This is a genomic window from Chitinophaga filiformis (assembly GCF_021646545.1).
Lineage (GTDB): Bacteria > Bacteroidota > Bacteroidia > Chitinophagales > Chitinophagaceae > Chitinophaga > Chitinophaga filiformis_A.
Genome location: NZ_JAKIRP010000005.1, coordinates 1 through 230,686 on the forward strand (window position 1 = coordinate 1; position 230,686 = coordinate 230,686).

Below are 230,686 nucleotides of genomic sequence, written 5' to 3' on the forward strand. Positions count from 1 at the left end.
GCAATACTTACCTTAAAACTCGCTTCATACACCGCTGGGCGGCCCATGGCTTTCTTTTTCATAATTAGTAATTTAATTTAGCTTACGCTTCTTACCAAATATGTAAAGCCAATCCTGAATTAATACAACTTTTGGTACATTCAGGTGCTTAATTTAGCAGTTCAAAATCCAGGCTTAACCTTCGGTAGAGATTCGGTCAAGTTCGTATGTTTGAAAAAGAAAACATGGCTTTGAGATGAAATGTAACTTTAATTACAAAATCTCTGAGCCATGTTTACAAAGTCACTTAAAGTTACCGATTTTACGGGACGGAATCTCTATGTAGGCTTAGATGTCCACTATAAAAGTTGGATGGTAAGCATTTATAGTGATGAATTTGAGTTAAAGACATTTAGCCAAACACCAGACCCATCAAAATTGGGTAGTTATCTTCAACAACATTATCCCAATGCAAACTTTCATTTAGCCTATGAGGCTGGTTTTTGCGGTTTTTGGATACATCGGGCATTTAAAGCCCAAGGGATAGATTGTATTGTAATTAATCCCGCAGACGTTCCCGTAGCAATAAAGATCTAAAACGTAAGTCAGATAGGGTTGATTGTCGTAAGATAGCTCGTGGACTGAAAAACAATGAATTAAAGGCTATTTTTGTTCCTGAAGAAAAACAAGAAGCAGATCGAGCCCTGATAAGAAGCAGAGATAGGACAGTAAAGGATTTAACCGTTGCCAAGAATCGAATCAAGTCTTTTTTGAAGATCTATGGCATTACCGTTCCGGAAGAGTTCACAACAGGAAAATGGACAATCCGTTTCACAAAATGGTTAAGCCAATTGTCATTTACAGAATCCAGCAGTAAACGATCGCTTCAATATTATCTTCAGCAGGCGAACTTCCTAATGACTCAACGCAAACAAATAGAACAAGAAATACAAAGTTTAGCTACAGGGCCTCTTTATGGACATAAAGTAAATCTATTAACTACTATTCCCTCCGTGGGAATGTTAACAGCAATGACTTTCCTTACAGAGATTGGAGGCATCTCACGATTCAAAAATATAGATCACTTATCTAGTTATTGCGGACTCACACCAGATTGCCGTAATAGCGGACCAGACAGAACGCATTACTGGTATGACCAAACGGGGAAATGCTATTCTTAAAACAATACTTATAGAATGTTCCTGGATGGCTATCAGGAAAGATCCAGCATTATTAGTCTATTACAAGCAACTTTTACCTAGAATGAATAGCAATAAAGCAATTGTGAAAGTTGCAAGAAAACTATTAAACCGTATTACCTATGTGATTATCGGGAAAGTAAAGTTTAACTGTTGACCAGGCACTGCTAATCTAATCATCCTCTGAGAATAATTCACGAATGTATCCGAAAAATCACCCATCAACTGCTGTCGGAGTAATATTTTTGTGTATTTTGCGTGAAATTTTCACAAGAAATGTTAATTAGATTTGCTGTTAAAAATTTATTCTCCTTTTGGGAGGAAACGGAGTTTAACTTGTTACCAGGAAGAACTAAAAGGCTCAATCATCATAAATATCAGATAAACGAAGAAATAGAAGTTCTCAAACTAACAGCTTTATATGGGGCGAATGGATCAGGAAAATCTAATTTGATTCGATCAATTTCGTTACTAAAAAGAATGCTAACGAAGTCAACTATTCCCAACTCGATTAACGCTCAAAAATTTAAGCTCTCGAAATCAGCCATTAGTGAACCTGTAGAATTGTCAATTGAGTTTTTTACAAATTCTTCAATCTACTATTACTCAGTTGCGATAAATGAGGGTATTATAATAGATGAATATTTCAGCTCTCTGGGACCGGAAAGAGAAGACATGATGATCTTTCATAGGAAATCTGATAATTCAAAGAACTCAATCAGTTTTTTCGATGAATTTGAAAGCAAAAACGAAAATAGAACGCTTAAAAAAATAATTGAGACTGATCTATTAAAACCTAATCAGCCGCTATTCTCTCTTCTCAACACCATTACTAATGATCATTTCATTGATGTAAAAACCGCTTATACTTGGCTAGATGAGGATTTAACAATCATTTACCCTGAAACGAAGGCATCGGGACTAGTTATTGAAATAGATTCGAAACCACACTTCAAGGATTTTGCAGTCGAAGTAATGGAGTCGTTCAATACAGGTATTTCTAATTTAAAGGTGGAGATTGAAGCTATCGATGATTTTTTTGGAAAGGATAATGAAAAAGAAGTTGAAGATATAAAAAGCCAATTGAAAGCCAACCCTGAAGGAAAGATCGCTGTAATGGCGAACAAGACAGCTATGGAAGACGTTGCTATTGTTACTCACAATGGTGAGGTCGTTGTCAAACGGTTATTGTTTGAGCACCTTGGACAAAAGCAGGAAAAGGTGGAATTTAAATTTGCTGAAGAGTCTGATGGGACCAGACGATTATTAGAATATTTACCGGCATTAAATGACATAGCAAACGGAACTCCGACATATATTATTGATGAAATTGAAAGAAGTATACACCCACTCATTGTTAAAGAGATAATAGATAAATTTTCTAAAGATGCTTTAACCAAAGGACAGCTTATTTTTTCAACCCATGAATCAAACCTCTTAGATCAGGAAATTTTCAGACCGGATGAAATCTGGTTTGCCGAAAAGAACGTCATAGGAGCAACTAAATTGTATTCATTAAGCGACTTCAAAGAACATAGCACAATTGACATCAGAAAGGGCTACTTAGGAGGGAGATATGGAGCAATACCCTTTTTAGGAAATTTACACGATTTAAATTGGCATAAATATCAGGATGAGACGGAGTAAAGTATATACACGACGAGAACCAGCTAAGGAAGGAAAGCTATATTATATCTTTTGTGAGGGTGAAAGCAAGGAGACTACTTACTTCCATTTTTTTAATAGAATAGTGTCTCAAATCATTGTTCAAACTATTCCAATTGAGGATGGAAAAAAAACTCGCCAATGGGACTATTTAATAATGCTTGCAGACGTTTAATTCCTTCAAAGGATAATTTAAATCCCTCTTACCCACTTAATGACGAAGATGAGGTATGGTTTATTATCGATACCGACGACTGGGGAAAGGAGATTTTGGAACTTAGAGAAAATATCGCGAAGCATCCGAACTGGTTTGTTGCACAAAGCAACCAATGTTTTGAGGTTTGGCTTTACTATCATTTTCATAAAAATAGGCCAACCGAAACTGTCAAAAATTGGAAAGAATTTTTAAACACAGTAGTTAAAGGTGGTTTTAATACAAAAAAACACCCAATTTACCTGGAAGAAGCAATAATAAACGCTGAAAACAATTACTCCATTAATGAACATGGACCAGAGATTTTTTGTACGGAGGTTTTCCATTTAGGTAAGAGGATTTTGCCATTGGTTCAGGATGACATTAATCTTTTGTTGCCATAAGTTTATAATGTTCTTTTGTATCACAAAACAAACTCCCGACATACACATATGAAACTGTTCAAAAGCAAAACTGCGCTGGAGAAAGCACAGGAGCAGCAAGCCAGGCAATACGCAGCATTCTGGAAATGATTTAGAAAACATGAATAATCCTAATGAGAACAGCCACTTACTCCGACAAAAAACTAATCATCGACATCCTGTCTGCGTCTTTCGACAGCAACATCAGCGTCAATGCTATTCTCCCGCAAGATGCCCGGCGGACTTCAAGGATCGAAGCCCTCATGGCCTATGCATTTGAGCAATGTTATGCTTCCGGAAAAATATTTATCAATCATTCCGATGATGGATGTGCACTGGTACTACACTCCTGGCAAGAGACAACGAATCTCCGTTCCATCTGGCAAAGCCTGCAGTTCGTATTTCGAGGTCCCGGCCTTACCATGCTGCCTTTCATTCTGACCAGGCAGAAGACGATCAAAGAAAAATATCCTCACAGCCGTTATGTATATCTGTGGTTTATCGGTGTTTCTCCATCACAGCAAAACCAGCATAAAGGCGCCGCATTACTGGATACCGTGATTGAGCATGCGGCCGCAGTAAAGCATCCCATCCTGCTGGAAACATCCATGCAGCGTAATGTAAACTGGTACGAAAGATCAGGGTTCGACCTGTATCATACTATCGAAGCACCACATCAGCTGTACTTCCTGAAAAAAGACGCTGTTATCTGATGATGTATATTCTCATCATTTTCCGGGGGTAAAACGCTGGTTATCGTTTCCCGGCGAGGTTGAAACCCGGTTATCGTTTCCCCGGGGTTGAAACCCCGCGCACAGCACCGGGACTCCTAACGGAGTCCATCCCCGTTTTGTTGCCCGGTTATTTGCTGTTCCGCTTATCATCCCCCGCGGTTGAAAGCCGGGTTATCGTTTTCCCGGGTGTTGCCTCCGGCGCTGCAAACAGATGCTCCTACCGAGTCATATAAATAAAAAAGGGCCCCCGGAGTAGGGAGGCCCAACATGTAACCAGGTCAACGTCTCACTATCGACCGGCCACAATAAGTTTATGACTAAATCATTTTTCTATATTTCTCATACAGTCTCGCCACTGTCTTCACGGCATCCCCCTTCGGTTGTGCAGCATATTTATCATGACTGTTCACCCACTTCCATTCAAATGCCCTTACCTGCGTCTCAAAAGCCGCTAAATCGGCCGTTTTACCGGTTTGAAGGCTCGTTGCCAGCAATTTAAAGAATTGCTCCCAACGGGGCTTATAAAAGCCTTTAATGAGACCGTTCCACTGGCGGTTGGAATACTCATGCAGCGGACTATCCTTATCACCCCACAACGTTACCAGGTCTTTCGCGTTGAACTCGTACAGGTTACGCTCCCCTTCGGTGATACCGTTGCTGCGTGCATCGCTCACCCACTTGCCTAACAGGAAGCCCTCCTGGGTACCCAGTAAAGTATCCATGTCATCCAACAATGCTAAGAACTCCTTGCTGTATTGCCGGAAAGCAGCCAGGTCTTTCTCCTGATAAGCCCTGGCAACTTTCTGCTGTAATGGGCTGGCATAATTGCCCAGTACCTGTCTTGTAAGATCTACCAGGTCGTACCTGAATCCGGCGGTAGGCTTTACCTGCGGAATAGCCTTTACGAACAAGTCCCAGGCAGGTATCAGTTTCGCCGGATCATAATTGAGCTTCGTTTTCACCCTGTCCGCCGCAATGTCCAGTGTAGGACGGGCTACTATAATAGACTCAGGCGCCCCTTCCGTTGGGCCACCGCTGTATACCGTATGATACAGTATCTGCCATGCCTGGTCTATCAGCTCATTATGCGTATTATAACGTCGTCTTGCATAGGTTTTCAGCCAATCATTCACATTCAGCGGCTGGTCGCGCCATACATTGTCCAGCATCAGGTGATATAAAGCCGGATTCTGTTCAATGCCCTCTGGCGTAAGACCTATACCTGCCATTTTACCGGAAGCAGGATTGTGTAATGCAGCAGCCGGGTTGTGTGCCACTGAATCCATTCCTCCCCACATACCGGTATTTCCCCCAAAGTTATGTAACATATTCCATATCCACGGCTTTCCGTAGTATGCGTTTGTGTTATACCATACCGGGTGACTTTCACTGTACAGGTCCAGCACGATCATATGATCGTCAGGAACCGCCTTCAGCAGTGCGCCAATCTGTGTTGGTTGCCAGTAACTTGCGTTATAGTGAAACATCCATCCCTGCATTACCCACACCGCTTTTGGGTCTGCTGATGCCATGGATGCAAAAACTTTTTTACTCATCGCATCCAGGAAGCTGGAATCATTAGTTGGCGGTACATTCTCATTAAAAGTATCCGCAGAATAAAAATGGTCTGTTCCAAAAGCCTTTGTCTGTACCTCTATGAACCGTTTACCGATCTTATCAAACATAGGACTACCTGGGTCGAGGATGTAAACATCCGGGAACCCTGCATCCCAGTTCGTTTTCTTAACGGTCTCACCAGGGAATTTATCTTTGAAAGCCGGCGGTACATGCCCGGTAAAGGCCGGTAATACAGGCGTCATGCCCATATTGCGTTCCGCTGCCAGTATCTTTTGTTGTAAAGCCTTGTGACTGTCCTTCCAGTGTTGCGGCAAAGGACCACCCCAGGCATCGATGTTACCCATCCATAACCAGGAGAAATAAGCCGGACCACTGAAGAATTTATCCAGCTCGGCATCCGTAAAGCCCATCTCCTTGTACACTTCCTGCCAGATGGCTTCTTCACCGGTAAGCGCCAATGGCATGTTGATACCATTCATCGCCATCCAGTCAATTTCCTGCTGCCATCTTTCCCAGTTCCACCAGCACATACTGTAGTTAAACGTACAGTAGTTGATATAGTAACGATATTTGTACGGCGTAGCATGATGCTCTTTCTGCGTTACCACCGGCAATTTCGCCGGCAATTGCAGGTTGCTGCCATTCCAGGTAATACTGCTGTTACAATAATTCTTCAGGTAATAGTTCAATGCAGATGCAATGCTGACGCCATTGTTACCCCGTAATACGATATGCCCCGCTTTACTCTCTATTTCAAATACATCCCTGCCACTGTCTGCAGCCAGGTATTCAAAGGTAAAAGCAGTAGCCCTGTCTTTCACGATCCTTTTCAAAAATGCTTCCGTGGCCGTCTTATTCAACTGCGCCATGGCTGGCACACTCAGACTACTCACCAATAAGGCAACAATGATCTTTTTCAATTGCATGAAGGAAAATTACTTTAAAGGAGATGGCTGCACGATGTCAGCCATCTCCGAAGATAAAATTATGAAATGCTATTTATAGTTTTCATTCTGGATCAGTACACCATTACTCCTGTCTATTTCAGACTGTGGCAGCGGGAAGTAATAATGTTTAGGACGGATAAACGTACGGGCGGGTACCAGTATATTATCGTTCTTGCCAAACTTGGGTTTGTTATAGTAGGTAGTGATATCAAGCAGACCAGCTTTGTCCCAGCGCATCAGGTCCTGGTGGCGTTCATTCTCGCCACTCAGCTCACAACGGCGCTCATGGATAACCGCAGCCATACCTGCGCCGCTTACATCTGCCAGTCCTGTTCTTTTACGCACCATGTTGATCTCTTTATCGCCAGCGCCAACGCCCTGTGTGCGGATCTTCGCTTCTGCTACCAGCAGCGCAACATCAGCTGTTCTCAACAAAGGTGTTTTCAGTGAGTAGTTCAAACCTCCGTTTGGTTTCCACCAGGAGAACTTACGGAAGTGATAACCAGTTTCCGACATAGACGCACTATAAGTGGCGATAGTTGTACCAATGTTAATCTGATCTCCGGGCGACATAATAGAGACTCCTTTACGTACATCGCCTGGTTCAAACTCGTCTACCAGGCCCTTCAGCGGCTGATGGAAGTTCCATCCGTTCCACTCACGCGGTGTATGGTAAGTGGTGAAGTCTGAATATCCCCAGGTATCGCTGGTCTGTACCGCAAACAACATTTCATCGTTGTTGCTGGTCTCAGGTGTAAAGTTAGCCAGGTAGGTAGGTGCAAGATTATAATTACCGCTGTTGATCACCTTCTCTCCATAAATGATTGCCTGGTCAAGTTTTTCCCAATACATGTACAGTTTACACAGCAGGCCCCAGGCAGTACCTTTGGACGCACGGCCCCTGTCACTGCCTTCGTAAACCGCCGGTAACAGGTCTGCGGCGGCCAACAGGTCAGTCTCGATCATAGAACGAAGACTATCCATACTTACCTTTGGTTTCACATAGTTACTTGTCAGCACGTCATCTTCACTAACCACCGGTGCTTCCCCATATATCAGCATCAGACGCCAGTAAGCAAATGCGCGCAGGAAACGGGCTTCACCAAGACAACGGTTTTTGATGGTTTCATCCATCCCTTCTATCTTCGGTATGTATATCAATGCGCTGTTTGCACGGTTGATCATTTCATATTTCCATCTCCAGCTAAATCTTACCTGCGGATTTGCGGCATCATAAGTAAGATTTTCAATAGCCACATCTTCCGAGTGGTCACCTGCACGATACTCATCATCAGAAGGGATATCGAAAGTAAATTCCGCATGTCCTGTGAAATCCTCTTCCAGCAGTATATTGTAAATACCAGTCACGCCGTTGACCGCATCAGATTGATTACGCCAGTAAGTGGCTGTTGTATAAGTGCCTTTCGGCGTTACATCCAGGATGCTGTCGCATGAAGACATGGAGACTAACAGCACCGCAGCTGCTATAAAAAGTTTATTATAAATCGTTGTTGTCATGATCCATTGGTTAAATGAAACGTTAGAAATTCATTGAAGCACCTACGGTGAAACTTCTTGCCTGTGGGTAAGTGGCTACGTCCACACCTCTCTGCTTATTACCGTCTGTATAACCCAGTTCAGGGTTCAAACCGGTATAATTAGTGATGATGAACATGTTCTGTCCTGCTACATACACACGGATGTTTGTAGATGACTTGCTACCCCATAAGCTGGAAGGAATGGTATATCCCAATGCTGCATTACGGAGTGCGAAATAATTACCCTTTTCAATAAACCTGTCTGACGTACGGTAGTTACCGTTATTATCACTTAACGTCATGCGGGATACGCTGTTGCTGGTACCTTCGCCATGCCAGCGTTCCAGTTGCTGTGCATAGTAGTTATAAGAATAGGTCGGATCCAGGCCCTGCATCTTGTCGGCGTTGTACAGTTTCACACCAGCCACACCGGTAAAGGACAGGCTCAGGTCAAATCCTTTGAAGCTTGCGCCAGCCTGTAAACCGTACTGGAGACGTGGATTAGGATCGCCCAGGTATACCCTGTCAGCTTCAGTGATAGCACCATCGTTATTTACATCCACGAAGCGTACATCACCTGGTTTAATGTTGCTCTTTCTGCCGTCTTTAGCGATGTTAGGATCGCTGTCGATCTCGGCCTGGTTCTGGTATATACCGGCTGTTTTCCAGCCATAGAAAGAAGCGATAGGCTGTCCTTCATATGTACGTGAGATCTCCTGGTTCTGACGGCCATAGCTGCTGGAACCGATATAAGTATTAGCGGAATACAATCTTGTTACCTTGTTTTTGATAACGGTAGCATTTGCCGCAATGTTGTAAGTAAATGCTTTTTTACCACCCTGGTAAGAAACTTCAAATTCCCATCCGTGGTTGTTCAGTTTACCGATATTCTCATCAGGAACAAGAGAAGTACCATGCAGGTCTGGTTTCGCAGCAGGCACCAGCATGTCTATCGTATTCTTATCGAAGTAAGAGATGGTCGCATTCAATGCATTATTCAGGAATCCAAGTTCAGCGCTGATGTTGGTCATATGCGCCTTTTCCCAGGTAATATTAGGGTTGGCTAAGCTGGAGTTCCAGATACCGGTAAACGGCTGATCACCGAAATTGTATTTACGGTTCTTGATGATAGTAGCCAGGTACTGGAATTCAGTAACGTTCTGGTTACCCAGTACACCCCATCCACCTGTCACTTTCAGGTTGTTGATGAAGCGTACATTATCCTTGAAGAAGTTCTCATCAGATATACGCCAGCCCACAGACACAGCCGGGAAATAACCCCAGCGGTTACCTTCTGCAAACCTGGAAGAACCATCCGCACGCATGGTAGCAGTCAGCAGGTATTTACCTTTATAGCTGTAGAAACCTCTCGCAAATCCTGATGCCAGGATGTTGGTAGCGTAATAGTTACCCGCAGCGTTGTACACAATGCTACCGTTGTCCAGCACCAGTACATAAGGCGATTCATCATCGAAACCATTACGCTGTGCGCTGAAGTAGTTGCCGCTGTATTTCTGGTAAGAAATACCACCGGTCAGACTAAGCTGATGTACGTTATTGAGTGTTTTATTGTAAGACAGGAATGCCTCTCCCAGATGAGTGCTGGTGCTGGTATTGCTCTGTGTTAATTCCGCATCGTCACGGGTACGTACCTGTGTTAGTGTTTTAGGCAGGAAGCTGAAGGAGTTGCTGAGTGTACCGTCAAAAGCATAGTTCAAACGCAGTTTCAGGTCGCGGATGATCTCTACTTCAGCGAAGGCATTAGCCAGTATACGATAGTTCTTCGTCCATGCATCTGTCGTTTCTGCAGTATATACCGGGTTGTTGATATCGCCCAGCTCATTGTTTGCCTGTGAAGAACCATAGTTGCCCATATCATCCTTTACGGGGATAGCAGGATTGAAACGCAGTGCGCTGAAGATCAGACCTGTCTGGGAAGAATAGGTATCGAGCGAGTTACCTTTACGGGCAGTCAGCTGCAGGTTCTCTCCTACTTTCAGGCGACTGTTAATACGGTGCTCAGAGTTGATACGGACAGTATATCTTTTGAAATAGGTATTGGTGATGAGACCTTTTTCATCGTAGTAACCCATAGAGAACAGGTAGTTGGAGTAGGCGCTACCACCTTTGATGGAAACGTCTGCATTGGTCACATGTCCTGTATTGAACAAAGCCTTCTGCCAGTCGGTACGCTGTACTGCATAATATGGGTCCTGCCAGAATGCGGGCACGCTGAGACCATCGTTGGTATAACGTTCCTGTTTCAGTTTTACCAGATCAGGAGCAGTCAGTAATGGTATATAACGGCGTACATTGGAAATACCGCGGTATATGTTGACAGAAGTATTTAATTTCTCATTATAGGATCCTTTTTTGGTGGTAATGATGATCACACCATTTGCAGCACGGGTACCATAGATAGCGGAAGAGGACGCATCCTTCAGTACTTCCATGGAGGCAATATCGTTGTTGTTGATATCACTGAGGCCGCTGAGGCTGGGAGCCGGCACACCATCGATGATAATCAGTGGTTCTGAGTTATTGATCGTACCTGTACCACGTACGCGGATGCTGGGAGTAGTACCGGGAGATCCGTCGGAACGAACGATGTCTACACCGGCCACACGACCCTGTATAGCCTGGGCCGCATCACTTACGGGCAGGTTTTTGATATCAGCGCCCTTTACGGTAGAGATAGCGCCGGTCAGGTCGCGGCGGGTCTGTACACCATAACCTACCACCACAACGTCGGTCAGACTGGTAGTAGCTGGCAGCATGGTGATGTTGTCCAGATTGCCGGCAGCGCTCATAGTCACGCTGGCATAACCAATGGTTTTAAACACCAGGGAGTCTGCATGATCAGCCCTCAGCGTAAAGTTACCATTGGCATCAGTAGCAATACCGCGGTTCTTTCCTTTTACACTTACCGTAACACCGATCAGGGGCTGGCCTTTGTCATCCCTCACCTTTCCACGTACTGTAATGGAAGTATCTGCCACTGCCATCGGCACCACGTTGGCCAGGGTAAGACCGTTACCGGGTGTGAGAAATTTGCGGGTAATAATGATCTGTGTCTTATTCTGTTCAAAGATCATGTCATTAGGCTCCAGCAACTGTTGCAGTACCCGCTCTACGGAAGTATTACTGACATTGATGCTTACAGGCGCCGCAGCTTTGATCTGCGATGAATTGTACACAAAACGGAAAGGCGTGATCTGCTGGATCCTTTCCAGGACCGTCTCCAGCTTCATTTTGCTGGCCGCGAGATTGATCTTTACCTCTCTAATATCCTGACCTTCGGTGCTCTTGGCGAACAGCGAAAGCGAAAAGGTATAGAAAAATACCAATATATAAGCCGAACATCGCATGAGGAATAATAAGTATTGGATACACGTCTTCCGTGTATACGCTGTTTTTTTCATAACTTTAATACGATTTGTTGTTATAAAATGATGAATCCAGGGTATGCAGGTTTGGCGACATGAAATACCCTGCTGTAAAACGCTCCCTGTACTTTCTGGCAGGGACGTTTTATTTATGCTACGTGCTATTGGTCATTTTTAGCATATGATGTCCTGATATTTGGTACGCTTCCTTAATTTTATGACAATCTTCCCCCGATTACTGACACCCCTTTCCTTCCAAAGTAATAGTAGTGCTGTCAGCACTAAAGGTATAGGTCGCATTGTTGATCTTACATAACAGATCTATCACACGTGAAACCGGCGATTCTTTCTCGAAGGTGGCGGTGATCATACATTGCTCCAGTGATTTGTTGGCAAAAACTATATTCACATTATACTTTCGGTTGATAGTCCTGGCAATTTCCTCAAATGACTGATCGTGAAATTCGAGTTGTCCCTTTGTCCAGGAATAGGCCACATCGGCTTTTACAGCTACGAGTACCGGTGGCTGCTGGTTTGCATATTTTACCTGTTTATTCGGCGTTAAAAAGGTAACGGTTTTCGTCTTTTTATCTTCCAGCTTTATTTTCCCCTTCGTCACGGTGATGGCAAACGGTTCTCCGGGATATGCTTTTATATTAAAGGCGGTACCCAGTACCTGTGTCACCATATTGCCCGACTGGATGATAAATGGCTTGTCCGGGTCGCTTGCTACATCAAAATAGGCCTCCCCTGTCAGGCTAAGCCGGCGTTCTCCTGTAAAAGGAAAATCTGTATAAACCAGTTTCGTAGCCGAATTGAGCCACACTTTGGTACCATCTTTCAGCACCACAAACCGGGGCTCCCTTTGCGCATTGTACACCTGACGGCCACTGAAAAATACAGACAGTAACGCGGCGGTGAGCACCAGTAAAACAGCAGCCACCATGCGGTAAGGTCTTACCTTCATAACTAAGCGCTTCCGGCGGCCCTCTCTTGCGTTCAGTTCATCGATCTTCGCCTTCATCCGCCTTTCCAGTGCATCCTCCTCTTCTCCTTCCGGCAGTTCAACCACCAGTTCTCCACCCTCAAAGGAATAATACCACTGTTCGAGTAATTCCCTTTCAGCAGCTGTCGCGGTGCCATCCAGGTATTTTGCAGTTAAGTCAGTCAGCTGCTCTTTAGTCATAATCGATAGTAAATGCAGATAAAAAAAACTTAGTGACCAGATCACAGCAAACTGTATCCAATATAATAGTGTGGAAAAAAGCAGGCTACCCTACCTCTTGATAAAAATATTTTTTCCGGAGGAAGATTCAGAACAATATTGACATAAGCATATGCTTAAACTGTACCCTTAACTGGCGGAGCGCCCGGGTCATATGCTTTTCTACAGCTTTGGTGGAAATATTGAGCTTTTCAGAGATGATCTTGTTGGCCAGGCCTTCTTCACGGCTATAGCGGAATACCAGCCGGCATTTTTCCGGCAGGCGGTCTATCTCCCGGCGGATCTCTTCTTCCAGCAGGCGGGTATCGGCAGTGCTCTGGTCTGCAGCCAGCGCATGCAGATCGTCCAGGGACCCCGTGTTCCTGACCGGCTGGGCAAAGTAGTGAAAAATGGAATATTTGGTGGCAGTAGCCAGGTAGGTATACAAATGTTTGATCTCCGTTCTTTCGCGGGAAGCCCAGAGGCTTGCAAAGATCTCCTGTACAATGTCTTCTGCAGCGCTGCTGTCTCTCAGGTGATACAAGGATAAAGCGTACAATTTACGCCAATAGCGACGGTAAATCTCGTCAAAGGCCTTCCCGTCAGAAAGCCTGACCTTGTCCATTAATTCATTGTCCTCCAATATGCTGTACGACATATGCGCCTATAAAGTGCCTTAAGGTAGCAATAATAATCTTTAAATCCAACCCTTCATTTTTTCAAAGGGCGGCGCAAAGGTGCAGTATTTTTTGGGAATACCTTCAAGGAATCAGGCCCGGACATAAAAAAAGGGGACTCTTTGTTCTTTGAGCCCCCTTTTTCTGGTTTATAATTTTAATAATTTCTTCACCTGGTACTCATCGCCAACCTGCACTCCTATCAGGTAAATGCCCTGTTGCAGGCGTTCTGCATCAAAAGATAACTGGTAAGCATCCGACCCTGCTGATTGCTTCATATCAACGATCTGACCATTGTTGAAGCTGATCACCCTTACATTGACTGCCGCCTGCTTAGTGAGGCGGATGTCTACTTTATACTGTGTGGAAGCGGGGTTTGGCGATACAATGATCTCTTTTATCAGCTTTTCCCGGTATCCGAGCAGGCTGTCGATATTACCTTGTTCATCACGCGGTAATATGGTAATGCTCTTTTGTATAGAGGCCGCACATTCTCCCAATCCTGCCAGCAAGCCAATATCATAAGTGCCCGGCTTATCGAAAATAAGCAGGCGGATGCTGCCATCTGCATTACTGCCTGCATCACGGCCGGCTATAGGCATCGTCCATTCCAGGCGCGATGGCTTCGGACGGGATACATCCATGATCACTACTGTGTCGCCCACCGCATTGTAACTGGATACGAGGAACTCTGTCGTCAGCGCTTCCAGCGATGTTTGCAGCGAGAACGCAGTTTTTGCAAAGCAACCTGTTGCATTGGTTACTGTCAGGGTGTAATTGCCGCCGTCTCCTATTGTTACCTGTTGTGTGGTGGCATTGAAACCGGCGTCTGACTGCCATAGGTATTGTTTACCCGGGTTACCGGCACTCAGATGTAATTGCTGCCCTACACACAGTACGGTATCGCGGAAGCCCAGGTCGATCTTTATGTCTTCAGGCTGGTTGATCACTGTCTGATCTGTCAGCTGACAACCATGTGCATCGCTCATCGTCACACTATAGATACCTCCTTCCAGTTTGTCTATACGGGAACCTGTGGCGCCATTAGACCATTTATAACTATATGGTATTGTTCCACCATTCATTGTTACCGCAATGCTGGCATCTGCCGAATAACTACATACCGGTTGTTTTACTTCCTTGCTGAAAGTCAGTAGTGCAGGCTGTGATATGCGTTCGGCAATATTTGCCTTACAGCCGTGCGCATCTGTTGCCAGTAAGAGGTATTCACCTGCGGGCAGATGTTCAAACACTGGGCTGGATTGTGCCGGCAGATTGTTGAGCGTATAGCTGTAAGCACTTGTTCCACCTGCTGCTGCTAGTTCAATACGGCCTTCTGAACGACCGAAGCATTGAACATTTTCCTTTGCAGCCAACGATAAAGTAAACAAGGCCGGTTGCACGAGGTCTGTTGAGAAAGATACGTTACAAGCATTGGCATCTGTCACCTTCATGGCATAGTGCCCATCAGGTAAGCCTGTAAAGGCAGGCAAAGTCTGCACGCTATTATTTAACTGATAGCTGTACGGCAGCGTTCCACCGGTAGCTACCAGCTCAATCTTACCATTAGCGTCACCATAACAACCAGGAGCCTGTTGCGTACTTACACGTGCGGCCAGGGCGTTCGGCTGACTAATAGTTACCGGCAACTGGCTGATACAAGCATTGGCGTCTCTCACATAACCGGTGTAATTACCAGCAGCTAACTGCTCAAACACGCCGGTAGACTGATAATTTACACCGTCAACAGACCATTCATAGTTACCTGTACCACCTCTTGCTGTAAGCGTCAATGCGCCATTCTTCTCACCAAAACATTTCACCAGCTTCCTGTCTGTCAGTATTGGCTCGAGCAACACGGGTTCACCGATACTGCTACTTATTACAATATGACAGCTGTAAGGAATATCGCGTACATGCACCGTATAAGCGCCTGCTTTCAGGCCTGCAAATACCGGGGATGACTGGAAAGTGATACCATCCAACGAATATTCATAATTTTTGTTGCCCCCGGTCACACCCGATACCGTGAGACTACCATTAGCGCCGTTCTTACAGGATACGGCAGCCGGCGTTACAACACCTCTGATAGTAACCGGGCCATAAGGTGATAATACCCTGGTAATGATACAACCATTAGCGTCTTTTATATACACGGTATAGTCTCCGTTCAACAACTGATCGAAAGTAGTAGAGGATGTATAATTCACATCATCCAGACTATATGCATAGGGCGTCAGGCCCCCACTGGTGGACCTTATCACAATGGAGCCCTTATCGTCACAGCTGGCCGGCGGATTGGACACCAGGTCTACCGACAATGGTGCATAAAGATCTGCTACAGGTAAAGAGAAAGACTGCTCACAACCATTCTGATCTTTTACTACCAGCGGATAATTACCTGCCGGCAGACCTGACCAGTTACTTTCAGACTGATAGCCGGCATTGTTGAAGTTGTAGGCATATGTACCTGCGCCACCTTTGGCAGCAAGGCTGATAGCGCCTGTGGCAGCACCGGCACACAGCACGTCTGTCTTTGTTGTAATGTCGATATCTATTTTGCTGAATGTATTAACTGTTTCCTGGATCGTAGTTGTACAGCCATGCGCATCTTTTACTGTGAGGTTGTAAGTACCTGCGCTCAGGTTTTCAAACAAGCCGGAAGACCGGAATGCACCACTATTCAGCGCATAAGTATATGGCGTTGTTCCACCCGTCGCTTTCACCGTAATGCTGCCATTGTTACCGCCAAAGCAACTTACTTTGCCAATGCTGGTAGCCGCTAACATCAATGCAGGAGGCTCTCCTGTCAACCATGGTTTAGACAACTGGCAGGCATTGCCATCTTTCACGGTGATGGTCCTGTTGCCAGCTGTAAGACCTGTTATGATCGGTGAAGTACCGAATACACCACCGTCAACAGAATAAGTATAAGTGTTTGTACCACCGCTGGCTGTTATTTTCAGCTGACCGGTAGCATCACCATTACATAATGCATCTGATCCCGTCATTGTGAAATCAACTGCGGACGGTTGCGATACAACTGCTGTCTCCTGTCCATGGCAACCTTTCAGGTCTTTGATGTAGATGGTATAATTTTTTGCAGGCAGATTATCAAACTGTGCTGAACTACCGAATGTGATGTTGTCGATTGCGAAAGTATATCCGCCATTACCACCTGTTACATTATTCACGCGTACACTGCCATTGGACTGTCCGAAACAACGTACATCTGTAGCCACTGCCTGCGCATCGATCTGCGTAGGTTGTGCTACGTTCACATTGATAGTGGCAGTACAGGCGTTATCATCTTTGGCAGTGATGGTATAACTACCAGCAGCTAAACCTGTAAAGGTACCGGCAGTAGCTACCAGCGGAGCCGTATTGATATAATAACGGATGGTACCTGTTCCACCGGTGGCAAATACCTTCACCTGACCGTCTGTATATCCGTAACAACTCACCGGTGTAATTACATCCTGCTGCAATATAAGCTGGGCCGGAGTATTGACTTTAATGCCCGATACGCTGTTCTCACAGCCTTTCGCATCTTTTACAGCGATGGTATATGTACCGGCAGCTACCGTGAATTTTGTAACAGATTGCCATGCACCTCCGTCGATGTTAAAAGTATAAGGAGCAGTGCCGTTCAATCCGCTAACATTAATAACCCCTGTAGGTGTGTTATAACAGGCCACATCTGTTACCGTTGTACTGACAGCTACTTTCAATGCCGGCTGACTGACTGTAACAGCTGCTGCACTAACCGTACAACCTTTGCTATCGTCTACACGCATGGTATAAGTGCCTGCTTTCACTGTAAATACATTGGATGGCTGTGGCAATGCATTGTTGATATAATAAGTGAAGGCTCCGTTACCTCCGGTAGCAGTCACTGTAATGGTTCCATTGGCCATATCGCGACATATTGCATCTGTAGTTGCAACCTTGGTGATTGCCATTGCTGGCGGAGCAGCTACCGTTGCTGGTTTACTGAGTTCCACACCATTGGCGTCTTTTACCCACACGGTATATGTACCGCCGCTCAGGAAGCTGAATACAGGCGTATTGGCACGATATGCATCATTATTCAATTTATAAGAATAAGGCGGCGCTCCTCCTGTGACTGTCACCTTAATCACACCATCAGCCACATCCGAACAGGAAGCCGCTGTAGTTGCCACGGTAAAATCAAGCGCTTGTAAAGTGATGTTCAGCGGAGTAGCGGAGACACATCCCGCGTTATCTTTCGTATAGAAGCGATAAGTACCAGCTCCGAGTCCGCTGAAAGTAGCGCCGGTCTGCCAGTTAGTACCATCTTTAGAATAAGTATAAGGAGCTCCACTACCACCTGCGGCCACCAGTGTTACACTACCATTTGCTGAACTACCGGAAGGAGCTACAATAGCGCCATTGCTCACGGTAACTGCAGGCAACATGTTCACCGTTTTACTGACGCTACAGGCATTCGCATCCGTCACTACAGCGGTATAAGACGTACCCGGTGTCAATCCGGTAAACAGGTTACCCGCCGGATTTACCACACTGCCGATACTGAACTGATAGGGTGCTTTACCCCCTGATGCGCTTAGCGTCACTGCCGGCGCGCCGTTGTAGCACGAAATGCTGGTAACAGGTATGAGCTGCGCAGCAGCGGCTATCACTATAGGACCGGGGCTTTTCCAGACGCAGGCCGAACTCTCTGTAGAACCGGCAAATTCAACTGCCGCCGCATTATACGTTCCGGGGGGCACCGCTGCATCAACATTTGCTTTATCTATCAGCACATTTGTAACGGTTACGCCATTGTCCAGTTTAATATAAAACGCCGGACTACCGGTAAACACAGCCCCTGAAGGGGTACGGATATCAGTGAAATGAATAATGCCGTTTTGTCCGAAACATTTAGGCGCTTCCGTACTGATGCCACCTGGTCTTGGCAAATCCGTCTCATAACTGAATGCAGCAGCAGCCGGCACATTCACGGTAAAGCCACCATAAGTGGCAACAGCAGTAAAGGCGAAAGTCGTTCTCACCGGATTCACTCCCCTTGCCGTCATAAATGCAGCTATCTCATCGTAGTTCACGGCCAGCGTATTTCCGGCAGTTCTGTAAAGTACCGGCGTTCCCGAAGCAGCAGATATATACCAGTCTACTGAGCTGGGGGATCCCGGCAGACTGAGTGTAAATCTTTCTGACTGACAATACAGGGCTTTGGGATTATCAGAGGTCATCACCACCGCAAATGATGTATAAGAGGCGCTAAAACTATAACTCACCCTTGGGCAATTTGTAGCTTCATTCCAATCGCTAATGCTACCTCCGCCGTTTCCATCTTCCACAAAATTCTGCGGGGTCGGGGTATGCCCGCCTAAACCGAAATCGCTGGGTTTCGTTGAGGAATAGATATTATAGCCCTCCCCATCCCAGGCCCCCTGTGCTCCCCACGTCAGCCGATATGCGGGAGTAGTATTACCTATTGTTACAGCACCGCCGATGTTGTTGTTTGCACACCCTCCCGGCATGGAAACACTTCCGCCCCAATTAATACTATAAATAGTGGTCGGTGTTGTTTGTGCGAACACAAAAAACGGTAGCAGGAACAAACCAATGAATACTATAATTACTTTATGCTTTAACATAAATAACGTACTAATAATTAACTGTTATTTCTTCTGTAAATAAGGATGCACCATCGCTCTGACGCTGCAGCTTTACTTTATAACGATATATTGTATTGACCAGCAGGTCTGTATCAATAAACTCCTGTACATTTCCATCCAGCGTTTTGAATAAACGCATCGGCCCTCCTTCTGCAGAACGATACACCCAGATGCGGGTAGTGCCTTCCGCTCTTTTCCACTTCAGCTGGATATGCTTGTTATCACGATCTATTGCAGCTTTCAGTGTCTTTTCACCTTCCAGTGACCCCATATCAAGGCGTTGCAGCGAAAGTGTTTTGGATATACTTTTCAGGCCGCTGTCATCAATGGCAGCAATGGCATAGTTATATTTCACACCTCTTCTGGCTGTAGTATCGATGTATTGGAGAATGCTGTCTGCAGTCTTAAAGGCAGCGATTTCCTGCCATGTAGTATCGGCTGCACGCATCACTTTATGCATTACGACATCTTCACTGGTGCTCGGCTGCCACTGCAGGAACACACTTTGCTGATCTGTATGCGCATCTGTAAATACAGGCGGCACAGGCGGTATTACATCAGGTCTTTTTAATTTTAATACTACAGAGAAATCAGATGGATTAAAATGTCCATCAAGTGCCACGAGCTTGTAATAGATATATTTGGTCAATGTTTTCACAGTGATCGTATCTGTAAATGCATTTGTTCTCACGGGGGCCCTCGTTACCTGTACAAACTCTTCATCTGGCCCGTTTGCCCTGAAAACACGATAGCCGTATATATCCTCTTCAGTGTTTGCTTTCCATTTCAATGATACAATACCCGAATCACTGATCAGACCCGATAAACTGTCTGGTGCCGCAGGCGGTACACTATCCAGCTGTTGGAAGAACTGTGCGAAAGACACCGTCGATCTTCCATCTGCGGTGTATGCCCTTACACGGTAATAGTTTGAACGCAAAGGCTGCTGATCTAAAAACACGCTATCCTCAGCAGACAACAACTGCGTATTGATCCTCGCATACTTCTTCTTCAAGCCAGCGGCACGTTCAATATCAAACCCTTTCAGCTTTACCGGAGAGGGAGGCATCATCCATTTGATCACCACACCTTTGAGTCCAAAGGCAATTGCAGTAATAGAAGGATGTGCATTCATTTCTTCCATCACTGTAGTATGAATGGTATCAGACGCTGCACCTACCTGGCCAAAAGGCGTAATACCGCGTACGCGATACTCTTTCGGCTCACCCGCCTTAGGCATGGTATCGATATAGAACATCCGCTGCTGCGGATCTTTATTTTCTGCTTTCTCTGTATTGACAATGGGTTCTTTTGTAACAGCCTGGAAAGTTTTTCCGTTATCGTCTGAACGTTCTAATACGAATGCGTTGTACAGGTTACCGAACAGCACTTTATCCCAGCTTAACATTACTGCTTTTGTTGTCTTTTCCGCACGCAGGTCACGGGGAGCAGGCAATGGCCGTTTATCGGCAGCGCCGGTATACACATACCCTGTATCACCTTTAATACCGGATATGAAAATGCGATAAAGGTATTTCTCATTCCTCCGGGTATCCTTATCTACAAAAGCCAGCGCAGATGCCTTTGCCACCAGCCAGGACTGATCTGCTGCAAACAACGCAAAGCTATACCGGTTTTCCTGTTCGGTAGATTTCTGATAGAGCGCCATGACATTATTGCCCGCAGCCCCCGTACCATTAATACTGAAATCTTTTCCGTACAAGGCCTGTGCTGCAATAGCCCCCCAGCGCTCGTCGGCATTGACCACCTTCTCCCACTGTGGCAATGCCAGTGGTTTTAAGGGTTGCGCTGTCAACAACTTCTCTTCCGGCTGTGGCAACATTTTGCCATCTCTTAAGATGGTATAGCGCTTCACCATATATCCCTGCGCATTTGCCTTCTGCCAATAATCAGTATTTGCCGGCGCCCAACGCAGCATGATCGAGTCTTCTGCCGGAGACGCCATGACGGCAATCTTCGCAGAAGTCTGCTGCTGCGCTGTTACCTGCATGGACAGAAAGCCCAAGCAAACAACAGCGATCCCTTTACACATCATCCTGACTGCTTTCATAAAATACTTTTCTATTTATATTCCCGAAAAAGGAACGGTGATTGTTTTTTCTGATGTTACTGTATTGATACCCGGCAACACATACCTGATCTTAAACCTGTAGTTGCCCGGTGTAATACGTCTGAATTGTTTCTCCATGATTGTCTTCATCTCTGCCGGGATAGTTACGCCACCGCTGATCATAGCATTGACCACATTTGCCTGCATGTGTACGAAGTCCCATGCGAAATAATAAGGCAGATTGTATACGAATGATGCATACCCTTGTCCTGATGCAGTACTGTTGGCACTCAGCTTCAGTCCTGTTGGATTTTGCCTCAGGTAGATCGCTTTCACAGGCGGTGCCCCCAGTATATCGGTATTTCTCCAGCCCAGTTTCAGCAGAGGCGCTACCGGGTAACCTGCATACACATAAGGATAGATGTATTCCTTATACCAGGGGTTATCATCCAGTATAGCTTCAAACTGCAGTATAGAACTGTTTCCATTTATATCTACCTCCTGGGCATCAAACAGCTCATTACTATTCACCATATACCGCAATTCGTCAATACCGTTGTCCAGCGGCCAGCTGCTTGATGTAGCCGGCAAACGGTCGATCTTCTCCGTGAATGTGCTATACAGGGAACTCCTGAACGGCAAGGTGTATATCACACGCTCTGTGAGATTGTTGACACTTCCTTCCGCCTGCTTCGTCTGTACTGTGAGACTGCCCGTACCTGCGCCCTGGCTGGTAGTAGTGGTGGTTACGTTCCTGTCTATCGACAGATCTTCCACAGTAGGCACATGCAGTAGTTGCAGTGTATACGTCTTACCATTCTTCAGATCACGCGGCATGGAGAAGCTCACTTTACCTGTAGTATAGAATAATTGGAACTCTCTCGCTGGCTCACCGTCCGCAGTAATACGGCAGATCTGTTTGAAGTCATCACTCTTCGCGAACAGGTTGTCCTGTCCTTTCTTCAGGAGAATATATCCCTTATCAGTTTCATCTTTATAATAGTTTAGCTGATTGATCACCGGATAGGTATAGGCTACGTTATCAGGGCGGATCTCCAGTGGTTCTTTGTCTGTTACGAAATCATTCTCGATGGTTTCTGCATACGGCACACCATCTACCAGGTAAGGCGTCCAGCTGCCATTGCTTTCCTGTTCGAAGCTTACGCGGGCAGTCATACGGAGTGTTTTCTCCCCAGGCAGAATGTTAGGTGTATTCAGGATCACCACGGTATTATCATCATTCCATTCCATCGTAGCAGGAATGTTGCTGGCGCCTTCTCTGATGTTAAAGTACTCCAGCCTTGCGCGGAAGCTGAGTCGCTTACCTGCATCATCTGTAATATTGAATACCTGTCCTACAGGCATGTTGAAAACGATCTGTGGAGCGGTGAATACATCTACGGCAGTGGCGCCTTTAGCTGGTGCATAGTCGCCTATCACCTGTACGCCTGCTTCTGCGAAGATGTTATTGCTGACGATCTTACATTCTTTACCCAGTGTTACCTCAAACTTACAGGTACCGCTGATCAGACCTCCCAATATCCTGAACTTACCACCTACGATACCTCTCATCCAGGTTGGATTCGGGAGTTTAGCCTGCAACACAACGGCTGCTCCCAGGTCAATGATATCGAAGTTCCCCTTCTTGAAGAACAGGTTCACCCTGATACCGATCTTACCCTGGAAGTAAGCATACACCTGACCGTTGGCAAACCATCCGTTGATACCGATCGGGCCGGAGCTACCTTCACAATGGAAGGCATCTCCATAATCTTTCAACATCACGTCAAAGCCCAAACCTGCCGCAAAACGCGCATAGAACATCAGGAAAGACATATCGCCAGTGTCGAAGTTCAGTCCTGCACCGAAGGCGAAGCCGGTTCCACTCTTGAGGGAGTTCATATCCCTCATATAGTCCATGTCCATACCACCCAGTATGTCGCTTACGTTGGCCGGTGGCGGCGGACTACCAGGCAGGTCTTTACCTACCATGAAGTAAGAGCTGGCACGCGCCAGACTTAGTATGCTGATGCTGATCGGCTGATCTGGCGTACCTACAAACATATGCCAGCCATCGGGCCCCGTGTAGATCTCGCCTTCACCTGCCAATCCGCGGGGACCAGAACCCTGTATAATACCCGCTACATTGATAAACGCCTTCAGGTTAGCAAAGAAGATGCTGTTCTCAAAGTCAATATCTACCATCAATCCTACAGATATCACGCCTTCCGGCACTACCTGGTTAGGATCGTATTTATCAGACTGTCCGTCGTTGGATTCGAGCTGTTTTGCGTACATGGCTTTCATCATGTCTGTACCCTTCAGCATCGGGATGCTGAGCACATTACATTGTCCGCGGAAAGTGATACGGTTCACACCACCACCTTTGTTGAAAGAGATCTCAAACGCTACCAGACCGTTGATCGCTTTTTCACTTCCTGCAATAAACTTGATAGAGGCCTTCACTCCTATACCAGCATTCACATCCGGCTTATAACGTATGCCGGTAGAAGTAGCGCCCAGTTCATATTTAGCAGCATCGTCCGTCAATGCGATCGGCTTCACTCCATAGTAAAGACCTCCCCCGAAACCTTTCACGGCAATAGCCGGCGGTATAATGAGGAAGGCAGTCGGGAAATCGACCATAATGTCTGCATACCAGTACTTATGGTCCTGCACAGCACCAAACAGGGCGGTTGCATCCAGCTTAAGGGCGCCGCCACACATGTTGATACTGGCGCCGATATTACCTTTGAAACCATCACCATAGATCTCATTGCCATCGAAGAAATCAAGGCTTCCTTTTAATGCAAAAGCACCCTGGTTGATGTCTATCGCAATACGGCTCACCTTTACATTGCTGAAGCGGTAATGTTGCCTTCCATCATCCCCCTGGTCTACTTTACCAAGGATGGCAAGAGACGCATCTGCTGCAAAACCATTTTTTGCATCTTTTGCATTCATCAGGTTCACTGCTACGTTAAATGCCAGCCCTCGCTTCTCTCCATCTCTCACAAAAGCGATCTTACTGATAGACATGCCAAATCCGCCCATCTTCGGCAGGTTTAAGCTGCCTGATAAAGCGAACGTACCGCTATGAATGTAGGGCGCCTGTGTGGAAATCACCAGCTGCTCAAATTTGAGATCGGGTACTGTGAGTTTGGTACCTTTGCTCTGGTCACCGGAAGAAGAAGCTTTCCCCAGGATGGACAAGGTACCTGTGAGGCTTGCCATTGCCTGGAACTTACCATCTTTCACCGCTACTTCCAGGTAGGAAGAAGGTAATAATGTTACATCAGCAGTAAATATGGGAAACTCAACATTCTTAGCAGGCTTGATATTAAACACATATTCCTCACCCGGATGGAAGACCGCGCTATAATCAAAACGGGTAGTGTCTCCTGTAATGGGCACATTGACGCCACCAGCAAGCGAGCCTGCAGTCAGCTGGTTGGCGACGAAATTCAGTTTCACTTCATCCACAGAGAATGACCATCCACCGAGATCGCCATCTTTCAGGGGGATTAAATTTTTAGCAGACACCTCTCCACTAAAACCTTTTTCATCTATGAGTGCATTTCTTACTGCGAGTGTTTTCGGCTTGTTGCTGGTCCTGTCTTTTATTTCACGGGGCAGTTCAACTGTGAAACTGCGCAGATAGAAACCACGCCATAAAGATTTGTCATCAGCAGTATATTCCGCAGGGAACACCATTCCGCTGCTGTTATTATCATCGCTCAGATCGATCACTGCATCCTGTACGGTGAAGGTGACGCTCTTCACACCTCTCACCTGAAAAGGATCAATTGCAACAGCAGCAAGGATGTCATTCAGATTTGAGGCAGTGACCTCGAATTTACCTTTTACCCTGTCTGTCAGGTTTTGTGAACCATCGCTGTTCACTTTCACGAGTTTCCGGCTCAGGTCTACTTCTGCACTCAGCCCTATTTTCTTAAACCCGTTACAGTCAAACTCCACATAGGTCTTACCGGGTATAAAAGTAATAGCAGTACTATCTCCGAAAAGATATAAAGGCACCTGGTTCACCAGCTCCATACGGGCAGTACCTACAAGTCCGCCGGCACTGCTCAGCGGCACGCCTCTGGCAGCAAACATCAGTTCTTTGTCTGTACCGGGAAGTGTGACCACCATGAAAGTGGTGATCTCTGCGTGATTGGAAAGGAAACGTATACTGTCTACGATTACAGGCGGATTACCATTATTGGTACCACCGATACCTAATGGCAGCTGGAAGCCACCCGAGGTATCTTTCAGTTTGTCGTAGAGATTGGTGCCGTTAATACCCTCTGTTACCCTGCGCTCCTGGATGATCTTCCAGCAGTCATGGATATGCTGCTCCAGCGGCGTGCGCTGCTGGGCAAATCCAGTGAGTGTGCAGAAGCACGCGATGATGTATAGGTATAGGTGTTTGATCATAGTATAGGGCCGGGTTATAAACCGGATTAAATCATATTATCTTAAATCGTTGCTACTACTGTTCATTCCCATATCACGTTCTGCTCTTCGTTGTCTTCAATCACAGCAGAAGAGATATCCGTATTTTTGAAAGTAGTATTACTTATTTTGTTATCTGTGAAAAGCGCCGCATTAAAGTTGCAATTCTCAAATGTGCAATTCTCCAGGGTGGCATCCATGAAATCTGTGCTTGAAAAATCACAGTTAACAAATCTGCAATTTTTAAGATGTACGCGAAAGAGTTCTGACTTTCTAAAGATGCAATCTATTACGCTACAATCCACCAATGTTGCATCAGAAAAGTGTGATCCATAAAAATCGACATTATGGAAGCTGCATTGGCTGAATGAAGCATCTATAGCTTGTAAACTGTACAATATAATGTCTTGTACTTCGATCTGTTCTATAGCTAATTCATTCAGTGTCCCAATATTATCCTTCCTAACCTTCCCGGTTACATTTAAACTATGGTCCTGCAACCGCGCATACAACTCTTCTTTAGTTATACTTTTCATATCTTATAGTCTAACATTAACTTCAACAATACGGCCAAGTTCATCCGGAGTCAATTCAGCCTTTAACAAATTCCATATCTTGGTATGATCTGCCTGATTCAAATAAGTACAATCCAATAGTACACGAATGTTAGTCACTTGTTTATTTGTAACAGGATCAACAAAAGTCGACCGCAGTTTTTTGACAATAGACTTTACGGCGTCCTTCGGTTTCATTCCACTACGTGATGGCGGTCCCTTAACATCCCAGGGAATATCATCGTGATCGTAAAATTCGATTTCTTTTGGTCCTCTCCTTATCGGCCCTTTAACAAGTCCCTGTCTCTCCGCTTCCAATCCAGCCATTGCTTCCTGCATTACCTTGGACTCTATGGGCTTGCCCACGTGTGCCGGATCTGTTGCAAGTTTTACAAATCTCTCCCGATCTGCGCGATAGATTTCAGGTACATCATCGATAGTTACAAAAGTCTCATACTTGTCTATGCGGTCTGCCGGCTTATTAACCCTTCCATTCACTGTGGAATATGCATCAACCTGCGGTGCCTGAGGTTCTTCTGTTCCTCCGGCCTTCGGTTCTTCAGCCGTCTCCCCATTCTTCACGTCATCCGCTGCATTCTCTCCCGTCTTCACATCATCGGCCACACCATCAGCCTTACCTGCATCATCAGTAATACCAAGTATACCTTCCTGATCCGATCCTTTAGCCACTTGTACCACCCGTTCTCCTTCACCCGAAACGATCTCAGCACCATTGGCATCCTGCATATAGCGAATAACGCGCCAATCGCCATTCAGATCAGTGCCTGGCGGAACGCTCACCTTTATTCTTCTGCCACCTGCCACGGCAACTTCCATTACAGGCATTTCACCTCTTGTCAGCACCCGCATACCGTCATCCAGCACCTGCAGAACAATCCTTCCTTCCCGTATAATAGCTGAAAGATAAAATTTCCCCCACGAATAAAGCGCTCTGCCTCCTACAAAAACCAGCTTACCGGTCAATCCCATACCACGCAACAGCAAGGCGAACGGATCGATGTAATTCAGGACGTCTGCGATCTTTGCAATATTGCCTGCTTTCGACAACGGGATAATCAGCATGACGATATTAAACACGACCTTACCGGTGGTGGCGGCATACATACAGACGTTCTTTCCGGAGTAAGCCATCTTTACCTCCCGCACGATAATAGGTGTAATACATGCCCCGAGTTTTATAGCCGGCACCAAAGGCGACATCACTCCTACATAATAGTCGGTCGAACTCAGGTTACATTTATTGGCAAACGCTGTAATAGCGGTTGTAAGCTCTTCTCTGGCCCCTCCCTCGTTAAGTATAATGTTGATCAGCCAGCCTGCCAGTTTGGGCATCGAAGCCACCATTTCAACAAGGCCATTGTAAGCGCCACAATAGAAGGAAAACTCTACCTGCGAAATTGGATATCCGCCCGCCTGTACTTCTGCTGGCGTGATTACATCCGGCAGTATCGACCACTGGGCGGTTTTCAATTGCCCTGACTTCAGGAAGATCTTGTAGAGGATCGGGTTGTAAGCAGCGTTCCCGTCCTTATCCACTGCTTCAGGGTTGTAGAAGCGTTCAGGGATCTGCGCCTTATTAATAAAGGTAGAAAGTGCATCGAACAGGCTTGTCAATGTAAAATTGGAAGAGCCCAGCCCAAGGCTTTCGACTATGTCTATCGCCAAACGCATGAACATGCCCACTTCACGCTGCTGGGGCACTGCCTTTCCTAAATAGAGCGCGCCATGTGTGGTCTTGTCCAGATCAACATAGAACCAGAGTATGACATCCGTCGGACCAGGATTGTTGACAATCTCTCTGATCTTCGCTACATCTTCATTTGACGTCTTATAATTCGAAATAAACACACGGGCGTTATAGCCACCCTGGTTTTTACTTACTTCAACAAAACCATCGATCAGCGCCTTCAACTCATCGGTGGATAGTACATGCGCATAGTCATATACCCTGCTTCCTGATTCTTTTATCGGGTCCCTGCCTCCACCAGTTCCTCCTGCATTACCCGTCTGCGCATCGCTTCGTACCCATACAGCATCAAAGAAAGAGCCCTTTGCCGGTTTATACTCATATGGCATAAAAGGCACGTCCGCTTTCTTATCCTTGTTCTTAAATGCTACTTTCAATGCATGAGGATATTCAATCAGATAGTTCTTAACATCCGACATGTTCGGCAGATAGGGACTAATCCTGCTATCCAGGTTTTGCAGTTCTTCCGCTGTCCAGCTTTCATCACCGTGAGCATCAAAAACAACATTCGTCCGATACTTCATACCGTTTAACAATACCACCACGCGGCCGCAAACAATACCCACTTTTTTCTCGAACCCCTTTAAATCGGCTTTCTGAAAGATCTCTGTATTGATCGCCTTCATCTCGCTCATGATCATATTCCGGATATTATCCTTCGACCATGGCTGATAGTCCGTCAGATAAGAGATATTCGCATCATCAGGGATTTTTTTAGACAGATCAATATACCAGTTGTTGTAAACGATCTCATACACACCAAAGGTCTTCTGATCATTTACCTTTAAGAGCTCGTCATTGATGGCCGTAAGCTCGTCATCATCTAACAGCAGGCCGGTATTACCTACAACCGACCGTTGTTCAACAAACCTTCCATTCCCATCCAGCATCAGCACGTATTTGTTCTTCCACGACTGATGGTGACGGTCATTATACTCGTTCTGGCGGATCATTTTGTTCAATGCAATAACCCCTTCCCGAACAACCTCCTCATTGTTGGCAGGCAACTCGCCTGCCTTTGTGATGGCCGGTAACGCAATGATCCATGTCAATAATATCAGTTTATACCAACGCATACGCTTATTGCATTTTTTCAAGAACATCATGTACCCAGTTTAAGATGGATGTTTTCACATCCGGTATCAGATCATCTTCCTTCGCGGTTTTCAACGCATTGATGATAAATGTTTTGAACGGCTGATCCTTTATGTTCAATGCATTCACCACCTTTTCCTCTTCTGCCTGTGACTTATTTTCATCCAGTATCTTCAGTACTGTCACCTCGTCAAGCGCTTTCTGGGCCAGCTTGTACGCTGTTATTTCTTCCGGCAGCTTCACTATTACACTGTCGGTCACATCCAGTACCTTCATCACAGATTTATCTAGCGATTCAGGTACTTTGACTCCTAACAGTGCATTATTCTTATCGATGAATTCTTTCGCTACTTTATATTTATCTTCAAAATCCTTCTTCAGCACAGCCACCTTTTCAGGCGTATAGTCCTGTCGCAATGCCGAAAGGCCTTTACGGAACATATTCACCAGTTTCTTCAGCTCTTCTACCGCTGCTTTGACCACTGCTTTTGCCTGATCTGCCAGGTTCTTCAGCTGCTCCGCCACTTTCTTCGCGGCAGTGGCTTTTTCTTCGGGTGTCATGTTCTCAGATTCCTGCAACTGCTGCAGTTCCTGCAGTTTCGTCTGTATCTCACCCAGTTTCTCCAGCGTAGCATTGTCCAGTTCATCCCATCCCTTCATTTTCTCCAGCTCAGCCAGCATACCTGCTGCATCTACAGCCTTCAATCCTGCTGTATCTATCGTACGCACGATATCGCTTATCTTTTCCAGGTAGCCATCCAGCGACTCATTCATATTGTCGGTCACCGTTTTGATATCCTCGCGTTGCAGTTCTATCACACCGGCGTACATCTTCTTATCGGTATTCACGCTGATGTTCTTAAATACAACCGGCAAGGTTATAAAATTCAGGAATGGTACTTTGATCTTTCCGTTACCGGAGAATAAACCATTCGAGCCTTCCGCCTTCTTCACTGCTACTTTAAAGTCGCCCGCTATGATCACATCTCCTTCTTTCAGCTGCTCCAGTCCTTTGCGATTGGAGATCTCTCCTTCACCTACAACCTTACCACAGACGAAATCGCCTTTATCCATGGTTTCATTCGGCATAGTGAAAGACTGTATGGCAGAGTAATCGCCATATCCCCATATACACTGGGCATTCACCTGGTATTCATATTTCTTACCTTGTTTAAGACCGGTAATAGTATACTGTGGCAGATAACTTGTTTCCTCATACCATTGCGAAGGATTATCGCCTGCCTCACGGTAACGTACAGTAAATGCCTGCTGGGAAACACCTGTTCTCCAGGTCAGTTTCAATTCATTCTTGCCCGACACTGCTGCGATCACATCTGCCGGCACACCGCATTTTTCACCGTAAGTGAATCTCACTGCTTCACTGAAACCATCATTGACAAACATGTCCTTTCCTTCCGCTTCAATAGCCTGTACCTGCACCGCATAACTCTTACCAGGCGTCAGCATCGGTTCACCCGGACCATACACCAGCAGGGTCTGCGCCGTTATAGTTTCATACACAGGGCGGGTAGTACGCAGGGCATCATTAGGATCGCGGTTTGCCGGGATCAGCTCTACCAGTTTGAATTTATAAGCCACATTAAAAGCCGCGTTAAACGAGGCGGTATGCCGGGGCACCCACTGGAATACGAGATTCTGTGGTTCCATAGCATCTACCTTGGTATTGGCCATCGGCAGGTTGATAATAGGCGGATAACTGAGAAAGGTAGACACGACCGCATTTCCCTGGTTGGATACAACAATATTGCGGGTGTAGTCCACTACCTCCACGGTAAACTTGTATATGCCTTCGGGAAGCTTGGCGCCTTCCTTCGTCAGCGCACTGTTATCCAGTCCCTGTATCAGGAGGTTCTGCGGATTCAGATAGGTAGCCAGTTCAGGTCCGCTGAGCGTGATCATTTCACCTCCCTGTAAGATGATAGGCGCGGTGTAAAAACCGGGTTTACTTTGTAGTGTTACGCCGAAGCCTTCGATCTTTATTTTCAGCCGGCATTTATAATCACTGACAGTAAGGTCTTTTAACAGCAGGTGTACCTGCATACGTTGCACGTCAGGCGCTGTATAGTCGCTGAGGTACAGGCTGTACGGAGGATTGATCTGCATGGTAGCCATTACAGGATAACTTGTCTGGGCATACGTCCTGCCGCAGCATAGCAGCAGCATCACCAGCAGCTCCCATATGTATTTAGTACGTCTAAGCAAGGTTCTCTGTACTTTTAAAAATTATAGTTATATCCCAGTGTGGTGGTTAACTCAGATATCTTTTTGTTGCTTCCTTTTGTATTATCACGATGAAGGCCTGTAAGACCCAGGTTCAGACTGTGCACCTTTTTGATCGTATAGGCGCTTCCTGCTCTTGCCGTGAGGATGCGGGAAGTATTTTCACCATTGGTAAAGCTGCCGTTCCAGGTCAGCGTACCGGACAATCTCATTTTTTTATTTAATACACTTTTATTTACGCCCAGCGTCGGTCCGAACGTAACAGCTTCCAGGTCCAGCGAAGTATTTCGGTTCGCGTTAAACCCAGCCATGATTGACATATTCTTCGGTATGAGCTGCAGGTTATAAGAGGCGTTGAGGTTATAGAAGGTAGCGCCCGATGACTGTTTCACTCCTCCCTGCTTGTCTGACGATTCCATATAGGAAACATTACAGATGATCATTTGCATTTTCTCTTTACTCTGGGAAATGCTGTAGTTAAATCCAAGAGAGGCATTGCTGGATACCTGCGTATAATTCAGCGTATCCAGGTTTTCGTAAGGAGTCAGCTGATTCAGGTAATCAAATTCGGAACGGATGTTGACGAACGACTGAAAATTAGAATAACTGAAGTTCCAGTTCGTCTTCTTTGTAGCCGCAAAGCTGACGTTCAGCGCGCCCACAAAACGGCGCATGGTGCTGATCTTATCATTGTTCAGATTATTACGTTGCACACCCGCGTTGACAGCACCTGTAAGTCTGTCTTTCAGCATACGTACCTGCAGGTTGCCGGTAATGTTTTCAAAGTCATTCGTAAAGTAATAAGCGCCCAGTGTCTTGTATTCCGGTGCTACCCACTCATATCCGAGTCCGAAGGTGTAATGTCCTCCATTATAACTCAGACCAGTCTTATAGGCCGTATACATGGCTGTACTGCTGTTCTTTTTGATCAGCCCTCCTGTAGGCGCCTTTATATCGCCCGTACTGTCTGATACCGCACGGGTATCTCTTGTCAGGGCGCTTACTGCTACTTCGGCATTAAATAAAAGCCGGTTGAAGAACTGTTTGGAGACATTTACGCCCATCGCCACATTCTCCTGGGGCGTTAATGTATACCCCTGTGGTACGGGGCGGATAGAGTTTTCATCATCCTTCCCCCTGAAAACCATGACCTCTATATTATCCTTCCCGGTACTATATCCTGCCTTAAAGCCATATCCCATGCGTTTGTATGCAGGTATGATCTCCGGACGAGAGGTATCGGCCTCCACTGCTTTCTGCAGACGGCCGTACATGACACTAAACTTAAAGCGGCCCGGAGGCGCCAGGTCAACACCGATACCGTTAAAGAGATGACCTGCCAGGGTGTAGCTGGAAAAATTCATGCTGGAATAACCGATATGTCCCGTTACCCATTTATAGGTAGGCGTCAGGCCATACTGATTGAATGGCTGGGAGTACGCTACATTACTCTGGTTGGAATAAGTGAAGCTGAAAGGTACGGACCATCCATACAGGTCAATGTTCAGGTTACCGTTCAGGAAGAAATTGTAGGGATCTCTGCGCCCCTCTCCCAGTCCCGACGACCAGTAGGCAATCTGTTCAAGGCCAAGGCCTCCTGTAATTTTTATTGGTTTCTCTTTTCCTATAGCATCCAGCCGTTGTGCACATAACTTGTAAGACGAACAACAAATGACAGCGATTAACAGGGTTAAAGGCCGTAAGCACGTTACGAAACGATCATAGGTCGGGTATAACTTCGACAATACTTTGGGTTTTCATTTACGAATGCAGGTCCCCCATTAAGGAAATGGTTCAAATTGACGCAAATATATAAATAATTATTAATAATTAAAAAGTAAAATCCTCCTGGTTGCACGCCCTATTCTGAATTTCTATTACTTTTGCTGCCGGTATTTTTTCTCAGACAAGCTATAGACACAGTTAGTATTAAAGCATGCACATATTACTCAAAAGCGTACAGATAGTTGCACCATCATCCCCTTTTCACGGGCAACAGCAGGACATTCTGATTGAGAACGGTATCATCCGCCAGATCCGGAAGGATATTTCTTCCGCTCAGGCCCGGGTGGTGACTGGCAACAACCTGCATGTGTCATTGGGATGGACGGATATCTTCGCGCACTTCTGCGATCCTGGCCAGGAATATAAGGAAGACCTCCAGAGCGGGGTTGCCGCAGCTGCCAGGGGTGGATACACCACTGTGCTGATAGTGCCCAATACACAGCCGGCGCTTCATACCAAGCCGCAGATCGAGTATGTGCTCAGCCGCACACGCAACAGTGTCGTACAGGTGCTCCCTATCGGAGCGGTGACTAAAAACCTGGAGGGCACCTCTCTTGCTGAAATGTATGAAATGCAGCATGCAGGGGCTGTGGCTTTCTCCGACGGACTGAAACCTATCCAGTCGCCCGGTATCATGCTGAAAGCCCTGCAATATGTAAAAGCCGTTAACGGCACCATTATCCAGCTTCCTGATGATCTGAGCATCTCCGCCCATGGCCTGATGCACGAAGGCATCTATAGCACCCAGCTGGGTATGCCGGGAAAACCTGCCATTGCAGAAGAACTGATTATCCAGCGCGACCTTGAGCTGGCACAATATACCGACTCACGTATCCACTTCACAGGCATCAGTACACGAAAATCAGCGGATCTTATTGCCGAAGCCAAAGGCAAAGGCATCAAGGTGACCTGCTCCGTAACGCCTTATCACCTGTCCCTTACCGATGCACACCTCGTCACCTACGATACCCACCTGAAGCTCAATCCGCCGCTGCGTAGCGCTGAGGATGTAAAAGCGCTGCAGGATGCAGTGAAGACAGGGGTGATCGACTGCTTCGCCACCCATCACCTGCCGCAGGACTGGGATGCCAAACAAGTAGAGTTTGAATATGCAAAGAATGGCATGATAGGACTGGAAAGCGCTTTCGGCGTATTCCGCAAACATCTGCCGGAAGTATCTGTAGAAAGACTGGTGGAGATGCTCTCTGCGCAGCCCCGCAAAATATTCAATCTGCCTGAACTGAGCCTCACCGAAGGTGCAGCGGCCAATCTGACCATATTTGATCCGGAAGAGGATTGGGTGCTCACGGCAGCTCACCTGGCAAGCAGGTCAAAAAATTCAGCGTATATTGGCGCGGAATTGAAAGGAAGTGTGAAAGGAACCATCAACGGCCAATACGCCCAACTTTAAAAAGTCATTCGTGTACTATGAGTAATGCATCATATCCTAATCCCGGTGTAAAATGGGGACTGATAGCCGGTTCAGTAGCTATCGCTATTGGCGTCGCCCTGTATTTTACCGATATACCTATGCTCTTTAGCCTGAAATACGGCATTCTCCTCCTCGTTGCTTTTGGAATAACCGGCGTATTGGCTGGTCTCGAAAGAAAAAAAGCCAATGGCGGTCTTATTAGCTTCAAGGAAGCCTTACAGCCTGTTTTTACCACTTTTGTGATCGGATCGCTTATGAGCACTATTTTCCTTTATGTGCTGGCCAATTTTATTGATCCGGGCATTGTTGTGAAAATGAAAGAGGCCGCTATCAAAAGTTATGAAAGCATGGCCCCTATGCTGCGCACCATTGGCACTCCTAAAGATGAGTATGACAAAGGCCTGGCAGATATCAAAAACCAGGATTTTTCAGTGACCATCGCAGGCAGCTTCATGTCCTATCTGATCGGCCTTTTCCAGTATTTTGTCGTGTCTGCCATAATAGCATTAGCACTCCGTAAAAAGTAGCGGACTCAGATTGGCACTTTATTAGATAGAAAAGCATCCTAAACACATTGCTATATAACATGGATATTTCCGTTATCGTTCCTTTAAAAAACGAAGAAGAATCACTGCCGGAGCTGGCCGCGTGGATTGACCGTGTCATGCAGGAACATCACTACTCATATGAGGTATGGATGATAGACGATGGCAGCACTGATAATTCCTGGGATATCATCCAGCAGCTGGCATCAGCAAACCCGAATGTGAAAGGGATCAAATTCCAGCGTAACTACGGTAAATCTGCCGCTCTCAATGAAGGCTTCCGGGCCGCACAGGGCGATGTGATCATTACCATGGACGCTGACCTGCAGGATAGCCCCGACGAGATACCGGAACTCTTCCGTATGATCAAAGAGGATGGCTTTGACCTTGTCAGCGGCTGGAAGAAAAAACGCTATGACAGCGCTCTTACTAAAAATCTTCCTTCAAAATTATATAACTATACTACTACCCGCATGAGCGGAGTGAGGCTCCATGACATGAACTGCGGACTTAAATCTTACCGCAGGAAAGTGATTAAAAGCATTGAGGTATATGGAGAAATGCACCGCTATATTCCTGTGATCGCCAAATGGAACGGTTTCAGGAAGATCGGTGAAAAAGTAGTGGAACACCGCGCACGTAAATATGGAACCTCCAAGTTTGGCCTGGAACGCTTTATTAACGGCTTCCTGGACCTGGCTTCCATTATGTTCATCAGTAAGTTCGGAAAACGCCCTATGCACCTTTTCGGGGCCCTGGGTACGCTTTCCTTCATCGTCGGTTTCGGCATTGCATTATACCTGGCAGTACAGAAGATCATCTATTCCCAGTATAAAATGACCGAACGCCCTATTTTCTTCCTCGCATTGCTGGCCATGATCATAGGGTCGCAATTATTCCTTACCGGCTTCATCGGTGAACTGGTAACCAGGAATGCGCCTGAAAGGAATGAATATCTCGTGGAAACTATCCTGGACCGAACCAAATAATAGCTGATGGGCAAAAAGAAAATCCTCTTTCTCGGACCGGCCTGGCCCTACAGGGGCGGACTTGCCGCCTACAATGAAAGGCTGGCGGAAGAACTGCAAAAGGATGCAGAAGTAGAGATCTGGACGTTCACCGTACAGTATCCTTCCTTCCTCTTCCCCGGTAAAAGCCAGTACGCTACAGAACCGGCGCCTCCTCACCTGAAAATACGCAGGCTGATCAACTCTGTCAATCCGCTGAACTGGTTGAAAGTGGGCCGTATGATCCGCAAATGGCAACCAGACCTCATCGTTACCAAATACTGGCTACCACTGATGGGACCCTGCCTGGGTAGCCTGCTCCGCCTCGGGAAAGGCAAAAATACCAGGGTGGTCTCCATCCTCGACAACGTGATACCACACGAAAAAAGGCCCGGAGATGTGCCTTTTACCAGGTACTTCCTGAAACCCGTGGATGCTTTTATCGCCATGAGCCAGTCCGTACTGGACGACCTCCGGCTGTTCGAGCCCGGCAAACCGGCTTCCCTGATCCCCCACCCGATCTACGACAACTACGGTCCTGCAGTATCTAAATCCGTGGCGAGGGAACAACTGAAACTGCAACAAGACAAAAAATACATCCTCTTCTTCGGTTTCATCCGCCAGTATAAAGGGCTGGACCTCCTGCTCCGTGCCATGGCCGACGAACGGATGAAACAACTGAACGTACACCTGATCGTGGCGGGAGAATTCTATGAGGATGCCGCCCCTTACCACCAGTTGCTGGAACAGCTACAACTGGGTGAGAGGGTACTTATGCATACTGACTTCATTCCCAACGAAGCTGTTAAGCACTACTTCTGCGCAGCCGACCTGGTGGTACAGCCGTATAAGAGCGCTACCCAGAGTGGTATTTCACAGATCGCTTACCATTTCGAAAAGCCGATGGTCGTAACCCGCGTAGGTGGTCTGGTAGAAATGGTGCCTGACAATGTCGTAGGTTTTCAGTGTGAACCAGAACCTGCAGATATTGCCGCCGCTATTGAGAAATACTACCGGGACAACCGGGAAGCTGATATGACGGCAGCCGTACGTGTGGAGAAGAAACAGTATTCGTGGGAACGTCTGGCGGGGGAAATACATCGACTAGCGGCGACCCGGTGATCCCAGCCTGCACCGTGAGCAGGAAGGCCACCGCCAAAGTCAGCCCAAAAAACAACCGGAACGATCTCTAACCGATCATTCCGGTTATTTTTTTGCTATAAGACATATACACATATTTTAACTTCTTTTAAACAAGATAGACTCATATGCATGCGCAATTGTTTTATCTTGCAGCACTTATAAAAACGGAAATACTGTGATTTATCGTAGCAAAGCACCCTTACGCATTGGCCTTGCAGGAGGCGGAACAGATGTAAGCCCTTATTCGGACATGTACGGGGGAGCCATTCTGAATGCCACTATTTCGCTCTATGCGCGTGCAGCCATAGAACCCATCGCTGATAAAAAAGTCCTGTTCGAATGTGCCGACAGGAACGAAACACTGGTTTGTGATGCTACCTTTCCGCTTCCCCTCGATGGTAAGCTGGACATCCTGAAAGGTGTGATCAACCGTGTGGCGAAAGACTATGGCATTCCTTCCGGCTTCAAGCTAACCACTTTCGTGGATGCACCCGCCGGTTCCGGTCTGGGTACCTCCTCTACCCTTGTGGTGGCGGTACTGGGCGCTTTTGCTGAATGGCTGAAACTTCCGCTGGGGGAATATGACATGGCGCATCTTGCTTATGTGATCGAAAGGGAAGATCTGAAACAGGCAGGCGGTAAGCAGGATCAGTATGCAGCTACCTTTGGTGGTGTGAACTTCATGGAATTCTACAACGGCGACAAGGTCATCGTGAATCCCCTTCGTATAAAAGAAAAATACCTGGATGAACTGGAGAATAACCTGGTACTGTACTACACTTCCACCAGCCGTTTATCCAGCAGCATCATTTCCGAGCAGCAGAAGAATGTACACGAAAAAAAGGAAGCGAGTATTGAGGCGATGCACCACCTGAAAGAACAGGCGGTAATGATGAAGGAAGCCCTGCTTCGTGGCAGTATCGACAAGATCGGCGAGATTCTTGATTTTGGTTTCCAGCATAAAAAGAACATGGCAAAAGGTATTACCAATTCCCAGCTGGATGATATCTATGAAGCTGCGAAACGTGCAGGTGCTTCCGGGGGCAAGATCTCCGGTGCAGGCGGCGGTGGCTTTATGATCTTCTACTGTCCGGGCAATACCCGCTACAGTGTGGTGGAAGCGCTCAAAAGTTTCGGCGGGGACGTAAAACGTTATCATTTCACCCACAATGGGATCAATACCTGGTGTATCTGATCTTCTAACCAAAACGACTACATCTTATGGCGAACAATATCATCAAAACAATACAGGAAAGCATTGCAGTAAAGCAGGCCATCTGCCAGGATGAAACACTGATCAATACAATCCAGCAGGTAGCCAACGTCATTACGGGCAGCCTGCAGCAGGGACATAAGATCCTTTTTTGCGGTAATGGTGGCAGCGCAGCAGATGCACAACACCTGGCTGCTGAATTCTCCGGCCGTTTTTATAAAGACAGAACGCCACTGTACGCCGAAGCATTGCATTGCAACAGCTCTTACCTCACCGCTGTAGGCAACGACTATGGCTATGACCAGGTATATGCACGCATCCTGCGGGGCATCGGCCAGCCTGGCGATGTACTGGTAGGCATCTCTACTTCCGGCAACTCTGCCAACATCCTGGAAGCCTATAAAGTGGCCAAAGGGAAAGGCATGATCATCGTCAGTATGACCGGCCGTTCAGGCGGTAAAATGAAAGATGGCAGCGACTACCTGCTGAATGTGCCTTCTTCCGATACACCTCGTATCCAGGAATCACATATCACCATCGGACATATCATTTGTGAAATCGTTGAAAATAATCTCTTCCCATGATCAGGGAATGTATAGTACTGGCCGGCGGACTGGGTACACGTCTGCGCAGTGTGGTGGCCGATAAACCGAAATGTATGGCGCCTGTCAATGACAGGCCTTTCCTCTACTACCTGCTGCAATACCTGATTAAACAGGGTATCACGCATGTGGTGCTGTCGCTGGGTTATAAATCAGAACAGGTGATCGAATGGTGCGAACAGGCAGGACTGCCCATACAGTTCTCCTATGCAATAGAAGCCGAGCCACTGGGCACCGGTGGCGCGATTCTCAACGCCGTTTCCCATCTGAAAGAGAACGAGTGTTTTATCGTGAACGGAGATACCTTCTTTGACGTGTCGCTGGCTGCATTTTACAACTTCCACCAGCAGTCCAACAGTCAACTCTCACTGGCGCTGAAACCTATGCGGCAGTTTGAACGCTATGGCAGTGTGCAACTGGACGGAAATGCGCGTATCACCGCATTCCTTGAGAAGAAATACTGCGAGGAAGGACTGATCAACGGAGGCGTTTACCTGACCTCCAGGGCGTACATGGAAAGCCTTCAACTGCCTGCACAGTTCTCTTTTGAAAAGGAGGTACTGGAACCTCAGGTGAAGAACGGTCAGCTGTATGGTTTCATCAGCGACACTTATTTTATCGATATCGGAATTCCGGCTGATTACGAGCAGGTACAAACAGATTTCCGTTCATAAAACCTGCAATGTAAGATTATGCATATTGACGCTTCATGGACATTATTCCTGGACAGGGACGGGGTGATCAACAACGAGATTAAAGACGGCTATGTGCTGAACTGGGATATGTTCCGCTTTGAAGAAGGCGTTCTTGCCGCTTTACCTGCCCTGGCGCACAAATTTGGCCGTATTGTGATGGTCACCAACCAACGCTGTATAGGCAAAGGGCTGTTGACAGAACAGGGCCTGCACGACATCCACGCTAAAATGCTGGACATCATCACCCAACAGGGAGGCAGAATAGATAAGATCTACCATTGCCCGGACCTCGACAATGACAGTCCCTGCCGTAAGCCCAACGAGGGTATGGCCCTCCAGGCAAAGGCAGACTTCCCGGATATTGATTTCTCCCGGTCCGTAATGGTAGGCAACACGCTGAGTGATATGCAATTCGGTAAGGACAAGGGAATGACCACCGTATTCATCCCCTCCACGAAACCGGATCTGCCCTTCCCTCACCCGCTGATGGACTATCGCTGTAAAGGACTATTGGAATTTTCAGCCATCATACAATAATTTTGTATCATATAACGTAATAAGCCTGTAGATAAAGTTTTCATTTCAAATAAAATTATGATCAGAGCCTGTCTTCTATTGTTATGCTGCACTTTCTTCACGTACACCGGCCTTCAGGCCCAGCGTGTAAGGATAAGCCCTGCTAACGAGGCTGCTATGCGTTCACAGCAGGATTCCCTGCAGATCCTCTCGGCCACCATCCTGAGAGGCAGGGATGAAGCCGCCAGGCAGCAGGCCAATGACCGTTTTATTCCGAAACTGGTACAAGCGCTGAAAACACCTTACTCTTTTGATTTCAGGTTTGATTCCCTGACAACCATCTCTATCCAGTATCCGGCAGACAGTACCTTCCGGATCTTTACCTGGGGACTGGAACTGGAAACAAGCTTTTATCATCACTATGGCGCTATCCAGATGAGAACTGAAGGAGGTGAACTGAAATTGTTTCCGCTGTTCGACGATTCTGATTATATGAACAATCCCGACACCGTTGCCGGCAATAAAAACTGGTATGGCTGTCTCTATTATAAAGTGCTGCAGCGCCGTTACTTCAACCAGAACTATTATACACTCTTCGGCTGGGATCCTAACAACATCCGCAGTCAGAAGAAACTGCTCGATATGCTGACTTTCAAAGACGGTCAGCCGGTATTTGGCGGCCCGTTCTTCAGCTTCGTGGAAGATACTATTCCTAAAAAGACACGCAACCGTTTTATACTGGAGTTTAAAAAAGATGCTACCATCAGTTTAAGCTATAATCCTGAGATGGACATGATCGTATACGATCACCTGATTTCGGAAAGTAACCAGCCTTCCAAACCTTCTACCTTCGTGCCAGACCTGGACTATGAAGGTTTTAAGTGGAAAGCAGGCAAATGGGTCCACATCGAAAAAGTATTCCATGATGCACTGCCACAGGGTAAAGTTCCGGTAGCAGCACCGCTGAATCAGAAGCAGAAGAAAATGACAAAACCGCGAACGGCGGAAGAGATCAACGAAGAGTTACAACCACAGCCGAAAAAGCCTAAGCAATAAATAAAAACGGGTGCATCATCATTTGATACACCCGTTTTTATTGGGACACATTCCCCGGTTCTTTCTTTCCTAAGCAACTCACACCTACACTTATTTGCTGCTAATCTCAGTTACCGTCAATGCTAATTAAATAAAAAGCCGTCCCGCGGAGTGCGGAACGGCTACTATAGATTGATTACCTATTATCAGAACAATTCTCCCTGAACACCATCGCCATCCGGCTCTTCCTCTTCAGATGCCAGTTCAGCGCTGATCAGCTCTTCTCCGGCAATACGGGTACCTACTGTTCTGTAGCTTGTCACTTCCACAAATTCAGCCAGGTCCACTTCCTCCTCATCCGGATTCCGTTTCTTGCCGGTCTTCAGCAGCACCACAGGTTCTGCATGTGTAGTGATCATCTCCAGGTAGTTACCTGCGCCTTCCTTGATGAACGAGAACTTGTTGTTCAATGTCTGCGTTTCGACTTTGAAACGTTTGGCGTTGAACTGTTTCTTGTCTGCATCAAAGTAGATAGCGGAAACGATCTTTTCAGGATTGAACTTCTCAATATAAACAAGCTCATTTGGATCATAACGGTTCGTGAGCTCAAAGTTAGTCAGCTCGTAAGTACCGTTCTTGAAGGCTACAAAGATCTTATCTTCTCCTTCAAATGAACCGATATAAACACCTCTTTCCTCTGTATTGAGACGGCCCACTTCTGTATCATACCAGAGCTTTTGTCCGGACAGGGTGGATACGCCTTTCTCTTTGAATTTCACACTGCGGATCGGGTATTTCGTTACCTGGTTCCCCTGGGAGTTACGTCCCTTGATCGCGATGGTCTCAAAGTACAGGTCAAACTCTTTATTTCTTGCCGCACAGTTAGGGCTCAGACGAATGCTTACCACTTCAGCTTCTCCGTTCGGATTGGCAGAGAAATAATGCACCTTGGAGTTCTTTTCCCCTTTGATGGTCAGATCATATTCCTTGTCACGCGTGATACCTGTTACGTTGAAGCGCTTGGCATAACTCATACCGGTTTTGCCATCCACGTAGATCATGTTATAGGTAGTACGTTCATCATTTTTTCTGAAGATATCGACATGAATGATGTCTTTACCTACGAAGACCTTATCCGCTACTTTGGTAACGACCATCTTACCATCTCTGCGGAAGATGATGATGTTGTCGAGGTCAGAACAATCTGCTATGAACTCATCTTTCTTCAATGATGTACCAACGAAGCCTTCTGCCCTGTTCACGTAGATCTTGGTATTGGCCATTGCCACCTGCTGTATCTGAATGGTATCGAAAGTCTTGATCTCGGTAACACGCTCACGGCCTTTACCGTATTTCTTCAGCAGGTTTTCGTAATAGTTTACAGTAAAGTCTACCAGGTTAGCCAGGTCGTGTTTCACCTGTTTGATATCTGCCTCAAGATTTTTGATCTGTTCATTCAGTTCGTTGATATCCAGCCTGTAGATACGGCGAACCGGTTTTTCGGTCAGCTTGAGGATATCTTCGCGGGTGATTTCCCTTTTCAGGTTCTTCTTATAAGGTGCAAATCCTTTGTCGATGGCAACGATCACTGCTTCCCAGTCCTTGTGTTTCTGTTCCAGCTCCTTATAAATGCCCTTTTCGAAGAAGATCTTTTCCAGGGAGGTGTAGTGCCATTTATCCTGCAGTTCCTGCAGTTTTATTTCCAGCTCGCGTTTCAGCAGTGCCTGGGTAAAGTCGACAGAAGACTTCAGCAGCTCACTCACGGTCAGGAAGCGTGGTTTATCGTCGATGATCACACACGCATTCGGTGAAATAGAGATCTCACAATCAGTGAAAGCATACAGGGCATCGATGGTGATATCCGGAGATATACCCGGCGCCAGCTGTACTTCTATTTCCACATCTTTAGCAGTGTTGTCCACTACCTTTTTGATCTTGATCTTACCGGTATCGTTCGCTTTTACGATAGACTCCATCAGACCTGTTGTGGTAACGCCATACGGCACATCTTTGATGAGAAGGGTCTTTTTATCCTTCTCTTCGATATGCGCGCGTACACGCACCTTACCGCCACGTTTACCATCATTGTAGTTGGCTACGTCTATCATCCCCCCGGTTGGGAAGTCGGGATACAATTCAAACTTCTTCCCTCTCAGGTGCTTGATGGAAGCCTCGAGCAGTTCTATAAAGTTGTGCGGTAATATTTTGGTAGACAAGCCCACAGCAATACCTTCCGCTCCCTGTGCCAGCAGCAGCGGGAACTTCATGGGCAGGGCCAATGGTTCGTTCTTACGACCATCATAGCTCAGCTGCCATTGCGTGGTCTTGGGATTGAATGCTACATCCAGTGCAAATTTGGACAAGCGAGCCTCAATATAACGTGCAGCCGCAGCATCATCGCCGGTACGCACATCACCCCAGTTACCCTGAGTATCGATCAGCAGGTCTTTTTGTCCCAGGTTAACAATCGCATCGCCGATAGAGGCGTCACCATGCGGGTGGTACTGCATGGTAGAACCTATGACGTTGGCCACTTTATTAAAACGGCCGTCGTCCATTTCCTTCATCGCATGCAGGATACGGCGCTGAACGGGCTTTAAACCGTCTTCCACGCTGGGTACCGCACGCTCCAGGATCACGTACGATGCGTAATCCAGGAACCAGTTCTCATACATGCCCCCCAGGTGGAGGATGTTATGTAATGATTCGTCTGTCGGTTGTGTATTATCGATGTCGCTCATAATCTTATTTATTGATCATCTTTTCAAATTCATCTCTCCAGATGCGTATGGAATCTTTCCGCACGTCAGCCATAGAGTTCAGTTCAATAAAGCAGCAGTCGGTCACTGCTATCAGCTGATGCCATACATTGACTGGCACCTCTATTCTTGCCGGCGCTTCCATCTCCACGCGCTCTATCCTGCTTCCGCCCAGCGGGCACCAGTCCATCGCTGCTTTACCACTTAACAGGTACAGGATTTCCGGATCCTTATAATCCGCCTTCCCCTCATGATAATGTTGTCCGCTGCTACTGCCGGCCTTCCGGTAACACAGGATGAAATCGCCGCTACGGTCGGTGTTCCATTCATAGTTGCTGCCTCTTTCATCTTCTCCCACCAGCTGTACAGGCGTTACTTTTATCATGTGTTTATCTGTTAGATTTTCTTTCCTCGCTTAATGGATAGTAATTCCACGAGCCTACCGCTTATTCAGCAGGTGGCAGTTTTACTTCAAAGTCCTTAATCGTTTTCAACTCACCCTTACTTTCCAGTTTGCCCTGTTTGATCAGCTCTTTCAGCCTCCATCCCAGGAACTGGTCCATCACAGGATACTTCAGTTTACCGGTCACCAGTCCGACCACTTTCGATGCTTTCTGGAACTCTGGGGTGCTTTGCTGCAACAGTTCCTTATCATAGAACGCAGCAGGTTCTCCTTTGATCTTTTTACCACCTTCCAGTAAACGTATACCTGCATTCTCGTTCATCATCCTGCTCCACTCGTCTCCGTCTATTTCAAATTCTGCCAGGGAAACCGGCCTTGCCAGTTTCTTCGCTTTCAGAAATTCTTTTGCCAGGATCTGATGCAGATGAGTAGGGTAAAATACGCCTCCTTTTTCGTTGAGGAAAGGAAGGTTATTGAGGTAGATAATGTGAATACGCCCTGCAAAGTCGTACAGCTGACTTACCAGCCAGTAATATCCGCATACATCCCTGGAATTCTGTCCGGCCCATACATACACCTGTTGTTCCGGTTCAGATTTCAACAGCGCTTTCAGCTGCCTGAATTTCTCCTGGTCGCCCGCTTCTTCTTCTGCCACTGCCGGAGCAGGCGTTGCTGCCTGCGCTTCAGCGGCTCCTTCAGCAACGGGTGGCGGCTGTATGCCAGCCAGCTGGTTCCACCACTGTTTGCGGGCGGCCTGGCCATCTTTAGTGTCAAGGATAAAAAGAGGACCTATCGAGAGGTCATCTTCAAAGTAAAGTATGTCTCCTTTCAGCTGCTCATCCAGCTCAAATGCACCGTTCAGTGCTGTGGCGGATGATTCACCGAAAACGATATGTAACAGTGCCATTGATCTTGTTAAATAATGCTGATGTAAATACCTGCTGCTATTCCGCTACCGGTTCATCTACCAGGTCCTTTTCATAACGCAGGTTGCTGATAATGAACTCCTGTCTTGACTGCGTATTTTTACCCATATAGTATTCCAGCAGTTTCTGGATATGTGTATCTGTCGACAGGATCACCGGTTCCACCTTCATATCTTCATTGATGAAGGCGCCAAATTCCTGGGGAGAGATCTCTCCCAGACCTTTAAAGCGGGTTATTTCAGGCTTGCCACCCAGTTTTTTGATGGCCTTCTGCCTTTCCTCATCACTGTAACAATAGAAGGTCTGTTGTTTATTACGCACGCGGAACAACGGTGTTTCCAGGATGTACAGGTGCCCGTTCTTTACCAGGTCGGGGAAGAACTGCAGGAAGAAAGTCAGCAGTAACAATCGAATATGCATACCGTCTACATCTGCATCAGTGGCTATCACGATCCTGTTATAACGCAGCCCTTCCAGACCTTCTTCTATATTCAATGCGTGTTGCAGCAGGTTAAACTCTTCGTTTTCGTATACGATCTTTTTAGTCAGACCGAAACAGTTCAGGGGTTTACCCCTCAGACTGAATACTGCCTGGGTTTCCACGTTGCGGGACTTGGTAATGGAACCACTCGCAGAGTCACCTTCCGTGATGAATATAGTTGTATTCAAACGTTTGGTTTCCAGGTCATTTTTGTCCTTACCACTCACTTCTTCGTTCAGGTGGATACGGCAGTCGCGCAACTTACGGTTGTGCAGGTTCGCTTTCTTGGCCCTTTCATTCGCCAGCTTTTTGATACCGGCCAGTTCCTTACGCTCACGCTCACTCTGCTCAATACGTTTTTTCAGCGCCTCGGCTGTAGTAGGGTTCCTGTGCAGGAAATCGTCCAGGTGTTTGGACAGGAAATCCAGTACAAACGCCTTCATGGACGGACCGTTCTCATATACCGTGAGGGAGCCCAGTTTGGTCTTTGTCTGTGATTCGAACACCGGCTCCTGTACCCTTACTGAAATAGCGGCACAGATGGAAGCACGGATATCCGTAGCATCATAGTCCTTTTTATAAAAATCGCGGATAGTCTTTACGAATGCTTCACGGAAGGCTGCCAGGTGCGTACCGCCCTGCGTAGTGTGCTGACCATTCACGAAGGAATAGTACTCTTCACCATATTGATTCTCATGGGTGATAGCCACTTCTATATCTTCCCCTTTCAGGTGAATGATGGGATAACGCAGCTCATCCTCATTGGTTTTACGCTGTAAGAGGTCCAGCAAACCATTTTTGGAGACATATTTTGTGCCGTTGAAGTTAATGGTCAATCCGGCGTTCAGGAAACAATAGTTCCAGATCTGGTTTTCCAGGAACTCAGGGATAAACCTGTAGTTACGGAAAACGGTATCATCAGGTATGAAGGTCACCAGGGTACCGTTAGGCTCCTTTGTAGCTGCTTCCTTATGTTCTTTTGTGAGTACGCCACGTTCAAATTCTGCTACTTTAACCCGGCCGTCGCGGACAGATTCCACCTTGAAATAGGTGGATAGTGCGTTCACCGCTTTGGTACCGACCCCGTTCAATCCCACAGATTTCTGGAAGGCTTTGCTATCATATTTGGCTCCCGTGTTGATCTTACTCACCACATCCACCACTTTTCCCAGCGGAATACCGCGCCCATAGTCACGTATGGTCACATTGTGTTCCGTTACCCTGATGTCAATCTGCTTGCCAAAACCCATGGTGTGCTCGTCAATACAGTTGTCAGCCACCTCCTTTAACAGAATGTAGATACCATCGTCCATGCTGGAACCATCTCCCAGCTTACCAATGTACATACCCGGACGCAGGCGGATATGCTCACGCCAGTCGAGTGACCGTATCGAATCTTCGGTATAGGAGCTCAAGAGATCTTTCTTATCCGTAGTAGCCATAATTATATAGAAATTCCAATTTACTTTGTTACAATGCCGGTTTCGATGCACCATTTATGCCAGGTTCCTCAAGATCAGTCAAATGGGGCATTTCGTCCGGAAGGCAAATTTACTAAAACTTTTAGCAAAAGCCGGTTGCTGGCAAAAATAAAGGTTTCAGCGTATCATCCCAAGTATTAGTTATACACTATGCTTAAATAAATGAATAACAATTATTTGAGGGCGGCGCCAAAAAGCATCTTCACTCCTGGCAAGGTTTTTCCCGGTTCGCAGGGATAAAACAAATATAATTTCTTCAAATATTGTACAAAAGGGGGTAAAAATTTATTCACAAAGTGATTCAGAAATGACAATTTATATAACTAAATAATTTATATTTACAACATCGTCTTTTTGAAAACAAACCTCAGTCCTAAACTATGAAAGCTACATTCTTTATCACACTGTTAGCAGTGCTCACCATTGCACTTCTCATTACTTACCTGGTAAATAAAGAGCAACGCTCTATGAACCGTCTAAGTAACAGATTCATCAGATTGCTGGAAAGATTCAATTCCTGGCAGATGATGAGATAACATTATTTCATTATTCTTAATAAGACATTACCTATGAAAGCCGGTCTCTTATTTAAGTTGGCCTGTTTGCTGATTGCCTCCATGGCACTTGCGGTACATTTTATGCGCAAAGCGCTGGGGAAACTCGGGACAAACAATGAACAACAGTAAACCACTCATTATCCAGTAAATTATAAAGGGCGCAAAGACAATCTTTGCGCCCTTTGCTATTCAATAAGTTAAGTAGCTGATTACGGGTCAAGTTGAGTTCCTGTAAGTAAGATCGTATAGCTCATTTGCAGCAGGTGCTGCATGTCTACGCCTGGTATGCCCCGGGAAACAAAAGCTTATCTGTTATAATACTTGTTCACAGCGTCAGTCCGGCTTCTCACGTGCAGTTTCTCATAAATATTGTGTACGTGCCTGCGTACCGTTTCAATGCTGATAAACAGATTGCTGGCGATCTCCTTGTACAGGAATCCCTTCGACAACTGGTCCAGGATCTCTTTCTCCCTGGAAGTCAATGCCTCCAGCGCCGGGTTAGGCTTGGCCTGTTTCTGGAAATAGGCTACCACTCTCCGCGCTATCTGTGAGCTCATGGGAGAACCGCCTTCATGCAGGTCGCGGATAGCGCCCAGCAGTTCGCTCGGCGGCGTTTTCTTCAGGATATATCCGCTGGCCCCCGCTTCCAGTGCCTGGAATATTTTGTCATCATCTTCGTATACCGTCAACATCATGAAATGCATGTCCGGGTATTCCCCCTTTAACCGGGCAATACACTCGATCCCATTCATACCGCCGGGAAGATTAAAGTCCATCAGCACCACATTCGGCAACAGATTGGGGATCTGTTCCACCGCAGTTTCCGCATTGTTGAACGCTCCGATACAAGCATACCCATCCGAGCCATTAATCAGCAACTCCATGGCTGTACGGATATCATGGTTGTCTTCTACAATCGCCACAGAAATAATATCCATGTTATCCTGAGATTTCTTTTTCGAGTATACAGTCATTTATAATCAGTTGTTATGTTTAGACAGAGGTCAACGAATACCACATTTATGTTACTTACAAATCTAGACTAAATTAACGGGATATCTAACAAAACTATCGTACCGTGATGCGATGTGATATCAGCATGTCCCCCTACCGCCTGCATTCTCTTCTGAATGTTCTTCAGGCCATTTCCAAACAACCTCACTTTCTCCTGATCAAAGCCTTTGCCATTATCTTTTATCATAATCGTCATATTCTTATGCATCTCTATTTGTATTACTACCTCCGAGGCCTGGGCATGTTTTACCACATTATGTAAGGATTCTTTTACTGCCAGATAGATGTTACGCCTGGTTCCGCCACTTAGTTTGATATTGGGTATGGATTCCGGGATATAAAACTGATGGGTTATATGGGCATGCTCCAGGAAATCGGCTGCAAAACTACGCATGTAAGCGATCAGGTTTTCCAGTGAATCATTCGAGGAATTCATCGCCCAGATGATCTCGCTCATTTTATCCACCAGCTCTCCCGCCGCTTCAGATATGCGTTCCAGCTCTTTCGTCTGCGAGGTGTCCGTTATTTTCCGCTTCGCAATCTCACTTAACAGGCGGATCGTAGACAGCCCCGACCCCAGGTCGTCATGCATATCACTGGAAATCCTTGCACGCTCCTGATCTACCGCCTGCTCTTTCTCCAGCTTCAGCTTCTCGTGACGGATCTTATAGTCAAGGTACAACGTTGAAAAATAGTAAGCTACTCCCAATAATAGTAACAATAACAGGAACCGGAACCACAGCGACTGCCAGAAGGGTATCCGTATCGTTATTTCCAGCGTGGTAGGAGTTGAGTTCCAGATATCATCGTTATTGGACGCACGCACATTGAACGTGTAGGTGCCCGGCCGTAAATTCGTATAACGGGCCATCCTGAAGGCGCCGGCCTGTACCCAATCCTCATCAGCCCCATCCAGTTTGTACTGTACCTTGTTCTTCAGCGGATTAGTGAATTCCAGCGGCACAAATTCAATGGCAATTGTATTATGATTGTAAGGCAATTCTATCCTGCGCAACAGCGACAGCGCCGTATCCGATTCATACGGTTTGTCCAGCACTTCCATACGCATGATCACCACCTTGGGTTTGGACGGATTGTTCCGGAAGTCTTTAGGATAAAAACCGTTTGAACCACGTATGCCGCCAAAGAAAAGTTCTCCGTCCACCGACTTGAAAAAGGCACCGGTATTGAATTCATTAGACTGCAAACCATCTTCGTAATTGTAGGTTGTGATCTCGTCATTCGCAGGATTGATCTGCGACAATCCCTTGTTATGGCTCACCCATATCCTGTCCTTCTCGTCCAGCAATACACCATACAGGTAATCGTTGATCAGCGCCGGATAATCATAACTATTGTAATGCTTTTTACGCAGGTTATCCTCGTCCAGCATGAACAAGCCTTTGGAAGTGGCCAGCAACAGCTCTTTTCCTGCCCGTTTGGCGATGGATTTCACAATGGTGCCCGGCGGAAGCGTGATCAGATCCCAGCGTGTACTACCCACTTTCTTTACATAAGCCGCCACCTTCGTACCTACGTATTTGTTTCCCATGAAATCTTCATAGTACGTCGTCAGTATTTCCTCAGGAAATTCATGTACGATCGCCACTTTGTATCCGCCCCTGTCTCCCCGCACTATCTGCAGCAGATATCTGCCATAGTTGAAATACACCTCTCCGCTTGTACGTTTAAATACAAAAGGATAAATATCTTCCTGCGGCGGTAAGCCAATGGCTTTCATATATTTTGTCAAGTCTTCAAACCTGCGTGTATGCACGTTGAAAAGACCAATATGCATGTCCGAGAAATGAAACCAGAGATGCTCAAAATCCTCGCGGCAGATGGCGTTCAGATTCTTTGCAGGAAAGATACTCTTTCCCTCATCGCCGGGAATACGTTCCAGGAACTTCCCTCCTTTCTCATAGATATCCAGTCCGTCGTTCAACAGCCCCACATACAGTTTTCCGTCGTCATGCTTATACACGGCCCTCACCATATTGTGCGTAGTGGCGGGAGAGCGGTACAGATTAAAGACCTTTTTATTGGGAGAATACTTTTTGATGCCATCGCCATCCGTGCCTACCCACATATTGTCTGCGGCATCCCTGTACAGGTACGTCACAACGTTCCAGGAGCGTGTTTCCGAACCGTTGAACGATACAATGCGGTTCACGATCTCGTTACGCTTTATATTATAGATCATAACGCCGTCTGTGCCGCCTATCCAGATGTTGCCGTTAAGATCCAGCTCAAGACATAAAGGAACGAAATTCGCGTCTTTAGGATCCCGCTGGTCGAACGACAGATCGCTGTACTTATTCTGTTTTTTATTGAAAATGATCAGATGCCCTTTGCTGGCAATGATCAGGGTATCGCTGTTCAGATTGCGGAGTACGATGTGTGAAGTAATGCCGGGCAGACAGTAAGTAGTCAGCCGCATATTCTGTGTATTCATGGCCAGCAGCTCACCGGGTTCGAAATTCATCCAGATAGTGTTGCCGTCCTTGTATACTGCGCTGGCCGCTATTCCACGTTGTAACATGGGTTTAGGGTACAATATGACCTTCTTTTTGGCATAGGTGGAATCGTCGAGTACATAAAGCCCTTTGGCAGGCCGCCATACCCATAAATTATGCTGCACGGAATCTTCTCCCAGTATCCTGAACTTATTACCGCTGTCGCGCTCGCCGTTATTCTCGTAGGTAGTATCTTCCAGCACGCTCTCGAATGAGTTCTTATACTCATCGTACAGACTGATACCGTAGTTATGCGTCAGTAACAGCTGATGCCTCCGGTTACGGTACAGGGAATAACCCTTATACCCTTTCAGGGCAAAGCGATTAATCAATGCACGTCCTCCGTTATTATTGCGGACCACCAGGTTTCCCTTTCCCTGACCAGCCCGTTCCTGTAAACTTGGATTAAACCTGTATTCATTGAACCCATATCCGTCGAATCTGTTAATGCCATCATGCGTAGCAATCCACATAAATCCCTGATTATCTTCCAGGATATCATATACCGAGTTCTGGGATAAACCTTCATTTACGCCATAAGAATCGAAAATGTAGGGCTTGTCCTGTGCGCTCAACACAGATACGGATAGGGTACATAGGAAAAATACTAATAAGGTCCTCGTCATCTGCGCCCGCGATTGCAATGCTTTTAAGTAATAGAGGTTATTAAAATACTGAGTCCACCATAACGCAGTGCTTGCAAATATATAAATCTACCGCACACTTTCTAATGATTTTGTATTTTTCTTCCTCCAATACATCCCATTAAAAACGCAAAAAAATATGTCCGGAAAAACTTCAGCAGCTACAGTCAAGGCTTCGCAATATAAAACATTCATTCTGACCCTGTTGTTACCATTGCTTTTTTCGCATGTAATGGCTCAGTCCGGATACAGCATTCATCCCCACGATCCCCCTCCCATTAAAAGCATCCGGGGAATGAGCATGCCCGATAACGGTGTTATCTGGGTATCAGGCACGGAAGGCAAAGTAGGCCGTAGTACCGACCACGGCGCTCATTGGGACTGGATGACGGTACCCGGTTATGACTCCTGCGACTGGCGTTCACTGGTTGCCTTCAGCGACAAGCGGGCGCTACTGCTAAATGCCGGAGAACCTGCCCATCTGGTACTCACTACCGACGGCGGCGCTACCTGGAAAGAAGTGTACTCCAACCACACCAAAGGCATCTTCTTTGATGGTATGGCTTTCCGTAATGCAAAAGAGGGCATTGCTATTGGTGATCCCATCAACGGCAGGTTTACTATCATCCGTACAAAAGACAGCGGAAACACCTGGCAGGCCGATCCTTTTGAGGCGCTGCCGCTTGCGAAAGAAGGTGAAGCGATCTTCGCCGCCAGCGGTACGAGTGTACGTATTATGCCCGGCGGACAAGCCTGCTTTGTAACAGGTGGTACGAATACTCGTTTCATCAGCGGATGGGAACGCTGGACGCCTATAGAGTGGAATTTCACACATGGTAGTCCGGGTACAGGTGCATTCTCTGTGGCTTTCGCCGATAAGCAGCGTGGCGTGGCCGTGGGCGGTGATTATACTAAAGACACTGCCACCGCACGCAATTGCCTGATCACAAAAGATGGTGGCCGTACGTGGCAGGCTGTTGCCGCACCTCCCGGTGGTTATCGTTCCTGCGTACAATACATCGGCCATGATACATTCGTTGCAACCGGTACATCAGGTACAGATATTTCCGAAGATGGCGGTCTTAACTGGTATAAGATCAGTAAGGAAGGATATCATGTGGCTGGCATTGCTCCTGCCGGCAAACGTGTATGGCTGGCTGGCAGTAAAAAGCTGGCTAGTTTCGGCAGGTTCAAACTGTAACAACCGTACATAATAAGGGGTGCTGCTAAAGCACCCCCGGAGAAAAATAGGTTAAAGCAAAAAGTACATTATTGATTCTCAAGATAAGGTATACACGAATATGTTACATTGGTATTTTAGCGAATGTGTTAATTTTACCAGCAAACGATTAGTTAACAGCATCCAACGTAAAAGCATGTGATAACAATATTTTTATCTAATTTGGGTGCTGACAGGGAATGGGAATCAAGGTGTTCACAACGGTGCTACAACTGTTATCACCGGTATCATATCCGGAACGTTGATTCGGGAAACTTAAAAGCCAATTATGCAAGTAACAACCTCATCGGGTAAATATTCGGCCAAGCACTATCCGGATATAATTAAAGAGTGGAAAAAAGAAGGGAACTACTTCTATTTTTATACATCAGAAACCATACTGGAAGTAAGGATCGTTTCAGATAAGATCGTTCGCTTCCGCTACGCAGCTGACGGTAATTTTCAGAGAGATTTCTCTTATGCAGTCAGTGACCGGCTTGAAGAATCTCCGGTTAATTTCGGATTGCACGAATTCGAAGAGAATTTCGAAATATATACAGAAGCTTTACGCATTTATATCTCCAGAGATGATATGCGCCTTACCATCACTGATCCCGAAGGCTTCATCATCAACCAGGATGAACTCGGATTTCACTGGCAGTATTATCTCCAGAAAGGTGGTAAGATTGTATACTGCAGCAAGCAGATACAGGAAGATGAATATTTCTTCGGAATGGGTGATAAACCTACTGATCTGAACCTGCATGGCAAGCGCCTCGAGAACTATGGTACAGACGCATACGGCTTTCAGAAAGATACAGATCCCTTATACCGTAACATTCCTTTCTACTACGGTCTGCATCGTGGAAAAGCTTACGGTATTTTCTTCGATAATACCTTCCGCACCATTTTCGATTTCGGTAAAGAAAGAGAAAATGTGACAAGCTTCTGGGCAAGGGGCGGTGAAATGAATTATTACTTCATTTACGGGCCTGAATTGCTGAAAGTAGCAGAAGGATACACCAGCATCACCGGTACTGCAGAATTGCCTCCTTTATGGGCCCTGGGCTATCAGCAATGCCGCTGGAGTTACTACCCCGACAAAAGAGTAAAGGAAATAGCCGCCGAGTTCCGTAAACGACAGATCCCTTGTGATGTGATCCACCTGGATATTGATTACATGGAAGGATTCCGCTGTTTCACCTGGAGCAAGGAAGGATTCCCTGATCCTGTGGGACTGATAAAAGAACTGTCGGCACAGGGTTTCAAAGTAGTGGTGATCATCGATCCCGGTATTAAGGTAGATCCCGATTACAACATTTACAAACAGGGTATACAAAACAATTACTTCTGTAAAAGACAGGATGGTGCACTCATGGAAGGCGATGTATGGCCCGGCAAATGTGTGTTCCCGGATTATACGAATCCTGAAGTACGCAAATGGTGGGCTGGTCTCTTCAAAGAACTGGTGGACGTAGGTGTGAGAGGTGTATGGAATGATATGAACGAACCTGCCGTATTTGAAATGGGTACTTTCCCGGAAGATGTGCGCCACGATTACGACGGAGAAGCAGTGAGTCACCGTAAGGCGCATAATGTGTACGGACACCTGATGAGTAAAGCGACCGCGGCCGGTATGAGGAAATACCTCATGCCTAACAGGCCCTTCGTGATATCTCGTTCATGCTATGCAGGTGCACAACGGTGGACTTCCTTCTGGACGGGCGATAACGTATCCAGCTGGGATCACTTGTGGCTGGCTTCTATTCAGTGTCAGCGCCTCTCTGTGTCAGGGATTTCCTTTGCAGGAAGTGATATCGGTGGTTTTATCGGTGAACCTGATGGAGAACTGTATGTACGCTGGATACAATTAGCCGTGTTCCATCCGCTGATGCGTACACACTCGGCCAGTAATGAAACCGGCTTCAATCAGGAACCATGGAGCTTCGGACCGGAATTTGAAACAGTAGCAAAGAAATTCATTCAGCTGCGTTATCACCTGCTGCCTTATCTCTACACTACTTTCTGGCAATACAGCCGCTGGGGCACTCCAATGATCCGCCCGCTCGCATTTGTTGCCCAGCATGATAAACAAACCTACGATCGTTCACATGAATTTATGCTGGGAGATTCCCTGCTGATCAGTCATGTGTCTGAACAGGGTATGAAAGAGAAAGAAGTATACCTGCCGGAAGGACAATGGTACTATTACTGGAATGACCAGGTTTATAACGGCGGACAGGTTATCAAAATAGCCACGCCGCTCGATGAGATGCCGCTCTTCGTAAAAGCAGGGGCAGTAATTCCGAACTATCCGAAGATCCAGCACGTAGATGAGCGCAACACAGAAGAGATGATCTTACAGGTGTATTATTCTAATCACGAAACAAGCAGTTTTCTGTACGAAGATGCAGGCGATCATTATGGATATAAAAACGGTCAGTATAACGATATCCGCTTCAAACAAACATCAGAAAAAAATCGTTTCGCACTGCGTAAAAAATATTTCGGTCAGTACAACGCTGCATACAGAAGACATAACATACACGTACATGGCTTACCGTTCAAAGCGAAGGAATACATTGTGGATGGAAAGGCTGTAAAGCTTACTGCTGCTAACTTTGTGGGGAATGTGGTAAATATTGTAGTGGACAGGAAATTTGAAAATATCATTATCAGGTAGTATACTGTTTCGATTATCTTTTTAATTATAAATCCCAAATTCTGCAGAGAATTTGGGATTTGTAGTTTTAACCCTACACAAAAAAAAAGGGCACATTAGATTGAGATCTTAGTGCCTTTTCATAACCTATGCCAACTTTAGAGTTATCCAAAATTAACATGTTATAACTGATACACAAAGCATATCAACGTCGTAAAGCCAAAATGAACAAAATGAACGAGCTAAAATTCAGTGAACAGATGAGTTCTGTTAATATCAGGTTACAAAATGATTCCCAGGAGATTAATAATTGCATTTCTTAACATCTCATTTACTTTCTTAATAAGTTAATTGGTGTCGTTCGTGCCCCATTCCCTACTTTCATGAGTGTCGTACTCATGCTACAGTTTGTTAATACTACTCCACGATCATGATATTTATTGTGAGAATTTCCGCTGGCTAAAGCTGTTATACAATGGGTTATACTACGAATTTGGCATACGCGGCATAATAGTTGTGCCTACTCTCACGATTCGATTCTATTTCCTCCGTTAAATGGAACCCATTTTTTAACCTTTCAAAATTCATTCTTATGGCTGCAGAACAAAGCAATCAATTCACACAAGAACAGGAAAAACTGGAAAGGGATCAGATGCGCGAAACAAGAGATTCAGGAGCACATGCAGAGAACAAACAATCAACTACATCCGAAGAAAAGAGTACTACAAACCGCAAAGATAAACGTGGTTTCGCATCCATGGATGCAGCGATGCAACGCGCTATAGCCAGTAAAGGCGGCCGCGCAGCGCATGCTCAGGGTGTTGCTCACGAATTTAACTCTGCTGAAGCCCGGGAGGCCGGACGTAAAGGTGGAGTAGCTGTCAGCAGAAACAGGCAGCACATGGCCGAAATCGGTAAAAAAGGTGGTGAAGCTGCTCACAACAAGAGGAAGAAGGATAATTCCAATTCGTCGGTGTAAAAGCTACTCCCCATTCAACATTCTCTTTCCTTAAAAAGGAATGCCTGGCATGCATTTCATGTATACCAGGCGTTCCTTTTTTTTATATTTGTTGAATACTTTAATCGTTAAAACAAGCATCCTTGCAAAAACTAACTGCCAACACCCGACAGCTCTATCCCTTTCTCATTCCCTATCTCATTCTGCTTATCCTGGTTCTTGTCTTCAAAATACTATATTCCAAAGAGGATATTTATTTCTTCATCAACGGACTTCACTTCCCTGCGGGTGATGTTTTCTTTCCGTACATGACTGAAGCCGGTAGTTCCGTCTCCGCTGTAGTGGCTTGCCTGCTCCTGCTTTTCGTCAGTTACCGCAGCAGTGTATTGATGGCCTCCAGCCTCATACTGACTACACTGATCAACGTACCGCTGAAGAACCTGTTCTTTGCACCAAGACCCAGGCTCTATTTCGCCCAGCATACCCGCCCTATTTACTACGTGCCTGATGTCGAAGTACTGGCCAACAATTTCAGCTTTCCCTCCGGACATACTGTATGCGCGTTCACCATGGCTGTTGTACTGACATACATTACTCCGCGGAAAGCTTTCGGATACCTTTATCTCGTGCTGGCCCTCCTGGTGGCTTATTCCCGGATGTATATGAGCCAGCATTTCCTGGAAGACGTGACAGCAGGTTCTGCGCTCGCAACCATCGTTACCGTCGTATGGCTCTCCTGGTTTGATAACAGGCCCTTTTTCAGCGATCCGCGCTGGAATGGCTCCCTCAGCCGGAAGAGGAATGCTGCGTAATATATACCGCAAATAAAAGCTCCCTGGCCATCGACCAGGGAGCCTGAAGATTTTCTTTACTGAGACCGTGTAACAGTTGCTTCACGCAAAGGCAGAATTCTTGTCTGCACAGTTCCTTCCAAACATGCTTACGACTTGCCTTTCTTTTTCTGATGTGGCAGAGATGCCGGTGGTGGTGGCGGTGTTGCAGGTTTTGCAGTTGCAGGTTTTGCGGGTTCTTTTCCAAATTCCTCTTCCGTGATCGGCTCGCCCCTTCTGTAATATTCTTTCGTCATCTTACCCTCTTCATCGTATATCTTCCACATCCCGTTCCGCTGAGAACTGCCATCCCGTTTCACTTCCTCAAACCGCTCTTCTCCCGTAATAGGGTCTACGATCCGGTAATTGTCTATCTCTCCATCAATCCCCATTGCCACAAAAGATCCTTCAGCGCTTACCAGGCCATTGGAATAAAAATAACGGCTGTAGCCATTCAGCTGACCATGCTTGTAGGTTTCCTCTGCGATCAGCGCGCCGGATAAAGCGTATTTTTTCCATACACCCTCCTTCAGGTTATCGACATAGGCCCCCTCCCAGGTATAGCCCGGTTCCCCGCGCACTTCGGGCATCTCCTCCTGCCATTCGCCCTGTTTGCGCTGCTGTGCGTCCACTTTGTTGGGCTTTATCTGCGGCATCTGCGCAAAAGCGGCCAATATCATGAACTGTAGAAATAAAAAAACACTCACTTTTCTCATAGGAATAATTTCAGCAAAAGTACTCATAAAAAAAAACCGGCACAACAAACGTTGCGCCGGTACTCAAATCGTCTTTTTGCTTTAACCTCTTTTGGTTCCTATTTACTTAACTTAATGTCAGCTACCTTCGTATTATCACCCCGCTTCACGGTAATACCCGTGATGGTAGTGTCCTTATAACCATTTGAAGCATTTACAAACAGATTGTATGTACCTGCTTTCAATCCTCTCACCTTATACTGCCCGTCTATCCAGGGTAAAGCATAGGATGTGTCCTTGTCGTTGTACACAGTGATCACAGGGAAAGCATCCCGTGGAGTAACCCTTCCGGAAATGCTGCCGGTCTGTTTCAATGTGAATACATGGAGCACAGGACGCAAAATGAACTGTCCCTGACGGGTCTGGATGATAGAACGGTCAATGTCAAAATCGAGCCAGAGGCGGAAATTCTTGTCAGAGAATTCTTCCCACTCGTCATGACGCACCTGGATAACAATTTTTACCTGGCCGGAAGGTGATTTCAGCGGATAAGTAGTGCTGTCCTTCACAAGGTAGTTGTTGTCGCCCAGGGTGATCCTGATCTTTTTCACCTGGCCTTCAGGTACGATGCCGTCGCCCAGCAGCGTGTCAGCGCCATTGCGCAGGGATAATACATCATACACGCCGGCACGGATGCCAAGAGAATCCCACACATCGCAGTCATCCTTGTCACCGCGGTGGTCTTCCCACCAGCCGCAACGCTCGTAGTCATTGTCCCAACGGTCGTTGTCGTCATCCGCATCAGTCGTACAGGTATCTACCAGTACTTCCACTTTACGGATGTCCAGGAATACATTGTCGAAGTAACCCGGATCGTCAGCGAAATAAACACTTAATCTTTGTTGCCCTTCACCAGGTGACATGGACGCGGAGTTGTCCTTCTGGCAGGCATGGAAAGCGAAAGCCAGCAATACTAATGCGGCTAATCCCCATCCGGTAGTTCGGAGATAGGTCTTCATAAAAAGAATGGTTTTGGTTAATAATACGCCCGCGTCAGTAGGATTGCTTCCCTGAGTAAGGGCAGTATTTTAGATGGCAAAAATAAACAAAAGTTTAACAGAGAAAGAAAAACTGTTATATGTTTATAATCTCATCTTTGTCAACCACTTACATTCTTATCGTACAACTCTTTTCAAAATAGTCGCGCCCAGCGGGGGTATACGCAGGCGCAATACATGACTTTTACCGTTAAATGGTTCCTGCTGCGCAGTAAGAATACCGGTGTTAACTACGCCGCTGCCAAAGAAACGGCGATCGTCGCTGTTGAGGATCTCCTCCCATTCGCCGCCGCCTTCCAGGCCCATGGCATAGTGCTCACGCGCTTCAGGCGTCATATTCAGGATGATCAGTATATCCTCTTCCGGTTTGTACCCCTTACGCAGGTAGGACAGCACACAGATCTCATAATCCGTTAAATTTACCCATTCAAAACCATAATAGTCAAACTGTTTGATGTAAAGCGCGGGCTCTGATCTATACAAATGATTCAGTTGCTTCACGAACTCCTGTAAGCCCTGGTGTGACTCATGCACGAGCAGATGCCAGTCCAGCTCTGAACGGTAATTCCACTCGCTCGTCTGCCCGAATTCATCTCCCATGAACAGCAGTTTCGTTCCGGGATGTGTGAACATGTAACCATACATCAGGCGCAGGTTGGCAAATTTCTGCCAGTCATCTCCCGGCATCTTGTAGAGCATGGGCGATTTGCCATGTACCACTTCATCATGACTCAGTGGCAACATGAAGTTTTCCGTAAACGCATAGGCTATACTGAACGACAACTGGTCCTGGTGCCATTTACGGTGATAGGGATCGCGTTTGAAATAGGCCAGTGTATCATTCATCCAGCCCATCATCCATTTCATGCCAAACCCCAGTCCTCCCATAAAGACGGGTTTGGACACGCCATAGAATGACGTAGACTCTTCCGCAATGGTCTGTACATCGGGGAATAAACGATAGATCGTTTCATTCATGTTTTTCAGGAAAGAGATGGCCTCCAGGTTCTCTTCTCCCCCATGTATATTAGGCTCCCAGGCCCCCGTGTCCCGGGAATAGTTCAGGTGGATCATAGACGCCACCGCATCCACACGCAAGCCGTCCACATGGAATTTATCCAGCCAGAAAACGGCGTTGCTCAACAGGAATGAACGCACCTCATTACGTGCATAGTTGAAAATATAACTGTTCCAGTCAGGATGATATCCTTTACGCATATCCGCATACTCATACGCATGCGAACCGTCAAACCTGTACAGGCCATGCGCATCGTAAGGGAAATGGGATGGCACCCAGTCCAGTATCACACCGATACCTGCATGGTGAAAGGCATCGACAAAGGCCATAAAATCCTGCGGAGAACCATATCTTGACGTAGGCGCATAATACCCTGTACCCTGATAGCCCCAGGAGCCATCAAAAGGATGCTCCATCACTGGCATCAGTTCCACGTGCGTAAAGCCCATTTCTTTCACATAGGGCACCAGCTTTTCAGCGATTTCTCCATATGTGTAGAATACTTCATGATTATGCTTGTCCGGACGGCGCCAGGAACCCAAATGCACTTCGTATACAGTGAACGGGCTTTCCAGGCTGTTGTGCGATTTGCGGCTTTCCATCCAGCGTTTGTCCTTCCACTTATAGTCCAGGTGCCAGGTCACGGAAGCCGTTCTCGGACGTACTTCCCAGTAATTGGCATAAGGATCGCCTTTGCGAAGCTCCTCCCCTGAATTTGAACGGATAAAATATTTATAGAGAGCGCCTTTCTTCACATGTGGCACAAAGCCTTCCCATATACCGGACTTGTCCCATCTGGGGTACAAAGTGTGACTATAATGGTCCCAATCGTTGAAATCGCCGATCACGGAGATGAAGGCGGCATTAGGCGCCCACACTGCAAAATAGGTACCTTTCACCCCTTCATATTCCACTGCGTGTGCACCGAATTTCTCATATAAATGTGCATGTTTTCCTTCCTGGAAAAGCTCTACATCCCTGGCTGAGAACAAGGAAAACGGTACTACTGCCTGTAGTTTCGGCTTTTTTTCTGTTGTCATAATTACGGTGCACTAAGGGTGACAATATAACGTAAATTTTCGCATTTTGTCCCGCATACTCTGGTGAAAAAGCAAGTTTCAGACCATTTAAGACTGCGGTAATATCAAAAGAAAAAGTCCACAGACAATAGCCAGACATTCGAATGACTACCATCTATGGACTGAATATTATGCCTGCCGGTCCGGAACTGTTGCCCCTAACCGCTCAGCTATTAATATCTCTTTTTAAAACCGGGACGGCCAGCTCCGCTTCCGCTGCTGCTACCTTCCCAACGTCTGCCACCGCTACCGCCTTCACGTGGAGGACGGCTGCCACCGGAACGGCGTTTATCGCCATCCTGTGACATTTCGATGCGCACGCTGCGGCCATTGTATTCGGCCTTCTTGAACGTCTGCTGGAATTTCTCCACCACATCGTTCTCTACTTCAAAGAAGGAGTAAACACCCTTCAGGTCAATACGGCCGATCTTGTTACCACGTACGCCACTGGTATCGCACAGGTAGCGTAACATGTCACCACGGGTAAAGTCATCTACAGAACCCAGGTTGATGAACAGACGGGTAAATTTACTGTTGCTGCTTCTGCGGTCAGCACCATCTCCCAATGTTCTCCTTTCTTCCTTCACGTTCAGGTCAGGCGCATCCTGGTAGTATTCCAGGAACTGGTTAAACTCCAGGGAAGCAAAACGTTTGATGATCTCTTCCTTTGTCATGGACGCAAACTCTTCGAATATGCGTTCCAGGTAAGGCTCTATCTGCTCTTCGTTTACTGTTACGTTGTGTACTTTGTGTACCAGTCCAAACAGCTGTTTTTCACATACTGCGAAACCATCCGGTACTTCTACTTTGGTGAATTTCTTACCGATCACTCTTTCGATCTGGCGGATCTTTCCGATATCGCGACCGCTGATGATAGCGATGGATACGCCGGATTTACCTGCACGCGCCGTACGGCCGGAACGGTGAGTATAGTTCTCAACGTCGTCTGGCAGTTCGTAGTTGATAACGTGTGTTACATTGTCAACGTCGATACCACGGGCAGCAACATCTGTAGCCACCAGTACCTGCAGTGATTTCTCGCGGAAACGTTTCATTACCTTGTCACGCTGTTGCTGTGTAAGGTCGCCATGCAGTGCATCGGCATTATAACCGTCACGGATAAGTGATTCTGCAATTTCCTGTGATTCTATCTTGGTACGGGTAAAGATGATACCGAAGATCTCAGGGTTGAAATCCACGATACGTTTCAGCGCCGCGTATTTATCGCGCGGGCGTACCACGTAGTATTCGTGCTCGATATTGGCATTGCCACTGTTCTTGTTACCTACAGTCAGTTCAAAAGGATCTGACATGTATTTCTGCGCAATACGGCGAACCTCCTGCGGCATAGTAGCGGAGAACAACCAGGTGGTCTTCTCATCAGGTGTATTGGATAATATATTGTTGATGTCTTCCTGGAAACCCATGTTCAGCATTTCATCTGCTTCGTCCAGTACAACATAACGTACGTTGGCAAAATTCACCGCTTTTCTTTCGATAATATCGAGCAGGCGGCCGGGAGTTGCTACTACGATGTGCACTCCTCTTTTCAGATCACGCAGCTGCTGCACGATGCTGGAACCACCATACACGGCAACGATGCTTACATCACCCAGGTGCTTGCTGAAGTTCTTCAGGTCATTGGTGATCTGTAAACATAACTCACGTGTCGGACACAAGATCAATCCCTGCGGATGACGTTGTTTAATATCAATCTGCTGTAACAGCGGCAGGCCAAATGCTGCCGTCTTACCTGTGCCCGTCTGGGCCAAACCTACAAAGTCCCTGTCACCCCCTAATAACACAGGTATAGCTTTCTCCTGTATTGGCGTAGGTGCAATAAATCCCAGGTCCTGGATTCCTTTTAAAATCGGCTCTTGTAAGCCTAATGTTTCAAATGTAGTCATTGATTTGCTTTGTTCAGGCTCCGTCGGGAGCCTCGGTATACTATCTCAGCTCTCCTGAACTGATTAATTTTTTAAAGTGTTATATGGTCCGGTCAACACAATGGACATCACTGGTTGCATCATACCAGTTCACCTTCCAGGTCATAATCATATGCCCTGGTGATCCTTACATTGACAAAATCGCCGGGTTTCAGACGTTTGCTGGTGTTAATGATCACTTCATTATCCACTTCAACAGAGTCGAACTCTGTACGTGCCAGGTAACGGCCTGATTCTTTTTTGTCGACAATCACACGGAAAACCTTGCCAACTTTTTCCTGGTTCTTCTCCAGGGAAATTTCCTGCTGGACTTCCATGATCTCCTGCGCCCTGCGTTCTTTCTCTTCTGCAGGGATATTGTCTTCCAGCTCGTATGCGCTGGTGCCCTCCTCATGGCTGTAGGTAAATACGCCAACCCTGTCAAAGCGCATTTTTTCGAGGAAGGTTTTCAGTTCTTCCACGTCTTCCAGCGTTTCTCCCGGATAACCGGTGATCAGCGTGGTACGCAGACAGATACCAGGTACTTTTTCGCGAATGGCTGTAACAAGTTCCTCCATTTCCACGCGGGTGATCTGGCGCTTCATGGATTTGAGCATATTGTCAGCCGCATGTTGCAACGGCATGTCAATATAGTTACAAATATTGGGGAATTCATTCATTACGTCCAGCACTTCCATCGGAAATTTGTGCGGGTAAGCATAATGCAGGCGTATCCACTCCAGTCCCTTTACATTTGCCAGCGCCCTTAAAAGGTCGGCCAGCCGGCGCTGTTTGTACAGGTCCAGACCATAATAGGTCAGTTCCTGGGCAATCAGCATGATCTCCTTTACGCCTGAATTCACCAGTTTCTCCGCTTCTGCTACCAGCTGCTCAATAGGCCGTGATACGTGCCCTCCCCTCATCAGCGGGATAGCGCAGAATGAGCAGGTACGGTTACAGCCTTCAGCTATTTTCAGGTAAGCATAGTGCGTGGGAGTAGCCAGCAAACGTTCGCCGATCAGCTCCGCTTTATAGTCAGCATCGAATTTCTTAAGTATCAGTGGCAGCTCCATGGTACCAAACCATGCGTCCACACCCGGTATCTCCGATTCCAGATCTCCGCGGTAGCGTTCACTTAGACAGCCCGTAACATATACTTTTTCCAGGCGTCCGCGATTCTTTAATTCAACCTGTTCCAGGATAGTGTTGATAGACTCCTCTTTGGCCTTGTCAATAAAACCACAGGTGTTGACAACAACTATATTATGGTCTTTTTTGATGTTTTCATGCACCACATCGATGTCGTTGGCCAATAACTGACCACTGAGCACCTCGGAATCAACCATGTTCTTGGAACAGCCAAGCGTAATAATATTAACCTTATCTTTCTTTAAAGTTTTTGTCTTCAAGCGCGAATGTTTTTATCTGGCAAACTGGCCTGACACCTGTTTGCTTACCGCCACGAAGACATCCCAGACACGAACGGAGAGAACAGCGAGACTTACTGTTATGTGACTATGAAGCCTTAGTGGGGGTTATTTAACTAAAGAATTGCAAAGGTAACATTAAATTGCGAATTGTCAATTATTCGCTTGCGAATTATGTGTTAACAACTTTCCGGCGCTACACCTTGCCTCCATGCATTTAAAATGAAACCAGCGTTCAGGAACGCTGCCTGATAAGCAGCCTATCATGTTCACAATTCCGCCAGCTGGTACAAGCCTTTCTGTATGCCGGTTCCCGCAATCACAATTGCGCGGCCGCCGGTTAACAAAAAAAGAGACCTGGTATGGTCTCTCTATTATGCTAAGGTAACTAATACTATTTATTAGTTATCAATCATTTAAGCTAAACAAAGAATCTACGAATTCCTCCTTATTGAACACCTGCAGATCCTCCATCCGTTCACCTATACCAATGTATTTCACCGGTATTTTGAACTGGTTGGCGATAGCCAGTACAACACCACCTTTGGCAGTACCGTCCAGCTTAGTGATAGCCAGCGCAGTTACTTCTGTAGCAGCAGTAAAGTGACGGGCCTGTTCCAGCGCATTCTGACCGGTAGAGCCGTCCAGCACCAACAGTACTTCATGAGGTGCGTCTGGTATTACCTTTTTCATCACGCGTTTGATCTTGCTCAGTTCATCCATCAGGTGGGTCTTGTTGTGAAGACGTCCCGCGGTGTCTATAATGATCACATCCGAATTCTTAGCAGCCCCGCTTTGTACGGTATCAAAAGCCACCGCGCCCGGATCGGATCCCATTTGCTGCTTTACGATAGGCACACCTACCCTGTCGCTCCAGATGGTCAGCTGATCAACTGCCGCCGCCCTGAATGTATCTGCGGCGCCCAGCAATACGCTCTTGCCTGCTTTTTTGAAGTTGTAGGCCAGTTTACCTATGGTGGTTGTTTTACCCACCCCGTTCACGCCTACTACCATGATCACGTACGGTTTCTTTCCCTCCGGTGTCTCAAAATCACGGAAACCGCTGTCCGGAGCATCTACCAGCAATCCTGCAATTTCCTCCTGCAGGATCCTGTTCAGCTCACTGGTACCGAGGTATTTATCTTTCGATACGCGTTTTTCTATTCTGTCAATGATCTGTACGGTAGTATCCACACCAACATCAGCAGATACCAGCGCTTCTTCCAGGTTGTCCAGTACTTCTGTGTCAACACTGGCCTTTCCGGCAATGGCCCTGCCTATTTTGGTAAGGAAACTCTCCTTGGTCTTCTGTAATCCCTGGTCCAGGCTTTCCTTCTTCTCCCTTGAAAATAGTTTATTGAAAAAACTCATGGTGATTCTTTTGCGGCCGACAATTCCTACGTCAACAGGACGAGGAAGGGCGAATATACTGGTATTTTACGGTATAAGCCCCGGGTTTATTGACGTTTGTCGGTTGTTAAGGTGCGTAAGTTACAGAAAATACTTGACGGGTACCATTTTTGAGATAACACAAAAAGCTGTCCTGATAACGGACAGCTTTTTTAGTATAATTGGTAAAGCCGAATTACTTCTGGTTCATGTGCTCCTGAACCTTATCCTTGTGCACGATAGCTTCTTTAAAAGTATATGCACCGGTTTTAGGAGAACGTACCGCTCTGATCACTTTAGTCCACACTTTAGATTCCGCGGCTGCCTTAGCATCTTTTACTTTCGCGTTCTTGGAGGCTGCTTTTGCCATAATATTCTAGATTAAAAGTTAAAGTTAAAGTCAAAGGTTACCTGTTAATTGCTAATCGCGAAGGAATGCACTAACATGCTAACGATTAACGCTCAACAATAACGATCAATTACTTAATTTCTTTGTGTACAGTCACCTTTCTCAGGATCGGATTGTACTTTTTCAGCTCCAGACGCTCTGGAGTGTTCTTCTTATTCTTGGTGCTGATGTAGCGGGAAGTACCTGGCTGACCAGAAGTTTTATGTTCTGTACATTCCAGTATTACTTGCACCCTGTTACCTTTTTTTGCCATTTTGTATACAAATTAAGTTGAATGCTTACAATTAGATGTTCTGTCCAGCTGCACGCAAGTCCTTTACTACTGCATACAAACCATTCTTGTTGATAGTTCTTAAACCATCAGCAGATACTTTCAAAGAAATCCAGCGATCCTCTTCCGCCAGGAAGAAACGCTTTTTCTGCAGGTTGGGCAGAAATCTTCTCTTTGTCTTAATATTAGAGAAGGAAACATGGTGACCCGTGATCGGCTTCTTTCCTGTCACCTGACATACTCTTGCCATGATAGAAAAATTTTGGATTGCAAAAGTCGCGCTTTTTTATTGATTTTGCAAATAATTACAATCCGATTTTATTAACAATAGCGGAATGTGTAAATGTAAATTACAAATCACACCTCCTAATTCATTGAATATCATTAGCTATAGTAATCTAAAAAAGACCTCCAACCAAGATATCCACATTTTAAAAAAAACATAAAATCAGCTATCTATTTTACAACAGGGCCGCTTTTATGGCAATTACAATTACAAAAGTACAATTAAACTTCTCAGCACAGCACCCAATCTAACACTTTCCAGCACACGCTGCTGTGAAGTGCCATGTTTCAGCAAAGCCTCTTCATGGGAAGTCACACACATCTCACATCCGTTCAGCGCAGATACCACAAGGCTTACCAGTTCAAAGAATTCCTTGCCCAAAACCGGATTGGCCATAATGCTCATACGGATACCTGCCGGTGTAGCTGTATAGAACTCCTTGTTCACAAAGTGACGGAAACGGTAGTATACGTTGTTGGCATTCATCAGCGAAGTACAGCTGTAGATCTCAGCGATCTCCTTATCTGTAGCACCTTCCTGCGTAGCCAGCTTTTCAAACGCAGCCTGCAGCTCCACATGTTTCTCATTCGCGGCTACAGACAGTCCCAGCAGGTATGCTTCCTTTTTGGTCAGTGTAGTAGCTGATAATGAGTTGGTTACATTTATCTTAAGATCTTTCAGATAACGGGCGTCAGTATCGGCCAGGGTACGCAGGCGATCAGAAAGATTGGCTTCTGTCAACCCTACTGCCTGCAATAACTGCACAGCGGTATCTGTATTTGAAGTTGCGAACATAATATTATTTTTTTTAAATATTTAGCAGAAATAAAAAGTCCATAGCCGGACCCTGTATGGGACATCTGACTATGGACCGTAGAAATTAGTTAGCCTTGCTGGTCAGTGTAGCTTCACCTTTTTCCCAGTTGCAAGGGCACAGCTCGTCTGTCTGCAGCGCATCCAGTACACGCAGTACTTCCTTCACGTTACGGCCTACATTCAGGTCGTACAGGGAAACCCAACGTACAATACCTTCCGGATCAACGATGAATGTAGCGCGATAAGCGATCTTCTCGTTAGCTTCCAGGATACCCAGTTCATCAGCCAGTGACTTTGAAGTGTCAGCCAGCATCGGGAACTGCAGACCACGCAGGTCTTCGTGATCCCTTCTCCATGCAACGTGTACATATTCTGTATCAGTTGAAGCACCGATCAGTATAGCATCGCGGTCAACGAAATCCTGGTAGTGCTTGTTGAATTCAGCGATCTCTGTAGGACAAACGAACGTAAAGTCCTTTGGCCACCAGAACATCACCAGCCATTTGCCGGAATTCTTCAGTTCTTCGGAAGACAGTTCATAGAACTCCTTACCTTTTTCAATAGATACTACTGCTGTCTTCTTGAACTCAGGAAACTTTGAGCCTAATGATAATGTTACATTCTTCATTGCGCGTATATGATTTATTTACGTTTAATACCTGTTTACATGACGCCACGGGTATACCCGGTGTTCAATTTATATGATACCCTCGGTTGGTTTTGCTGAATATCGTGTTTACGTGATATTTCGCGGTTACATTCACCTGAATGGCTATATGTCTTTGCTGGTTAATTCGGGTGCAAAATTGCGGCTCTATTCATTATTAATCAAATAGATTTTCAAATACCTCACATTGAAAATCTCTATATAGGGCTAAAAACTGCTATCGTATTGCAATTCCCGGTTTTTCCGCGTAAAAAACCTGCGCATTAATACAATCTTAACATAATTTCCAGCCAAACCGAACAATTTGGCACGTTATTTAGTTACTATAGTAGTACCCGAATTTTAAATAAAAAGTAATAAAACGACAGGCTATGAAACTAAAAAACGTACTCTTGGTGATCTTTACGATTGGAATTGCACTCATCCCGTTAATTAAAAACAGTCTCGGCAAAAATGATGAATTTGATGCTACACAAGACCTGTTCATCTAATGGTTAACGCGCAAGATGGTGCCATGTCCTGTAATGTTGGCCTTCTCCCCGGAGAAGATGGCGTAGTATTGCTATAATTCTACACGATTCCCTGATGCCTTCAGGGTCAAAAATAGATAAGCCCAGCCAAAGGCCGGGCTTTATTATTTGTGTTAATCCATTGCAAATTGTCCGGTCACACTCCCTACATCTCAAGCGGTACCAATGACCATCTCTTCACCCAAAACGTTACTATTGATGTAGTTATATGTCCACAGACATCATGTAACATTGTTAATGATATCTTTGAAGCTACTGATTCCCAGTACTTTAGCTGTTCTAAATCCTTCAGCATGCGACACCCCGATTATTTTTCCGAAGGTCACATCCCGGTTGATCACACTGTCAAAAAATGCGGCAGAAGAAATATAAGTTTGTGGTTCCTTATCTGATGCCGTTCCCAGGAACTGGGTCTTGTAACACCTGATAGCTTCTTTTTTACGCTCGATCACCGCACTCGTATCTACCACAAAATCAGGCGTTTCATAACGGTCCTGCATAAAATGAAAGACCTGTTTCGGACGCCATGCCATCTGTGCCTGTCCATCCTCAAATGTCTCTACCTTTCTCAGACCAGCCAGGAAACAGCTATCAGCAATCAGACGGGCCGCCCTTCCATGGTCCGGATGACGGTCTTCAAATGCGTTGGCCAATACAATATCGGGTTGGTACTTACGAATTGCTGCGATTAGTTTCATTTGCTCTTCCGTATCGTTACGGAAAAAACCGTCACGCAACCCCAGGTTGTCCCTTACTGCCAATCCCATTACTTTGGCAGCCGCTGCCGCCTCTTCTGCTCTTGTTTCAGGGGTGCCGCGGGTACCCAGCTCTCCCCTTGTCAGATCCAGTACGCCTACCTTCATCCCCTGTGCCGCATGTACCATAAGGGTACCTGCACAGGCCAGCTCCACATCATCCGGATGCGCAGCTATCGCCAATATGTCTAGTTTCATCGGAAATATCCTTTCTTTTGGTGGAGTGCAAAGATAAGGGTTTACTTCGTCGTCTTACTACGGATCAACACCCACAACAATTTGTCGTTTGGCTCATAATCCTTTACAAGATCCTTTGCCACGTTAGGCGGCATAACAACAATGTCCTCTATGTTTTTCCGCTCCATCGCTGCCAGCATCTGGGGTACACTATTGTTGATCTGGGAACTGTCCAGCACATACTGAAAACTGCTGTCGCTTCCATGCTCCTTTAACACCTTCGCGTATGGCTGAGAGATCTCACTGAACATCCGGGTATAACGCTTGCGGGCAAAGTCGACAGTTTCTATGAAGATGACGCCATTTTCTCCCCGCGGACCATACTTTTCCTTCAGCTTAGCGCCCTTTACAATGTCTATCAGGGCGATCTTACTCGGGTCCAGTCCTTCCATTCCCTTTTTGCTCTCTACGCTGTCTACAAAGATCAGGGCATTCTCCGGAACACCCGGTATCGAACTCAGATCCTGTGCCATAGCGGCAGTCCTCCATACAAGAAGGCAGGTTATAATGATAAATCTCAAACGCATCTGTGAATTTACGGTAGAAATGTCACAATGCCGCTGCAGTTAGTATGGATGGCCGGAAAGCCGTGTCGCCGGGCTCTCGCGCTTTACAGGTCACCACATACATTGGCCCTTATTACCAATTCATCACCGCAACCTGTTGCTAACTGGAAATGAATTACAAAGCCATCGCGGCTCATATGAATAGATAGACCATCTATCACTCGGCTCTCAGGCTTTTCACCGGGTTCATCATCGCAACCTTCACCGCATGGTAGGAAATAGTCGCCAGCGCCAGAACGATATTCCCAAGCCCCGCCAGCACAAATATCCACCAGGGAACAGATATCCGGTAAGCAAACGCCTCCAGCCAGTTACTCATCGCCAGCCAGGCGATTGCGGTTGCCAGTAACAGGGCTACCCCTATCAATTTGAGAAAATCACTCGAAAATAAGAGGACGATATTCATCACTGATGCGCCTATCACCTTCCGGATACCAATTTCTTTTGTCCGCTGGACGGTTAGCAAAGAGATCAGCCCCAGTAATCCCACACAGCTGATCACAATAGCCAATACCGCCGCACTGCCAGTCAGCTTGTTCAGCAGGTCTTCCTTCTGATAAAACGCCGCTATCTGGTCATCCAGGAAATGATATTCGAATATATTATCCGGATAAACCGACTCCCAGAGCTGTTTTATCTGACTGATACTTTTCATGGCTTCCGTCCCTCCTATCTTAATCCCGACAAACGCATAATCCTGGCGCAGGGTAGCCATCAGCACCGGCTCTATATTACTGTGCAGGGAATGCAAATTGAAGTCCCTTACAACGCCTACAATGGTCCCCGGATGATCGTTCAGGGCACCCGCCACCATCTGGTGACCGATCACCTGCGACGGGTCGGAGAAACCCAGCTTGCGGACCATCTCCTGACTCACGAGGAATTCCCGGACGGTATCACTTTCCACCAGGTTCCTGCCAGCCACCAGCTGCAGTCCGAAAGTGTTGAGATAATGGGCATCTCCCAGGGTACAGAGTGCCGTATAATCCTCCCATTCCCGGTTATCAAATTTCACCGAACCCGCCCTGAAGCTTTCCGAAGACGGCGGCCGATAACAAAAACTCGCATCTTTCACGCCGGGCAGTTGCAGCAACTGGTTCTTCAGGTAATTGATATCCTTTTTACCCTGCTCCGGAACCGGCACCATCACTATCCCATCCTTCTTAAATCCGATATCGGTGTTCTTCAGAAAATTGAGTTGCAGGGTAATGACCAGCGTACAGATGATCAGCGACTGTGCCACGAGGTTCTGAAAAACGATGAGGCCTTTGCGTAGCCAGGGTTGTTTATTACCACCCGACGTGTGCTTCAGCAATCCCACAGGCTTAAATCTGCTGAGCACCAGCGCGGGGTACATACCGGCGAGGAATGTGATCAGGACGATCAGCAGTAACAAAGCTGCCGCCAGCGGCACATCCTGGAAAGGATGAAATTCCAGTCCAGTCCCTAGCCAGGGGTTCAGCAAAGGCAAAGCCAGCAACACCCACAGTATTGAAAGCATCGCGGCAGATAAACTGATGAAGGCCGTCTCGGTCATGAACTGCCAGAAGATGCCCATTACACTGCTTCCCAATACCTTGCGGGTACTGATCTCTTTTGCACGCACTGCATTCTGCGCCGTAGCCAGGTTGACGAAATTTACGCAGGCAATAATAAGGATCACAAACCCCACAATGCCGAGCGTCGTCAGCAGCGACCTGGAGACCATCCCCCCATACCTGGCATCAAAGTGCATTTCCTTTAATGGTTGCAGATGAAAATTATAGTACTTCGCCATCTCGCCCATATGCCGTTGTTTCACAGTTGCAATGGCACGATCGACCGCCGCAGCATTAACGTTGTCCGGCAACAACAGATACAGCGAATTTGATGAATTGATCCAGCCCCACTCTGTTTCAATAGCCGGATACATCTCGGTATAAAATACTCTCATAGTAGCCCGGGAAACGAATACGTCCACCTTTGTATCAGTATTAGCAGGATAATCCTTCAATATGCCTGTAATCTTTACCTCCACTTTATCATCCAGCCGGATCGTTTTACCCACGGGATCCGCATTCCCGAAATATTTTTCCGCCTGCCTGCTGGTCAGCACAGCGGTATTCGGTTCATCCAGCGCACTGTTGGAGTCTCCGGCCTTCCATTCATAATCGAACAACTCAAACCAGTGGCGGTCTGCAAAAGCAACATTGCCATGTTCAGCAAACAGCTGACGGGCGCCTCCCTGTCCGGGTACCGTAACGGTAATAGCCTGATCTCTGTAATTGCAGAATAAAAAAGCCTGGTTCTTTACCTGGGGTATCTCCGCGCGTATGGCAGCCGCCAGGGCCAGCGGAGCGCCTTTGTCGTATTGCACGGAACCGTCGTTCAGATGCAGATCAGAAACAACCCTGTACAGGTAGTCCCTTTTCTGATGATGCGCATCAAAATCGAGATGATAAGTAATAAACTGAAAGAGAATAAGACAGCAGGAAATACCAAGGGATAACCCAAGTACATTCAAAATCGTATAGAAAGCGTGCCGGCGCAAATTCCGCCAGGCCATCCTGCAATAGTTGCTGAGCATAACCGGTTTTTTGGCATAACCAAACGCTCAAAAAATATACCCCATAGTTATGCTATTCATAATCAGCAGAATGTATATACTACAGGTAAAAGATCTGTCCGTTTTTGTGACAATGCTTGTCCACTTTTTGAAAGCGATTGGGGGAACCTCGTAAATACTATGTTCCGCGACGACGCATTTATGTGAAGCCCCGAGTCCCCACTTGAACTACAACAACGCGCCCCCCGGAACGGAAGCCCTATCACCACATTAAAACAGACCATTACAGGATGATAATAAGCAGAAAATAAAGCAACAATAATTCCGCACTGTCCCGACCGGACACCTGTCGGCATTAACACAGAAATAATTGCAAAATGATTATAACAAGCAGAAAAAGAAGCAGTATGAAACGGGCAACGCACTTATCAACCTGAGGTAAACGCCTGGATAAGGTCAGCAGGTACGCCTCTGTTGGGAATTGATTGATTTTTAATCAATGAGGAATCAATTATACGCTCTGGAGCCTCGATACATCTCGATCTCCTGGACAATGGCCTCAATATCCTTATCTTCCTGGACATCATACTCGCTCTTCAGATTACCCCCAAAGAAGAAGGCCACCGTCTGCCACATCCTGGCGGAAAATCCACCTTTTAGTTCCTTGATGATCTCATAGCAGTTCTCTCCCGTTTCCCGGTTAATGAGTTTCATGAGCACCTTCCCCTGGTACACAGAGAGGTTCTCCAGTTTGTTCCCAAACTCAGCCTTCATCTTTTTCTCGACCTCAGCCAGGTATTTCTTCCGGTCACGCTTTTCCGGCAGTGAGGCCAGGTGGCTGTTGACATCTTTCAGTATTCTGGCTGCCGATTTGGCGTATGGATAAGTCACATACACTGCATTGCGCAGGCGAGTCCAGGCTTCTCTTTGTTTACGGAATTTTCGGGGGAGCTTATCTATCACCTCCACGATCCGGAGCGTGATGAAAGGGATGGTATCGGAGCCTACAACAACTGCACTCACCGCAATACTGTCCGCGCCCTGACGCGTCTGGGCAACAACCCTACTGCGCCCAGCGAGGCACAACAAGCTGGCTGACAGGATGATAAAAGCGATGAGACGGCGCATAAAACTCCTAAACTAATCTTAAAGTTATACTAAAGATATGCTAAAAAGTCGATAGCCCGCATTATCTTCTTCCGATCCACGCCCATACGTAAGAGGGCATTGTTTCAGTGATGATTTTCAGCATTTACACCCGGAAAACGGGCTCCATTGCCTATGAAAGATTGAATCCGTCTTGGGATAACGTCCGGTCCTTTCCCCCTTCCTACGGGTTGTAACGTTCGTCACAAATGTTCTTTGACGAACCTATACATCCTCCTCTTTCCCATTTTTCTGATTTTGGTTCAAAAGCAAAGCACCTCCTTTATGGTCAATTCCTCAAGATAGCTTACTAAAAATGCACATTGGGAGCATGATTTCCCTTTCTGTTTTCTTTACTTCACCATCATTTCCATATCATTTCACCGACATTTCTATATCGAAGATATACATATGACGGTAAAATGATATCCAGATGGCGGTATAGTGATATGGAGATATAGAGATCAAAGCGTATTCAGTATGGGCCAGGGTCTAAAAGATGCGGAAATGGCAGAAGGTTTGAAGCGGCGGTGAGGCAAAATCGAATTGTTACTGATGCGGCGCAAAGGCATGGTAAAGGCATGGCCAGGGCATGGTAAGAGCAAATACTATTGAATCATAACAGGTATATCAAAGGCATATCAAAGGCATGGTAAAGGCATGATAAGGATATGGTAAGATCGTCTCAGGTCTACCTCAATGGCCTGATTTAGATACTGAATTTATTGGTCAGATTGAGAATGCAGCATAAGCTCAAACCTCGTTAATTCATTAAAGCCCAATGCATAACGCAAAAATGCGGCAGCCCTAAATGAAATCGTCAGTCTGAAACAGCGGCGGTTCCAGGTGGAGATCACTGGCCTTCGTTGTTTGAAGTATGCCCAAACGCCCCACCAGGGGTTTAATGAGATTTCCAATCGCCCGACACGACCTCCCATCGTTCCATAGCAGGAAACTTCAAAGAACGCAGCCAGTGGTCCCACCTGGAACCGAAGCAATATCACGAAGCAAAAAAAATCCGCAACAGCTACGCCATTGCGGATCAATATCTTAGAAAAACGATTAGCTACCTTGCTCTATTCTTTTGTAAACAACAAGACCAATCAGCACTACCTACACAATTACAATGATAAATATCGGCCATAAGTCAACCGTAATAAACTTTGAAAGATTACCTCACCGGCAACAACCCCAGTTTCTCTTCAGCAAACGAATCAATCGCCTTCTCGACAGACGGAATATCCTTCCCCGTCAGATAACACCCCATCACATGCGCCCCGGCATTCGGGATCGCCACTGTTTCCTTCAATGAAGCCGGTGTTCCCAACTGCTTCTCCATATCCAAAATAGCAGATACCCTGACCGTCGCGTCCTGATGCTGTTCATCCTTGTAGTAATACAGGTTCAGCGCCGGTTGTTTAACAGCACGGAAGACGGAAGTCTCCATCGTAGTCTCCAGCAGATTTTGCAGCTCAGAAACAGCCTCGAGGCGGTACCGGTTATACCAATACTTCCCTACCTCGGAATTTTCCGGAACAGATTCCCGGTACTTGCCTTTACAGACGAACCGCGCCAGCTGCAATCCCCACGGATTATTACTCAGGAAAGCCAGATCGTTGTTGATAGCGATATTAGGCGACATGTTAATGATCGCAAAGACGTCATTGGGATAGGTTGCCGCCAGTTTTAACCCCAGCGTGCCACCGGTAGAGCAGGTCACCAGGATCACTTTCTCTCCGAGGGCCTTGCCAATACTCAGCGCCTCCTTGGCGTCGTTCCAGAGACCAGTGGCCGTCATGGTCAGCAGCGGTTCGGAAGTGTCCAGACCATGGCCATCCAGGCGGGAAAGGTACATGTTACAACCATACCTCTTGGCAAAGTCGCGGTGTACGGGATCGCCCTCCTCCTGACTGGCTGAAAAGCCATGCAGGTATACTACGCTGTAAGGTGTCTTCTGATGCAGGGTATCATACCATACAATACGCGCTTCGTTGTTGGGCTTCAGCTTGTGCCGATGCTCTTTGACGCTCACATATTGTTCTAAGGCGTAGGATTGCTGGGGTACGGCGGGGAGTAATGGATCGTACCGGGGATTAGCGGGTCTTGGACCCAGGTAATATATAATTACCAGGATTGATATTACAATCAGGGATATTCGCAGCCAGCTGCTTTTCATGGGAGTGGTGTATTATTTTGATCCGGGGATGCAGGATGTTCTGGCCCCCGCATCCCGGATCAAAATGTTATGACTGAATCTTTTTTGCCTTATTCGCCTTCACCCGGTATACAATGCTCATTATAAATCCGATGATCATGATCAGAATGCCTATCCATAGTACATTGATGAATGGGAAGATAAAGGCTTTCATCACAATATAGTCCTTAAAAGTATCCGATTCCTTTACTTGTAACAGGATCTTTTTTTCTTTCGGCAGTATTTTGCTGAAACGCACATACAAGGACAGCGGTGCTACGGTGTCAGCGATGGATATCTCACGTGTACTGTCGCGCAGGCAATATACCGGCAACAGGTTATACTGTTCGTTATTCTTGGTGAATACCTTCAGCTGCGCACCCACAGCCAGATCGTTCGGCTCTGCTTTATAGTTCGGATTGTTCGGCTGCGGTTGTATACCCTCCAGTATCATATAACCGTTGGCGAAGAATACAGAGTCGCCCGGCGCTATTTCATGAGAGCTGTACTGGGCAGTGTCGCTCGCTTCGTCCTTGATAGGCACAGCTGTGATATAAGTAAAGATATCTTTCGTCAGATAGTGCCTGGAATCAGGATTCGGCGTCAACTGTTGCTGGCCTTTGTTGCTCAGGAAGGCGTCAGGATGCAGGGTGAATTTCTCCAGGATATTTCCGTTCTCAGGATCACGGCGCTCATATCTCACCAGGTAATAAGTCTTCGCATCGCCGGGCGCTATGGAGTCGCCGGCATAAGTCACGTGGTAGTCTCCCATCTGCACCGGGAAGTTCTTAGGCAGCATCAGGTTCTCCCTGGGGTTCTCCTTGCTTTCTTTTCCGAAGAAACCACCGTCCAGCATCTTCATGCGGTCGATAGAGATCACTTCGCGTTTGGAAGCGGAGATCAGGATACCCAGCAGCACCATACCGAAGCCCACGTGGGCGATAGAAGCACCCGCCGCTCTCAGTTTACCTTTCTGGCCAATGAAGATGTATGCCGCATTACCAATGATAGCATAAACACTACAGAACAACATGATATAAATAGCCACCAGGAAACCAGCGCCGTAAAGATCATAGTTGATATTGCCGAAGATGCCTATTAGCCCTGTAATTACAAGGCTCAGAATAGTCGGGATGGCTATTTTCTTTGTAAAGAACCCTTTAGGTGTATCCTTGTATTTCAGGTACTGTACCACAGCGGTCAGCAGGCCCAGTACAATGGCGATCCAGATCTGGATCTTATTGTAGTGGAATACACCGTCGGACGGTGGCGCAATATCCTGCTGCAGATTCAGCAGTTTCTTGATACCCAGTCCGTTAATGATCTTATTCCATACAGGGATAGAAGTGGTGAAAGTGATCTGTATAGCGGCGATCATCAGCACCAGCGATCCGATGAACAGCCAGAACTCACGGGAGTAAGTACTTTCTTCTTTTACGACGGATGGGATCTCTTTCCTTCTTGCGATCAGCATCACAAAACCAGGTATCGTAAATACCGCCATGTACAACAGCAACTGTCCACTCATCCCCAGGTCGGTAAAGGAGTGTACGGAGGTATCCCCCAGCACACCACTACGGGTCAGGAAGGTGGAATACAGGATGAGAATAAAGCTGATCAGGAAAAAGAAGAAGGTAGACTTCAGCGCGTGACCGGAGAACTTAAACGCCAGCAGCGTGTGAATACCTGCTACCAGCGTTAACCAGGGCACCAGGGAGGCATTTTCTACCGGGTCCCACGCCCAGTAACCGCCGAAGGTGAGCGATTCATAAGCCCAGGCAGCTCCCATCATAATACCTGTACCCAGCATCATGGCCGAGAACAGTGACCAGGGCAATGCCGGTTTGATCCATTCTTTGTAATCGCGGGTCCACAGACCGGCAAAAGCATATGCGAAAGGAATAATGGTAGACGCAAATCCCAGGAACAGCACCGGTGGGTGGATCACCATCCAGTAGTTCTGCAGGGACAGGTTCAGGCCATTACCGTCGGTGATGAAGTCGAGGTAGTTAGGGTTAGACACCCAGGGTAGTCCCAGGTTCTCTTCCGCCTGACGCAACAGCAGGAATGGGTTGCTGCCCACACGGTAACCCAATATATAAATACCGATCAGCATACTGCCGAGGCAAATCTGCGCAAAAGACAGTACGGTCATTACAGGCGCTTCCCATTTCTTACCTACACGTAAGAGGATAAGGCCCAGAATGCTATGCCAGATGGACCACAGGAGGAAGCTACCTTCCTGGTCGGCCCAAAAGCTGGACAGGAGATAACTCACCGGCAGATCGCGGGAAGAGTTCCTCCATACATATTTGTACTCGAAATAGTGATTGTATAAAGCGTAGTACAGGCTGCCGAAAGTAGAGAAAACGGCCAGTGCCTGAATAATGAAGGCCCAGCGGGCCAGTTTCTTCCATGATTCTTTTAACAGTTCCTCTTTAGACTGCACCGACATGAAATAGCTTGCTGTAGCCACCATCGATGCAACAAAAGCCAATACCGCTGAAAAATGCCCTAACTGTCCGGGTAACAGATGCTCCCCTATATAATTTGTGTTCAAAACCTGCTAGTATGAAAGCCCGTGAACGGCAGTCCACGGACAATAGAATGAATAATCTTTTTTCCGCATGATTCCGGCGGGCTACCTATGCTTTGCCAATAGCCACCTGGTCGTTCTTATATTTGGACGGACATTTCATCAGTATCTTGCTGCATTTGAACTCTCCGCCTGCCATTTTACCGGTCAGTACAACACTCTCCGCTTTCTCGAAATCAGTAGGTTTAGTGCCATAGAACACAACGGGTCTTACTTCCCCTGTTTTGTCAATTACATAAAAGCGGAACAGGTTGGCATCTTTTTGTGGATTGTACTCCATTACTTTAGTAGTATCCAGTTTTCCGATCACCTGGAATTCTTTTCCCTCCTTCTGCCTTGCAGTGGCAAAAGTCTCATAAGTACTGAAATCGCCTGCCACCGTTACAATTATTCCTATAGCCACAGCAATAAGTATCAGCAGGATAATGTTAGATTTCTTCATATCGCAAATAATTCAGATTCTTCCTTAATGCATTCCTTTTATTAAAAAGCCGTACACCTTGTTTTACAATCAATATACAGTCTTGATCAACCGCAAAATTACACCAAAATGAAGTTCAAGTTCATTTTTTTACATAAAAGAAGACATGATATTTATCATAAAAAGGTCACACATCCATGCAGGCCCGACAGTGGGCCCTATCCTATGGTCGGTGGTTCATAAATTACTATCTTTGCGCCGGAAAAATCGTTTAAACGGTTGATCCCTACGACGAGACCGCCTCAGGGTGGCCTCTTTTTTATCAAATTACATTATCATGGCGGATTTATCTCAATTTGATCCTAATTCTGTCAGCCTGTTGTCCAACAATATATTTGGGCTGCCTACAACTGAGGAAGATGCTAAACTGGTATTATTACCTGTTCCCTGGGAAGTAACGGTTTCTTACACCCATGGTACTGCCAGAGGCCCCGAACAGATCTTCAAGGCTTCTCTGCAGGTAGACCTCTACGATCCAGACGCAAAAGATGGATGGAAAAGTGGCTTTTTCATGCGCGATATTGACAAACAACTCTTACTGCGCAGTGATTATCTCAGAAAAGAAGCGGAACTCTACCTTAAATTCCTCACCGAAGGCGGCGATATCAGTGATAATGAATTCCTTAAGAAAACGCTCGTAGACGTAAACGCCGGTACCGTTGCCATGAACGAATGGGTGTACCGCCATACAAAAGAATTACTCAGAAACGATAAACTGGTAGCGCTGGTGGGCGGCGACCATAGTACTCCCCTCGGCTTTTTTAAAGCGATCGGCGAGCACAAGGGCGATTTCGGTATCCTTCAGATCGATGCTCACTGCGACCTGCGCGAGGAATATGAAGGATTCAAATACTCCCACGCCTCCATTATGTATAATGCCATCCGGGAAGTACCTCAGCTCACCAGGCTGGTACAGATAGGCATCCGCGATTACTGCGAAGAGGAAGTAGATTTCATTAATAACAGCGATGGTAAGGTGGTGACCTTCTTCGATAGAGATATCAAAACCCGTCAGTACGAAGGAGATACCTGGAAAATGATCTGTGACGATATCATTGCCACCTTACCCGACCAGGTATATATCAGCTTTGATATAGATGGCCTCGATCCGAAACTGTGCCCTGCTACCGGTACTCCGGTAGCAGGTGGTTTTGAAACGGAACAGCTGTACTATCTCTTCCGCAAGGTGATAGAGAGCGGTCGTAAGCTCATCGGCTTCGACCTGAACGAGGTCAGCACTTCGCTCAATGAGTGGGACGCCAACGTCGGTGCGCGCGTGCTGTTCAAATTGTGCAACCTGCTGATATGTTCGAATAAGGATTAAAGGCGGACACCATACCGGCAGGATTGTCAGATGGATCATTAATCATCGCAGACGAAACCAGGTCACAATCACGCAATCCGCCAGGCAGAACTGATCAGGCATTCACCTGGCAATACAGTTCACGTGATTGCTTTAAGCTGACATACTGGCCTGACAGTGTTATACAAAGTGAAGATTTCTCTGTGAAGCACTAGTAGCATTATGCTGATATACTGGCCTGACAGTGTTATACAAAGTGAAGATTTCTCTGTGAAGCACCAGGTAGCATATGCTGATATACTGGGCCGGACAGTGTTACATCAGACGACGATTCTCTGCGAGGCTTTCCACCGCATGCGCTGATATACTGCCAAACAGTGTTATATATGACGAAGGTCCTTTGCGAGCCATGGATGCTGGCCGGACAGTACCAGACAATATTAAAACAATTAAGCCCGATAGCTGATCAACGACAATATGAAACAATATAAGATACGGATTCTTCACCCTAATGCGGTAACACGTCTTCGTCTGCAACCAGTAATGCATGGCCTGGCAGGCATACTCTTTTTAATGAATGGAATAGGTGTGTACAACAGCCCGTCTCCCAACTGGGCCATGGCCATCTTTTTCATACTGCTGGGCTTAGGCAGTCTGGCCTTCCCGTTTGTCATGAAGCGCTTCCGCAACATACAGGCGGCCAACAGCCTGGCGCGTACGGTGCAGGCCTTTGTGAGCTTAACCGGCTGTCTTTACTTCCTGAGCCATATGCAACCGCTCATCAGCGTGCTGCTGTTCCTGACAGGTATCGCTTCTGCCTATATCGGATGGGCCGAATACAAGATCTTCCAGCCCTGTTTTGTGAAAATAGACATGATGGGTGTACTGCTGCCAGGTACCTTTTCTGACAAGCTGATTGGCTGGAACCAATTGAATAATGTAATTTTGCGGAATGACCTGCTCACAATAGACTTCAAAAACAATAAGGTATTGCAACTTGAAGTACTGGATGAAACAGGCGCCGTTACGACGGATGAAATGAACGCATTTTTCAGAAGCCGACTCTGATAACTGCAAGGGAATATTACCAACTCAACAAGAAACGATTTGATCATTTGAAACAGTCTCCATACATACTTTACTCTGACGGGAAAGGCAACATCTTTGAAGATACCACCATGCTCACCACCGGCCGTAGCGGCTGGGATGCATGGCCTATCGAGCCTGACGAATGGATCGAACTGCCTGAGGGCGGTTCCCTGTATGAATTGCCCGGCCGCCGTGGTATAGGTCTCAACGCCAAAACCGGCGAAATGGAGCTCTGTGACAAAGGATGGGCCGTAGCAGCCTTCATCCCTCCTGCACATACCGGCTATTACCTGGCCGCATATGAAACCATGCCGGACGCACCCACCCTGCCGCTGTTCTGCTATACCGCAGTAGGCTGGCTGGATGGGAAATTTTACGTGCCTGCTACCCGTATCGAACAGGACATCCGTCAGGAATGTGCCGGTTTCGACGATAAAAAGGTAAAACAGGGCGTACAACAATTGCTGGACGCATATCCGCACAACCGCCTGGTAAAACACCTGGCCGACAACTGCGCGCTGACATATCATTGCCCAGCTGCCCGTAACTACTTCATGGGCCGCTGGGAATGTCCGATACCTTCTTCTCCCGCCTGTAACGCCAACTGTATCGGTTGTATCTCTTTCCAGCCGGAAGAAGAAACCATCGTCTCCACACAGGACCGCCTGCGTTTCAAGCCTACAGCCGAAGAGATCGTGGAATACACTGTTCCCCACCTGGAAACAGCCCCTTTCCCTATCGTAAGTTTCGGACAGGGCTGCGAAGGAGAACCGCTGCTGATGTGGGAAACCATCCGCGACTCAATCATCGAAATACGTAAACATACCCCTAAGGGTAGTATCAATATCAACACCAACGGCAGTAAGCCTGACGCAGTGCGTGAGCTTTGTAAGGCAGGCCTGAACAGTATTCGCGTAAGTACCAATTCAGCGCAGGAGAAGTACTATACGCCTTACTACCGCCCGAACAACTATGTGTTTGAAGATATTATTGAGAGCCTGAAAGTGGTGCGTGAATTCGGTGGATGGACCTCTATCAACTACTTCACCTTCCCTGGCATGACCGACAGCGTGGATGAATACGAAGCGCTGCGTAAACTGATCAGAGATACCGATCTCCAGATGATCCAATGGAGGAACTTCAATATCGATCCTGACTGGTATCTCGGCCGCCTGGGTGTGACCGAAGTAGGCGACTGCCTGGGTATTAAACAGTTACAGGAACTGATCCATGAGGAGTTCCCTCACCTGAAATATGGTTATTTCAATCCTCCTATTGAAAGGATCAAGGGCGACTACACGAAAGACTTTGCACATTACTAATAAGCAGCATTGAACACCGAAAGGTCCTGTTTGTTTCCTGGCGTTGCGCCTGAGGAAACGAACAGGACCTTTCGCTTTATTGAACCCGCCGTGGCGCCGCAACGCGTCTGTAGCTGGCCCTGGGGAGCGCAAGGGCCATTCGTTGCAAAAGGTCGGTCCATACGATAGGCAACAACCCGGGAAACGAAAAGTAACGCCAGGGAACCAGGGCTACGCATCAGCATATGAAACGCGCGCAACCAGTTGGGAGAGGGATAGCAGTTGCACACATTCGCGAAGCGCTAACTATCTCAACTATCAGTTCTTCACGCGAAATCAATGGGAGGGTTAACACTGCAACGCATTCGTCAAGCGCGAAACTATCATGAATGCTCATGTACGACAGTCGTCATACTATTCGCCAATACCTTTTTGTATAAGAAATAAAAACCGGCGCCAGTGCTCATACACAGGGCCGCCGTGCAATACCACCAGGCAGAAAAGCCGAAGCGCCCTACCATGTAAGACCCCAGCGTAGGTGCACAGATGCTGGAGATAGAAAATGCCATCGTATATAAACCAGCGTATTGTCCGCGGTTATGCTCACCACTACGATGCACAAAGAAAGAGTTCATAAAAGGAATGCTCAGCATCTCTCCTATCGTAAACATCAGGATAAACAACAATCCGGCTGCAGCAACAGGCGGCAGCAGGTTAAAGCTCAGATAGCCTAGCCCCGCCAGCAATACCCCTCGCGTAATATATTGCAGGCTATGCATCTTTCCTTCCAGTTTGTACACGAGTACCATCTCAATAAACGCCACGATGAGGCCATTCAGTCCCATCAACATACCGATATGCGCTTCTTCCATATGCACAACAGATTTCAGGTACAATGGCACCATGGTAGACAATTGCAGGAAGCCTGTTGTGAAGATGGTGATCAGTGAAATGAAAGCAATATAGATCCAGTCCTTGTATACACTTGGTGCGCCCGGTTCTACGGCACACTCCGGCGTTGCCTTTACCTGTGGTTTCGTCTTTACTGGAGGCAACAGGAAGCGCATGACCGTTACTGCGATAATACAGGTCAAGCCATCTACCCAGAATAACAGATGATAACTATATCCTGCCAGAATACCACCCAATGCAGGGCCCACGGACCATCCCAGGTTGGAGGCCAGCCTGTTCAGCGAGTAAGAACGTGTGCGGTTCTCGACGGAGCTGTAATAAGCAGTAGCCGCCACGTTGGCCGGTCTGAAGGTATCGCCTACGCAGCTGAGTACGAAGATGCAAACGCAGAATTGCGGTAATGTCTCCATTTGCCCCAGCACCAGGAAGATCAATCCCTGCATTAATAAACTCCAAAACTGTACGGGGTAAAAGCCGATCCTGTCAGACAATCTTCCGCCAATAAACGATCCACAGATAGCGCCCATACCGAAACAAGCCATCACTATACCTGCCTGTTGCACAGAGAAGTGTAGTTTTTGGGTGAGGTAAACCGTCATGAAAGGAATGGCCATCGCACCACTGCGATTGATCAGTAAAACAACCGCTAATAACCAGGTAGAAGGAGATAAGCCGGCGTACGCTTTTCTATACAGAGAAAAAATGAGTGACATTGTATCGTAAAACTCTAAGGCTACACAAAAGTACTTCAATAAACCCGATGCCCGTAATAATAATTGTACATGAAAAACAGTTATTAATGTAACAAAGCGCCAAACTGAGGCAGGCAGACGATGTACACTTTAAAAAATATCCTTACTTTTGGTGTATGCCGAAAAAAGAAGACAACACAGACAAAAATTTAAAAGCAGCCGGCGCCACGATTGCCGTACACGCATTGGTGTTAGTTGTGCTGCTGCTGGCAGGCTTCTCTGCCCCGCCGCCATTACCGGATCAGGATCTTGGTATGGAGGTAAATCTCGGTACTTCGGATGAAGGTATGGGAGAAGAACAGCCCCTCAACCCGAATCCACCCAGCAGTGGTGAAGCCAGCGCTTCCACCCCGCAGAATGAGCCTGTGCCTTCTGCCGACAATGCTACACAGGAAGATATTGCTACCCAGGACGATGAGGAAGCCCCTGAGATCACCAAACCGGAAAAACCGGTGGAGAAACCAAGGGAAACGCCTAAGAACCTGGAGCCGCAACCATCCAAAACACCTCCTAAAAAGAACTCAGATAATCCTCCGGCGCCTGTACCACCTTCGCCGAAGCCTAAAGCCGTATACAGCGGCGGAAGCTCCAGCAGCAATAATAGTGGTAACAATGCCCAGAGCAGTAATAACTCCACCGGAGAAGGCAATACGGGTAAACCCGGCGACCGCGGACAGATCAACGGTAATCCTGATGGCGGCGGTTACACCGGTGGCGGTCTGGGTGGCGGACGTTCAGATTTCCGCCTCAACGGACGTACCCTGCTGAGCAAACCATCTCTCACCTACGACGGTGATGAATCGGGCTATGTTGCCATCAATATCAAGGTGGACAGGCAGGGTAACGTGATCGCAGCATCCCACTCCCTGAAAGGATCTACGCTGAATAATTCCCGTCTGATAGAGATCGCCAAAAGAGCGGCTACCCAATTAAAATACAACGTCAACGACGACGCACCTGAAGTGCAATTCGCACTTATAAGATTTTATTTTAAAGTACAATAATATATTTAAATATATTTGCATAGGAAAAGACGGTCCGTCTTTTCCTATTTCTTTTGTAGTGCCCGCCAATAAACGGCCCTGTTTTTGCGTTATTGGGGGGAAACCGAACTGCCAACTAATTACTGTTTATGCCATTTAGACTGTTTAGAGCCGCCTACTTGTTATGTGCTATTATCGTTATGTCATTATTCGGGGTGTTCAAAGCCCAGGCTCAATTTACTTTAGGGGGATATTCCAACAGCCATTATGCTGGGATACACGGTGTTCCGAACAACCCGGCTTCTGCCGCAGGTACGCACTATAAGTGGGATGTCAACATCGCCGGCATCAATGCTGCCGCCGGTAATACGTATATCCGTTTTCCACGCTCTATCCTGCTGCATCCGCCAGATTCACTGGAAGCGCTGAAAAAGAACCGCGATTATTTCCTGGACAGTGCCGGTACCGGTAAACAGTTTGGCTGGGGTAATGTAGACGTAATGATGCCTTCCGTGCTTTATTCTATCGACGAATTGCAATCGGTGGCCTTCACCTGGCGCGTCCGCTCCATGGCGAATGGCGGTAACATTTCTACCGATGTAGCCAACTTCTTCGCACAGGACTTCCCGAATCCAAACCTGGTAAACCGCCGTTACGATATGCCACTTGCCAATGGCAGCTTCCATTGGTGGAATGAATTTGGCTTTACCTACGCCCGCGTGCTGAAAGATGATGGTGCGAATGTGCTGAAGGGCGGTGTTACCCTGAAATTATTATCAGGTGTTGCAGCCGGCTATGCACAGGTAGATAATGCCACCTTCGTAATGAACTCCCGCACCAGCGGTGAGATCAACGATGGTACCCTGAAAGTGGGTTATAGCGAAGGTATCGCCAACTGGGAAAGACCTAATCTGAGCAACTACAAAGTATTTGGTAATATGGGTCTCGGTATGGACGTCGGCGTTACTTACGAATGGCGTGAATCCATGGACGGTCTTACTGGTTATGATGACTCACAGTGGAATCCTGAAGCAGACGACTACCGTTTGCGTTTAGGCGTGTCCATCACCGACCTTGGTAGCATCACGTATAAAAAAGCGCGCGGTAATACAGACCTGGACCTCCGTACAGAAGACGTCAATCCTAACGACCTGCGCCTGCGCAACAACGAGAGCTGGCAGCAGTACTACCGTCGTATCCAGACTTACTTCACTCCGATCGCATCTGAAGACAAGTTCCGTATGAATACACCTGCGGCGCTGAATCTGACGGCGGATTACAACATCGACGGCCGTTTCTTCGTTAACGCGGCTGGTAAGATGGCGCTGAATGCCGGTAAATTTGATCCAAGTAAAACATATGTGGTGTCTTACTTCCAGGTAACACCCCGCTATGATTCACGTTATATCGGTGGTTACCTGCCATTATCTGTCAACAGAAATGGCCAGTTTGATGCCGGTCTCGGACTTCGCCTGGGGCCGCTGGTGATCGGTTCATCCACCATGTTATCCAACCTGTTCCAGAAGAACAAGAACCGTCTGGATGGTTTCATTGCCCTGCGTATCATTCCTATCAAGCGCGGTGAAGGAAAACTGGGATGTCCTGCCACACAGTTCTAAGTATTTTTGACGATATTTCTGCTGGTTAATTTACATTTGGATGCCGGAACAAATAACTTTGTTCCGGCATCACTATTTAGTATATGAATTACCAGGAAACGCTAGAATATCTTTATCAGCGACTGCCCATGTTTACCCGGGTAGGCGCCAGCGCCTTTAAGAAGGACCTGCATAATACGATCGAATTATGCAAACAACTGGGCGATCCCCAGCACCAATTCAAATCCATCCACATAGCAGGTACGAATGGTAAAGGTTCTACCAGCCATATGCTGGCGGCCATCTTCCAGCAGGCGGGCTATAAGACAGGTTTATATACATCCCCTCACCTCCTCGACTTCCGTGAAAGGATCCGCATCAATGGAGAATTAGTACCTACCACCTTTGTGACGGAGTTCGTAAAGCAGCTTAAGCCTGCTATCGAATCGCTGGAGCCTTCTTTTTTTGAACTGACTGTAGCAATGGCGTTCCAGTACTTTGCGCTGGAACAGGTAGATATTGCTATTATCGAAGTAGGCCTTGGCGGTAGACTGGACAGCACGAATGTTATCACGCCTGAACTGTCGGTCATCACGAATATCAGTTATGACCACATGCAGATCCTGGGCAATACCCTGCCGGAAATCGCTTCCGAAAAAGCGGGTATCATCAAGGCAGGTGTACCTGTGGTGGTTTCAGAAACACAGTCTGAAGTGGAGGCTGTATTTATAGAGAAAGCCAAAGCGCTAGGAGCGCCTATTCATTTTGCCGACCAGGAATGGCTGGTGCAGCAATCTGAATTTTCCGAAGGGCATCTTCAACTGGGATTACAACATAGTCATAGCGGCGATCTTAAAACCATCCGTACTGATCTTACCGGTCAATACCAGATGAAAAACATCATGGGCGTTTTATCGGCCGTAAAGATCTTACAACACGCTGGTTGGGAACTGCCGCCGCAGACGGTGATGACAGCTCTCTCTCATGTTAAAAAACTGACAGGGCTGCGCGGCCGTTGGGAGATCATCTCCCGCGATCCGCTGACGATCTTTGATGTAGGACACAACCAGGCGGGGATCACCGAGGTTGTTCAGCAGCTGGAGCATATGGTATACCGCCACCTGCATATTGTAACAGGTTTTGTGAAGGATAAAGAAGTGAGCAAGGTCTTGCCTTTATTCCCTCCTGCAGCTACTTATTACTTCTGTAAAGCACAGATACCACGCGCAATGGATGAAAAAGAACTGGCCGAAGCGGCGCATCAGCATGGATTACGCGGGCATGACTACCCTACGGTGCAACAGGCCTACCTGGCCGCGAAGCAGCAGGCGCATAAGGAGGATATTGTACTGGTATGCGGGAGCTTTTTTGTTGTGGCGGAGGTGATGTGATTTGTTAGTTTGTTTGGTTTGTTGTTTTATTGTGGAGATTGATAGATCTTGTTCGGTTCCAGATAGGCTTGCGGGCTGTACCCCTTCTCCGCACTTGCTATTTGGCATTATCAAGCGTATGGGCGTTGAATAGTTTGATTTAACCCCTGTCAATCGTGCCAGCAGCTACGAAGGGCTAATGCCCGCAAGCTCTATCTGAAACCGTCCGCTACTTAGTGACGGTCTATTGTAGATTGACTCAAAATAGGGATAATAGTAAGGCCGCATCAAAACAATGATGCGGCCTTACTATTATAAAGAGGTTAGTTGATTAACTCTACCATCATTGCTTAACTACAATTGCAATTCCTTCAATTTTAGCAATGCATAGAACAGGCATATTACGTGCGGCGTTACTGGAACTCAACTACAACTTCAATTCCTTCTGCCTTAGCAATGCATAAAATAGGTATGTTCCGTGCAGGCGTTATTGGAATCTGACTACAACTTCAATTCCTTCAACTTTAACAATGCATAGAACAGACATGTTACGTGCAGGCTTTGCATGATCTTATTTTCCTTCAGCAGCTGTTCTACATCTTCCAGATCCATCAGCACTACTTCGAGTTCCTCATGTTCATCCAGGTCCTGTTCCTGCACTTTTCTTCCACCCGTAGCGAGGAACATATGCGTGAGGTTGTTGCTGGATGCAGGATTCGGAGCTACAGCGCCCAATGGGATCAGCTTTTCAAAATCGTATCCTGTCTCTTCGAGTAGTTCTCTGCGCATAGCAAATTCAGGATCGGGATCAGTATCATCCATGGTACCACCGGGAATTTCCAGTATGGTTTTTCCGATGCCCTGTCTGAACTGTCTTACCATTACGATACGTCCATCGGCTGTTACGGCAACGCAATTCACCCAGTCATTGTATTCGAGTACATAGTAAGCGTCTACAATTTTTCCGCTGGGTGTTTCGCAGGTGTCCTTACGAGCTGTTAACCAATTGCTTTTGTAAATGTATTCAGAACTTAATGTCTTCCACTCTAACGATGCCATAGTCCTTCTGTTTGATAATTTAATGCCAGTTATTTCTCTCCTTCAGTCTTTCTATATGTGCAAGGTGATGTTTGCCGTGCCAGGAATAGCTACCGGCAACATTCCTTAATACCAGCGTCTTTCCGGTTTCCGGATGAACGAATGTACGCTGCCATTGCTCTTCCGTCAGGTTATCCATCAGGTTCACCCAGCGGGTATGTAAAGCATGTAATAAAGTCAGTGAGATATTGATCGGCGTCTTCGCCACATCCGGCAGTTCAGCCCATGCAGCTTCATTATATGCCTTGATAGTAGGATTGTCTTCTGTCAATGCCCACTTGAAACGAGTCAATGCGTTGGTATGGCTATCTACCAGATGATGTACTACCTGTACCACTGTCCAGCCACCAGGCCTGTAAGGCGTTGCCAATTGTGCGGCATCCAGGTTCTGAACCGCTATTTCCACCAGCGATGGCAAATACCTGATGTCGTTGATATATCCCTTCAAAATGGAAGCGCTGATTTCAGCAGGCGCTTCATATTTTCCAATGGGATATTTTAATTGTTCAAGATCCATTCTCTAAATATTAAGGATTAGAATTGACCAGTCATGAATATACATTAGGAATCACAATCACAAACAGCAATAATAGTCACGAATCACTATCATCAAATTGCGTCATAGTCACCAACTACAATGCTCATCACGATTCACCATCAACAATCTGGCTCATAACCACGAACTATAATGTCCATCACGATTCACCATCAACAATCTGGCTCATAGCCACGAACTACAATGTTCATCACGATTCGCCATCACCAATCTGCATCACGAATGAGCACTACCAGCCTTAAGCACTTTGCTCTATTCCTCTCTCAATCCCTTCCCTGTCATATGAATAAACACATCTTCGAGGTTGGCCTTTTTCACTTCCTTCTTCCGCTCAAAGCCTCCTGCTACCAGCTGATCGATCAGGGTATCGGGAGATTCCAGGGCGATGATCTTGCCGCTATCTACGATAGCGCAGCGATCGCACAGGAATTCTGCTTCATCCATATAGTGGGTGGTGATGACAACGGTAGTACCTTTTGAGCGTACTTCGAGGATCAGGTCCCAGAGGTTGCGTCTAGCCTGTGGATCCAGGCCGGTAGTAGGTTCATCCAGGAAAATGATCTTGGGCTTATTGATGAGGGTTGTAGCGATAGAAAAGCGTTGCTTTTGTCCGCCGGAAAGATTTTTGAACTGGGCCTTAGCCTTGTCTTCGAGATTGAAGGTAGCGAGCAGTTCTTTAGGATTGACGTCCTGATTATACAGCCCGCAAAAAAGGGTGATGAGTTCTGTCAGGTTGAGTCTTGGATAGTAACCGGAACTTTGCAGTTGTACTCCAATCACCTTTTTAATGGCTTCGGGATCTTTGTCCAGATCGATTCCGTCGACGATCACTGTTCCGGAGGTCTTATCGCGGAGTGTCTCAATGATCTCGAGGGTGGTGGATTTACCAGCCCCGTTAGGGCCTAATAATCCGAAGATCTCGTTCTCGTAAACATCGAAGCTGATGCCTTTAACTGCCGTAAAATCGCCGTATGTCTTTACCAGGTCTTTTACTTCAATAATCTTCCTCTTTTCCATGCGTCTAAATTAATGCAAATAGCAACAGGCTGCAAGCCCATACGGTAAAAAGCAGCATTATGACGATAAAAGAAGGAATTATGACAATCGTGCCAAGACAGGAACAAGTACGTCTGAGCAGCAGCCCCCCGGAAATCACAGTAGGGAGAGCGGAAGTAGCACCGGTTTCAGATGGGAATGGCGGGCCTTCGGCTCTCCGGCGACACGACAGATGCGGTCAAATAGAGATACCAGATCCTATTCGCTTGACAACGCCCAATCGGCATCCAGAGAGGCGCCGACCGCCATCCCATACTGAAACCGAAGCTACTTAGCGTAAATAATCTACGACGCCCGACCGCCATCCCATACTGAAACCAAAGCTACTTAGCGTAAATAATCTACGACGCCCGACCGCCATCCATACTGAAACCGAAGCTACTCAGCGTGAATAATCAACACTTCAAACGAAGAAGCGCCCTTTCCACCTGCACTTAAGCCGGACATAACCAACTCAAGTTCAGCCAGAAAAAGGCGCTTAAACAAATCTTCAGTTATTTCTTAACAAAAAACTGCGTAAAGTAAGTAATCCTCCCTTTAGGCGCAGCCCCAATACCGATCATATTGAAGTCTCCCAGCATATTCCGGCGGTGACCAGGACTCTTAATCCAGCCATCCACAACACCTTTCGCATCCAGATTGCCATACGCCACATTCTCTCCCACGCCAGACACCCCATGGAACTTCAACGTCACCGCATCATTACGGATCTCAAACTGGTCATGTCCGAATGCAACCTTACCGGATGCCATATTCTCGCTATGCTTCTGCGCCAGGCGAGAACAGTAGGATTCGAGTTTCAGCGGAGGCAGTCCTTTTGACGCCCTGAATTCATTAGTGTAATAAAGAATATCCTTTATCAGCTTGGCATCCCCTCCCGCAGGCGGGTCTTCACTCACAGCTGCCGGAGGATTCCCCTTGGCAGGCGTGGTTTTGGCTGGTACTGCCGACCTTGAGCAGGAAAATACGAGCAGATGAAATGCCAGAAAAAAAGAAAAGACGGTAAATGTGAGCTTCCGGGTCATAGTTATGGTAATAGATAATAAATAATTTACATAGACAAAGATAACTAGTGCTGGTTTAGCAATAGTTATACCAAAAGCTCATATTTTACTTTTTTTCTAACTATTTACTATTCGTTGCCATACATCCATCATGTTTTTTGACCCTAAAAAGACGGGAACCCGCTGGTGTAATTTAGATGGTTTCAGTTCCAGGAGGCGTTGTCTGCCGGTAGCCATAGCCAGTCCGCCAGCCTTTTCCATGATGAACGACATGGGATTGCACTCATAACATAAACGCAAACGCCCCCCTGCATATTTTCCGTAGGCAGGATACATAAAAATACCTCCCTGGATAAGGGTACGGTGTACCTCAGCCACCATACACCCTACGAAACGGTGGCGGTAGATCTTACCATTTGCATCCTTGGCCAGGAAATAGTCGATCGCATTGCGGATCTTATCCTCGTAGAGGTGATAGTAACCGATGTTGACGGAAAAAATATCGCTTTCACCAGGGCATCGCAGGTTGGGATGCGACAGGCAGAACTCACCGATGGAAGGATCGAGGGTAAAGCCCTGTACGCTTCGCCGGGTAGCATATACCAGCATGGTGGAGGAACCATAGATGACGTATCCTGCGGCGATCTGTACATAACCCGGCTGGAGGAAATCTTCCAGTTCGCAGACACTACCCGTAGGCGTAAGCCGGCGATATACTGAAAAGATGGTGCCGATGGATACGTTCACGTCTATATTACCCGAGCCATCCAGGGGGTCCAGCAATACGACGTACTTGGAGTTCTTGGAGTACTCGTCGTCAAATGCAATGAAGTTCTCCTCTTCTTCCGATGCCACACCACAGCAATAGATGCTGCTGCGCAGGGCGCTGATGAACTGATCATTGGCGAATTCATCCAGCTTCTTGACCGATTCTCCCTGTACATTGACCTTTCCCGCCTCACCGAGAATGTCGGCAATACCGGCCTTGTTGACCTCCACATTGACCCGCTTCGCGGCCAAACCTATATCACGCAGTAAACCAGATAGTTGTCCTGTTGCACCGGGGTAGTTCCTAAGCTCCTGGATGGTGAATTCGTCCAGGGTCATTACTTTTCTGTTATTCATGTATAATGGATTAGTTTTCGCATAACTGTGAGCTGCCACATGCATTCTTCCTTTAGCTAATTTACCGAAACAGGCGCTATTTTAATGGAACTGTCATTTTCAGGCAAACAAATTTTAAAACAAATTTAAAGTTGTCTTACTTTGCCCCGTATTTTTTCACGGAAGATTAAGCATATATGAAGGTTTTCAAATTTGGCGGTGCAAGTTTAGAAAGTGTTGAACGTATTCAGCAGGTTGCAGCCATCGTACAGTCATTCCCGGACCAGCAGATCCTGATCGTCATATCGGCCATGGGTAAGACAACGAATGAACTGGAAAAGGTAGCCCAGAACTTCTATCTGCGTAAACGTGAAATTGCCGCCCAGCTGCTGCATAACATTGAGCAACAACACCTTGATGTGGCAGATAAACTGCTGGGTACCCGTGATAATCCGCTCTTCGCTCAGTTACAGCAATTCTTTACTGAAGCGGAATGGACCCTGGGAGAAAAACCAGTGCGTTCGTTCGACTACTATTACGACCAGCTGGTAAGTCTCGGTGAGCTGCTCAGTACAGCCATCGTGAGCGCATATTTTAACCTGGCTGGCGTAAACAACGTATGGCTGGATGTAAGAGATGTATTCCGTACCGACGATACCTTCCGTGATGCCAATATCGACTGGACCGTGACCGGTCAGAACGTGCAGGAAAAAGTAGTACCGCTGTTTAAGAAGAACAACATCATCATCACACAGGGCTTCATCGGCAGTACCGATCAGAATGAAAGCGTGACCCTGGGCCGTGAAGGCAGTGACTATTCCGCAGCCGTATTTGCCAACCTGCTGAATGCAGAAAGCCAGACCATCTGGAAGGATGTGGAAGGCCTGAAAAATGCAGATCCAAAATTATTTTCCAACACGATCAACATACCTGAGATCACTTACAGCGAGGTGATTGAAATGGCATACTACGGCGCGCAGGTCATTCATCCTAAGACGATCAAACCGCTGCAGAACAAACAGATCCCGCTGTATGTAAAGAGCTTTCTGAACAAAGATCTTCCCGGCACCGTCATCAGGGAAGAATCTGACACAAAGCAGTTACCGCCCATCATAGTATTGAAGAAAAATCAGGTACTGCTGACCATCACTTCCCGCAACTTCGATTTCATTACAGAAGACAGGATCAGTGACGTTTATGAGCGCTTCCACAAACTGAAGATCAAGATAAATTTAATGCAGAATGCGGCCATCAGTTTCTCCTGCTGTATTGACAACAACCCTGAAAAGATCGAGCAGCTGATGAAAGAGTTACATGATGACTTTAAAATCTCATATAACGAAGGTTTGGAATTACTGACCGTCCGTTATAACCAGGATGGCCTGCTCGAAGAACTGAGTAACAACAGGACTGTTCTGTTGGAACAGCGATCACTCATCACAATTCAGCGCTTACTGAAATAAATTTTCATACCTTTTTGCAACCTTTTCTGTACCCGGTCGTCTTTTTTAAAAACAACCTGCATGAAAAAGGTATCCATACTAATCATCATAACCCTGGGTATCCTTGCCATTATTGCACTGGAGGGCAGGGCATTGCATCGACTGAGAATGGAGCATGCAGGTACCAACCCTGAAATGCTTCCTTTCTACCTGCTCAGCATAGGGCAAGAGTGGGTAGCGCCAGTTAAGATACAGCCATGCCGTCACTCTGAGATTTGAACTTATGAAAAGAATTCTGTTTATCATGTTCCTGGCCATCGCCGGTACAGGGACCAGCTATGCCCAGCATGTTTCGGGAAAGATCACTGTCAAAACCACGGAAACAAACGGGCAACCCCTCCCCTTTACAAACGTATTGCTGCGTCATGTAAAGGACTCCTCCCTGGTAAAGGGAGAACTCAGCTCCCAGGACGGTAGCTGCACCTTCGATAAGATTACCGAGGGAAGGTATTTTATAGAAGCTACCTTAATGGGGTATACCTCCGCAAGTACATCGGCCTTCACCATTGATGCTAACCACCAGCTTATCCAACTGCCTGTTTTAAGTTTATCAACTGCCAGCAAAACACTGCAGGCAGTAAATGTAACCGCACAAAAACCTTTCATCGAAAGGAAGAACGGCGCTACCGTGCTGAATGTCGAAAGCAGCCTTGCTGCTTCCGGCGGTACCGCCCTGGATGTGCTGAAAAGGGCGCCCGGAGTGCAGATAGATAAAGACGATAACGTTATCCTCCAGGGTAACCAGGGCGCTACTATCATGCTGGACGGTAAGCTGACCTATTTGTCTGGCGAACAGCTGGCCAACCTGCTCAGAAGCCTCCCTGCAGAGAATATCGCTACCATAGAGATCATTACCAGTCCTTCCGCCAAATACGATGCCGCCGGTAAAAGCGGGATCATTAACATCAAAACAAAGAAGACCATTATTACCGGTATCAATGGGTCCATTAACCTGGGCGCAGGCGCCGGTAAATATGGCTTCTATAATGCAGGCATCAACCTGAACTGGAGAACGGAAAAATTCAACGCCTTCGGTAACTATAACAACGGTACCAGAGGCTTCTTCCAGACCCGCTATCTGGCACGTCACATCCAGGGAGATATACCTCAGTTCTTTGAACTAAATGCATTTAACAGACGCAGCTTCAGGAACAATAACTATAAAGTGGGGCTGGATTATTTCGTCAATTCCAAACATACCATCGGTGTACTGATGCGTGGATATGACAACGCCTTCAACCAGGATGGCTTCAACCACACGCCTATCAGCAGCAATGGTAAACTGGATTCTACATTATACGCAGGGACCTATGTGAGGAACAAATTCTCCAATGTCTCTCTTAACCTCAACTACAAAGGCCAGCTGGATACTTTGGGAACAGAGATCGGTTTTGATGCCGACTGGGCAAGATTTAAGGACAATAACTACATGACGCTGAACGACAGCATGTATTACGTTGTAAATCCTGTTAAGAACACACATGCTATACTCAACAGGCCGATCAACGAAGTGACCATCCGGAGCGTGAAAGCAGATCTCGTACTGCCATTCAACAAAACCACCAAACTGGAGACAGGCTTTAAGATCAGCTCCGTAAAAACGGATAACAATCTCAGGTACGATTCCCTGCTCAATGGAAAATACGTGAACGCCGTTACCCAAAGCAATCAGTTCATTTATACAGAAGATGTTTATGCTGCATATGCCATCTTCAAAAAGACGATCCGTAACACGGATTTCCAGTTAGGGCTGCGCGCAGAACAAACAAAGTCTGACGGTTATTCTGTCACCTTGCAGTCGCACGTCAAGCGGTCTTACCTCGACTTCTTCCCCAGCTTCTCGCTCGACCACAAACTGAATGACTCACATAAGATAGGGCTGAACTATTCCAAGCGTATTTCCCGTCCGAACTACGGAGACCTGAACCCTTTTGTATTCTATATCGACAAATACAATTATTTCAAGGGGAATCCTTACATGCTGCCGGAATACACGCACAAAGCGGAGGTCAGTTACACACTCAAGCAGAAGTATGTGCTGGCAGTTTCTTACTCGCAGACCAAGAACGTAGTGCTCGAGTATATGGTGCAGAATGATACAACCAAGGTGACCACTTATTACGACAGGAACTTTGAACGTAGTTATGTGTACAACTTAACACTGACTATCCCGATCGATCCTTTCAAGTGGTGGAATATCACCAACAATATCAATGGCAATTACAACTACTTTGATGTTAAGGACACTACCGTCAGCCTGACCACTAATACCTTTGCCTTTAATTATCAGACTACACACACGTTCACTTTACCGGACGACTGGAAATTTGAGATAAACGCGTATTATGAAAGTCCATTCGTCTGGGGTGTATACAAAATAAAGCCCTCCTATGCCATTGGCTTAGGCGTACAGAAGCAACTGATGAACAAGAAACTCAACATTAAGCTGAACGTCTCAGACATCACCAACAGAGAACAGTTCCGCGGTTCTGCTAAGTTTAACAACGTTGACATGTACATCAACAACCGCTGGCAGAACAGACGCGTGAACCTGGCCCTGACATGGAACTTTGGTAACAGCAATATCAAGGCTGCCCGCGAGAGGGAGGCGGGTAGCGAACAACAAAGGGTAGGCGGTTAACGCGTACCCTTTATATAACCTTCCAGGTTGTCAATGATGAACTGCTGTTCATCGATCACATATTTTACAACATCTCCAATGGAAATCATGCCGACCAGCCTATGCTGGTCATCTGTAACTGGTAAATGGCGGATATGCTTATCCGTCATTTTTACCATACAGTCCTGGATGCTATCGTCTTCCGCAACTGTGAAGGGATTCTCCGTCATAATTTCGCTGATCAGCGTTTCTTTTGAAGCCCTGCCTTTGAGGATCACGCGGCGGGCGTAGTCACGCTCTGAAAAGATACCTACTACTTTGTCGTTGTCGCTGAGCACGACCAGTGCTCCTACATTCTTGTTTACGAGCACGCTTAAAGCGTCAAATACGGTATCATTTGGCTGGATAGAATAAACCACATGGCCTTTCACCCGAAGGATGTCACGCACTGTTCCCATAACGAGGTAATTTAGGTGTGAAGAATGGAAAATGACCCTTTATTTCTAAGTTAAGCTTTTATACGCAAATTTGCCTCCGTCATATAAATTTTCACCCCACATCTTGCATTGCGAATATTAATATATTACTTTACGCAATCGTTCGTCAATTTTTATGTTCTATTTACAACCCTGATAACTAGCATTGTATGCGCAAATTGAGAATACACCTGGCAATCATGGCCTTGACGGGCCTGCTGGTACCGTCTGGTACTGTATCTGCTCAGAAAAGTTTTAAAGACTGGCCTATGGGGACAGAGCCAGCAGTAATTGGGTTATTTGTTGCCAACCACTATGTAGCTGGTCCGTTTTCAAATTTTGGCAATCCCGGCCCTCCCCAATCTATTACCTATCCCGAAGTATGTACCTGGTATGGCGCTTTGCAGTTTGCAAAAGCCAGCGGCAACAAGGCACTGGTAGAAAAACTGGCTGCACGTTATGAACCTTTACTGGCACAATCCCACAGCCTGATGCCTAAACCAGACCACGTAGACCACAGCGTATTTGGCGCTGTTCCCCTGGAATTGTATGTGCAGACAAATCAGTCCAAATACCTCGAAGAAGGTAAAAACTTTGCTGATAAACAGTGGGAACTGCCCGAAAATCCCCTGCCCAGTCAGCAGGAACTGCAATCCAAAGGCCTCTCCTGGCAGACCCGTATGTGGATCGACGATATGTACATGATCACCCTGCTACAGGTAGAAGCTTTCCGTGCAACGGGCAATAAAGAGTACCTGGACCGCGCCGCCCGCGAAATGGTCGTATACCTGGATGCCATTCAGCAGCCGGACGGCCTGTTCTACCATGCCGCAGACGCTCCCTTTCTTTGGGGCCGCGGTAACGGCTGGATGGCGGCAGGTATGACCGAACTGCTCACTGCTCTGCCGGCAGGTCATACGGACAGAGCAAGGATCATGGATGGTTATAAGAAAATGATGGCCTCCCTGAAGAAACTGCAGGACAAAAACTATATGTGGCACCAGCTGCTCGACGATCCTGCCTCCTTTGCTGAAACTTCCTGCTCCGGCATGTTCACCTATGCGATGGTGACCGGCGTGAAGAAAGGCTGGCTGGAAGAGAAAGAGTATGGCATCGTAGCCAGGAACGCATGGACCGCACTCGTAAGATATATCAATGAAGCCGGCGACGTGAAAGACGTCTGCGAAGGCACCAATAAAAAGAACGATCAGCAGTATTATCTGAACCGTTCCCGCGTAACCGGCGATCTTCACGGCCAGGCACCCGTATTGTGGGCTGCCGCCGCGCTGCTGGCCAACTAATCGCGCTTAGAAAAGACACTAAACTTCCACTAATAATGACGTACAAAGGCCTGTCCATAACAGGAATTTTTCTTTTTTGCTTATCAGGAATCCATGCCCAGCAGAAATACACGCTTGTTTCTCCCGACAAATCGGTAACACTTACTGTCACCGTGGGTACAGACATTTCCTATAGCCTCACGCAGGATAATAAGGAACTGATCGCACCCTCTGTCGTATCGTTCAGAACAGACGCCGAAAAACCAGGCGCCTGGAAAGTCAGCAAGGCCAGACCAGGCACTCATGATGGTATTCTCACGCCTGTTATTATGCAGAAGACGAAGACCATCGCCGACAAGTACAATGAACTGCATCTTGATTTCAGCAATGGCCTGGCGCTCGAATGGAGGGCATACGATAACGGGATCGCATGGCACTGGATCACCAGTAGCAAAAAACCTTATAAAGTGCTGGACGAACAGGCCAATTTTGTAATGGATAAGGAAGGCCGCTCCTGGTACCCGCAGGAAGACGGCATGTTCTCACACAATGAACGCAAATACATCAATTATAAGCTGGACAGCCTGGACGATAAGAAACTGGCCAGTCTGCCCGCATTATTTGAAGTAAAAAATACCAAACTGCTGGTTACAGAATCCGGCCTTTTCAACTATGCCGGTATGTGGCTGCTGGGCCAGGGCGGTGGTAAATTAAAGGCCGTCTTCCCAGCCTACCCACGCGAAAAAAAGGTGACCAGCGACAGGGATGAACAGGTGAGCTCGTGGGAGAATTACCTGGCCGCTATCCAGGGGCCGCAATCCTTTCCATGGAGGATTGTGATGATTGCCCGCCAGGATGGCGACCTGCTCACCAATCAACTGGTATATCAGCTGGCGCCACCGGCTACCGGCGATTATAGCTGGGTAAAGCCCGGTAAGGTGCAATGGGACTGGTGGCATTACAACAACATCTACGACGTCGATTTCCGCGCCGGCATCAACAATGACACCTACAAGTATTATATCGACTTCGCGTCTAAATACGGCATTGAATACGTGCTGCTGGATGAAGGCTGGTGCGATACCCGCGACCTGATGAAGTTGACACCCGGTATCGACGTGAAAGAGCTGGTGGACTACGCCAAAGTAAAGAATGTACGTATCCTGCTCTGGACCAGCTGGCTGGTGCTGGATAAACAACTCGACATGGCGCTGGACAAGTTCCGGGAATGGGGCGTAAAAGGTATCAAAGTCGACTTTATGCAGCGCGATGACCAGGATATGGTCAACTATTACGAGAAGGTATCAAAAGCCGCTGCAGCCCGTGAACTGATGGTGGATTTTCATGGCGCGTACAAACCGACCGGCTGGATCCGCACCTATCCGAATGTACTGACCTCCGAAGGTGTTTTGGGTAATGAGATCAGCAAGTTTGCCGACTGGATCACGCCACAGCATACAACAACTATTCCTTTCATCAGAATGGCGGCCGGCCCGATGGACTTCACTCCCGGCGGCATGCTCAATGTACAGCGGGACAGCTGGGCAGCAGCGCCTGCCGAACCGATGACGCTTGGTACCCGGTGCAATCAGCTGGCGATGTATGTAGTGTTTGAAAGTCCGCTGCAGATGTTGTGCGACCTGCCTACACATTACTATCATGAGCCGGTGGCAATGGAATTCCTGAAAACAGTACCTAGCACCTGGCAGCAAACCATTCCGCTGCACGCCAAAGTGGGCGAATATGTTGCCGTTGCCAGACAGGCCCCTGATGGCGACTGGTACATTGGCGCAATGACCAACTGGACACCACGCGAACTGACTATCGATCTTTCTTTCCTGCCAGAAGGCAGCTATAAGATCGATAGCTGGAAAGACGGGATCAATGCAGACAGGAACGCAAAAGATTGTAAAATGGAGTCCGGCACTATAGACAATCACTCGAAGATCACTGTAAAGCTGGCGAAGGGTGGTGGTTATGTAGCGAGGATCACCAAAAAATAACTGCTTGTTTTAAAACAAAAGCCCCCGGCAAGGTCAAATCTCCGGGGGCTTTTTCAATTTTTAACAATCTCCTTTCTCTTACTTCAGTGTTTTTTCTCTTATTCTTATATTTTATCTCTTACCCAGTTTTTTCTTTTCCGCCAATATCCAGTCTTCCACGCAAGCATTTTCTCTTTACTGATATCCGTTCTCTTACTCCAGTGTCTTCTCGTCTTTCACAGTCGTTGCTTCCACCGGGCGTTCATTTCTGCTGTGACGTTTTCACTGATATCCGTTCTCTTACTCCAGTGTCTTCTCGCCTTTCACTGTCGTTGCTTCCACCTGGTGTTGATCCAGCACGATGATCTCGTTCTCTCCTTTCTTCAGCCATGGTGCAGGGCAGTACAATCTTTTCTGCGGACCGATCTCCCAGTAGCGACCCAGGTTATGGCCATTTACCCATACCATACCCTTCTTGAAATTGCTCATGTCCAGATAAGTATCTCCTGTGTTTGTGAGCGTAAAAGTACCTTTAAAGAACTCACCACGTTTCACTTCCGCCGACTTTGCAGGTTGCAGTTGCTGTACAAATTCGCTCTTCATTGGCAGGCCGAACACTTCCCAGTTCATCAACGTCATACCGTTCAACGTTACACGGTCAGTAATCCCCTTACGGTCGATCAGTGCCTGTGCAAAGTTGATACGTCCCATGCCTTCTACGAGTATTTCCAGTACAGGATCTTTCACGTCCGATTTAGGCAGTTCGATGCTGTGCTCTCCCAGGCGGCGGTCTATCTTACCTACGTATTTCCCGTTCAGGAATACGGTTGCATAATCGTGTAATTCAACGATATCCAGCTTACCGCTTTTATGGCCGATCAGTGTTGTTTTATATACCATGAAGCCATAGTCCTGTCCGTAAGCCTCAAATGTTTTAGGCTGAACAGACTGCACTGCAGCAGGGAGGTTTTCCCATATGCTGGTGTATGGTTTCAATGAAAAATCCGGAATGGTGATGGTGGGAATGGGCGCCGGTATTGCAGGCAGTTTCTTTTTGCTATAGGAACCGATCACCTCACGCAGTGCCATGTATTTGCCGGTAGCCCCGCCTTGCTCATTTATAGGCGCATCATAGTCGTAGGAGGTCAGGTCCGGCTCATACCCCTTACCACCGGAGTTAGCGCCCGCAGTGAAGCCGAAATTGGTTCCTCCGTGTATTACGTACAGGTTGAAGGAGCGTTTGGTATCCATGAGGAACTTCACTTCCTTCACAATACCTGCCTTGTCGGGACGGGCCCATTTCTCTCCCCAGTGTGTCAGCCAGCCGGGATAAGACTCGCTGCTGAACGATGGCACATCCGGATTCTGTTTGTTTGCGGCAGCAAAATCTCCTTCTGAGCTACCGGAATCCAATCCTATAGCAGCACCCGGTACCGTACCTGCTTCCAGCAACGCAGCTACCGGACCATCTGCTGTATAGAATGGTACGTTGATGCCGTTCTGCTCCCACAGTTCTTTCAGTTTATACAGATACTGTTTGTCGTTACCAAAGCTGCCATACTCATTCTCTACCTGTACCATCAGGATCGGACCGCCATTTGTAACCTGCAGGCCCTTCACCTGTTCTGCCAGCGCCTTCACATACCGTTCTGCCGCCGCCATATAACGCGGGTCCATACAACGTACTTTAATGTCCGGAATTCTTAACAGATAAGGCGGTAAACCACCGAATTCCCATTCCGCACATACGTAGGGACCCGGACGTAATAATACCCACATGCCTTCAGCCTGTGCCAGCTTCACAAATGCAGCAATATCCCTGTTCTCAGAAGAGAAATCGAACTTGCCTTCCTCCTGTTCATGATAGTTCCAGAATACATAAGCCGCGATGGTATTACATCCCATGGCCTTAGCCATTTGAATCCTGTGTCGCCAGTATTCTTTGGGAATACGCGCCGGATGTATTTCGCCACTAATGATCTGGTAAGGTTTACCATCGAGCAGGAAATCTTTTTTTGCGAGGGTAAAAGAGTGCCTGGATTGGGCGGATACCGTAGCGGTAAGCGCGCACAATGCCAATGCGCTCATTACGACAATCTTTCTCATTGAGCCTGTAAACTTGAGTGAGGAAGTAAAATAGCAAATGTGACCATGATAATGAAAGCCTTGGGAAGATAATTGGGAGATGAGTGAAAATAGTATTGATTATCTCGTAACAGCCCCCTGATACTGGTATTCCATCTGCTTTAATATCTTTCCATCCTGGTCCCTGATAGTCACCAAACGGCCATCACTGTCGTACCCGTAATAACTGGTCTTATTGCCTTCATTGCAGATACTGGTCACACCCACCAACGGATCATATGTGTACGTGATCGCAGTTCCATCTGCCGGATAAAGCCGCAGCTCGTCAATGAACCCGGAACCACTGACGGTTACTGTTGACTGCCCGCTTATTGTATGTTCATAACAGGTCCAGCCATTCGTGGTCTTTCCTTTCAGCGGATAACCTGCTGCGGTTCCCGTAATACTATAAGGCGCGGTATTCTTTGTCCAGTAAGACACCGTGTAATTTTTAGCTGCCGTCAATCCTGTTTTACTGATGGCGCCTGCCGCCAGGTTATAACAATACTTCCCGGTGATTGTTGTGGCATCTGCTATTGCTGCACCTGCATATGTCCAGTTCCCTTTTCCGTCCGCCTCAAAACCGGCATAAGCTACATCTGCCTGCCGGGCATTGCTGAACTGCGCTACCATGTAACTGCGGTTATAATCCCATATATAGGCACCGAGATCACTTCCCTGCTTTTCGGCCTCAATAATATTGTAACTGGCATCATATTGATGCGCCGTTGCTTTTAACACATAAGCAGCGCTCTTCGCTACACCATTGCCGGCAACCGTTGAAGGAACAAAGGTTCCAGAGTACACATCCAATTCAGCACTGTATTGTTTATCAAACAGTACTACAGAACCTGAAGCTGCAGTGACAGACTTATAGGCCATATACGTCGCGGCACTCGTCTGCAGTGCCTGCGATGCCAGTTTCCGCTGTTCATACGATTCAATAACCGCATGCATGTTTGCCGTCTGCATATGCTTTATAGCCTGCGCCTCGGAGGTAAGCGTTCCGGTTGGCAGTGTGTAATCGAGCGGATACCGCATGTTTGTGATCAGAGTTGTTCCGTCGGAAGCCTTCGCCATGATTCTGCTTGTCTGCAGGTGCAATACGTTGTCATAAGCAAACGCCTTTGAAGTTGTCAGCACTCTCGAAGGAACATCCATATCATACGTTTCAGTGATGGTAGAATCGAGGTGAAACCACTCTGAAGGGTATAACCAGTTCTTCCCTCCTGCAAAAACAGGTTTATCACTTTCAAAATTGCCGGTAGGCGCACAGGGATGTTTGACATAGTAATCAACCGTACTGCCTGTAAAGGAGGTAAATCCTCTGCTATCCTGGCTATATACATTCCGCTCTTTACTCACGGGCTGGGACAGATTGTTGTAAGTTGTCTTTGAGCGCAGATAGCCATTCCTCCAGGTCGGGTTGAATTCTCCCTGAAAACTCATATTGTTTTGGTAATGGTAAAGGATGTATCCATTCGCTGCACCTTCCCCTGTATTTTCCTTTACATAAGTATATCCTATATGACTGCCTGCTCCCAGTGATATCATACTATTGGAAGATAAACGGATACCCGTATACATGGCATAACTACATCCGGTACCTGTCTGCACAAATTTCACAACAGGCCTGTTGTACATCGGCATCCTGTATAACCTTCCGCTGGAAAGGGCTGCATCGCCAGGTATCCTGTAGGAATATGATTTTACCATGGACTTAGCAGCTACAGGGTCTCGGAAGGTCATTCTTTTCAGGCGGCAGCCACCTACTATCTTGTTCGGAGCAGCAGTGACGACTGTCCCGACTTTACCGCTCAGGTTACCTGTTACAGAAAATCCGTTATCTCTCACCTCTGTCAGTACAAAATAATGCTGACCAGCATCCAGCGTCAGGTTGCTTGTCTGCATATACTGGTTATGCTCATTGTAAGGGAATACAAACGTCGCGATGGCCATCCTGTCTGCACGCCGGTAAATTGTAACACTCCCTGCTGCATGATCAATCCTTGCTGCATCGTCTATTGCATTGGCAGGCACATTCAATCTGCCGGTAAATGTGGCGCAGATCCCTTTGGGATTGGCAACAGGATCAATATAGTAATCCGCCGAGCTGTCCCTTTTAAAAGCGGTACTGGTAGGATAAGATCCGGTGGAACCGATACTCCTGGTCTGATAAGTAATGACCGGCGGATCATAGTTCACCACGTCATGCGGTTCCCATTCAAAATCAGTATACCCTCCCGTCGGATAAATGATCCTTTCCAGCATACCAGCTGCCGCATAAGCTCCATTCGTTTCCCTGTTGGCACCTGTAAAACGGAAGGTACCCGGTTGTGATGAGCAACTGTTACAATCAGGCGGAGACGGACGATCAACGCAATTCGCATAGGAAGGTATCAATGTTGTATTGCCGTCCGCACCGTTGTAATATCCCCAATGATCTTCGCCTCTGGAACTTTTGGGCGGCAGCACCATTGGGTTATACAAGAGGTTATACCGTTGCGCTTTCAATGTATCAGTACTATTACCACCATTGATGTATACGCCGCTTAATTTAAGCCGTTTATTATCTGTTCCAGTGCCACTATTCGAAAAATAGTCATACCTGAAACTGATCGTCCGCAGTACCACTCCTGCCCTGTTTTTCACCACCATTGCATTGATCAGCGGTACCATTCCGGCAGTTCCGGCAGCTATATCGGCTCGTGTATTCCAGGAGACAGTAAACTCAACACTTCCCTGACTGAATTGAATTTTTGTGAGCTGTTTACCGCTCAGCGTATTCGTAAAAAAACTATGCGCCTCCGCGCCTTCTTCATTCCATGCACCGGAGCTACCCTGGTAGAACTCCTGTATAAAACTCTCTCCGCCGCCGCTCACATAACGGGTATTAGCATAAGTGAAGACAACTGAATCGGCCTTGTCTGCGGAGATGATCTTCGTCAGGTACCATCCGACAACATTCGTGTTTCCGGCGCCGTCCGACTTATTGTAACTGCTCTCTGTTGCATTGAAAACATACTTATTCCCATCAGGCGTTACAATATGGAATTCGTCATTGCTCACCTTCGTTATCCGCAGGTTGGTCATCGGCAATTGCCTGATCTGATCTGCAACAATAAACTTCCCGCTATAACCAGGGAAATTGTACATATAAAGATCGGGTACACCATCCATGGTGTTCTGAGAAAGAGCATATGCATGCTGATAATCTACCGGGTCTCTGACATCAAAATCATTCTCTCTGTCCATCCTGTACAACTGCCAGGTGCTGTTATCAGCACTGCCATACACCGTCCGGGATATCACACCTCCTGCATGTAAAACCCAGCCCAAACCGATATTGGACGCTTCCTGGGCAACGGTTATACCGGCCGCATGATAGTTCAGCGAAACAGGTACTTTCACGAAGGATGTAATGATCTCATACAAGGGAATATTTATTTCGGGCATGCCCGTAAAACCACTCACAGGAATGTCTGTAAACTTCACTAAGGATGCAGTAGCAGGCGATGGTGCAGACAATCTGGAGAAAGGATCAGGTATAATGGGCTGTTGCCCTGATACAACATTCACAAATAACATTGCTGCCGCAATTGTGTTAACAAGCCATTGATGGTATCTCATAGATGTATGGTTATTTACAGGATTAACTTTTTATTTTATCATTAATAAAACTTCATGTCCGGCAAGCCGGTGCTGATAATAGCATACAGCATTCGTTATAAGAAACCTTATAAACAATCCCGCGATTCACATGTATGGTGTTAATTTCAAATTGGGAATGATGAATGTACCCGAACAAAAAGGATTAACAGAAAAAGCAACGTTGATACGAAGTAAATAAATTTAAGAACATCCAGCAAAAAAATCTCTGCTAAAAACGCATTCCGGTAACAAACCAGTTCACCACCTTGTTATCCCCGCGATTTATCTCAATAAAAAACCTATCGAAAAACCTGTATCCATGTATCTCGACATCCACCATGCAATGCCCGTTCATCAATGGTAATCTTGTGTATACCGTCAGGTACAAAGCCATTGCATGAGGATCTTCTATTCCCTCATGCTCCTCAGTTATCTTAACATCCGGCGGCACAGCAACAACCAGGCGCTGTCCGCTCAGATCAGGGTTCTCTGCCGAGCTGTCTGTCTGATACGCTTCTGCAGACAATTCCCCGCCGACAGCCGATAAACGGAAACCGCTTGTAGCAGGATCAATAACAGGCTTATAATAAACCATGTTATAGAAATAATCTCTCCCCGGGAAAATATGCTGTAGAAAATAATCGAGCGCTATCTGTTCATACAGCGCGTTATCATGGCTGACATGCTCTTTCATAAAATACGGTATAGGAAATATGTTACGATATTAGCATTATTCCTTTAAACAAAAAAGCCTGCCGGTCATCACACCAGCAGGCTTAATATTTAACCTCAACAAACTACAGGTTCCCTTTCTTCAGCTCTTTCACCGCGTAATCGCAGGCTCTCGCCGTCAACGCCATATAAGTGATAGACGGGTTCTGACAAGCGGAAGACGACATACATGCGCCATCAGTAATGAACACATTCTTCGCCGCATGTACCTGGTTCCAGCCATTGAGCACAGAAGTTTTCGGATCGCGTCCCATCCTGGCAGTACCCATCTCGTGGATACAATGTCCGGGAGGCGGCATACTATCGTAAGTACCCACATTCTTCAGGCCCGCTGCTTCCATCATCTCTTTCGCACTTTCCGCCATGTCCTTTCTCATTGCCAGTTCATTCTCTTTGAAGGAACAGTCAATGTCCAGGGTGGGCAAACCATATTTATCTTTCTTGTCTTTATTCAGTGTTACTTTATTCTCATAGTAAGGCAGATGCTCTCCCCAGGCGCCCACACCAAATGTCCAGGTACCGGGTTCCGACAGTGATTCCTTGAGCGTTGTGCCAATACCATCGAAAGAAGTACCACGGCCACGGTCAGCCCCTCCCTGGTAACCGAAACCACGTACGTAGTCGTTACGTTTGGTCGCCGCATTCACATTACGGAAGCGGGGAATGTAGATACCGTTTGGCCGGCGTCCGCTGCTATAATACTGGTCCTGGAAACCGTCATATTCCCCACCGGCGCCAACGCCATAGTGGTGGTCCATCAGGTTATGCCCTACCTGCTCACTGTCATTACCAAATCCGTTAGGGAAGCGGTTTGAAACAGAGTTCAGCAGGATGGACGCGGTACCCAGGGTGGATGCGTTCAGGAAAATGATATTCGCATAGTACTCCACTGTCTGCATGGTATGCGTATCGAGTATCTTCACACCGGTAGCCTTCCCTTTCTGTTCATCATAGATCACTTCCAGCACGATAGAATCGGGCCGCAGGGTCAGATTACCCGTTTTGGCGGCCGCTGGCAGTGTTACCCCGTTGCTGCTGAAATAACCCGTAAAAGGGCATCCGCGGGCACAAAGATTACGGAACTGGCAAGGACCTCTGTCGTTGTGTTTTTCCGTCACATGGGCCGCACGGCCGATGGTCATGATGCGGTCATTGAACCGCTCTTTGATCCTGCCGGCTACGTGTTTCTCCAGTATGTTCATTTCCATCGCCTTGAGGAATTTTCCGTCGGGCAACTGTGGTAAACCTTCTGCCTGTCCGCTGATACCAATGTACGTCTCTACATAATCGTACCAGGGCTCAATGTCTTTATAACGGATCGGCCAGTCAACGCCGAAACCGTCTTTCGCATTCGCTTCAAAATCAAGATCACTCCAGCGGTACACCTGGCGGCCCCACATCAGGGAACGGCCGCCTACATGATAACCGCGGAGCCAGTTAAAAGGCTTTATCTGATTGTATGGATTCTCTTTGTCATTCACCCAGAACTGCTGTGTTGCTTCATCAAAAGCATAGCACTGGCTTTGGATGGGATAATTGTCCTTCTGTTCAAGTGATTGGTTAAGGCGGTGCGGGAACTCCCAGGGCGCCTTCATAGCGGTGTTATAGTCCTTAATGTGCTCGACGTTGCGGCCGCGTTCAAGCACCAGTGTTTTTAATCCTTTCTCACACAGCTCCTTTGCTGCCCATCCTCCACTGATACCCGAGCCAACCACGATAGCATCATAGGTGTTTTCTTTCTCCGCTCTAATGTTGAGATGCATAGTCTAAAATTAAGTTAGGAATTAAGAACCAGGTACCCGGATCCTCTCCGGCATACACCCAATTCCTAATTCCTAACCGATATTAAATATTTCCTTTCTTCAGTTCTTTCACCGCATAATCTACTGCCCTGGCAGTCATTGCCATATAGGTCAGTGAAGGATTCACGCAGGATGCTGACGTCATGCTGGCGCCATCTGTTACAAATACGTTCTTTACAGTATGCATCTGGTTCCAGCCGTTCAGGATGGAAGTCTTAGGATCACGTCCCATACGGGCAGTGCCCATTTCATGGATCGCCATACCTGGATATGAACCCCCATCATATGTTTTTACATCTTTCAGGCCGGCGGCTTCCAGCATTTCCGCTGCATCATTCATCATATCCTTACGCATCTTCTTTTCATTCTCCTTGAATTCAGCATCGAATTTCAATACCGGTTGTCCCCAGTCATCCTTAACAGAGGTATCCAATGTTACCTTGTTGTCTTCGTATGGCAGGCATTCTCCAAAACCGCCCAGCCCCATGCTCCAGGAGCCGGGTTCAGACAGCATATCTTTGAAGTCTTTACCTACACCCAGTTCCGCGATACCACGCGCCCAACCGCCACGGCTGGCGCCTCCCTGGTAACCGAAACCGCGGAGATAATCACGTTTATCGTTGCCGATGTTACGGTAACGGGGAATATAGATCCCGTTCGCACGGCGGCCAAAGAAATACTTATCGTCAAAGCCTTCTGCACGGCCGGAAGCACCGGTACGGAAGTGGTGGTCCATCAGGTATTTACCCAGTACTCCGCTATCGTTGCCAAGACCGTTCGGGAAACGGCTGGAGATAGAGTTCAGCAGCACGAAGGTAGTACCCAGTGTAGAACCGTTCACAAAGATGACCTTCGCATAATATTCGGTCATCTGTTTGGTATGCTTGTCTATCACACGTACGCCTGTAGCCTTGCCCTGTTTCTCATCGTAGATGATAGAGTTTACGATACTGTCTGGTCGCAGCGTCAGATTGCCGGTAGCTACCGCAGCTGGTAATGTGGAAGACTGTGTACTGAAGTAAGCACCGAAAGGACAGCCCCTGCTGCACAGATTACGGAACTGGCATTGTGTACGGCCCGGTAATGGCTGGGTAATGTTAGCCACACGGCCCATGGTAATCTTACGGCCCTGGAAAGCCTGTTCTACTTTCGCCTTCACATCTTTCTCCACACAGTTCATTTCCATAGGAGGCATGAACTGGCCGTCCGGCAATTGCGGTAAGCCTTCCGCCTGACCACTGATGCCCGCAAATTTCTCTACGTAGTCGTACCAGGGCGCCAGGTCCTTATAACGGATCGGCCAGTCAATAGCAATACCGTCTTTCAGGTTCGCTTCAAAATCGATATCGCTCAAACGATAAGACTGACGGCCCCACATGATGGATTTACCACCTACGATGTCCGGACGGTACCAGTCGAAACGTTTTACTTCATTATATGGACTCTGAGAGTCGTTGATCCAGTATTTCTCGTTGTGTTCACTGTATGGATAATCGCGGCTCAGTTTAGGATGTGTTTCGCGCTGGTCAACAGTAAGACGACCACGGTGTGGAAATTCCCAGGGATCTTTTGTTGCAGTTTCGTAATCCTTAACGTGTTCTAATTTCTTTCCTCTATCCAGCATTAATACTTTAAGGCCTTTCTCGGTGAGCTCTTTGGCAGCCCATCCTCCGCTTACACCGGAGCCAACAACGATTGCATCATACGTGTTCTGCTCCTGAGCTTTCATATTCAGATTCATGGAATTCTTTTGTTTTTTGTTGACATACTTGTTCTGTTCTTACCTGCAGGGACTTATACAGCCCATGCCTTGTCCCCTTTCTTGTAAGGGATACATCCTTCATATTTACCTGGTACAGGTACATAACGCAGGGCTTTCGTAGCACCCGGTTCTGAAGTGAAATAACCGGTCAGGGTCAGTTCTTTCAGGATCTGGAAGTAATGGGTAGGATCTCCTTCCTTCTTATTCTCCCTCTTATTGTAGTCAACACGCTCTTTATCGATTGCAGTCAGCACCGTGTTTTTTTGCTCGTCAGACAGGTCTGCAAAAGGTTTCTTGAATTGTGTTTCACTCGCTTCATCGATCTTCTTCAGACCATCCAATACTAGTTTCTGGTCTTCCGCCTTATAACAGTCATTCAGCATCGTAACGATGAATTCATCCACTTTCGCGGCTTTAGCTCCCGGTGTAGTCGTTTCCGGAATGATCGTTTCCGCTATCTCTGCCAGTATTTTCTTCGTCTCCTGCGCCTGCAGGGCATAGTTCTCAGGTGCCTTCGGGTTACAGCCTTCCAGGGCTGATAACGTGGACGCGGAAATAGCGGTACCCAGTAAAAGGGCAACGTTCCGGATGGCTTCTCTTCTGTTCATAATAGTAAATTGATTTGACCTTTCGCCCTAAGTTTCAAAAAATATTTGACTTTTCATAAAAAAATAATCAAACAGAAGGTTAAAATCTGAAAAATGTAAAAAAACGAAAGGGCGTTTCATCTTAAACGAAACGCCCTTTCTATCCATTTTTGTTGAGATATCTACATAATGTATTTGCCCTTTTCGTCTACCAGTATAACCGGTAACTTATGATGGGTCTCGAAATATTCGTACGCCCCTTTCAGGTCGGCCCACAGTTTTTCGGCTGTGGAGGTGCTGTCTTTGTCCTTCTCCTTCTCTCTCATAGCGAAATTGGTGAGATAGTCCAGGGAACGGGCGTTGCCAAATTTAACAGGGAATACGTGCACCGGGATGAAGTCCTGCCCTGCATTCTTGGCATTCACCGCCAGAATATATACTTCTTCGATAAAATCGTCTGTTAACGGAATACAACCTATGGTCAGGCAACTGCCATGGATGTAGATCTCGCCACCCGGCTTTTTAGGGTCGCTCAGGATCTTATCTGCGAAGTTGGGATAGTTGATACCCAGTGATAAGTGATAATTACTGTTTGGATTGAAATCGTTGATATAGTAGAAGCCTTCCGGTACCTGCCTGTCCCCTTCCTTCCGTTTAGGGCCCATTTTTCCGGACAGCGTACATACCCGGTATGATTTAAACAACCGGAATGTATCAGACACACTATTCTTTACCCAGATCTCCAGTTCACTGTCCAGCTTAAAAGATCGTAAGAAGATGTATTTAGCCGGATAAGCTAGCCCCTTCTTCTTGAATTCCTCCTTCAACTGCTCTTCTTTGTCCCTGTAGGCATATCCCACCTTCGGGAACATTTTCTGGTTATCCAGGAATGATTGCTGCTGGGCCTGCACCTTGCCTATTCCCAGCAGGATTAAAACTGCTAAAACGACCTGCTTCATAGATATTTTAACACAATTTTACAATTTCACTTTACGCTTCAACCTATCTTACGGGAGCATTTTGCTATGGTTGCATATTAAAAGTCCGGTAAGCCAGGAAGAAAAGTATCAATGCAAAAGTAGCATATATCACCATTCCCACCTTCCGGTTGGCAAAACGCAGAATGTAATGGCGCTCGCCCTGGTAGATCAATACAGCCGTTATACATTGAAATATCCCTCCTAACAAAAACAATACTCCTAACAAAGTTTGTACTCTCATAAGAAAACGATCTCCTATGCAAATTATTTTAAATTCCGGAACATTTACAATACCATGAAATGGTCAAATACAAAATCAGGAACCGGTATACCTGCCTACCAGGTGTTCCTTGCGGTTCCACCCTACTCCGGCGTTACCCAGAGCATCAGCAGCAATATGTATTCCGATTCCCGATCTATTCAGGCAGATTAAAAGTTGTACCCTAAACCTTACAGGTTACCTCTCAGCGCCTGTTCCCTTTCAATTGACTCAAACAGCGCTTTGAAATTGCCTTTTCCGAAGGATTTAGCCCCTTTACGCTGGATGATCTCGAAGAAAACAGTAGGACGGTCCTGTACAGGCTTCGTAAATATCTGCAACAGATAGCCCTCGTCATCCCGGTCTACCAGGATGCCTAATTGCTTCAATGGCAGCAGGTCCTCATCGATATGCCCAACCCTGTCCAGCAGGGTATCGTAATAAGAACCCGGCACTTTCAGGAATTCCACGCCCCTGTTCTGCAGTTCAGTAACTGTCTCAATGATATTGTTAGTAGCGATCGCCACGTGCTGTACACCCGGGCCGCGGTAGAAATCCAGGTATTCTTCAATCTGGGACTTCTTCTTACCTTCTGCCGGCTCATTGATAGGGAATTTCACACGGCCATTGCCATTACTCATCACCTTACTCATCAGTGCGGAGTATTCTGTGGAAATGTCCTTATCGTCGAACGACAACAGGTTACGGAAGCCCATCACCTTTTCATAAAATTCCACCCAGGTATTCATTTCATTCCAACCCACGTTACCTACGCAGTGGTCTACATACAGCAGACCGGTGTCTGTCGGGTTATAGGTTGTTTTCCACTCCTTGTATCCTGGCAGGAACGGTCCATTATAGTTCTTACGTTCTATGAACATGTGTACCGTATCACCATAAATGCGGATACCACTGCGCACCACTGTACCAAACTCGTCTTCTTCCACTACAGGCTCCAGATAAGGCTTTGCCCCTCTTTTTACCGTTTCTTCAAAAGCGGAACGGGCATCGTCTACCCAGAGCGCCAGCACTTTCACGCCATCCCCGTGTTCCAGGATATGACGGGCGATGTCGCTATCAGGATTCAAAGGAGTGGTCAGCACAAAGCGCAGCTTATTCTGTACCAGCACATAGGAAGCTCGGTCTCTTACACCGGTTTCCGGACCGGCATAGGCCAGCGACTGAAAGCCAAAAGCTGTCTTATAAAAATGGGCGGCCTGTTTGGCATTTCCCACGTAAAATTCAACGTAATCGGTACCATTTAACGGGAGGAAGTCCTGGACGTCGGCAGGAACAGCCGAAACGGCGGCATCTGAAGTTGTATGCATGATGGATTGGTTTTAGAAATTTTGGTGTATGAAAATATTTTTGACTACACGTAATAGTATGTTGAAACAATGCCTCAGTGCATTGAAGAAATGACAGGTAGAACCACTGTAAATGGGCGCGGAGAAGTCGGTAAATAAAATGCGAAAAGGAAAACAGAACGCCCGTAAAGGCAGTATCATACCTGCACTAGGACAGTGCGGAATCCATAGCCAGCGTAGCCATCAGGAAGTAGTACTTGCTGTGACGCTGATCGGATATTTTATGGTATGTATGCAGATGAAGCATAAATTAGTTGCTAATGCAATATTAGCATTTCGGAATATTAAATCCAAATAAATACTGTAGAGAATGCAGCTGGAATAGTATAAATGACTTTACTAAGTATTACTTACTGATGTATTGCTGAAAATAGCGCATGAACTTTTCATTCCCATAGTCCGCGGCCCCTTCATGCCGGTATGCGATCTGTCCCTTTTTATTGATGATCACAGTAGTGGGAATAGACCTGCCCAGCAGATCGCCGGGTATCTGGCTGTCAGCCACATACAATGGCAGGCTGTATTGATGCTTTTTGAGAAAGCTATTAGCTTTCTTATAATTGCCATCCGTATCCACGGTCAGAAAGATCACATTCTTATTGTCCTTAAATTGCTCATACAGCGCATTGATAGACGGCATCTCCGCACGGCAGGGAGGACACCAGGTAGCCCAGAAATTCAGAAATACCACCTTGCCCCTCAATGAAGACAGTGTGAACGTCTTACCCTCACCGTCCGTAAAAGACATATCAGCCGCTATCTCACTTTCCGTGTTTACCTCTTCAGGCATTGCCGGCTGGAACAATCCTACTTTCATCAGTCCCTGCATGACTCCCGCCTTTACTGACGGATTTACCAATACCAGTACAAGAAAAAGGACCATGATGCCTGTCGTGATATTCGACAATGAGAATAAACGCCTCAGATTCATAAGTGCATAGCAAGTTTACCATGCTAAATTACAACTTTAGCAGCTAACAGCCACTGCAGCCGTCGGCAGATCAGCAGGCAGCATCCCGGACGGGCTGCTGCCTGCTGATTATCAATTATGTTGAAACTTCTTCCCTTCTGCTGTGTCCAGGAAACCGGACGCATCGTTATGGTCGGTCGACAAACTAAGCGGCAGCCATTTTTCCATCTCTGCAGTCCTGGCAGCATCTGCCGCCTTCAGGATGCCGATGGCTTCACTGCCCAATACAAGATGCACCGGCGGCTGAGGCTCTTCAACAATACGCAACATCGCCTGTGCTGCCTTATCCGGATCGCCTACTGCTTCATAGTTGGTCTGAAAATATCCCGCTACCCAATCTACAGTTGTTTCATACCCTTCTACTTTCTCTGCAAAGCTCATGGATGCGCCGCCCCAGTCGGTACGGAAACCTCCCGGCTCTACGCTGGTCACATAAATACCCAGTGGTGCCACCTCTTTCGCCAAAGCTTCACTGAAACCTCCCAGGCCGAATTTCGCCGCCTGGTACATCGTCAATCCTGCATTCCCCACCCTGCCACCGATGGAACTGATCTGCAGGATACGTCCTGAGCGCTGTTTGCGCATATGTGGCAATACCGCCCGTGTAATTTCGATCGGCGCATAGAGGTTCGTATCCAGCTGACTGCGCACCTGTTCATCCGTAAAAGCTTCCGCTGCGCCTGTGATACCAAACCCCGCATTGTTAACCAGTACGTCAATCCGCCCGAAATGTGCGATAGCCGCCGCCACCACTTTATATATCTGCTGACGGTCTGTAACATCCAGTTGCAACGCCAGGATCTGTCCCGGATATTGTGTTGCAAGATCTTTCAACTGCTCGGGATTCCGCGCTGTTGCGGCTACCTTGTCTCCCTTTGCTAATACTGCTGCTGTCAGACTACGTCCCAGTCCTCTTGAGCTACCTGTGATAAACCAAACTTTTGCCATGATTATTTCTTTTACTGTTTACAGCAAAGGTAGAACCATACAGGCCCTCGCTGCTTTGTTAAACAGCTCAATTATTGTTTGCTGAAAAGCTCAGGGGAAAATAATTTATAAGTAAACAAACATTTACTTACTTTTGTCCTGTCAAACTGAATCAACATATTTTCATGAGACCTAAAAACCTGGAAAAAGAAGAGGCCATCCGTACCATCGCCCTGCAGATCATTGCTGAAGAAGGCCTGGAAAACCTCAGCATGCAGAAGCTGGCGAAAGCGGCCAACATATCGCCGCGTACTATCTATATCAAATACGAGAACAAGGAAGACTTTCTCGTTAAGCTGTTCATTGATGAAGTACTGGGCGCTTATGAAAAAGCGATACTGGAGAAGTTCAAACCGGACATGGATTTTGCTGAAGGTGTAAAAAAACTATGCACCAACGCATTTCGTTTCTTTAAAAACAATCCACATGCCTTTGCACTGATGAAATATGGTAAGTCCTCTCCCCTGCTGAATAAAGCATTCCAGGAAAAAGACATAAAGGAAGGAGACTTCTTCGCTCCTATCCACCGGTTTCTTGAAGCAAACGCAAAAGCAGGTATTATCAGGAAACTGCCACAGGAAGCTTACAGAGCGCTGTTATTCTCTCCGATATTAGATCTTATCAATGAATATTTCGACTATCAGCAAAGGCCCAAACAGATCATCACAGATAAAGTATTTTCCGACTGCTGTGACGCTGTTATAAAAGGCTTGCTGAAATAAAGCCGCGCACTAATAATCCAACATATGAGTATCCTCAAAAACAAGAAAATTGCCATCGTCGGAGGTGGCCCGGGAGGCCTTACCCTTGCCAGAATACTTCAAATGAACAATGCTGATGTGAAAGTCTATGAAAGAGATGCCGGTAAAGATGCGAGAGCGCAAGGCGCGACACTGGACCTTCACTATGAATCAGGATTAAAAGCCTTACGTGAAGCAGGATTGATGGAGGCGTTCAAAGCAAATTACCGTCCGGGAGCAGACAGATTGCGTGTTATGGATAAACATGCCAGCGTCGTGATGGAAGATGCAGACCGAGAAAAGGGTGCAGAAGAATATTTCCGTCCGGAGATAGATCGTGGGCCGTTAAAGCAGCTCCTGCTGGAATCCCTGCATCCTGACACTGTTGTGTGGAATAGCCATTTTGTATCGCTCACAAGAAAGGATAATGGCTGGCTGCTGACATTCCGCGACGGCACCACCGCTACTGCCGATATTGTGATCGCCGCAGATGGCGCCAACTCAAAGATCCGTCCCTACATCACCCCCATTAAACCTTTCTATGCGGGGCTCACCATGGTAGAAGGCGCCGTGTATAATGCCGCCACAGCCAGCCCTAACGTACATGGCCTGCTGGAAAACGGAAAGCTCTTTGTGATGAGTGACAACAAAACTTTGATCATAAGTTCCAAAGGAGATGGTAGTTTGGTATTCTACACCGGTTGTAAAACGGATGAATACTGGAGCCGGGATTGTGGGATCGACTTCTCTGATAAAGCGCAGGTCTTTGCCTGGTTCAAAACGACTTTCACAGGCTGGGCACCGGTATGGGATGAACTGTTTGAAAATGCATCATCGCACTTCATTCCCCGCCCACTGTATTGTATGCCATTAGACCAGACATGGGAATCGTTAGCCGACCTCACTATGCTGGGCGATGCGGCACACCTCATGCCCCCTTACGCAGGCGAAGGGGTGAACATGGCGATGCTGGATGCACTGGAACTGGGCCAGTGTCTCACCAACGATACCTTTCCTGACACTCTTACCGCCATTGCATCTTACGAACAACAAATGCGCTTAAGAGCAGCAGAAATGGCTGCAATATCGCTCGAATCAACAGACGCACTGCACTCACCAGACGCCATCCCCTTCATCAGGCAGACCGTTAGCTGATCAGAAGGTATTCTTCTTCTCCAGCTCCGGCAATACCTGATCTATACGTTTCGCCAGTTCCGGTAGTTTAATGGTAGGCACCGCGGGGAACAGATGATGTTCCAGGTGATAGAACATGCTGAAAGTAATTTTATTCTTCCAGCCGCCCCGTTGTGTCCTTGCCAGTTCCGGATGCTCTTCGGTATCATGATACACCGTCCACACAGCAAAGAAGGCCATCAGAAATTCACCTGGCACCATCACAAAAAACAAACCGGGCCATTCCTTTTGGAATGACCCGGCTTCGGTTCACTGTTCAATTGACCTGTAACAGCTGTAGATAATGAATATTAGATCAATTGCAGCAATCAGTCAATAATGAACTGATACATCATAATTAAACAATCCTGAATTAGCCTTGACAGATTTGATTCACACTCAATATTAATAGCCATCTTTCAGACCAGCTGTACCTGGTACAGCCTGTCATTAATGAATTTTATTTCTTCAGCGCTCAGTTTTACCTTGATCGCCCTTGCATTTTGTATAGCCTGCTCCGCGTTACGCGCACCAACCAACGCCACGGTAATACCCGGACGGTCTATCGTCCAGCGGATCACCAGCTGCGCCAGTGTTACACTTTTACTTTCCGCCATTGGCCTGATCTGGTCCAGGAACGCATTGATACGCTTCAGGTTCTCCGGCTGGTAGAATTTGGTATTGGGACGATGATCTCCTTCCCCAAACTGATGACCAGCTTTGATCTTACCTGTCAGGATACCTCTCTGCAAAGGACTGTAAGCCAGGATACCTTTTTTGTTCTCAATACAATATGGCACCAGCTCTTTTTCGATCTCTCTTTCCACCATGCTGAAAGGCACCTGGTTCGAAGCCAGCTTTATTGTTTTTTCCGCCTCTTTCATCTGTGCAGCATTGTAATTGCTTACACCCGCTTCGCGGATCTTTCCCTGCTCCTTTAAGCGCAGAACGGCTTCAAAGGTTTCATCGATCGGCGTGGTCACATCAGGCCAGTGGATCTGGTACAGATCAATGTAATCTGTTCCCAGTCTTCTGAGACTGTTTTCACATTCCAGCATAATACTTTCCTTGCCGGCATATTTGTAAACATCGATGTCCTTTCCATTGTTATCCTTGCTCTTGAATGCCAGCGATCCCAATGCCAGGTCCCAGCGCATTCCAAATTTCGTCATCACCTGGATCTTCGTTCTGTCCAGTCCTTTCAACGCCTCTCCTGTCAATTCTTCACTCAATCCCTGTCCATAAACCGGCGCGGTATCTATCGAGGTAACTCCCTCATCAACAGATGCACGGATTGCCTTCACCGCATCGTTATGCTCTGTTCCGCCCCACATCCAGCCACCAATGGCCCATGCTCCAAATGTAATTGCTGATACTTTTAATTCGCTTTCTCCTAATTGCCTGTATTCCATTAATTATCCGTTTCTGTTTACGTTGTGTAAATAACGTGCAATATAAAAATATAGATTCTGATTGAGTACGCTTTACTACGAATTAAAATAGTCGGCCCCACGATGGCACAGAATTAGTGTGCTGTTCTTAAAACACACATATGGCAAACAATCAAGCTAATGAAAAGCCTGCCGGCAAACAACAGGATGAAGCACTCAAAAAAGAGCACATAAATAAGCAGGGAAAGAAAGAAGACACAAGCAATATCTACCTGGAGCCTGAAGAGGATAATACGCTTCAGACTCCGGAAGAATTTGCAAAAGATAAAGGAAAGATACCAGGTGAGGAAGATGAAAAATAATCCTGTTACTCCGCCCAGCTCATCACATATTTTCCGTCTTCTATTCCGAGTGCATCCTGTGTGATCTGCAAAGGGTGGAACGTGTCTACCATAACGGCCAGTTCCTTTGTTTCCTTTGCCCCAATGCTCTTCTGAACCGCGCCGGGATGCGGTCCATGCGGAATACCACCCGGGTGCAGGGTGATCATTCCCCTTGTCACGTGCTTACGGCTCATGAAATCGCCATCCACATAATACAATACTTCATCACTGTCTATATTGCTGTGATTGTAGGGCGCAGGAATAGACTCCGGATGATAGTCGAACAAACGCGGACAAAAAGAGCAAACCACAAAGTTATGTCCTTCAAAAGTCTGATGCACCGGCGGCGGCTGATGTACCCGTCCTGTGATCGGTTCAAAGTCATGAATGGAAAAGGCGAAAGGATATTCATATCCGTCCCAGCCTACCACATCAAACGGATGATGTGCATAGTGAATAGGATACATCATGCCCTTCTTTTTGATGCGGATCAGGAAATCGCCCGCTTCATCAATAGTCTCCAGGTTCTGCGGCTGCCTGATATCGCGCTCGCAATAAGGCGCATGTTCCAGTAATTGTCCGTACTGACTAAGATAACGTTTCGGATAACGGATAGGACTGAATGATTCAACAATGAACAGGCGGTTCTCCGTACCCGTAAATTTCATCTGGTAAATTGTACCCCGGGGCACCTGCAGATAATCACCATAACCAAAAGGCAATTGCCCGTATTGCGTATGTAAGACGCCGGAGCCTTCATGTACAAATATCAGCTCATCAGCATCTGCATTCTTGTAGAAATAGTCCGTCATACTCTGCCGTGGAGCAGCCAGCACAATATGACAATCGCTGTTCACCAGCATCGGTTTCCTGCTTTGCACATAATCATCTTCCGGTTGAATATTGAATCCCTGAAAACTGCGGTGCTTCAGCATCTTCTCTTCAGCCACGCGTGGCGCAACATTATATGGCTCATCCACCTTCACGATCTCTGTTGGAGGATGACAATGATATAACAAGGTAGAGTTCGACGAAAATCCTTCCGTAGAAAATAGCTGTTCGGAATAAAGTGTACCGTCGGGCTTGCGGAACTGTGTATGACGTTTGTGAGGGACGTTTCCCAATTTATGATAATGCGGCATGATGGATGGTTTTTCAGCCTCCTGCCTTCCGGCAAGAGACAGTGGAATATCAATGACAATTTTATGACAATAAAATACGACAGGGAAGCTGTCGGACGAAATATCCGTACCTGTCATCTGGTAGATCAGTTGTAAAAGGAAGTGAGTAACCCCTTACCGGGACAACCAGATAAGGAACGGAGACCGGGAAACAAGGCCTATCGGCTTACAATGCCCTCCAGCAGGAAGCAATACTTCCAGCGGCGCTTGTCTATATGATATGTGAAATTGCGGAAATAAGGCATGAATTAACGTGGTTAAGGCAAATGTAAGGAATAGGATCGAAATTGCCCTAAAAGGGGCATAAAGGGCTTAAAATCAAGCACTGCGTTCGGTATACCTGTGATCCCCCACTATCCATTCAGGTATAAATGTGATGAAGTCAAGTCCACCTTGAAGGCATATCAAAGGCATATCAAAGGCATGTCAAAGGCATGGTAAGACATGGTAAAGACACATGACAACAATAATCCCTCATCGCCCTGATAAGCAGTCCTTAATTTACTACAGAGGGAGAGCGGAAGTAGCACCGGTTTCAGATGGGAATGGCGGGCCTTCGGCTCTCCGGCGACACGACGGGTGCAGTCAAATCCACATCCCACCCCTATTCGCTTGACAACGCCCAATAGCCATCCAGAGAGGCGCCGACCGACATCCCATACTGAAACCGAAGCTACTTAGCGTGAATAATCGACAACACCCGACAGCCATCGCATAACAAAACCGAAGGCATCTTAAGGATATGTATTCGCCAGGAATCCGGTGGAGTCTATAACCTATCGGCTCTCTACTATAGCGTTACAGCCACTATTCTATAGCCTGGGCTATAGAATAGCAGGCGTAACGCAGGACTATAGCACCTATAGCTATACATCGGTACCGAATTGGCACCGAAGTCGGATACTATTTATACCCCTGCAACCCCACAACACCCCTTCCCCCTTGAAAATCAATAAACTTGTCCTGCCCCGCTCGTTATGAGCAATTTTTCACAATTTTCCCCACCAAAATTTAAATAATTTCAAAACTTTGACAATTCATTTGTTAATCCGGAAGTAATTCCAGACTTTTGTTAGCGAAAAGTAAATTCATAATAGTGCTACCAATAGTTACATACTTCACATCTGCATCTCGCACCATCTCCGGCGCGGGTATCAGCACTATTACAATTACATCTATTACAACCCCGGTGCGGGGTTAATATTCACATATCATCCAACGACCACCCAGGTGGTACTCCCGGTAAGGGGACAGGACTTTTTACGTATCAACATCTTCAGACATGCAAGTATTAAAATTCGGCGGAACTTCCATGGGAAGCGCCCAATCCATAGAACAGGTTTGTAATATCATACAACACAAAAAGCCTAACGGGCGTTTTTCCATTGTTGCCTCTGCCATGAGTGGCATTACCGATAAGCTGATCCAATGCGGACAGCTCGCCGGACAAGGACAGGAACAATACAGGACCGTACTACAGGAGATTGAGAACAAACACCTGGATACTATCCGCACCTTATTCCCCATTACCGTACAAAGTGGTATCATCAGCCAGGTAAAGAAACGCATCAACACCCTCGAAACCCTCTGTGATGGTATCTTCCAGGTAGGTGAACTGAGTGCCCGCTCATTGGATAAGATCATGAGCTTCGGAGAACTCGTTTCCTCTTACCTGCTCGCAGAAAAGCTGAAAGCAAGCGGTCTGAATGCGGTATGGAAAGATAGCCGTGAACTGATCGTTACTGATAATAATTTTGGCAACGCAGCAGTCAACTTCCTCGCTACTAACCATCAGACTACACAATACTACCAGCAGCTGAATGCCGATTTCGTGGTACTACCCGGTTTCGTTGCAGCAACTGCCGATGGTGAAACGACTACTCTTGGCCGCGGAGGCTCCGATTATACTGCTGCCATCATCGCGGCAGCGCTGCATGCAGAAGTGCTGGATATATGGACTGACGTAAGTGGTATGATGACCGCAGATCCGAGGATGGTATCACAGGCAATTCCTATCCCGCATATCTCTTATGAAGAAGCGATGGAACTGTCTCACTTCGGGGCCAAAGTGATCTACCCGCCTACCATACAGCCGGTGATGGATAAACGTATTCCTATCTGGATCAAGAACACCTTTGCACCGGACGATTACGGTACCCTTATCCATTCGCAGGATGGCAATGGCCGTACTTATCCCGTAACTGGTATCAGCGGTATCCAGAAGATAGCCCTGCTTACCCTTGAAGGTAGCGGTATGGTGGGTATCCCGGGTTTCTCAAAAAGACTGTTCGAAGCATTGCTGACCGAACGTGTGAACGTGATACTCATCACCCAGAGCTCTTCAGAACACTCTATCACCGTAGGTATCCATGAAGCAGATATGCTGAAGGCAAAGACTGCGGTAGACAGTGAATTCTCTCAGGAGATACTGGAAAAGCGCATAGAACCACTCATCGTGGAAAGAGATATGAGCATCGTAGCTGTTGTAGGCGATAAGATGAAGAACCATCATGGCACCAGTGGTAAACTCTTTGCTGCACTGGGTCGTAATGGTGTGAACGTCCGCGCTATAGCACAGGGTTCTACCGAAAAGAACATCTCTGCAGTGATCAATAAAGCCGATGTAAAAAAAGCACTGAACGTAATACATGAAGCCTTCTTCGAAGAACCGCTGAAACAGGTGAATGTATTCATCGCAGGTGTGGGTAATGTAGGCAGCAAACTGCTCGAACAACTGGACCAGCAGCATAAGTTCCTGATGAACGAACTCGGTCTGCACGTACGTGTAACCGGTATCGCCAACAGTAAAAAAATGGCGTTCGGCCATGAAGCGATCAACCTGGCTGAATGGAAGACACTCCTGGAAGCAGGTGAAGCCTCCGACATGGTGGCCTTCGCACAAAAAATAAAAGCACTCAACCTTCGTAACAGCGTATTTGTTGATAATACAGCCAGCCAGGAAGTAGCTGCAACTTATGGAGAGTTCCTGCAGCATGGTATTTCCGTGGTGACCTGCAACAAGATCGCCTGCTCTTCAGACTATGCCTATTATAAAAGCCTGAAAGACCTGGCGCGTAAATACAACGCTTCCTTCCTGTTCGAAACCAATGTGGGTGCTGGTTTACCGGTGATCAACACACTGAATGACCTGATCCGCAGCGGTGATAAAGTGAACAGTATCGAAGCCGTGTTGAGTGGTAGTCTGAACTTTGTGTTCAACAATTTCGTGAACGGCGCCAGCTTCCGCGAGGTAGTGAAAGCTGCACAGGACGAAGGTTATACAGAACCAGATCCACGTATTGACCTCAGTGGTGTGGATGTAATGCGTAAGATCCTGATCCTGGCACGTGAAAGCGGTGCGAAGATGGAACTGAATGATATCACCAATCATTCCTTCCTGCCGGTAGAAGCATTGGAAGCGCCTTCAGTGGATGCTTTCTATGAGCAACTGGATGTACATGCCGGTCATTTCCTGGCGTTGCGCGAAAAGGCAGACGCAGAAGGTAAACGACTGAAGTTCGTAGCCCGCTATGAAAATGGAAAAGCGTCTGTAGGCTTACAGTCTATCGCGCCGGATCATCCGTTCTTCAAGCTGGAAGGAAAAGACAATATCGTACTCTATACCACCAACCGCTATGCGGAACAACCACTGATCGTAAAAGGCGCCGGTGCGGGGGCAGATGTAACGGCTTCCGGTATATTTGCTGATATCATCAGATCAGCCAGATAAACCGTATATCAGTAACGTATATCTTAAATTTTGATTCCTCATGGGAAATGACTGTATAAAAGTATTCGCCCCTGCTACTGTTGCCAATGTAGCCTGCGGCTTTGACGTGATCGGACTGGCCATGGATGCTCCCGGCGATGAAATGATCATGCGGAAGAGTGATAAACCGGGCGTTACCATTACAGCCGTGCATGGCGCCTCTCTCTCTACGGATCCTGCCCAGAACGTATGTGGTGTTGCCATCCAGGCATTGCTGCAGAAGTACGGACAGCCCGATGCCGGAATAGAACTGGAACTTTTCAAGAATATCCCTCCCGGTAGCGGCATAGGCTCTTCTGCTGCCAGTTCAGCCGGCGCTGTAGTCGGCGCCAATCATCTGCTGGGCAATCCCTTTACGCCTAAACAGCTGGTACGTTTTGCGATGGAAGGTGAAAGACTGGCCAGCGGCGCAGCACATGCCGACAACGTAGCACCCGCCATACTTGGAGGCTTCACACTTGTAAGGAGTTACAAACCCCTGGACATTACCGGCCTGCATACGCCGTCAGAACTCTGGGTGACCGTTATACATCCGCAGATAGAAGTGAAAACTTCCGATGCCCGTGAGATCCTCAAACAAAAGGTGCTGATGACCGACGCTATCCGCCAGTGGGGTAACGTAGGCGCACTCGTTGCAGGGCTCTACCAGGAAAATTATGACTTGATCAGCCGCTCGCTCGAAGACGCCATCGTAGAGCCGGTACGCGCTATACTGATTCCAGCTTTCTATGAGCTGAAAGTAAAATGTAAGGAAGCCGGCGCACTGGGTGGTGGCATCTCCGGTTCTGGTCCCTCTGTCTTCATGCTGAGCAGAGGCGAAGAAAACGCCCGTAAGGTAGCCGCGATGATGGATACTGTCTACGCCCCGCTGGGCGTGGATTACAAGATCCATGTATCGAAAATAAATACGGAAGGTGTGAAAATTACAAAAGCGTAAAATCTAATGAAATATTTCAGTTTACAGAATAAACAACATATTGTCTCTTTCGAGGATGCAGTAGTACAAGGGCTTGCGCCGGATAAGGGGTTATATTTCCCGGAGCGCATTCCCGCTTTTGAAAAGGATTTTATCGATAACATCGAAAAACAACAGGATCTTGATATAGCCTACACTGCCATCCGGCCTTTCGTAGGTGATGAAATACCGGAAGCTACCCTTCGTCAGATCATTGCAGATACCCTGAGTTTTCCTTTTCCCGTACAAAAGGTGGCAGGCGATATCTATGCACTGGAATTGTTCCATGGTCCTACCCTGGCTTTCAAAGACGTAGGCGCCCGCTTCATGGCCGGCTGCCTGGGTTATTTCAGAAGGAATGATAGTCGTCCGGTAACAGTTCTCGTGGCTACCTCCGGCGATACCGGCGGTGCAGTGGCACACGGTTTCTACAATGTACCCGGCGTTCGTGTAGTGATCCTCTACCCTTCCGGCAAGGTGAGCACCCTGCAGGAAAAACAGCTGACCACCCTGAACGGTAATATCACCGCACTTGAAATAGCTGGTACCTTTGACGATTGCCAGCGTATGGTGAAAACCGCCTTCCTGGATGCAGAACTGCAGGCGCACTGCCTGCTCACCAGCGCCAACTCCATCAACGTAGCCCGCTGGTTGCCCCAGATGTTCTACTACCTGCTGGCATGGAAACAGCTGAAGACAAACTATCCCAACGTTGTGTTCTCTGTACCCAGCGGCAACTTCGGTAATATCTGCGCCGGTATGATGGCCGCAGCAATGGGACTGCCTGTAAAACATTTCGTGGCAAGTACCAACGTCAACGATACCGTTCCCAGGTTTATGCAGACAGGTCAGTATGCCCCCGGACAGGCAACACCAACGTTATCCAATGCAATGGACGTTGCAGATCCTAGCAACTTTGTTCGTATACTGGAGCTGTTCGCCAATAGCCTGCCGGCGCTGAAGGAAAAGCTGACCTCGATCTCTTTCGACGATAAAGCTACCGCCGCCACCATGGAACAAGTATGGAAGGAACACCAGTATATGCTGGACCCTCATGGCGCCGTAGGTTACCTGGGTCTTCAGCAATACCTGCAGCAGGCAGGCGCAGCAAACAATACGGCCGGCGTATTCCTGGAAACAGCGCATCCGGTAAAGTTTGCCGATACTGCACCTGCTTCCCTGCAGGACAAGATCGTTACTCCGGAAAGAGTACAATCCCTCTATTCTCTCGAAAAGAAAGCTGTACAGCTTCCAAATGACTATAAAGCCCTGAAAGATTGGCTGACTGCCAATTGATCCGGCATGCAATCCACACAGAATGGCTGGCCTTTTGGTCGGCCATTTTTTTTCAATGCCCTCAATCAGCAACACCTAACTCCAAAAGGTCGAGCATTTTTTATATTATTGTCTTATGAAATACCTGTTCTTTTTATCATTATCAATTCCCTTTTTCTTTTCCTGCCAGTCCGGCAAGCCGGAAGAGCAGACCACCCATAATGATGCCGACTCGTCCCTCTACGCTCCTTTGGTGCTCCCTTTAACGGACTCCATCGCGCAATTCCCGAACGATGAAGCCCTTTATTTCCGCCGGGCCCTGCTCCTCTTCAATACCGACCCGTTACTGGCGCAGAAGGACTTTGAAAAGGCAGCACAGCTTAAACCAGACGTTACCGACTTCTGGGCAGGCGCAGGCGAAGCAGCACTGGTACTGAAAGACTATTCCCGTTCTATCGCGCATTTTAAAAGGGCGCTGCAGACTGCTCCGGGATATCCCTACCTGCTGTACCAGCTGGCCACCGCCATGATAGAAGACAAACAATACAAATCGGCCGACAGCGTAGCGTCCATACTTGGACAATCGGAAGGTACGCACGATAAAGCCTTTTATCTGAAAGCCCGTATTGCCGAAGATAACAAGGACACTGCCCTGGCTATCAGTCACCTGACCACAGCCATCGATAAAGCCGGTTTACAGAGCGATTACGGCGCTGTAATGGAGCTGGGCGACCTACTTTCCATCCGGCGCTCACCAGCCGCTGTAAAGTACTATAAACTGGCAGCACGTTTAGACTCCGTCAACTCAGAACCACTGGTGTCATTGGCACAGTACTATGAAGAGACCGGCAACTATACAGAAGCGATCGCCACCTACAACAGCAGTATCACTACAGACCCGGACGACGACAGGGCTTACCTCGCGTTAGGCAGGATCAACATGCGGAAAAAGGAATGGAAGGAAGCGTTCCGCTATTTCGATCTGGCGGCCAAAGCCTCTCCCGCCAATGCAGAAGCCTATTACTACCGTGCACAGTGCCATGAAAATTTAGGACGCAGGGAAGATGCTATAGACGACTATGTGAAGGCGCTCACCTTTAAAAAAGATTATCCTGAAGCAAAAGCAGCACTGGACAAACTAAAAAAATAACAGCTATATTCGTAAACAACTTTAAATGCGTGGCTTTGGAAAACAGAAACACTTTTGTCGCACCGTCCCTGCTGGCATCCAATTTCCTGGAATTGGGTAAGGAAGTAGAAATGTTAAATCGCAGTGAAGCTGACTGGTTGCACCTTGACGTAATGGATGGCAGATTCGTACCGAATATCAGCTTTGGATTACCCGTTATATCACACATCAGAAAGGCCACCAAAAAGACCTGTGATGTGCATCTCATGATAGAAGAACCGGAGAAATATGCCGAAGACTTCAAAAAGGCCGGCGCAGATATCCTGACGGTTCACTATGAAGCCTGTACGCACCTTCACAGAAACATTCAGCAGATCAAAGGCCTTGGCATGAAAGCCGGTGTGGCATTGAATCCGCACACCCCTGTACACCTGCTGGAAAACATCATCAATGACATCGACCTCATACTGATCATGAGTGTCAACCCCGGTTTTGGCGGGCAGCACTTCATTCCTAAAAGTCTCGAAAAGATCCGTCAGACCCGCGACATGATCAATCACTATAAAGCGCATGCCCTCATCGAAGTAGATGGCGGCATCAACATCGAGAATGCATCCTCCATCCTCGACGCTGGCGCCAACGTCCTTGTAGCTGGCAGTACCGTCTTCGCATCAAAAGATCCCGAAGCAACTATCAGCGCTTTGAGGAAGGCGTAAAAATTTAGTGCTATTATTTTTTTCATTATCGCATTTTTCGTCGTCCCCTGGGTTATTGTCGGCCCGGGGTTGAAACGGTTGATTGTCGTTCCCGTTTATTGCCATCTCCGAGGGTGAACCGGTTTATTGTCGTTCCCGTTTATTCCATTCCGGGGTTGAAACGGTTGATTGTCGTTCCCGTTTATGCCATTCCGGGGTTGAACCGGTTTATTGTCGTTCCCGTTTATTCCATTCCGGGGTTGAAACGGTTTATTGTCGTTCCCGTTTAACGCCATCCCGGGTTGAACCGGTTTATTGTCGTTCCCGTTTATTCCATCCCGGGTTGAACCGATTGATTGTCGTTCCCATTTATTGCCATCCCAGGGTTGAAACGGTTGATCGCCGTTCCCATTTATTGCCATCCCAGGGTTGAAACGGTTGATTGCCGTTCCCGTTATTGCCATCCCGGGGTTGAAACGGTTGATTGTTGTTCCCGTTTTTTGCCATCCCCGGGGTTGAAACCCCGCGCTACAAACACCTGGACTCCTAGCAGAGTCCTATCGACGTTTTGTTGCCCGGTTGATTGCCGTCCCTGGGCTGTAGCCAGCGTTATAACATGCAGGGATAATCTCGCAATATTCCCAGGTTTTCAATTTGGTTTAGCTCTATCCATCTATTTACCTCTGCTTTTTCTAATCGTAGCCCACGTACTCTCTGTGACGCCCATACGCAGCAGGAGGATTATGCTGCCATAAAGAATTTAGCTGTCCTACTATCATTTTGGAGACCGTGCGCAGCGAGCGGCAGGTGGGAATCGCTGGCCTAAGTTGTTTGAAGTATGCTGACGCGCCGCTCCAGGGGTTTAATAAAGATCCAACTGCCAACCCGCCTTCCCAAGCTCAATAGTAAGCAACTTCAAAGAACTCAGCCAGTGATCCCAGCCTGCACCGCGAGCAAGAAGGTCAGCGCAGAAACTACCGTCAGCTTAAATAAAAAAAGAAGGTTTATAACGTCATAATGAATTTAGCAACAGAAACTACCGTCAGCCAGACAAAAATTCCGTGTTCCAACACGTACTAGTACAAAACACAAGAGGGCTGTACCCCCCGGTACAACCCTCTTATATCAAAGATATTCGCAGTCTCTCAGCTTGCCTGTAACTTCGTAATGATCTCGCTGGACAAAGGCTTAGTCAGATACCCTTTCACGAAAGAGTAATTATCTACTTTCTTACGGTCTTTATCATCAATAGACGACGTCAGCACAAAAATCCCAATCTGCTTCGCAAGATCCTTATAAAAGCCGGCATAATCATTCAGAAAATCCCATCCATCCATCACTGGCATATTAAGATCTAACAAGATCAGATCAGGCAATTGCTCCGGTTCGAAGGAGTACTGGCGCAGATAATCCAACACATCCTGCGCGTCCGAAAAGGCCCGCACATTCTCCCCAATCCCCTGTCGTTTGATCATAATGTTCGCGATCTGCTGATGTATCGGATCATCATCTACGATAAAAATCATGTTGTGCAATTGCATACAGGGATTTATTCTGTTTTAAAGGTAATAATAAATTTCGTACCCTGCCCCGGTGTACTTTCCGCCCGGATGCTTCCACCCATTGCCTCCACCTGCGTTTTGGTGATGAACAGGCCGATCCCTTTTGCGTCCTTATTCTTGTGAAACGTTTTCCGGAAACCGAACAGTTTATGTCCGAAGCGTTCCATATCAATTCCCAGGCCGTTATCTTCGGCTGTGAGAATAGTATGACCGTTCTCCTGCCAGCTCATGAAGTGAAGACAGGGCCGGCGTTCCTGCGTACGGTAACGGATGGCGTTGGTGATGAGGTTCTGCAGGATGCTGTCGAGGTACAGGCGCGGAAATTCCAGCATCGGGGCTGCGAAGCTGGTGGTCAGCTGGATACCGCTCTTTTCGATATCTGCAAACAACACATCTTTCACATATTGAAGTCGTTCGGAAAAGATCAGCGGCTCCCGCTCCATATCTACATTCTTACGGATCTGTACCACATCTACGAGGTCGTTCAAGGTCTCATCGATCTTAAATATTACTTCTTGTAGTAAGGACAGGTATTGCTCTTTTTCGTGTGGCAATGACGAGTCGTTGTGCATCTGCATCAGTGCCCTGAGATTGGCAATGGGTGCACGCAGGTTATGCGAAGTAATATGTGCAAAGTCTTCCAGTTGCTGATTCTGGTTAACGAGGCTTTTGTTCAGTTTACTCAGTTGTTTGTTAGCACGGAAAAGGTCTTTCTGCATGTTGCGGCTATCCGTTATATCACGGATAAAGACAGATACAGTACCATCCCTCATGGGAGTAATCAGGAACTCATACCATTTGTAACGGCGGGGAAAATAACTACTGAAAGACGCAGAAGTAGTACCTGCCAGTGCAGCTGAAAAGCGGGTTTTAAACGGCGTGGCATATCCCAGTTCCGGCATGATCTCAAAAATGTTCTCCCCCTGGAATATCTGTCTGCCGGCCATCTCTTCCGCCTTACGGTTGGCGAAGGATAAGGTACCATCTTTTTCCATTGTCGCATATCCCATATCTACCGCGTCAAAGAAGAGGTGCAGCTGTTCAGTGTTGCGCTGCAGCAGGTTGCGCATCTGCTGTTCCAGCTTCCTGTCGGTGATATCATTCACCAGTACGGCAACGATCTGTTGCTTATCCACCGGGTCTTTCAGGGGGAAGAGGGTCAGGTCCAGCCATACTTCACGGCTCTGCGCTGTCCAGCGACTGTCCTTGGAAAAGTCCAGCTGCCTTTCCACGCGGATCACTTTATTCCCGGTCATAACATCCTTAAAGAGCTTGTCCAGGCCATACAAGCGGGAAAAAGGATCGCTCATGATGTTAAAGGGAGCTTCTCCTTCTTCATATTCGTACTGGAAGAATTCACGTTGGGTATGATTAATACGGCGGATAAACCCAAAATGATCAAATTGAATATAGCCTATAGGCAGATGTTCTATGATCAGGTCCAGCAGGCGGGAGCTTTTCTCCAGGCGTCTGAACGCCAGTTGTTTCTCGGTGATGTCTCTCATCGCCAGCTGTAATGTAGTGATATCCCCCTGTTCGTCAGTCACAGCAAATACAGTGACCTCATAATACGAAGGCAATATCCGTACAACGCCGTTGGTCTCCTGTTCACGATATCCCAGCAACATTTCTTTCCTGGCGGATGCTTTGGTACGCAGTACCTCTTCAAACAGTTCGCAGAGACCGGTTTCCTGAAAGACAGGTTCCTCAAACAGGTTATATCCCGGCCTGGACATGGAGGGATCTATCGCTTCCCATATCTCCTGTTGCAGCTCGTTGGCACAGCAATGAATCCCCTCGGGAGTAAACTGTTGTAATCCGCAGGGTAAAGAGCGTAAAAGCGCATGACTATCCCCCGGCGGACGCCGGCTGGTGATATCTATACCTGTCAGCAGGAAATATTCCCCCGCAGCAGTAAGCTGCCACCGGACCCACTGACGGGTATGGCAATACATATCCACACAGGCATTTCTGCCCATTGTATAGAGATGACACAGCATAGGCCAGTTCACACCGGTACCTTTTCCTATGACGTCGTTAAAATGCAGACTACTTATGTCCCCTGCCGGATGAAATTCCCCCTCCGGTACCTCCAGCCATCCTGCTGCCCCCTGGTTGACATATACGAGGTAACCGTGCAGATCCAATAATATCGCTGGTATAACTTTCGACAGCGCATTACCCATTATGGCATTCATCATAGATCCCGAACGATAATCCCTTTAAAAATACTCAATATATGATTAAAAAAGACTATTCTTTATAACTATCTGACAGGACGACAGCTATTTATATTCCATAAGCACGTAATTTTGCGTTTTCCACAATGTGGATTTCAGTTTTTCGGCAAATGTTCAAGGATAGATATCTTTGGCATACAGTAACAGGACACAAACCATAAACATATTTAGCAATGAAAGTACTTGTTCCCGTAGAGCAATGAGAAAACCGGTAACGCAGAAATCACTCATTTTTTTACGGTTCCCATGGTATTGAAATGATGGCAGCGACAGCATACCGCAATCCTGACAGGGAACTCAGAACACCGCACAGGAAAAACGCTTTGGCGTGGTTATTGCCGCTCCTGGTATAGCGGCTGCTCTTCCTGGCGTGGTTTCTGCTCATATTTTCTCTGCCAGTTTTAGGAGTACCATTGGAAGGTGGCTGGCATATCTGCCATAGCAGAAAGATGGAACGCCTTCAAAAAACAAGGTTATAAACTATAGGTTTCTTAATGTAAGCTGTTTAAGGTAAATTGCTTTAACATCTTACACCAGGACACCTCAAACGATCTAAAATAAAATATCACTTGACAGAATCAATTATCAGCTTAGATAGTATTAACCCTATCGAGTTCTTCGGAGTTAACAATGGAAAACTTGATCTGCTGAAGAAAAAATTTCCGCTGTTAAAGATCCTCTCCCGCGGTACCCAGCTCAAACTCTCCGGCGCTCCGGAAGAAGTAGCTACTGCACAGGAAAAAATCGGACAAATCATTTCCTACCTCGAGCGTAACGGCAACCTCAGCGAAAATTATTTCGAACAGATCCTGGGCGATGAGGAAAAAGTGGACAACTTCAAAGACCGTAATTCTAACGAGATTCTGGTCTTCGGTCCTAACGGACGCAACGTAAAAGCCAGAACAGCCAACCAGAAGAAAATGGTAGCCCTGGCCGACAAAAACGATATCATCTTCGCCATAGGACCTGCCGGTACCGGTAAGACTTACACTGCTGTAGCACTGGCGGTGAGAGCGCTGAAAAACAAAGCGGTCAGAAAGATCATACTGACACGTCCTGCTGTGGAAGCAGGTGAAAACCTGGGTTTCCTGCCCGGCGACCTGAAGGAAAAGATCGACCCATACCTGCGCCCGCTGTACGACGCACTCGACGATATGATCCCTGCCGATAAGCTCAGCTATTTCATGACCAACCGTGTTATTGAGATCGCTCCCCTGGCGTATATGCGCGGACGTACGCTCGATAATGCATTTATCATCCTTGATGAGGCACAGAATGCAACAGACCTCCAGCTGAAAATGTTCCTGACACGTATCGGTTCGTCAGCGAAAGCCATTATTACAGGAGACCTGACGCAGATCGACCTCCCTAAGAATCAGAAATCAGGATTGGAAAAGGCCACCCGTATCCTCCGTCATGTGGATGGTATCGGCTACCTGCAACTGGATGAAGAGGATGTAGTAAGACATAGACTGGTAAAAGCCATCATACGCGCATATGATGCAGCAAAGGAAAGGGAGGAGCATTAACATTAACAATTCCTTAACAGTGTTTTAAGTATGTTCACGGCTTTAAAAGTAAACTGTTAAAAGTATTCCTTGCCTATACCGGTTTACAACAGGGAAACCAACAATTTTCAAAAACAGGTCTGGAACTTTAAATTTTACAACGCGCTGCCTGGCTGCTTTTTGTAATTTTCCACTTTCCTCCTATTTTTGTTAACTGTATTATAATAGAACATTTTTGCATGACCAGTTATCTGCGTATCCTCACCTTGGCAATATTATTCGGTACTGTACTTAGCAGTTGCAAAAAGCGTGCTTCCCCACAGGAAGTGGCATTGAATTTTATGCATGCAATACAGGAATCGAACTTTGACCTGGCAAGGGATTACGCAACCAAGGAATCGCAACAGGTAATACAGCTTTACTCGTTTTTTGATGCCCGCCGTAATGATTCAGAACGGGATAAGATCAAAAAAGCCGGTATCAAGGTAATTGAGACAGAAGAAAACGGCGACAAGGCAACAGTAACTGTCCTGAATTCTTCTTCACAACAAAAGGAAAGACTACAACTGGTTAAGGAAAACGGCCGCTGGAAAATATCTCTCACTTTCGAAAGTATTATTCCAAACTATCTGCCGCCGGCAAGCGCACCATTGGATTCTACCAATATGCCGCCTCAGGATTCTATGTCTCCACTCCCGGTTAAATAAAATATTACGATTACTCGAATCTGTATAATTTTGTGTCTATTACGAAATTACAGTTGAGTTCCTTATTTTTGCGACGCGCCAGCAAACTTTTATTCTAAATTCCACATTAGCATACGGTAAGACAGTTGTCAAGGTCCCGAAAAACGACTTTGCGCTGTTATATCTTTGCAATGCGGAATAAATGCAGGCACACCAAAATACTAATAAACGAAAAAACAAGTTTGATGATGACGACGAACAATCCCTGGCATAGTGTCAGCACAGGATCTGAAGCGCCTAAAATAGTGAATGCTATTATTGAAATTCCTAAAGGCTGTCGCGCCAAATATGAGCTGGACAAAGAAAGTGGTCTGCTCAAGCTCGACAGGGTACTGTACTCTTCCGTATACTACCCGGCTAACTACGGTTTTATTCCAAAGACCTACTGTGATGACCATGACCCACTGGATATCCTCATCCTCTCCCAGGTAGACGTTGTTCCTATGTGTATCATGGAAGCCAAAGTGATCGGTGTAATGCAGATGATCGACAACGGCGAGGCTGACGACAAGATCATTGCTGTAGCTGCTAACGATATGAGCGTTGCACACATCAACGATATCACAGAACTGCCTCCTCACTTCACTGCTGAGATCCGTCACTTCTTTGAAGAATATAAGAGACTGGAGCACAAAACAGTAAAAGTGTCTGAGTTCCAGAACAAAGCAGTAGCTGAACGCATTATACTGGAAAGCATCGAGTTCTATAACAAGACCTTCGGCGACAAATAATTCAATGACTGGTAGCTTAGCCGCTGCCAGTCTTCAAAAAAATATCCCATAGCTACAGTACCTTTGCGGTCACTATTGCTATGGGATTTTCTTTAATTATCTATTTTGTCTTATCAGTTTCTCCTACCCACCGTTCTGAGCCCGGATAACTAAAAGCGTCCGTCACACAGGCCGTCTTTCCTTGTCAGAAGAATCTTTTAATAATGCGCAACTTGTGCGTTCTTACACCCGTATCAGTATTAGTAATTCCCTGGTTGTCAATCGGGTCTACCCGCACCTTTCCTGATGAATGAATGATCTCATGATCGTTCAGCAATATGCCCACGTGCGTAATACGCCCCTCTGCATTATCGAAGAACGCCAGGTCGCCCAGACGCGCTTCCTGCAGAAAATCGACCGTCTCGCCCTGTGTAGCCTGCTGGTAAGCATCCCTCAACAGATCAATACCCAATGTCTTATATACCGTCTGCGTAAAACCGGAACAATCCACTCCAAACACAGACTTGCCTCCCCAGAGGTATGCTGTATTCAGGTAGAGGAAGGCCGCATCTGTCAGTGCAGCTGTATCTACAGTATCCGCTTTGCCTGTTGCCGCCAGCTTTTCCTCAAATTGTACCGCCGCCTTTCCCCAGTTTGTAACAGGCTCTGTTCCAGCCTTTACCGTGCATCCGAAAGGCACATACATAGGCTTGCCATTCAGCAGCACCTTGTTCACCCAACCAGTCGTATAATGGGTATAAGGAGCGTTGAACAATTGCTCATCAATGATTTCCAGATGATTAAAAGTAGCCCATCCTTCATACCCGTCAAACTGGCATTTTACTTTCACCCAACCATCATTTCCCGTAATAATAATTTCACTGCATTCACCCCACAAGGCTTGTGAGATAATTTCACTTTTGTGAGATGGTTCTGCCCGTAATGGCATCACCGGTACAACAGTAATCGCGTATGGCATATTAATTGTCTAAAATAATTATATGTCAAAGACAACAAAATGAACATTTTTGTCTTTAATATGTAAATATAGGTAACACTATGCTACAGCAGCTAACTAATTTATCAGATAAAGAATTGATTTCCCGGGCAAGAAAACTCAAGGACCAGGAAGCAGAAGGTGTACTCATGGAAAGATACAGCCACCTCATGGTTGCTGTTTGCCTCCCTTACCTCAACAATGGTCCCGGAACTGCACCCGATGAAGTTTATCCCAGGCTGCTGCAGCGCCTCAGCGCCAGTCTTAAAACCCAAACGATCCCGAAAGCCAATGAATGGATACACCATACTATCAGGGCACAACAAGCTCAGACAGAAAAGAATAATCCATTTTTTCCCAGTACGGAATCAAGGGAACAGCAACAGATGGAAAACAAAGTAGAAAAGGTAGCCACCAACCTCAAAGAACAGCAACTGCTTGCAGCTGCAATGGAAGAAGCGCTTGGTAAACTGCCCGCGGAGGAAAAATATTTTCTGAGAGAATTTTACCTGAACAATAAGACTTTTACAGAACTGGCAGCCACTAAAAAGTACACCATTGAGAAAACGAGGCAGATTCTACAACAGGCAAAACAAAAAATGGCTTCCTTATTGATGAATGAAACCTATGAGTAACTTGGAAAACAACGAAAAACTACTGAAGATCTTCAGTAACATCCGCTGTCTGAACAGGGATCAGCTTCCCCGTTACCTCGATGGCCGTCTCACCGATGTTGAGAAACATCTGGTGGAACAGCATCTCGTTGATTGCGATCTCTGTTTCGATGCATTACAGGTACTCCAGCAACCCCAGTACAGGGAAAAATACCAACCGCTCGCTACAAGCATGCAACAATTTATCCGCAACAGTATTAAGCGGATATCACAGGTGCATAAGGTGGAACGCTACCAGCGCCAGGAACAAAAAAAGGAAAGCTTTCTGATCTATTTCTGGATAGTCGCAGCTATCGCTATTGGTGCAGGCGGTGTTTACCTGGTACAACAGCAGAGTAAATTCAAAACACCTGTATCCAAGGCTATTGCTGGCAATACAGACATGCCGGCGGCGCAGTCAGGAACGCCCCCTGTGCAGGCAGCCATTGTTACGCCCGTACGGACAGAAAATGAAGTGAGCCGAAAACCAGCCGAACCGGTTACAGCCACTACACCATTGCCGGCGCCACCAACAGCTGCGGCCCCTCCTCTCACTCCTAAACCTGTCGTGAAGGACTCCGTAAAGGCAGTTGTCAAACCACCGGCAGCCGCTGCTGCTGTCAAGGATAGCATCAGAGATAGCGCCCGAAAGCACCTGCTTGCTGCGCCTAAACCAACAGAAGTGAAAGAGCCACCAAAGGAAAAAGCTGCTGTACCCGAACATAAGGATACTCCAACCGTAGTGAAGAAAACAGAAGATAAACCGGAGCCTAAGGCGCCTCCAAAGAAAGAAAAAGAGGATGCCCCCGAAAAGAAGCCCGCTGCAGAGCCCACAAGTACGGATGAATTCCTCTATAAGGCCGCAATGGTATATCACCAGCAGGGTGACTTAAACGAGGCTATTTCCCGCTATAAACACCTTTCTGAAAGCTCCGGCAAGTACGGTGAACTGTCGCGCTATCAGCTGGCTGTCTGCTACCGCAGTAAGGGCCAGACTGGCAAAGCCCGTCGTATGTTCAAGGAAGTGGTACGCATGAACGGCAGCATGAAAGACAAAGCACAGGCAGCGTTGGATAATCTCTGATTTGTGTTCCCCTGTCCTTTCCCATTGACAGATGATAAATCCATAAAGCATTCCTGTACCCCATTAAACGGAGTACCACGCACGCTTACCAGGCGCCGTCATATTCCCTACATTTCCACCACACCATTCGCCGTCAGGCAATCAGACGGCCCCGCTTTTTCCCTGTTTATTAATTGCTTTTATTTTTATGGAAATTCTATGGCTCACGCATCTTTATATTATAAGTATTTTATCTTTATCCAGTGAATTATAAGAATAGCCAGGAATTAACAGATGAAGAGCTGCTGGAACGGTTCAGGACCGATGAGAACAGCGATTGGATAGGCATCCTGTTTGACAGGTATGCGATCCTTTTATTGGGTATGTGTATGAAATACCTTAAAAATGAAGAGGATGCGAGAGATAGTGTACAACAGATCTTCCTGAAAGTATTAGCTGAGATCAACAAGCATAAGGTACAATTCTTCCGGGCCTGGATCTACCAGGTAGCCCGGAACCATTGCCTGATGCAGTTAAGGCACAAAAACCAGGTAAGACAGGAAGAAGTCAGTGAAAAACACATGAACAATCCTGCAGAACAGGAAGAAGATAAAAACAGATTCGTAGAAAAGGATAACTTGCTGGAAAATATGCAACATGCGCTGGAACAGTTAAACCCTGAACAGCGTACCTGTGTCAAATTATTTTATCTCCAGAAATTATCTTACCAGGATATTGCCGGCCAGACCGGTTATACCCTGTTACAGGTAAAAAGTTATATCCAGAATGGAAAGCGTAACCTGAAGCTGTTATTGGGTCCGCAGGGATAGCAAAGTATTGTATGAACGCATCAGTAAGTATGCACGAATTTAATTATTGACGATTTTATGAACGAAGAATATAAAGATATTTTCACCACAACGGCCTGTCCTACACAGCAGCAATTGCTGGATTATGTGCAGGGCCGGTTGTCGGCCGAAGAGCAACATGAAGTGGAACTTCATATGGCTGATTGTGAGATGTGCAGTGAGGCTGTGGAGGGATTATCTGCATTTGAGCAGAAGGAAAAGATACCCGTGTGGCTACGCCAGATGAAATGGCAGATGCTACGTAAGCTGCGCGCCAACAAGCGCCGCAAGCACCAGGTATCCTACTTTATTGAACTGGCTATCATTGTGCTCGTGGTACTTTTTATTATACTGGGCGCCTTCTGGACATACCATTTCATGACGCATAAATAACGACTGTCCATACATAAAAAAAGTCCCGGCTGTATAAACAACCGGGACTTTTTTTTTATGAAAAATGTATCAATAATACTATTTCAGACCTTCCAGCTTTTTCTTCACAGCTTCCACTTTCGCAGTCTCGTTCTTGATAGCATAGATCTTCTGCAGTGCATACAGACAGCTTTCGTAAGTCTGTTTGTCGCTTGGCTCCAGGCTCGCAGCTTTAGCAGTGAAGTTTTCATCTGCTTTCTCGAAGAAAGGCAGCGCCTGATCCATCAGACCAGTTACTTTCGTCTGCAGTTCTTTTGCTTTAGGCGTGTTCAGAGATTTGCTGTCCATTGCGTTCAGCTCTTTGTTGAAGCCTACTGCACGGTTGAAGTACAATGCGCCCAACTGGAAGTTCGCAGTTGCATCATCAGCTTTCAGTTCGATCGCTTTTTTGTAAGCTCCTTCTGCCTTGTTCATCAGCTCATCATAGTTAGCTGGTTTTGCAGCATCCTGACCGTTTTCGCTACGAGGGTTTGCCAGGTTATCTACGCGGATACCATAGTCCAGTACTGTCTGGAAATCGTTTGGATTTTCCGCCATTTTCTTTTCCAGCATACCCAGTAATTCAGCAGTTTTACCGGTTTTGGAGTAGTACATCATCTCCATATCGTTAAAACGCTTGTCTTTAGGGAAGGTTGCTTTACCTTCTTCGATGGTTTTCAGCCAGTTGGCATTATCACCTTTTTCTTCGTAAGTCTGCGCCAGGAGCACATACAGGGCTGGTTCAGCCTTGAAATGCAGGTCAGCAGCTTTTCTCAGATAGGTCAGCGCCTCGTCTTTCTTACCAGCCTGGTTAGCAGCGTAACCAGCGTAGAAGGTCATAGAAGTATCTGCAGGAATAGAACCACCTAAGTTCTTACCATTATAGAAGTCAGCAATGGTAAAAGCGTCTCTGAAATGTAAATATGCAGAATCCCATTTCTGATCATTCAGGTTAGCATAACCTGCGTTGCCGATGGTAGCATACAGGTTAAACATACGCTGGTTCATTTCCAGCAGGGCTTCAGGTAATTTTGCATTGATATCCAGGGCTTTCTTGTAAGCCTCGAATGCTTCCAGTGCTTCTTTGGAATCTTTCTTCTCAGTAGCAGTTGCTTCGTAGATCTTACCCTTTACATACCAGGTTTTAGCGTCGTCCTTGGTTTTTTCATTTTCCAGTGCTGCCTGAATATCAGCTTTCGCTTTATCATAGTCTTTTTTAGTGAGGGCATCTTCTGCGCTGTTTACCTTCGCACGTTGCGCCACGGCAACCAATCCTGCACTGCAAAAGACCAATGATACCAGTAATTTTTTCATGTTGCTCAATATTTTTTTGTTTTCTATGAGTATGGCCTTAGATTTTAATGCCTGTTTCAACCATAATAAATACAATCTGCCGCAGGTTAACCATTATTAGTTCGCACAAATATTTTGCGGTTTCTTATAATTATTCTGCAGGCGTTTCATCTTCCGAAGCCTCAGCTGTCGCTGTTCCCGGATCTTCTGAGCTGTCGTCCCGGAGCTGTTCGCTTCCTTCTCCTTCCATACCTTCGTTATCGAGCTTTTCTTCTTCCTGTTCGTCCAGACGTGCTACAGCTGCTATTTCATCGGTATCGTCCAGTCTGATCAGACGAACCCCCTGTGTGGCCCTGCCTGCCTCGCGGATGTCAGCTACCGCCATACGGATGGTAATACCGGACTTACAGGTTATCATCAGGTCATCTTTCTCTGTTACGTCAAGGATCGCGATCAGGCTACCTGTTTTTTCGGTGATATTGATTGTCTTAACCCCCTTACCACCGCGGTTGGTAATTCTATATTCCTCAATATCAGTACGTTTGCCGAATCCTTTCTCAGAAACCACCAATACAGTACGGGTGGCATCCTCCTTATTTACACAAATCATACCAACCACTTCATCTTTGTCGTTATCCACCTCAATACCCCTTACACCAATCGCTCCACGACCTGTGTCACGTACGGTATTTTCAGGGAAACGGATAGCACGGCCGCTCTTGATTGCCATCATGATCTCGCTGTTACCGTTGGTCAGCTTAGCTTCCAGTAATTGGTCACCTTCGTTGACAGTAATAGCGTTCACACCATTCTGACGGGGGCGGGAGAACTCTTCCAGCAGGGTCTTTTTGATGATACCGTTTGATGTACACAGCACAATATAATGAGAGCTGATAAAATCTTTATCACCGAGGTCCTTAATATCTATAATGGCTCTGATCTTGTCGTCAGTAGGCAGGTTGATCAGGTTCTGGATAGCGCGTCCCTTGCCGCTCTTCTCTCCCTCAGGGATCTCGTACACCTTCAGCCAGTAACAACGGCCTTTCTCTGTGAAGAACAACATGGTATGGTGGGTAGAGGCCACGAACAGGTGTTCGATATAGTCCTCTTCACGGGTCTTGCCACCCAGTGCACCACGGCCACCACGTTTCTGCTGGCGGTAGTCATATGCAGAAGTACGTTTGATATAGCCCAGATGGGAGATAGTGATCACCACATCTTCCTCTGCGATGATATCTTCCATACGCATTTCGCTGGCCAGGTACTGGATCTCTGTTTTACGCTCGTCACCGAAACGTTTCCTCACATCTTCCAGTTCATCCTTGATGATCTTGAAACGCAGTCCTTCGTCGGATAATACATCCTTCAGGTAAGCTATCAGTTTCATTACTTCGTCGTATTCTTCCTTGATCTTGTCGCGCTCCATACCGGTCAGACGTTGTAAACGCAGTTCCAGTATTGCTTTAGACTGAATTTCACTCAGTTCGAAGCGGCTCATCAAACCGTCTTTTGCTTCATCCGGCGTACGGGATGCACGGATCAGGGCAATCACTTCGTCCAGGTGATCCAGCGCTATCAGGTAACCCTGCAAGATATGCGCTTTTTCTTCTGCTTTACGCAGCTCAAAACGTGTTCTGCGTACTACTACTTCATGACGGAAGTCAACGAATTCTGCCAGCATTTCCTTCAGGTTCAGTACACGCGGACGGCCTTTCACCAGGGCCACGTTATTGATACCGTAAGAGGTCTGCAGTTCTGAATATTTATACAGCTGGTTGATCACCACGTTAGCGATAGCTTCACGTTTCAGATCGATCACCAGGCGCATACCGTCACGGTCACTCTCGTCACGCGCTTCGGAAATACCTTCAATTATTTTATCGTCAGCCAGCTGCGCGATCTTCTGGTGCAGTGCCGCCTTATTGATCTGGTAAGGCAGTTCATAGATCACCAGGCGCTCACGGCCTGCCTTGGAGGTTTCTACGTTGATCTTACCACGCACTACTACCCTTCCGCGGCCGGTCTCAAAACCCTGTTTCACACCTTCATAACCGTAGATGATACCTCCGGTCGGAAAGTCAGGCGCCTTCACATGTTTCACCAGCTCTTCAATCGTAATATCACGGTTGTCGATGTAAGCGATCAGACCGTCCACTACCTCTGTCAGGTTGTGCGGCATGATGTTGGTAGCCATACCTACCGCAATACCTGATGCACCGTTGATCAGCAGGTTTGGAATACGTGTAGGCAATACAGTAGGTTCTTCCAGGGTATCGTCAAAGTTCAGGGAGAAATCCACTGTTTCTTTGTCGATGTCTTCCAGCATCGCCTCTGCCATACGCTGCAGACGGATCTCCGTATAACGCATTGCTGCCGGCATATCCCCATCCACAGATCCGAAGTTACCCTGACCGTCCACCAGCATGTAACGTAGGCTCCATGGCTGGGCCATACGTACAATGGTATCATAGATGGAGGAGTCACCATGCGGGTGGAATTTACCCATTACCTCCCCTACAATACGGGCCGACTTCTTGTAAGGCTTGTTGCTGTTGTTACCTAACTCATTCATACCAAACAACACGCGGCGGTGTACCGGTTTTAAACCGTCCCGAACATCCGGAAGAGCACGACCAACGATAACCGACATAGAGTAGTCTATGTAGGCCGTTTTCATCTGCTCCTCAATGTTGATCTGGATGATCTTCCCGTCTTGCTGATTTTCCGTATTTTCTGACATTGTATATTGTTGATTTACAATTTATTTCCTAAAAAAATAAATAGACGCAAATATAGCCATTTTAAGCCGTATTCCGGCCTTTTTGACAGAGAATGTGAATAAAAAAGGAATTGTCATATGCTACAATTACGCTATGCAACAGCAACAATTTCCATAGATACTCCATTTAATCCTTATTTTGCAGCAACTCCTGCAATTAATATTCCATATAAGAGAAAAGAGGAATATTGGGAAAATAAAATATTGGCAAACATTTTGTTTTTAACCCGGTGAAAATCAGAGGGTCACGGACAGTTAATCAGCATTCGGGTAGGTTAAAAACGAAATTTGCTGAAATTTCGAACATTAGTAACACGACTGATGTTAAATCCCTGTTCGGTAACCATATTAAAGATGAACAAATTAATATGAAGAATATACTCTTGTTTGGCGCCGGCAAGTCGGCCACTAGCCTGATCGACTACCTGGTATCAAATGCACCGCGGCAAAAATGGCATATCACTGTCGCGGACCAGGATCTTGCACTTATTAAGTCCAAGACCGGCAAATCTTATTACGTTACCCCCGCCGTTATTGATATCCGCGACCAGGCATCCAGACAGAAACTGGTACAGGAAACAGACCTTGTAATATCGCTGCTTCCACCCTCATTGCATATTTTCGTTGCCAAAGACTGCCTTCAGTTCGGCAAGAATCTGCTGACCGCCTCCTACATCGATCCGGAGATCAAATCCCTTGAAAAAGAGATAGAACAGGCAGGCCTGCTCTTCATGTACGAAATGGGGCTCGATCCCGGTATTGATCATATGAGCGCTATGAAGCTCATTCACTCTATTGAAAAGAAAGGCGGACAGATCTCTGCATTCCGCTCTTATTGCGGCGGCCTGATCTCTCCCGAAAGCAATGATAATCCCTGGCAGTACAAGATATCATGGAACGCTCGTAATATCGTACTGGCAGGCACTTCCGGGGCCATATACAGGGAAAAAGGTAAAGTGAAGGAGATTGGCTACCAACAGCTGTTCGATCAGCCTAAAACGATCCATATTCCCAGCCTCGGCAAACTGGCCTACTACCCTAACCGGGATTCCATGGGTTACATGAATGCCTATAAGCTGGAAGAGATCCCCACCTTTATGCGGGCTACACTGCGCTATCCTGACTTCTGCGAGGGATGGAGCACACTCGTAAAGCTGGGCCTGACCGACGATTCCAAAAAGATACAGACCAATGCACTGACCTATTACGATTGGGCCAGTCAGAAAATAGAACAGGATGCAAAACTGAGCCATGAAGAGAACATCGCCAGTTATCTCGGTATCAGCGCCAAATCCAAGGTACTCCGGCAACTGAAGTTTCTCGGACTGCTGAATGGCGAAACTATCGGGCTTGGCGAACAGACCAATGCCGCCGTCCTCCAGCATGTCGTGGAATCCAAACTGGGCATGGAACCTGCCGACAAAGACATGATCGTAATGACGCATGAAATAGAGTTCGAGAGAAGAGGCATGACCACACGCCTGCACAGTTATATGATCACACAGGGAGAAGACAGCCTGCGTACCGCTATGGCCAAAACAGTAGGACTGCCCCTGGGTATCATGGCCAAGCTGCTGCTGCAGGAAAAGATCAGCCTCAAAGGATTAAAGATCCCGATCATGCCGGATGTGTACAATCCAGTCTTAAAAGAGCTGGAAGAATATAATATCAGATTTGAAGAAAGCTTTGAATAAAGTTGTTTCACATACACTGAAAGAGGCCATCCACTAGTAGCGGATGGCCTCTTTCAGTTTAACCGTTCCCGATGCCCGGGCAATGCGTCTTTTATAATTTTGCCAATGCTTCCTCCAGGTCCAGTATTCCCAGCGTAGCGGGTTTCTCTATCTGCACCAGACCTTCACGGTAAGCCATTTCAGGCAGCTTTTTGTCGATCACATAACAAGGTGTGCCATCCCTCAGGCAATCTACCAGGCCCGCCGCAGGATACACCACAAGTGAAGTGCCTATCACAGCAAAAATATCAGCCGACATAACTATTTCCGCTGCATCCACGATCCTCGTCACATTCTCACCAAACCAAACAATATCGGGACGCAGTTGTCCGCCGTCAGCAGCCATATCTCCCAGGTTGATATCGTCTTCTATGGCGTAGCTGCGGTTCTCATCCAGCACACTACGCATTTTGAAGATCTCACCGTGTAAATGCAATACGTTCTTCGAGCCCGCCTTCTCATGGAGATTATCAATGTTCTGCGTGATGATCTGCACGTCAAATTTCTCCTGCAACCGCGCCAGACCATAGTGTGCAGCATTAGGCGCTGCCGCCTTCACATCCCTGCGGCGCATATTGTAAAAATCGAGCACCAGCTGCGGGTTTTTCTGCCATCCCTGCGGACTTGCCACCTCGTATACATCATACCCTTCCCAGAGTCCATCACTGTCGCGGAAAGTACGCAACCCGCTCTCTGCACTGATGCCCGCCCCTGTTAATACAACTAATTTAGCCTTCATTTGTACAAGATATTTTCAAATTTTAAATATACGGGTTTTAACATTTACCGTAACTTTATCGCTTAGAATAAATAACAGCAATTGAAGATTTTACAGACGCTTATACTGTGCGGCGTATTGTTAGTGCAATTGAATGCCAACGCACAGTCATCAGACACCGCAACCCTCCAACATACTGATAGCACAAAAACAAAGGAGGTACATACATTGACCGCGGCGGATACTACTATACGTTACCGCATAAACGGCGCCTACCTTGGAAGTATGTGGGGCGACCTGAAATACACCGTATCAAGGCCTGCACATTGGACCGGAAAAGACTTTACCCGGCTGGGTATTGTGCTTGGCACAGCCGGAGGCCTGCTGGCGGTAGACTATGAAGTGAAACAATTCTTCCTCCGTAATCACACTAATTTCTGGAACAGTGTAACCGGCCAGGTAGAACCTTTTGGAAACGCCTACTCTCCGTACCTGGTAGGTGGTATGTATGTAGCAGGCGTTATATCAAAAAACCGTCAGCTGGAGCATACTTCACTGATGACAGCGAAATCTCTGTTGATTTCCACCCTGATCTATACTTTCACCAAATCTGTGGTAAGACGTGGCAGACCAACATACTATGATGATCCGCTGGTGTTTAATGCCCCCTTCTCCATGGATAAATATCATACCTCCTTCCCTTCCGGGCATATGCTGACAGTAACTTCTGTGGCTACGGCGCTGGCAGAAGCTTATGGTGAAGAGCATCCGTGGGTGCCCTGGGTAGCTTATTCTATTGCTATCATGACAGGTACTACCCGCCTTTACCAGGAAAGGCACTGGAGCAGTGATGTATGGCTGGGCGCATCTCTCGGTTACTTTGTGACCAAGGGCGTCTTCAAACGTCACCGCCAGCTGGAACGTAAAAAGGCAATGGCAGCCTTAGCGGCCACCATGCCATAAACCACCTGAAACCACAATAAATCACGCAGCAGCTCTCGCCAAACGGCGGCGTTTTCTGTATCTGCGGATAATGATAAAGAGCACAGCCGCTACTACCCATACAGGCCATAAGGCGGTGAATGAAATAAGCGCTGCCAGTATGCTATTCCAGCCATCCTTGATAGAGAAGAAGATACTGGAAAAGAAGCCTGGTCCCTGGGGCGTTGTATTGGAAAATGTCTGGAAAAAAGAGAGGTGGATAACGCTCATGGCTACGTTGTGGTCTATGTACTGCAAACGTCCCTGAGCTGCTTCCACTTCCTCCCGGATGCTCTTCAGCTGTTCTTCCACCTCCAAAATATCTTTTACTGTCTTTGCCTGCTTCAGGATGTCGAGATAACGCTGCTCTACTTCTTTCCTAGCCTTCATCCGGGCCGCGAGGTCTACGTATTCTTCCGTAACATCTTTTGATGTGACACTTTTCACCAGGAGATTCTCCTCTACACCCGCCAACATATTCAGACAACTGTCAAACTTATCGGCAGGGACCCTGATATCCAGCGCTGTCTCCCACGACACATCGGAACGATGCTCTACCTCATTGATAACGTTGCCACCGCTACGCGCAATTACATCCGTCAGCTCTTTATACGCATGCTTATAGTCACGGACCGAATAACGAATAGTACCTTCTTTGATAATCTTTTTGGGGATGTCAGCAGGGGGAGCCGGAGGAGTTTCTGCATAAACGGCTTCATCCTCTGCTACGACCGGGGCTGTGAAAGCAAGCGAAGATTGGACCGTACCTGCGGCCACCTTGCTCGCTTCCATTTCATCATTTGACTTATAATCAAGTTGTACAGCCTGCGCCCGATGGGCGGCAGTACTCCCGGATTTTTTGCAGGCGCTTAACGCAAGCGTTGCAAACAAAAACATAGAGGGGATAACAATGACAGCATTCTTTAAAACAGAACATCTTCTTGTCATAGGAATTTATTTTTAGGATAAATACTATAACAAGAAGATGCGGCAGGAAGTAAAATTCCATAAACTATTTCATATCGCCCATTTCCAGGATGGTCTCAAATTCGTCTGCAGTCACAGCACAAACTGAGAGACGGCCCTGGCGGATGAGGGAAAGATTTTCCAGTCGTTTTTCAGCTTTCATCTGCGCCAGTGTTACCGGTGTTTTGAAAGGTTTTACCGGCTGCAGGTCTACCACTACCCAGTTAGGATCCGGTGTGGTCGGGTCCTGGTAATGTTCTTTTGCTACTTTGGCTATACCTACTACGGCCAGACCTTCATTACTGTGATAGAACAATACCTGGTCTCCCTTTTTCATACCTTTCAGATTATTGCGTGCCTGGTAATTGCGCACACCGTCCCAGAAGGTTTTCCCGTCCTTTACAAATTGATCCCACGAATACTTAAAAGGTTCTGATTTTACAAGCCAGTAGTTCATTGTCTGATGATTTTTAATTCGTCTTTTTGCCGCTTACCAGCCACTGGCCAGTACATCAGCAATATGCATCGTTTTAATGTTCAGTTCATGTTTCCTGATATAACCATCCAGGTGCATCAGGCAGGAAAGGTCCGTAGAGATCAGGTAGTCTGCACCGCTGGCCACCGCGTTGTTCACCTTTTGTTCTCCCATACCGATAGAGATAGGCTCGAACTTCACAGAGAATGTGCCACCAAAGCCGCAGCATACCTCACAATCATTCATTTCCTTCAGCTCCAGCCCTTTCACTTTTGAGAGCAGGCTGCGGGGGCCTTCCTTGATACCGCATTCGCGTAAAGCACCGCAGGCGTCGTGGTAAGTAGCCACACCGTTGAGTGTTGCGCCGATATCTGTAACATGCAGCACATCGGTCAGGAACTCCGTGAATTCATACAATTGCCTGCGCAGCATCTTTACATCATTGTGTGCAGCGGAATTGTCAAACAGCTTGCCGTAGTAATTACGCACAAAGCCTGTACAGGAGCCACTTGGCGCCACTATATAATCGACAGTATGAAAGTCTTTGATGAATTTGTTGGCAACGGAGCGGGCTTCATCCCAGTATCCCGCATTAAAAGCAGGTTGTCCGCAACAGGTCTGGTTGGGATTATACTTAACGTTACATCCCAGCTTTTCCAGCACTTTCACCATATTGAAGCCTGTTTCCGGGAACAGCTGATCTACGAAGCATGGAATAAAAAGCTGTACGTTCATTGAGTTAGTCTTTAGTTATAAGCCGCAGTTTTGGTAGCTGCTGGCAACAGGAATAAAGTATACCGGCCTGAAACTGTAGCGACAATGAACATTCACGTAACTAATATGGGGCTTAGCGGCTATGCTTACAATTGACGCATCATAGATATCATTTTCAGTGCGGTGATAGCGGCTTCCTCCCCTTTGTGCCCATGTATGCCGCCCAGTCTTTCTTCCGCCTGCTGCATGTTGTCGACAGTCAGGATACCGAAGATAACTGGTACCGGTAATTCCAGGTTCAATTGCATGATACCTTCCGTTACACCTTTACAAACATAGTCAAAATGCGGGGTTTCTCCTCTGATCACGCATCCGAAAGCAATAATAGCGCCAGGTTGTCTTGATGTACCCTGCGTACGGTGCCAGTACTCTTTACAGGCAAAGGGCAGCTCAAATGCGCCCGGTACAACTACTTTAGAGACCTTGGATACGTTGTATTGTGCCAGCGAACGGTCGCAGCCTGCTACCAGTTCGTTGATCACGGTATCATTCCATTCAGTATATACTATAACAACACTGGCATCCTCTAAATTGAGAATGCCAGCATCGTTCAATAAGCTTTGATTATGTATTGACATGACCAGATTAAAATATCAATTAATTCCTCACTTCACCCAGGCGCGCCAGGTATTTGTCCATTTCACGGCCTTCGGCGGTCTGAGGATATTTGTCGCGGATTTCTTTATAAACTGCAATGGCGTCAGCAGGTTTGTTTGCTTTTTCCAGTGCCATACCTGCACGGAACAGGTAAGTAGGAGCAGTCAGCTCATTGTTGCTGTGGTGACCTGCTTTCTTATAATATTCAATACCTTCTTCAGTTTTGCCCAGTTCCATGTAAGCATCGCCCGTTAAACCGTAAGCCATAGCCTGTACGATCTGATCGCCACTGTTGAAATCGCTCAGCAGGTCTGCACCTTTCTGGAATTCACCGAGTTTTACGTAGCATACGCCTGCATAATATTTTGCTAACTGACCTGTTTTGGTGCTGCCGTATTTATCAATTACCTGCAGGAATCCGTAATAGTTACCGTCTCCATTTAATGCAACACGGAAAGAATCCCGCTCGAAATACTGCTGTGCATGGAACACCATGTCCTGTGCTTTCTTTTCGTTAGGACCTTTGATGAATCTGTTGTAGGCAAAAGAACCACCCACTACCACTACTATTACGAGCAGGGCTATGATAATGCTGTTTTTATTCTTTTGAAAGAACGCCTCCGCCTTGTGGATAGAGTCTTCCAGTTGGAATTCCTTTGACACGGAAGTATTTTCAGCTGCGGTCTTATTTTTTGTCTCGGTCATTGTAAATGTGATCGTTAAATTGTTATTTCTTATTACGGTACAGGTACGGCTGTGTAAAATTCCCGCAAATATAAAAAAGGTTAGCGAATCTACCCGTTTATATTAAACGGCCGGGATCGCTAACCTTTTACACATTATTTAGTCAACAATGAATGGGTAATCCTGTTGAACATATACGTCTTTCAGCAGCTCATCATCTGAAGGCCATGGAGACTCTTCTGCGAACTGTACGCAATGCTCCACCTCTTGTTTCACCTTCTCGTTGATAGCTTCGATTTCCGCTTCCGTAGCCCATTTGTTTTTCTGGATAGTAGCCAATACCTGGTTGATCGGATCTTTTTCCTTGTACTCTTCTACTTCCTCTTTGGTACGGTATTTAGCCGGATCACTCATGGAGTGACCACGGTAGCGGTAAGTCTTGATTTCCAGTAAGGTAGGACCTTCGCCGGCACGTGCACGTTTTACGGCTCTTTCGATGCCTTCGTGTACCGCTTCAGCGCTCATACCATCGATAGTGGCGCTAGGCATATCGTAGGCGTTCGCTAACTTATAGATATCCAGTACGTTGGAGGTACGTTCTACTGAGGTACCCATCGCGTACATGTTGTTTTCGCAAATGAATATTACAGGCAGTTTCCACAGCATGGCCATGTTGAAGGTCTCATGCAGCATACCCTGACGGGCAGCACCATCACCGAAGAAGCAAAGCGCTACGTTGTCAGTGCCTTTGTACTGCTCAGCGAAAGCCAGTCCGGCACCAGTACCGATCTGCGCACCCACGATACCATGTCCACCATAAAAACCTTTATCCGGAGCAAAGAAGTGCATACTACCACCTTTACCCTTTGAACAACCTGTAGCTTTACCATACAGTTCAGCCATACACTCATCAGCAGTCATTCCTTTTGCTATAGCCAGCGCGTGGTCGCGGTAGGCAGTGATGAACTTGTCGTCCGGTTTAGTCGCAGACATCGCACCTGCGGCAATTGCTTCCTGTCCGATGTACAGGTGACAAAAACCACGAATCTTCTGCATCCCATACAATTGGCCGGCTTTTTCTTCAAAGCGGCGCAGCAAGAGCATCAATTCATACCAGTACAAATATGTCTCTTTGGTGAATTTCGTCTTTACGTCTGTTTTTGTAGCCACTGTTTCTTAATTTGTCCGCAAATATAACAGGAAAATCCTAAAAACTAAATACTTTGCAACTTTGCAGCAACTTGCCGGCAAATAGTGCCCTTCCGGGAATGCCTGATTACCAGTCTTTCCGCAGGCGCAGGCAGGTTACGATAAATTTATTTCTAATTCATAACTGATAATCAGAAAGTTAATTGCTGTCGCTCAGAAAGATATCACTTGTTCAGTTTAAAAATTACTCCGGGAAAAGTTTCACCTTCAATAAACGTATCATCGGCATTACCGGCCGCAACGGCTCCGGTAAGACCAATCTGCTCGATGCTATATATTATATATGTTTCACCAAAAGCTACTTTACCAGCAGTGAAGCACAGAACACCCAGTACCATACCAATGGCTTCCGCCTTGAAGCGTTTCTCGACAGGGATGGCCAGGAAGGAAAGGTGGTCTGTACCCTCAAAGACGGCAAAAAAGACATTGCCCTCAACGATGAGTCTTACGAACGTTTCTCCCGCCATATTGGTCAGTACCCCGCGGTAATGATTGCCCCCGACGATGCGGAGATCATTCTCGGCGGCAGTGAAGAACGCCGTAAATGGCTGGATGCCCTGCTCTGCCAGTTGCATCCCGGCTATCTTGATCATCTTATTACCTACCAGAAAATATTACAGCAGAAAAACAGTCTGCTCAAAACCATCGCTACCCAGGGCGGTAAACAGGATGCCCTCCTCGATGTATTTGATGAACAACTGGTGCACCACGGCACGCCCGTGTTCGAATGGCGCCGCGCCTTTCTCCCGCGATTTATCAAACAGGTGCAGGAACTGTACGATTACCTGGCGGGTAAACATGAAATTGTCAATATACAATATCAGTCAGGCCTGCATGATCAAACGTTCACGGAACTACTGGCAGCCAACCGGTATAAGGATATGATGATGCAGAGAACCACCGGCGGCATACACCGCGACGACCTCCAGTTCCTGCTCGACGATCATGCCATGAAAACAAGTGCGTCACAGGGACAACGTAAAAGTTTTCTCTTTGCACTGAAACTCGCACAGTTTGAAGTCATTAAAGAACATAAAAAATTTCCTCCTCTCCTGTTACTCGATGATGTATTTGAAAAACTGGACCAGGAAAGAGTGAGTAGACTGATTAAATTAGTGAGTAGTCCCGCATACGGCCAGGTATTCATCACCGATACGCATGCATCAAGAATACGCGAAGCGTTCAAAGAAAATGAAGAGAGTTTTCAGTTAGTAGAGATGTAGTACAGACGAAATGCCTATCTTTGCCATATGCGATACGGAATGACGTCAATGGAGGATGCACTCAGAGATTTTATGTCTAAAAGCCGGCTTAAACCCAGGCTGACTGAGGTACGTATACAGGAGAACTGGGAACAACTCATGGGGAAAACTATCTCCCGTTATACAGAAAGTATACAACTCATCGACAGCAAATTACACATCACTACCACTGTGGCTCCACTAAAACAGGAGCTGAGCTACTCTAAAGACCGCATTATCAAACTGGTAAATGAAATGCTGGGAGAAACCGTAGTAAGAGAAGTAGTGATCAGATAAAATAAAGCTATTAATATACAGAAGTGACCGTTTCAATAATAATTGAGACGGTTTTTTCTTTATATAACGCTATATCCAGGCTGTCGCACCTATGCAATATAACACAGACCTGTAGATGGTGGTAATCCGGAGATCCGGTTAGCCGGGCCTTCAACCTTATAAAATTTATAGACAGTAAATATGAAAACACAATTTTTAGCTTCCTGTTTTGTTAGTATACTGATATGCCTTAGCTCATTTTGCCAGGCCCAGAATAAGGCCCCGAATGATAGTGCGGCTACTATGTTAAAACAGTTTTATACCAGTTACATTTCTGCAGATGAGGAGTCGCAACTTACTTCAATTAAAAAGCAATATTGCACAAAAAAGATCCTGAACAGGATAGCAAAAGATGAGGAACTGGATGCCGATCCATTTCTGCAGGCACAAGATACGGACATGGACTGGCTGAAGACTTTGGTTATAAGCAAGGATGCTCAAAAACCTAATGTCTATAGTGTTTCCTATATAAATAACTATGACAAAAAGAGGATCGTTAACAAGTTAGTCGTAGTGAAAGTAGGGCAGACTTATAAAATAGATGATATTTTGACGTATTGAAAGGGTGCGTCGGATTATAAAGAAAAACCGTCCCAGTAATAATCGGGACGGTTTTTCTTTATAATACTTATGGCAATTAACTTCAAGCACTATGAAACATATACTTTTTCTGGCACTCGTGATAACTTCATGTATTAGAACGAGTGATCATGATGGTAACAGCACAAATACGCAAATTGGAGCTCAGGATACATCCCATTATGAGATCCTCTTTAACGATATCGATCCTTTTTCACTGAACGGTATTGGAAAGATTGACGGAAATGCAGTTTATCCATGCATTGGTATTACCGCTCTTGGCGATACACAACGGAATGTAAATTATTATAGAGGGAAGGATGATAAGCTGGCAGTTAGTTACAAAAAACTGGATAGTTGCTGGATGTCTGTCAGGGAGAAGGATATCGATACTAATTATTACGTCTATTATGAATATATTTTCCAAAAAAAGATTGTAGGACTGACCTATGAAAGTAATGACCACTATCAATTCCCCATACTGGTAGTTGGATGGTCATATGAGGATAATGCAGAAACTTCCTATGATCTAAGGATGAAAAAGCCGGTTCAACCATCACCTTTGGCTTTTGCAGAAGCACAGGCTGCTGCAAAATATGTAACCAGGAAGAATTTTCAGACGAAAGGAGACATAATGGAAGTAAAAGAGATATCCGTTAACACGGAGAAAAAATTGACTGAACGGAAAATGACATGTTATACCACGAAAGGCCGTTCTTACCTTTACTTCAACTATTTCGGTGCTGATACTGTTAGTTGTAGTAAAAGAGATTAGACAAGCGGTGATAAAATGAAAGCCATCCCAAACGAGATGGCTTTCGCTTTTAACGACAATATCTTAGGAACCTAATTGGAACTGTTCAAAAAATCAGGCACCCTTTTTCGACTTTGGATGACACCTTTAGTTCTTTGCAAACCCTTCTATCAGCATATTCACGTCTTTCATATGAAGGGTGGTACGCAGGTTCACCATTACAAAATCGGTCTCATCCTGTACCAGTATCACCACACGGCCCAGCTCATCATCCTTGCCCCTGTTCAGCAAATGCACCACACTGTTCTCATGCCTTACTTCGATCAACGGTTCAAACCGGTCTTTCTCTATCAGCATCTGTTTTAATTGCTGCATATCGGCAACATTAACAGGAGGTCTTTCATCGCCCGAAATAGTATACACCTTCACCTTCTGTACTTTGGATAACAGGTGCTTTAGTGGTACGCCGTCTTCTTTCATAGCGCTGGCGGGTACTATCCAGCTGGCAAGTATCAGTGGCATCCTGCCTACGCCGATCCTGAAGGAAAACGCATCTCCACGGTGCTCACGGTAGAATTTACGGAGAGATTTTTTCTGGGCCATTGCCGGACTTACTGCCAGCAAAAGTGCTGCTACAAGGATGGTACAATACTTCATTTCAAAAGGGTTGTGTGGTGATAAAGTGGGTTACTTCTTCAGGTTTTTGAGTTTGTCAAAACCTTCCAGGTTCATGGTAGATGCCAGCTGACTGATCTCATTCAGGTCAATGTCTCCTACGAGGCTCATTGCCAGGAACTCCTGGTCGCTGCCCACCAGCATGATCAGTTCTGCGATGTTCCCCTTCGCATTTTCCTTCACCAGGAAACGAAGGTCCTCTTTTCCATCGCGTACGGTCATCAGTTCTTCAAATTCTTTATTAAGCATGGATGATGCTTCTTTGAATAAGAGATTACCTCCTTTCGTGTTTTCTTTCGCCAGGACACGCAGGCCCCTGATCTTTTTAACGATCTGGAGGAACTGTTTTCCTTCGGTGGAATTGATGTCCAGTTTACTGAACATACTAAACATCTTGGGGGTGATGCTTATCAGGGTGAAGCTCTGATCGCTTTCATATTTTTCAAAAAAACGGTCGATCCCACTTCCCTGCTGGGCAAATAGCGGCGTGCTGGTGACTGCAACGAGCAGCAACAGTAACAAAAAGCGTTTCATGTCTTTTTTTTTATTCGGAATTTTTAGAATGGCCTTAATTTGTTTTGAGCTTCTCCGTCGCCTCGTTGAAATAAGCCAGTTTCTGCATCTGTGCGGTGCCCTTATTCAGGTTGCGCGACAACAGTTTCAATGCTTTCTGTGTGGCAGCGAATGCTTTTTCGGGATCGTCAAAAGTATCCTGCTCCGCCGACAGTGCTGCCGTTATTCCCTCCTGCCTTGACCTCGCCTGCTGGAGCGCATATCCGATACCGACTGCTACCAGCAGCATGGCGGCATATTTCATCCAGTGCTGCCAGATCATTTGTCTGACAGGCTTCTCCGGCGTTCCGACCACGGGGATCTCTATATCAGGGAATACCGGCATCGGAATCTCTTCCTCCGCAGCAAAATACCTGAACAATGGCTGCGCCTCTTTCAGATCGGCAGGAAGATCAGCATTTTCCCTGCTGAAAAAACTGCGCAATGCTTCCTCTTCCTCCAGTGTAGAGGTACCATCCCAATAGCGGTCCAGTAATTCCCTTACTTTGTTAAACTCCATACACTTGCAGTTTTTGTAATTGTTCACGTACCGTTTTCCTTGCACGGTGAAGGTTTATCTTCACTTCACTCATATCAATACACAGTATATCTGCTATCTCCTGATAACTATATCCGTCAATATCCCTCAATTGTATAATAGTACGGTATTTTTCCGGCAAGGCCGCAATAATGCGGTGTACCCTGTTCATCACGTCCTGTTGCTCTGCTGCGGCATGAGGATTAGGCTGATGCTGTGCAGGCATATCCCCTGCTTTGTCCAGTTCTTCCGCCCTCCTGTATTTCCTTGCTTTCAGCTTGTCCAGGGCCAGGTTGCGCACAATACGCATACACCAGGCTTCCATGTTCTGCAGATCGGTCATCCGTTCCTGCTGCTGCCACACCTTCATCAGGGCATCCTGCGTTACGTCCATCGCATCTTCCTCGTTCTCAAGCAGCCGGTAGGCAAAGCGATACAGCTTCTGCCTGACGGGCACTACCTGGGAGAGAAATAATGTTAAAGACATAGATAACAGATTCCTTGTTCTAAGTTACTAATTACCCCAACCGTTTTTCTCTCCTATCCCTTCCCGATGCTACAGGGCGTTTATACAAAGAAGACGACCCATAAAATACTTTGTTACAAAAAAAGTGAAGATTTTTAGAAAAAGAGGTTAATCTATTTAAAATGAGCAGGTTATAGTTTTATCCGGGGATCTATAACGCTATACAAAACATCCGCCAGCAGATTAATGATCACAAAAATACCTGCCGTAAATAAGACGGCTCCCATCAGCACCGGAAAATCGAACTTCTCCAGCGCATCCACTGTCACCTTACCGATACCTTTCCATCCGAAGATGTATTCTACGAAAAACGCCCCTGCCAGCAACTCGGCAAACCAGCCGGTGATAGCAGTAATAACGGGGTTCAACGCATTCCGGAGGGCATGCCTTAATACCACCAGCCGGCCGGGGAGGCCCTTGGCGTAAGCAGTACGTATATAGTCCTGGTGCAGCACGTCCAGCATAGCGCTGCGCGTTAATTGTACAATGATTGCCAGTGGCCGGATACCCAGCGTAAAGGCAGGCAGGATCAGGTTCCGGAGATTGACGGTCCTCCCAGCAAAAGGATCTGTTTCATACAAACTGCCCGTCATATGCAGTCCCGTATAATCACTCCACACAAAGCCGAACAGGTAAGCCACCACAATCCCCATAAAGAAGGACGGTGCTGAGATACCCACCACACTGGCAAATACAGCCCCTGTATCCATCCAGGTATTTTGTTTTACTGCCGATATGATGCCTAATCCTATTCCTACCACTGTTGCAAACAGCATGGCAGCAACAGCCAGCACCAATGTTCCCGGCAGGGCTTCCGTCAGTATTTCCCATACGTCTTTCTTTCCCTGGTAGGAACGGCGCAGATAAGGCGTTTTGAGCACAAGTATCCTGCTGCCGGATAAGTGGGCCAATGTGATGTAGTTCAGTACACCTTTCGCTTCCTCCTGCGTATGAATACTCAGCGGAGAAAGGTCATTCAAATACAAAAGGAACTGCACCGGTAATGGTTTATCCAGGTGCAATTCCTTTCTGACATTTTCAAGCGATGTCACATCTGCGCGCTGTCCCAGTGTCAAACGGGCCGGATCTCCCGGTAATACGTTGAACAGGAAGAATACCAGCAGTACTACGCCCAGCAGTACCAGTATCCCATAACTGAGTTTACGCAGCAGAAATCTGAACATTGCATTTTATGGTATATCGTTATAATGCCATTTGCCCTTTACGGTGCCTTTTTCCAGCAATATCAGGCAAGGATTGCTCCTTCCTGCTGTCTTGATGGCAGTACCGTCCATCTGTAAGAAGGGGAACTGTAACCCATGTGCAGCGGCAAAGGCCGAAATATCTGCTTTACCGGAAGCTGTCACACCATAAATATAAACCTTACCGGCCTTCATCTGTTCCTGCAGGGCATGCATTTTGGCATCCCAGCCCTTACCCGCTTCATCTACATTCTTTACCAGGAACAGGTATACCGGTGTTGGCTCAGACAGGATAGCCTGCGTCTGATCGCCACCATCCAGGTCTGTCAGGATAAAGTCCTTTACAGGCGCCTCTCCTTCTGCTTCGCGCACCAGTTTATCGCGACGGTCCACGAACTTCCATGTGCTGTCTGACCATGGATAATTCTCCGGAGTGAATTCTTTCTGCTGACCATCCTTTTCGTATATCAGCACCGTTTCATACTCCGCAGGACGTGCGCCCGGAGGCAGTTTCATCTTCTCCGGCAGATTGTTGCCTACTTTATATCCCAGGCAATCCACGATAGGCAGATGAGACAATGTATACCATTGCAGGCCGGCCGCCAGTAACACTGATACAAGCACTAACAGGGCCGTCAGCTTTTTACCAAACAACGGCTGTATGCGCTTCCGGTAGATGAAAATGATCAATATCATCACCAGCAATATCACATCTTTCCAGAAGGTTTCTGTTGCCGTCAGTTTGATACAGTCGCCAAAACATCCGCACTCCTTTATTTCTCCGCTATACAGGGCATAACCTGTCAGGAAGGTAAAGAATGCGATCATGAGCAGCAGTAAAGTGGAGGTTAAGCGCATGCTGAATCCAAGCAGCAAAGCTGCGCCCAACGCTATTTCCAGGGTATTCATCACCAGCGAGTAGGTGAGCGATAGCGGAGACATGAAGGTCATATGCAGGACCTCAAAAAACTCCTCCATTTTATAACTGAGCCCCAGGGGATCATTTGCTTTAACAAGGCCCGAGAATATGAATAAAACGCCGACGATAATTCTTAATAGGTTCAGGAACAGTTTCATGGATAACTATTTTAAGTGGTGTACACATACTTACTTGCAGATCACCACATTATTATATTTTTGTCTGGCAAAATAATCAATAAAATGCAAATGGATACTATGGAAGGGAAGAACGGCGAATATACCGGCACGATCAACTGTCAGGGCTCATTACTGGATTTGTCCAAACCAGTTGTCATGGGTATCATCAACATCACAGAAGATTCTTTTTTCGCCGGCAGCAGAACGCAGCATATTGATCTTATTCTTGAAAGAGCAGCACAGCTCCTGGACGAAGGTGCACAGATCCTGGACATCGGCGCGCAAAGTACCCGTCCCGGCGCTATAGACGTTGGTCCTGAAACAGAACTGGAACGCCTGCTACCGGCTGTCAGGATACTGAAAGAACATTATCCCAAAGCGATCCTCTCTATCGATACATACTATGCGAATGTAGCAGAACAGACTATACATGCAGGCGCAGCCATCATCAACGATATCAGTGCCGGCGAGCTGGATAAGGAGATGATTCCAACGGCGGGCCGGCTACAGGTACCTTATATTGCCATGCATATGAAAGGTACCCCCGCTGACATGCAACAGCGCCCCAGCTATGAAGATGTGACTCAGGAAGTGCTGGATTACTTTATCCGTAAACGCGCAGAATGCCTGCAGGCGGGTATCAGAGATATTATCATCGATCCTGGTTTCGGTTTTGGAAAAACCATCGCGCACAACTATACGCTGATGAAGAAACTCCATGTGTTCCACATGCTGGATTGTCCGCTGCTGGTGGGTATTTCCAGGAAATCCATGATCTATAAACTGCTTGACATCACACCTGCTGAAGCGTTGAACGGTACAACGATACTGCATACACTCGCTTTGCAGCAGGGCGCCCATATCCTGCGCGTACATGATGTAAAAGCAGCCGTGGAAGCAGTAAAGATCACTCAGTACATGAATGCACTTTAGCAAGTAAAATATTCGCTATTTTTACAATCTATGGAAAACTTATTCAGTTTTTACGGTTATCGTTTTCACTGGTTAAATATACTGGACCTGGCGATCGTGATCTTCCTGGTGGTACAACTGTACCGCCTGTTGAAAGGTAGCCTGGCCTTTAACATCTTCGTAGGACTGTTGATCATATACCTTGCTTACTTCGTGGTACAGCGCCTGCAGATGCCTATACTTTCCACCTTGTTGCAGAGTTTCATCAATGTCGGGCTGATCGCTATCATCATCATCTTCCAGCCGGAGATCAGGAAGTTCCTGTTGGTATTGGGAAAGAAGGCGCCACTCAGTAAAGACAGCTTCTTTACCAAGTTGTTCCTGCCCGATAAGTTCAAAAGTTATAAGGAAGAAGAGAATATCATCAACGAGGTGATCACTGCAATAGCCCGTATGGCCGGGAGTCGTACGGGAGCGCTGATCGTAATCGCGAATACTTATCGTGTGAAGTTTGACACGGCATCGAGCATAGCTATCGACAGTAACATCAACGCGAAGCTGCTGGAGAGCATCTTCTGTAAGGGAAGTCCCCTGCACGATGGCGCGCTGATCATTGTAGGCAACAAAATCCTGGCTGCAAAGGTGATATTGCCTGTGTCAGAGAATCCTAACCTGCCCACCCGTATCGGCCTGCGTCACCGTTCTGCCGTAGGTATCACGGAGCACAGTGATAACCTGGCCCTCATTGTTTCGGAAGAAACAGGCGCTATTTCTTATGCACAGGACGGCAACCTGGTGCAGGATGTGTCGCTGGAAGAGCTGAAGGTAAAGATGTATGAGGTGATGGTTGACGGGTATTGAGGACTCCGCCAGGAGTCCCGTGTTTATAGCCCGGGGTGACAACCCCGGGAACCCAATGAAATCCAACAAATCATAAAACAAAAACGGCCGCTCATATGAACGGCCGTTTTTTTATATCAGTAAATGCTGATTATTTCTTACCAGGCTGCAGTGCAACCGGAGCAGCAGGAGCTTCAGGAGCGCCAGCTTTAACATCTACCAGCTGAACATCGAATGCCAGTACGGAGTTACCTGGGATAGCAGGAGGACTACCCTGTAAACCGTAAGCTAAGGTAGAAGGAATGATGAGGGTTGCCTTGCTGCCTTTTTTCAGTGCAGCGATACCAGCATCCCAACCTTTGATCACGAAACCGCGACCGATAGGGAATTTGATAGGCTCGATCTTCATACCTGGTCTCAGTGTAGAATCCAGGCTGGAATCAAATACTTTACCATCCAGCAGTTTACCGGTGTAGTGTACATAAACGGTATCGCCTGCTTTAGGCTGAGCACCGGTGCCTTCTTCCTTAACGGATACGTATACGCCTTCAGAAGTAGCGGTAGCAGTGATCTTGTTTTTATCCATGTATTCCTTAATGACTTTTTCGTCTTTTGCTTTCTGAGCAGCAGCTGCATATTTTCCTACTACGATGAAAGTCACATTCAGCTTATCGCCTTTTTTACCAAATGGTGGATGAGGCTCAGGCAGGCTATCGATAGGAATAGAGAAAGTAGCGCTGTCGCCTTCTTTCAGCATTGCCAGACCGTCCATCAGGTCGTACTTGTTTACAGACTTAGAGATAACGAAAGGTACGGGACCTCCGGCCATCTTGCGGGACTCAACGAGTACGGAATCGTTCAGACTTTGGATGATGTTCAGCAGTACAGTGTCACCCAGCTTCAGCTGCGCACCACTTCCTGACTTATGAACAACGAAGTCTACGCCACCAGGTGTCTTTTTAGCGCCACCGGTACCGCAGCTGGCCAGAAAGAGGCCTAATGCTGCAACTAACAACTGTTTGTTCTTTTTCATTTGACTGTATTAGTAGGATTGAATAACTTATTGTAACTGTTCCTCGTTCTCTTTAATGGCTTCAATAAAATGCTGCACGGTTTTCTCAAGTGTCTCGGAGCTGTGGCCGCCCGCTGCGTGGAAATGGCCCCCACCGTCGAAGTATTTCCGGGCGAACGTGTTGACATCGAAATCTCCTTTTGAACGGAACGATAGTTTTATTTCCGCATGACGGTCTATGATCAGCGCTGCCAGCTTGATACCCTGGATAGACAGCAGGAAGTTCACCACTCCCTCTGTATCGCCGGTCTGCAGGTCGAAACGCTTCAGGTCCGTATACGGAATTGCGATCATGGCTGTATTATATTCATAATATACCTCCATGCGGTTCAACAGGCTGTGGCCCAGGAAACGCAGGCGGTTTTCAAGGAAATTATCATAAATCGCAGAGTGGATGATCTCATGTTTCAGACCGCGGTCGAACAGATCAGCCACCATACGGTGTACCCTTGCCGAAGTGGAGGTAAAACGGAAAGAACCCGTGTCTGTCATGGTACCGGCATAAATGCACTGGGCCATATCTTCGTTGATCAGGTCTTCGTCTCCCAGTTTGTAGATGATCTCGTATATCAACTGGGCAGTGGAAGCTGCGGTAGTATCGCTGATACCGTAATCAAAAACGGGCTGAGGCTCCAGGTGATGGTCCACGAGGATCTTCGTGCAGGCCATCTGTGTCAGGTATGGTTCCATACCTTTCGTACGGTACAGCGCGTTGAAATCCAGGCAAAACAGCAGATCAATTCCATCCAGCGCTTTCAGCGCTTTATCCTGCATGGATTCAAAATCAATTACTTCCTTTGCACCAGGCATCCATATCAGGAAATCCGGGAAATTAGTAGGGGAAATAACGGTTACATCATGACCTTTCTGTCTGAGATAATGGTATAAGGCCAGTGATGAGCCCATTGCGTCTGCATCTGGTTTCTGATGCATTGTTATTACCACTCTTTTAGGGGTTTCCAGCAAGGGCTTAATTTCCTCTATCCTCTTCATTCTTAACCTTTAAGTACAGGCGTGCCTGCTTTTATATTAACAATAAAATATAACCGTTTTCTGCCAAAAAATGAAGTGCGAAGTTCTCTTTTTTTTCATCACTAAACAAATTCTGGTTACATTTGCGCGCAAAATTAGTTAATTAGGAATCTAAATATATGGCTAACAACAGAACTTTTACAATGATTAAGCCGGATGCCGTTGAAAATGGGCATATTGGTGGTATTCTTGCGCAAATTAACGCTGCCGGTTTCCGTATCGTGGCAATGAAAATGACCAGGCTCTCTTCTGAGAAAGCCGGTGAATTTTATGCTGTGCATAAAGAAAGGCCTTTCTACGGTGAACTGGTAGAATTCATGAGCAGCGGTCACATCGTGGCAGCTATCCTGGAGAAAGCCAATGCTGTGGAAGACTTCCGTAAACTGATCGGTGCTACCAACCCTGCCAATGCAGAAGAAGGTACTATCCGTAAAAAGTACGCTGAGTCTGTAGGCCGTAACGCCGTTCACGGTTCTGACTCTGACGAGAACGCAGAGATCGAAGGTAACTTCTTCTTCTCCGGTCTGGAAAAATTCTAATTAAACAGCCGGCCAGCTAATTGCCGGTGAATGATACAAGAGGCCTTCCCATTCCGGGAGGGCCTTTTTTGTGTAACTTGCCGCCCATGTGGGACATATACCTGAAAGGATTCAAAGCATATCTCCAGCTGGAGCGATCCCTGTCAGCCAACTCTATTGAGGCCTATATCCGCGATGTAGAGAAACTGGTGCAATACCTGCAGTCAGCCGGAACACCACTGCCTCCTGACCAGGTAACGCTATCCGAACTGCAGGCCTGCGTACAATGGATCGCCAACCTGGGCATGAGCGCTACCTCGCAGGCCAGGATCATTTCCGGTATTAAGGCGTTTTACCGGTACCTGATGCTGGAAGATATCATCCGCCAGGACCCTACCCTGCTGATCGAAGCCCCCAAAACACGGCGGCAATTGCCGGATGTGCTCAGCTTTGATGAAATAGAGCAGATCATTGCACAGGTAAAGGCGGGCACCCCGGAAGGTCAGCGTAACCGGGCTATTCTGGAAACCATGTACAGCTGCGGTCTGCGTGTCAGCGAAGTGGTCAGCCTCAAAATATCTCAACTGCATTTTGATGCGGGTTTCATCCGTGTAGTCGGTAAAGGCGACAAGGAACGCCTGGTACCTATCGGCCCCGATGCCATCAAATACATCAATATCTATAAAGATGAAGTACGGGTGCATGTACCCGTAAAAAAAGGACAGGAAGATATCCTTTTCCTGAACCGCCGGGGCAGTGCGCTGACCCGGGTCATGATCTTCCTTGTTATCAAAGACCTTACCGCAGCAGCAGGCATTGAGAAACAGGTATCGCCCCATACCTTCCGCCACTCATTTGCTACTCACCTCGTGGAAGGTGGCGCCGATCTCCGCGCTGTGCAGGAGATGCTCGGGCATGAGAGTATTACTACAACTGAGATCTATACTCATCTGGACAGGGAGTTTTTAAGGGATACGTTGCAAAGGTTTCACCCGCGGTTTTAAATGTGTTATTTAAGTAGTCCGGTTTCAGTATGGGATGGCTGTTGCCTGGAGGGAATGTGCTATTCACGCTAAGTAACCCGGTTCAGTATGGGATGGCTGTTGCCTGGAGGGAATGTGCTATTCACGCTAAGTAACCCGGTTCAGTATGGGATGGCTGTTGCCTGGTGGGAATGTGCTATTCACGCTAAGTAACCCGGTTCAGTATGGGATGGCTGTTGCCTGGTGGGAATGTGCTATTCACGCTAAGTAGCCCGGTTTCAGTATGGGATGTCGGTCGGCGCCTCTCTGAATGACTATTGGGCGTTGTCAAGCGAATCGGATGTAGGATATGGATGGAACAGCATCTGTCGTATCACCGGAGAGCCGAAGGCCCGACATTCCCATCTGAAACCGTTGCTACTTCCGCTCTCCCTACTATAGCATATGAGGACCTGCTTATCAGGACGATGGCGACAAACGTTTTCTCAAGATATTACAGCCCGGTATTACAGTTGCCTGATTATAAGCGGAAGTCAATAAGTATAACGGTTTCAGGTGGGAATCACTGGCCTTAGTTATTTGAAGTGCTCACGCGTCGCACAAGGGGTTTAATAAACATCAACGGCCAACCCGCCTTCCCTAAGCCTGATAGTAAGGAACTTCAAAGAACTACAGCCAGTGATCCCAGCCTGAAACCGGGGTATCACCAACCACGAAGACATCCTTTATTATTCACAATAAGTAGCCCGTGTTGTGACCATCCATTTACCATGCCTTTAATATGCCTTTGACATGCCTTTGACATGCCTTTAACGTGGACTTGATGCGTTTTATGTCGCCCCCCTGTCTTCCTGTGACATCCAGACTATCGACATACCCGGCCGCGTCAAAGCCGCCGGAAATGCAAAAATTCGCCTCAAACCATAATTATAACATCCATACATCATACAAACTGTATTTATTACCAGCAACTAACAAAACAAGCATTTTAAACAATCCTTGTAAAGCTGCTACTATAGCTTGTTCCCGGATATAACCCATATATAACCCATATATAAGCCATATATGACCCATATATAACCCATATTTATAGAGATATGGGTTATATATGGCTTATATATGGGTTGATAAAGGGTAATAAATGGGATATCAGTGATAGAGCATCCTGTTTGAACAGGATGCCAAGGCCAGAAGAACCGGAAAGCAGCAATAAAAAAGGCCCTCAGCATAACTGCCTTATGAAGGCTCGTTACACTGAGGGCCGTGACCGTCCGGGCAGTCGTCGCCAGATTATTATCGTATTGTTAACTCCTTTTTTCTGATAGTTGTGCCTGTTATCTTGTGTGTCTTATTAATGTGCAGGCAATAATGACCCGTGTTGATGAAAACCTGTAAGCACCTGTAAACAGATGACCTATAAAACCTTATAAACCTAATAAACCTAATAAACCTAAACCTACCCTGATGAACACACAACGTTTCATGCCCGTTGCAGGCATCCTGCTGTCTGCAGTATTTTTTTCCGGTTGTTACAAAGAAGACATTACCCAGCCTGCGCTGAAGGCAGACAATGCGGTAGCCGTTGCAGCTGAAGCAGCGGCAGTGGCGATGAACAGCTGGATGACCAGCCTTCCTGACAACAGCAGCATTGCTGCCCTGTCCATTCCGGGTACCCATGACAGTGGCGCCCGTGTTGAACCTGTAGCAGGCACCGCCAAATGCCAGGACCTGACCATCGCCGCTCAGCTGGAAGCAGGCGTTCGTTTCCTGGACATCCGTTGCCGCCACATTGGTAATGCCTTTGCCATCCACCACGGTTCTATTTATCAGAACCTGAACTTTAACGATGTATTGGTGGCCTGCACCAGCTTCCTGACAAGCCATCCCGGAGAGACGATTGTGATGAGTGTGAAAGAAGAATACGATGCGACTGACAACACCAGGAGCTTCGAGCAGACTTTTGACACCTATGTACAGCAGTACTCCAGCTTCTGGTCTTTAGGAGCTACTATCCCGACGCTGGGACAGGTAAGAGGAAAGATCGTATTATTAAGAAGGTTCGGTGCTACGGGTACCCCAAAGGGTATTGACGCTACTGCCTGGGCCGACAATACGACTTTTACCATCAACAACAGCAATGCCAGTCTGAAGATCCAGGACCAGTATGTAGTGCCTGACAACAATGCAAAATGGAACAACATCAACGCTTTGTTCACTGAAGCGAAAACGCAGAACAACAATGTACTGTACGTTAACTTCACCAGTGGCTACAAATCACTGATCTTTGGTATACCGAGCATTACAACGGTATCCGGCAATATCAATCCAAGGATCAATACTTATTTTACCACCAATACGCATGGTAGATTCGGTATTATTCCGATGGACTTCGTGAATGCTGAAAGAGCGTCACTGATTGCCAACACTAACTTTTAGGCATAAAAAAAACAGCTACCCTGGGAACTGGAAAAGGGGTAGCTGTTTTTACTGAATGTGTGTGTATGTGGGTCACCAAACTTAGTAATTGAGGGCATGTAGTACTGAATATAGGTTAAATAGTACCTTATCTTTTAATGACTTACCAGTGAGGACTTTCGTCCTGGCACTGCCCAGTTGCTCAACCAACCGGGTACATAGCCTGATGCTTTTTTGAGTGTGTCCCGCATAGTGATGTTGATCATGCTACAGGGCCTCACTCCTTTTCGTTCCGGCATATCAGCTACCTGGACTTCTTCTTCCCAGAGCAGCTGTTTATCCCGGTACACCTTAAAATAAATATCCGGTCCGCTGAGATTCCGGCGATCACCGACCAGCATTAGTCTGCCAGCCAGTTGTTTCCTGCTGAACCGGAGTTGATAGCGTCCGTTTTCATCGGTACGCGCACATCCCAATAAGCGATGGTTTCCGGCATTGTACGCTTCTACTTTTAACTGTGCTTGTCCCTCCCTGGCATGTAACCGTCTTACTGTTCCTGCGATTACCCAGGTACCATAATTGGCCCGTATCTGCCGCCAGCTTTCAACTGGCAGGATATATGCATAAGCCGCAACATATTGTTGTCCCGAACGTTTCCAGTGTGGCACCGTCGTACTCAGATGGTAATGGGATTCCATCCCTCTGATGTCTGCCTGTTCAGGCATGTGGCGCAAACAAATGTCAAGTTCAAGTGGTTCCGTAAATAAATGTAATTGTTCCCAGGTCAGCGTAAAATTTCCCTTTTCATCCAACCTGGTCTCCGCTAATAAGCGATCCCGCTTCGCTTCGACCTGTCCCGCTGTAAGCTGACAGGGACCGTTAAAATTCTCTCTTTTGGGGTGCGCTCCTATGGGATGACGCCCGTCTGGTAAATAAACACGTAAAAATGCATCCACCAAAGGTTCTGTACACTCATCCGAGATCAATGCAGAAATGTTTCCAATTAACAGGTAACACATAACTTTAAAGTTTAAAAGAAGGGGTTAACACACTTAACCACATTCTGGCCGATATGGATAGCCCTTTTTTCTCTGCATTGTCTAGTAAAGGAAGAACAAACATGGGTAGAAAGGCCCATTTTACTATGCTCGCTGTGAGATAAAGAATTTATCCTTAACTCACTATGCAAAGATTGATAAGTTATGGACGCCAGACAAGCGTTAAAGTACTGTTTGCAAAGAATACGTAGTTCTACGCATTTTTTATGGGACACTACGTTAGTATTTTACCTCTAAAACGGACAAAAGCAGCCTAATTATCTAATAATCAATCTATTAATATATTATCAAAACACTACGTGGTACAAACATGTTATATACGTATGTGCTTTGCAAAGTGATTATTTATAATAATTTTACCACCAACTTAAAAACCACAGCACAATTATGGAGATTCCTAAACACTTCCCCCCAGACACCGGCGCCTTTATCTCCAAGAAGGAAGCTGAACGCTTACGGGGCAATTACATGACGAGGAAGAGAAAGAAGCATGGAAACGATGATTTCATCCAGGCTTACTTCTTCGGAAAAGAAAAATTATTGGAGCTTCTTTCCTGTCAGGAAGACATTGCGGGATTACGTATTTACTACGGTGAGGATACCAACAATGACGGAATAGATGACAGAAAAATGGTGATTTACGCCGTTGACAAGAACGGAAAGAACATTCTTTACAAAAAGAAGAAAGAAACCACAGATGCAAATTCATTCTCAGCATCTGCTGCCGCTAAAGGCGTAGATGACGAAGAAGGTGGTGCACTTGATACGGGTCTGCCATGCCCTGCAAATTGTGAGTGATTCATCCATTTAAACTCGAGTTAAGTGCACATTTATCTCATTTTTTTTTACATCATGATGGGGATCGAATGCTTGCTTTTGATCCCCTTTACTATTCGGTTCAACAGTTTAGATAGTAGTGGGAGATGGATTTTTTATTTTCTCATTAGTAGCATTTTTTTTTCAACGGGCACGAAACTAATTGCTGTCATTTCGGGAAACAACTTATGGTTCTGGCATTCAATGTACTACATACAGTTTGTAATCCTTTCCCTATACTTCAGAGAAAGCATTAAGCACAAAGCTATCAGATTTACAACGATTGCCCTGATTTTGCCCGTTTTAGCCTTTGTTTTACTCGACTATTTTGTATTGGAAGGCCCCGTAACCTTTAACTCTTATTCAGTCGCTGCGGAAACTTTCATTCTCATCATCTACGGTGCGCTGTATTTCTGGCAATTGCTGAGAGACGAGGAACTCGTACAACAATCCATCTTCATCAATTCACTTCCTAATTTCTGGTATAATGCCGGAATTTTTATTTATCACTGCGGTTTCTTTCTTTTCTCGCTTGCGTATAATATATTGAAGTTAAGTTTTACAATAAAGGGTGATTCCGCATTGTTAACATTTGCAATAACATTCGGCGCAGGCATTATCCAGTTGATACTATTATTCATTGGCGTTTTAAAAGTAAAAAAGAGCCACACATGAGGTTCTCAGACATATTAATCATCGGGACATCAGTCATGTTGTTGCTCAGCATCCTGGTAGTGGTACTGGTGATCTTCCAGCAAAAGCAGGTAATTCAACACAAACTTGCGATCCGTGATAAAGATCTGCAATTACAGAAAGAACGGCTGATGGCCATCCTTCAAGGCCAGGAACAGGAACGCAAACGTATTGCGGAAGACCTTCATGATGAAGTGGGGGCGCAGTTATCCGTATTGAAACTCAATCTAAACCAACTACAACCTTTATTGAAGACCGGTAATGGAGAAAACGAGCAGTTAAAGGAAACCAAAGATTTTACAGATACGATCATACAGCATCTCCGCTTCATCTCGCAAAGCCTCCATCCCCAGGCGCTCGAAAACCTCGGACTTTCCAAAGCACTCGATTCTTTTTGTAGCCTGATGAATAAGAACAAACAGGTAAAAATCCTGTTTAAAGATGAAGGCGGACAGCAGGAAGTGGAATTTGAGAAAGCCCTGAACATCTACCGCGTTGTACAGGAACTCATCAATAACATCCTGAAACATGCCCAGGCCACTCAGATAGAAATTACTTACAGAAGTACCCCTAACTTATTACAAATCAACGTAACGGATAATGGAAACGGGCTACTACTGCGTTCCCTGGACAACTCCCGCCAGAAAACCGGTAGCCTTGGATTAAAGAATATTGAGAGCCGGCTGAACGTTATCGGTGGTAATATCAGGTATCTTCCAGGTCAGGATTGCGGCACAATAGCAGAAATTCGAGTGGAAAATTTCCAAAGCCCTGAGGAATAAGATGAATTTTTCTAGCTTTGTCCTGCTGAGCAGTCGATATATCCTATGACTTGGGGACCGCAGATCCCGTCATGGTGAGCATTATCATGCTGTTAAGCAAGGGACAATCTAACAAAATACTTAAACAGCCTCCCCCTATGGTGAACAACATTAAGGTAGCCATCGCCGACGATCATAAGATCTTCCGTAGTGGCGTTATTAATACCCTCACCCCGTATGAGAATATAACTGTTGTGTTTGAAGCTGAAGATGGGGCGCACCTGCTGCAGATAATGGAAGAGCAACAGCCTGACGTTATCCTGATGGACCTGAAAATGCCTAATATGGATGGCATCGAGGCCACCAAAAAGGTGCGTGAAAAATACGCGAACGTAAAAGTGATCGTTCTTACCATGTATGAAGACGACAACTTCATTGTACACCTCATTGAAAACGGCGCTAACGCTTATCTGCTTAAAAACGCCGAACCCGGCGAGATATACGAAGCTATCTGCACCACCTACGAAAAAGGCTTCTACTTTAATGAGAACGTTAACCTTGCTCTCCTTAAAAAGGTGATGCACAAGAACAAGCAACACTTTAAACCTACCTTCCGCAACGAAGTACAGCTTACCGACCGTGAGCTGGAAGTACTCCGTCTTATTTGTAACGAATACACCACCCAGGAGATCTCCAAGGAAATATTCCTGAGTCCACGTACCGTTGAAGGCCTGCGCCAGAAACTACTGGAAAAGACCGGTGCCAAGAATATTGTAGGCCTGGTGATGCATGCTTTCAGAAACGGATTGATTGAATGATAAGTGGGTTGACAGAATGACAAAGATGACTCATCTTTGCAGCTCATTAAACCACCAGTCAATTATGAAACCTTTATTTCGTTACCTGGCTGCCGGCTCTCTGATACTTAGCGCACAATTATCATTTGCGCAGGTAAAAATGCCCGCTCCAAGCCCAGGACAGACCATTCACCAGGATTTCGCATTATCATTCGTTGAGGTAAATTACTCCCGCCCTGCTATGAAAGGCAGGACCGTTATGGGCGATCTCGTTCCTTACGGTAAAGTATGGAGAACCGGCGCTAACAGCGCTACAACCATCACTTTCGGCGATGACGTTACTTTCGGCGGCACTGCAGTGAAAGCTGGTAAATATGGTCTGCTGACCATCCCTGGCCAGTCAGAATGGACGATCATCCTCACCAAAAGCCTCGATGTAACCAGCCCTGCTGCTTACAAACCTGAAAATGATGTAGTTCGTGTGAAGGTGTCTCCAACCGAGCTGCCTTTCGCTGTTGAGAACTTCATGATCACTTTTGATGATATCAGCTCTAATGAAGCAAACATGCTGTTGATCTGGGAAAAAACCATGATCACTGTACCGCTGAAAGCTGATGTCGATAGCAAAGTAATGGCACAGCTGGATGCTGCTATGAAAGGTGACAAAAAACCTTATTTCCAGGCGGCTTCTTATTATTACGAAACAAACCGCGACCTGAAACAGGCGCTGGCATGGGCAGAAGAAGCCGTAAAAGAAAACCCGACCGCTTTCTGGATCGCTACGCTGAAGGCACGTATCCAGGCTAAAGCCGGTGATAAGAAAGGTGCAAAAGCTACTGCTGAAAAAGCGATTGAACTGGCGAAGACTGCCAAGAACGATGACTACGTAGTGATTAATCAGAAGATCATCGCATCTCTGTAATATACCATAAACGTTATTCGTTTCCACCTTATGCGATGAACGTTATTATTTCAACGTTGTACGATGAGCGTTGATTGTTCAAAGTTATGCGATGAGCGTTGTCTGTTCACGTTATACGATGAGCTTTATCTGTTCACGTTATACGATGAGCTTTATCTGTTCACGTTATACGATGAGCTTTATCTGTTTCAGTAAGTGTAAGATGTGCTGTACCCGCCTGGTAGTGAATGGCTATTAAGCATTTTCGATCGTATCGGCGTTGGCTGTTGATCCGTCAGCATCAAGCGTGTACCAGCCGGCTAAGGCACATCTTATCACTTACTGAAACATATTCCTCCAGACTCCCACCAATATTTAGTGTTGTTCTTCCATACCACTTAATGAAGCATATGCTTCCAGACTCCCACCAATATTTACTGTTGCCTCTTTCTTTAGTGGCCCTTCCTATTATTGGCGGCCTTTTAAGATAGGCTCCGTTAGGAGCCTCGTGTTTGTAGCCCGGGGTTTTCAACCCCGGGACCGCGTGGCCAACCCCGGGACCGGGTGATTCTACCGGGAACAGCTATCCACAGGGACCTAATGATTTCCCTGTATCAATTAAAGTTAATGTGTAACCTCTCATTAATTCTTCTCTCCTACCGGTTTTAATGATTGCTCTTTCCCAATAACAAGCTGAAAGAGCGCCGCAATACCGATCACCAGGAAACAGCCGATGGCATTCAGCCAGAGGAAAGATACAATGTTGCACAGCCATATAGCAATAACACCTATTTCAGAGACTACTGCCGCCCAGAAGGTAGCGGTGCCGCCGATCCTTTTACAGTAGAATGCCACGAGGAAGATGCCCAGGATAACGCCGTAGAACAAGGAGCCCAGGATGTTCACTGCCTCTATCAGGCTCCCCAGCTGACTGGCGAATTGTGCAACCACGATACAGAATAATCCCCAGGCTACCGTCCACCAGCGGGATACCTGCAGGTAATGCCCGTCAGTTTCTTCTTTTTTGTACATGCGCTGGTAAATATCTATTACTGTAGTGGAAGCAAGCGAGTTCAGTGCGGCGGCAATACTTCCCCAGGCAGCCAGGAAGATAATAGCAATGAGCAATCCCACCAGGCCCTTTGGTAAATTGTTGACAACGAAATGCAGGAAGATGTAATTCGTATCGTTGGTGTCTGCGGCAGGATCTGCTTTCTGGATCAGGGCAATGGCCCGGGTGCGGACTTCCTCTGCCGCACTTTCTGTCTTTTGCAAGGCTGCCTTGCCGCTGGCAATAGCTGCTTCATCGCCCTTCTTAATGGCGGCCGCCATTGCTGTGACCTGCGCCTGTTTTACAACAGACAGGCGGTTATATTCATTTTCGACGGCCTTAAAAGCAGTCCCCTGCTCCGATTTGTAGACCTTTTTTATCTGTGCTTCATTAAAAAATACCGGTGCCCTGAAATAGAGATAAAACACAAATACTAATGCGCCGATCAGTAATATCAGGAATTGCATGGGTACTTTTACCAGCCCGTTCATCAATAGTCCCAAACGACTTTCGGTCACAGAACGTGCCGTCAGGTAACGGCCTACCTGCGACTGATCTGTACCGAAGTAAGATAAGGCCAGGAAAAACCCTCCTATCAGTCCGCTCCAGATGTTGTACCTGTCTTTCCAGTCAAAATCGGTGACGATCACGTTCAGTTTATCCATCTTACCGGATACCTGTAAAGCGTCAATGAAACCGACATTCTCCGGTAAGAGATGTACAACCATCCACCCTGCGAGGAACATGGCAGAAAAGATGATCACCAGCTGGAAGGTCTGTGTATAGCTCACAGCCCTGGTACCGCCAGATACGGTATAGATGATGAGCAGTCCGCCCATAATGATGTTGGTAAGATAAATATTCCAGCCCATCAGGGAAGAGAGGATGATGGACGGAGCATAGATACTGATACCGGTCGACAGCGCCCGCTGTAACAGGAACAGCCCAGAGGTAAGGGTACGGGTTTTCAGGTCAAAGCGTTGCTCGAGGTATTCATACGCTGTATACACTTTCAGTTTGTGAAAGATGGGTACAAAGGTGATACAGAGCACTACCATGGCCAGTGGCAGCCCGAAATAATATTGCACAAAACGCATCCCGTCGGTATAAGCCTGACCGGGAGCAGACAGAAAGGTCACTGCACTTGCCTGCGTGCCGATAATAGATAATAATACGATGTACCAGGGCATTGACTGGTTGTCCAGAAAATATCCCTGCATATCGCGCTGGCCGCGACTTTTCCAGACGCCATATAAGATGATCCCAACCAGTGTAACCACCAGTACAATCCAATCAGCTACGCTCATGAAAATACTTTAGTGAACAAATAAAAGCCTGCTATCAGTAATGCCAGCCAGATAATTACAAATACGTACCACATCCACCAATGCGGCAGTAATGGCGGTTTTTCTTCTGTCATAACAGATTGTTTTTACTTCCTTTATCTTTTCTTCAACATGTTTCCGCTTAATAATCCCAGTCCGAGACCTATCAGCAGTCCGATATGCACTCTTTTGATCCCAAAACCGATGACCAGCCCCACTACTATGCAGAGAACAGCCATTATTGTAAGCCGCGATCCGCTTTCCCTTTTATTGCTCATGGATGGGTTATTTCTTTGTTGAAATAAGATTCACAAACAGGCGGTAGGCGCCAGGCACACCTGCCGGCAGTTCTCTGAAGAATGCCAGTGAGGTGTAGACATATCTGCCTTTACCGTATTTCGCCACCAGCGTGGAACCCTGTAGTGCTTCTTCTCCTTTGTCGTGCATTGCAAACAGCTTCTCGTATGCCGGGTCAGCCATCTGAGTGAAGTAAAGTCCCCTCTCCTGTATCCAGCCATCAAAGTCGTGGTCAGTAATATTGTTAGGATAATGCATGATCTCACTCTGCGGTTGTAACAGCGTCACAGCTGCTGTTTCATCTGTTACACGGTCGCGGGTCAGCGTGAAAGGATAAGGTCCCATATCGGTGGTTACCAGCGGGGAACTTACATTGTACTGTACCAGGTAGGTACCGCCATTCTTCACATACTCCATGAGGCGTGGCTGCCAGTATTTAATACGTGGATTAACGTTATATGCTCTTACACCGGCAATGATAGCGTCATACTGTTGCAGGTTGCCGTTCATGATCTCTTTTTCATCCAGCAGGGTCACTTCATAACCCACCTGTCGCAGAGAAGCGGCCACCATATCGCCGGCACCGGGAATGTATCCCAGCTTGCGGCCGTTGTACTTCAGATCTACCGTCACGAGTTTGGCAAAAGCCTCAGGGAAGATGTTGATGTCCGGAATATGATCGTACGCGATGGTATGCAGGCTTTGGGTATATAGTTTACCCTCGCCGCGCACTTCTACACGCAGGGTATCAGTACGGTTAATGCCTGCTACTTTCTGCGGAGCAATGTGGAAGGTTACAACTGTTTCATCTCCTTTGGATGACAGCTCATAGGGCTGTTCTGCTTCCTGGCTGGTGAATCCTGCGGGCAGCTGCAGACGTACAGTGCCTTTGGTCTTCTGGCCCATCGCACGCAACTTCACCTGTACCGGTTGTGGCTGCGTTTGCGTAAAGATGAATACATTGGTATTCAGCATGGCCACTACAGGCGGAGCTACGACCAATGGTTCGTATAATTCTCCCTTTACAGGATCAGTGAATTTGTATTGTACCGGTCTGGTAACGGTCAGCTGTTCCCCATTGATACGGAGTTTGATGACTGCCTCCAGGGAAGGTTTATTTTCCGGGTAGCCTACCTGCATAGGATCTTTGATGGTGTAGATCCCAATGGGGTGTGGCGATTGCAGCCAGTATGGCTGTGACACGGGCAGAGAAGCCGGTAATGTCACTGATTCCGGAATCGTACGTAAACGGTTATACTCCAGTTGCAGTTTATTGAAGACGGTATCCTTTCCGTCAAAGCTGATCTCGTCTACCGTCACGTTGGTATTACTGTTACACAGCAACTGCACACTGCCCTCCATACGCTGTCCGGGCACCACTACCTGCGTAGTACTGTATGCTTCCATCCAGAGTGCAGCACAGGCAATGATGAGATCTTCCGTTTCCTTCAGTTTCTGTGTACGCCAGTAGCCTTCAGGTAAGGCCTGGATGGCTTTCCGGATCTCCAGCAGGGCTGGCACGGAAGCAGCAGGATTCTCTATATTATAAGCCGCCTGGACTTTGTCGATCATTTCACCGATCGGTTTACCGCCGGGTACACGCGACCAGGTGGTATTAACGCCATCGAGCAGGCTATGTACGGGTTTATCTCCTTTTACAGGACTGAAATATTCAAAGGAGCTACCTCTGGAAGCAGGCACGCCAAATCCCTGACTTTTATGCTGGGAACGGCTTTCAGCTGCGATCTCGCCATATCCGCGGCCCAGCAGGTAATTGAAGGTACCCACATTCATTTCGAAGAGGTTTCCGGCAGAATTATCTACCTGGCCGCTCCAGTTAAAGGTGTTCCACATGATACGATGAGCTTTCCAGGGCTTCAGTACTTTCAACTGCTCAGGAAAGCGTTTGGGATCGGCTGCTGCGTCAAAGGCTTCCTCTGCCAGCATAGCGGAAGCAGTATGATGTCCATGGCCTGCACGGCTGTCGGGCGGGAAGCGACATACGATGACGTCGGGCTGGAATTTGCGGATCATCCATACCACGTCCCCCAGGATCTTTTCTTTGTCCCAGATGGTGAATGTTTCGGTAGGATTTTTCGAGAAGCCGAAATCAAGGGCCCGGGTAAAGAATTGTTCCGCGCCATCTATACGGCGGGCGGCCAGTAGTTCCTGGGTGCGGATCAGTCCCAGTAATTCGCCCTGCTCGTCCCCTACCAGGTTTTGTCCGCCGTCCCCCCTGGTGAGAGACAGGTACCCGGTACGATATAATTTTTCTTTCGCCAGATACCCCAGTAAACGGGTGTTCTCATCGTCAGGATGAGCGGCGATATATAAAACGCTACCAAGCGTATCCAGTTTCCTTAACTGTAATCTGATATCTGCCGCATTTACGACCGGAGAGCGCTGTGCCCATGTGGTAGCGGCGATTAATCCTGAAATAAGTGTTAAAAACAATCCTTTGACCATTGCTCTTGTTTATTAAACAGTGGCCAAAAATAGTGATTAAATATAGCCGTTAAAGAAAATGTGATAAAAGGTGAAGGTCATTATTTTTTAAACATAAAATAGACGGCGCCGAGAATGAATAAAAAAGAGACGAGATAGTTCCAGCGGAGCGGTTCTTTTAATATAAAGACGGCAAAGAGGCTGAAAACGGTGAGTGTGATCACTTCCTGGATGGTTTTCAGCTGGAAGCCGGAAAAGCCCTCCTGGGCGCCGAAGCGGTTGGCGGGCACCATGAAGCAGTATTCAAAAAAGGCGATACCCCAGCTGATAAGGACCACTTTCCAGAGTGGTACGTTTTCATATTTTAAATGTCCATACCAGGCAAAGGTCATGAAGGTGTTGGAAATCAATAAAAGAATGATGGTGCGCATGATGTTAAGGCTCAAAAAGGGCATAAAGATAGACGATAGATCAAAAATAATTCCATTAGCAGGCAAGCATTGCTGGAATTATCATCACTACCGTCTATCCGATCAATAATATATGAGGGCGAAACAGGATGATCTGAAAGGTTGTAAGACGCGATTGTCTTTAGCTGCCGGAAGGTCTGTTCCCTGTTCCGCGTAAGGAATTCCGGAAAAAAATAAACCGGCCCAAAAGAGCCGGCCGGTTGTTACAGGTCTCAACTTTCCTATCATGCTTAGGAGTTGTAAGTTTAAACGCTAAAGCGGTAATGTTAGTCCAGCTTTATTTCCCCCAGGTCTGTTACTTTGCCGTCTTCGACTTTTACGTCTTTGAGGGTGGCGTCTTTATAAGGATCTTTAGCGTCGATAATCACGGTATAGGAACCCGCTTTGGCGGGCTGTACGGAAAATGCCCCGTCTGTTATGGGTGCTTTCAGGGTATCCATTCCTGAAATAGCCCATACTTCTGATGCCCCATCTGCCGGCGTAATCTTGCCGCTGATTGTTCCTCCATCGAAGGTGGTGAAAGCCAAGGCTCCAACAACCAGCGCAACAAGGGCCGACAACCCAAACGTTGTCCTTTTCATACAAATTGGTTTTAGGTTTTTTACAATAATCGAAATGGTATAAAAAACTTTATTAAAACCGCACTTGTGTAGCAGGCGCCTGCAAAGTGCCGCTTTGTTCACTGTCTATACATACAATACAACCAATTTGAACCTTACCATTAGTCGTTTTGAAAAAAAAAGTTGTCTTTTTTTTAGCATTTGGGGAAATTCACTGAAAACCCTTTACTATGGCGGATTTAATTTTTTATAAATTCGAAATATCCGGTTCAGGAGCCTATGGGTCAGGCAATTGGCTGATTAATTGCGAGAATAGACTAATTTTGCTACGTTCTGTTTTTGATAGCCGACTTTAGTCCGTTGCAAATAGCAATTACATAAAAGAATAGAAAAGATTAGTTACAGGATGCCGCTCAACAATACAGATATAGTTAATGGGGTCCGGAACAGGGATAAACAGGTTTTTGAGATCATCTTCAATCAGTTTTCCTCCTCTATGTTCAGTATCGCCCTGCGATACCTGCGTGACCAGGACGAGGCACAGGATATTGTGCAGGACGTATTCCTTAATCTATGGCGTACGGCGGACAACCTGGACGAGCGCGCCCCTATCCAGCATTATCTGGCAAGGGCCACTGTCAATACCTGTCTGAACCGGATAAAGAAAGCTCAGAGACAACAGCAATACAGTAAGGAACAACAGCTTACCTCCACGGAATCTACTGTCGAACATCTCTTATTGGAGCATAAAGAGTTGGAAGCCCAATACTTATCCATCCTTGAGAAGTTGCCGGAACAATGCCGCCGGGTATTTGAAATGAGCCGGTTCAAGGGATTGTCTCCCGCAGAAATATCCCAACAACTGAATATTTCCATCAACACAGTTTATACGCACCTTACCACCGCACTGAAAAAGATCAGGCTGGGGCTGCTCAACCAGCAGTAAGCAGGGAACAAAGACCTTATATTATCTGTTTACCTTCTATATATATTATTATATAGCACTGACAATAAAGAAAGGTCTCTCAATCACGAAGGTTTTTTTAAAAAAGACTAATGGTAAGGATATTTTTGATTGTATTAATACTAAGAGATGAAACAGCAACCTGATATCGATGTCGTTATCCGCTACCTGGAGGAACCAGGGAATGAGGAGCACAAACGTTCACTGGATGAATGGTTGCAGCTGGATGCTGCCAATCTGGATATCTTCCTGGAAACTAAAGCATTGTGGCAGGGAGACGTATTACCTGCAGCCGCATCTTATAACATCTCCCAGCAATGGCAAACCCTGGACGCACAGTTGACTGCTGCTGCCATCCCTCCCGTTACCGTTGCCCCTCAGCCAATTACCACCCCCACAGCCCCTGTGGAGGAGAAAGGCAGGATAAAGCCATTAATAGCCCGTTACTGGTGGGCCGCTGCTGCCGCCGCCGTCGTGGTGGTCATAGCGGTAACCATGTACCGTCAGCCTTTATATATCGCTCAGCAAACCGCTCAAAACACAGATAGCCTCCTGCTGCCCGACGGCACACGCCTCTATCTGAATGCTCACACCAGTGTTAAATACCCACGTCGTTTCCAGGGAAACAGCAGGGAAGTGTTTGTACAGCAAGGTGAGATATTCGTAGACGTAAAACATATGCCGGAAAAACCCTTTTCCGTCCACCTGAAAAATGTGGATGTAGAAGTACTGGGTACCTCTTTCGATGTCAAAGAAACCAAAAAGGGAGTAAAAGTCTTTGTGCAGACGGGAAAAGTGAAGGCGGTCTATAAAAACGGTAAGAAATCGGTTATACTTACTCCTGGTGAAGAAGCAGAAATGCTGCTGGCTGGTACTACCATCAGCACCCGTCACCACCGGAACAATAATCCCATTGCCTGGAAAACGGGTCAGCTGACCTTTGTTGACGCTCCTCTCTCTGAGGTAGCCGCGGTACTGGAGGATTACTATAAAGTAAATATTGTTCTGAAAGGAGAAGGACTGGCAGACAAAAAACTGCTCGCTACTTTCCATAAAGAAACTCTCCCTGAAGTACTGGACATCCTGTCCAAAACATTACAGGTAAAGGCCATACAAAAAGATAGCCTGGTAGAAATTTATTAGTCGTACGGAGGAAATGCAGTTTACGATACAGGCACTCCGTAAGGCGGCTTACTATAAGCGCTGGTGCATACTACTGTTTTGGGTATGTATAGGCCTGTCATTTGCCTATCCATCCCGTGCCACCAATAGTCCTATTCCCTATGCCAGTTTCCAGGATGGAGATACCATCAAGGTAACACTGAAAGTATACCGGGCCAGCCTCCGGCAGGTCATCCGCCTGATCGAGAAACAAACAGGGCTCACCTTCGCCATCTCCTCCACCCTTCTTGATAATGCCCGCACCGTATCCTTACAGGTACAGCGTCAGCCACTTACATCCGTTCTACGCCAGATATTTGCCGGTAGCAGGTATGCCTTTGAGATCCGCAATAAACAGATCATCGTTTACCCGGAAGATCAGGCGCCCGCAATACCCGGTATCATCAAACGACCGGCAGATAAGGAACTGGAAAAGTTTGTCGTAACAGGTCTGATCACCGACGGAGAAAGACCACTGGCAGGCGTTTCTATACGTGAAAAAGGCACGCACAACGGCGCCAGCACCAATGAGAATGGTCGTTTCCGTATACCGGTAGGAGACGGACAGGCAGTACTCCAGTTCTCCCTCATCGGTTATGAGCCCCGGGAAATTGCCCTGAGGGACAGAAAAAACCTGGAGATCATCCTCCAAAGCGATACAAAGACATTAAATGACCTCGTGATCATCGGTTATGGTATTCATAACAAAGCCAATATCACCGGTTCTATCACAAAAGTGGAAGGCCGCCGTTTAAAAAGCCGTCCTGTTACCAACGTTATGGCGGCATTACAGGGTACAGCGCCCGGATTGCTGGTGACCCGCAACAACGGGCAGCCCGGTAAGGAGGGCTTCAACCTCCAGATCAGGGGCCTGTCGTCCGGCAACTATAGCGAGCCGCTTGTACTGGTAGACGGAGCGCCCGGTTCCATTACCTTACTCAATCCCAACGATATTGAATCTATCTCCGTTCTGAAAGATGCTGCGGCTGCGTCCATCTATGGCCCGCTCGCCGCTGGTGGGGTAGTGCTGGTTACAACAAAGAGAGGAAAGCCGGGTAAGATTTCCGTTGAATACAACAGCCTGTTTGGCATTGAAAAGCCTATCGCTCTTCCTAAACGGATGCATTCGTGGCAGGCGGCCTCCCTACAGAACGAAGCGGCGCAAAACGCAGGCCTGCCACCGGTATGGTCAGCACAGGACATTTCCCTGATGAGGGACCCCGATATTAATTTCCTGCCGAAACTGGATGGTACCCAGAACTATAATTACTTTGATGACTTTAATCCGCTGGATAACGTCACTCGTAATAACAGTACCACCTCCACTTATACGATCACTGCCAAAGGGGGTAGTGAAGCGCATCAGTACCTGCTCTCCCTCGGACAGTTCTCCCGCCAGGGATTGTTCAATACCGGACCGGATAAGACATCCAGGACCAACGTACAGATCAACGTCAACAACCGCTTCAGTGATGTACTGAGCCTGGAAACCAGTTTGCAGTACGCCAATAGCAACACCCTTTCTCCCGGATGGCGGGTGGATGGTAACTACGGATTACTGAACTTTTTATACCAGGCTCCCGGCTATGTACCTGTTTATGTGCCATTCACGAAGCAGTATACAGCAGGTTTCAACAGCATCGCGCTGCTGAAGGATGCCGGCAAACAGGATGAACGTACGTCGTATGCAGATGCGGTATTCACCCTTAAAGCAGAGAACCTGTACAAAGGACTGACCTTAAAAGCGGTGTACAGTCCGCAGCTGACTACCAGTCACGACGGCCTTGGTAAACGTACCGTTAATTTCTATGATGGCAGTGGTTATATCAACAGTGTTAACAATCCTAATTCGCTGAAAACAGGTTACCTGATGGAAGTGCAGCATAGCTTGCAATTGCTGGCTGACTACGACCTTCCTGCGGGAAAGAAAAATACCGTGCATATACTGGGCGGTTTTGCCTATGAAAGTCATTACCAGCATCAACGGACCATGACCGCTGCCGGTGTGACGTCTAATGAATTATCACAGCTGTCATTCAATGATCCATTAAGGGTCAACACGATACACTTCAAAGGCGCAGGCGGGCTGTCGTCCCTCTTTACGCGCATCAACTATAACTTCAATGACCGCTACCTGCTGGAGGCCAACCTGATAGCTGCAGCCCTGACTTATAACAGCAGCCAGCAGCCGGAAATGAACAGGCAGCACCTATTCCCCTCTTTCTCTGCAGGCTGGCGACTGAACAACGAGAAATGGTTTGCTGCTGCATTCCCCTTCTTCGATGAATTTAAGCTCCGCGCATCCTGGGGAATGCTGGGTAACTTCAATTGGCGCAGCGGACTCAATGACTTCAATTACCGCGACCAGATATTACATCCGACGGCATACCCGCTGATGTCTTACGAGGAGAACGACCGGTACATTCCCGGCAATAACAACTGGGAAACCGTTTCTACCACCAATGCCGGACTGGACCTGACCTTCTTCAAAGGCAGATTAAATATTAACGCGGACTACTTCGTGAAACACAATACCCGTATGCAGATCGCCACGCAGACCTATCCACAGGTCAACTGGGTATCCCCCACCTTCTATACGGCGGAGCTGCGCTCCTGGGGTTGGGAACTGAACCTGGGCTGGCGTGACAACCGTGGGCCTTTCAGTTATTGGGTGAATGCAAATCTGTTTGACGATCAGAACAAAATATTAGGTTCCAATGGTGCCACTGCCTGGCTGAATGGGAACAACCGCGGATTGGTAGGACTGCCTTATAATGCGATTGTGGGTTACAGGGCCACAGGCTATTTCCAGAATGAAGCAGAAGTAACTGGGCATGCTTACCAGGGTGCCACTACTGCTCCCGGTGACATCCGCTACCAGGATGTCAACAACGACGGTGTTATCAGCGGTGGTAGCCATACCGACGAAGACCATGGTGACCTGGTTTACCTGGGTAGCACACAGCCCAGATATTCCTATGGCTTTGACGCCGGATTCTCCTGTAAAGGATTTGATTTCTCTATCTTCTTCCAGGGGATTGGCGCCAAAAAAGTGCTGGTGCCGGCGAAGTACAGCATGCCGTTTGTAGACAACTGGCAGCAGCCCTGGCTGATACATAATGACCACTGGTCGCCATCCAATCCGCAAGCCGATTTCCCAAGACTGTATGCCGGTTATAGCCCGAACCTGCTACCCTCATCCTTCTGGGTGATGAATGCGTCTTATATCCGTTTAAAGAATCTTCAGATCGGTTATACCTTCCACTTCGACAAGCACCAGCCGCTGATCAACAGTCTGCGCATCTATTTCTCCGGCCAGGATCTCTGGGAGGTGAATAAGATGAAGATCCGGTATTATGATCCGGAGCAGGCTTCCAGCATTGGTTACCAATATCCTTTCTTCAGGTCGTTTACCCTGGGATTGAATGCGAATTTCTAGGACCTTGTGGGTATTACGCGGGACTATTACGCCAATCATCAAACCCGGGGTTGACCGGTTTATTGTGATCCCGGGGTTGAAACCCCGCGCTACAAAAACACGGCACCTACGGAGCCGATCGTCGCGAATGAACCATTAGGTATTCACTTACAAATTAGATCAAATATCATGCGGTTTAGGACATAAAAAAAGGTGAAAGGTACGCATACCCTTCACCAGCTTATTTTTTAGTTGTGTTAAATACGCTATTACTCTACCACTTTGCCCGCCTTCTTTCCTGACAGCAGGTATAAAACCGCCATACGGACTGCCACCCCATTCTCTACCTGGTTCAGGATAATAGAATGTCCGGAATCTGCCACATCAGAGCTAAGTTCCACACCGCGGTTGATAGGACCCGGGTGCATGATCACGATCTCTTTCTGCAGGCTGTCCAGCAGCTGCCTGTTCACACCGTAAGCCAGGGAATATTCCCTGAGGGAGGAGAACAGCGGTGTATTCTGCCTTTCCAGTTGTATACGCAGTACGTTTGCTACGTCACACCATTGCAGCGCTTCACGGATATTGTAACTTACATTCACTCCCAGCGCCGATTCCATATACTTCGGGATCAGTGTTGGAGGGCCTACTACAGTCACTTCCGCCCCCAGCTGCCGCAGGCAGTAGATATTGGAAAGAGCCACCCTGGAATGCATGATGTCACCACAGATAGCGATCTTCTTACCGGTTACGCTACCCAGTCTTTCCCTGATGGAAAAGGCATCCAGTAATGCCTGTGTCGGGTGTTCGTTGATACCATCTCCTGCGTTCACGATAGGCACATCAATATGTTTTGAGAGGAAGTGAGGCGCTCCGCTGGCAGAGTGTCTCATTACCACCATATCCACTTTCATGGACAGGATATTGTTGACCGTATCAATGAGCGTTTCGCCTTTAGAGACGGAGGAACCGGATGCGGAGAAGTTCACCACATCTGCGCCCAGCCTCTTTTCGGCCAGCTCAAATGAAATACGTGTGCGCGTTGAATTTTCGAAGAATAAATTAACGATGGTAGTATCCCTGAGAGAAGGAACTTTTTTGATCGGTCTTTGCAGAACCGCTTTGAACTCATCAGCTGTTTGAAAAATAAGCTCTATGTCCTGACGCTGCAGACCGCGTATTCCGAGAAGGTGATTTACTGATAATGACATTTAAGATGCAAATATAAATGACCTGACTACAAATCCCAAAATCAAAATCCGGATGCGGACAATCTGCGCATCCACTGGTAGGGCTTATTCAAGGATGACCTCGTCTTTCCCATCACGTTCTGCCCAGCGCACCTTCACTTTTTCAGAGATGATAGCGTCGACGGTACGGCCGGTATAGTCTGCCTGAATGGGCAGCTGACGCGTAAAGCGGCGATCTATCAACACCAGCAATTCTACCACGGAAGGACGACCGTAGTCCAGCATTGCATCCAATGCCGAACGGGTAGTACGGCCTGTGTACAACACATCGTCCACCAGGATCACTTTCTTATTTTCCAGAGAGAAATCTATGGTTGTTTCATTGGGTACATGCAACTGGGTATTGAAGTCATCCCTGTAGAAGGTAATGTCCAGTTTTCCGTAGTTAATATGTACTCCCGGCAGTAATTTTCGCAGGGTGTGATAGATACGGTCGGACAGGTAGATCCCTCTCGGCTGTAAGCCTATCAGCACGCTCTTTGAGAAATCCAGGTGATTTTCAATCAACTGGTGACAAAGCCTGTCTACGGTTATGGCCACTTGCGTACCATTCAATATGGTCTTCAAAATATGTGGATTTAAAGCGCCAAAAATAATGATTAATAGCGGGTAAGAAAAGTTTCCCAGCTATTTTCTGTTTCCGGCGTACATTTATCACAACGTAAGCAGATGAAAAATCTAACTGTAATACTCACACTCTTTTTTATGTTCTTATTTGGTAATACCGATGCCCAGCTCAAAGTGGGCGATAAAGTGCCTTCTTTTCAGTTACAGGACCAGGACGGTCAGACTTTCGATATCAACAGCGTATTGGGTAAACAAGCGCTTGTGATCTATTTCTATCCCAAAGACGAAACCGGAGGCTGTACCAAAGAGGCCTGCTCTTTCCGGGATGCGTATGAAGATTTCACCAGCCGTGGTGCAAAGGTGATCGGTATCAGCGGGGATGATGTAGCGTCGCACAAGAGCTTTGCCACCCATCACAGATTGCCGTTTACATTGCTGGCGGATACCGGAAATAAAGTACGTAAGTTATTCGGCGTACCGAAAACCTTATTTATACCAGGCAGGGTGACTTACATCGTGGATAAACAGGGTACCATCACATATGTGTTCAACAATCTCAGCGATGGTCCGAGGCATGTGAAAGAGGCGCTGGCTGCGTTGGAGAAGATGAATTAACCGGACATCGGCGGTGGGTTTCGCAACGGAGTCAATCGACGTTTTGTTTCCCGGTTTATTGTTGTCCCGGGCTATCACCCGCGCTACAAACATGGTGACTAACGGAGTCAGTTTGCACGGGACATCACATGCCTGTATACACCGTTTCCAGGCACATACAACCATAAAAAAAACGGGGAGATCATTCCGATCTCCCCGTTGCTATTTTAACGTATACACGTTCTATTTATCTTCCTTCAGGAATGGATACCTGTAATCGGTAGGTGGTACAAGCGTTTCTTTAATGGTCCTTGCACTCAGCCAGCGATAGAGGTTCAGCGCGGAACCTGCCTTGTCATTGGTACCGGAAGCACGGGCGCCACCGAAAGGCTGTTGTCCTACCACTGCGCCGGTAGGTTTATCATTGATGTAGAAGTTACCTGCGCTGTTCACCAGTCGCTTAGTGGCCAGGTCAATAGCATAACGGTCCTGCGCGATGATGGAACCTGTCAGTGCATATGGAGAAGTAGTATCAACGATATCCATGATCTCGTCGAATTTATCTGCCTCATATACATAGATAGTCAGCACGGGGCCGAAGATCTCTTCGCACATGGTCACATATTTCGGATCTTTTACTTCGATAACAGTTGGCTCAACAAAGTACCCTTCTGTTTTATTGCAGTTACCACCGGCAATGATCTTAACATTAGGATCATTCTTCGCGTTGTCGATGTATTTAGCGATCTTATCGAAAGAGCGTTCATCGATCACGGCGTTGATAAAGTTGGTGAAATCTTCAGTAGTACCCATTTTCATGGTCTTCAGTTCTGCCACCAGTTTCGCTTTCACAGCATCCGCGATATTGGATGGCAGGTAAGCGCGGGAAGCGGCGGAACATTTCTGTCCCTGGTATTCGAAAGCTCCACGGGCCAGCGCAATAGCCACTACATCTACATTAGCAGACTTGTGGGCCAGTACGAAGTCTTTACCACCTGTCTCTCCTACTATACGTGGATATGTTTTGTATTTGCCGATATTGGTACCGATCGTCTTCCACATCTGCTGGAATACGCCGGTAGAACCTGTGAAGTGGATACCTGCAAAGTCAGGATGGCTGAAACAGATATCGCCCAATACAGGGCCGTCAGCATATACCAGGTTAATCACACCTGCCGGCAGACCAGCTTCCAGTAATACTTTCATGATCACATGTGCTGCCAGTACCTGTGTATAGGCAGGTTTCCATACCACCACGTTACCACACATAGCGGCAGATGTTGGCAGGTTACCCGCGATAGCGGTAAAGTTGAACGGTGTGATAGCCACCACGAAACCTTCCAGCGGACGGTATTCCAGGCGATTGTGAACGCCCGGAGAGCTAACAGGTTGCTGGTTATATATTTCTGCGAGATAGTGTACGTTAAAGCGGAGGAAGTCGATCAGTTCACAGGCGCTGTCTATTTCTGCCTGGAACGCATTTTTACTCTGACCGAGCATGGTGGCCGCATTGATCTCGTAGCGGTATTTGTTAGCGAGAAGTTCTGCAGCTTTCAGGAACACTGCAGCGCGCTGTTCCCATGGCGTATCCGCCCATTTGGCGCGGGCTGCCAGGGCTGCAGCAATAGCATCTTTTACATGGCTGGCATCTCCTTCATGGAAATGGCCCAGCTTATGTTTTATTTCGTGGGGAGGACGAAGGTCAATGGTTTTGCCCGTACGCACTTCTTTATCGCCAATATACATCGGGATATCAAATTCCTGGGCTTTGAAAGCGGCCAGTTGTTTTTTCAGCGCTTCCCTTTCGGGGGAACCCGGAGCATAGCTGTACACTGGCTCGTTGGCAGGTGCAGCAAAGTGGAAATAAGCATTATGCATTCTCAGAAGTTTTTATGTTCGATCTTGTTGTTTTCTTCCAGTTATTTGCAGGAATCAATTAGATTTTTCTCTCATTAAGCAGGGCCGCCGGGCCACAAAACAGGTTGCGCGTTGATGCGCTGGCTTCCTGGTCCGGGTTAATATGTACTGGTTTCAGTATCTCCGGGCCAGTCCTGCCTAATATGCAAAAGTGCTGATAAGTTGAGCATTCTCAATTTATCAGCACAGGGCATATTTGCAAAGTTACGTTAATCTTCTCCTTTGGACATCATCAGGTAAGCCTTGATGAAGCCCTCCAGTTCGCCGTCCATAACAGGCTGAACGTTACCTACTTCATAATCCGTACGGTGATCTTTGATCATTTTGTAAGGATGAAATACGTAGGAACGGATCTGTGATCCCCATTCAATTTTGCGCTTGTTGGCGTTGGCGGCGTTTTTCAGTTCCTCCCTCTTACGCAGCTCTTCTTCATATAAGCGGGATTTCAGCATGGTGAGCGCCTTTTCACGGTTCTCGCCCTGCGTACGTGCCTGCTGACATTCGATGATGATGCCTGAAGGAATGTGTTTCAAACGCACTGCGGTTTCTACCTTGTTTACGTTCTGCCCTCCTTTACCACCGGAACGGTAGAATTCCCATTCGAGGTCGGCAGGGTTTACTGCAATTTCAATGGTATCATCCACCAGCGGATATACAAAGATGGAAGCGAAGGAAGTATGTCTGCGGGCGTTGGCATCGAACGGAGAGATACGCACCAGGCGGTGCACACCACTTTCCGCTTTCAGCAAGCCATAGGCAAAGCTTCCGTCCATTTCCAGGGAGGCTGATTTAATACCGGCGCCATCCCCGTATTGTACATCAATTTCAGATACTTTCCAACCCTGCTTTTCGCCGTACATACGGTACATGCGTAACAGCATCTCTGCCCAATCCTGGCTTTCGGTACCACCGGCGCCTGAATTGATGGTGAGCACTGCCGGCATCTCGTCTTCAGGCTCGTTCAGTGTTGATTTAAATTCCAATTCGTCAAGAGCTGCCAGTGATGCCTGGTATGCCTGCTCCACCTCTTCTTCAGTGGCTTCGCCTTCTTTCTGGAAGTCGAGCAGTACACTGCTGTCCTCTATTGCCGTTTGCACGCTTTCATAGAGTTCCACCCAGAATTTGTTCACCTTGATCTCTTTCAGAATTGACGTAGCCCGGGCATTGTCGTCCCAGAAGCCGGGGGCTAACGTAAGTTGCTTATCATTTTCTATTTTTGCTATGCGGTCCTGGACGTTAAAGAAAACCTCCCAGGACATGGAGACGGTCCCTCATAGCTTTAAGTTGTTCTGCTGTCATAGGGCGCAAATGTACGGAAAAAGGGGAACAATATTTGCAGGACTTTTATCATATTAATTTCCAGTTATTTAAAAACTTATGCTATCTATGACAACCTCCCATAAAACCCTCTATTACAAGAACAGCGCGGTTTTCAATACAATTGGGTACATCATGGTGATCGTTGTCAATGCGCTGGCCAACCTGAACCTGATCAACAATAAGAATACCGGCGACATCTCCGACAAATATGACAACCTCTTCGTACCTGCAGGATTTACTTTCGCCATTTGGGGCCTTATCTATTTATCACTGCTGGCTTTCATAGTGTTCCAGTTATGGCTGGCATTCTCAAAGGACCGTACGCCTGCCCTGGAACTGTTCATGGAGCGGTTGCGCGGCTGGTGGCTGATCAGTTGTATGGCTAATTCCTGCTGGCTGTTCGCCTGGCATTATGAGCTGCTGCCACTCTCCATCCTGCTCATGATAGCCCTGCTGATATGCCTTCTGGCCATCCATCTGAACTTTAATGTCGCACTGCCGCATCCACCGGCAACCAAAACTGAAAAAATATTCGTACACCTTCCTTTCAGCCTGTACCTGGGATGGATATGTATCGCAACCGTGGCTAATATTGCCGCCTTCCTGGTATACCTCGGATGGGATGGCATGAGCATTCCGGGGACTATTTTTCTCATAGTGTTATGCACCGTGGCGGCAACGTTGCTGATTATACGCAGACACAATGTAGTGGTAGGCCTGGTGGCGCTTTGGGCGCTCTGTGGCATTATCATAAAGCGTCAGTCTTTGGGAGGTTCTGCAGAGATGCCTATTGTCGGCGCCTGCATCGGGGCGATGGTTATTATTGCTGTCAGCAGCACCTGGCGACTCATCACCAACAGAAGATTGTCGTGACAGATGTCTTTATTCCTGATTTCATTGTATATATTACCGGAAGTATAGTTTACTCTGTCTGAGTGAATTATCTTTAAATATTGGTCTTCCTTTCCGGCGGATTGGTTCTGAGACTATCCAACTATTTATTACTTTTGATGCCATAAAATGCGTGTTTATGTTCCCAACGACTAATCCGACTGCTACAAAAGCATGGCAACAATTGCAGCAGCATGCTTCCAAGATGAAGGAAACGCACCTGCGCACATTGTTCGCGGAGGATGCTGACAGATTTAAGAAGTTTACAATCTCTTTTGAAGATATTTTGTTCGACTATTCAAAGAACATCATCACAGAAGAAACACTTTCCTACCTGCTGCAGCTGGCAAAGGAAACCGGCGTGGAAGAAGGTATCAAGGCCATGTTCAGTGCTGAAAAGATCAATGCTACTGAAAACAGGGCTGTATTGCATACTGCACTCCGTAATTTTTCCGGTAATCCCGTTGTACTGGACGGAAAAGATGTGATGCCGGATGTACAGGCGGTACTGAAGAAAATGGAAAGCTTTACCCAGCGTATCCATAGCGGCGAGTGGAAAGGTTATACCGGCAAGCCTATACGTTACATTGTAAATATAGGTATCGGTGGTTCCGACCTGGGCCCGGTAATGGTGACCGAGGCATTGAAACCTTACTGGAAAGAGGGTATTCAGCCTTATTTCGTTTCCAATGTGGACGGTACACACATCGCAGAAACACTTAAAAAAGTAACTCCGGAAGAAACCCTCTTCCTCATAGCTTCCAAAACTTTCACTACGCAGGAAACAATGACCAACGCGCTCACCGCACGTAAATGGTTCCTCGATGCAGCGAAAGACGAAGCATTTGTAGCGAAACACTTTGCTGCCCTTTCTACGAACGAAAAGGCAGTAAAAGCATTCGGTATAGATCCTGCCAATATGTTCGAGTTCTGGGACTGGGTTGGCGGCCGTTATTCTTTATGGTCCGCAATTGGTCTTAGCATCGCACTGACCGTTGGTTACGACAATTTCAAAGCACTCCTGGAAGGTGCAAATGCAGTGGATAACCACTTCCGCACTACTCCGCTCGAAAAGAACATCCCGGCTATTATGGCCTTAATTGGCCTCTGGTACGGTAACTTCTTTGATACTTCCACCGAGGCAATCCTGGCGTACGACCAGTATATGCACCGTTTTGCAGCCTATTTCCAGCAGGGAAATATGGAAAGCAATGGTAAATATGTAGACCGTACAGGTAAAGCGGTAACCTACGAAACCGGTCCTATCGTATGGGGCGAACCTGGCACCAACGGACAGCACGCATTCTATCAGCTGATCCATCAGGGTACCCGTATCGTACCTGCCGACTTCATCGCTCCTGCTATCAGCCATAATCCTATCGGCGATCATCACGTAAAATTATTGTCTAACTTCTTTGCACAGACAGAAGCACTGATGAATGGTAAGACAGAAGCAGAAGTACGTGCTGAACTGGAGAAATCCGGCCTGAAGGAAGATGAGATCAAGGCGCTGCTGCCATACAAAGTGTTTACCGGCAACAGGCCTACGAATTCCTTCCTCGTAAAACAGATCACGCCACGCTCACTGGGTTCACTGGTAGCGCTGTATGAGCACAAGATCTTTGTACAGGGTGTTATCTGGAACATCTACAGCTTTGATCAATGGGGTGTTGAACTGGGTAAACAGCTGGCAAACAAGATCCTGCCTGAACTGGAAAGTGGAGATAAAGTTACCAGCCATGATGCGTCTACCAATGGATTGATCAATGCCTGGAAACAAATGAAGAAATAGGTTTAGTCAACAGATAGTTATTGACAGGGGACTCCTTCGGGAGTCCTTTGTTGTTTTCTCGAGCGGAGCATTTGCTGATTGATATTGCTTCGGTTCCATGTGGGACCACTGGCTGCGTTCTTTGAAGTTTCTTTCTATGTTGCGATGGGAGGTCGTATTGAGCGATTAGAAATCTCATTAAACCCCTGTCGAAGTCGTGTCAACATACTTCAAACAACGAAGGCCAGTGATCTCCACCTGGAACCGCCGCTGCTTCAGGGCTGACTATTTCGCCTATGGCTATCGCGCCTTTCGTCCTTATGCATTATGCTCCACATTCTGTTAATAACGTTTTGTTGCCAAAGGAGGTACATACAACACGGGGCGTTTTTGTGAAAGAATGCCTGTTCGATATAAAATCAGCAAAGCTTATACGACCCGATCGCCTGATTTCTATGAACGCATATCCAATTTTATAACAAACGGGTACACGGTAGGACCAACCTGTGGTACGGCAATGATGCATGCGAAATACCGGACAGATGCAACCCCGGGGGTATGAATGGGACATACCGCATTTCGATATACCGCACAAAAAAACCCCCGGAGAAACCGGAGGTTTTATTTATCATCAAATAAAAATGAATGATCTAAGCTTAGATTACCACTTGTCTACGTCTTCGCTATGAGAAGAAGCGGATGCAGCAACAGGTGCTTCAGTTACTGCAGCTTCAACTACAGCTTCGGAAGTTTCAGCACCTTCACCATCTTCATCATCGCGCACGTAATCATGATTGTAGGCATCAAAATCGAAGTCGGGCATCAACTCAGTTTTTACGTAGTTGATGGTCTCTGTCAATGCATTCAGGAACTTGTTGAAGTCTTCCTTGTACAGGAATACTTTGTGCCTGTCATAACCATTGTCGTTGAAGCGTTTCTTGCTTTCGGTAATGGTTAGAAAATAATCATTTCCACGAGTGGTCTTTACATCAAAGAAGTAAGTTCTTCTTTTGCCCGCTTTCAATCGTTTAGAAAAGATACTGTCATTATTTCTTTCCTGCTGATTGGTATTTTCGTACGCCACAGTTGATAGATTTAAGTTGTTAACGAATCAAATCCTTTTTCCAATAAGAAACAAATATACTATTAGTTTACAAATATCAAAATAATTTTAAATGATTTTGAAAAATGATAGAATACTACTTTAGCTACTGGTTTACAGGCATATATAAGAAGATGATTACTATTCTATTACAGATTCCTCTTCGCCGGACTGCTGGCGTGCGTACAATTCTGCATAATAACCGTTTAATGCCAATAATTCATTATGTGTACCCGTTTCAACGATTTTACCATCGTCGAGTACAATGATCTTATCAAACTCAAACAGCGCAAAGATGCGGTGGGTAATGATTATAGCGGTTTTATCCTTCAGATAGGCATAGAGGTTACCAATGATCTCTTTCTCCGTACGGGCGTCTACGGCTGAAAGGCAGTCGTCGAACACCAGCAGGTTAGGGTTCTTGATCAGGCCACGGGCAATGGAAATACGCTGCTTCTGACCTCCGCTGAGCGTTACGCCTCTCTCTCCTACCACGGTATCAAACCCTTCCTGAAAACCCAGGATATCTTTTTCTACCGATGCCTGCCGGGCAGCCATCTTTACCATTTCTGGGCCGGCCTCCGGTGTACCGAAGCGGATATTGTTCATGATAGAATCTGAAAACAGGAACACGTCCTGTGGTACATAACTGATCTGATGACGCAGACTGTCCAGGGTTACCTGACGGATATCCTGTTTGTCGATCAGGATCTCTCCTTCCTGCGGGTCATACATACGTATGAGTAACTGGGCAAGCGTGGATTTACCTGAACCTGTACGGCCGATCACTGCTACCTTCTCCCCTGGTTTTACCGTGAGGTTAAAGTCTTTAATGGCCTGGATACCGGTATGAGGATAGGTGAAGGAAACATTCTTAAAGACCACTTCTCCCCTGATACTGACAGGTTTGGCGCCGGGACTATCGGCTATCGCCGGTCTTATGTCAAGAAATTCGTTGATACGTTGCTGGCTGGCTGCGGCGCGCTGGATCATGGAAGCGACCATCCCGATGGAAAAGAACGGGAACATCAGCATGTTCACATAGATCACAAATTCAGCCAGGTTGCCTACAGTAATATTACCATGGATCACCTGTATGCCGCCGATAAAGATAGTCAGCACCACGCTCAGACCAATCATGAGGGACATGCTCGGCTGGAACAGGGCGTCTGTTTTAGCCAGGCTGACAGAACTTTTCTTGTAGGCTTCGCTGGCCTCTTCGAAATGTTTGATGCTGGCTTCCTCCTGTATATATGATTTGATCACCCTGATCCCGGAATAGGACTCCTGGGCAATGGATGTAATATTGGACAACTGTGCCTGTATACGCTCACTTTTACGGTGAATGATATGGTTCACGTAATAAATGATCAGCGCCAGCACCGGCAGTGGAGATAATGTATAGAGTGTCAGTAAAGGGTTTACCTCTATCATCAGGTATACCACTATCACGATCATAAAGATGGTGCGGGTAGCGTACATGATAGCCGGCCCTACGTACATACGCACGCGGGATACGTCTTCCGTAATACGGCTCATCAGATCGCCCGTGCGGTGCATTTTATAGAAGTTCAGGTCCAGCACCTGGTAATGCTGGTAAATTTCGTTCTTGAGGTCATATTCAATGTAGCGGCTCATCACAATGAGGGTTTGCCGCTGGAGATAAAGAAAAAATCCGCTGAGAAGGGCAAACAACAGGATGCTGATGCCATAGAAGGCCAGGACATTGGTAAATTGTCCGCGGAAAGCGGCTTTCAGGCCAGTATCGCTGAGGAGATTGTAATTGTCAAGGTTCAGGGCGAGGAGATCGAAGATCTGTCTGACCATAATAGGCTGGAACACGCTGAATACAATGGATACAGCAGTACAGATTAAACCGGTGAGGAATCTCCATTTGTATTTTACAAAGTACTTATTAAGCGTGGCCAGGTGTTTCATATTCGTCTATAGTCAGATGTCCGTTGTTAACAGTCCGCAGACAGGAACATAAAGCGCCATGCTCCTGTTCCTGATCTGCGGTCGGTTGACATTTTCTTATAATTTCTGCAGCGTATCGATGATCTTCTTTTCAGCATCCGCCTGGGATACATCTTCCTTCACAAATTTCTGACCAGTGATATTCTCGAACAGCTCGATATAACGTTCGCTTACGCTAGTGACAAATTCGTCGGTCATTTCAGGTACCTGCTGTCCATCCTTACCCTGGAAACCATTTGCCATCAGCCACTCACGAACGAACTCTTTACTGAGCTGTTTCTGTGGCTGGCCAGCCTTCTGTTTTTCCTCATATCCTTCTGCATAGAAGTAGCGGGAGGAATCAGGTGTATGGATCTCATCGATCACGTAGATGGTATCGCCGATCTTGCCGAACTCGTATTTGGTATCTACCAGGATCAGGCCTCTTTTGGCAGCCAGTTCCCTGCCACGTTCGAACAGGGCGAGTGTATATTTTTCAAGTCTCTCGTAGTCTTCTTTGCTTACAAGCCCCCTGGCGATGATCTCTTCCCGGGAGATGTCTTCATCATGCCCTTCGTGTGCTTTGGTAGTAGGTGTAATGATCGGAGAAGGGAAATAGTCATTCTCTTTCAGTCCTTCCGGCATCGTTACGCCGCACAGTTCGCGTTTACCGCTTTTGTAAGTTCTCCAGGCATGACCGGTGAGGTTACCACGTACCACCATTTCAACACGGAAGGTTTCACATTTCAGACCGATGGTCACGTTGGGCAGGGGAACTGCCTTTACCCAGTTAGGAACAATATCCTTTGTGGCTTCCAGCATAATGGCAGCTACCTGGTTCAATACCTGTCCTTTGTAAGGGATAGGGCGAGGTAATACAACGTCGAATGCTGAAATACGGTCGCTTACGGCCATTACCATCAGCTTGTCATTAATGGTGTATACATCCCTTACCTTTCCCTTATAAAAAGCTGTTTGCCCGGGAATCTGAAAATTTGATCCTAACATGAATCTGATAATTACCTATTAAAAATGATTAATAATAACCCTCATTCACAGGCTGTTGACAAGGAAATCAACAAGCAGTTATGCATTCAGGTTCGCAAAAATACTTTAGCTTGAGGGAATTATTACTGATAATCTCTAAGAAAACTTTACAAGCTCCTGCACATTGTTGCCGGCATGTGCGTGGATGAGGTTCAGAATATATTCATTTTCAGGGTACTGTGTCAGCCATTCCTTTACTGCATGTTCTTCTGTAATGGCTGTATCGCGGGGAATATAGCCCATTCCGTAGAAGCGGCCCTTCTCCATCAGTATACAGCTTTGTTCCTGTGCATCACGGCCGTTGCCCATGATCACAAAAGAGGGTTGTTGTTGCTGCATGTGATTGATGGCGGCTTTTACCCGCAGGTTATATGTTTCAGGCCCTTCTTTCTTTTCGCAGGCGCCCCGGCAGGTATGGTCGGGAATGGGCGAACAGGCGCCGTTCCCTTTCTGGAGGAAGCATAACCGCGGACAAAGATCAAACTCTCTGATCAGGCCCCGTAACATCTGATGTCCCTGGACGAGCAGTGGAAATGCATGTAATGGCATGGTATACTTCCTCCGTTTCTCTATAGCCAGGCGGAGATACCCCTGCTGGTCTTCGAAACAGTAGAAGCCATACTTAAATTCTATGTGCTTTTGTGAGTAGTTGTATATAGGCCACAACCGTTTGATCTCCACGCTTTCCAGTATGTGGGCCATGAGTTCCGTACCGGTTACCTCATGTGAAACACCATAAATATTACGCAGGAATTCCTGGCGTTTGCGACTGGCGCTGTTGCCGGTAAAATGGCTGTTCACCCGCTTCCGGATGTTCTTTGCCTTACCCACGTACACCACTTTTCCTTTCTGGTCATGGAAGTAATAAACGCCCGGACTGCCTGGTAATGCAGTCACCTGCTCCGGCGGCAGGTTAGGCGGCAGGAACTGTTCCTTGGAATGTGCGCTCAGTGCATGGGCGATGGCATTGTTCACGTCCTGCCGTTGCAGCAGGGCGAAAAGCTTCACCGTTGCCGAGGCATCGCCACTGGCGCGGTGACGCTGGGTTACTGCTATCTGCAATGACTTACAGAGATTACCCAGGCTGTACGACGGCAGTCCCGGTACGATCTTTCGCCCGAGCCTTACTGTGCATAGTTTTTTACTGCGCAGCTGGTAACCGGCCTTTGCCAGGTGATATTGCAAAAAGGAATAATCGAAATTGACGTTGTGGGCAACGAAAATCTTATCGTGTATAAGGGCATATATATCGCCCGCCACCTCCTCGAAAGCAGGTGCGCTGGCTACCATATCATCTGTGATACCTGTCAGGGATTGGATATACCTTGGGATGGGCACACCCGGATTGATCAGCGTTTCATACTGCTGTACTACTTCCAGGCCGTTATAAATAAAAATGGCTATCTCGGTAATACCATTTGCGCTGGCATGGCCTCCCGTGGTTTCTATATCAACTATTGCGTACATAACTCTCCACTCAGCGAACAAATATAAACACAAGTTCGTACCTGGAGAATTATATATTTCAACAAAAGAGTTGTTAGCCACCAGGAGCGACATTCCCGAACTCAACAATCTCAACTCATCACCCGGGAGACTAACAACTACTTAGTTTAACATTAATGCCGCAGCGTTATTTATTCTTCATAGCTGCCTGGATCGCCTTGGCTGAGTCCTGATGAGCTCTCAGTGTCGGCAATGTATTGGCTGCCCATGTTTTCAGATCAGGATCGGTCAGGTTGTTCGCTGCCTTGTCAAATTTGTCCACGTCTTCATTATGATCATCCACCATCATATCCATATAGTGTTTGTCAAAATCTTTTCCGGACATCTTGCTCATTTTCTCGATGTGATCTCTGGCATCTCCGGATATACTGTCCGGCAAAGCAATATTTTTGCTCTGTGCCAGTCCTTTCAGTTCATCTCCTGCTTTGGAGTGATCACGCACCATCATAGCGGCGAAATCCTTAACCCGCTGACTTGTTGCTTTCTCCTGTGCCAGTTTACCAGCCTGCACTTCCATCATCCCCCCATTGGCAGCTTCTATTGCAAAGTCAGAGGATTCTTTGTCCACAGGTGCAGTTTCTTTATTTACTTCCTGTGCACTATCTACTGCGTCTTCATGTTTGGCAGTGTTACTTCCTCCACAAGCCTGTAACATCCAGGCGGCCAGCAAAGTAGCGGCAAAAAAAGTGAGCTTTTTCATTTGTACCCTTTTTGGTTTAACAATTTTAGATGTAATCAGTAATAACGTGTGTTACAGTTTACGTCTGTTATTTGGCAAAAAGAGTACCATGCCAGCCTGCGGACGGGGCAGCCAGCGAACAAATCCGCGGAAAGGTCTACCCCTGCTTACTTTGGCAAATGCGACCTGTACCATAATGATAATCAATACTTATATAAGAAATTTGTAGATCAATCTCCCCGTCCTGTCCTTAGGAAATACAATTCCGGAACATTCGTTCTAAAATAATTTGGAACATTCATTCTGAAATTCTAATTTTGTGTCATGGCACGGAATAAAGCATTCGATCCTGAGGAAAGGCTGCAAAAAGCAAGGGATCTCTTCTGGGAGAAGGGATACAATGCTACGTCTATGCAGGACCTTGTGGACAGTATGCAACTGAACCGGGCCAGTATATATGATACTTACGGCGACAAATACGCTCTCTTCCAGCAGTGCCTGCAGAACTACGCGAAAGAGAAACTATTTGATTATAAACAATGCTGTGATAAGGTGTCGCCCATGACAGCAATTGAAAGTATCGTACGAAGAGCCGTAACGAACAAGAAAGAGGGTAAAACCTGCCTGATGGTCAAAACATCCTTCGAACTGGCTTCTATGGATGCTGGCATTAAAATGATCGTTCAGGAACAGGCCAAAGCGAGCATCAGCGTTTTACAGGAATTATTGGAGAAAGCCAAACAAGCGAATGAGATCCCGGCAGAGAAAGACCCTGCCACACTGGCCCAGTTCCTTTACGCCAGCTTCAGCTCCCTCTGGATGATGGACGTTCTTTTTGGTGATAGAGAGATGTTGGAACGTATGGCAGACCATATATTGGATAGCATCAGGCATTGATATTTTTTTACCTTTTTTTGGAACAATCATTCTGGAATTATTAACCAAACGACAGGCATGTATCCAACACTATTATCATCCACTACTATAGGCAATTACGCCATATCCAACAAGGTAGTTATGGCGCCTACCTTGAGTAAGACGCACGTTCCTGCGGGCATTCCGAACGACGTGATGGTGACCTATTATAGCCAGCGGGCCAAAGCTGGCCTGATCATAGCAGAGGGGACCGGTCCTGCGGAAAACGGTATGGGCAGGGCACACATGCCCGGCATTTACACTAAGGACCAGATAGCGGGATGGAAAAAAGTTACAAAGGCAGTTCATGAGAACGGAGGCCGGATCTTCCTGCAGATCATGCATACAGGGCGCATATCGCACCCGGCAAATATGCCTGGAAAGGCAGAGGTGATTGCTCCTTCAGCAGTTACCGCCAAAGGACAGATATGGACAGAGCAACATGGATGGCAACCATATGCCACTCCAAGAGCGATGACAACTTCAGAAGTACAGAAGATGGTGCAGCAATATGTGAAGGCAGCATCCCAGGCCATCGAAGCAGGGTTTGACGGGGTAGAGCTACACGCAGCGCATGGCTACCTGATGGACCAGTTCCTGCATCCTGACACCAATCAGCGTACAGATAAGTATGGCGGCAGCATTCCAAACAGGATACGCTTCATACTGGAAACAGTAGCGGCCGTGAGCCACACTATTGGTAAACACCGCACCGGTATCCGCCTGTCGCCTTACAGCCAGTTAAATGATCTGCAGCATCATGATGAGATCGACGCGACTTACGAATACCTGGTGGATGCGCTGGATACTTATGGTTTATCCTACATCCATCTGCTGACAGAACCTTCTACGCCGGCTACCTTAATAGCAGGTATCCGCTCAAGGTTCAATGGTACGCTCATCCTGAACGGTGACTACGATGCGATACGTGCGGAACAGACAGTGTTGAACGGATTGGCAGACCTCATCGCTTTCGAAAATCCATGTGTTTCTTCTCCCCTCTCCGGAAAGTTTGAAATGACTTCCAGTGAGCCGCTTAAAAAACCCAATTACGCTTGCGCGAATTGTTAATCATAAATCTGAGAGTTGTTTAGTTGTTTACACTTCCGTAGCGGAAGAGCTGTTACGGAAGTGGTTCTTTCAGGTAAGGCATCAGGGTACTAAAGTGTAGGATATAAAATACGATTAGCTTTTATCAATCACTTGAAAGACATTAAATAGGTAAATAGAACTTAGGCTGGGAAAGCAATTCTCAAATAGTGCCGGCAGTATAAAATGGGCTGAATCTGTTTTTTAGAATAATATCAGACGTAAACAGATTGGATTTCAAAAAAAACAGCTTAGCCATAATTAGAATATAACAGATCAGGCCCATTTTATACTGCCCGGATTTCTATGAATGTGACAGGTCCTACGCGTTGAACACACCGTACGCATTACATTTCCCGGGGTTGAAACCCCGCGCTACAAACATAGCACCCCTACAGGGTGCTGGTTACCGGCTAACGCCAGCTTCAATACCTAACTCTTTCCAATTAAAATATTGTTGTGCGTTATAGTAGCAGATGTCTTTTACAACTTTACCGATCCACTCAATATCGTTAGGCAGTTCTCCGTTTTCCACCTCCTGCCCCAGTAACTCACAGACAATCCTCCTGAAATATTCATGACGAGGATAAGATAAAAAGCTGCGGGAATCTGTCAGCATACCTACAAAACGGCTTAGCAATCCCATATTGGATAAGGCATTCAGCTGTTTGATCATACCATCCTTCTGATCCAGGAACCACCATGCAGAGCCGAATTGTACTTTACCTGCAATAGATCCGTCATTAAAGTTACCGATCATAGTGGCCAGCAGTTCATTGTCGGCCGGATTGAGATTATAGAGGATCGTCCGGGCCAGTTTATCCTGGCTGTCCAGGCGGTCCAGGAACTTGGCTAATGCTCTTGCCTGTGAAAAATCGCCGATAGAATCCCAACCGGTATCCGGTCCTAATAAGCGCATCATACGGGAGTTATTGTTGCGTAATGCGCCCAGGTGATATTGCTGTACCCAACCTTTTTCCCAGTCCCATTCCGCCAGCTGTAACAGCAGTGCAGACTTGATCTGTCTTGCTTCCTGCAGGCTGAGTCTATTACCACCTCTTACCTTTTTGAAAATAGCATGGATATCCTTCTCCTGGAAATCTTCGGCGTATATCTCTTCAATACCATGATCAGATACAGAACAGCCTTGTGATGCAAAGAAATCGTGCCGGTTCTTCAATGCATCCAGCAAGTCGGTGTACGTAGCAATGGTGATGCCGGAAGTTTCTTCCAGGCGTTGCAGGTATTGATTGTATTTTTCAGGGTCATCTACATTCATGGATTGATCAGGCCGGAAAGCAGGCAGAATAGGTATTTCAAAACCATCCTGTCTTAACTGCTGATGATGCTCCAGCGTGTCTGCCGGGTCATCTGTTGTACACACCAACGCGACATTCATTTTACGCAGCAGATTACGTGTGCTGTAAGCGCTGGTTGCCAGCTGTGCGCTGGCATTGTAATAAATATCTGCCGCTGAAGCAGGATTCAGCACATCATGAATATCGAAGTAACGTTGCAGTTCCAGGTGTGTCCAGTGATACAACGGATTACGCAAGGTGTAGGGCACGGTCTCCGCCCATTTCTCAAACTTCTCAAAGTCTGACCTGTTGCCCGTGCAATAGCTCTCAGGCACGCCATTGGTACGCATTGCCCTCCATTTATAGTGATCACCATAGAGCCATGCCTGGGTCAGATTGCCAAAGCCAGTATCCGCTGCTATCTGCGCGGGTGGCAGGTGGCAATGGTAGTCTATCACAGGCATCTCTTTCGCATAGTCGTGGTACAAACGTTTCGCAGTATTATTACTCAGGAGAAAATGTTCATCCAGGAACTTCTTCATTGTTGACATTAATTAATAGTTAGTAAGATTACAGTGACACACCTCTTTTCCAGGGAATGAAATCATCCTGTCCGTTGATAACGGACCTGGCTTTTGTAATTCCACTGGCCACATCGATCACGTAATTCAGAATGCGTTCACCAGCTTCCGGAATGGACTCTTCTCCATCGATGATAGTGCCTGTATTGATATCGATTATATCGGGCATACGCTCATAGAGCTTTGTATTGCTGGACAGCTTGATAACGGGTGTGACAGGATTGCCGGTTGGTGTACCCAGACCTGTTGTGAATAATACAATAGTAGCCCCTGACCCTACTTCAGCTGTTGTTGATTCCACATCGTTACCGGGTGTACAAAGCAGATTGAGACCAGGTTTACTCACCTTCTCGGGATAATCAAGTACCGCGGCTACGGGAGAAGTACCGCCCTTCTTAGCGGCTCCTGCCGACTTAATAGCGTCTGTGATCAGACCATCTTTGATATTGCCAGGCGATGGGTTCATATCAAAACCGGAACCTGCTTCTTCTGCCCGGCGCTGATAAGTACGCATCAGTTCTATAAAACGTAATGCATCTTTTTCGTCTGCACAGCGGTCGCTCAACTCCTGCTCTACACCGCATAACTCAGGGAATTCGGACAATATCACCGAACCACCCAGGGCTACCAGCAGGTCGGAAGTATAGCCAATAGCCGGATTGGCAGAAATACCTGAGAAACCATCAGAACCGCCGCATTCCAGTCCTATACATAGTTTCGACAGTGGAGCAGGCTGACGGGTGATCTTATTGGCCTGGATCAATCCTGCCATGGTCTGCTTTACAGCCGCAGTGATCAAAGCCTGCTCAGTGCCTGTCTGTTGCTGATCCAATATGTATAAGGGTTTGCTGAACTGAGGGGACCTTTTTCTGATCTCCTCTTCCAGCATAGAAATCTGTGCATTCTGGCATCCCAGGCTTAATACAGTAGCGCCGGCAACATTCGCATGGGTGATATATCCGGCCAGCAGACCGCAAAGTGTCTGCGCATCCTGCCTGATACCGCCACAACCGCCTTCATGCGTAAGGAACTTGATACCATCTACGTTCTCAAAGAGGCGGGGTTGCTGCATAGCGCCGTCTTCTTCTGTATACACTGTTTGCAGTATACCGTTAGCGTCTGCCCCCTGTTTGTATTTCTCCGCCAGTTTGCGGGCAAAGGCCGCATATTTCTTCGGACGGCCATATCCCAGTTCTTCTACCAGTGTTTCTCTTAATACTTCCACATTCCTGTTCTCACAAAACACCATCGGTATCACCAACCAGTAATTACCCGTACCCACACCACCATCTGCCCGGTGATAACCCATAAATGTGCGTTGCTGCCATTTGGAAATATCCGGTATATGCCAGGAGGTCCTTCTTGCCGGCGCCAGCTGGAAATCGCTGGCAGCATGCTGCACGTTACTTACCGCTATTTTAGCACCTGCTGGCAATGCCTGTTTTGCACGGCCTACAAGTACGCCATACATTGTTATGGCGTCTCCCGCATTGAGCGCTGTTTCCGTAAATTTGTGCTTTGCCGGTATATCTTCCGTTACTGTATATACCTGGCCGTTTTCCTGTACACTGTCTCCTTTTTTCAGGTCAGTAAGTGCCACAACCACATTATCATGCGGATGTACTTTTAACACTTTCCGTTTCATCCCCGTCGTCATATCTGTTTTTATTTTAAGCAATCGTTGTTTCTTCTGATACTCTCCTGATAAGTGAAACTGCGCCCTCATTGAGCAATGCGCCCAGCATCACCGTCACTGCGTGTGCGAAACCTGTCAAGACTGTCAGGTCTGTACCCCACAAAGCGGCATCCTTCAATACTGTCTGTACCAGCACTGCAGGTTCCAGCCGCTGCCATTTCTCTTTAAAATATCCCGCGTGATCGTCCGTTGCATTGCCATCACGCATAAACAGCAGGTAAGCGGCAAAGCCAAGTGCCATCAATGCAGGTACTTCTTCGTAACGCTGGTAATGGCGTTGTAATACCGGTATCACGCGCATCTTCATCTTCGAAGTATACTGCATGGTGATGCTTAACCAGCGGTGTTCTATGTATGGATTTCTGAAACGGTCCAGTACACTTCCCGCGAAGCGCAATGCCGCGTCTTCGCGGATGGCCACATCTGTAATAGCCGGTACTATCTCATGTTTCATCAGCGCGGATATACAGCTTTCCATCGCGGCATCTTCCATGGCATCCTTTACTGTATCAAAGCCGGCTAAAGCCGCCAGGCCACAGGATAGCGTATGTGTACCGTTCAGCAAGCGTAATTTCAGTTCGCGGAATACGTTGATGTCAGGCGCTAACACTACACTGCCGTCAGTTTGATAGAATGCCAGCTTCTTCCTGACGGTTTCATTGTCTGTCTCTATTGCCCACAAGGCATAAGGCTCAGACATGATCATCAGTTTATCTTCATAACCCAGCTGTTGTTCAACAGCAGCATGTGCCGCCGCCGGTAAGGCACCAGGCACGATACGGTCTACCAGGGAATTGCAAATATGATTAGCAGCAGTTAACCATTGCATAAACAGCTCGCCCAGCTGATTACGCCTGGCCAGTTCCAACAGTATATTTTTCAGTTTAGTGCCATTGTCGGGGATCAGTTCCGTAGGAATGATGATCATGCCTTTATCCGGATCGCCCTTGAAATGCTGATAGCGGCGTAAGAGAAATGCCAGCAGCTTACCGGGAAAAGAAGCAGGTGGAGCAGCATGTACATCATCATCTGATAAAGTAATGCCTACTTCCGTAGTATTGGAGATCACTATTTCCATGTCCGGAGAAGCAGCGCAGGCGAGTATACCTTCCCATTCTGCAGCGGCAGACAATACCCTGCTGATGGAGGCGTTGACAATATATTCCTCTACCCTGCGGCCCTGCATAATGCCCTGTATACAATGCGTGTACAGGTTGTCCTGTTGCTGATAGGCGTCTGTATTGCCTTTGTCTGTAGACTTGATCATTACAATACGCCCATTGAAAATGCCTGCTTTATTGGCCTTATCAATAAAATAATCTGGCAGACCTCTCAACAGTACTCCGGTACCGAATTGCAGCACCTTTTCGGGCAGCACCCGACGCTCTTCGCCGTTCAATAACTGTTTGTTCAATTGCATATGCCTCGTTTACATTATTTACGCACTACCTGTTTGAACAGCCATTCAGTAAGGTCAACAGCTGCCTGGTAGTTTTCAAAAGATGCCGGTAAGCGGCGTCCGTCAAGATATTCGTTATAGAACCATGGATCGCCTACGGCGAATACTGTTCCTTTACCAACTTTAGATACCGCCATCACTACATCCCCCTTATCGGTGTATACGGCTTTTGCAGGTTGTGCCGTCGCGATGGTAGAGATCTCCTTGATGTAGATCTTCTTTGTATGCGGGAATACTTCATTGCCCGCGGGCAGGAATAAAGCGCCCTGCTCAAACTGTTTGCCTTCTACATGGTTACGGCTGTCTTCCTTGAAAGTGATGCCGAAACGGCCCGTCAGCTTATTGAAGGTTTTGATCTCGGAATTACCGGCGTCATTCTGCAGGATAACCAATACGCCTCCTTTCTTCACCCAGTTGTATATTTCTTCGGCATGAGCATCTGTCATATAATTCGGCTGCGTAGTTTCTTTCTGGGTATCCGGATCAACGATGAGAAAAATATCAGTCTTCGCCAGCGTGGCAGCAGTAGGTGCTGCTGACAATGTCTTTGTTGTGGCCCCTCTGTTATGGAAGATGTGGCCCCAGAGAGAATAACCACCATTGTCCATTTCATTCCATACATAGTGCCAGGACTCCGGCTGCCCGGCAGCGCTTTTCCTGAATTCGTTGTTGAAATAATTGTCGATAGTTACCGTTACTCCTTTCCCTGTTTTAGGAATAGCCGCCTGCTCCATCTCATTTGATGCCAGCATATAGGCCCCTACTCCTTTGGGATCGTTCACTATTACTTTCTCACTGAGATAATAAGCATAACTGCCGTCACGATAAGGATCACCACCCAATCCGGCTACACTCACGGTACCTTCCAGGTTCACGCCGCCTTCGGGTGCAGGTCTTACAAATTGTTTTGTCAGCCCTTTATAACCTTTATCAGCTACAGCGCTGTAACTGGCGGGGAGATATCCCAGGCGCACGCCTTTAGCCAGTGCATATACGAACATGCAGGAGGCGGATGCTTCAAGATAATTCCCCTTCTCCTTCGCTTTATCCAGCACCTGCCACCAGCAACCGCTGGCAGGGTCCTGGTATTTTTTAACAGCTGCTGCCATTCTGTTCAGGATCTGTATCAGGCTGTCTTTGCCTGGATGTCCCTGCGGGAAATATTCCAGCGCATCTACCAATGCCATTCCATACCAACCCATGGCGCGGCCCCAGAAATTGGGTGAACGACCAGTGGTCTTATCGGCCCATTTTTGCTGACGCGATTCATCATAACCATGATACAACAACCCTGTTCTGGCATCACGGGAATGCACTTCCATCAACACGAACTGACGCGTAATATCTTTGAACGCCGCTTCATCATGAAAGAGCGCTGCGTATTCTGCATAGAAAGGCTCTGCCATGTACAAACCATCCAGCCACATCTGGTAAGGATAGCGTTTCTTATGCCAGAAGCCGCCTTCGTTTGTACGCGGATGTTTATCCAGCTGCGCCTTCAGTTTGTCGGCTGCCAGTTTATATTTCTCCTCATTGGTCACTTTATACAGCAACAACAAGGAGCGGCCATTTTTGATATGATCGATGTTGTAATCTTCCGCCTTATAAGTACGGATGGTACCATCCTTTTCGAGATAGTGATCCATACCAGTCTGGATGAAACGGAAATACTTACCATCTCCTGTATTCTTCCATAATCCTGTAAATCCTTCCAGTACCACACCCTGATCATATGTCCAGTGTGCGGGTCTTCCTGCCAACTGCAAGGAGTCTCCCCATATCCGGATCATCGTTTCAGCCATCTTTGCAGATTGGGCAAAAGCGAATGCAGGCAGGAGGAGCAAAAGGGTATTCAATAGTTTTTTCATGCCGTTTATCGTTTTGTAATATCAAGTTTCACCTGTTTGCTGTCCTGTACATTGATCTTACCGCTGTCTTTCGTAACAAGCGTGACATTGGTCAGACTGATATTGCTACCCGCAATACAATCGCCCGCTGCCTTCGCCTTGATAGTAATATCTTTCAGGTGGATGTCGCTGATGGGCATTTCCGGTAGTCCGCGGATGAAGATCGCTTTCTCTGCCCCATGACATACCACATTGCTGATATGAAAATCCCTGAACTGTGGTGTTGCCTCTGTAACCGGGAACAGCTGCACCTTCGGCGCTTCCCGTTTTTCGCCCGACAATGGCACAGGGTCTTTCGCCATGTAGTACATGTCAAACAGGATCGCCTCGGCCGGAATATCCTTCATGTTGATATTATTCACATAGATCTTCTCTACGATACCTCCGCGACCGCGGGTGGTTTTAAAACGCAGTCCGATATCCGTACCCAGGAAAGAGCAATTTGATACAAACAGGTTGCGCGCACCGCCCGACATTTCACTGCCTATTACAAAACCGCCGTGTGCATGATATACGGTGCAATTATTAACGATCACATCTTCTGTAGCCACACCCCGTTTACGCCCCTGTTCATCCCTGCCGGATTTGATACAGATACCATCGTCGCCCACATCAAAAGTGCAACCTTCAATGCGGGAATAACGGCAGGACTCAAGATCCAGTCCGTCGCCATTCTGCGCATACCATGGATTCTTCGCATATACATTACGTAAAGTGATATGTTCGGTCAGCAACGGATGGATACACCATGCCGGAGAATTCTGGAATGTAACGCCCTCCAGCAGCACATACTTACAGGAGGTGATGCTGATCATGTTCGGGCGAAGGAAGTCTTTGATATCGTCATAGTCAGCAGCTGTCTTACCCGGCGCTATTACGCCGGCCAGTTTGGTGTGAGAACCCTTGAATGATTTCGCTGAAGGATACCAGGTCTTTTTATCCTCTCCCTCTATACCTCCGGAAGCCAGCAGTTTAGTCCACTGAGATTCCGTCAGCTTGTCTTTCTTCACAATACGCCAGGCATCTCCACCGCCATCCAGGATACCACTACCAGTGATGGCAATATTTTCTGCATTCACGGCGGATACAGGCGCCTGGCAACGCATGGCCTTCAGGCCCTCGTAAGTGGTTTCCACCAGCGGGTACTGGTCAAAATCTGTCGTGAACTGTAAGATGGCATTAGGCGCCAGGTACAGGTTCACATTGCTCTTCAGCACAACAGGTCCTGTCAGCCATAACCCCGGAGGCACCATCACTACACCGCCGCCTTTGTTGTTGCAGGCAGTGATGGCATCGTTGATACTTTTGCTGTTCAGCGTAATGCCATCGGCCTTTGCACCAAAAGCAACGATGTTCAGTGTATCTCTTCTGAAATGCGGCTCATAGATCTCCGGCAGCTCAAAACGGTACTTTCCTTCAAAAACGGTCTGCTCCAGGTATTTTTCCAGTCCGATATGTTTCTCTTTGATCTCCCTGGCTACCAACCCTGCTACCAGGGTGGCGCCATAGGTATTGAAATGAGTATTGTCGGTAACGCCATTGGGTAATGTGGTATAATGTCCCGGCCCGGTGGTTTTGAACAGTTTCTCAGAGCCCTGTACACCGTGCTGTACCAGCAGTGCTTCACTGCTCTTATGCAGGTCTATGAGAGGTACTTTATTGCTGGCCGCCACTTCTCTTACTACGCGGGGGTAATCGCCATGCTGGTCTGCAAAGGCCCCTTTCTCATCAAACTTCCGGCGTTGTACCGGGGTAATGAGGATAGGATTAGCCCCTTTTGCACGTGCTTCCCTTACAAAGCGGAGCAGGTTGTCCTTGTATTCGCCATCCGGAGCCGCAAAACGCTTCGGATCATCCTTTTTGGAATCATTATGCCCAAACTGAATAATAAGCCAGTCTCCAGGCTTTAATTGCGCTAAAACACTATCCCAGCGATGCTCATTAATGAAGCTTTTGGTACTGCGCCCGTTGACGGCATAGTTCTTTACGGTCACCCCTTTCTGCAAAAAGAGCGGGAACAGCTGTCCCCATCCCCTTTCGGGATTATCCTCCAGGGGCTTGTTCGCCATTGTGGAATCACCAATCATAAACACGCGTGGCGGATCGTCTGTCGCTATCCAACTGATCAACGGAAAAAGCAGCGCCAATAGATACAACTTCATGAGCTTTCGGTTTAATAGTATTACTGATAGTTCGGATTTTGAGTGAACTCACTCTTGTTCGTCACCGCATCGATCTGGTCCTGCGGGATGGGACGAACGCTATGGAATGACTGAAAATTCTTAGCCGCATCAGGGTTGTGCGCGGAGATCTGGGAGCTCAGCTTACCGGTACGTTTCAAATCAAACCAGCGGAGCTGTTCGCCTGCCAGTTCACGGGCCCTTTCAGCCAGGATGAAATCAATGGTCATGTCTGCATCTGTCACCCGCATTTCTGCTTCGTGGCCGGGAATGATGGAACGTTCGCGCAGTCTGGTAATATATTCAGCCGCTTTAGCCTTGTTGCCCAGGTTAATCTGTGCTTCAGCAGCGATCAGGTACACCTCGCCCAGACGGATAATATAGGCATCACGGGCACTTTGTTCTTCATCCTTGCCACCGCGGGTAGCATCTTCAAATTTCTTCAGGGAAATATAATGGGTACGGTCAGAACCGCCCTCTCCCGGAAGATAAGAAGTATTCCTGTCATACACACGATATGGTTTACCGGCAGTGTCCGCAGGAGCAACAACGTATTTCGTGCATACCACTGCACTGTCTCCCAGTTTCATACCTCTGCGTCCTGTTGCCGGATTATTACAATACCATACGGTTTTGAAGCTGGCATCAAAGCGTGCATCCGCCTTTTCATTAAAGAGCTCCAGCAGGTACAATGTAGGCATATACCTGTTGAAAGGACGGCCATTGGTAACATCGCGCTGCATACCCGGCAGGTCATCATATTTCATCGTAAACATCAGGTGGCCGTTGTTAGCGCCACGCGAATGCCCGTTAGGATATAAAGTAGCGTCCAGTCTGTCGTTAAACACCAGGTTCTTCATATAGTTAACGGCCCATACGATCTCTTTGTTCTGCAGGTTGTCCATGCGCCAGAGATCTGCGTATTTAGCCTGCAGTGCAAATCCATAATTATTGATCACTGAATCAGCCAGCGCTGCAGCTCTGTCATTCTGGCCACGGGTGAGGTACATACGGGCCAGGAATGCCATTGCTGCCGGTTTGGTAGCGCGGCCATAATCGCTGGTAGTACGTGGCAGGTTGGCCGCTGCCATTTCCAGGTCGCGGAAGATCTGTGCATAAAACGTATCTACCGGCGTACGGTTGGCAGTTGTTTGCACACCGTTTGTTTCTGTCAGCGTAAAGTGAACACCGCCCCAGGTTTCCACAACATGCCAGTAATAGAAAGCCCGGAGGAAACGCAGTTCTGCCTCACGGATCACTTTTCTTTCTTCCGTAAATCCGGCATTACCAACCCTGGCTATACCCGTGTTACAAAGGTTGATAGCTGAATACAGCTGCCTCCACAATCCGCCCATCACACTATTGCTTGCCTGCAGATTGATGTATTGTGTAAGATCAGGGTATTTATCGCCGGTACCGCTGGTCCATAAGTCAGTACCCATTTCAGAAATGCTGTACCCCTCTTCTTTTCCGTACCACCAGCGGTTGTAGGAATAGGCAGCATTTACCAGTGTTTCAAAGCCCTCAGGTGTACTGAACACCTGGTCGACAGTGAGACCGGAAGGATTGTACTCTTCCAGCTGTTTGTTGCAGGCGGCCAGCAGACCGGCGCCCAACAGTATGATGATAAACAGATTTATATAACGTTTCATGGTTTGTCAGGTTAATTGAATAAATCAGAATTCTACATTCAGACCGGCCACATACATCTTCGTGAGCGGATTGCTCAGGTCACCGCCTCTCTCCGGATCGTAATCTTTTACTTTACTGAAGGTGAACAGGTTCTTACCTGTTACATAGATGCGCAGATTACTCATATGCATGGTCTTTAACGCGCCGGCAGGCAGTGTATACCCCAGTGAGATGTTGCGGATCTTCACGAAAGAACCATCTTTATATCCCAGTGTTTTGATATAAGGCGTACCGTCTTTTGACACACTTGCATTCGGACGCGGATATTCGTTGCTTTCACGCTCCGGTGTCCAGTAGTTCAGCGGCGCGCTGTTCTCCAGTCCCTGCGGGTCAAACTTGGCCGCATATTCTGAATTGATCCATTGCCCGATACGTGCAAACACGTATACGTTCAGGTCAAAATTCCTGAAACGGATATCGTTATTGAATCCACCACTCCAGGTAGGCACCTGTTTACCAACTACAATACGGTCGTTGGAATTCAGTACGCCATTATTGTCCTGGTCGCGTACTTTAATATCGCCCGGTTTGTTTTTGTATTTCGCAGCAGCATCTGCTTCTTTCGTTTGCCAGATACCGATCTTCTCATAGTCGAAGAACACTTTAACTGGCTGCCCGATGAACCAGCTGTTAGCCACATCATTTGTGTTGGCATCAGCCAGTGCCACAATCTCTTCCTTATTCTTTGAGAAAGTGATGTTGGATGTCCAGCTGAATCCATTCATTCTTACATTGGTAGTATTGATACCCAGTTCGATACCCCTGTTCCTCGTTTTACCTATATTCTGGATCACAGAACTAACGCCGGAAGAACTAGGCAGCGTACGCTGCAACAACAGGTCTTTTGTATGTGTATCGTAGTAGTCGATGGTGGCATTGATCCTGCCATTCAGGAAACTCATATCCAGTCCGACGTCAGTAGTGGAGGACAGCTCCCATTTGAGGAACCTGTTACCGATCTGGCTACCGATACCATATCCCAGTGCGGAGTTGGTGTCATCATAAGAGAATGGGATCTTGCTCAGATAACTGGCGGTTGCATAAGGCGGCACCGCGTCATTACCGGCAATACCATAACTGGCACGCAGTTTCAGATCGCTGAAGATATGCTGATCACGCATGAAAGCTTCGTCAGAGATACGCCATGCTCCGGCTACAGATGGGAAGAATGCCCATTTGTTGCCCGGCGCCAGTTTGGAAGATCCATCGGAGCGCCCTGTCAATGACAGGAGATATTTTCCTTTATAGCTATAGTTGATACGGCCGGTAAAGGAGATCAGTTTGTTGGCCATATAGCTGGAACGGATCGCAATACCGCTTACGCTGTTCTGCAATGCATAGTATAGTTGTGAAGGGAGCAATTGTCCTTCACCCTGCAGGAAACTGGAATCCCGTTGATCGGAGAGTATACTGGCCACGCCGGTCACACCGAAGGAATGATCGCCGATGGTATGCTGATAGTTCAGCACATTCTCCCAGCTAAGGAAACGTCTGCTGCCACTATTGAGCTGTGAGCGGGAAGCAGAAGCGGTAGCACGGTCGATCGTATTTTTGGCAGCATAGATACCCGTACGGGAGTTATCCAGTGTAACACCGAAGTTGGAGCGTAGCGACAGGCCTTTTAAAGGTGTCAACTCCACATAAGTGTTCACGAAGGTACGGGTCACCCGGCCATTGTTCTGATATGCATTGGGTTGTTCATCCGCCAGTGGGCTGATCATCGTGCCGCCGTTAGGAAATATGACCAGCTTACCTTCCTGATCATAGGGAACACCGAGCGGTATGATCTTGTTACCCTGATTCAGCGGATCACGGCGATTGTTCTGGTTGTAGTAGGTAACCTGGCTTTGCATGCCCACTTTCAGATAATCGTTAATCGTCTGATCGAGGTTCAGACGCGCGGAATATCTTTTCAGATGATCGAGTTTGAAAAGCCCTTTTTCTTCGAAATAATCCAGCGAGAGATAGATCTTCGTTTTGTCGGAACCACCAGACACACCTACCTGGTAGTCCTGCTGCAGACCATCATTGATCAGGAGGTCTGCATAGTTTGTCCAGAGGTTATTCTGGATAGCATTCACTTCCGATGCATTAAAGATCAGGGGATCGTCTGCTTCCGTCTTCCAGCGCCCCGTGGTACGGTTTGCTTCGCGTTTCAGTGCCACGTATTCCGGACCGGTAGACATGGCAGGGTAACCTGCAACCTGCGACAAACCCGCATATGTATTGACAGTCACACGTGGTTTGCCACTGGCGCCTCTTTTAGTTGTAACAATGATAACGCCGTTGGCGCCTCTGGAACCATAGATAGCCGTAGAGGAAGCATCTTTGAGTACTTCCATGGACTGAATATCGTTCGGGTTAATGTCCTGGATGTTCTCATACTGCACACCGTCTACAATGTAGAGCGGTCCGTTATCTGCACGGATAGAGCGGTTACCTCTCACGGTCACATTAACTTTGGCACCGGAAGCACCACTGCTTTTGGTAATATCCACACCGGGCAGTTTACCCTGTACAGATTCCATTACATTTGTGGAAGGGATTTTCTTCAACTGTTCTCCCTTCACAGAAGTAACAGCACCGGTGAGGTCACGTTTCTTTACTTCGCCGTAACCCACTACCACCACTTCGTCGAGTTGTTTGTTATCCTTTTCAAGTTTCACAATAATGTTGCTGCTACCGTTAATGTTTTGTGTGTATGCCTGGTATCCCAGATAACTGAATACCAATACGCCTGTTCTGGCATCGGGAACGGTAAGGGAAAATGCGCCGGTGGCATCTGTCTGCACACCTGTTGTGGTACCTTTCAATTGTATGTTCACCATTACGAGCGGCTCACCTGTTGCTGCATCGGTGACACGCCCTTTTATAATCTGGCTCTGTGCAAATGCCATTCCGGCAACGCCCAGCAACAGCCAGTACATCAATAACAGTTTTTTCATAACGTAATGTTGTATATATGTCTCTAAATTTGAGTTCTGTTAATCCGCAACGGAATACTATTGCTACAGTGGCAATACAAAGCAGTACTGGTTTGTATCGGATCCTTCTACCGATATCCCCGAAACAATTCTACAGCTATATTCATTAATTCGGAAAGGTTTGCTGGTATTTATTTACGCAAACGTTTGCGGACTATATGTGTTTTAGTGACTGACATATACAACTACAATTTTATGCCTGCTAATGTGCAGCGGTGATCCGGAACCAGTCAAAATCGGCAAATCCGGAATCGTTGATCTGTGTAGCGCGGGTACAGAAGATGCCCACTTTGGCGCCAATCCATCTGCCAGGTTGTGCAGTAAATGGTTTACCTGCAGGAATGAATTGCTGACCGTCCAGACTATAGCTAAACTGGCAAACAGCACCCTTGCCCACCTGTACACGGAACCAGCAGGTACTGTCTTTTACGGTGGTCAGTACTTCCTGCTCTTCTGCTGTTCCTTTATCAGCATGCAGACAGGACGCATAAACTACCTGTAAGGTATTCCCCTTCTTAACAAGTGAGATGCCGGCATAGTCCGTACCCATGATGATCAATCCTGTACGTTCACCTTCCAGCGAAGGATTAGGCGTGAATGTTAATTTGGTAGTAGCAGTGAAACTATCCGCAGGAAATTTCTGTAAGAGCAGATTCGGTACTTCCCAGTAATTCCGGCAGGAATCAGGCATCCTGGCGGAGAACAGGCGTAAAACGCCCCGGGCAGGGAAAGGCATCATCCAGGTAGACACTGGGTTTGCCTGCCACTGCCATTGCAGTCCTAATGATTGTCCGTTGAACTCATCCGACTCCTGTGGCGTCATAGCTTTAATTCCCGGCAAAGGTTTCCGGTAGGTCATCACCGGTTCTCCTTTCCCATCTTTGTCGGGATCATTGCCGATCACCGGCCAGTTGTTCACCCATTGCATAGGTTGCAGGTGTACCACACGACCATAAGCACCTTTATCCTGGAAATGCAGGAACCAGCTGGCACCGGAAGGCATATCCACCCAGGCGCCCTGGTGCGGACCGTTAATAGTGCTCTTTCCCTGATCCATCACGATCTTCTCCTCATAGGGACCATAAATGTTTTTCGACCGCAATACCAGCTGCCAGCCGGTGCTTACACCTCCTGCAGGTGCAAATATGTAATAGAAGCCATTCCGCTTGTACAATTTCGGCCCTTCCAGCGTTGGATGTGCGCCATGACCATCAAATACCAGCACACCTTCATCTGTTACTGCCGTTCCGGCTGCATTCATCCTGTTCAGCGTTAATATGCTTTTGATGCCGGCTCTGCTACCGGCCCACGCATGCACGAGGTACACTTTTCCATCGTCATCCCACAGCGGACAAGGATCTATCAACCCCTTCCCTGCTTTTACCATCACGGGGTCCGACCATGGTCCTGTTGCATTCTTTGCTTTGATCATATAGATACCAAAGTCAGGATCAGGGTAATAAATATAAAATTCTCCATTGTGATAACGGATAGAAGGCGCCCATACGCCATTGCCATGCCTTACCTTACTGAAATGCTCAAAAGGTGGTTGTCTCTGCAGCGCATATCCTGTCAGCTCCCAGTTCACCAGGTCTTTCGAATGCAGTATAGGCAGCCCAGGTACAGCATTAAAGCTGGAGGCTACAAGATAAAAATCGTTCCCTGCCCGGCAGGCATCAGGATCAGAATAATCAGCATTAATAACAGGATTTTTATAGGAGCCATTTCCCAGGTCAGGCACCCAGGACTGTGACAGCTGCTGCCCGTAAATAGTGGAAAAACAGGTTAATCCGGCTGCTAAAAATATCAGCGCTTTCTTCATCTGTGAGGCGTTTTTCATACGTGTTAGAATGACACCAATATAGTATAAAATAAATTATAAGTATATTTACTCATTACGTTATGAAATTCGAAGCTGCTACTATAAAAGATATCGCCATTGCGCTGGGGTTGTCCACCTCTACTGTGTCCCGTGCCCTGCGGGATAGCCACGAGATCAGTATTGCCACTAAACAGCTGGTCCTTGAATATGCCACCAGGATCAATTACCATCCCAATCCCATCGCTCTAAGCCTGAAAGAAAAGCGCAGCCGCTCCATAGGGGTCATTGTTGCCGAAATTGCCAACAGTTTCTTCTCACAGGCTATTAACGGTATTGAATCCGTTGCGAAAGACAAAGGCTATAATGTAATGATCTCGCAGACGCACGAGTCGTTCGACAAGGAAGTGATGACACTGCAATACCTGGCATCCCGCTCTATAGACGGACTGCTCATCTCAGTATCCAGCGGTACAGAGAATCTGGACCATCTGAAAGCTTTACACGAAAGAGGCTTTCCGATCGTGTTCTTTGACCGTATTGTGGAAGAGATACAGACCCATAAGGTGATGGTGGATAATTTCAGGGGCGCTTACGATGCTACACTGCACCTGATCAATAAAGGGTACAAACATATTGCGGTTATTGCAGGTCCTGAGAACCTGTCTATCAGCCGCGAGCGCATTGCCGGGTACAGGGAAGCGCTGGCGCATACAAGAGTAAAGCCAGGCAAGGCACTGATCAAATACAGCCGTTACGCCGGACTGCAACTACAGGAAGTAGAACAGGCCGTGAGTCAGCTGTTAAAACTGCGCCCACGGCCTGATGCTATTTTTACGGCGTCAGACAAACTGACCACCAATTGTATGCGTGTGTTAAAAAGCAAGGGTATCCGTATTCCTCAGGATATTGCCCTTGTTGGCTTCTCCAATTCAGACCTGATAGAACTGCTGCACCCACCGCTGACCGTAGTCAGACAACCGGCCTTTGAGATGGGACAGATCGCTACCAGCCTTTTATTACAGTTGATAGAGAGCAAAAAACCTGTAAAGGACTTCGAACGAAAAATACTCAACACAAGCCTCATTGTGCAGTCTTCTTCCTGATGCTGCCTATCACGCAGGCACCTGCTGTGCGGCCAGTTCTACCGTCAGTTCGGCGATCCTGTTTGAGATCCCTACTTCGTTGTCATACCAGGCCACTATTTTCACCAGGTTACCTATCGCACGTGTCAGGGTTCCGTCTACGATAGAGGAGTGTGTATTCCCCAGGATATCCGCAGAAACCAGCGGTTCCTCTGTATACTCCAGTACACCCTTCAGCGAAGTATCCGCATATTTTCTGAACAGCTGATTGATCTCGGCTGCTGAAGCAGGTTTCACCAGGTTGAGCGACATATCTGCAATAGAACCATCAATCACGGGTACCCTGTAAGAGAAACCATCCATTTTTCCTTTCAAAGCGGGCAATACATCACCGATCGCTTTTGCCGCACCAGTGGTGGTAGGAATGATAGACTGCGTGGCAGCCCTGGCTCTTCGGTAATCTTTATGCGGACCATCCTGCAGCATCTGGTCCATCGTAAATGCATGCACCGTGCTCATGAAACCTGATGCAATACCGTATTCCTTATCCAGCAGATATAATACCGGTGCAATACAGTTTGTTGTACAGGAAGCAGTGGAAAGGATTTCATCCTCCACACTTATCTGGTCGTTGTTGACACCTGCTACGATCGTTTTCACACCACCGCTGGCCGGCGCTGTGATCAATACTTTCCCTGCCCCTGCACTGATGTGCTGCTGTGCCAGTTCACGCTGGGTAAAACGGCCGGTGGATTCAATCACCACATCCACGCCCAATTGCGCCCAGGGCAATTTTTCGGGCGAGCGCTCATTCAGCAACAGGATGTTCTTACCATTCACAATAAGGTGTTTGTCATCGTGTGTCACTGTTCCCGGGAATTTCCCGTGAGAAGTATCATATTTCAACAGGTGCGCGAGCAACCCGATATCTGTGAGGTCATTAACTGCCACTACCTCCACGCCTGTCTTGTTCTGCAACGCTCTCAGCGTCATTCTGCCTATACGTCCGAATCCATTGATAGCTACTTTCATCGTTATATATTTTTGGGTGATCAATTAAGTGTTTGTAATGATGTTCTGAAAGAACGGCGGTAATCTGAAGGAGATACCATCATATGCCGCATGAATGTGCGGCGCATAGATACAAGCCCTCCCAGTCCGCATTTCTCCGCGATCTGCTCCATGCTCAGGTCACTGTCTTCCAGGTATTTCCGGGCTATTTCTACCCGCAGTTTCTCTACAAATTTTGCAGGCGTCATACCTGTTTCCTTTATGAATACACGGTTGAAGTTGCGCAGGCTCATATTGCAATGTTCAGCGAGGTGCTCTACGCGGAGATCTTCCTGTAAATGGCGGACGATCCAGGGATGTAGTTTCCCTGCAATGGAATTCTCCATCGTATGCACCTCTAATAATGAACTGAACTGTGATTGATAACCTGTACGCTTGAGGTATAAGACCAGCTTGCGTGCTGACTGCAGGGCAAGGTCCCGGCCGTAATCTTCCTCCACCAATGCCAGTGAGAGGTCTATTCCGGAAGCCACGCCTCCTGACGTATAAACATTGCCATCACGCGTATAAAAAGGATTTGTGTCTACCATAATACCCGGATACCTGCGCTGAAAATCCTGGCTGAACTGCCAGTGGGTCGTAGCATGTTTACCCTCCAGTATACCCGCCTCTGCCAGCGCATAAGTGCCTACACAGACGGAACAGATACGCCGCACTTTCGGGTAGGTGTTGTGCAACCAGCTGATAAAAGCGCCGCTGGTTTCCAGCATGGCCATAGGGAAACCCGCAATGATCAGCGTATCGATAGGTTTGTCGATCGCATCTACCCTGGTCTCACAGCTCAGTTCCATACGGCTTTTGGTCGTAATTTTTTTAGTGGTGAGTGGAGAAGCCAGCAGCACATTATACCCTTCACCAGGCGATGCGCCCATGTCGTTCAATATCACGTCGGCCGCGGTAAAGACGTCTACCGGTCCGGCGATGTCCAACAGAAAAGTACCCGGCATAGGCACAATTACAATGAGTTTCTTTTGTTTTACCGGCATAAGATTGCTTGAACATTACAAATGTAGTGAGTGCAGCAGATGGCACAAATGCCATAATTTATACAATTTATGCCATTTGATGTTAATATTCCCTTATCGGGCATACGACATAAAATAACCCTTCCGTTTGCAGGCGTGGGATGAAAGAGCTTGCAAAGTTTATTATCTTTAGCGCTTCAGCTAGTCATTACATACTTGGATATTACGGAATTACATAATGAACGTGAACTATTGGGACAGGTCGCAGCAGGTGACGAACCTGCATTCCGTACTATTCTCCGTTTCTATCATCCCAGGGTATTCTCCCATGCCCTGACCTTCACGAAGTCTTACCCCGAGGCAGAGGAAATCACCCAGGATATCTTTCTCAAGATCTGGCAGCAAAGGGAAAAGCTGCCGGAGATCGAAAACTTCCGGAACTACCTGTTCATCCTTGGCCGTAACCAGATCATCTCGGCCATGCGTAAGCAAGTGATGAAGACAGACACGGCGGCTGAAGATCCTATGGAAGATATATTGATCCCAGATCGGCAATATCAGTACAAAGAAACCTATGCGCTTATCCTGAAGGCGGTAGATAAACTTCCGCCACGGCAACGGGAGGTCTTCACCATGAGCAGGCTGGAACATCTCAGCCATGAACAGATAGCCGAAAAACTAAATATCTCTAAAGCAGCCGTCAACTGGCATATTGTGCAGGCACTAAATACCCTCAGGACTTATCTGGCCAATTACCCCGAAGTACTTATGCTGCTGATAGCTATTGCTCCAATGTATTAATAAAATAAAAATCTGAATTTATTTTAAGGTTGACCTATTATCCTCCCTTTCCGCTTGCGTCTTTATATACGCAAGGGGACAATTATTTATTCAGAACAACCGTACAGGCCAAGAGCTCATGGATCAAAACGTTTTTACTTCATTACTGGAAAAGTATCTCGACGGCAGCATCAGCACAGCCGAAAAGGCACAATTTGCCCGTCTCATGGAGACGCCGGAAAACCGGCAGCTGCTGGAGCATGCCTTGCAGGATGCCATGCTGACTGACAAATACCTTTTCCCTGTACCGGAGGCGCAAACCGACCGGTTTATAGAACAGTTTACAACACAGATCCATGAGCTGTCACCTGCACCTGTTAGACCTATATACACATACCGGCGCTGGGCAGCGGCTGCTGCCATTCTCCTGTTGCTGGGAACAGGGGCCTATTTCTGGTACAGTCGCACGCCAGCCAGCCACCCGGTTACGTCCAATACAACGACAAGACCGCTACATGATGTCAATCCTGGCATGACAGGCGCTGTGCTTACACTCGACGATGGATCACAGGTGGTACTCGACAGCACCGGCAACGGCGTCATCGCCAATCAGAACGGTACGAAGGTGCTGCTCAGTAAAGGACAACTGGATTACAAATCAGGAGCTCCTTCTGCCGGCATCTCCTACAATACCATGACCACTCCCCGCGGCCGCCAGTTTAAACTGGTGCTCCCGGATGGCACCAAAGTATGGCTTAATGCCGCTTCTTCTTTAAAATATCCAACCGCCTTTACCGGAAGTGAAAGAAAAGTGGAGATCACCGGTGAGGCCTACCTGGAAGTAGCACAGAATGCAGACAAGCCCTTTATCCTGTCTGTGGCCAACGGTGTTACCGTAAAAGTATTGGGCACAAGTTTCAATGTTAACGCCTATCCTGACGAAAACGCCGTGCAGACCATGCTGGTAACGGGCAGTGTACAGGTTACTGCTGCAAACAGCGCTACACCACTCACCCTGCAGCCAGGAAAACAGGCTACCCTGCAGAAACGGACAGGAAAACTCAGTATACAACCAGCCGATGAAGAGCAGGTGCTGGCATGGAAGAATGGCTATTTCCATTTTGACAGGGCCGATATACAAACCATCATGCGACAGATATCACGCTGGTATGACGTGGAAGTGGAATACAAGGAAATACCGGACAAAAAATTCAGTGGCACTATACCGAGAAACGTCAATGCCTCACAGGTATTTAAAATACTGGAACTTACCGGTAATGTACATTTTACAATAGACGGCAATAAAGTAACCGTAAGATCATAAACCAACCATACAAATTAATCAACCACCACAACAATTGTATTTGTTCACATTTTAAACAGCATGTTATAGCACACTACAAAACACATTTCTGAAACCGTCTTCCCATTAAAAAATAAACCGGCGATGCGCTAACATCCCGGTTTGGTGGGCGACGAATGTAACGTTGGATCACATTTCTTCAACCAAAACAAATTTATGTATTTAACTGCTTTGTGCAAAAACAAAGAGCGTGGCTTTGCTTTGCCAACCAAAATCTGGATGATCATGAAATTATCCTTTGTACTTATGCTGGCTTGTACGCTGCACGTCTGTGCAGCAGTAAATGCGCAGACCGTCACATTACACGGAAAAAATATGAGCCTGGAAAAGGCCTTTTCCGATATCCGCAAACAGACAGGAGTTAATTTCTTCTATACAGCGGAAGACCTGGACCGTGCGGGAAAAGTGGATGCTGACATCAACAACCTCCAGCTCAGAGATGCACTTTCCCTCCTTTTAAGGGATAAGGCGCTTACTTTTTCGATTGTGGATGGAGTTGTCATCATTAAGAAAAAAGAGGCTGTAAAAGCCCCGGAAACGGCTTTACCGCCCGGAGATATTACTGGTAAGGTAACCAATGAAAAAGGAGAACCCATACCGGGGGCTACCGTCATGGTGCTGGGTACCAAAAACGGTACGCTCACCAACTCCTCCGGCGTATTTACCCTGCGCACCGGCAACCAGGACGTGACCCTGATGGTGACCGCCATTGGTTTCAAACGCCAGGCTGTGAAAGTGAAGAACGACAACGCCCTGCAGATCGTCCTGGAACAGGAGGCCACCAAACTGGATGACGTGGTGATCTCCACGGGCCTGTTCAACCGCCGTAAAGAAAGTTTCACCGGCGCTGTGGCTACCTTTTCTGCCGAACAGCTGAAAACAGTCTCCAATCAGAATGTACTGAAATCACTCGCTATACTCGATCCCTCATTTCAGATCGTTGAAAACCTGAATGCCGGCTCCAATCCCAACCAGTTGCCGGACATTCAGATGAGAGGACAAACGGGCTTCCCCGACCTGAAAGGAGACTATACCACCAATCCCAACCTGCCGCTCTTTATCCTGGACGGCTTTCAGACCACACTGGAGAAAGTGAACGACCTGAACATGAACCTTGTGCAGAGCATTACCCTCCTGAAAGACGCTTCTGCAAAAGCCATCTACGGTTCTAAAGCGGGTAATGGCGTGGTGGTGATAGAAACCAAACCGCCTACCGCAGGCAAGCTAAGGGTATCGTACAATGGCAGCATGGACATCACGGCTCCTGATCTCAGCAGCTACAAACTGACCAACTCCATGCAGAAGATCGAAGCGGAAGTACTATCAGGCAAATACACCTCCGCCAATCCTGCTACCCAGGCAGATCTCCTGCGAGACTACAGTACCAACCTGCATGCCGCCCTGGAAGGTGTGAATACTTATTGGTTGTCACAACCACTCCGTAACGGCATCGGTCAGCGCCATGCTGTAACCCTGGATGGTGGCGATGATGCACTTCGCTATTCCGTAAGCCTGAACTATAACAATATAGCAGGTGTCGTGAAAGGCTCCGACAGGAATACCATTTCCGGTATCATCAACCTCATATACCGGAAGAAGAATTTCCAGTTCAGGAACAGCCTTACGATAGACCGTAACCGTTCTGACAACTCTCCCTATGGCAGCTTTACGCGAACAGCAATGCTGAACCCCTACTGGAGAATAACAGACGCCAATGGCAACTATATCAAAACATACAATAACGGCGCTGCAGGCAATCCCTTGTACGACGCTACCCTGAATTCAAAAGATTTCTCTACTTATACCAACATGATCGAGAACTTCTACACCGACTGGGACGTAGCGCGCAACCTGCGGATCACCGCCCGCGTAGGGATACAGGCACAGAAGAATGACCTGGAGCAGTTCACTCCCGCCAATCATTCCTCTTATGCCAATGTGCTGCCTGGCTCCGATGCCTATCTTGACCGTGGGGAATACAGCATCCGTAATGGAAAAATGAATAGCCTGAACGCCGACTTACTGGCCAACTACTCCTTCCGCCTCAACAAACATCATTTTTTCCTCAACGGTGCCTATTCCGTCACACAGGATGTTACCACTACCAATGGTATGACAATGGTAGGTTTCCCCAATGACAAGATTGACGATATTTCATTTGGCTACCGTTTCAAACCAGGCACCAAAGCCCTCGGAACAGAAAATACCAGCCGTTCCATCGCACTCACTTCCGCGCTTAACTACTCCTACGACGACCGCCTGTTGCTGGACCTCTCCTATCGCGGAAACGCCAGCTCCCAGTTCGGCGCTGATAGTCGCTGGGGCCTCTTCTGGTCGGCCGGCGCCGGTTGGAACCTGCACAGGGAAAAATTCATGCAGTCACTCCATTTTATCAATGTGCTGAAATTACGTGGTAGTATTGGTACGACCGGTACGCAGAACTTCAACTCCTACCAGTCGCTCGCTACCTACAATTACATCACCGACAGGACCTACAACGGAGACATGGGTCTTGACCTGGCAGCACTTCCTAACCCACGCCTGCAATGGCAACAGGTACAGGATAACAATATTGGCGCAGACATCACCCTGTTCAACAGTCTCAGTCTGCGCTTCGATTACTATATCCGGGATACAAAGAACCTGCTGAGCGATATGATCGTGGCTCCTTCTGCTGGCTTCGATACCTATAAAGAAAACATCGGCGAATCACGCAACAAAGGCTTCCAGCTGGGCGCCAGCCTACGCGTATATTCCCGCAGCGAAACGCGCACTGCTGTAAATGTCTTTGTAAACGTAGCACAGAACACCAACCGGATACGCAAAGTATCCAACTCACTCGTGCAGCTCAATGAAGAAGCAGATGAGGACAAAGGCAACACGACCACTGGCAATAGCGATAGCCGTAAACCTGCTACCCGCTTCGAACCGGGTCAGTCTATGACAGCCATCTGGGTGGTGCCCTCGCTGGGTATTGATCCTGCCAACGGTAAGGAGATATTCCTAAAAAAAGATGGCTCGCTGACTTATGTATGGTCTGCCAAAGACTATATAGTAGGCGGCGACAGCAATCCGGAATACCAGGGTTCGTTTGGCGTGAATGTGCAGCATAGCGGCTTGTCGGCCAACCTCGCGTTTACTTTCAGGGCCGGCGGACAACAATACAATTCCACACTCGTAAACAGGGTGGAAAATGCCGACTTCAATTACAATGTAGATATACGCGCATTGGAACAACGCTGGAAACAACCGGGCGACAGGACCCTGTTCAAAGACATCGCTGACAGAACAGACACCAGACCCAGCTCCCGTTTTGTACAGGACCTGCATGAACTGCTGTTCTCTTCCATCAGTCTGGGATATGACTTCAGCCGTGCCAACTGGCTGCGGACAGCCAACATCAACCGTGTATACCTGGCTTTAAATATGAATGACCTGGCCCGGATCAGTTCCGTAAAAACAGAAAGAGGGCTGGATTATCCTTTCGCAAGGACCATCTCTACTTCTTTACAGATCACCTTTTAACAGTGCAACTATGAAATTGAGAAATATATTACTGCTGTTCATTCCGGTATTGCTCTTTACGGCCTGCAATAAGTTCCTGGACGTAAAGCCCAAAACACAGATCGATACAGACGATGCTTTCAGGGATGAACAAGGCTTCATGGATGCATTGACAGGCGTATACCTGAAGATGAATGAAAATACTGTATACGGGCAGGAACTCAGCTTCGGGCTGACAGAAGTGTTGTCCATGCAGCACAGCCGCTTCACCAGCACCTTTCATGAATATTATTACGCTGCGCAATACAACTACACCAATGCGGCTGTAAGAAACAAGATAGACGGTATTTGGAAAGGATTATACAATGCTATTGCTAACGATAACAGTCTCATAAGCCATCTGAATACAACTGACCAGCGCATGTTCAGAGATGTGAACTATTCCATCATCAGAGGGGAAGCATACGGTCTGCGGGCAGTTATGCACTTTGACCTGCTGCGCCTCTTCGCTCCCGCTCCTGCTGCTGCAGGCGGTCTTACAGTAAAAGCTATTCCCTACATGGACCAGCTGACAGTAAACGCCTTACCTCGACTGACAGTGCAGGAGATCCTCAATCGTATTCTGGCCGATTGCGCTGTTGCAGAAGCAGCATTGAAAACAACCGACCCGATCGTACCGGGCAGCACCACACCGACTACTGCTACCGGTTATCTCCGTGACCGCTTCTATAAATTCAACTACTATGCTGTAAAAGCACTGGAAGCAAGGGTCTATCTCTATATGGGCGACAAAACCAAAGCATTCGCTGCCGCCGGAGAAGTGATCAATGCAAATACCTTTAGCTGGGTAAATATTCCTGATGTCTCCACCGGCAATAAGGTTTTCACTTCAGAACTCATCTTCGCCTTGTATAAATCAAATATGGATGCATTTACGGCTTCCTATTTTACACCTACCTCTACTAATGTGCTGACAAAAACAAGTAGCGACGAGTTCCTGGCCATTTACGAAACAGATGCTGACATCAGGTATACAGCACTTACCCAGTTAGAAAACACTTCTACTAATCTGCGGGTATCTACCAAGCTGGCCCAGCCTGCAGGTGTATCCGCCAACTACCTGAGGAAGATGCCCATTATGCGTATTTCGGAACTGTATTACATCGCAGCGGAAGCGCTGAAAGAAAGTAACCCGGAGCAGGCAGTCAACTACCTCAATACGGTGAGGAGAGCCAGGAACGTGCTGGCAGATCTTCCAGCCACGCTCACTACCGAACAGATACAGGATGAAATATTCAAAGAATACAGAAAGGAGCTCTATTGTGAAGGACAACTATTCTTTTATTACAAAAGACTGAATCTGCCCTCCATCGTTTATTCCAGCGTAACTGCAGACAATAAAGTATATGTACTGCCTTTGCCTGACAATGAAGTGGAATACGGAAACGGCAATTAAATCAGTAACAAAAAAAGATCATCATGAAAACAGTTAATAAAATAACAGGTCTGTTAGTGCTGCTGCTGTTTTTCCTGACAGCATGTGAAAAGGATATTTCTTCTTACAATAATGATCCGCGGGTGTATTTCTTTGAAAGGAATACAGACCTTACACAAAGCCGTATCACATTCAGGTCTTTTTCCTTCCTGAAGTTGCCGGCGGAAGTTACGAAAGACACTTTCCTGATCAGGGTGAAGATCATGGGAGACGCGGCGCCGTATGACCGTGTCGTACGCGGCCAGGCAATTGCTGACAGCACCACCGCCACAGCAGGTGAACACTACGATTTCATAGATGGGATCATTCCTGCTGATTCTATTACCGGTTACCTTCCCGTCGTCTTATACCGCACGGCAGACATTGCTGATTCATCTGTTACATTGAACCTGTCTATCGCGCCCACCAAAGATTTCAAACCCGGTGTTACAGAAGAGGATGTATTTACCCTCACCTGGAGCGATAACGTGGTAAAGCCTTCCAACTGGGATGGATTCATCAGCCTATCTGCCTATTTCGGTACTTACAGTACTGTTAAATACCGCTTTATCATTGCTACGACCGGCATCGAACAATTCCCTTTACAGCAAAGCGGAAGGGTACCTCCAAAGGATGGCGAGTTCACCGCAGCTGCCATGACTGACATCAAAGCTATGCTGAAAGATGCACTGAAGACTTATAATGACAGCCACGATCCTGATCTCACTGATGAATTCGGACAATTGGTAAGCTTTCCCTGATGAGGGCTATTATTAACAAACAATGATGCTGACATGAAATTTATTTCCAGATATATATTCCCCTCCCTGCTATCGCTGCTGGTGCTGAACGCCTGTAAGAAAGACCTGGGCGATTACGACTATACCACAGTGGGCATGCCTGTAATAGATACTGCCGGAATTGGCAATCCCTATTACATTGAACGCTACGCCTCATTACAGATCGATCCTGCTATCAGGTATGATGGAGGCGATACCAAGGCCCTGAGCTACCAGTGGCTGTTGTATCCGCATATCACAGGGAGTACCAGTGGTACAATAGAAGTAAAGACAATTTCAAGGGAAAAGACCCTGAATGTTCCTATCATCGAGAAAGTAGGTGAATATCGTGTAGAACTGATAGCAACAGATACTACCAACCAGCTGAAGGTGAATATGATCTTTACCGTTGTTGTGTCTGTAGGTATTGAATACGGTATCATGGTATTGCATTCAGAACAGGACTCCTCCGACGTTGATTTTATCACCACCGCAAATGCAGTGCCGGTAGCAGGTATTACACCCAAACACCTCAGGGGTATCTTCTCCGCTTCCACCGGTAGTAAAATAGTGGGCGCTCCGCGCTTTATTGCACAGGAAAGACGCTCTCAGACTACCCAGAACTGGATAATGACCGGCAGTCAGGGACATATAGCACGTATGAGTGGCAGCGACTTCTCTTTGCTGAGAGAAGATAAAGCACTCTTCCGTCGTAATGATGCGGTGATCGATCCACAGGCATTTATGATGCTCGGGAATGGTTACAGTGCCCTGATCAACGCAGGCAGACTGCATATGTACACAACTGTTTATGAAACAGATGCCCTGTTCAGCGCTTCAGTGCCCGGCGATTATGAACTGGCGCCTTACCTGGCAATGGGTTCCAACTACAGTGTTGTAGCCGGCGTATATGATCAGCAGCATGGCAAGTTCATTCATCCTGCCTCTTTAGCAGGCTCCATGATAGACTTTGTTGCACCACCAGACAGCATAAACCCGCCATTCGATCTGCGTAACATCGGGAAAGACATGTTGTACATGGACCGTGGTTTCAACAACTACACACATGCTTTCTTCAAAGACAAAACCGGTAGTGGCTACTGGCTGTACATCATCAACTTTAATACCTCCGACAACGGCAATCTTGCCATCAGTGCCCACGACATGAGTATGCTGCCTGATATAAGTGCCGCTAAATTCTTCCAGGCCAGCGAACAGGGATATGTAGATCTCTATGCCACCGACCGGAAGATCTACGCATACAATTACCAGGGCACCAATACTGCAACGCTGGCATTTGATGGTTTCCCCGCCGGAGAAACGATCACCTGCATGAAGATCTATAAACCCAATCCAAACTATAACCTGGCAACAGTAACCGGCTGGATACTGTATGTCGCTACCTGGGACGGGCAAAAGGGCAAGGTATATGAACTGCAGCTGAATGCACTCAGTGGCCAGATTACTTCTACACCGCTTAACGTATTCGAAGGCTTTGGAAGAGTGGCTGACATCAGCTCGAAAGCGAGAGGGTCAGGCACCTATTAACAACGGAAATCAACAACATTTATGAGAAAGAATTCAATGCTCGCAGCAACAATGATCTTGTTGCTGCTCACCACCTACGTGTCTGCACAAAAGGGATTCCGTGTTTCGCCTATGTATCCCAATGCCGGCGACACGGTGACTATCAGCTACAATCCCGACAGCACCATACTGAAAGGACTTGCCCCGGTAACAGGCACGATCTATCTGTTTGCCGGTTTTAAATGGCAGGTAGATGATCTGAACATGCAAATGACAGACTCCGGCTGGGCTGCCAGATATGTATTACCTTCCAATGCCTGCCTGATGGTTTGCAATTTCAGTGCTGCAGGTCAGACCGATAAAGGCGGTAAAATGACCTATGCATGGATGCTTACAGGCAATGACAAGAAAATACTGCCTGGCGCTTTTGCAGGATGGGCCTTCATACGCGCCAGATCGATCCACCAAACCGTCCCGGACGCAGTGGATACAATAGCCCTGATCGATGATGTATTAGCCTTGCAATGGATGATATGGGAACTAAGAGATCATCATGAGAGCGCCAGAAAGATTTTCTACAACGCTTCCACATTTATGAAGAATCACTATGGCCGCCGTGCTGATTCCTCCATCAGGGAGCAGATCAAATACATTACCGGGCTGCCTGATGTGACTGAAGAAGAACTGATCTCTGTATCCCGGGCCTATAATGATCTGCTGCATAGTAAAGCCAGTGCTGATTCAATGAACAATATCATTATTCAGAAATTCCCTGCTGGCATCACCGCCAGGGATAAATGGATATACAGGATGTTCCGGGAATCCGAAGTACGGGATAGTCTCTGGGAACACTTTGTACAGATATTCCCGCTGAAGAAATTCACCAATGTCAATACGGAGATCGACCAGATGTACTATCAGAAAGTATACAGGGCTGTAGCCTATACTGCCATCATCAAACGTAATGACTACAGCACGATGTATAAAATGATACCGGATGCACCGCTGATCTGTCTGACAGAATTTCACCGGCAGGTGATCATGAACCCGGTTGAACATAATACGGTAAAGCCGGACGCAGTTCTCTCCTATTCACAGGCCATCGTTGACCAGCTGGAAAAATTATCTCAACAGAAAACGGGGCCGGAAAGCCAGTTCGTTTCATCTTCTGCCTGGAAACTGTATGTACTCAAATACAGCA

General features: G+C 47.0%; 181 protein-coding genes (1 of these 181 cut by a window edge). 78 read left to right on the plus strand and 103 right to left on the minus strand.

Annotated features, from left to right (window positions below):
- Positions 1-270: 270 nt before the first annotated feature.
- The 6 genes from L3C95_RS14635 (at position 271) to L3C95_RS14650 (ending at position 4,171) form a co-directional block, all read left to right on the plus strand.
- Complete coding sequence (locus L3C95_RS14635; protein WP_236388709.1) at positions 271-576, plus strand: hypothetical protein; 306 nt, start codon at positions 271-273, stop codon at positions 574-576.
- 32 nt (positions 577-608) lie between these two features.
- Positions 609-1,160, plus strand: a complete 552-nt coding sequence (locus L3C95_RS35235) for a transposase (protein WP_410683261.1) — start codon at positions 609-611, stop codon at positions 1,158-1,160.
- Entirely contained in the window at positions 1,123-1,335 is a 213-nt protein-coding gene (locus tag L3C95_RS35240; protein ID WP_410683263.1) for a hypothetical protein, read from the plus strand. Before L3C95_RS35235 ends, L3C95_RS35240 begins: the two co-directional genes overlap by 38 nt.
- 119 nt (positions 1,336-1,454) lie before the next feature.
- A complete protein-coding gene (locus L3C95_RS14640) occupies positions 1,455-2,825 on the plus strand; it encodes an AAA family ATPase (RefSeq protein ID WP_236388710.1) in 1,371 nt (456 codons plus the stop codon).
- 159 nt (positions 2,826-2,984) lie between these two features.
- Positions 2,985-3,440 (plus strand): RloB family protein, encoded by a 456-nt coding sequence (locus L3C95_RS14645; protein ID WP_236388711.1) that lies wholly within the window; start codon positions 2,985-2,987, stop codon positions 3,438-3,440.
- 152 nt (positions 3,441-3,592) lie between these two features.
- Complete coding sequence (locus L3C95_RS14650) at positions 3,593-4,171, plus strand: GNAT family N-acetyltransferase (RefSeq protein ID WP_236388713.1); 579 nt, start codon at positions 3,593-3,595, stop codon at positions 4,169-4,171.
- Positions 4,172-4,509: 338 nt separating this feature from the next.
- Here the strand turns inward: L3C95_RS14650 and L3C95_RS14655 are convergent, their stop codons facing one another.
- The 12 genes from L3C95_RS14655 to L3C95_RS14710 all read right to left on the minus strand — a co-directional run bounded on the left by L3C95_RS14655 (position 4,510) and on the right by L3C95_RS14710 (position 33,114).
- Complete coding sequence (locus L3C95_RS14655; protein ID WP_236388714.1) at positions 4,510-6,696, minus strand: alpha-N-acetylglucosaminidase; 2,187 nt, start codon at positions 6,694-6,696, stop codon at positions 4,510-4,512.
- 69 nt (positions 6,697-6,765) lie between these two features.
- Positions 6,766-8,235, minus strand: a complete 1,470-nt coding sequence (locus tag L3C95_RS14660; protein ID WP_236388715.1) for a RagB/SusD family nutrient uptake outer membrane protein — start codon at positions 8,233-8,235, stop codon at positions 6,766-6,768.
- A gap of 22 nt (positions 8,236-8,257) precedes the next feature.
- Positions 8,258-11,677 (minus strand): TonB-dependent receptor, encoded by a 3,420-nt coding sequence (locus L3C95_RS14665; RefSeq protein ID WP_236388716.1) that lies wholly within the window; start codon positions 11,675-11,677, stop codon positions 8,258-8,260.
- Positions 11,678-11,876: 199 nt separating this feature from the next.
- Positions 11,877-12,827 carry a FecR family protein gene (locus L3C95_RS14670; RefSeq protein WP_236388717.1) on the minus strand — a complete coding sequence of 317 codons (951 nt, stop codon included), beginning with the start codon at positions 12,825-12,827 and terminating at the stop codon, positions 11,877-11,879.
- 127 nt (positions 12,828-12,954) lie between these two features.
- Positions 12,955-13,503: a sigma-70 family RNA polymerase sigma factor gene (locus L3C95_RS14675; protein ID WP_236388719.1), complete on the minus strand. Its 549-nt coding sequence runs from the start codon at positions 13,501-13,503 to the stop codon at positions 12,955-12,957.
- Positions 13,504-13,671: 168 nt separating this feature from the next.
- Complete coding sequence (locus L3C95_RS14680) at positions 13,672-19,164, minus strand: T9SS type A sorting domain-containing protein (RefSeq protein WP_236388721.1); 5,493 nt, start codon at positions 19,162-19,164, stop codon at positions 13,672-13,674.
- A 10-nt stretch (positions 19,165-19,174) separates the two neighbouring features.
- A complete protein-coding gene (locus tag L3C95_RS14685) occupies positions 19,175-21,256 on the minus strand; it encodes a hypothetical protein (protein WP_236388722.1) in 2,082 nt (693 codons plus the stop codon).
- Positions 21,257-21,271: 15 nt separating this feature from the next.
- On the minus strand, positions 21,272-25,693 hold the full coding sequence (locus L3C95_RS14690; RefSeq protein WP_236388723.1) for a hypothetical protein: 4,422 nt from the start codon (positions 25,691-25,693) through the stop codon (positions 21,272-21,274).
- A 62-nt stretch (positions 25,694-25,755) separates the two neighbouring features.
- Complete coding sequence (locus L3C95_RS14695) at positions 25,756-26,247, minus strand: pentapeptide repeat-containing protein (protein ID WP_236388724.1); 492 nt, start codon at positions 26,245-26,247, stop codon at positions 25,756-25,758.
- Between the two features lie 3 nt (positions 26,248-26,250).
- Complete coding sequence (locus tag L3C95_RS14700; RefSeq protein WP_236388725.1) at positions 26,251-29,109, minus strand: hypothetical protein; 2,859 nt, start codon at positions 29,107-29,109, stop codon at positions 26,251-26,253.
- Positions 29,110-29,113: 4 nt separating this feature from the next.
- Entirely contained in the window at positions 29,114-31,351 is a 2,238-nt protein-coding gene (locus L3C95_RS14705) for a fibronectin type III domain-containing protein (RefSeq protein ID WP_236388726.1), read from the minus strand.
- Positions 31,352-31,365: 14 nt separating this feature from the next.
- The gene (locus tag L3C95_RS14710; RefSeq protein ID WP_236388727.1) at positions 31,366-33,114 is read right to left on the minus strand and encodes a hypothetical protein; all 1,749 of its coding nucleotides are present in this window, start codon (positions 33,112-33,114) and stop codon (positions 31,366-31,368) included.
- Positions 33,115-33,305: 191 nt separating this feature from the next.
- On the opposite strand from L3C95_RS14710, the gene L3C95_RS14715 reads away from it, so the two are divergent.
- From L3C95_RS14715 to L3C95_RS14755, 9 genes are all read left to right on the plus strand, one after another.
- Positions 33,306-34,565: a dihydroorotase gene (locus tag L3C95_RS14715; protein WP_236388728.1), complete on the plus strand. Its 1,260-nt coding sequence runs from the start codon at positions 33,306-33,308 to the stop codon at positions 34,563-34,565.
- 17 nt (positions 34,566-34,582) lie between these two features.
- Positions 34,583-35,113 carry a DUF4199 domain-containing protein gene (locus tag L3C95_RS14720; protein WP_236388730.1) on the plus strand — a complete coding sequence of 177 codons (531 nt, stop codon included), beginning with the start codon at positions 34,583-34,585 and terminating at the stop codon, positions 35,111-35,113.
- 59 nt (positions 35,114-35,172) lie between these two features.
- Positions 35,173-36,120, plus strand: a complete 948-nt coding sequence (locus tag L3C95_RS14725) for a glycosyltransferase family 2 protein (RefSeq protein ID WP_236388732.1) — start codon at positions 35,173-35,175, stop codon at positions 36,118-36,120.
- 6 nt (positions 36,121-36,126) lie between these two features.
- Positions 36,127-37,260: a glycosyltransferase gene (locus L3C95_RS14730; RefSeq protein ID WP_236388733.1), complete on the plus strand. Its 1,134-nt coding sequence runs from the start codon at positions 36,127-36,129 to the stop codon at positions 37,258-37,260.
- Between the two features lie 196 nt (positions 37,261-37,456).
- On the plus strand, positions 37,457-38,476 hold the full coding sequence (locus L3C95_RS14735) for a dehydrogenase (protein ID WP_236388734.1): 1,020 nt from the start codon (positions 37,457-37,459) through the stop codon (positions 38,474-38,476).
- Positions 38,477-38,502: 26 nt separating this feature from the next.
- Complete coding sequence (locus tag L3C95_RS14740) at positions 38,503-39,078, plus strand: SIS domain-containing protein (protein ID WP_236388735.1); 576 nt, start codon at positions 38,503-38,505, stop codon at positions 39,076-39,078.
- On the plus strand, positions 39,075-39,770 hold the full coding sequence (locus L3C95_RS14745) for a nucleotidyltransferase family protein (protein ID WP_236388736.1): 696 nt from the start codon (positions 39,075-39,077) through the stop codon (positions 39,768-39,770). The genes L3C95_RS14740 and L3C95_RS14745 overlap by 4 nt, the downstream gene beginning before the upstream one ends.
- An 18-nt stretch (positions 39,771-39,788) precedes the next feature.
- Positions 39,789-40,328, plus strand: coding sequence for a D-glycero-alpha-D-manno-heptose-1,7-bisphosphate 7-phosphatase (locus tag L3C95_RS14750; protein ID WP_236388737.1), 540 nt, complete (start codon positions 39,789-39,791; stop codon positions 40,326-40,328).
- A 57-nt stretch (positions 40,329-40,385) separates the two neighbouring features.
- On the plus strand, positions 40,386-41,363 hold the full coding sequence (locus L3C95_RS14755; protein WP_236388739.1) for a hypothetical protein: 978 nt from the start codon (positions 40,386-40,388) through the stop codon (positions 41,361-41,363).
- 185 nt (positions 41,364-41,548) lie between these two features.
- Here L3C95_RS14755 and L3C95_RS14760 read toward each other — a convergent pair whose 3' ends face one another.
- The 4 genes from L3C95_RS14760 to L3C95_RS14775 form a co-directional block, all read right to left on the minus strand.
- Positions 41,549-44,083: a DNA gyrase/topoisomerase IV subunit A gene (locus L3C95_RS14760; protein ID WP_236388740.1), complete on the minus strand. Its 2,535-nt coding sequence runs from the start codon at positions 44,081-44,083 to the stop codon at positions 41,549-41,551.
- 4 nt (positions 44,084-44,087) lie between these two features.
- Complete coding sequence (locus L3C95_RS14765; protein ID WP_236388741.1) at positions 44,088-44,486, minus strand: cupin domain-containing protein; 399 nt, start codon at positions 44,484-44,486, stop codon at positions 44,088-44,090.
- 61 nt (positions 44,487-44,547) lie between these two features.
- Positions 44,548-45,411 (minus strand): DUF1835 domain-containing protein, encoded by an 864-nt coding sequence (locus tag L3C95_RS14770; protein WP_236388742.1) that lies wholly within the window; start codon positions 45,409-45,411, stop codon positions 44,548-44,550.
- A 37-nt stretch (positions 45,412-45,448) separates the two neighbouring features.
- Positions 45,449-47,353 (minus strand): DNA topoisomerase IV subunit B, encoded by a 1,905-nt coding sequence (locus tag L3C95_RS14775; RefSeq protein WP_236388743.1) that lies wholly within the window; start codon positions 47,351-47,353, stop codon positions 45,449-45,451.
- Positions 47,354-47,772: 419 nt separating this feature from the next.
- Here L3C95_RS14775 and L3C95_RS14780 point away from each other — a divergent pair, with 419 nt between their 5' ends.
- On the plus strand, positions 47,773-47,928 hold the full coding sequence (locus L3C95_RS14780; protein WP_236388744.1) for a hypothetical protein: 156 nt from the start codon (positions 47,773-47,775) through the stop codon (positions 47,926-47,928).
- 326 nt (positions 47,929-48,254) lie between these two features.
- On the opposite strand, the gene L3C95_RS14785 is transcribed toward L3C95_RS14780, so the two are convergent.
- Together L3C95_RS14785 and L3C95_RS14790 are read right to left on the minus strand one after the other, a co-directional pair.
- On the minus strand, positions 48,255-48,887 hold the full coding sequence (locus L3C95_RS14785; protein ID WP_223233347.1) for a response regulator transcription factor: 633 nt from the start codon (positions 48,885-48,887) through the stop codon (positions 48,255-48,257).
- Positions 48,888-48,991: 104 nt separating this feature from the next.
- Positions 48,992-52,105 (minus strand): triple tyrosine motif-containing protein, encoded by a 3,114-nt coding sequence (locus L3C95_RS14790; RefSeq protein ID WP_236388745.1) that lies wholly within the window; start codon positions 52,103-52,105, stop codon positions 48,992-48,994.
- A gap of 157 nt (positions 52,106-52,262) precedes the next feature.
- On the opposite strand from L3C95_RS14790, the gene L3C95_RS14795 reads away from it, so the two are divergent.
- The 4 genes from L3C95_RS14795 (at position 52,263) to L3C95_RS14810 (ending at position 57,774) form a co-directional block, all read left to right on the plus strand.
- A complete protein-coding gene (locus L3C95_RS14795) occupies positions 52,263-53,324 on the plus strand; it encodes a WD40/YVTN/BNR-like repeat-containing protein (RefSeq protein ID WP_236388746.1) in 1,062 nt (353 codons plus the stop codon).
- A 307-nt stretch (positions 53,325-53,631) separates the two neighbouring features.
- The gene (locus L3C95_RS14800) at positions 53,632-56,025 is read left to right on the plus strand and encodes a glycoside hydrolase family 31 protein (RefSeq protein WP_236388747.1); all 2,394 of its coding nucleotides are present in this window, start codon (positions 53,632-53,634) and stop codon (positions 56,023-56,025) included.
- Positions 56,026-56,596: 571 nt separating this feature from the next.
- The gene (locus L3C95_RS14805) at positions 56,597-56,983 is read left to right on the plus strand and encodes a KGG domain-containing protein (protein ID WP_236388748.1); all 387 of its coding nucleotides are present in this window, start codon (positions 56,597-56,599) and stop codon (positions 56,981-56,983) included.
- A gap of 122 nt (positions 56,984-57,105) precedes the next feature.
- Positions 57,106-57,774 (plus strand): phosphatase PAP2 family protein, encoded by a 669-nt coding sequence (locus L3C95_RS14810; RefSeq protein ID WP_236388749.1) that lies wholly within the window; start codon positions 57,106-57,108, stop codon positions 57,772-57,774.
- 128 nt (positions 57,775-57,902) lie between these two features.
- Here the strand turns inward: L3C95_RS14810 and L3C95_RS14815 are convergent, their stop codons facing one another.
- From L3C95_RS14815 to L3C95_RS14900, 18 genes are all read right to left on the minus strand, one after another.
- Positions 57,903-58,508 carry a toxin-antitoxin system YwqK family antitoxin gene (locus tag L3C95_RS14815; RefSeq protein WP_236388750.1) on the minus strand — a complete coding sequence of 202 codons (606 nt, stop codon included), beginning with the start codon at positions 58,506-58,508 and terminating at the stop codon, positions 57,903-57,905.
- Positions 58,509-58,606: 98 nt separating this feature from the next.
- A complete protein-coding gene (locus L3C95_RS14820) occupies positions 58,607-59,506 on the minus strand; it encodes a DUF4382 domain-containing protein (protein WP_236388751.1) in 900 nt (299 codons plus the stop codon).
- Between the two features lie 156 nt (positions 59,507-59,662).
- The gene (gene glgB, locus L3C95_RS14825) at positions 59,663-61,603 is read right to left on the minus strand and encodes a 1,4-alpha-glucan branching protein GlgB (protein ID WP_236388752.1); all 1,941 of its coding nucleotides are present in this window, start codon (positions 61,601-61,603) and stop codon (positions 59,663-59,665) included.
- A 212-nt stretch (positions 61,604-61,815) separates the two neighbouring features.
- A complete protein-coding gene (locus L3C95_RS14830) occupies positions 61,816-63,549 on the minus strand; it encodes a DEAD/DEAH box helicase (protein ID WP_236388754.1) in 1,734 nt (577 codons plus the stop codon).
- A gap of 119 nt (positions 63,550-63,668) precedes the next feature.
- Positions 63,669-64,976 carry a 30S ribosomal protein S12 methylthiotransferase RimO gene (gene rimO / locus L3C95_RS14835; protein ID WP_236388756.1) on the minus strand — a complete coding sequence of 436 codons (1,308 nt, stop codon included), beginning with the start codon at positions 64,974-64,976 and terminating at the stop codon, positions 63,669-63,671.
- A gap of 426 nt (positions 64,977-65,402) precedes the next feature.
- A complete protein-coding gene (gene ftsY, locus L3C95_RS14840; RefSeq protein WP_236388757.1) occupies positions 65,403-66,365 on the minus strand; it encodes a signal recognition particle-docking protein FtsY in 963 nt (320 codons plus the stop codon).
- A gap of 214 nt (positions 66,366-66,579) precedes the next feature.
- Positions 66,580-66,753: a DUF4295 domain-containing protein gene (locus L3C95_RS14845; protein ID WP_089835999.1), complete on the minus strand. Its 174-nt coding sequence runs from the start codon at positions 66,751-66,753 to the stop codon at positions 66,580-66,582.
- 109 nt (positions 66,754-66,862) lie between these two features.
- A complete protein-coding gene (gene rpmG, locus L3C95_RS14850; RefSeq protein WP_012790733.1) occupies positions 66,863-67,045 on the minus strand; it encodes a 50S ribosomal protein L33 in 183 nt (60 codons plus the stop codon).
- Positions 67,046-67,076: 31 nt separating this feature from the next.
- A complete protein-coding gene (gene rpmB, locus L3C95_RS14855; RefSeq protein WP_089836001.1) occupies positions 67,077-67,313 on the minus strand; it encodes a 50S ribosomal protein L28 in 237 nt (78 codons plus the stop codon).
- A gap of 243 nt (positions 67,314-67,556) precedes the next feature.
- Positions 67,557-68,144, minus strand: a complete 588-nt coding sequence (locus tag L3C95_RS14860; protein WP_236388758.1) for a carboxymuconolactone decarboxylase family protein — start codon at positions 68,142-68,144, stop codon at positions 67,557-67,559.
- 85 nt (positions 68,145-68,229) lie between these two features.
- Complete coding sequence (locus tag L3C95_RS14865; RefSeq protein ID WP_236388759.1) at positions 68,230-68,793, minus strand: peroxiredoxin; 564 nt, start codon at positions 68,791-68,793, stop codon at positions 68,230-68,232.
- A 790-nt stretch (positions 68,794-69,583) separates the two neighbouring features.
- On the minus strand, positions 69,584-70,315 hold the full coding sequence (gene bshB1 / locus L3C95_RS14870; protein ID WP_236388760.1) for a bacillithiol biosynthesis deacetylase BshB1: 732 nt from the start codon (positions 70,313-70,315) through the stop codon (positions 69,584-69,586).
- Between the two features lie 41 nt (positions 70,316-70,356).
- A complete protein-coding gene (locus L3C95_RS14875) occupies positions 70,357-70,881 on the minus strand; it encodes a hypothetical protein (protein WP_236388761.1) in 525 nt (174 codons plus the stop codon).
- A gap of 196 nt (positions 70,882-71,077) precedes the next feature.
- A complete protein-coding gene (locus L3C95_RS14880) occupies positions 71,078-73,486 on the minus strand; it encodes an ABC transporter permease (protein ID WP_236388762.1) in 2,409 nt (802 codons plus the stop codon).
- 486 nt (positions 73,487-73,972) lie between these two features.
- Entirely contained in the window at positions 73,973-74,593 is a 621-nt protein-coding gene (locus L3C95_RS14885; RefSeq protein ID WP_236388763.1) for a DUF4294 domain-containing protein, read from the minus strand.
- Between the two features lie 1,189 nt (positions 74,594-75,782).
- Complete coding sequence (locus L3C95_RS14890; RefSeq protein ID WP_236388765.1) at positions 75,783-76,787, minus strand: alpha/beta hydrolase; 1,005 nt, start codon at positions 76,785-76,787, stop codon at positions 75,783-75,785.
- Between the two features lie 67 nt (positions 76,788-76,854).
- Positions 76,855-79,365: a cytochrome c biogenesis protein CcsA gene (gene ccsA, locus L3C95_RS14895; protein ID WP_236388767.1), complete on the minus strand. Its 2,511-nt coding sequence runs from the start codon at positions 79,363-79,365 to the stop codon at positions 76,855-76,857.
- Positions 79,366-79,450: 85 nt separating this feature from the next.
- The gene (locus tag L3C95_RS14900) at positions 79,451-79,843 is read right to left on the minus strand and encodes a cytochrome c maturation protein CcmE (protein ID WP_236388768.1); all 393 of its coding nucleotides are present in this window, start codon (positions 79,841-79,843) and stop codon (positions 79,451-79,453) included.
- 316 nt (positions 79,844-80,159) lie between these two features.
- Between L3C95_RS14900 and L3C95_RS14905 the strand changes: the two genes are divergently transcribed.
- The 3 genes from L3C95_RS14905 (at position 80,160) to L3C95_RS14915 (ending at position 83,596) form a co-directional block, all read left to right on the plus strand.
- Positions 80,160-81,206, plus strand: a complete 1,047-nt coding sequence (locus L3C95_RS14905; RefSeq protein WP_236388769.1) for an agmatinase family protein — start codon at positions 80,160-80,162, stop codon at positions 81,204-81,206.
- Between the two features lie 456 nt (positions 81,207-81,662).
- Complete coding sequence (locus L3C95_RS14910; protein ID WP_236388770.1) at positions 81,663-82,253, plus strand: hypothetical protein; 591 nt, start codon at positions 81,663-81,665, stop codon at positions 82,251-82,253.
- A 47-nt stretch (positions 82,254-82,300) separates the two neighbouring features.
- Positions 82,301-83,596, plus strand: a complete 1,296-nt coding sequence (locus L3C95_RS14915; RefSeq protein ID WP_236388771.1) for a radical SAM protein — start codon at positions 82,301-82,303, stop codon at positions 83,594-83,596.
- 362 nt (positions 83,597-83,958) lie between these two features.
- Here the strand turns inward: L3C95_RS14915 and L3C95_RS14920 are convergent, their stop codons facing one another.
- Positions 83,959-85,200 carry an MFS transporter gene (locus tag L3C95_RS14920; protein ID WP_236388772.1) on the minus strand — a complete coding sequence of 414 codons (1,242 nt, stop codon included), beginning with the start codon at positions 85,198-85,200 and terminating at the stop codon, positions 83,959-83,961.
- A 155-nt stretch (positions 85,201-85,355) separates the two neighbouring features.
- Here L3C95_RS14920 and L3C95_RS14925 point away from each other — a divergent pair, with 155 nt between their 5' ends.
- The 3 genes from L3C95_RS14925 (at position 85,356) to L3C95_RS14935 (ending at position 89,211) form a co-directional block, all read left to right on the plus strand.
- Positions 85,356-86,243 (plus strand): hypothetical protein, encoded by an 888-nt coding sequence (locus tag L3C95_RS14925; RefSeq protein ID WP_236388773.1) that lies wholly within the window; start codon positions 85,356-85,358, stop codon positions 86,241-86,243.
- A 128-nt stretch (positions 86,244-86,371) separates the two neighbouring features.
- Positions 86,372-87,841 (plus strand): DUF5723 family protein, encoded by a 1,470-nt coding sequence (locus tag L3C95_RS14930; RefSeq protein WP_236388774.1) that lies wholly within the window; start codon positions 86,372-86,374, stop codon positions 87,839-87,841.
- 83 nt (positions 87,842-87,924) lie between these two features.
- Positions 87,925-89,211 (plus strand): bifunctional folylpolyglutamate synthase/dihydrofolate synthase, encoded by a 1,287-nt coding sequence (locus L3C95_RS14935; RefSeq protein ID WP_236388775.1) that lies wholly within the window; start codon positions 87,925-87,927, stop codon positions 89,209-89,211.
- Between the two features lie 480 nt (positions 89,212-89,691).
- Here the strand turns inward: L3C95_RS14935 and L3C95_RS14940 are convergent, their stop codons facing one another.
- The 5 genes from L3C95_RS14940 to fbp form a co-directional block, all read right to left on the minus strand.
- Positions 89,692-90,249: an NUDIX hydrolase gene (locus L3C95_RS14940; protein WP_236388777.1), complete on the minus strand. Its 558-nt coding sequence runs from the start codon at positions 90,247-90,249 to the stop codon at positions 89,692-89,694.
- A gap of 19 nt (positions 90,250-90,268) precedes the next feature.
- On the minus strand, positions 90,269-90,805 hold the full coding sequence (locus L3C95_RS14945; protein WP_236388779.1) for a YfiT family bacillithiol transferase: 537 nt from the start codon (positions 90,803-90,805) through the stop codon (positions 90,269-90,271).
- A 291-nt stretch (positions 90,806-91,096) separates the two neighbouring features.
- Positions 91,097-91,861: an ABC transporter ATP-binding protein gene (locus L3C95_RS14950; RefSeq protein ID WP_236388780.1), complete on the minus strand. Its 765-nt coding sequence runs from the start codon at positions 91,859-91,861 to the stop codon at positions 91,097-91,099.
- A gap of 533 nt (positions 91,862-92,394) precedes the next feature.
- Positions 92,395-92,925, minus strand: coding sequence for a CAP domain-containing protein (locus L3C95_RS14955; protein WP_236388781.1), 531 nt, complete (start codon positions 92,923-92,925; stop codon positions 92,395-92,397).
- A gap of 96 nt (positions 92,926-93,021) precedes the next feature.
- A complete protein-coding gene (gene fbp / locus L3C95_RS14960) occupies positions 93,022-94,029 on the minus strand; it encodes a class 1 fructose-bisphosphatase (protein WP_236388782.1) in 1,008 nt (335 codons plus the stop codon).
- 176 nt (positions 94,030-94,205) lie between these two features.
- On the opposite strand from fbp, the gene L3C95_RS14965 reads away from it, so the two are divergent.
- From L3C95_RS14965 to L3C95_RS14975, 3 genes are read left to right on the plus strand one after another with little or no spacing between them, the layout of a single operon-like run.
- Positions 94,206-95,471 (plus strand): aspartate kinase, encoded by a 1,266-nt coding sequence (locus L3C95_RS14965; protein ID WP_236388783.1) that lies wholly within the window; start codon positions 94,206-94,208, stop codon positions 95,469-95,471.
- A 60-nt stretch (positions 95,472-95,531) separates the two neighbouring features.
- Positions 95,532-95,729, plus strand: a complete 198-nt coding sequence (locus L3C95_RS14970; protein ID WP_236388784.1) for a hypothetical protein — start codon at positions 95,532-95,534, stop codon at positions 95,727-95,729.
- 4 nt (positions 95,730-95,733) lie between these two features.
- Positions 95,734-98,151, plus strand: a complete 2,418-nt coding sequence (locus L3C95_RS14975; protein WP_236388786.1) for an outer membrane beta-barrel protein — start codon at positions 95,734-95,736, stop codon at positions 98,149-98,151.
- Here L3C95_RS14975 and L3C95_RS14980 read toward each other — a convergent pair.
- On the minus strand, positions 98,148-98,588 hold the full coding sequence (locus L3C95_RS14980; RefSeq protein ID WP_236388787.1) for a CBS domain-containing protein: 441 nt from the start codon (positions 98,586-98,588) through the stop codon (positions 98,148-98,150). The two genes, L3C95_RS14975 and L3C95_RS14980, sit on opposite strands and share 4 nt — an antisense overlap.
- A 188-nt stretch (positions 98,589-98,776) precedes the next feature.
- On the opposite strand from L3C95_RS14980, the gene L3C95_RS14985 reads away from it, so the two are divergent.
- Both L3C95_RS14985 and L3C95_RS14990 read left to right on the plus strand, forming a co-directional pair.
- Complete coding sequence (locus L3C95_RS14985; protein WP_236388789.1) at positions 98,777-99,907, plus strand: glycoside hydrolase family 105 protein; 1,131 nt, start codon at positions 98,777-98,779, stop codon at positions 99,905-99,907.
- Positions 99,908-99,942: 35 nt separating this feature from the next.
- On the plus strand, positions 99,943-101,889 hold the full coding sequence (locus tag L3C95_RS14990) for a glycoside hydrolase family 97 protein (protein WP_236388791.1): 1,947 nt from the start codon (positions 99,943-99,945) through the stop codon (positions 101,887-101,889).
- Between the two features lie 279 nt (positions 101,890-102,168).
- On the opposite strand, the gene L3C95_RS14995 is transcribed toward L3C95_RS14990, so the two are convergent.
- From L3C95_RS14995 to L3C95_RS15045, 11 genes are all read right to left on the minus strand, one after another.
- Positions 102,169-103,974: a glycoside hydrolase family 35 protein gene (locus tag L3C95_RS14995; protein WP_236388793.1), complete on the minus strand. Its 1,806-nt coding sequence runs from the start codon at positions 103,972-103,974 to the stop codon at positions 102,169-102,171.
- 99 nt (positions 103,975-104,073) lie between these two features.
- On the minus strand, positions 104,074-107,622 hold the full coding sequence (locus L3C95_RS15000) for a hypothetical protein (RefSeq protein ID WP_236388795.1): 3,549 nt from the start codon (positions 107,620-107,622) through the stop codon (positions 104,074-104,076).
- Positions 107,623-107,872: 250 nt separating this feature from the next.
- Complete coding sequence (locus L3C95_RS15005) at positions 107,873-108,337, minus strand: hypothetical protein (protein ID WP_236388797.1); 465 nt, start codon at positions 108,335-108,337, stop codon at positions 107,873-107,875.
- Between the two features lie 103 nt (positions 108,338-108,440).
- A complete protein-coding gene (locus L3C95_RS15010; protein ID WP_236388798.1) occupies positions 108,441-110,138 on the minus strand; it encodes a GMC oxidoreductase in 1,698 nt (565 codons plus the stop codon).
- 82 nt (positions 110,139-110,220) lie between these two features.
- Positions 110,221-111,918 carry a GMC oxidoreductase gene (locus L3C95_RS15015; protein WP_236388799.1) on the minus strand — a complete coding sequence of 566 codons (1,698 nt, stop codon included), beginning with the start codon at positions 111,916-111,918 and terminating at the stop codon, positions 110,221-110,223.
- A gap of 53 nt (positions 111,919-111,971) precedes the next feature.
- Positions 111,972-112,547 (minus strand): gluconate 2-dehydrogenase subunit 3 family protein, encoded by a 576-nt coding sequence (locus tag L3C95_RS15020; RefSeq protein ID WP_236388800.1) that lies wholly within the window; start codon positions 112,545-112,547, stop codon positions 111,972-111,974.
- A 161-nt stretch (positions 112,548-112,708) separates the two neighbouring features.
- Entirely contained in the window at positions 112,709-113,485 is a 777-nt protein-coding gene (locus L3C95_RS15025; RefSeq protein WP_236388801.1) for a murein L,D-transpeptidase family protein, read from the minus strand.
- A gap of 64 nt (positions 113,486-113,549) precedes the next feature.
- The gene (locus L3C95_RS15030; RefSeq protein WP_236388802.1) at positions 113,550-113,747 is read right to left on the minus strand and encodes a hypothetical protein; all 198 of its coding nucleotides are present in this window, start codon (positions 113,745-113,747) and stop codon (positions 113,550-113,552) included.
- Between the two features lie 209 nt (positions 113,748-113,956).
- The gene (gene hppD, locus L3C95_RS15035) at positions 113,957-115,093 is read right to left on the minus strand and encodes a 4-hydroxyphenylpyruvate dioxygenase (RefSeq protein WP_236388803.1); all 1,137 of its coding nucleotides are present in this window, start codon (positions 115,091-115,093) and stop codon (positions 113,957-113,959) included.
- Between the two features lie 385 nt (positions 115,094-115,478).
- A complete protein-coding gene (locus tag L3C95_RS15040; protein ID WP_236388805.1) occupies positions 115,479-116,063 on the minus strand; it encodes a TlpA family protein disulfide reductase in 585 nt (194 codons plus the stop codon).
- A gap of 111 nt (positions 116,064-116,174) precedes the next feature.
- Positions 116,175-117,050 carry an oxidoreductase gene (locus tag L3C95_RS15045; RefSeq protein WP_236388807.1) on the minus strand — a complete coding sequence of 292 codons (876 nt, stop codon included), beginning with the start codon at positions 117,048-117,050 and terminating at the stop codon, positions 116,175-116,177.
- A gap of 164 nt (positions 117,051-117,214) precedes the next feature.
- On the opposite strand from L3C95_RS15045, the gene L3C95_RS15050 reads away from it, so the two are divergent.
- Together L3C95_RS15050 and L3C95_RS15055 are read left to right on the plus strand one after the other, a co-directional pair.
- Positions 117,215-117,811 (plus strand): TetR/AcrR family transcriptional regulator, encoded by a 597-nt coding sequence (locus L3C95_RS15050; protein ID WP_236388808.1) that lies wholly within the window; start codon positions 117,215-117,217, stop codon positions 117,809-117,811.
- Positions 117,812-117,835: 24 nt separating this feature from the next.
- The gene (locus L3C95_RS15055; protein ID WP_236388809.1) at positions 117,836-118,984 is read left to right on the plus strand and encodes an FAD-dependent oxidoreductase; all 1,149 of its coding nucleotides are present in this window, start codon (positions 117,836-117,838) and stop codon (positions 118,982-118,984) included.
- Here the strand turns inward: L3C95_RS15055 and L3C95_RS15060 are convergent, their stop codons facing one another.
- Together L3C95_RS15060 and L3C95_RS15065 are read right to left on the minus strand one after the other, a co-directional pair.
- Positions 118,985-119,236, minus strand: coding sequence for a fatty acid desaturase (locus L3C95_RS15060; protein WP_262915874.1), 252 nt, complete (start codon positions 119,234-119,236; stop codon positions 118,985-118,987).
- A 185-nt stretch (positions 119,237-119,421) separates the two neighbouring features.
- Positions 119,422-120,414 carry an aldo/keto reductase gene (locus L3C95_RS15065; RefSeq protein ID WP_236388810.1) on the minus strand — a complete coding sequence of 331 codons (993 nt, stop codon included), beginning with the start codon at positions 120,412-120,414 and terminating at the stop codon, positions 119,422-119,424.
- 140 nt (positions 120,415-120,554) lie between these two features.
- On the opposite strand from L3C95_RS15065, the gene L3C95_RS15070 reads away from it, so the two are divergent.
- On the plus strand, positions 120,555-120,755 hold the full coding sequence (locus L3C95_RS15070) for a hypothetical protein (protein ID WP_236388811.1): 201 nt from the start codon (positions 120,555-120,557) through the stop codon (positions 120,753-120,755).
- Positions 120,756-120,760: 5 nt separating this feature from the next.
- Here L3C95_RS15070 and L3C95_RS15075 read toward each other — a convergent pair whose 3' ends face one another.
- A complete protein-coding gene (locus tag L3C95_RS15075) occupies positions 120,761-122,035 on the minus strand; it encodes a homogentisate 1,2-dioxygenase (RefSeq protein ID WP_236388813.1) in 1,275 nt (424 codons plus the stop codon).
- Between the two features lie 1,204 nt (positions 122,036-123,239).
- Here L3C95_RS15075 and thrA point away from each other — a divergent pair.
- The 5 genes from thrA to rpe all read left to right on the plus strand — a co-directional run bounded on the left by thrA (position 123,240) and on the right by rpe (position 129,801).
- Complete coding sequence (gene thrA, locus L3C95_RS15080; protein WP_236388815.1) at positions 123,240-125,687, plus strand: bifunctional aspartate kinase/homoserine dehydrogenase I; 2,448 nt, start codon at positions 123,240-123,242, stop codon at positions 125,685-125,687.
- A 40-nt stretch (positions 125,688-125,727) separates the two neighbouring features.
- A complete protein-coding gene (locus L3C95_RS15085) occupies positions 125,728-126,663 on the plus strand; it encodes a homoserine kinase (protein ID WP_236388817.1) in 936 nt (311 codons plus the stop codon).
- A 6-nt stretch (positions 126,664-126,669) separates the two neighbouring features.
- The gene (gene thrC, locus L3C95_RS15090; protein WP_236388819.1) at positions 126,670-127,977 is read left to right on the plus strand and encodes a threonine synthase; all 1,308 of its coding nucleotides are present in this window, start codon (positions 126,670-126,672) and stop codon (positions 127,975-127,977) included.
- Between the two features lie 115 nt (positions 127,978-128,092).
- Positions 128,093-129,106, plus strand: a complete 1,014-nt coding sequence (locus L3C95_RS15095) for a tetratricopeptide repeat protein (RefSeq protein ID WP_236388820.1) — start codon at positions 128,093-128,095, stop codon at positions 129,104-129,106.
- 29 nt (positions 129,107-129,135) lie between these two features.
- The gene (gene rpe / locus L3C95_RS15100) at positions 129,136-129,801 is read left to right on the plus strand and encodes a ribulose-phosphate 3-epimerase (RefSeq protein ID WP_317207690.1); all 666 of its coding nucleotides are present in this window, start codon (positions 129,136-129,138) and stop codon (positions 129,799-129,801) included.
- A gap of 1,124 nt (positions 129,802-130,925) precedes the next feature.
- Here rpe and L3C95_RS15105 read toward each other — a convergent pair.
- The 3 genes from L3C95_RS15105 to L3C95_RS15115 form a co-directional block, all read right to left on the minus strand.
- The gene (locus L3C95_RS15105; RefSeq protein WP_176842524.1) at positions 130,926-131,306 is read right to left on the minus strand and encodes a response regulator; all 381 of its coding nucleotides are present in this window, start codon (positions 131,304-131,306) and stop codon (positions 130,926-130,928) included.
- 23 nt (positions 131,307-131,329) lie between these two features.
- Entirely contained in the window at positions 131,330-133,543 is a 2,214-nt protein-coding gene (locus L3C95_RS15110) for a sensor histidine kinase (RefSeq protein WP_236388822.1), read from the minus strand.
- A 274-nt stretch (positions 133,544-133,817) separates the two neighbouring features.
- Complete coding sequence (locus tag L3C95_RS15115) at positions 133,818-133,967, minus strand: hypothetical protein (protein ID WP_236388823.1); 150 nt, start codon at positions 133,965-133,967, stop codon at positions 133,818-133,820.
- A gap of 184 nt (positions 133,968-134,151) precedes the next feature.
- Here L3C95_RS15115 and L3C95_RS15120 point away from each other — a divergent pair, with 184 nt between their 5' ends.
- From L3C95_RS15120 to L3C95_RS15130, 3 genes are all read left to right on the plus strand, one after another.
- The gene (locus L3C95_RS15120) at positions 134,152-135,111 is read left to right on the plus strand and encodes a PhoH family protein (RefSeq protein WP_110054445.1); all 960 of its coding nucleotides are present in this window, start codon (positions 134,152-134,154) and stop codon (positions 135,109-135,111) included.
- 218 nt (positions 135,112-135,329) lie between these two features.
- Positions 135,330-135,797 carry a DUF4878 domain-containing protein gene (locus L3C95_RS15125; protein ID WP_236388824.1) on the plus strand — a complete coding sequence of 156 codons (468 nt, stop codon included), beginning with the start codon at positions 135,330-135,332 and terminating at the stop codon, positions 135,795-135,797.
- Positions 135,798-136,021: 224 nt separating this feature from the next.
- Positions 136,022-136,567 carry an inorganic diphosphatase gene (locus L3C95_RS15130; RefSeq protein ID WP_089839101.1) on the plus strand — a complete coding sequence of 182 codons (546 nt, stop codon included), beginning with the start codon at positions 136,022-136,024 and terminating at the stop codon, positions 136,565-136,567.
- A 184-nt stretch (positions 136,568-136,751) separates the two neighbouring features.
- On the opposite strand, the gene L3C95_RS15135 is transcribed toward L3C95_RS15130, so the two are convergent.
- Positions 136,752-137,525, minus strand: a complete 774-nt coding sequence (locus L3C95_RS15135; protein WP_236388825.1) for a C40 family peptidase — start codon at positions 137,523-137,525, stop codon at positions 136,752-136,754.
- Positions 137,526-137,605: 80 nt separating this feature from the next.
- Between L3C95_RS15135 and L3C95_RS15140 the strand changes: the two genes are divergently transcribed.
- From L3C95_RS15140 to L3C95_RS15155, 4 genes are all read left to right on the plus strand, one after another.
- Positions 137,606-138,178, plus strand: coding sequence for an RNA polymerase sigma factor (locus L3C95_RS15140; RefSeq protein WP_236388826.1), 573 nt, complete (start codon positions 137,606-137,608; stop codon positions 138,176-138,178).
- Complete coding sequence (locus L3C95_RS15145; RefSeq protein WP_236388828.1) at positions 138,171-139,280, plus strand: tetratricopeptide repeat protein; 1,110 nt, start codon at positions 138,171-138,173, stop codon at positions 139,278-139,280. The genes L3C95_RS15140 and L3C95_RS15145 overlap by 8 nt, the downstream gene beginning before the upstream one ends.
- A gap of 242 nt (positions 139,281-139,522) precedes the next feature.
- Complete coding sequence (locus L3C95_RS15150) at positions 139,523-140,089, plus strand: RNA polymerase sigma factor (RefSeq protein ID WP_236388830.1); 567 nt, start codon at positions 139,523-139,525, stop codon at positions 140,087-140,089.
- A gap of 57 nt (positions 140,090-140,146) precedes the next feature.
- On the plus strand, positions 140,147-140,500 hold the full coding sequence (locus L3C95_RS15155; RefSeq protein ID WP_236388832.1) for an anti-sigma factor family protein: 354 nt from the start codon (positions 140,147-140,149) through the stop codon (positions 140,498-140,500).
- A gap of 78 nt (positions 140,501-140,578) precedes the next feature.
- On the opposite strand, the gene L3C95_RS15160 is transcribed toward L3C95_RS15155, so the two are convergent.
- Both L3C95_RS15160 and gyrA read right to left on the minus strand, forming a co-directional pair.
- On the minus strand, positions 140,579-141,832 hold the full coding sequence (locus L3C95_RS15160) for a tetratricopeptide repeat protein (protein WP_236388834.1): 1,254 nt from the start codon (positions 141,830-141,832) through the stop codon (positions 140,579-140,581).
- 130 nt (positions 141,833-141,962) lie between these two features.
- Entirely contained in the window at positions 141,963-144,551 is a 2,589-nt protein-coding gene (gene gyrA, locus L3C95_RS15165; RefSeq protein WP_236388836.1) for a DNA gyrase subunit A, read from the minus strand.
- 117 nt (positions 144,552-144,668) lie between these two features.
- Between gyrA and L3C95_RS15170 the strand changes: the two genes are divergently transcribed.
- The gene (locus L3C95_RS15170) at positions 144,669-144,824 is read left to right on the plus strand and encodes a hypothetical protein (RefSeq protein WP_236388837.1); all 156 of its coding nucleotides are present in this window, start codon (positions 144,669-144,671) and stop codon (positions 144,822-144,824) included.
- Between the two features lie 134 nt (positions 144,825-144,958).
- Positions 144,959-146,284, plus strand: a complete 1,326-nt coding sequence (locus L3C95_RS15175) for a saccharopine dehydrogenase C-terminal domain-containing protein (RefSeq protein WP_236388838.1) — start codon at positions 144,959-144,961, stop codon at positions 146,282-146,284.
- A 91-nt stretch (positions 146,285-146,375) separates the two neighbouring features.
- On the opposite strand, the gene L3C95_RS15180 is transcribed toward L3C95_RS15175, so the two are convergent.
- Positions 146,376-147,062 (minus strand): Sir2 family NAD-dependent protein deacetylase, encoded by a 687-nt coding sequence (locus tag L3C95_RS15180; RefSeq protein WP_236388839.1) that lies wholly within the window; start codon positions 147,060-147,062, stop codon positions 146,376-146,378.
- An 81-nt stretch (positions 147,063-147,143) separates the two neighbouring features.
- On the opposite strand from L3C95_RS15180, the gene L3C95_RS15185 reads away from it, so the two are divergent.
- Entirely contained in the window at positions 147,144-148,004 is an 861-nt protein-coding gene (locus L3C95_RS15185) for a phosphatase PAP2 family protein (RefSeq protein ID WP_236388840.1), read from the plus strand.
- 21 nt (positions 148,005-148,025) lie between these two features.
- Here the strand turns inward: L3C95_RS15185 and L3C95_RS15190 are convergent, their stop codons facing one another.
- The 6 genes from L3C95_RS15190 to pdhA form a co-directional block, all read right to left on the minus strand.
- Positions 148,026-148,970 (minus strand): DUF4349 domain-containing protein, encoded by a 945-nt coding sequence (locus tag L3C95_RS15190; RefSeq protein ID WP_236388841.1) that lies wholly within the window; start codon positions 148,968-148,970, stop codon positions 148,026-148,028.
- 64 nt (positions 148,971-149,034) lie between these two features.
- Positions 149,035-149,445 carry an EVE domain-containing protein gene (locus tag L3C95_RS15195; RefSeq protein WP_236388843.1) on the minus strand — a complete coding sequence of 137 codons (411 nt, stop codon included), beginning with the start codon at positions 149,443-149,445 and terminating at the stop codon, positions 149,035-149,037.
- 33 nt (positions 149,446-149,478) lie between these two features.
- Positions 149,479-150,198: a (Fe-S)-binding protein gene (locus L3C95_RS15200; RefSeq protein ID WP_236388846.1), complete on the minus strand. Its 720-nt coding sequence runs from the start codon at positions 150,196-150,198 to the stop codon at positions 149,479-149,481.
- A 125-nt stretch (positions 150,199-150,323) separates the two neighbouring features.
- On the minus strand, positions 150,324-150,815 hold the full coding sequence (gene ribH, locus L3C95_RS15205) for a 6,7-dimethyl-8-ribityllumazine synthase (RefSeq protein ID WP_236388847.1): 492 nt from the start codon (positions 150,813-150,815) through the stop codon (positions 150,324-150,326).
- 19 nt (positions 150,816-150,834) lie between these two features.
- Positions 150,835-151,539, minus strand: coding sequence for a tetratricopeptide repeat protein (locus L3C95_RS15210; RefSeq protein ID WP_236388848.1), 705 nt, complete (start codon positions 151,537-151,539; stop codon positions 150,835-150,837).
- A 138-nt stretch (positions 151,540-151,677) separates the two neighbouring features.
- Positions 151,678-152,688: a pyruvate dehydrogenase (acetyl-transferring) E1 component subunit alpha gene (gene pdhA, locus L3C95_RS15215; RefSeq protein WP_236388849.1), complete on the minus strand. Its 1,011-nt coding sequence runs from the start codon at positions 152,686-152,688 to the stop codon at positions 151,678-151,680.
- Positions 152,689-152,870: 182 nt separating this feature from the next.
- Between pdhA and recF the strand changes: the two genes are divergently transcribed.
- From recF to L3C95_RS15235, 4 genes are all read left to right on the plus strand, one after another.
- A complete protein-coding gene (gene recF, locus L3C95_RS15220; RefSeq protein ID WP_236388850.1) occupies positions 152,871-153,950 on the plus strand; it encodes a DNA replication/repair protein RecF in 1,080 nt (359 codons plus the stop codon).
- 27 nt (positions 153,951-153,977) lie between these two features.
- Positions 153,978-154,265 carry a DUF721 domain-containing protein gene (locus L3C95_RS15225; RefSeq protein WP_236388851.1) on the plus strand — a complete coding sequence of 96 codons (288 nt, stop codon included), beginning with the start codon at positions 153,978-153,980 and terminating at the stop codon, positions 154,263-154,265.
- Between the two features lie 180 nt (positions 154,266-154,445).
- The gene (locus L3C95_RS15230) at positions 154,446-154,865 is read left to right on the plus strand and encodes a DUF3828 domain-containing protein (protein ID WP_236388853.1); all 420 of its coding nucleotides are present in this window, start codon (positions 154,446-154,448) and stop codon (positions 154,863-154,865) included.
- A 91-nt stretch (positions 154,866-154,956) separates the two neighbouring features.
- Complete coding sequence (locus tag L3C95_RS15235; RefSeq protein ID WP_236388855.1) at positions 154,957-155,658, plus strand: hypothetical protein; 702 nt, start codon at positions 154,957-154,959, stop codon at positions 155,656-155,658.
- Positions 155,659-155,784: 126 nt separating this feature from the next.
- Here L3C95_RS15235 and L3C95_RS15240 read toward each other — a convergent pair whose 3' ends face one another.
- From L3C95_RS15240 to L3C95_RS15265, 6 genes are all read right to left on the minus strand, one after another.
- Complete coding sequence (locus L3C95_RS15240; protein ID WP_236388857.1) at positions 155,785-156,294, minus strand: DUF4252 domain-containing protein; 510 nt, start codon at positions 156,292-156,294, stop codon at positions 155,785-155,787.
- Between the two features lie 30 nt (positions 156,295-156,324).
- Positions 156,325-156,846, minus strand: a complete 522-nt coding sequence (locus L3C95_RS15245) for a DUF4252 domain-containing protein (RefSeq protein WP_236388859.1) — start codon at positions 156,844-156,846, stop codon at positions 156,325-156,327.
- A gap of 34 nt (positions 156,847-156,880) precedes the next feature.
- Complete coding sequence (locus tag L3C95_RS15250; protein WP_236388860.1) at positions 156,881-157,384, minus strand: hypothetical protein; 504 nt, start codon at positions 157,382-157,384, stop codon at positions 156,881-156,883.
- Positions 157,374-157,889 (minus strand): RNA polymerase sigma factor, encoded by a 516-nt coding sequence (locus L3C95_RS15255; protein WP_236388861.1) that lies wholly within the window; start codon positions 157,887-157,889, stop codon positions 157,374-157,376. Before L3C95_RS15255 ends, L3C95_RS15250 begins: the two co-directional genes overlap by 11 nt.
- 170 nt (positions 157,890-158,059) lie before the next feature.
- Positions 158,060-159,112, minus strand: a complete 1,053-nt coding sequence (locus L3C95_RS15260) for an ABC transporter permease (RefSeq protein ID WP_236388862.1) — start codon at positions 159,110-159,112, stop codon at positions 158,060-158,062.
- Between the two features lie 6 nt (positions 159,113-159,118).
- A complete protein-coding gene (locus L3C95_RS15265) occupies positions 159,119-160,207 on the minus strand; it encodes a BT_3928 family protein (RefSeq protein WP_236388863.1) in 1,089 nt (362 codons plus the stop codon).
- 84 nt (positions 160,208-160,291) lie between these two features.
- Between L3C95_RS15265 and folP the strand changes: the two genes are divergently transcribed.
- Complete coding sequence (gene folP / locus L3C95_RS15270) at positions 160,292-161,161, plus strand: dihydropteroate synthase (RefSeq protein ID WP_236388864.1); 870 nt, start codon at positions 160,292-160,294, stop codon at positions 161,159-161,161.
- Positions 161,162-161,191: 30 nt separating this feature from the next.
- Complete coding sequence (gene cdaA, locus L3C95_RS15275) at positions 161,192-162,001, plus strand: diadenylate cyclase CdaA (RefSeq protein ID WP_236388865.1); 810 nt, start codon at positions 161,192-161,194, stop codon at positions 161,999-162,001.
- 130 nt (positions 162,002-162,131) lie between these two features.
- Here the strand turns inward: cdaA and L3C95_RS15280 are convergent, their stop codons facing one another.
- Positions 162,132-163,013 carry an FKBP-type peptidyl-prolyl cis-trans isomerase gene (locus L3C95_RS15280; protein ID WP_236388866.1) on the minus strand — a complete coding sequence of 294 codons (882 nt, stop codon included), beginning with the start codon at positions 163,011-163,013 and terminating at the stop codon, positions 162,132-162,134.
- Positions 163,014-163,040: 27 nt separating this feature from the next.
- The gene (locus tag L3C95_RS15285) at positions 163,041-164,045 is read right to left on the minus strand and encodes a DHH family phosphoesterase (protein ID WP_236388868.1); all 1,005 of its coding nucleotides are present in this window, start codon (positions 164,043-164,045) and stop codon (positions 163,041-163,043) included.
- A gap of 158 nt (positions 164,046-164,203) precedes the next feature.
- Between L3C95_RS15285 and L3C95_RS15290 the strand changes: the two genes are divergently transcribed.
- The 3 genes from L3C95_RS15290 (at position 164,204) to L3C95_RS15300 (ending at position 168,021) form a co-directional block, all read left to right on the plus strand.
- Positions 164,204-164,623, plus strand: coding sequence for a nucleoside-diphosphate kinase (locus L3C95_RS15290; protein WP_236388870.1), 420 nt, complete (start codon positions 164,204-164,206; stop codon positions 164,621-164,623).
- A gap of 86 nt (positions 164,624-164,709) precedes the next feature.
- Positions 164,710-165,606, plus strand: coding sequence for a site-specific tyrosine recombinase XerD (gene xerD, locus L3C95_RS15295; RefSeq protein ID WP_236388872.1), 897 nt, complete (start codon positions 164,710-164,712; stop codon positions 165,604-165,606).
- Between the two features lie 1,443 nt (positions 165,607-167,049).
- Positions 167,050-168,021 carry a phosphatidylinositol-specific phospholipase C gene (locus tag L3C95_RS15300; RefSeq protein ID WP_236388873.1) on the plus strand — a complete coding sequence of 324 codons (972 nt, stop codon included), beginning with the start codon at positions 167,050-167,052 and terminating at the stop codon, positions 168,019-168,021.
- Positions 168,022-168,155: 134 nt separating this feature from the next.
- Here L3C95_RS15300 and L3C95_RS15305 read toward each other — a convergent pair whose 3' ends face one another.
- On the minus strand, positions 168,156-169,019 hold the full coding sequence (locus L3C95_RS15305; protein ID WP_236388874.1) for a hypothetical protein: 864 nt from the start codon (positions 169,017-169,019) through the stop codon (positions 168,156-168,158).
- Positions 169,020-169,445: 426 nt separating this feature from the next.
- Between L3C95_RS15305 and L3C95_RS15310 the strand changes: the two genes are divergently transcribed.
- The 4 genes from L3C95_RS15310 (at position 169,446) to L3C95_RS15325 (ending at position 173,047) form a co-directional block, all read left to right on the plus strand.
- The gene (locus tag L3C95_RS15310) at positions 169,446-169,856 is read left to right on the plus strand and encodes a hypothetical protein (RefSeq protein WP_236388875.1); all 411 of its coding nucleotides are present in this window, start codon (positions 169,446-169,448) and stop codon (positions 169,854-169,856) included.
- Positions 169,857-170,545: 689 nt separating this feature from the next.
- The gene (locus L3C95_RS15315; protein WP_236388876.1) at positions 170,546-171,349 is read left to right on the plus strand and encodes a sensor histidine kinase; all 804 of its coding nucleotides are present in this window, start codon (positions 170,546-170,548) and stop codon (positions 171,347-171,349) included.
- A 137-nt stretch (positions 171,350-171,486) separates the two neighbouring features.
- Positions 171,487-172,146 (plus strand): response regulator transcription factor, encoded by a 660-nt coding sequence (locus tag L3C95_RS15320; protein ID WP_149697518.1) that lies wholly within the window; start codon positions 171,487-171,489, stop codon positions 172,144-172,146.
- A 64-nt stretch (positions 172,147-172,210) separates the two neighbouring features.
- Positions 172,211-173,047, plus strand: coding sequence for a DUF2911 domain-containing protein (locus L3C95_RS15325; RefSeq protein ID WP_236388877.1), 837 nt, complete (start codon positions 172,211-172,213; stop codon positions 173,045-173,047).
- A gap of 621 nt (positions 173,048-173,668) precedes the next feature.
- Here L3C95_RS15325 and L3C95_RS15330 read toward each other — a convergent pair.
- The 5 genes from L3C95_RS15330 to L3C95_RS15350 form a co-directional block, all read right to left on the minus strand.
- On the minus strand, positions 173,669-175,384 hold the full coding sequence (locus L3C95_RS15330) for a sodium:solute symporter (RefSeq protein ID WP_236388878.1): 1,716 nt from the start codon (positions 175,382-175,384) through the stop codon (positions 173,669-173,671).
- Between the two features lie 134 nt (positions 175,385-175,518).
- On the minus strand, positions 175,519-175,680 hold the full coding sequence (locus L3C95_RS15335) for a hypothetical protein (protein ID WP_236388879.1): 162 nt from the start codon (positions 175,678-175,680) through the stop codon (positions 175,519-175,521).
- A gap of 7 nt (positions 175,681-175,687) precedes the next feature.
- The gene (locus tag L3C95_RS15340; protein WP_236388881.1) at positions 175,688-178,165 is read right to left on the minus strand and encodes a PIG-L family deacetylase; all 2,478 of its coding nucleotides are present in this window, start codon (positions 178,163-178,165) and stop codon (positions 175,688-175,690) included.
- A gap of 80 nt (positions 178,166-178,245) precedes the next feature.
- Positions 178,246-178,575: a DMT family protein gene (locus L3C95_RS15345; protein ID WP_110054394.1), complete on the minus strand. Its 330-nt coding sequence runs from the start codon at positions 178,573-178,575 to the stop codon at positions 178,246-178,248.
- 305 nt (positions 178,576-178,880) lie between these two features.
- On the minus strand, positions 178,881-179,195 hold the full coding sequence (locus tag L3C95_RS15350; RefSeq protein ID WP_236388884.1) for a carboxypeptidase-like regulatory domain-containing protein: 315 nt from the start codon (positions 179,193-179,195) through the stop codon (positions 178,881-178,883).
- Between the two features lie 385 nt (positions 179,196-179,580).
- Here L3C95_RS15350 and L3C95_RS15355 point away from each other — a divergent pair, with 385 nt between their 5' ends.
- From L3C95_RS15355 to L3C95_RS15365, 3 genes are all read left to right on the plus strand, one after another.
- The gene (locus L3C95_RS15355; RefSeq protein WP_236388885.1) at positions 179,581-180,120 is read left to right on the plus strand and encodes an RNA polymerase sigma-70 factor; all 540 of its coding nucleotides are present in this window, start codon (positions 179,581-179,583) and stop codon (positions 180,118-180,120) included.
- Between the two features lie 147 nt (positions 180,121-180,267).
- Positions 180,268-181,281 (plus strand): FecR family protein, encoded by a 1,014-nt coding sequence (locus L3C95_RS15360; protein WP_236388886.1) that lies wholly within the window; start codon positions 180,268-180,270, stop codon positions 181,279-181,281.
- Between the two features lie 13 nt (positions 181,282-181,294).
- A complete protein-coding gene (locus L3C95_RS15365) occupies positions 181,295-184,738 on the plus strand; it encodes a SusC/RagA family TonB-linked outer membrane protein (RefSeq protein ID WP_236388887.1) in 3,444 nt (1,147 codons plus the stop codon).
- A gap of 248 nt (positions 184,739-184,986) precedes the next feature.
- Here L3C95_RS15365 and L3C95_RS15370 read toward each other — a convergent pair whose 3' ends face one another.
- Both L3C95_RS15370 and pyrR read right to left on the minus strand, forming a co-directional pair.
- The gene (locus L3C95_RS15370) at positions 184,987-185,928 is read right to left on the minus strand and encodes an aspartate carbamoyltransferase catalytic subunit (protein ID WP_236388888.1); all 942 of its coding nucleotides are present in this window, start codon (positions 185,926-185,928) and stop codon (positions 184,987-184,989) included.
- Between the two features lie 84 nt (positions 185,929-186,012).
- Positions 186,013-186,534 (minus strand): bifunctional pyr operon transcriptional regulator/uracil phosphoribosyltransferase PyrR, encoded by a 522-nt coding sequence (gene pyrR, locus L3C95_RS15375; protein ID WP_236388889.1) that lies wholly within the window; start codon positions 186,532-186,534, stop codon positions 186,013-186,015.
- Positions 186,535-186,636: 102 nt separating this feature from the next.
- Between pyrR and L3C95_RS15380 the strand changes: the two genes are divergently transcribed.
- Positions 186,637-187,149 (plus strand): peroxiredoxin, encoded by a 513-nt coding sequence (locus tag L3C95_RS15380; RefSeq protein ID WP_236388890.1) that lies wholly within the window; start codon positions 186,637-186,639, stop codon positions 187,147-187,149.
- Between the two features lie 222 nt (positions 187,150-187,371).
- On the opposite strand, the gene pruA is transcribed toward L3C95_RS15380, so the two are convergent.
- Together pruA and prfB are read right to left on the minus strand one after the other, a co-directional pair.
- Entirely contained in the window at positions 187,372-189,006 is a 1,635-nt protein-coding gene (gene pruA / locus L3C95_RS15385) for an L-glutamate gamma-semialdehyde dehydrogenase (protein WP_236388891.1), read from the minus strand.
- A gap of 248 nt (positions 189,007-189,254) precedes the next feature.
- Positions 189,255-190,344 (minus strand): peptide chain release factor 2 gene (gene prfB / locus L3C95_RS15390; protein ID WP_236388892.1). Its coding sequence is split into 2 segments (ribosomal slippage): positions 189,255-190,283 and positions 190,285-190,344, totalling 1,089 coding nucleotides; the frame shifts between segments, so codons are not numbered across the junction.
- A gap of 87 nt (positions 190,345-190,431) precedes the next feature.
- Between prfB and L3C95_RS15395 the strand changes: the two genes are divergently transcribed.
- Both L3C95_RS15395 and pgi read left to right on the plus strand, forming a co-directional pair.
- Positions 190,432-191,238 (plus strand): hypothetical protein, encoded by an 807-nt coding sequence (locus tag L3C95_RS15395; RefSeq protein WP_236388894.1) that lies wholly within the window; start codon positions 190,432-190,434, stop codon positions 191,236-191,238.
- A gap of 157 nt (positions 191,239-191,395) precedes the next feature.
- On the plus strand, positions 191,396-193,048 hold the full coding sequence (pgi, locus tag L3C95_RS15400; protein WP_236388896.1) for a glucose-6-phosphate isomerase: 1,653 nt from the start codon (positions 191,396-191,398) through the stop codon (positions 193,046-193,048).
- Positions 193,049-193,688: 640 nt separating this feature from the next.
- Here pgi and L3C95_RS15405 read toward each other — a convergent pair.
- The 5 genes from L3C95_RS15405 to L3C95_RS15425 form a co-directional block, all read right to left on the minus strand.
- Positions 193,689-194,111 (minus strand): DUF3276 family protein, encoded by a 423-nt coding sequence (locus L3C95_RS15405; RefSeq protein WP_236388898.1) that lies wholly within the window; start codon positions 194,109-194,111, stop codon positions 193,689-193,691.
- Between the two features lie 159 nt (positions 194,112-194,270).
- Entirely contained in the window at positions 194,271-196,067 is a 1,797-nt protein-coding gene (locus L3C95_RS15410; protein WP_236388899.1) for an ABC transporter ATP-binding protein, read from the minus strand.
- Between the two features lie 96 nt (positions 196,068-196,163).
- Complete coding sequence (locus L3C95_RS15415; RefSeq protein WP_236388900.1) at positions 196,164-197,093, minus strand: phosphoribosylaminoimidazolesuccinocarboxamide synthase; 930 nt, start codon at positions 197,091-197,093, stop codon at positions 196,164-196,166.
- A gap of 135 nt (positions 197,094-197,228) precedes the next feature.
- Positions 197,229-198,599 (minus strand): exonuclease domain-containing protein, encoded by a 1,371-nt coding sequence (locus L3C95_RS15420; protein ID WP_236388901.1) that lies wholly within the window; start codon positions 198,597-198,599, stop codon positions 197,229-197,231.
- Between the two features lie 166 nt (positions 198,600-198,765).
- Positions 198,766-199,338, minus strand: coding sequence for a DUF4142 domain-containing protein (locus tag L3C95_RS15425; protein ID WP_236388902.1), 573 nt, complete (start codon positions 199,336-199,338; stop codon positions 198,766-198,768).
- Between the two features lie 303 nt (positions 199,339-199,641).
- Here L3C95_RS15425 and L3C95_RS15430 point away from each other — a divergent pair, with 303 nt between their 5' ends.
- The gene (locus tag L3C95_RS15430) at positions 199,642-200,214 is read left to right on the plus strand and encodes a TetR/AcrR family transcriptional regulator (RefSeq protein ID WP_236388903.1); all 573 of its coding nucleotides are present in this window, start codon (positions 199,642-199,644) and stop codon (positions 200,212-200,214) included.
- A 57-nt stretch (positions 200,215-200,271) separates the two neighbouring features.
- Positions 200,272-201,303, plus strand: coding sequence for an alkene reductase (locus tag L3C95_RS15435; protein WP_236388904.1), 1,032 nt, complete (start codon positions 200,272-200,274; stop codon positions 201,301-201,303).
- A gap of 424 nt (positions 201,304-201,727) precedes the next feature.
- On the opposite strand, the gene uxaC is transcribed toward L3C95_RS15435, so the two are convergent.
- From uxaC to L3C95_RS15475, 8 genes are all read right to left on the minus strand, one after another.
- Positions 201,728-203,161, minus strand: coding sequence for a glucuronate isomerase (uxaC, locus tag L3C95_RS15440; RefSeq protein WP_236388905.1), 1,434 nt, complete (start codon positions 203,159-203,161; stop codon positions 201,728-201,730).
- A 28-nt stretch (positions 203,162-203,189) separates the two neighbouring features.
- On the minus strand, positions 203,190-204,845 hold the full coding sequence (locus tag L3C95_RS15445; RefSeq protein ID WP_236388906.1) for a UxaA family hydrolase: 1,656 nt from the start codon (positions 204,843-204,845) through the stop codon (positions 203,190-203,192).
- Between the two features lie 25 nt (positions 204,846-204,870).
- Entirely contained in the window at positions 204,871-206,316 is a 1,446-nt protein-coding gene (locus L3C95_RS15450) for a tagaturonate reductase (protein WP_236388907.1), read from the minus strand.
- A 14-nt stretch (positions 206,317-206,330) separates the two neighbouring features.
- A complete protein-coding gene (locus L3C95_RS15455; RefSeq protein WP_236388908.1) occupies positions 206,331-208,223 on the minus strand; it encodes a DUF4350 domain-containing protein in 1,893 nt (630 codons plus the stop codon).
- Between the two features lie 5 nt (positions 208,224-208,228).
- A complete protein-coding gene (locus L3C95_RS15460) occupies positions 208,229-210,424 on the minus strand; it encodes a glycosyl hydrolase family 28 protein (protein ID WP_236388909.1) in 2,196 nt (731 codons plus the stop codon).
- Between the two features lie 20 nt (positions 210,425-210,444).
- Entirely contained in the window at positions 210,445-212,094 is a 1,650-nt protein-coding gene (locus L3C95_RS15465; protein WP_236388910.1) for a RagB/SusD family nutrient uptake outer membrane protein, read from the minus strand.
- A gap of 24 nt (positions 212,095-212,118) precedes the next feature.
- Positions 212,119-215,079 (minus strand): SusC/RagA family TonB-linked outer membrane protein, encoded by a 2,961-nt coding sequence (locus L3C95_RS15470; RefSeq protein ID WP_236388911.1) that lies wholly within the window; start codon positions 215,077-215,079, stop codon positions 212,119-212,121.
- Positions 215,080-215,320: 241 nt separating this feature from the next.
- Positions 215,321-216,958 carry a glycoside hydrolase 43 family protein gene (locus L3C95_RS15475; RefSeq protein WP_236388912.1) on the minus strand — a complete coding sequence of 546 codons (1,638 nt, stop codon included), beginning with the start codon at positions 216,956-216,958 and terminating at the stop codon, positions 215,321-215,323.
- Positions 216,959-217,020: 62 nt separating this feature from the next.
- On the opposite strand from L3C95_RS15475, the gene L3C95_RS15480 reads away from it, so the two are divergent.
- Positions 217,021-218,043, plus strand: coding sequence for a LacI family DNA-binding transcriptional regulator (locus tag L3C95_RS15480; protein ID WP_236388913.1), 1,023 nt, complete (start codon positions 217,021-217,023; stop codon positions 218,041-218,043).
- Between the two features lie 9 nt (positions 218,044-218,052).
- Here the strand turns inward: L3C95_RS15480 and gap are convergent, their stop codons facing one another.
- Both gap and L3C95_RS15490 read right to left on the minus strand, forming a co-directional pair.
- Positions 218,053-219,060 carry a type I glyceraldehyde-3-phosphate dehydrogenase gene (gene gap / locus L3C95_RS15485; protein WP_410683265.1) on the minus strand — a complete coding sequence of 336 codons (1,008 nt, stop codon included), beginning with the start codon at positions 219,058-219,060 and terminating at the stop codon, positions 218,053-218,055.
- Positions 219,061-219,074: 14 nt separating this feature from the next.
- Complete coding sequence (locus L3C95_RS15490; RefSeq protein WP_236388915.1) at positions 219,075-220,079, minus strand: GlxA family transcriptional regulator; 1,005 nt, start codon at positions 220,077-220,079, stop codon at positions 219,075-219,077.
- A 195-nt stretch (positions 220,080-220,274) separates the two neighbouring features.
- On the opposite strand from L3C95_RS15490, the gene L3C95_RS15495 reads away from it, so the two are divergent.
- From L3C95_RS15495 to L3C95_RS15525, 7 genes are all read left to right on the plus strand, one after another.
- Positions 220,275-220,859 carry an RNA polymerase sigma factor gene (locus L3C95_RS15495; protein WP_236388916.1) on the plus strand — a complete coding sequence of 195 codons (585 nt, stop codon included), beginning with the start codon at positions 220,275-220,277 and terminating at the stop codon, positions 220,857-220,859.
- A gap of 118 nt (positions 220,860-220,977) precedes the next feature.
- Positions 220,978-222,162 (plus strand): FecR family protein, encoded by a 1,185-nt coding sequence (locus tag L3C95_RS15500; RefSeq protein WP_236388917.1) that lies wholly within the window; start codon positions 220,978-220,980, stop codon positions 222,160-222,162.
- Between the two features lie 264 nt (positions 222,163-222,426).
- Complete coding sequence (locus L3C95_RS15505; RefSeq protein ID WP_236388918.1) at positions 222,427-225,726, plus strand: SusC/RagA family TonB-linked outer membrane protein; 3,300 nt, start codon at positions 222,427-222,429, stop codon at positions 225,724-225,726.
- A 10-nt stretch (positions 225,727-225,736) separates the two neighbouring features.
- A complete protein-coding gene (locus L3C95_RS15510) occupies positions 225,737-227,161 on the plus strand; it encodes a RagB/SusD family nutrient uptake outer membrane protein (RefSeq protein ID WP_236388919.1) in 1,425 nt (474 codons plus the stop codon).
- 23 nt (positions 227,162-227,184) lie between these two features.
- On the plus strand, positions 227,185-227,940 hold the full coding sequence (locus L3C95_RS15515) for a DUF4843 domain-containing protein (RefSeq protein ID WP_236388920.1): 756 nt from the start codon (positions 227,185-227,187) through the stop codon (positions 227,938-227,940).
- 33 nt (positions 227,941-227,973) lie between these two features.
- A complete protein-coding gene (locus tag L3C95_RS15520; protein ID WP_236388921.1) occupies positions 227,974-229,506 on the plus strand; it encodes a PKD-like family lipoprotein in 1,533 nt (510 codons plus the stop codon).
- Positions 229,507-229,527: 21 nt separating this feature from the next.
- Positions 229,528-230,686: the 5' portion of a TlpA family protein disulfide reductase gene (locus L3C95_RS15525; RefSeq protein WP_236388922.1), read on the plus strand. It continues 830 nt past the right edge of the window; 1,159 of the gene's 1,989 nt are visible here — the first part of the coding sequence; its start codon is at positions 229,528-229,530; its stop codon lies off the right edge, out of view.

Coding starts and splice junctions, on each gene's coding strand:
- L3C95_RS14740 (WP_236388735.1), top strand. CDS start 38,503: ATGGCGAACAATATCATCAAAACAATACAGGAAAGCATTGCAGTAAAG.
- L3C95_RS14945 (WP_236388779.1), bottom strand. CDS start 90,805: ATGGATCTTGAACAATTAAAATATCCCATTGGAAAATATGAAGCGCCT.
- L3C95_RS14760 (WP_236388740.1), bottom strand. CDS start 44,083: ATGAGCGACATCGATAATACACAACCGACAGACGAATCATTACATAAC.
- L3C95_RS15490 (WP_236388915.1), bottom strand. CDS start 220,079: ATGCCGGTAAAACAAAAGAAACTCATTGTAATTGTGCCTATGCCGGGT.
- L3C95_RS14660 (WP_236388715.1), bottom strand. CDS start 8,235: ATGACAACAACGATTTATAATAAACTTTTTATAGCAGCTGCGGTGCTG.
- rpmG (WP_012790733.1), bottom strand. CDS start 67,045: ATGGCAAAAAAAGGTAACAGGGTGCAAGTAATACTGGAATGTACAGAA.
- L3C95_RS15380 (WP_236388890.1), top strand. CDS start 186,637: ATGAAAAATCTAACTGTAATACTCACACTCTTTTTTATGTTCTTATTT.
- L3C95_RS14665 (WP_236388716.1), bottom strand. CDS start 11,677: ATGAAAAAAACAGCGTATACACGGAAGACGTGTATCCAATACTTATTA.
- L3C95_RS14970 (WP_236388784.1), top strand. CDS start 95,532: ATGAAAAAGGTATCCATACTAATCATCATAACCCTGGGTATCCTTGCC.
- L3C95_RS15130 (WP_089839101.1), top strand. CDS start 136,022: ATGATGACGACGAACAATCCCTGGCATAGTGTCAGCACAGGATCTGAA.
- L3C95_RS15395 (WP_236388894.1), top strand. CDS start 190,432: ATGACAACCTCCCATAAAACCCTCTATTACAAGAACAGCGCGGTTTTC.
- L3C95_RS14700 (WP_236388725.1), bottom strand. CDS start 29,109: ATGCGTTGGTATAAACTGATATTATTGACATGGATCATTGCGTTACCG.
- ftsY (WP_236388757.1), bottom strand. CDS start 66,365: ATGAGTTTTTTCAATAAACTATTTTCAAGGGAGAAGAAGGAAAGCCTG.
- L3C95_RS15435 (WP_236388904.1), top strand. CDS start 200,272: ATGTATCCAACACTATTATCATCCACTACTATAGGCAATTACGCCATA.
- L3C95_RS15305 (WP_236388874.1), bottom strand. CDS start 169,019: ATGTGTTACCTGTTAATTGGAAACATTTCTGCATTGATCTCGGATGAG.
- L3C95_RS14745 (WP_236388736.1), top strand. CDS start 39,075: ATGATCAGGGAATGTATAGTACTGGCCGGCGGACTGGGTACACGTCTG.
- L3C95_RS15075 (WP_236388813.1), bottom strand. CDS start 122,035: ATGACAGGTACGGATATTTCGTCCGACAGCTTCCCTGTCGTATTTTAT.
- L3C95_RS15465 (WP_236388910.1), bottom strand. CDS start 212,094: ATGAAACGTTATATAAATCTGTTTATCATCATACTGTTGGGCGCCGGT.
- L3C95_RS14785 (WP_223233347.1), bottom strand. CDS start 48,887: ATGGATATTATTTCTGTGGCGATTGTAGAAGACAACCATGATATCCGT.
- L3C95_RS15055 (WP_236388809.1), top strand. CDS start 117,836: ATGAGTATCCTCAAAAACAAGAAAATTGCCATCGTCGGAGGTGGCCCG.
- L3C95_RS15015 (WP_236388799.1), bottom strand. CDS start 111,918: ATGAATCTGAATATGAAAGCTCAGGAGCAGAACACGTATGATGCAATC.
- L3C95_RS15360 (WP_236388886.1), top strand. CDS start 180,268: ATGAAACAGCAACCTGATATCGATGTCGTTATCCGCTACCTGGAGGAA.
- L3C95_RS14720 (WP_236388730.1), top strand. CDS start 34,583: ATGAGTAATGCATCATATCCTAATCCCGGTGTAAAATGGGGACTGATA.
- L3C95_RS15500 (WP_236388917.1), top strand. CDS start 220,978: ATGGATCAAAACGTTTTTACTTCATTACTGGAAAAGTATCTCGACGGC.
- L3C95_RS14680 (WP_236388721.1), bottom strand. CDS start 19,164: ATGTTAAAGCATAAAGTAATTATAGTATTCATTGGTTTGTTCCTGCTA.
- L3C95_RS15050 (WP_236388808.1), top strand. CDS start 117,215: ATGAGACCTAAAAACCTGGAAAAAGAAGAGGCCATCCGTACCATCGCC.
- L3C95_RS15320 (WP_149697518.1), top strand. CDS start 171,487: ATGGTGAACAACATTAAGGTAGCCATCGCCGACGATCATAAGATCTTC.
- L3C95_RS15195 (WP_236388843.1), bottom strand. CDS start 149,445: ATGAACTACTGGCTTGTAAAATCAGAACCTTTTAAGTATTCGTGGGAT.
- L3C95_RS15200 (WP_236388846.1), bottom strand. CDS start 150,198: ATGAACGTACAGCTTTTTATTCCATGCTTCGTAGATCAGCTGTTCCCG.
- L3C95_RS14890 (WP_236388765.1), bottom strand. CDS start 76,787: ATGAAAAGCAGCTGGCTGCGAATATCCCTGATTGTAATATCAATCCTG.
- L3C95_RS15180 (WP_236388839.1), bottom strand. CDS start 147,062: ATGAAGGCTAAATTAGTTGTATTAACAGGGGCGGGCATCAGTGCAGAG.
- L3C95_RS15245 (WP_236388859.1), bottom strand. CDS start 156,846: ATGAAACGCTTTTTGTTACTGTTGCTGCTCGTTGCAGTCACCAGCACG.
- pgi (WP_236388896.1), top strand. CDS start 191,396: ATGTTCCCAACGACTAATCCGACTGCTACAAAAGCATGGCAACAATTG.
- L3C95_RS14900 (WP_236388768.1), bottom strand. CDS start 79,843: ATGAAGAAATCTAACATTATCCTGCTGATACTTATTGCTGTGGCTATA.
- L3C95_RS15225 (WP_236388851.1), top strand. CDS start 153,978: ATGCGATACGGAATGACGTCAATGGAGGATGCACTCAGAGATTTTATG.
- thrA (WP_236388815.1), top strand. CDS start 123,240: ATGCAAGTATTAAAATTCGGCGGAACTTCCATGGGAAGCGCCCAATCC.
- L3C95_RS15140 (WP_236388826.1), top strand. CDS start 137,606: ATGCTACAGCAGCTAACTAATTTATCAGATAAAGAATTGATTTCCCGG.
- L3C95_RS14995 (WP_236388793.1), bottom strand. CDS start 103,974: ATGAGAAAGATTGTCGTAATGAGCGCATTGGCATTGTGCGCGCTTACC.
- L3C95_RS14865 (WP_236388759.1), bottom strand. CDS start 68,793: ATGAAGAATGTAACATTATCATTAGGCTCAAAGTTTCCTGAGTTCAAG.
- L3C95_RS15095 (WP_236388820.1), top strand. CDS start 128,093: ATGAAATACCTGTTCTTTTTATCATTATCAATTCCCTTTTTCTTTTCC.
- gyrA (WP_236388836.1), bottom strand. CDS start 144,551: ATGTCAGAAAATACGGAAAATCAGCAAGACGGGAAGATCATCCAGATC.
- L3C95_RS15340 (WP_236388881.1), bottom strand. CDS start 178,165: ATGGTCAAAGGATTGTTTTTAACACTTATTTCAGGATTAATCGCCGCT.
- L3C95_RS14930 (WP_236388774.1), top strand. CDS start 86,372: ATGCCATTTAGACTGTTTAGAGCCGCCTACTTGTTATGTGCTATTATC.
- L3C95_RS15135 (WP_236388825.1), bottom strand. CDS start 137,525: ATGCCATACGCGATTACTGTTGTACCGGTGATGCCATTACGGGCAGAA.
- L3C95_RS15470 (WP_236388911.1), bottom strand. CDS start 215,079: ATGAAAAAACTGTTATTGATGTACTGGCTGTTGCTGGGCGTTGCCGGA.
- pruA (WP_236388891.1), bottom strand. CDS start 189,006: ATGCATAATGCTTATTTCCACTTTGCTGCACCTGCCAACGAGCCAGTG.
- L3C95_RS15410 (WP_236388899.1), bottom strand. CDS start 196,067: ATGAAACACCTGGCCACGCTTAATAAGTACTTTGTAAAATACAAATGG.
- L3C95_RS15000 (WP_236388795.1), bottom strand. CDS start 107,622: ATGAGATACCATCAATGGCTTGTTAACACAATTGCGGCAGCAATGTTA.
- L3C95_RS15005 (WP_236388797.1), bottom strand. CDS start 108,337: ATGAAAGAGCATGTCAGCCATGATAACGCGCTGTATGAACAGATAGCG.
- L3C95_RS14730 (WP_236388733.1), top strand. CDS start 36,127: ATGGGCAAAAAGAAAATCCTCTTTCTCGGACCGGCCTGGCCCTACAGG.
- L3C95_RS15065 (WP_236388810.1), bottom strand. CDS start 120,414: ATGGAATACAGGCAATTAGGAGAAAGCGAATTAAAAGTATCAGCAATT.
- L3C95_RS15230 (WP_236388853.1), top strand. CDS start 154,446: ATGAAAACACAATTTTTAGCTTCCTGTTTTGTTAGTATACTGATATGC.
- L3C95_RS14905 (WP_236388769.1), top strand. CDS start 80,160: ATGGCGGATTTATCTCAATTTGATCCTAATTCTGTCAGCCTGTTGTCC.
- L3C95_RS15190 (WP_236388841.1), bottom strand. CDS start 148,970: ATGACAAGAAGATGTTCTGTTTTAAAGAATGCTGTCATTGTTATCCCC.
- L3C95_RS14765 (WP_236388741.1), bottom strand. CDS start 44,486: ATGATAAAAGTAACGCCTGTACAGCTGGTGGGAGAAGATGAAAGAGGC.
- L3C95_RS15290 (WP_236388870.1), top strand. CDS start 164,204: ATGGCTAACAACAGAACTTTTACAATGATTAAGCCGGATGCCGTTGAA.
- L3C95_RS15330 (WP_236388878.1), bottom strand. CDS start 175,384: ATGAGCGTAGCTGATTGGATTGTACTGGTGGTTACACTGGTTGGGATC.
- L3C95_RS15365 (WP_236388887.1), top strand. CDS start 181,295: ATGCAGTTTACGATACAGGCACTCCGTAAGGCGGCTTACTATAAGCGC.
- L3C95_RS14955 (WP_236388781.1), bottom strand. CDS start 92,925: ATGACCCGGAAGCTCACATTTACCGTCTTTTCTTTTTTTCTGGCATTT.
- L3C95_RS14795 (WP_236388746.1), top strand. CDS start 52,263: ATGTCCGGAAAAACTTCAGCAGCTACAGTCAAGGCTTCGCAATATAAA.
- L3C95_RS15030 (WP_236388802.1), bottom strand. CDS start 113,747: ATGAGAGTACAAACTTTGTTAGGAGTATTGTTTTTGTTAGGAGGGATA.
- L3C95_RS14640 (WP_236388710.1), top strand. CDS start 1,455: ATGTTAATTAGATTTGCTGTTAAAAATTTATTCTCCTTTTGGGAGGAA.
- L3C95_RS14815 (WP_236388750.1), bottom strand. CDS start 58,508: ATGAGAAAAGTGAGTGTTTTTTTATTTCTACAGTTCATGATATTGGCC.
- L3C95_RS14910 (WP_236388770.1), top strand. CDS start 81,663: ATGAAACAATATAAGATACGGATTCTTCACCCTAATGCGGTAACACGT.
- L3C95_RS14975 (WP_236388786.1), top strand. CDS start 95,734: ATGAAAAGAATTCTGTTTATCATGTTCCTGGCCATCGCCGGTACAGGG.
- xerD (WP_236388872.1), top strand. CDS start 164,710: ATGTGGGACATATACCTGAAAGGATTCAAAGCATATCTCCAGCTGGAG.
- L3C95_RS14650 (WP_236388713.1), top strand. CDS start 3,593: ATGAGAACAGCCACTTACTCCGACAAAAAACTAATCATCGACATCCTG.
- L3C95_RS15260 (WP_236388862.1), bottom strand. CDS start 159,112: ATGTTCAGATTTCTGCTGCGTAAACTCAGTTATGGGATACTGGTACTG.
- L3C95_RS15045 (WP_236388807.1), bottom strand. CDS start 117,050: ATGGCAAAAGTTTGGTTTATCACAGGTAGCTCAAGAGGACTGGGACGT.
- L3C95_RS15450 (WP_236388907.1), bottom strand. CDS start 206,316: ATGCAATTGAACAAACAGTTATTGAACGGCGAAGAGCGTCGGGTGCTG.
- L3C95_RS15350 (WP_236388884.1), bottom strand. CDS start 179,195: ATGAAAAGGACAACGTTTGGGTTGTCGGCCCTTGTTGCGCTGGTTGTT.
- L3C95_RS15445 (WP_236388906.1), bottom strand. CDS start 204,845: ATGAAACGGAAAGTGTTAAAAGTACATCCGCATGATAATGTGGTTGTG.
- L3C95_RS14695 (WP_236388724.1), bottom strand. CDS start 26,247: ATGAAAAGTATAACTAAAGAAGAGTTGTATGCGCGGTTGCAGGACCAT.
- folP (WP_236388864.1), top strand. CDS start 160,292: ATGCAAATGGATACTATGGAAGGGAAGAACGGCGAATATACCGGCACG.
- L3C95_RS14820 (WP_236388751.1), bottom strand. CDS start 59,506: ATGAAGACCTATCTCCGAACTACCGGATGGGGATTAGCCGCATTAGTA.
- L3C95_RS14830 (WP_236388754.1), bottom strand. CDS start 63,549: ATGACTACATTTGAAACATTAGGCTTACAAGAGCCGATTTTAAAAGGA.
- L3C95_RS15280 (WP_236388866.1), bottom strand. CDS start 163,013: ATGAAAAAGAACAAACAGTTGTTAGTTGCAGCATTAGGCCTCTTTCTG.
- L3C95_RS14675 (WP_236388719.1), bottom strand. CDS start 13,503: ATGTCGTACAGCATATTGGAGGACAATGAATTAATGGACAAGGTCAGG.
- L3C95_RS15145 (WP_236388828.1), top strand. CDS start 138,171: ATGAGTAACTTGGAAAACAACGAAAAACTACTGAAGATCTTCAGTAAC.
- rpmB (WP_089836001.1), bottom strand. CDS start 67,313: ATGGCAAGAGTATGTCAGGTGACAGGAAAGAAGCCGATCACGGGTCAC.
- L3C95_RS14845 (WP_089835999.1), bottom strand. CDS start 66,753: ATGGCAAAAGCAGCCTCCAAGAACGCGAAAGTAAAAGATGCTAAGGCA.
- L3C95_RS15255 (WP_236388861.1), bottom strand. CDS start 157,889: ATGTCTTTAACATTATTTCTCTCCCAGGTAGTGCCCGTCAGGCAGAAG.
- L3C95_RS14715 (WP_236388728.1), top strand. CDS start 33,306: ATGCACATATTACTCAAAAGCGTACAGATAGTTGCACCATCATCCCCT.
- L3C95_RS15310 (WP_236388875.1), top strand. CDS start 169,446: ATGGAGATTCCTAAACACTTCCCCCCAGACACCGGCGCCTTTATCTCC.
- L3C95_RS14985 (WP_236388789.1), top strand. CDS start 98,777: ATGCGCAAATTGAGAATACACCTGGCAATCATGGCCTTGACGGGCCTG.
- L3C95_RS15355 (WP_236388885.1), top strand. CDS start 179,581: ATGCCGCTCAACAATACAGATATAGTTAATGGGGTCCGGAACAGGGAT.
- L3C95_RS14690 (WP_236388723.1), bottom strand. CDS start 25,693: ATGATCAAACACCTATACCTATACATCATCGCGTGCTTCTGCACACTC.
- L3C95_RS14920 (WP_236388772.1), bottom strand. CDS start 85,200: ATGTCACTCATTTTTTCTCTGTATAGAAAAGCGTACGCCGGCTTATCT.
- L3C95_RS14685 (WP_236388722.1), bottom strand. CDS start 21,256: ATGAAAGCAGTCAGGATGATGTGTAAAGGGATCGCTGTTGTTTGCTTG.
- L3C95_RS14770 (WP_236388742.1), bottom strand. CDS start 45,411: ATGGCACTGTTACATATCGTTTTCGGTGAATCATCCGCCACAGCACTG.
- L3C95_RS14965 (WP_236388783.1), top strand. CDS start 94,206: ATGAAGGTTTTCAAATTTGGCGGTGCAAGTTTAGAAAGTGTTGAACGT.
- L3C95_RS14800 (WP_236388747.1), top strand. CDS start 53,632: ATGCAAGTAACAACCTCATCGGGTAAATATTCGGCCAAGCACTATCCG.
- L3C95_RS14755 (WP_236388739.1), top strand. CDS start 40,386: ATGATCAGAGCCTGTCTTCTATTGTTATGCTGCACTTTCTTCACGTAC.
- fbp (WP_236388782.1), bottom strand. CDS start 94,029: ATGAATAACAGAAAAGTAATGACCCTGGACGAATTCACCATCCAGGAG.
- L3C95_RS14925 (WP_236388773.1), top strand. CDS start 85,356: ATGCCGAAAAAAGAAGACAACACAGACAAAAATTTAAAAGCAGCCGGC.
- L3C95_RS15425 (WP_236388902.1), bottom strand. CDS start 199,338: ATGAAAAAGCTCACTTTTTTTGCCGCTACTTTGCTGGCCGCCTGGATG.
- L3C95_RS15250 (WP_236388860.1), bottom strand. CDS start 157,384: ATGGAGTTTAACAAAGTAAGGGAATTACTGGACCGCTATTGGGATGGT.
- L3C95_RS15510 (WP_236388919.1), top strand. CDS start 225,737: ATGAAATTGAGAAATATATTACTGCTGTTCATTCCGGTATTGCTCTTT.
- L3C95_RS15475 (WP_236388912.1), bottom strand. CDS start 216,958: ATGAAAAACGCCTCACAGATGAAGAAAGCGCTGATATTTTTAGCAGCC.
- L3C95_RS15025 (WP_236388801.1), bottom strand. CDS start 113,485: ATGAAGCAGGTCGTTTTAGCAGTTTTAATCCTGCTGGGAATAGGCAAG.
- L3C95_RS15240 (WP_236388857.1), bottom strand. CDS start 156,294: ATGAAGTATTGTACCATCCTTGTAGCAGCACTTTTGCTGGCAGTAAGT.
- L3C95_RS15210 (WP_236388848.1), bottom strand. CDS start 151,539: ATGACCGAGACAAAAAATAAGACCGCAGCTGAAAATACTTCCGTGTCA.
- L3C95_RS15325 (WP_236388877.1), top strand. CDS start 172,211: ATGAAACCTTTATTTCGTTACCTGGCTGCCGGCTCTCTGATACTTAGC.
- L3C95_RS15300 (WP_236388873.1), top strand. CDS start 167,050: ATGAACACACAACGTTTCATGCCCGTTGCAGGCATCCTGCTGTCTGCA.
- L3C95_RS15515 (WP_236388920.1), top strand. CDS start 227,185: ATGAAAACAGTTAATAAAATAACAGGTCTGTTAGTGCTGCTGCTGTTT.
- thrC (WP_236388819.1), top strand. CDS start 126,670: ATGAAATATTTCAGTTTACAGAATAAACAACATATTGTCTCTTTCGAG.
- L3C95_RS15170 (WP_236388837.1), top strand. CDS start 144,669: ATGCTACAATTACGCTATGCAACAGCAACAATTTCCATAGATACTCCA.
- ribH (WP_236388847.1), bottom strand. CDS start 150,815: ATGTCAATACATAATCAAAGCTTATTGAACGATGCTGGCATTCTCAAT.
- L3C95_RS15505 (WP_236388918.1), top strand. CDS start 222,427: ATGAAATTATCCTTTGTACTTATGCTGGCTTGTACGCTGCACGTCTGT.
- L3C95_RS15020 (WP_236388800.1), bottom strand. CDS start 112,547: ATGAACAGAAGAGAAGCCATCCGGAACGTTGCCCTTTTACTGGGTACC.
- L3C95_RS15110 (WP_236388822.1), bottom strand. CDS start 133,543: ATGATGAATGCCATAATGGGTAATGCGCTGTCGAAAGTTATACCAGCG.
- L3C95_RS14655 (WP_236388714.1), bottom strand. CDS start 6,696: ATGCAATTGAAAAAGATCATTGTTGCCTTATTGGTGAGTAGTCTGAGT.
- L3C95_RS14880 (WP_236388762.1), bottom strand. CDS start 73,486: ATGCTCAGCAACTATTGCAGGATGGCCTGGCGGAATTTGCGCCGGCAC.
- L3C95_RS14805 (WP_236388748.1), top strand. CDS start 56,597: ATGGCTGCAGAACAAAGCAATCAATTCACACAAGAACAGGAAAAACTG.
- L3C95_RS15370 (WP_236388888.1), bottom strand. CDS start 185,928: ATGTCATTATCAGTAAATCACCTTCTCGGAATACGCGGTCTGCAGCGT.
- hppD (WP_236388803.1), bottom strand. CDS start 115,093: ATGCATACAACTTCAGATGCCGCCGTTTCGGCTGTTCCTGCCGACGTC.
- L3C95_RS15430 (WP_236388903.1), top strand. CDS start 199,642: ATGGCACGGAATAAAGCATTCGATCCTGAGGAAAGGCTGCAAAAAGCA.
- L3C95_RS14790 (WP_236388745.1), bottom strand. CDS start 52,105: ATGACGAGGACCTTATTAGTATTTTTCCTATGTACCCTATCCGTATCT.
- L3C95_RS15155 (WP_236388832.1), top strand. CDS start 140,147: ATGAACGAAGAATATAAAGATATTTTCACCACAACGGCCTGTCCTACA.
- L3C95_RS14950 (WP_236388780.1), bottom strand. CDS start 91,861: ATGGAAAAGAGGAAGATTATTGAAGTAAAAGACCTGGTAAAGACATAC.
- L3C95_RS14860 (WP_236388758.1), bottom strand. CDS start 68,144: ATGTTCGCAACTTCAAATACAGATACCGCTGTGCAGTTATTGCAGGCA.
- L3C95_RS14980 (WP_236388787.1), bottom strand. CDS start 98,588: ATGGGAACAGTGCGTGACATCCTTCGGGTGAAAGGCCATGTGGTTTAT.
- L3C95_RS15460 (WP_236388909.1), bottom strand. CDS start 210,424: ATGAAGTTGTATCTATTGGCGCTGCTTTTTCCGTTGATCAGTTGGATA.
- L3C95_RS14990 (WP_236388791.1), top strand. CDS start 99,943: ATGACGTACAAAGGCCTGTCCATAACAGGAATTTTTCTTTTTTGCTTA.
- L3C95_RS14635 (WP_236388709.1), top strand. CDS start 271: ATGTTTACAAAGTCACTTAAAGTTACCGATTTTACGGGACGGAATCTC.
- L3C95_RS14775 (WP_236388743.1), bottom strand. CDS start 47,353: ATGGCTACTACGGATAAGAAAGATCTCTTGAGCTCCTATACCGAAGAT.
- L3C95_RS15480 (WP_236388913.1), top strand. CDS start 217,021: ATGAAATTCGAAGCTGCTACTATAAAAGATATCGCCATTGCGCTGGGG.
- L3C95_RS14750 (WP_236388737.1), top strand. CDS start 39,789: ATGCATATTGACGCTTCATGGACATTATTCCTGGACAGGGACGGGGTG.
- L3C95_RS15235 (WP_236388855.1), top strand. CDS start 154,957: ATGAAACATATACTTTTTCTGGCACTCGTGATAACTTCATGTATTAGA.
- glgB (WP_236388752.1), bottom strand. CDS start 61,603: ATGACAACAGAAAAAAAGCCGAAACTACAGGCAGTAGTACCGTTTTCC.
- L3C95_RS15415 (WP_236388900.1), bottom strand. CDS start 197,093: ATGTTAGGATCAAATTTTCAGATTCCCGGGCAAACAGCTTTTTATAAG.
- L3C95_RS14670 (WP_236388717.1), bottom strand. CDS start 12,827: ATGACTAAAGAGCAGCTGACTGACTTAACTGCAAAATACCTGGATGGC.
- L3C95_RS15345 (WP_110054394.1), bottom strand. CDS start 178,575: ATGCGCACCATCATTCTTTTATTGATTTCCAACACCTTCATGACCTTT.
- L3C95_RS15315 (WP_236388876.1), top strand. CDS start 170,546: ATGAGGTTCTCAGACATATTAATCATCGGGACATCAGTCATGTTGTTG.
- cdaA (WP_236388865.1), top strand. CDS start 161,192: ATGGAAAACTTATTCAGTTTTTACGGTTATCGTTTTCACTGGTTAAAT.
- L3C95_RS15115 (WP_236388823.1), bottom strand. CDS start 133,967: ATGAGCAGAAACCACGCCAGGAAGAGCAGCCGCTATACCAGGAGCGGC.
- L3C95_RS15070 (WP_236388811.1), top strand. CDS start 120,555: ATGGCAAACAATCAAGCTAATGAAAAGCCTGCCGGCAAACAACAGGAT.
- L3C95_RS15105 (WP_176842524.1), bottom strand. CDS start 131,306: ATGATTTTTATCGTAGATGATGATCCGATACATCAGCAGATCGCGAAC.
- L3C95_RS15160 (WP_236388834.1), bottom strand. CDS start 141,832: ATGAAAAAATTACTGGTATCATTGGTCTTTTGCAGTGCAGGATTGGTT.
- L3C95_RS14725 (WP_236388732.1), top strand. CDS start 35,173: ATGGATATTTCCGTTATCGTTCCTTTAAAAAACGAAGAAGAATCACTG.
- L3C95_RS15040 (WP_236388805.1), bottom strand. CDS start 116,063: ATGAATCTGAGGCGTTTATTCTCATTGTCGAATATCACGACAGGCATC.
- bshB1 (WP_236388760.1), bottom strand. CDS start 70,315: ATGAAACTAGACATATTGGCGATAGCTGCGCATCCGGATGATGTGGAG.
- L3C95_RS15010 (WP_236388798.1), bottom strand. CDS start 110,138: ATGCATCTCAACATTAGAGCGGAGAAAGAAAACACCTATGATGCTATC.
- L3C95_RS14940 (WP_236388777.1), bottom strand. CDS start 90,249: ATGGCATCGTTAGAGTGGAAGACATTAAGTTCTGAATACATTTACAAA.
- L3C95_RS15455 (WP_236388908.1), bottom strand. CDS start 208,223: ATGAAAAAACTATTGAATACCCTTTTGCTCCTCCTGCCTGCATTCGCT.
- L3C95_RS15335 (WP_236388879.1), bottom strand. CDS start 175,680: ATGAGCAATAAAAGGGAAAGCGGATCGCGGCTTACAATAATGGCTGTT.
- L3C95_RS15175 (WP_236388838.1), top strand. CDS start 144,959: ATGAAGAATATACTCTTGTTTGGCGCCGGCAAGTCGGCCACTAGCCTG.
- L3C95_RS15085 (WP_236388817.1), top strand. CDS start 125,728: ATGGGAAATGACTGTATAAAAGTATTCGCCCCTGCTACTGTTGCCAAT.
- L3C95_RS15520 (WP_236388921.1), top strand. CDS start 227,974: ATGAAATTTATTTCCAGATATATATTCCCCTCCCTGCTATCGCTGCTG.
- L3C95_RS14935 (WP_236388775.1), top strand. CDS start 87,925: ATGAATTACCAGGAAACGCTAGAATATCTTTATCAGCGACTGCCCATG.
- L3C95_RS15420 (WP_236388901.1), bottom strand. CDS start 198,599: ATGTACGCAATAGTTGATATAGAAACCACGGGAGGCCATGCCAGCGCA.
- L3C95_RS15125 (WP_236388824.1), top strand. CDS start 135,330: ATGACCAGTTATCTGCGTATCCTCACCTTGGCAATATTATTCGGTACT.
- L3C95_RS14875 (WP_236388761.1), bottom strand. CDS start 70,881: ATGCGTTTGAGATTTATCATTATAACCTGCCTTCTTGTATGGAGGACT.
- L3C95_RS15265 (WP_236388863.1), bottom strand. CDS start 160,207: ATGAAACTGTTCCTGAACCTATTAAGAATTATCGTCGGCGTTTTATTC.
- L3C95_RS14885 (WP_236388763.1), bottom strand. CDS start 74,593: ATGCGCCGTCTCATCGCTTTTATCATCCTGTCAGCCAGCTTGTTGTGC.
- uxaC (WP_236388905.1), bottom strand. CDS start 203,161: ATGAAGAAGTTCCTGGATGAACATTTTCTCCTGAGTAATAATACTGCG.
- L3C95_RS15285 (WP_236388868.1), bottom strand. CDS start 164,045: ATGAAGAGGATAGAGGAAATTAAGCCCTTGCTGGAAACCCCTAAAAGA.
- L3C95_RS14645 (WP_236388711.1), top strand. CDS start 2,985: ATGGGACTATTTAATAATGCTTGCAGACGTTTAATTCCTTCAAAGGAT.
- L3C95_RS14780 (WP_236388744.1), top strand. CDS start 47,773: ATGAAAGCTACATTCTTTATCACACTGTTAGCAGTGCTCACCATTGCA.